Origin of the sequence: Riemerella anatipestifer (assembly GCF_009663465.1) — a bacterium.
GTDB classification, from domain to species: domain Bacteria; phylum Bacteroidota; class Bacteroidia; order Flavobacteriales; family Weeksellaceae; genus Riemerella; species Riemerella anatipestifer_C.
In genome coordinates this window covers 300,208-486,204 of record NZ_QXHU01000001.1, presented here as the reverse complement: position 1 = coordinate 486,204, position 185,997 = coordinate 300,208, and the positions used below count along the sequence as shown (strand labels likewise).

General features: G+C 33.4%; 171 protein-coding genes, 1 tRNA gene and 8 pseudogenes. 109 read left to right on the top strand and 71 right to left on the bottom strand.

Going from position 1 to position 185,997, the window contains the following annotated elements:
- The 10 genes and pseudogenes from D1003_RS11185 to D1003_RS02175 form a co-directional block, all read left to right on the top strand.
- Positions 1-73, top strand: a pseudogene (locus D1003_RS11185) (AraC family transcriptional regulator); the annotation flags it as partial.
- 253 nt (positions 74-326) lie between these two features.
- Positions 327-1,649, top strand: coding sequence for a serine hydrolase (locus D1003_RS02205; protein WP_153935554.1), 1,323 nt, complete (start codon positions 327-329; stop codon positions 1,647-1,649).
- Positions 1,650-2,060: 411 nt separating this feature from the next.
- Positions 2,061-2,408 carry a type II toxin-antitoxin system RelE/ParE family toxin gene (locus tag D1003_RS02200; RefSeq protein ID WP_153935553.1) on the top strand — a complete coding sequence of 116 codons (348 nt, stop codon included), beginning with the start codon at positions 2,061-2,063 and terminating at the stop codon, positions 2,406-2,408.
- Between the two features lie 2 nt (positions 2,409-2,410).
- On the top strand, positions 2,411-2,734 hold the full coding sequence (locus tag D1003_RS02195; protein WP_153935552.1) for a helix-turn-helix domain-containing protein: 324 nt from the start codon (positions 2,411-2,413) through the stop codon (positions 2,732-2,734).
- A gap of 171 nt (positions 2,735-2,905) precedes the next feature.
- Positions 2,906-3,139 carry a hypothetical protein gene (locus D1003_RS11180; protein ID WP_260393284.1) on the top strand — a complete coding sequence of 78 codons (234 nt, stop codon included), beginning with the start codon at positions 2,906-2,908 and terminating at the stop codon, positions 3,137-3,139.
- A gap of 21 nt (positions 3,140-3,160) precedes the next feature.
- Positions 3,161-3,283, top strand: a complete 123-nt coding sequence (locus D1003_RS11175) for a hypothetical protein (RefSeq protein WP_260393283.1) — start codon at positions 3,161-3,163, stop codon at positions 3,281-3,283.
- Between the two features lie 381 nt (positions 3,284-3,664).
- The gene (locus D1003_RS02185; RefSeq protein ID WP_153935551.1) at positions 3,665-4,249 is read left to right on the top strand and encodes a zeta toxin family protein; all 585 of its coding nucleotides are present in this window, start codon (positions 3,665-3,667) and stop codon (positions 4,247-4,249) included.
- Complete coding sequence (locus D1003_RS11015) at positions 4,236-4,388, top strand: hypothetical protein (protein WP_014937117.1); 153 nt, start codon at positions 4,236-4,238, stop codon at positions 4,386-4,388. The genes D1003_RS02185 and D1003_RS11015 overlap by 14 nt, the downstream gene beginning before the upstream one ends.
- A gap of 336 nt (positions 4,389-4,724) precedes the next feature.
- Positions 4,725-5,195 carry a DMP19 family protein gene (locus D1003_RS02180; RefSeq protein WP_153935550.1) on the top strand — a complete coding sequence of 157 codons (471 nt, stop codon included), beginning with the start codon at positions 4,725-4,727 and terminating at the stop codon, positions 5,193-5,195.
- Positions 5,196-5,398: 203 nt separating this feature from the next.
- Positions 5,399-6,688 carry a hypothetical protein gene (locus tag D1003_RS02175; protein WP_153935549.1) on the top strand — a complete coding sequence of 430 codons (1,290 nt, stop codon included), beginning with the start codon at positions 5,399-5,401 and terminating at the stop codon, positions 6,686-6,688.
- On the opposite strand, the gene D1003_RS02170 is transcribed toward D1003_RS02175, so the two are convergent.
- Complete coding sequence (locus D1003_RS02170; protein WP_153935548.1) at positions 6,669-6,896, bottom strand: hypothetical protein; 228 nt, start codon at positions 6,894-6,896, stop codon at positions 6,669-6,671. The genes D1003_RS02175 and D1003_RS02170 overlap by 20 nt on opposite strands.
- A 32-nt stretch (positions 6,897-6,928) precedes the next feature.
- Between D1003_RS02170 and D1003_RS02165 the strand changes: the two genes are divergently transcribed.
- The 24 genes and pseudogenes from D1003_RS02165 (at position 6,929) to D1003_RS02055 (ending at position 31,317) form a co-directional block, all read left to right on the top strand.
- On the top strand, positions 6,929-7,903 hold the full coding sequence (locus D1003_RS02165) for a hypothetical protein (RefSeq protein WP_153935547.1): 975 nt from the start codon (positions 6,929-6,931) through the stop codon (positions 7,901-7,903).
- 144 nt (positions 7,904-8,047) lie between these two features.
- Positions 8,048-9,013 carry a WG repeat-containing protein gene (locus D1003_RS02160; protein ID WP_153935546.1) on the top strand — a complete coding sequence of 322 codons (966 nt, stop codon included), beginning with the start codon at positions 8,048-8,050 and terminating at the stop codon, positions 9,011-9,013.
- Positions 9,014-9,301: 288 nt separating this feature from the next.
- Positions 9,302-9,547 (top strand): DUF6364 family protein, encoded by a 246-nt coding sequence (locus D1003_RS02155; RefSeq protein ID WP_079208474.1) that lies wholly within the window; start codon positions 9,302-9,304, stop codon positions 9,545-9,547.
- Complete coding sequence (locus D1003_RS02150; RefSeq protein ID WP_153935545.1) at positions 9,547-9,951, top strand: PIN domain-containing protein; 405 nt, start codon at positions 9,547-9,549, stop codon at positions 9,949-9,951. Before D1003_RS02155 ends, D1003_RS02150 begins: the two co-directional genes overlap by 1 nt.
- A gap of 138 nt (positions 9,952-10,089) precedes the next feature.
- A pseudogene (locus tag D1003_RS02145) lies at positions 10,090-11,009 on the top strand (MBOAT family O-acyltransferase); the annotation flags it as partial.
- A gap of 10 nt (positions 11,010-11,019) precedes the next feature.
- The gene (locus D1003_RS02140; protein ID WP_153935544.1) at positions 11,020-11,973 is read left to right on the top strand and encodes a hypothetical protein; all 954 of its coding nucleotides are present in this window, start codon (positions 11,020-11,022) and stop codon (positions 11,971-11,973) included.
- 115 nt (positions 11,974-12,088) lie between these two features.
- Positions 12,089-12,397: pseudogene (locus D1003_RS02135) on the top strand (hypothetical protein); the annotation flags it as partial.
- Positions 12,398-12,661: 264 nt separating this feature from the next.
- Positions 12,662-13,339 carry a CPBP family intramembrane glutamic endopeptidase gene (locus D1003_RS02130; protein WP_153935543.1) on the top strand — a complete coding sequence of 226 codons (678 nt, stop codon included), beginning with the start codon at positions 12,662-12,664 and terminating at the stop codon, positions 13,337-13,339.
- A gap of 32 nt (positions 13,340-13,371) precedes the next feature.
- Positions 13,372-13,956: a Crp/Fnr family transcriptional regulator gene (locus tag D1003_RS02125; protein WP_153935542.1), complete on the top strand. Its 585-nt coding sequence runs from the start codon at positions 13,372-13,374 to the stop codon at positions 13,954-13,956.
- 57 nt (positions 13,957-14,013) lie between these two features.
- Entirely contained in the window at positions 14,014-15,405 is a 1,392-nt protein-coding gene (mnmE, locus tag D1003_RS02120; RefSeq protein ID WP_153935541.1) for a tRNA uridine-5-carboxymethylaminomethyl(34) synthesis GTPase MnmE, read from the top strand.
- A gap of 747 nt (positions 15,406-16,152) precedes the next feature.
- A complete protein-coding gene (locus D1003_RS11170) occupies positions 16,153-16,242 on the top strand; it encodes a hypothetical protein (RefSeq protein WP_311709670.1) in 90 nt (29 codons plus the stop codon).
- A gap of 32 nt (positions 16,243-16,274) precedes the next feature.
- Positions 16,275-16,901 carry a site-specific integrase gene (locus tag D1003_RS11165; protein ID WP_311709653.1) on the top strand — a complete coding sequence of 209 codons (627 nt, stop codon included), beginning with the start codon at positions 16,275-16,277 and terminating at the stop codon, positions 16,899-16,901.
- A 6-nt stretch (positions 16,902-16,907) separates the two neighbouring features.
- Positions 16,908-18,152, top strand: coding sequence for a hypothetical protein (locus D1003_RS02110; RefSeq protein WP_153935540.1), 1,245 nt, complete (start codon positions 16,908-16,910; stop codon positions 18,150-18,152).
- A gap of 94 nt (positions 18,153-18,246) precedes the next feature.
- A complete protein-coding gene (locus tag D1003_RS02105; protein ID WP_153935539.1) occupies positions 18,247-18,471 on the top strand; it encodes a helix-turn-helix domain-containing protein in 225 nt (74 codons plus the stop codon).
- Between the two features lies 1 nt (position 18,472).
- Entirely contained in the window at positions 18,473-19,360 is an 888-nt protein-coding gene (locus D1003_RS02100) for a BT4734/BF3469 family protein (protein WP_153935538.1), read from the top strand.
- Between the two features lie 282 nt (positions 19,361-19,642).
- Positions 19,643-19,972 (top strand): hypothetical protein, encoded by a 330-nt coding sequence (locus D1003_RS02095; RefSeq protein ID WP_153935537.1) that lies wholly within the window; start codon positions 19,643-19,645, stop codon positions 19,970-19,972.
- A gap of 23 nt (positions 19,973-19,995) precedes the next feature.
- Positions 19,996-20,568: a hypothetical protein gene (locus tag D1003_RS02090; protein WP_153935535.1), complete on the top strand. Its 573-nt coding sequence runs from the start codon at positions 19,996-19,998 to the stop codon at positions 20,566-20,568.
- Between the two features lie 150 nt (positions 20,569-20,718).
- A complete protein-coding gene (locus D1003_RS02085; protein ID WP_153935533.1) occupies positions 20,719-24,489 on the top strand; it encodes a hypothetical protein in 3,771 nt (1,256 codons plus the stop codon).
- Between the two features lie 115 nt (positions 24,490-24,604).
- Entirely contained in the window at positions 24,605-24,829 is a 225-nt protein-coding gene (locus D1003_RS02080; RefSeq protein ID WP_153935531.1) for a hypothetical protein, read from the top strand.
- A gap of 431 nt (positions 24,830-25,260) precedes the next feature.
- Complete coding sequence (locus D1003_RS02075; RefSeq protein ID WP_153935529.1) at positions 25,261-25,485, top strand: hypothetical protein; 225 nt, start codon at positions 25,261-25,263, stop codon at positions 25,483-25,485.
- A gap of 363 nt (positions 25,486-25,848) precedes the next feature.
- On the top strand, positions 25,849-28,809 hold the full coding sequence (locus D1003_RS02070) for a tetratricopeptide repeat protein (RefSeq protein WP_153935527.1): 2,961 nt from the start codon (positions 25,849-25,851) through the stop codon (positions 28,807-28,809).
- Between the two features lie 30 nt (positions 28,810-28,839).
- Complete coding sequence (locus tag D1003_RS02065) at positions 28,840-30,609, top strand: TonB-dependent receptor (protein WP_153935525.1); 1,770 nt, start codon at positions 28,840-28,842, stop codon at positions 30,607-30,609.
- 11 nt (positions 30,610-30,620) lie between these two features.
- Positions 30,621-30,692, top strand: a tRNA-Arg gene (locus tag D1003_RS02060).
- Between the two features lie 175 nt (positions 30,693-30,867).
- Positions 30,868-31,317, top strand: a complete 450-nt coding sequence (locus D1003_RS02055; RefSeq protein WP_311709650.1) for a GAF domain-containing protein — start codon at positions 30,868-30,870, stop codon at positions 31,315-31,317.
- 143 nt (positions 31,318-31,460) lie between these two features.
- Here the strand turns inward: D1003_RS02055 and D1003_RS02050 are convergent, their stop codons facing one another.
- The 4 genes and pseudogenes from D1003_RS02050 to D1003_RS02035 form a co-directional block, all read right to left on the bottom strand.
- Positions 31,461-32,036 (bottom strand): pyruvate decarboxylase, encoded by a 576-nt coding sequence (locus D1003_RS02050; RefSeq protein ID WP_153935524.1) that lies wholly within the window; start codon positions 32,034-32,036, stop codon positions 31,461-31,463.
- Positions 32,037-32,472: 436 nt separating this feature from the next.
- A pseudogene (locus D1003_RS11425) lies at positions 32,473-32,640 on the bottom strand (transposase); the annotation flags it as partial.
- Between the two features lie 658 nt (positions 32,641-33,298).
- Positions 33,299-34,942, bottom strand: coding sequence for a peptide MFS transporter (locus D1003_RS02040; RefSeq protein WP_153935519.1), 1,644 nt, complete (start codon positions 34,940-34,942; stop codon positions 33,299-33,301).
- 142 nt (positions 34,943-35,084) lie between these two features.
- Entirely contained in the window at positions 35,085-35,645 is a 561-nt protein-coding gene (locus D1003_RS02035; RefSeq protein ID WP_153935518.1) for a hypothetical protein, read from the bottom strand.
- Between the two features lie 338 nt (positions 35,646-35,983).
- Here D1003_RS02035 and deoC point away from each other — a divergent pair, with 338 nt between their 5' ends.
- Positions 35,984-36,730, top strand: a complete 747-nt coding sequence (gene deoC, locus D1003_RS02030; protein WP_153935517.1) for a deoxyribose-phosphate aldolase — start codon at positions 35,984-35,986, stop codon at positions 36,728-36,730.
- Positions 36,731-36,863: 133 nt separating this feature from the next.
- Here the strand turns inward: deoC and D1003_RS02025 are convergent, their stop codons facing one another.
- Complete coding sequence (locus D1003_RS02025; RefSeq protein ID WP_153935516.1) at positions 36,864-38,468, bottom strand: 2-oxo acid dehydrogenase subunit E2; 1,605 nt, start codon at positions 38,466-38,468, stop codon at positions 36,864-36,866.
- 78 nt (positions 38,469-38,546) lie between these two features.
- A complete protein-coding gene (pdhA, locus tag D1003_RS02020) occupies positions 38,547-39,548 on the bottom strand; it encodes a pyruvate dehydrogenase (acetyl-transferring) E1 component subunit alpha (protein WP_153935515.1) in 1,002 nt (333 codons plus the stop codon).
- A 386-nt stretch (positions 39,549-39,934) separates the two neighbouring features.
- Here pdhA and D1003_RS02015 point away from each other — a divergent pair, with 386 nt between their 5' ends.
- The 3 genes from D1003_RS02015 to D1003_RS11160 are packed head-to-tail and all read left to right on the top strand — an operon-like array spanning position 39,935 to position 41,824.
- The gene (locus tag D1003_RS02015) at positions 39,935-40,294 is read left to right on the top strand and encodes a BlaI/MecI/CopY family transcriptional regulator (protein ID WP_153935514.1); all 360 of its coding nucleotides are present in this window, start codon (positions 39,935-39,937) and stop codon (positions 40,292-40,294) included.
- 6 nt (positions 40,295-40,300) lie between these two features.
- A complete protein-coding gene (locus D1003_RS02010) occupies positions 40,301-41,407 on the top strand; it encodes a M56 family metallopeptidase (RefSeq protein ID WP_260393282.1) in 1,107 nt (368 codons plus the stop codon).
- Between the two features lie 15 nt (positions 41,408-41,422).
- Positions 41,423-41,824 (top strand): hypothetical protein, encoded by a 402-nt coding sequence (locus D1003_RS11160; protein WP_260393281.1) that lies wholly within the window; start codon positions 41,423-41,425, stop codon positions 41,822-41,824.
- A gap of 3 nt (positions 41,825-41,827) precedes the next feature.
- On the opposite strand, the gene D1003_RS02005 is transcribed toward D1003_RS11160, so the two are convergent.
- On the bottom strand, positions 41,828-42,235 hold the full coding sequence (locus D1003_RS02005; RefSeq protein WP_153935513.1) for a thioesterase family protein: 408 nt from the start codon (positions 42,233-42,235) through the stop codon (positions 41,828-41,830).
- 135 nt (positions 42,236-42,370) lie between these two features.
- Between D1003_RS02005 and dnaA the strand changes: the two genes are divergently transcribed.
- The 3 genes from dnaA (at position 42,371) to D1003_RS01990 (ending at position 45,090) form a co-directional block, all read left to right on the top strand.
- Positions 42,371-43,846 carry a chromosomal replication initiator protein DnaA gene (gene dnaA / locus D1003_RS02000; RefSeq protein WP_153935512.1) on the top strand — a complete coding sequence of 492 codons (1,476 nt, stop codon included), beginning with the start codon at positions 42,371-42,373 and terminating at the stop codon, positions 43,844-43,846.
- A gap of 93 nt (positions 43,847-43,939) precedes the next feature.
- Positions 43,940-44,386, top strand: coding sequence for a low molecular weight protein-tyrosine-phosphatase (locus tag D1003_RS01995; RefSeq protein WP_153935511.1), 447 nt, complete (start codon positions 43,940-43,942; stop codon positions 44,384-44,386).
- Complete coding sequence (locus D1003_RS01990) at positions 44,386-45,090, top strand: SAM-dependent methyltransferase (protein ID WP_153935568.1); 705 nt, start codon at positions 44,386-44,388, stop codon at positions 45,088-45,090. The genes D1003_RS01995 and D1003_RS01990 overlap by 1 nt, the downstream gene beginning before the upstream one ends.
- A gap of 8 nt (positions 45,091-45,098) precedes the next feature.
- Here the strand turns inward: D1003_RS01990 and D1003_RS01985 are convergent, their stop codons facing one another.
- The 4 genes from D1003_RS01985 to D1003_RS01970 form a co-directional block, all read right to left on the bottom strand.
- On the bottom strand, positions 45,099-45,533 hold the full coding sequence (locus tag D1003_RS01985; protein WP_153935510.1) for an Rrf2 family transcriptional regulator: 435 nt from the start codon (positions 45,531-45,533) through the stop codon (positions 45,099-45,101).
- A gap of 12 nt (positions 45,534-45,545) precedes the next feature.
- Positions 45,546-45,923 carry a hypothetical protein gene (locus D1003_RS01980; protein WP_153935509.1) on the bottom strand — a complete coding sequence of 126 codons (378 nt, stop codon included), beginning with the start codon at positions 45,921-45,923 and terminating at the stop codon, positions 45,546-45,548.
- Positions 45,924-45,984: 61 nt separating this feature from the next.
- Complete coding sequence (locus D1003_RS01975) at positions 45,985-46,455, bottom strand: Lrp/AsnC family transcriptional regulator (RefSeq protein WP_153935508.1); 471 nt, start codon at positions 46,453-46,455, stop codon at positions 45,985-45,987.
- A 138-nt stretch (positions 46,456-46,593) separates the two neighbouring features.
- Entirely contained in the window at positions 46,594-51,309 is a 4,716-nt protein-coding gene (locus D1003_RS01970; protein ID WP_153935507.1) for a translocation/assembly module TamB, read from the bottom strand.
- Positions 51,310-51,313: 4 nt separating this feature from the next.
- Between D1003_RS01970 and tsaD the strand changes: the two genes are divergently transcribed.
- Complete coding sequence (gene tsaD, locus D1003_RS01965) at positions 51,314-52,339, top strand: tRNA (adenosine(37)-N6)-threonylcarbamoyltransferase complex transferase subunit TsaD (RefSeq protein ID WP_153935505.1); 1,026 nt, start codon at positions 51,314-51,316, stop codon at positions 52,337-52,339.
- 11 nt (positions 52,340-52,350) lie between these two features.
- Positions 52,351-53,046 (top strand): 16S rRNA (uracil(1498)-N(3))-methyltransferase, encoded by a 696-nt coding sequence (locus D1003_RS01960; RefSeq protein ID WP_153935504.1) that lies wholly within the window; start codon positions 52,351-52,353, stop codon positions 53,044-53,046.
- Between the two features lie 39 nt (positions 53,047-53,085).
- On the opposite strand, the gene D1003_RS01955 is transcribed toward D1003_RS01960, so the two are convergent.
- The 3 genes from D1003_RS01955 to D1003_RS01945 form a co-directional block, all read right to left on the bottom strand.
- Complete coding sequence (locus D1003_RS01955; RefSeq protein ID WP_153935503.1) at positions 53,086-53,898, bottom strand: undecaprenyl-diphosphate phosphatase; 813 nt, start codon at positions 53,896-53,898, stop codon at positions 53,086-53,088.
- 77 nt (positions 53,899-53,975) lie between these two features.
- Entirely contained in the window at positions 53,976-54,239 is a 264-nt protein-coding gene (locus D1003_RS01950; protein WP_052911210.1) for a DUF3098 domain-containing protein, read from the bottom strand.
- A gap of 3 nt (positions 54,240-54,242) precedes the next feature.
- Positions 54,243-55,142: an ABC transporter permease gene (locus D1003_RS01945; protein ID WP_153935502.1), complete on the bottom strand. Its 900-nt coding sequence runs from the start codon at positions 55,140-55,142 to the stop codon at positions 54,243-54,245.
- 99 nt (positions 55,143-55,241) lie between these two features.
- Here D1003_RS01945 and rsmA point away from each other — a divergent pair, with 99 nt between their 5' ends.
- Genes rsmA through D1003_RS01920 form a run of 5 tightly spaced genes read left to right on the top strand, consistent with a single transcriptional unit; the run spans position 55,242 to position 59,379 of the window.
- Positions 55,242-56,030, top strand: a complete 789-nt coding sequence (gene rsmA, locus D1003_RS01940; RefSeq protein ID WP_014938931.1) for a 16S rRNA (adenine(1518)-N(6)/adenine(1519)-N(6))-dimethyltransferase RsmA — start codon at positions 55,242-55,244, stop codon at positions 56,028-56,030.
- 19 nt (positions 56,031-56,049) lie between these two features.
- Positions 56,050-57,399, top strand: a complete 1,350-nt coding sequence (gene mgtE, locus D1003_RS01935; RefSeq protein WP_052911208.1) for a magnesium transporter — start codon at positions 56,050-56,052, stop codon at positions 57,397-57,399.
- A gap of 18 nt (positions 57,400-57,417) precedes the next feature.
- Positions 57,418-58,227: a hypothetical protein gene (locus D1003_RS01930; RefSeq protein WP_153935501.1), complete on the top strand. Its 810-nt coding sequence runs from the start codon at positions 57,418-57,420 to the stop codon at positions 58,225-58,227.
- A gap of 16 nt (positions 58,228-58,243) precedes the next feature.
- Positions 58,244-58,780: a hypothetical protein gene (locus D1003_RS01925; RefSeq protein ID WP_153935500.1), complete on the top strand. Its 537-nt coding sequence runs from the start codon at positions 58,244-58,246 to the stop codon at positions 58,778-58,780.
- Positions 58,781-58,812: 32 nt separating this feature from the next.
- Positions 58,813-59,379, top strand: a complete 567-nt coding sequence (locus D1003_RS01920; protein ID WP_014938928.1) for a cysteine hydrolase family protein — start codon at positions 58,813-58,815, stop codon at positions 59,377-59,379.
- A 292-nt stretch (positions 59,380-59,671) separates the two neighbouring features.
- On the opposite strand, the gene gyrB is transcribed toward D1003_RS01920, so the two are convergent.
- From gyrB to D1003_RS01905, 3 genes are all read right to left on the bottom strand, one after another.
- Positions 59,672-61,606, bottom strand: a complete 1,935-nt coding sequence (gene gyrB / locus D1003_RS01915) for a DNA topoisomerase (ATP-hydrolyzing) subunit B (RefSeq protein WP_153935499.1) — start codon at positions 61,604-61,606, stop codon at positions 59,672-59,674.
- Positions 61,607-61,856: 250 nt separating this feature from the next.
- Entirely contained in the window at positions 61,857-62,384 is a 528-nt protein-coding gene (locus D1003_RS01910; RefSeq protein ID WP_153935498.1) for a hypothetical protein, read from the bottom strand.
- A 53-nt stretch (positions 62,385-62,437) separates the two neighbouring features.
- Positions 62,438-62,752 (bottom strand): DUF4286 family protein, encoded by a 315-nt coding sequence (locus D1003_RS01905; RefSeq protein WP_153935497.1) that lies wholly within the window; start codon positions 62,750-62,752, stop codon positions 62,438-62,440.
- A gap of 125 nt (positions 62,753-62,877) precedes the next feature.
- Here D1003_RS01905 and gyrA point away from each other — a divergent pair, with 125 nt between their 5' ends.
- The 6 genes from gyrA (at position 62,878) to D1003_RS01875 (ending at position 69,899) form a co-directional block, all read left to right on the top strand.
- Positions 62,878-65,403, top strand: coding sequence for a DNA gyrase subunit A (gene gyrA / locus D1003_RS01900; RefSeq protein WP_153935496.1), 2,526 nt, complete (start codon positions 62,878-62,880; stop codon positions 65,401-65,403).
- A gap of 35 nt (positions 65,404-65,438) precedes the next feature.
- Positions 65,439-66,824: a tetratricopeptide repeat protein gene (locus D1003_RS01895; protein WP_153935495.1), complete on the top strand. Its 1,386-nt coding sequence runs from the start codon at positions 65,439-65,441 to the stop codon at positions 66,822-66,824.
- A gap of 76 nt (positions 66,825-66,900) precedes the next feature.
- Complete coding sequence (locus tag D1003_RS01890; RefSeq protein ID WP_153935494.1) at positions 66,901-67,248, top strand: YtxH domain-containing protein; 348 nt, start codon at positions 66,901-66,903, stop codon at positions 67,246-67,248.
- A 69-nt stretch (positions 67,249-67,317) separates the two neighbouring features.
- Positions 67,318-67,626 (top strand): phage holin family protein, encoded by a 309-nt coding sequence (locus D1003_RS01885; protein ID WP_153935493.1) that lies wholly within the window; start codon positions 67,318-67,320, stop codon positions 67,624-67,626.
- A gap of 1 nt (position 67,627) precedes the next feature.
- Positions 67,628-68,122, top strand: a complete 495-nt coding sequence (locus tag D1003_RS01880) for a hypothetical protein (RefSeq protein WP_153935492.1) — start codon at positions 67,628-67,630, stop codon at positions 68,120-68,122.
- 112 nt (positions 68,123-68,234) lie between these two features.
- Positions 68,235-69,899: a DEAD/DEAH box helicase gene (locus tag D1003_RS01875; protein ID WP_153935491.1), complete on the top strand. Its 1,665-nt coding sequence runs from the start codon at positions 68,235-68,237 to the stop codon at positions 69,897-69,899.
- 156 nt (positions 69,900-70,055) lie between these two features.
- Here the strand turns inward: D1003_RS01875 and D1003_RS01870 are convergent, their stop codons facing one another.
- The 17 genes from D1003_RS01870 to D1003_RS01790 form a co-directional block, all read right to left on the bottom strand.
- Complete coding sequence (locus D1003_RS01870) at positions 70,056-70,628, bottom strand: YceI family protein (RefSeq protein WP_153935490.1); 573 nt, start codon at positions 70,626-70,628, stop codon at positions 70,056-70,058.
- Positions 70,629-70,699: 71 nt separating this feature from the next.
- Positions 70,700-71,770 (bottom strand): hypothetical protein, encoded by a 1,071-nt coding sequence (locus D1003_RS01865; protein ID WP_153935489.1) that lies wholly within the window; start codon positions 71,768-71,770, stop codon positions 70,700-70,702.
- Between the two features lie 32 nt (positions 71,771-71,802).
- Positions 71,803-72,477 carry a hypothetical protein gene (locus D1003_RS01860; RefSeq protein ID WP_153935488.1) on the bottom strand — a complete coding sequence of 225 codons (675 nt, stop codon included), beginning with the start codon at positions 72,475-72,477 and terminating at the stop codon, positions 71,803-71,805.
- The gene (locus tag D1003_RS01855; protein WP_004919120.1) at positions 72,467-73,009 is read right to left on the bottom strand and encodes an RNA polymerase sigma factor; all 543 of its coding nucleotides are present in this window, start codon (positions 73,007-73,009) and stop codon (positions 72,467-72,469) included. The genes D1003_RS01860 and D1003_RS01855 overlap by 11 nt, the downstream gene beginning before the upstream one ends.
- A gap of 130 nt (positions 73,010-73,139) precedes the next feature.
- Positions 73,140-74,831, bottom strand: coding sequence for a S8 family serine peptidase (locus D1003_RS01850; RefSeq protein WP_153935487.1), 1,692 nt, complete (start codon positions 74,829-74,831; stop codon positions 73,140-73,142).
- A gap of 56 nt (positions 74,832-74,887) precedes the next feature.
- Positions 74,888-75,496, bottom strand: coding sequence for a WbqC family protein (locus tag D1003_RS01845; RefSeq protein WP_153935486.1), 609 nt, complete (start codon positions 75,494-75,496; stop codon positions 74,888-74,890).
- On the bottom strand, positions 75,497-77,107 hold the full coding sequence (gene lepB / locus D1003_RS01840) for a signal peptidase I (protein WP_153935485.1): 1,611 nt from the start codon (positions 77,105-77,107) through the stop codon (positions 75,497-75,499).
- Positions 77,108-77,137: 30 nt separating this feature from the next.
- Positions 77,138-77,836, bottom strand: a complete 699-nt coding sequence (gene dapB, locus D1003_RS01835; RefSeq protein WP_153935484.1) for a 4-hydroxy-tetrahydrodipicolinate reductase — start codon at positions 77,834-77,836, stop codon at positions 77,138-77,140.
- Between the two features lie 12 nt (positions 77,837-77,848).
- Complete coding sequence (locus D1003_RS01830; protein ID WP_153935567.1) at positions 77,849-78,442, bottom strand: DUF5683 domain-containing protein; 594 nt, start codon at positions 78,440-78,442, stop codon at positions 77,849-77,851.
- Positions 78,443-78,446: 4 nt separating this feature from the next.
- Positions 78,447-79,337, bottom strand: coding sequence for a ParB/RepB/Spo0J family partition protein (locus D1003_RS01825; RefSeq protein ID WP_153935483.1), 891 nt, complete (start codon positions 79,335-79,337; stop codon positions 78,447-78,449).
- Between the two features lie 26 nt (positions 79,338-79,363).
- Positions 79,364-80,137 carry a ParA family protein gene (locus tag D1003_RS01820; protein WP_052911136.1) on the bottom strand — a complete coding sequence of 258 codons (774 nt, stop codon included), beginning with the start codon at positions 80,135-80,137 and terminating at the stop codon, positions 79,364-79,366.
- 167 nt (positions 80,138-80,304) lie between these two features.
- A complete protein-coding gene (locus D1003_RS01815) occupies positions 80,305-81,159 on the bottom strand; it encodes an energy transducer TonB (protein ID WP_153935482.1) in 855 nt (284 codons plus the stop codon).
- Positions 81,160-81,328: 169 nt separating this feature from the next.
- A complete protein-coding gene (locus D1003_RS01810) occupies positions 81,329-82,783 on the bottom strand; it encodes an LptF/LptG family permease (RefSeq protein ID WP_153935481.1) in 1,455 nt (484 codons plus the stop codon).
- Between the two features lie 82 nt (positions 82,784-82,865).
- On the bottom strand, positions 82,866-83,621 hold the full coding sequence (locus D1003_RS01805) for a DUF4476 domain-containing protein (protein WP_153935480.1): 756 nt from the start codon (positions 83,619-83,621) through the stop codon (positions 82,866-82,868).
- 12 nt (positions 83,622-83,633) lie between these two features.
- Positions 83,634-84,281, bottom strand: a complete 648-nt coding sequence (locus tag D1003_RS01800; protein ID WP_109474965.1) for an outer membrane lipoprotein carrier protein LolA — start codon at positions 84,279-84,281, stop codon at positions 83,634-83,636.
- A gap of 10 nt (positions 84,282-84,291) precedes the next feature.
- Complete coding sequence (locus D1003_RS01795; RefSeq protein WP_153935479.1) at positions 84,292-86,787, bottom strand: DNA translocase FtsK; 2,496 nt, start codon at positions 86,785-86,787, stop codon at positions 84,292-84,294.
- Between the two features lie 69 nt (positions 86,788-86,856).
- Positions 86,857-87,294 (bottom strand): type I restriction enzyme HsdR N-terminal domain-containing protein, encoded by a 438-nt coding sequence (locus D1003_RS01790; protein ID WP_107046428.1) that lies wholly within the window; start codon positions 87,292-87,294, stop codon positions 86,857-86,859.
- A 4-nt stretch (positions 87,295-87,298) separates the two neighbouring features.
- Here D1003_RS01790 and holA point away from each other — a divergent pair, with 4 nt between their 5' ends.
- From holA to D1003_RS01760, 6 genes are all read left to right on the top strand, one after another.
- Positions 87,299-88,336 (top strand): DNA polymerase III subunit delta, encoded by a 1,038-nt coding sequence (holA, locus tag D1003_RS01785; protein WP_153935478.1) that lies wholly within the window; start codon positions 87,299-87,301, stop codon positions 88,334-88,336.
- Positions 88,337-88,366: 30 nt separating this feature from the next.
- Entirely contained in the window at positions 88,367-89,389 is a 1,023-nt protein-coding gene (locus D1003_RS01780; protein ID WP_153935477.1) for a glutaminyl-peptide cyclotransferase, read from the top strand.
- A gap of 99 nt (positions 89,390-89,488) precedes the next feature.
- Positions 89,489-90,160, top strand: a complete 672-nt coding sequence (locus tag D1003_RS01775) for a hypothetical protein (protein ID WP_260393274.1) — start codon at positions 89,489-89,491, stop codon at positions 90,158-90,160.
- A gap of 31 nt (positions 90,161-90,191) precedes the next feature.
- A complete protein-coding gene (locus D1003_RS01770; RefSeq protein WP_014938787.1) occupies positions 90,192-90,806 on the top strand; it encodes a deoxynucleoside kinase in 615 nt (204 codons plus the stop codon).
- A 72-nt stretch (positions 90,807-90,878) separates the two neighbouring features.
- Positions 90,879-91,625, top strand: a complete 747-nt coding sequence (locus D1003_RS01765; RefSeq protein WP_153935476.1) for a hypothetical protein — start codon at positions 90,879-90,881, stop codon at positions 91,623-91,625.
- A 98-nt stretch (positions 91,626-91,723) separates the two neighbouring features.
- Complete coding sequence (locus tag D1003_RS01760; protein ID WP_014938784.1) at positions 91,724-92,218, top strand: hypothetical protein; 495 nt, start codon at positions 91,724-91,726, stop codon at positions 92,216-92,218.
- A gap of 637 nt (positions 92,219-92,855) precedes the next feature.
- On the opposite strand, the gene trpA is transcribed toward D1003_RS01760, so the two are convergent.
- The 9 genes from trpA to D1003_RS01715 are packed head-to-tail and all read right to left on the bottom strand — an operon-like array spanning position 92,856 to position 100,115.
- Positions 92,856-93,590 (bottom strand): tryptophan synthase subunit alpha, encoded by a 735-nt coding sequence (trpA, locus tag D1003_RS01755; protein WP_153935475.1) that lies wholly within the window; start codon positions 93,588-93,590, stop codon positions 92,856-92,858.
- Positions 93,591-93,600: 10 nt separating this feature from the next.
- Positions 93,601-93,900 carry a hypothetical protein gene (locus tag D1003_RS01750; protein ID WP_014938709.1) on the bottom strand — a complete coding sequence of 100 codons (300 nt, stop codon included), beginning with the start codon at positions 93,898-93,900 and terminating at the stop codon, positions 93,601-93,603.
- 3 nt (positions 93,901-93,903) lie between these two features.
- Positions 93,904-95,088 (bottom strand): tryptophan synthase subunit beta, encoded by a 1,185-nt coding sequence (gene trpB / locus D1003_RS01745; protein WP_052911059.1) that lies wholly within the window; start codon positions 95,086-95,088, stop codon positions 93,904-93,906.
- A gap of 12 nt (positions 95,089-95,100) precedes the next feature.
- A complete protein-coding gene (locus D1003_RS01740) occupies positions 95,101-95,739 on the bottom strand; it encodes a phosphoribosylanthranilate isomerase (protein WP_153935474.1) in 639 nt (212 codons plus the stop codon).
- Positions 95,740-95,742: 3 nt separating this feature from the next.
- Positions 95,743-96,519, bottom strand: coding sequence for an indole-3-glycerol phosphate synthase TrpC (gene trpC, locus D1003_RS01735; RefSeq protein ID WP_153935473.1), 777 nt, complete (start codon positions 96,517-96,519; stop codon positions 95,743-95,745).
- Positions 96,520-97,098 (bottom strand): DNA-3-methyladenine glycosylase I, encoded by a 579-nt coding sequence (locus D1003_RS01730; protein WP_153935472.1) that lies wholly within the window; start codon positions 97,096-97,098, stop codon positions 96,520-96,522. It abuts the gene before it with no gap.
- Positions 97,098-98,084 (bottom strand): anthranilate phosphoribosyltransferase, encoded by a 987-nt coding sequence (gene trpD, locus D1003_RS01725; RefSeq protein WP_153935471.1) that lies wholly within the window; start codon positions 98,082-98,084, stop codon positions 97,098-97,100. Before trpD ends, D1003_RS01730 begins: the two co-directional genes overlap by 1 nt.
- A 23-nt stretch (positions 98,085-98,107) precedes the next feature.
- Positions 98,108-98,680: an aminodeoxychorismate/anthranilate synthase component II gene (locus D1003_RS01720; protein WP_153935470.1), complete on the bottom strand. Its 573-nt coding sequence runs from the start codon at positions 98,678-98,680 to the stop codon at positions 98,108-98,110.
- Positions 98,681-98,705: 25 nt separating this feature from the next.
- On the bottom strand, positions 98,706-100,115 hold the full coding sequence (locus D1003_RS01715; RefSeq protein ID WP_153935469.1) for an anthranilate synthase component I family protein: 1,410 nt from the start codon (positions 100,113-100,115) through the stop codon (positions 98,706-98,708).
- 358 nt (positions 100,116-100,473) lie between these two features.
- On the opposite strand from D1003_RS01715, the gene thrS reads away from it, so the two are divergent.
- The 24 genes and pseudogenes from thrS (at position 100,474) to hisIE (ending at position 125,651) form a co-directional block, all read left to right on the top strand.
- Positions 100,474-102,399: a threonine--tRNA ligase gene (thrS, locus tag D1003_RS01710; protein ID WP_153935468.1), complete on the top strand. Its 1,926-nt coding sequence runs from the start codon at positions 100,474-100,476 to the stop codon at positions 102,397-102,399.
- An 86-nt stretch (positions 102,400-102,485) separates the two neighbouring features.
- The gene (gene infC, locus D1003_RS01705; protein WP_052911051.1) at positions 102,486-102,983 is read left to right on the top strand and encodes a translation initiation factor IF-3; all 498 of its coding nucleotides are present in this window, start codon (positions 102,486-102,488) and stop codon (positions 102,981-102,983) included.
- A 37-nt stretch (positions 102,984-103,020) separates the two neighbouring features.
- The gene (gene rpmI, locus D1003_RS01700) at positions 103,021-103,218 is read left to right on the top strand and encodes a 50S ribosomal protein L35 (RefSeq protein ID WP_004918979.1); all 198 of its coding nucleotides are present in this window, start codon (positions 103,021-103,023) and stop codon (positions 103,216-103,218) included.
- A 123-nt stretch (positions 103,219-103,341) separates the two neighbouring features.
- On the top strand, positions 103,342-103,686 hold the full coding sequence (rplT, locus tag D1003_RS01695) for a 50S ribosomal protein L20 (protein ID WP_004918977.1): 345 nt from the start codon (positions 103,342-103,344) through the stop codon (positions 103,684-103,686).
- A gap of 119 nt (positions 103,687-103,805) precedes the next feature.
- Positions 103,806-104,699 carry a 3-hydroxybutyryl-CoA dehydrogenase gene (locus D1003_RS01690; RefSeq protein ID WP_153935467.1) on the top strand — a complete coding sequence of 298 codons (894 nt, stop codon included), beginning with the start codon at positions 103,806-103,808 and terminating at the stop codon, positions 104,697-104,699.
- Positions 104,700-104,784: 85 nt separating this feature from the next.
- Entirely contained in the window at positions 104,785-105,024 is a 240-nt protein-coding gene (locus D1003_RS01685; RefSeq protein WP_004918972.1) for a hypothetical protein, read from the top strand.
- 180 nt (positions 105,025-105,204) lie between these two features.
- Complete coding sequence (locus tag D1003_RS01680; protein ID WP_153935466.1) at positions 105,205-108,909, top strand: phosphoribosylformylglycinamidine synthase; 3,705 nt, start codon at positions 105,205-105,207, stop codon at positions 108,907-108,909.
- Between the two features lie 48 nt (positions 108,910-108,957).
- Complete coding sequence (gene purC / locus D1003_RS01675) at positions 108,958-109,677, top strand: phosphoribosylaminoimidazolesuccinocarboxamide synthase (RefSeq protein WP_079208059.1); 720 nt, start codon at positions 108,958-108,960, stop codon at positions 109,675-109,677.
- Positions 109,678-109,705: 28 nt separating this feature from the next.
- Positions 109,706-111,181, top strand: a complete 1,476-nt coding sequence (gene purF, locus D1003_RS01670; RefSeq protein ID WP_153935465.1) for an amidophosphoribosyltransferase — start codon at positions 109,706-109,708, stop codon at positions 111,179-111,181.
- A gap of 24 nt (positions 111,182-111,205) precedes the next feature.
- A complete protein-coding gene (locus D1003_RS01665) occupies positions 111,206-111,733 on the top strand; it encodes a hypothetical protein (protein ID WP_153935464.1) in 528 nt (175 codons plus the stop codon).
- A gap of 54 nt (positions 111,734-111,787) precedes the next feature.
- The gene (locus D1003_RS01660) at positions 111,788-112,534 is read left to right on the top strand and encodes a metallophosphoesterase (protein ID WP_153935463.1); all 747 of its coding nucleotides are present in this window, start codon (positions 111,788-111,790) and stop codon (positions 112,532-112,534) included.
- A gap of 28 nt (positions 112,535-112,562) precedes the next feature.
- Complete coding sequence (locus D1003_RS01655; protein WP_221410912.1) at positions 112,563-113,687, top strand: DUF6438 domain-containing protein; 1,125 nt, start codon at positions 112,563-112,565, stop codon at positions 113,685-113,687.
- 228 nt (positions 113,688-113,915) lie between these two features.
- Positions 113,916-114,593, top strand: coding sequence for a DUF4253 domain-containing protein (locus tag D1003_RS01650; protein ID WP_185148322.1), 678 nt, complete (start codon positions 113,916-113,918; stop codon positions 114,591-114,593).
- 1,161 nt (positions 114,594-115,754) lie between these two features.
- Complete coding sequence (locus D1003_RS01645) at positions 115,755-116,252, top strand: hypothetical protein (protein ID WP_153935460.1); 498 nt, start codon at positions 115,755-115,757, stop codon at positions 116,250-116,252.
- Positions 116,253-117,091: 839 nt separating this feature from the next.
- A complete protein-coding gene (locus D1003_RS01640; protein ID WP_153935459.1) occupies positions 117,092-117,916 on the top strand; it encodes a S1 RNA-binding domain-containing protein in 825 nt (274 codons plus the stop codon).
- A gap of 2 nt (positions 117,917-117,918) precedes the next feature.
- Complete coding sequence (locus tag D1003_RS01635) at positions 117,919-118,272, top strand: arsenate reductase family protein (protein WP_221410911.1); 354 nt, start codon at positions 117,919-117,921, stop codon at positions 118,270-118,272.
- 455 nt (positions 118,273-118,727) lie between these two features.
- Positions 118,728-119,575: pseudogene (gene hisG, locus D1003_RS01630) on the top strand (ATP phosphoribosyltransferase).
- Positions 119,576-119,603: 28 nt separating this feature from the next.
- Positions 119,604-120,887, top strand: coding sequence for a histidinol dehydrogenase (gene hisD / locus D1003_RS01625; protein ID WP_153935458.1), 1,284 nt, complete (start codon positions 119,604-119,606; stop codon positions 120,885-120,887).
- Positions 120,887-121,927: pseudogene (gene hisC / locus D1003_RS01620) on the top strand (histidinol-phosphate transaminase). Before hisD ends, hisC begins: the two are co-directional and overlap by 1 nt.
- Entirely contained in the window at positions 121,924-123,015 is a 1,092-nt protein-coding gene (gene hisB, locus D1003_RS01615; RefSeq protein WP_153935457.1) for a bifunctional histidinol-phosphatase/imidazoleglycerol-phosphate dehydratase HisB, read from the top strand. Before hisC ends, hisB begins: the two are co-directional and overlap by 4 nt.
- Positions 123,012-123,590 (top strand): imidazole glycerol phosphate synthase subunit HisH, encoded by a 579-nt coding sequence (gene hisH / locus D1003_RS01610; protein ID WP_153935456.1) that lies wholly within the window; start codon positions 123,012-123,014, stop codon positions 123,588-123,590. The genes hisB and hisH overlap by 4 nt, the downstream gene beginning before the upstream one ends.
- Positions 123,587-124,300, top strand: a complete 714-nt coding sequence (gene hisA, locus D1003_RS01605) for a 1-(5-phosphoribosyl)-5-[(5-phosphoribosylamino)methylideneamino]imidazole-4-carboxamide isomerase (protein WP_153935455.1) — start codon at positions 123,587-123,589, stop codon at positions 124,298-124,300. The genes hisH and hisA overlap by 4 nt, the downstream gene beginning before the upstream one ends.
- Positions 124,294-125,046 (top strand): imidazole glycerol phosphate synthase subunit HisF, encoded by a 753-nt coding sequence (gene hisF / locus D1003_RS01600; protein WP_153935454.1) that lies wholly within the window; start codon positions 124,294-124,296, stop codon positions 125,044-125,046. Before hisA ends, hisF begins: the two co-directional genes overlap by 7 nt.
- Complete coding sequence (hisIE, locus tag D1003_RS01595; protein WP_153935453.1) at positions 125,043-125,651, top strand: bifunctional phosphoribosyl-AMP cyclohydrolase/phosphoribosyl-ATP diphosphatase HisIE; 609 nt, start codon at positions 125,043-125,045, stop codon at positions 125,649-125,651. Before hisF ends, hisIE begins: the two co-directional genes overlap by 4 nt.
- 216 nt (positions 125,652-125,867) lie before the next feature.
- Here hisIE and D1003_RS01590 read toward each other — a convergent pair whose 3' ends face one another.
- The 6 genes from D1003_RS01590 to D1003_RS01565 all read right to left on the bottom strand — a co-directional run bounded on the left by D1003_RS01590 (position 125,868) and on the right by D1003_RS01565 (position 132,359).
- Positions 125,868-127,169: a glycosyl transferase family 1 gene (locus tag D1003_RS01590; protein WP_153935452.1), complete on the bottom strand. Its 1,302-nt coding sequence runs from the start codon at positions 127,167-127,169 to the stop codon at positions 125,868-125,870.
- Entirely contained in the window at positions 127,156-129,681 is a 2,526-nt protein-coding gene (locus D1003_RS01585) for a YfhO family protein (RefSeq protein WP_153935451.1), read from the bottom strand. Before D1003_RS01585 ends, D1003_RS01590 begins: the two co-directional genes overlap by 14 nt.
- A gap of 25 nt (positions 129,682-129,706) precedes the next feature.
- Complete coding sequence (locus tag D1003_RS01580; RefSeq protein WP_153935450.1) at positions 129,707-129,928, bottom strand: hypothetical protein; 222 nt, start codon at positions 129,926-129,928, stop codon at positions 129,707-129,709.
- A 91-nt stretch (positions 129,929-130,019) separates the two neighbouring features.
- Positions 130,020-131,069 (bottom strand): DUF6263 family protein, encoded by a 1,050-nt coding sequence (locus D1003_RS01575; RefSeq protein WP_153935449.1) that lies wholly within the window; start codon positions 131,067-131,069, stop codon positions 130,020-130,022.
- Positions 131,070-131,107: 38 nt separating this feature from the next.
- Entirely contained in the window at positions 131,108-131,884 is a 777-nt protein-coding gene (gene rlmB, locus D1003_RS01570; protein WP_153935448.1) for a 23S rRNA (guanosine(2251)-2'-O)-methyltransferase RlmB, read from the bottom strand.
- 10 nt (positions 131,885-131,894) lie between these two features.
- Complete coding sequence (locus D1003_RS01565) at positions 131,895-132,359, bottom strand: DinB family protein (RefSeq protein WP_079206331.1); 465 nt, start codon at positions 132,357-132,359, stop codon at positions 131,895-131,897.
- Positions 132,360-132,574: 215 nt separating this feature from the next.
- Between D1003_RS01565 and D1003_RS01560 the strand changes: the two genes are divergently transcribed.
- The 9 genes from D1003_RS01560 to D1003_RS01520 are packed head-to-tail and all read left to right on the top strand — an operon-like array spanning position 132,575 to position 140,721.
- Entirely contained in the window at positions 132,575-133,579 is a 1,005-nt protein-coding gene (locus tag D1003_RS01560) for a MoxR family ATPase (protein ID WP_153935447.1), read from the top strand.
- A 29-nt stretch (positions 133,580-133,608) separates the two neighbouring features.
- Entirely contained in the window at positions 133,609-134,472 is an 864-nt protein-coding gene (locus tag D1003_RS01555; protein WP_153935446.1) for a DUF58 domain-containing protein, read from the top strand.
- On the top strand, positions 134,469-135,371 hold the full coding sequence (locus D1003_RS01550; protein ID WP_153935445.1) for a BatD family protein: 903 nt from the start codon (positions 134,469-134,471) through the stop codon (positions 135,369-135,371). The genes D1003_RS01555 and D1003_RS01550 overlap by 4 nt, the downstream gene beginning before the upstream one ends.
- Positions 135,364-136,356 (top strand): VWA domain-containing protein, encoded by a 993-nt coding sequence (locus D1003_RS01545; protein WP_153935444.1) that lies wholly within the window; start codon positions 135,364-135,366, stop codon positions 136,354-136,356. The genes D1003_RS01550 and D1003_RS01545 overlap by 8 nt, the downstream gene beginning before the upstream one ends.
- Positions 136,357-136,380: 24 nt before the next feature.
- Positions 136,381-137,388, top strand: a complete 1,008-nt coding sequence (locus tag D1003_RS01540) for a VWA domain-containing protein (RefSeq protein ID WP_052910383.1) — start codon at positions 136,381-136,383, stop codon at positions 137,386-137,388.
- A gap of 22 nt (positions 137,389-137,410) precedes the next feature.
- Positions 137,411-138,172: a tetratricopeptide repeat protein gene (locus D1003_RS01535; RefSeq protein ID WP_260393270.1), complete on the top strand. Its 762-nt coding sequence runs from the start codon at positions 137,411-137,413 to the stop codon at positions 138,170-138,172.
- Between the two features lie 5 nt (positions 138,173-138,177).
- A complete protein-coding gene (locus D1003_RS01530) occupies positions 138,178-139,866 on the top strand; it encodes a BatD family protein (RefSeq protein WP_260393268.1) in 1,689 nt (562 codons plus the stop codon).
- A 43-nt stretch (positions 139,867-139,909) separates the two neighbouring features.
- The gene (locus D1003_RS01525; protein ID WP_014937163.1) at positions 139,910-140,512 is read left to right on the top strand and encodes a MarC family protein; all 603 of its coding nucleotides are present in this window, start codon (positions 139,910-139,912) and stop codon (positions 140,510-140,512) included.
- Positions 140,513-140,526: 14 nt separating this feature from the next.
- Entirely contained in the window at positions 140,527-140,721 is a 195-nt protein-coding gene (locus D1003_RS01520; protein WP_015345573.1) for a hypothetical protein, read from the top strand.
- A gap of 45 nt (positions 140,722-140,766) precedes the next feature.
- On the opposite strand, the gene aroB is transcribed toward D1003_RS01520, so the two are convergent.
- The 4 genes and pseudogenes from aroB to D1003_RS01495 form a co-directional block, all read right to left on the bottom strand.
- Positions 140,767-141,810 carry a 3-dehydroquinate synthase gene (gene aroB / locus D1003_RS01515; RefSeq protein WP_153935443.1) on the bottom strand — a complete coding sequence of 348 codons (1,044 nt, stop codon included), beginning with the start codon at positions 141,808-141,810 and terminating at the stop codon, positions 140,767-140,769.
- An 846-nt stretch (positions 141,811-142,656) separates the two neighbouring features.
- Positions 142,657-143,322, bottom strand: a pseudogene (locus D1003_RS01505) (IS1595 family transposase).
- A gap of 252 nt (positions 143,323-143,574) precedes the next feature.
- Positions 143,575-146,373, bottom strand: coding sequence for an aminopeptidase (locus D1003_RS01500; RefSeq protein WP_260393267.1), 2,799 nt, complete (start codon positions 146,371-146,373; stop codon positions 143,575-143,577).
- 92 nt (positions 146,374-146,465) lie between these two features.
- Positions 146,466-147,824, bottom strand: a complete 1,359-nt coding sequence (locus D1003_RS01495) for an orotate phosphoribosyltransferase (protein WP_153935441.1) — start codon at positions 147,822-147,824, stop codon at positions 146,466-146,468.
- Between the two features lie 156 nt (positions 147,825-147,980).
- Between D1003_RS01495 and D1003_RS01490 the strand changes: the two genes are divergently transcribed.
- From D1003_RS01490 to purN, 3 genes are all read left to right on the top strand, one after another.
- Positions 147,981-149,003, top strand: coding sequence for a 3-oxoacyl-ACP synthase III family protein (locus D1003_RS01490; protein WP_153935440.1), 1,023 nt, complete (start codon positions 147,981-147,983; stop codon positions 149,001-149,003).
- A 133-nt stretch (positions 149,004-149,136) separates the two neighbouring features.
- A complete protein-coding gene (gene purM / locus D1003_RS01485) occupies positions 149,137-150,126 on the top strand; it encodes a phosphoribosylformylglycinamidine cyclo-ligase (protein WP_153935439.1) in 990 nt (329 codons plus the stop codon).
- A 14-nt stretch (positions 150,127-150,140) separates the two neighbouring features.
- Complete coding sequence (gene purN / locus D1003_RS01480; protein WP_153935438.1) at positions 150,141-150,716, top strand: phosphoribosylglycinamide formyltransferase; 576 nt, start codon at positions 150,141-150,143, stop codon at positions 150,714-150,716.
- Between the two features lie 255 nt (positions 150,717-150,971).
- Here the strand turns inward: purN and D1003_RS01475 are convergent, their stop codons facing one another.
- The 6 genes from D1003_RS01475 to D1003_RS01450 all read right to left on the bottom strand — a co-directional run bounded on the left by D1003_RS01475 (position 150,972) and on the right by D1003_RS01450 (position 158,800).
- On the bottom strand, positions 150,972-151,673 hold the full coding sequence (locus D1003_RS01475) for a VIT family protein (protein WP_185148326.1): 702 nt from the start codon (positions 151,671-151,673) through the stop codon (positions 150,972-150,974).
- Between the two features lie 13 nt (positions 151,674-151,686).
- Positions 151,687-152,733, bottom strand: a complete 1,047-nt coding sequence (locus D1003_RS01470) for a sulfite exporter TauE/SafE family protein (protein ID WP_153935436.1) — start codon at positions 152,731-152,733, stop codon at positions 151,687-151,689.
- Positions 152,734-152,754: 21 nt separating this feature from the next.
- On the bottom strand, positions 152,755-153,891 hold the full coding sequence (locus tag D1003_RS01465; RefSeq protein WP_153935435.1) for an efflux RND transporter periplasmic adaptor subunit: 1,137 nt from the start codon (positions 153,889-153,891) through the stop codon (positions 152,755-152,757).
- A 5-nt stretch (positions 153,892-153,896) separates the two neighbouring features.
- The gene (locus D1003_RS01460) at positions 153,897-155,132 is read right to left on the bottom strand and encodes a TolC family protein (RefSeq protein WP_153935434.1); all 1,236 of its coding nucleotides are present in this window, start codon (positions 155,130-155,132) and stop codon (positions 153,897-153,899) included.
- Positions 155,133-155,165: 33 nt separating this feature from the next.
- A complete protein-coding gene (locus D1003_RS01455; RefSeq protein WP_153935433.1) occupies positions 155,166-158,306 on the bottom strand; it encodes an efflux RND transporter permease subunit in 3,141 nt (1,046 codons plus the stop codon).
- A gap of 104 nt (positions 158,307-158,410) precedes the next feature.
- Positions 158,411-158,800, bottom strand: coding sequence for a hypothetical protein (locus tag D1003_RS01450; RefSeq protein WP_014938648.1), 390 nt, complete (start codon positions 158,798-158,800; stop codon positions 158,411-158,413).
- Positions 158,801-158,938: 138 nt separating this feature from the next.
- Here D1003_RS01450 and D1003_RS01445 point away from each other — a divergent pair, with 138 nt between their 5' ends.
- The 6 genes from D1003_RS01445 (at position 158,939) to D1003_RS01420 (ending at position 163,898) form a co-directional block, all read left to right on the top strand.
- Entirely contained in the window at positions 158,939-159,139 is a 201-nt protein-coding gene (locus D1003_RS01445; protein WP_038694119.1) for a hypothetical protein, read from the top strand.
- Positions 159,140-159,144: 5 nt separating this feature from the next.
- Positions 159,145-159,537, top strand: a complete 393-nt coding sequence (locus D1003_RS01440) for a c-type cytochrome (protein ID WP_014938650.1) — start codon at positions 159,145-159,147, stop codon at positions 159,535-159,537.
- A gap of 74 nt (positions 159,538-159,611) precedes the next feature.
- Entirely contained in the window at positions 159,612-160,334 is a 723-nt protein-coding gene (lipB, locus tag D1003_RS01435) for a lipoyl(octanoyl) transferase LipB (protein WP_004918904.1), read from the top strand.
- Between the two features lie 30 nt (positions 160,335-160,364).
- Positions 160,365-161,216, top strand: a complete 852-nt coding sequence (locus tag D1003_RS01430) for a diacylglycerol kinase family protein (protein WP_153935432.1) — start codon at positions 160,365-160,367, stop codon at positions 161,214-161,216.
- Between the two features lie 25 nt (positions 161,217-161,241).
- The gene (locus D1003_RS01425) at positions 161,242-162,438 is read left to right on the top strand and encodes an aminopeptidase C (RefSeq protein ID WP_153935431.1); all 1,197 of its coding nucleotides are present in this window, start codon (positions 161,242-161,244) and stop codon (positions 162,436-162,438) included.
- 149 nt (positions 162,439-162,587) lie between these two features.
- On the top strand, positions 162,588-163,898 hold the full coding sequence (locus D1003_RS01420; RefSeq protein WP_185148321.1) for a glycosyltransferase: 1,311 nt from the start codon (positions 162,588-162,590) through the stop codon (positions 163,896-163,898).
- A gap of 103 nt (positions 163,899-164,001) precedes the next feature.
- Here D1003_RS01420 and D1003_RS01415 read toward each other — a convergent pair whose 3' ends face one another.
- Positions 164,002-166,140, bottom strand: coding sequence for a M3 family metallopeptidase (locus tag D1003_RS01415; RefSeq protein ID WP_153935429.1), 2,139 nt, complete (start codon positions 166,138-166,140; stop codon positions 164,002-164,004).
- Between the two features lie 159 nt (positions 166,141-166,299).
- Here D1003_RS01415 and D1003_RS01410 point away from each other — a divergent pair, with 159 nt between their 5' ends.
- Positions 166,300-166,587, top strand: coding sequence for a barstar family protein (locus tag D1003_RS01410; protein ID WP_153935428.1), 288 nt, complete (start codon positions 166,300-166,302; stop codon positions 166,585-166,587).
- Here D1003_RS01410 and D1003_RS01405 read toward each other — a convergent pair.
- Positions 166,584-167,585 carry a glycosyltransferase family 2 protein gene (locus D1003_RS01405; protein ID WP_153935427.1) on the bottom strand — a complete coding sequence of 334 codons (1,002 nt, stop codon included), beginning with the start codon at positions 167,583-167,585 and terminating at the stop codon, positions 166,584-166,586. The two genes, D1003_RS01410 and D1003_RS01405, sit on opposite strands and share 4 nt — an antisense overlap.
- A gap of 15 nt (positions 167,586-167,600) precedes the next feature.
- Entirely contained in the window at positions 167,601-168,758 is a 1,158-nt protein-coding gene (locus tag D1003_RS01400; RefSeq protein ID WP_153935426.1) for a class I SAM-dependent RNA methyltransferase, read from the bottom strand.
- Positions 168,759-168,937: 179 nt separating this feature from the next.
- Here D1003_RS01400 and acs point away from each other — a divergent pair, with 179 nt between their 5' ends.
- Both acs and D1003_RS01390 read left to right on the top strand, forming a co-directional pair.
- Entirely contained in the window at positions 168,938-170,845 is a 1,908-nt protein-coding gene (gene acs, locus D1003_RS01395; RefSeq protein WP_153935425.1) for an acetate--CoA ligase, read from the top strand.
- Positions 170,846-170,870: 25 nt separating this feature from the next.
- Entirely contained in the window at positions 170,871-171,566 is a 696-nt protein-coding gene (locus D1003_RS01390; RefSeq protein WP_153935424.1) for a type II CAAX prenyl endopeptidase Rce1 family protein, read from the top strand.
- On the opposite strand, the gene D1003_RS01385 is transcribed toward D1003_RS01390, so the two are convergent.
- The 5 genes and pseudogenes from D1003_RS01385 to rpsA all read right to left on the bottom strand — a co-directional run bounded on the left by D1003_RS01385 (position 171,559) and on the right by rpsA (position 174,867).
- Positions 171,559-171,777 carry a T6SS effector amidase Tae4 family protein gene (locus tag D1003_RS01385; RefSeq protein ID WP_153935423.1) on the bottom strand — a complete coding sequence of 73 codons (219 nt, stop codon included), beginning with the start codon at positions 171,775-171,777 and terminating at the stop codon, positions 171,559-171,561. The genes D1003_RS01390 and D1003_RS01385 overlap by 8 nt on opposite strands.
- A 63-nt stretch (positions 171,778-171,840) precedes the next feature.
- Positions 171,841-172,323 carry a hypothetical protein gene (locus D1003_RS01380; protein ID WP_153935422.1) on the bottom strand — a complete coding sequence of 161 codons (483 nt, stop codon included), beginning with the start codon at positions 172,321-172,323 and terminating at the stop codon, positions 171,841-171,843.
- A gap of 11 nt (positions 172,324-172,334) precedes the next feature.
- Positions 172,335-172,505, bottom strand: coding sequence for a T6SS effector amidase Tae4 family protein (locus D1003_RS01375; protein ID WP_153935421.1), 171 nt, complete (start codon positions 172,503-172,505; stop codon positions 172,335-172,337).
- 311 nt (positions 172,506-172,816) lie between these two features.
- Positions 172,817-172,920, bottom strand: a pseudogene (locus D1003_RS11365) (PRTRC system protein C); the annotation flags it as partial.
- Positions 172,921-173,085: 165 nt separating this feature from the next.
- Positions 173,086-174,867 carry a 30S ribosomal protein S1 gene (gene rpsA, locus D1003_RS01365; protein WP_153935420.1) on the bottom strand — a complete coding sequence of 594 codons (1,782 nt, stop codon included), beginning with the start codon at positions 174,865-174,867 and terminating at the stop codon, positions 173,086-173,088.
- A gap of 330 nt (positions 174,868-175,197) precedes the next feature.
- Between rpsA and D1003_RS01360 the strand changes: the two genes are divergently transcribed.
- The 4 genes from D1003_RS01360 (at position 175,198) to purH (ending at position 181,232) form a co-directional block, all read left to right on the top strand.
- Positions 175,198-176,142, top strand: coding sequence for an SPFH domain-containing protein (locus tag D1003_RS01360; protein WP_004918915.1), 945 nt, complete (start codon positions 175,198-175,200; stop codon positions 176,140-176,142).
- Between the two features lie 122 nt (positions 176,143-176,264).
- Complete coding sequence (gene uvrA, locus D1003_RS01355; RefSeq protein ID WP_153935419.1) at positions 176,265-179,090, top strand: excinuclease ABC subunit UvrA; 2,826 nt, start codon at positions 176,265-176,267, stop codon at positions 179,088-179,090.
- Positions 179,091-179,113: 23 nt separating this feature from the next.
- Positions 179,114-179,698, top strand: a complete 585-nt coding sequence (locus tag D1003_RS01350; RefSeq protein ID WP_153935418.1) for an outer membrane beta-barrel protein — start codon at positions 179,114-179,116, stop codon at positions 179,696-179,698.
- Positions 179,699-179,717: 19 nt separating this feature from the next.
- Entirely contained in the window at positions 179,718-181,232 is a 1,515-nt protein-coding gene (gene purH / locus D1003_RS01345; RefSeq protein WP_153935417.1) for a bifunctional phosphoribosylaminoimidazolecarboxamide formyltransferase/IMP cyclohydrolase, read from the top strand.
- A 1,536-nt stretch (positions 181,233-182,768) separates the two neighbouring features.
- Here purH and D1003_RS01340 read toward each other — a convergent pair.
- The 3 genes from D1003_RS01340 to D1003_RS01330 form a co-directional block, all read right to left on the bottom strand.
- On the bottom strand, positions 182,769-183,152 hold the full coding sequence (locus D1003_RS01340) for an HU family DNA-binding protein (protein ID WP_153935416.1): 384 nt from the start codon (positions 183,150-183,152) through the stop codon (positions 182,769-182,771).
- 140 nt (positions 183,153-183,292) lie between these two features.
- On the bottom strand, positions 183,293-184,714 hold the full coding sequence (locus D1003_RS01335; RefSeq protein ID WP_153935415.1) for a hypothetical protein: 1,422 nt from the start codon (positions 184,712-184,714) through the stop codon (positions 183,293-183,295).
- A gap of 37 nt (positions 184,715-184,751) precedes the next feature.
- Positions 184,752-185,552 (bottom strand): hypothetical protein, encoded by an 801-nt coding sequence (locus tag D1003_RS01330; protein ID WP_153935414.1) that lies wholly within the window; start codon positions 185,550-185,552, stop codon positions 184,752-184,754.
- Positions 185,553-185,997 lie beyond the last annotated feature (445 nt).

Genomic DNA, 185,997 nt, shown 5'->3' with positions numbered 1-185,997 from the left:
CTTTGAAGTATATGGGGAAAACAGCCAAAAAGGTCAAGATTCGGAAGTGGAGATTTATATTGCAACAAAATAAGGAAAAACACCTGCCGCTAACATAGTATTTGCAAAAGGCGGGGTTAAGTGCAGGGTTGAAAATTTGGTAATATTTATCCGCTTCTGCTTTTCCGTATTACTTTTTTTCTTAAATTAGCAATACGGAAAAAGCATCCGCTTCGGTTGTGCTGAATTGAACTTATCGTCCAATTCAAACCCGCCCTTCGCAAATACTTTTCCCGTTGGGTGCTATTTTATGAATACCCGCCAATACTAACATAAATATTAAAAAAATGAGGAAATCAATTTTAACAGGTGTATTGTTTTTGGTGTTTAGTCAAATCGGGCTTGCTCAAACGGACTTTGACAAAACTAAATTGGATAACTACTTCAACGCACTTGAACAAAACAACAAGTTTATGGGAAGTGTTGCAGTATCCAAAAACGGAGAAATTATTTACACAAAGTCAATCGGATTTGCTGACATTGAAAACAAAGTAAAAGCAAACGAAAATTCAAAATATAGAATTGGTTCCATTTCCAAATCATTTACTGCTGTTTTGATTTTAAAAGCAGTAGAACAAAAAAAGTTAAATCTCAATCAAACTATTGACAAATGGTTTCCTACCATTAAAAATGCAAAGAAAATAACCATAAAACATTTGCTAAGTCATAGAAGTGGAATACACAACTTTACGGATAACAAAGATTATTTGACTTGGAATACACAGCCCAAGACGGAAAAAGAAATGGTTGAAATTATCACAAAAAGCGGTAGCGACTTTACTCCCGACAGCAAGGCGGAATACAGCAACTCAAATTATGTGCTTTTGACTTACATTCTTGAAAAAACGTTTAAAAAATCGTATGCTGACTTATTGCAAGAGTATATTGTTAAGCCAATCGGTCTGACCAATACATATGTTTTTGGCAAAATTAATCCAAATAATAACGAGTGTAAATCATATAGTTATGAAGGAACTTGGAAAGTAGAGCCTGAAACAGATTTTACGGTTCCATTAGGCGCAGGTGCAATCATTTCTACTCCAACCGATTTGACAAAATTTGCAGACGCTTTATTTGGCGGCAAACTTTTGACGAGCAAAAATCTTGAAACAATGAAAACCATTCAAGACGGTTATGGACTCGGCTTGTTTCAATATCCTTTTTATAAAAAAGTTAGCTACGGACACACAGGAGGCATTGACGGTTTTAGTTCCGCTTATTCCCATTTTCCGGAGGACAATATTTCGTATGCATTAACTTCTAACGGAACAAATATGAATAACAATAACGTTTCTATTGCCGTTTTAAGTGCCGTTTACGGTAAACCTTATGAAATTCCTGTATTCACAACCTACAATGTAAATTCAGAAGATTTAGATAAGTATTTAGGCGTTTATGCTTCACAAGAAATTCCATTGAAAATTACCATTACCAAAGAGGGAAACACATTATTTGCACAAGGGACAGGACAGCCAGCATTTCCACTTGAAGCTACCGAGAAAGACAAATTTAAGTTTGACCAGGCAGGAGCAAAGTTTGAATTTAATCCTACAGAGAAGAAAATGATATTATTTCAAAGTGGTGGGCGAATTGAATTTACGAAAGAATAAGAAAAACAGCACCCAACATCGGCTTGGCAATATGGCGGCAGAAGTGCTTCTATGGAACATTTGTGCAAGGTTCAACGGAAGTAATTCTATTGAACATTTGTACTAAAATCCGCCACATCGCCAAGCCGAAAACCGATGTGGCGAAATCCGCTTCGCTCCTTTCGCCACATCGGCTCGGCGGCTTACACCGCCTGATGGGCTCGTCGCTTCGCGAACTTCGCACATCAACGGCTTTGTGAAATTCCCTCCCGAAAGCAAGCTTCCGAGAGGAAACTTCACAAAGCCGTCGGGATGTTGTGCGTCAGCATTTACAATCACATTCAGAATTGAAAGGTAAATGATAAATTTATGAATTTGCACAAAATATTTGTTTCCTAATAGGGAAATTTCTATCTTTGACAAAAATTGTTAATGAAGTTAAACTTTGATATAGAATTATTGCCTGAAGCAGTTGAGTTCTTGGAAAATCTTGACGATAAATCGAGAGAGAAAGTTTATTACAACATCAAAAAAGCTCAACTTGTAACCGATAAGGAGTTGTTCAAAAAACTAAACGACTTTATTTGGGAATTTAGGACATTGTATAATGGAAAAGCATTTCGACTTTTTGCATTTTGGGATAAATCAGGTGAAGAAGAAACTTTAGTGATTGCGACACACGGAATTTTAAAGAAAACGCAAAAGACCCCAACAAAAGAAATTAAAAAAGCGGAAGAAATTAGAAGACAATACATAGAATATAAAACAAAAAATAAATAGATATGGCAACCGATAAATTTAAAACTGTTTCACTTGATACAATGATAGACAAACACATTGGAAAGCGTGGAACTGAAAAGCGAGAAGCGTTTGAAAATGAGTTAAGAATTGACTTGTTAGGACAGGCTATAAAACAAGCTAGACAAGAACGCAATATGACACAAGAAGAATTGGGAGAATTAGTAGGTGTCCAAAAAGCGCAGATTTCGAAGATAGAGAATAGTATGAAAAACGCAAGATTTGAAACTATTATGAAAGTTTTTGAAGCTTTGGGAGCGAAAGTAAGTTTTAACGTGGAACTGAATAACGAAAAATTAGTATACTAACACACAAAAGTAATGCCGAACGCACAACAAGGTATTGCCGCAAGCGGGGTTAATTGTTTTTTTAGAAAATTTTGTTTACTTTTGAAGTATGGTATTTTAGTTGAAGTTAGGTGCTAAGAAGCCCCGCCTTCGGCAATACCCGGACCGTTGTAACCAATTTAGGAAAACCTTGTGGAAAAAACGACGGAAAAAGTAAATGAAGATTTAAAAGCCGATTTTGCATTACTATTTCAATCACGTTGTGGATGGTTGTTTTGGAAACCCTTTCGGAAATATCGAATAGAAGGCTCTTTGTGGAATAGCTCTGAATTTATTGTTTACAAGGGAATAGAAGTTGAATTTATGTTTTATTCACGAGAAAACGAATTATTATTTCAAGACACCTATGAATTAGACCGCTGGTGACCTCCTCGAACTAAACGAGAATTGATAATAGATTTACCTGAATTAGTGAAGGAAACAGAACGGAATTTTAACCATTTTGATTACCGAATTACTAAATGGATAGAAGTGTCAGGAGTAGGAGGACATAATACCGTTAAACCTTAAACTCCATCAAATTCTGGTGTCCAAACCTCATAAATAATTGATTTTCATATTTTTACAATACGACATAGAATAGCCTAATTATTACATTAAGTGTTAAAAATCAAAATATTACAATGGTTAAACTGTCTGAACAATCAGATTTAGGGTTAAGTATAAAGATAAAGAAAATAAAAACTGGTTACAACAAGGTATTGCCGCAAGCGGGGTTAATTGTTTTTTAGAAAAATTTGTTTATCTTTGAGGTATGGTATTTTAGTTGAAGTTGGGTGCTGAGAAGCCCCGCCTTCGGCAATACCCGGACCGTTAGGCGATATGCTACAACAACTGCACTCGAAAAACAAGAACTGAAAAACTAACAAAAATAATTTGTAAATTTGCGATATGAATGACAAAAAACTTTACATAATCGCAGGTTGCAACGGAGCAGGAAAAACAACCGCATCGTTTACGATTTTGCCAGAGATTTTAGATTGTAAAGAATTTGTGAATGCTGACGAAATCGCAAAAGGACTTTCTCCTTTTCAGCCCGAAAAAGTTTCTTTTGAAGCTGGGCGAATAATGCTAAACAGAATTAACGAACTGCTTTCGGAAAACGAAAATTTTGCATTTGAAACAACTTTATCGACCAAAAGTTATAAAAGTAAAATTAACGAAGCAAAAGATAAAGGTTATCGAATAATTTTATTATTCTTTTGGCTTCAAAACATCGATTTAGCTAAAGAACGTGTAAAAATAAGGGTTTTTGAAGGTGGACATAATATAGAACCAGAAGTTATCGAAAGAAGATATATCAGAGGAATTAAAAATTTGTTCGACATTTATCTTCCGATTGTTGATGGAGCATTTATTTTTGACAATTCTGAAGTACAACACAAATTGATTGCAGACAAACAAATAGACAGTTCATTGAACATTGTAGACATAGACAAGTTTAATCTTTTAAAAAATTACTATGACAACAACTGAAAAACACATAGAAGAAAAAAACAAAATCCTAAAAGGTCTTGAAAAAGTATATGAAAAACTTTTAGAATTCAAGAAAATGAAAAATAGCGAACTTGTTATTTTGCGTGACAACAAAATAGTTAAAGTAAAGCCTGAATAAAAGCACATCGCCTAACAAGGTATTGCCGCAAGCGGGGTTAATTGTTTTTTAGAAACTTTTGTTTATCTTTGAGGTGTGGTATTTTAGTTGAAGTTAGGTGCTAATAAGCCCCGCCTTCGGCAATACCCGGACCGATGATGCGAAATTCGCAAAGCGAATTTCGCATCATCATCCCGACGGCTATCGCCGTTGACGTGCTCGTCGCTTCGCGAACTTCGCACATCAACGGCTTTGTGAAGTTTCCTCCCGAAAGCAAGCTTCCGAGAGGAAACTTCACAAAGCCGTCGGGATGTTAGTGGCAACCAACCTTGAAAAGGTTATTAAAATGACAACAAAATGAAAAGAATGGACAATCTGGAAAAACTACTTTCTTCAGAAGACACTAATAACAGTGTAATCGAAATAGACAACTTTATCAACAATCTTTGCTCTTATGGAGATAGGCTTGACAAATTAACTGAGCCTCAAAAACAATTTTATTACAATCAATGCTTAGAAAGGGAAGTTAATAATGGAGGTTTTAATCAGTATTTTGTAAGCCCAAGTGGAGAGTTTGCTCATCAAACATTACATTCGTTAATAGATATTGGAGCGGAAACTACAGCAGGGATTTTACAGAAAGCTATCGAACAATTTCCTAACAAGAAAGTACCAACAGATAGAGATGAAAGAATTGATTTGGTTGAGGAAATAGAGGAAGTAGCAAATGAAGTTTGGGAGAATCTTGATGAAAAGTTTTTTGAGTATGCAGATGACTTGAATACTTTGAATCTTGATTTTGTGAAAAAACATAAGTCCTATTTTTAGTTTTTAAAGATAGAGAGTAGATAATATTTATTAACATAATGGCAGCCACTAACAAGGTATTGCCGCAAGCGGGGTTAATTGTTTTTTTAGAAACTTTTGTTTACTTTTGAAGTACGGTATTTTAGTTGAAGTTGGGTGCTGAGAAGCCCCGCCTTCGGCAATACCAAGCCGTTAGCAGAAATTATAGAACGACACGACAACAAATGAGAAAAATTATATCGACACTAATCATTTTCACATTATTGAGCCAAGCAAATGCTCAAAAAATATTCACTTCCGACATCACTAATTTTTGGACTGCTTATGACAGTATTCAAAGAGTAAATAACAATAAAAGTGAAATTCTTGAAAGACTTTTTTTGAGTAAAAAAACCGAAGGACTAAATACGTTTATGCAAATCAAAAAATTTGACAAAGACGACTATTTAACAGCAATTGAAAAATATCCGCAGTTTTGGAATTCAATCAGACCAAACACGTTAATTGATAAGAAAAAAATAAAAACGGTAAACAAAGCTTTGACAAAATTGAAAAAGCTTTATCCGAATAATTCCAAAGGAAATATTTATTATACCATTGGAACGCTAAAATCAGGAGGCACAACAAGTAATGAAGATTTGCTTTTAGGAATTGAAAAAATTGTAGGAAACGAAAACACAATAGTTTCAGAATTTGAAAATGAAAATCTCCAAAAAATGTTTCAATTTTCAAAGACAACAACAATTGAACAAGTTACAATTCACGAATTTGTTCATACTTTTCAGAAAGACGGAGAAATTAATGTTTTGTCAAAAGCAATTAAAGAAGGTTCTTGTGATTTTGTAGCAGAATTAACTTTAAACAAAAAATTCAATTCGCATTATATTGATTATGGATTTAAAAATTACGAGCTAATAAAACTGAAATTTAAGTCTGAAATGTTTAGTCAAAATTTTGGAAATTGGTTTTATAACAGCGATGTAAGTAAAAATCCAGATTTAGGATATTTTGTAGGCTATGTGATTTCTAAAAAGTATTATGAAAACTCTAAAGATAAAAAGAAAGCAATAAGAGACATTATTGAATTAGATTTTAATAATGAACTTGATGTTTTACAATTATTGGAAAAATCAAAATATTTTGACGAAATTATAAATGTTGAGCAAATAAAATCAACGTATAAAGAAAATCAACCTAAGGTTTTAAAAATATTAGAATTTGAAAACGGATATCAGAACGTGAAACCAGACATAAAGCAAATTCAAATTGTATTCTCAAAACCAATGAATGAAAACATTTCAATTAACTTTTCAAAAAATGGAAAAGAGCATTTTCCTCTTGAAAAAATAGTTGGATTGGATGAAACTAAAACCATTTTAACACTTGAAACAATAGATTTGAAATCAGATACAGAATACGACTTTTATATAACAGACAGAGGAACAAAATCAAAAGATGGTTTTCCTCTTGTTGAACAAGAATATAAAATCTCATTTAAAACTGAAAAAAAATAACTTCTGCTAACATCGGTTTTGCAAAAGCGGGGGTGAAGTTCCCTTGCGTTGAAGATTTTTGCAATTTTAGCCGCAAAAAAACATTTCGTTTTTTATTTTTTTGTAATTTTGAAAAAACGAAAATGGTTTTTTGCTCAGGTTCGAGTTTATAGAAAGTTTCGTCTTTCTTAGCCCCGCCTTCGCCAAGCCGCAAACCGTTATAGGGCATTTTAAAAGACAATAACAAATAAGACAATATAAATGGAGATACTATTAGTTCATATAATTTTAGGGGTTGGACTTTTTTTCTTAATCAATTGGATAGGAAAGCACTCCTACTCAATTGGCTATATGGAAATTTCCATTTTCGTTAAGACAGAAGAAGCTCCAGCTTTGAATTTTTTAATTAGAGTTCTGACTCCCATTGTCTACATTATTATCATTTCGGCAGGGTTATATTATTTCGGGCTTGACAAATTTGTTTGGAATATTTATCTAGTTAACATCTACTATATACTATTCAGACTAATTTTCAATTTAGCTACAAATCGTGGACTTTTACTGAACTGGTATAGACAGTTTCTTTATTGGACTGCAATCATTGTTATATCATACTTCACTTACGAAAAATTGATAAAAGTTAAAGCGAATATTTTGCCTGACTTCACGACTGTTGCTAATGAACTTTGGATAATAATCTTAATTTTTATTTTTCAAATAGCAAATAACCTACGCTTTTCACAAGAAGCGACACAAAAACGAAAAGACAACTATCTAAAGAGCCGTTACCATTATTTCAAAAGGCTTTATGGACAACTTATCAAAGACTTGACAAACAACGAAAAACTTGAAAGTATTGTTTATGCAATAATTATTTATGAAGACTTCAATAGACCTAAAATAGCAAGGCAAATTGAAAATCTAAAATTCAAGCTGACAAAAAAGCCGCATACATTAGGAGTTATGCAAGTTCGTTCTGACAAACGAATAAGCGACTTAGAAAGTGTAAAGTTAGGAACTGAAAAAATCGTAAATGCGTATAAAAAGTATCTTGAAAATTCGACAGAAAACAGCAGTTATTATTCTGAATGGGATGCTAAAAATTATATAATCAATGACTACAATGTTGGGGCAAGTTACAACGGAGAAGTTAATGAACTAGCAAATATTATTAAAAATACATTCTACAAAGACACGAATGACACCCTTGACCCAAACAAGAAAAACGCCCTATAACAAGGTATTACCGCAAGCGGGGGATATTTGCATTTTAGAAAAATTTGTTTACCTTTGAAGTATGGTATTTTGGTTGAAGTTGGGTGCTAATAAGCCCCGCCTTCGGCAATCCCCGACCGTTAGGCGACAGCAAAAACGACCATTATGAGAAAAACTTTATTGTTTCTATTTTTATTCTTTTTGTTGAATAATATCTATGCACAAAATTTAATTCCGTTTTATAAACAAGGTAATTTTGGTTTGTGTGATTATGATGGAAACATCGTTATTGAGCCAATTTATGACTACGTTACATTTTATAAAAAAGATATAGAAGGTTACCTTATTCAAAAAAATGGAAGATATGGTCTACTTGATAAAAATTTAAAAGTAATTTTCGAGCCGCAATTTACAAATACCATTTCCAAAATTGAAAACCGATATGTTGTTGAAAATTCAAATTCGGTTGAATACTATTCTTCTGAAACATTTAAACTAATTTCAATAGAAACTTTGACAAACGAAAATAATTTTATTTCTCACCGTCCTTATTCTCCACGTAAAGAAGAAGAAATTTTCACACATAATCGTGCGAGCGTTTTAAAAGCATTTTTGGTAAAAACTAAGTTAGCAGAAAACAAATATAGAGTGGTTGATAATAATGGTACTTTCTTCAGCATTTATGACAATGAAACAAACAAAAAAAATGGTATTTTTTTACCTAAATCTGAAATTTTTTTCATAGATGATGAAAATAGCACCTATTTTGGACCAAGATGGATTCCATCCAAACAAAAATATTTCTTGCAGGTAGAAACTAAGTTTGGGATTTCAGTAATTGATGAAGATAAGAATGTTATTTTACCAGAAAAAAGTAATGCTTCATATTTCATAAACTCCAATCATATTGAGATATATGAAAATAATGGAAACATTGAAACAAAGTTACTGTATATACTGAACAGCAAAAAAATCATAGAGAATAAATATAACGGATTTCGTTTTGCAGAGACTATTTTTGTAAAAAATAAACCATTTGATATTTTTTTAACCGATAAAGTTAATCGTAAAACAAACTATTATGATAAATGCTTTATTGGCGAAAATGGTAAAGAGTTTTTTGTTGATTAATAATATAAAAAATGCCGATTGCCTAACATAGTATTTGCAAAAGGCGGGGTTAAGTGCAAAGTTGAAATTTGGTTACATTTATCCGCTACTGCTTTTCCGTATTACTTTTTTCTTAAATTAGCAATACGGAAAAAGCATCCGCTTCGGTTTGGTCTAAATTGAACCATTCGGTTAAATTTAGACCGCCCTTCGTAAATACTTTTCCCGTTATACGACACTACTTAAAAAAACAGCATAAATTTTGAAATAACGTAAATAATTTATATTTTTACACGTAATCTAAATTTTATGAATACTAAACTAACTTTAAACTTAAATAAAAGCATAATTGAAAGTGCAAAAGATTATGCTAAGGAAAATAGAGTGAGTCTTTCAAAACTTATTGAAAATTATTTGAATGCATTGACTAAAAAGGAATCCAAAAAAGTTGATGTAAGTCCTCTTGTGGAGAGTTTAACTGGAATAATTCCCCATGACTCGGAAAATGAAAAAAATGAGGATTACTATGAATACTTAAGGGAAAAATATTCATAATGGAAAGAGTTTTTGTTGACACAAATATCGTTTTAGACTTGCTTGAAAAAAGAGAAAATTTTTATCAAGAAGCACAAGAATTGTTTACAATGGGAGACCAAAACAAAGTAAAGCTATTTATCTCTGCGCTAACAATTGCAAATGTTCATTATCTGCTTTTCAAACATTTAAAAATGGAAGCTAGAAAAGCTATTTCAAAATTTAAAGTTCTTGTAGAAGTTTTGCCAATTGATGATAAAATAGTGGAACTTTCACTTGCTTCAGATTTTACTGACTTTGAAGATGCGATTCAATATTATACAGCAATTGAACACGGAATGGAAGTAATAATTTCAAGAAATAAAAAAGATTTTAAAAATATAAGTTTGCCTGTCTTAACCGCAAATGAATATTTAAAATGCTAAATTGTGGCGTCGTATAACAAGGGTTTTGCGTCAGGCGGGGTGATGTGCAAAATTCAACAGCAGTTTTTTTAATTAAACATTAGTAATAAATTCGACTTTTGTGCTTCGAAATCCCGCCCGAACGCAAAGCCCCGCCCGTTACCTCAATTCTATAAAAAACGGACTTTTGATTATTCTAAAGCGGTTGACGGTATGCGTCAAATTCTTTGGGGTTTGTTCAAAAAAATTATTATAGCAGACAACTGTGCAAAATACGCTAATTTGATTTTTAATAATTCAGCAGATTATTCAGGTAGCACTTTAGTTCTTGGTGCTTTATTCTTTACTTTTCAAATCTACGGAGACTTTTCAGGCTATTCAGATATTGCAATTGGCACTTCCCGACTTTTTGGCTTTGACTTAATGCGAAACTTTAATTTTCCTTATTTTTCTAGAGATATTGCGGAGTTTTGGAGACGATGGCATATTTCACTTTCAACTTGGTTTCGAGATTACCTTTATTTCCCTTTGGGTGGCAGTCGTGGTGGAACTTGGATGAAAGTTAGAAATACATTTATCATTTTTATAGTTAGCGGTTTTTGGCACGGTGCAAATTGGACTTTTATTGTTTGGGGGTATTAAATGCTATTTATTTCTTACCGCTTCTATTGACAAACAATAACCGTAATAATTTAGATACAGTAGCAAAAGGGAAACTAATTCCTAACCTAAAAGAACTTTCTTTTATGTTATTGACTTTTAGTTTAACTGTATTTGCTTGGATATTTTTCAGAGCGGAGAATATTGGACACGCAATAAGTTACATTTCTGAAATATTATCACCTTCTCTTTTTTCAATACCCAAATTTGCTGGAATGGGAAGTGCCTTACCAACAATAATTCTTGTTGTGATGTTTTTAATGGTCGAATGGCAAGGTCGTGAAGGTCAATACGCTATTGCGCACATAGGGCAAAAATGGTATCGACCATTAAGATGGATATTGTATTCATTAATAATTTTTGCAATAGGTATGTTTATGTCCTCAGACGAATCACCTTTTATCTATTTTCAATTTTAAGGAGCAGCAAATGAAAAAATTTATTTTTAATACGATTCTATTTATTCTTTTTTCGTCATTATGTTACTTTACACTCTTGTTTGTTTGGGGGCGTTATGCACCTTCTCGATTTAAATCAAATATTAATTATCATATTGGCTCGTATGGGCATATGTACTCAAGGCTTTCCGAAATTAAAAAATATGGAAATGTAGATATATTATTTTTAGGTTCGTCTCACGCTTATAGGGGCTTTGATACAAGAATTTTCTTAGAAAATGGTTATAAATCATTTAATTTGGGTTCTAGTGCTCAAACGCCTGTCCAAACAAAAGTGTTACTCAAGAGGTATTTAGATAGTTTAAATCCTAAATTAGTGATTTATGAAGTTTATCCTGAAACATTTACTTTAGATGGTGTTGAGTCATCTCTTGATATAATTGCTAATGATGTAAATGATTTACATTCTTTAAGAATGGCAAAAAAGATCAATAGTATAAAAACATATAACACACTAATTTACGGGTTCATTTGTGATTTACTTGGATTAAATAGTTCTTTTTCCGAACAAACAATAAAAGGAAATGATAAATATATAAGCGGTGGTTTCGTAGAAAAAGAATTAGGTTTTTATAAGCCTACAAAGTTTGATAAAAAGGAGATTTTACTGAGAGATTACCAAATTGAATCTTTTGATGAGATAGTACAAATGCTAAAGGATAAAAAAATAGAATTAATTTTGGTATATGCACCAATTCCAAAAGTAAATTATCGTAGTTACGTCAACAACAGTTATTTTGATAGTGTAATGCAAACATATTCGACTTATTACAATTTTAATGAAATAGTTTCTCTGAATGATTCTTTACACTTTTATGATTCTCATCATTTAAATCAAAATGGAGTGAAGATATTTAATGGAAAACTAATTGAGTTATTGAAAGAAAATAAAGTATGGACGCACAACAACGCATATGAGAAATAGAGTTTTCAGTACTAAAGCATAGGTTGGTTAGTACTTTCAATAAAAGTCAGTTCCAAACTGAAAGTGAAATGCTTTTTAATCCACTACTTCTTATACACGCAAACCGTCGGGCAATATGCTGAAAGAAAAAACACAGAAAAAAATACTTGAAATTTATTTCGTAAATTTGCGTAGTGAAAGAAAAAAAATCTTTTATATAGCAGGTTGTAATGGAACAGGTAAAACTACCGCTTCGTTTACTATTTTGCCCGAAATTGTTTGTAAATGCTGACGAGATAGCAAAAGGTTTATCGCCTTTTCAACCAGAAAAAGTAGCGTTTGAATCTAGTCGAATAGTGTTGAACCGAATTAACGAACTACTTAAAGAAAATGAAAGTTTTGCTTTTGAAAAACACTTTTAACACGGAATTATAAAAATGAAATATAAAACTTAAACTATAAATAAAATGAAAATTACTAAAAGGGAAAATTATGTTTTTCATAGCGAGAGTCTTAATTATGTTAATAGTTGAAACTGTTTGCGATTGGAATGGAAGCAAAACTTCATTTCAAAATGGTTTGGAAGATAGCTGTAAAATTTTAAAGCCATAAAAATCGCAATGAAATAAAAGGCAGTTGAATAGTTTTAAAGTTGAAACTATTCATTTTTACTTTTTTTAATTTGCTATTATCTGAATTACTAAAGAAAATGATTAGAAATATCAAATCCTTAAAAGAAAGTGATTTTGTTCTTTTTTTACAAAATCCAAGACAGGAATTTTATAATAAATTCAGTAGTGATATTATTGTTTTTCTAATAATCACGGCTTTTAAATTTCTTCTTCTCATTTCAAAAACTATCTTTACAGATGGACCTTTTTTTGATCCTGAAGATTTGGAATCTTTAAGTGCTAATGTTTTTATTTCTCATATTTTTATCGTTCCATTAATTGAAGAGTTTGCTTTTAGAGGATTTTTAAGATTTAAAAGTAAATTTATGTTTTTCTTGAGTTCATTAGCTATTATGTTTTTATGTTTTTCATTTTTAAAAAATGAAAATTTGAAAAACATATCATTGGTAATTATTGCTATTGTAGGTTTTATATCAATAATTAACAAAAGTGTCTACAAAAAAATTAATCTATTGATTACTAATAATATTAGAATTCTCATTATTGTATCATCAATTTGTTTTGGGCTTATGCATCTTACAAATTATGAAACCTTTGATTGGATTAATTTGTTTGGAATTTTTGGGAAAATTATTGGAGGGACATTCCTTTGTTATATCGCAATAAAGTATAGTATTTGGCATTCATTTCTTTTTCATGCGTTAAATAATATTATACCATTTTTGCTAATTTTAATGTACTATATTTTAAATTGAAAATATATAACTAAAGCGTAACTACCTCAAATATGATAAATTTTGAAAACCATTTGTCAGAAATTTTAGATTTGCCAGATACTTGCCTTGATTTTTGTAAGGGTGAATACGAGGTCAAAAATATTAAAAAACACACCTTTTTATTAAGAGAAGGAGAGATAGCTAAATGGGCTGTTTTTGTAGAAAACGGACTTTTAAGAATGTATTCTATAGATGCTCAAGGTAAAGAGCATATCATTCAGTTTGCTCCAGAAAAATGGTTGCTTTCAGACAGGAATAGTTTATTCTTTGATGAAAAATCTAAATTCTATATAGAGGCGGTGGAAGATAGCCAAGTCTTATTACTAAAGCCTTCATTTTTTTCTCAAATAATAGAAAAATTTCCACAAACAGCCGCATCACAAGAGATGTTATTGCAAAAACACATCAGAAATTTACAGAACAGAGTTAATTCTTTATTGGGAGCAACAGCGGAAGAAAGATATTTAGATTTCATAAAAATGTATCCCGATATTTTACAACGAGTACCGCAATGGATGGTGGCTTCCTATTTAGGGATTACCCCAGAAAGTTTAAGCAGAGTTAGAAAGAATATTGCCGAAAAAGGGAAACTTTAATCTAAAGATAGCTTTCTCTAGAAACCGAATTATTTTTCTAAGTCTTATATTTGCAGAATGAATCAGCAAGATACCATTTGTGCATTAGCTACAGCCAATGGAGTAGGAGCTATAGGCATTATTAGAGTTTCAGGAAACCACTCTATTAACATTACAAACACCATTTTCAAAGGGAAAGATTTAACTAAAGTTGACTCTCACACTCTTCATTATGGATTTGTAGTCCAAGGTGAGGAAGTGATAGACGAAGTCATGGTAAGTATTTTTAAGGCTCCGAAAAGCTTTACCACAGAGGATTCCGTAGAGATTTCATTTCATGGGTCGCCTTTTATTGGTAAAAGGATTTTAGATTTATTGATAGCTAACGGTTGCAGAATGGCTAAGGCAGGGGAGTTTAGTATGAGGGCCTTTATGAATGGTAGGATAGACCTTTCTCAAGCAGAATCTATAGCAGACCTTATAGCTTCCGAAAGTGAAGTAGCAAGAAAAGTAGCTCTTAATCAACTAAAAGGTGGCATCTCTAATGAAATTTCTATTTTACGGAACGATTTGCTTAATTTCACTTCTCTCATAGAACTTGAGCTTGACTTTGCAGAAGAAGATGTAGAATTTGCTGACCGAACTGAATTGACTCAATTATTACAAAAATTAAAGTCTAAACTTGGTGGTTTACTAGAAAGTTTTCAATACGGAAATGCCGTTAAAAATGGAGTCCAAGTAGCCATTATTGGTAAGCCCAATGCAGGAAAATCTACCTTACTAAATGCTTTACTAAAGGAGGAAAGAGCCATAGTTTCTGATATTGCAGGAACTACTAGAGATACTATAGAAGAAGTACTGCATATTGGTGGACACGCTTTTAGATTTATAGATACCGCAGGAATTAGAGATACTGCCGATAGGGTAGAGAGCATAGGTGTAGAGAAAGCTAAAGAAAAAATAAATACAGCAGACATTCTACTATATTTATTTGATATAAAAGACAGTACTCCTGACGAAATTATAAATTTTATTACCTCTTTGGAGCGTTCAGAACTTAAGGTTATTTTACTCCAAAACAAAATAGACTCTAGTAGCGAGGCAGAAATCAATGATTTTTGGAAACAGTTAAAAGAGACTCTCGTTCCTAATTTTACCCAAACCATTTTGGGTATTTCGGCTAAGGAAGGCAAGAATATAGAAATTTTAAAAAATGAACTGGTAGCTTATATAGAAGAGTTAAAAACTTCTGAAAGTACCATTATTACCAATCAGCGTCATCAAGAAGCATTACAAAAATCGCTTCTTTCGGTACAAAAAGTAGAAGAAGCCATCACCAATAGAATCTCTACTGAACTTTTAGCCTACGAACTTCGTGCTGCTATGGAGCATCTAGGTGAAATTTCAGGGGAGTTTACCAATGATGAAGTGCTAGGTAATATCTTTGGGAAGTTTTGTATTGGAAAGTAGCCTATGTTTTTACAATGATTTGAAAATAAATATTCTATCATAAATTTTAATTTTTCTATCTATTAAAATGTTTTCCCCCCACTTATAAAATTTAATCCCCTGGTATCAATTTTAATTTTTCTATCTATAAAATGTTTTCCCCTACTTATAAAATTTAATCCCCTATTATAAATTTTAATTTTTCTATCTATAAAATATTTTCCCCCACTTATAAAATTCAATCCCCTTATATAAATTTTAATTTTTCTATCTATAAAATATTTTCCCCCACTTATAAAATTTAATCCCCTAGTATCAATTTTAATTTTTCTATCTATAAAATGTTTTCCCCTACTTATAAAATTTAATCCCCTAGTATCAATTTTAATTTTTCTATCTATAAAATGTTTTCCCCTACTTAGAAAATTTAATCCCCTGGTATCAATTTTAATTTTTCTATCTATAAAATGTTTTCCCCTACTTAGAAAATTTAATCCCCTGGTATAAATGTTATTGACTTGTGTTCCTTATTAGGAATATATATTTAAGATAGAAAAAAGGGCAATTAAGTGATAGTAGCAGACAAAAAGGAAGGGTAAGAATGAATACTTTTTACTTAAAATACTACAATGAGGATACCAAAGAATGTACTTATGAAAGTCTAAAATTGTAGATTTTTGACAAGCCCAACAACTAACTACAACGTAAATATTATAAAATTGACAAAGTGTATTAAAACATTAAAAAAAATATTGTAATGGAAGAGAAATTGCAATATCCAAAGTAGATGAAGATTTTTTAGAAGGTTTTAAAAACTATCTCTTGAATGAAAAATATCGGATAGAAATACAAAATTAGCACAAAATACAGCATTATCATACTTTAATAAAGTGAGGGCAGCTCTAAAAGAAGCTCACAGAAATAAATTGATAGCAGATAATCCCACAACTAGAGTTAGAAGCATCAAAGAAGAGGAAACTAATAGACAATATTTGATATTAGAGGAGATACAAAAATTGGTTAACACAGAATGTGATAATTCATTATTAAAAAGAGCATTTTTGTTTAGTTGTATGACAGGATTAAGGTTTTCAGACATAGAAAATTTGAAATGGAAAAATGTAAATTACGATGAAAATACTGGTTGGACTTTGAATTTTGTAATTAAGAAAACCAAAGCAATAGAATATTTACCCATAAATGAACAAGCCATAAAACTGATTGGAGAGAAAGGAAAAGATGAAGAAAAAGTATTTGAGGGATTGATATATAGTGCTTACAATAACAAAAAATTGAGGAAGTGGATAGCAAAAGCAGGTATAGATAAGCATATTACATTTCATTCAGCAAGACACAGTTTTGCCACATTACAATTAACAATGGATACAGACATCTATACAGTGAGCAAGTTATTGGGGCATAAAAATGTAAAAACTACAGAAATATATGCTAAAGTAATTGATAAGAAAAAAATAAATGCAGTATTAAAAATTCCTAATATTTTTGTAGAAAGATAAAAGGAAATGAGACGTAATAATTTTGAAGACAAGGAGTTTAATGAGAAAGAGTATTTTGAAGATTGGAGATATGAAATTTGGCTTGAGAGTGAAGAAGGAAAAAAATGGCAAGATTTTCATAATGTTCTGCACCCAATAAAAAATAAAGAACTTGTACAAAAGTTAGTGGCATTAAAAGAAAAAAGCAAAAAATATACAGAGGAGGAGAGAAAGCAATTATTTAAGGAGTTTGACGAACTACAGACTTACGAAGACAAGCTCAACTTTTGGCAAGAAAAAGAGCTGAGCTCACTTGATGAAAATTACTTTAGAGATTTGGTGGATAGGAAAAACCTTATTTTTATTCAGCCATATAAAGATAGTGAAAAAAGTTTGTATTTAACCAAATTAGTAGAGTGGATAAATATTGTAAATGAAGAAGATAGAGACAAAAGTTATGATACTTTGGTTAAAGACTATCAGCGATTGGAGATAAATGAAAGTGTAATTAAAGAACAAATAACCATCACTGAAAATTCTATTGAAAATATAAAAAGAGAGTTTGGATTAGAATCTGAAGTGATAAACTTTTTTTTGAGTATATACCAACAAAAGTATATAGTAGATTGGTATAAATTGTCAAGTCACCATATATATCCATTTGGATTTCAAATATTAGCTTACAAAATATCAAAAGTAATTGGATTTGTAAAATATAAGATGTTTTTAAAAGGAGAACTTGATAAATTGAGAGCTAAATTAGATTTTAATGCAAACACCCTAATAGAAAAAGATAATGTGGAGAACTTGGCTATATCAAAATTTAGGACATTTAAGAGAAATGAAAAGTATAAAAATGATGTAATATTAAAGAAAGTACTTGACGAATTGATAAAAAAGAACTTTATTAAAAAAATTGAGTTTAAAGATTTTGTAAAGGTATTTGAATATCAGCCTATTGAATTAGGTAAAAACGAATTGAAATCAAAGATTATATGGATAAAAGAATATAAGAATAGTACAAAAAATAAAAAATCTTACGATTGGACAGAATTATTGACATTGATAGAGTGCATTACAGATATAGACAAGAAGGATTTTAGTAATAGTAACAAAGAAATTAGAGATATTATAATGTGTTGTTTTGAATTTGATGATAAAACAATGGTAGATAAACAGCAGGAGATATTAAAAAGAATAAAAACATTTGTTAAAAATGATAGCCGAAAAGAAACCCAAATTGAAAAATTGATAAATAGCTTGGTGTTTTAAGCACCCTGAATAGCACCCCAAAAGGGTGCTTAATTTTTTTTAGTAGGTGCTTACTCACATATACATTTGTACCAAATTTTAAAAATAATAAACAATGGATACAGCAAAAATGCTCAACTCAAAAGAAGCCTCCATCTATTTGAAATTAAGTGTGCAATATGTAAGAAGATTGTACAATAGAGGCAAATTGATAGGGTACAGACCAAATGGGGGTAAAATTTATTTTGCACTTGAAGATTTAGAATATTTTTTAAGGAGGAATAAAAATATGTGTGAGAAAGATATTTTAGAGAAAAGTTTAACATTTAAAAATTTCTAAGATGAATGATTTTAAAGTAGATATGTGGAATAATTATATTCTAAAATCCAAAACTATACCGTTAAATGAAATTGTAGAGATTATCAAAAGTATGCAATATGAAAAAAAAGTTAAAGACATTAGGACATATTTAAAAAATGGAGATAAAGAGAACGCCAATAAATTAAAGAATAATTTACCTGCTTTTACAGTATCAGGGATTTTTGATACAAATAGAGACAAGGGAAATCTTATAAAATATTATGGGTTAGTCATTTTGGATATTGATAAACTAAAAGATGAAGAAGAAGTAAAAAGAGTAAAGAAAAAAATATGTGAAATGAAAGAAACCAAAATTGCTTTTGTTTCTCCATCAGGTTTAGGACTTAAAATTATTGTAGAAACAAATAATACAGATGTAGAACAACATATAGATGTGTATAAAGAAGTAATAGAATATTATGAAGATGCCCTAAAAGTAAAATTTGATACCAAAACTTGTGATGTATCAAGATTATGTTTTATATCCTCTGATACAAATGCTTATTACAACTCTCAATCAAAGATTTTTGAGAGTAAAGTAATAAAAAAACAGAGAAAAGAAGTAGGAGTAAAAAAAGCAACATATCTTAGTGAAAAATATGATAGAGTAATTGCAGAAATAATAAAATTTACAAAGAACCGACAGCAATTTGAGAAAGGAAATAGGAATCCTTATGTATATCTGTTAGTAAAAAATGCCAAATTAGGAGGATTGGAAAAAGGAATAATACAAGGTTTTTGTGAATGTAATTATATAGAAGATGATTTCCCACTTAAAGAGATTAAGTATATTATAAATGCTGTGTATAATGATGATAATATAGAATTTGGAAAGTGGAGATGGAAATACAAAAACCTTTTGAAGTAGAAAAAAAATGTTTATTTTTGTCTGACAAATAGATAAAAGTATAAGAGAAAAGTAGTAAAAAAATAGTATAAAAAAATAACAATATACATTTTGTAAACTAATTGGTGTCTTTGAAAGGTCGAAAATCAAAAACCCACACAAGAAGTTTAGTAAAATGTTTAGGCTGATAGGCTTAAACGTTGCTTGGCTTGTGGGTAAAGGACTTCGACCTCCTCAGAGACAAAGTAGGCAAATGTTTTAAGCCTATTTTGTTGTTTATAAATGTATTAAAATGATAGAGCTATGACAAAAGGATTACTTATATTATTATTAAGTTTTTTGATGATTAGTTGTCAAAAAGATAGAGTAGAGGGAGTTTATACCTATGTGGATAACAAAGAAGACAACAGTTTTTATAGAATTGGTATTAGATTAAAATGTGCTATGATAGGAAGTGTAGAATTTAAAGGAGGAAAATGCTATGTAAATATTGAGGGAGTACAAAAAAGAATGGATTATAATGTGGAGGGAGATAAAATTTACATAAAAGTAGATGATGCAGAGGAGATTATAGAAATAATAGATGACAAAACTATCAGTGTAGCAGGAGGTTGCATATTTAAAAAGGACTAAAATTATTTTAAAATTTATAGATTATGTGGAATACAGAAAGTGTTGATTTTTCGATTATTAAGAATGATAGTAAAAAAGTAGTAAAAGATAGATATATGGATATTTATCCTATATTTTTGAACTTTTTTAAGAGTAGAGAATTAGATAGAGAAACTATTATTTTAGGCATATCCTTAGTATATAGTTGGATGCCTACCATACCAAAAATAGATTTACAAAATATTGATAAAGCTGTAGATATAATTAAGAAAGAGAATTTGAATGCTATAGATCTGGAGGAATTATCCAAATGTTTTAATAATTCGATAGTTGGTACATCTAAATTATTACACTTTATTTATCCCAACAAATATCCAATTTGGGATAGCAATGTTTGTAAATATTTTATTGGAGGAAAGTCATTTACATACAGGGTAAATAAAGTTGATAACTATCTAAAATATTTTGATTTTTGTAATAATTTAGTTAAAAATAATGAAAAAGAAATTGCAGAAATACAACAGTGTTTTACTAGCAAATTTGGAGTTGAAATAAGTAAAATGCGAACTTTGGAATTGATTTTTTTTCAAATAGGCAAAAGTAAGAAATTGTCTTAAGGCATAATATAGGAACTACTATTCTATAATTTTATGAGGTTTTATGACATTATGTCATAAAACTTTTTTATTTTTGTATAATTCTAACAATTAATGATTTATTAATTATAAGGTAAGGTTTTTGAGAGTTTAAAACTAAACAATCCAAATATGAACTTAAAACTTCTACCTAATTTTTTTAAGCATAAAGAAAATATTGAGGAAGTATCTATTATTTCTTCACTTGCTCCTAAAATATTAACTTGTGAAGAGGATCTAAAAAAAGTAGAACCATATTTGGACAAATTGAAAGATACGTTAAATGCTAAAGGTATAAATAACATTGCATTAACAGGAGGGTATGGCTCAGGAAAAAGTACAATATTAAAAACATTTCAATATTGGAATAAAAATGATTATAATTTCTTAAATATTTCGTTAGCTGCTTTTAATCAAAAGAGAGTAAAAGAAAACTTTAAAGAATTATATGAAATTAAGATTGAAAATGGAAAGACAAAAGAAGTTGCAGAGAAAGAAATATTAAATGAATATAAAGAAACACTTATAAACAATGAAGAATTAGAAAGACAGCTTGAAATAAGTATATTACAACAAATTATTTATAAAGTAAAACCATTTAATTTACCTGAATCCCGCTTTAAAAGAATAGTAAATATTCCTAGTTGGAAATTATGGGGACTTATACCATTGGGGGTTATTCTATGGATTAGTAGTGTAATTCTTTTATTTAAGTACAATTTTTTAGATAAATTAAATCCGAATACTTGGAAATTAAAAGACAGTCTTGATTGGATAACTTTAATAATATTTTTATTTTTCTTTTTAGGGATAGGATATTTTTCTAAATTGATAGTTTCTTTGTTTAGTAACTCCAAAATAAATAAAGTAAATTTAAAAGGAGAAATAGAAATTGGAGATAACTCCAATAAGTCTATTCTAAATGAACACTATGATGAAATCCTATATTACTTTGAAAAAAACCCTTTTAATGTTGTTGTAATTGAAGATTTAGACCGCTTTGAAAATACCAATATATTTACCAAATTAAGGGAACTGAATATTTTACTAAATAATGCCGATACACTAAAGAATAAAGAAGAATATAAGAAATTTGGTATAAAATTTCTTTATGCCGTTGGAGATGATTTATTTGATGACAAAAAGGAAAGAGTAAAATTCTTTGAATATATAATTCCTGTTATCCCTTTTATTAATTCTACTAATGCAGAGGAACAACTTAAAACTTTAATAAAAGATTCTGATTTAGAAGAGAATGTTTTTAGTAAAGAATTTGTATCTAACATTACTACATTTATTGATGATATAGATATGAGGTTGTTGATTAATATTTTTCATGAATTTGTTATTTACAGAAAGGTCTTAAACCCCAATATTATAAAAGGAAGTGAGGAAGAGCTATTCGCGATGATAACTTATAAAAATATTGATCCAGAGGACTTTAATAAACTTAATAATAAAGAAGGTAAATTGTATAACTTGATTAATAATAAGAAATCATATATTACAGAATTAGTTGCCGAAAAAACTAATTTAATTACTAAAAAAACTGATGAAATTGAAAGAATTAAGAATGAAAACATAACAGATATAAATGAATTAAAATCCATTTATTTATTTAAAATATTTGAAAAAATTCCAAGTGCAACTGCTCTTTATATAAGTAACGGAAAAAGGGAATTGAGGGAGTTAATGGAAGAAAATTTATTTAGTGAAATTACAAAAACAAAGAGTTTTAATTATTGTGAGAATAATTACGGAGGAGTTTATAGTAGTAATTTTTCCTTTGAAGATATTGAAAATGAATTAAATTCAGATTTTACTTTTAGAGAAAGAAAATTATTTATAGAAAATAAACACAATAATAAAATTGAAATATTAAGCAACGAAATAGAAAAAATAAAGAGAGAAAAAAACGAAATAGAAAATTGGGATTTGGCACAAATTTTCAGAGAAGTAGATATTAATCAATATTTAAGTGAGTTTTCCAATAATGGATTATTAAGAAATTTAGTATTGGAAGGCTATATCAATGAAAACTACAACGATTATATTTCTCTGTTCCACGAAGTTTCTCTTACTGTAGATGATAAAAAATTTGAAAAGAGTGTTAAGGCCTCTGTCAACGAAAGTTTTGAATACAAACTTATACATAGAGAAACTATTGCAGATAAATTAGAGTTAAAATGGTTTAGCAGAGATTCTATTTTAAATTTTGATTTATTAGATTTTTTAGGGGAAAAATATGATAAATATTCGCAAAAATATGATGCTATTATTCAATTATTATCGAATAAAAAACGAAGGTCTATCGATTTTATTGATGGATATATAGAGCGAAAAGTAGCTATAAATAGATTTGTTGAGAAAATTACTCTTAAATGGGGTGGCTTTTGGGAATATGTGTTTTTTAAAAGTACTTATGACATTAATAAAAAATATTACATATTTGAAACCATATTTTTGAATTTGGATTATTTTAAACTGATTGATGTTCAAGATAAAAAGTTAATAAAAAAAACAATAGAAGAAAATATACAATATTTATATAATTATAGTATAAATAGAGGTCCAATACATTTCGAGGCTCAAGTTGAATGTTTGCTTCCAGAACTAAATATTAAAATAATACAACTAGAGAAACCAACTAAAAATGGCAAAAATCTATTTAAGTTTATTTATGAGAAAGGACATTATAAAATTACTATAGAGAATATTTTAATTTTATTAAATGAATTTGGTGAAAAATTTGGTAATTTATCTTTTGAAACGACTAATTATTCTGCAATACAGCACTCTAAATGTGAGCCTTTGATAAAGTATATCAATGAAAATATTGATACTTATGTAGAAAATGTTTATTTGAAGTTAGAAAAAAATGTAAAAGAAGATGAGGAAAGTTTAAATCTACTTTTAAATAATGATAAGCTAGATTCTAAATTAAAATGGAAAATTATTGAAAAAGTAGAAACTAAAATATCCGAATTAAGTTCTATAAAGGATATAGAAGTTAAAAAACATCTATTAATTAATAATAAAGTTGTTCCTAAATGGGATAATATTACAAATTATTACACTGAAAGTGAAAATAAAATTGATGATGATTTGGTAAAGTATTTGAATTTTGAAAATGTTTATTTAGAATTATCTAATGAAAAAATGGACTATGAAAGTAGTACTTTTAAATATTCAATATTTAGAGAAAAATTACTTTTAACGAATGAAATATCAAATGAAAGTTATTTGAAACTCTTTGAAAATAGTATTTATAAACGTAATACATTATCCTTTGAGAATTTAGATAAAGATAAGGTTGGATATTTAACAAAAACAATATTACAAACTACGAAAGAAAACTACGATTTATTAAAGGAACACTTTAAAAATCTCCATATAAAACTTTTAGAAAATGATTTTAAAACAGTTTTAGAAAAATTTGAGGATTTTGAAGTTGATGAAAATGATATTTTATTGATTTTAAAATCTGAAAAAATAAATGTTAATAATAAATTTGATTTTATTACAAAAATTGATGAAGAAGTAATTGTATGTAATAAAGAAGTTGCAAAAATTGTAGGAAAAATTATTTTACAAAAATCTAAAGAGATTGATTTAAAGATTGATACAAAGAAATTCATATTGAATAGTTTAGAATCTATCGAGAGTAAGGTAAAATTTGTTATTCTACATAATGAAAGTTTAGAGATTTCTGAATTGATTGAATTGACTAAAAATATAAGCTCCTCATATAGTAGTCTATTTAAGAAACAGCATAAACCAACTTTTGAAGCTAATAGTTATAATCGTGTTTTATTAGAAATACTTAAATCCAAAGGATTAATAAGAAATTTTGATATTGATAAAAAGAAAAAAAACTTAATTAGGGCTGTAGCGAATTATTAATATCAACACTGAGCTAATGATTGGGATACTACTTTTATCGGAAAATAAGCATAGGGAAATAAATAGAGAAAAATAATTAAGTTGGTTAAGAAAAAATTAAGAAAAGAGTATAAAAATGGAAAAATCAGATATATCTACACAGAAAAAGATATTAGAGCACAAGGTAAAGGTGATGGGGAAAGATTGGGTGCAAAACAGACTGGAAGCAAAAGAGCAGGTGAAAAATATGAAAAAGCAACAGAATTCTTTGTCAGAAGAAGAAGCTCACAAACAAGCAATAGCACAAGCAGAGAAGATCAGGAAATTGAAAGTAGAAAGAATATTGAGAGGGATTTCATAAAGTATTGTAAGCAAAAGAAATTATGGATAGAATATTTAAGTTTTAGATGGGAATAGAGCTTTTTTAGATTGATATTTAGAGTAGTTTTATGATTTGAAACCTAAACAATAAATGTGATACTTTTACATTTTAGATTACAGAATGGGAGACGACATATCTTTAACATACCGAAAAAGCGAAGTGTTATATTTTCTGTATTGGAAAATAAAGGAAATTAAAAAATAAACAAAAGCAATAAGGTAAGCAACTTACAAATAAAAATATAAAATTTAGTTTGTTTTATTTTCTCTTATTTTTACATTTTTTACCGTTTATTTACATTTTATTTTTGTGTAAACAATGGTAAACGACGAACAAAAACCTTACGACGAAGAATATCTAAAAAAACAGTCTATATAGAGAGTATTATAAAGGTTATATAAAGTTGTCTAATGGTAAGATTAAGCACGATAGAGATTACGAGTATTTGGATTATTTCCTGTATGATAAACCAAAATCCAGTAGAAAAACAATACAATAAGAAAAATTTAAAATCGGTAGAAGAGGTTAAGGCTAAAAAAATTTATAAGTTCAAAACGGAACGTATAGATTTAAAAATACTCACAAACTTAATACTAACCATTTGCTGTAGTAGTAATAAACGAGTTCTCACTTAGGGAAATCATTGGGAGTATCCGCCATTGGCAGCCTGTACATAATAGCATTCTAGATGGTTCTTAAATCATATTTTCTGAAATTCAAAGTATTTTTATAAATCGCCACAGATTAACAGTAATGTTTGTTGGATAGTTTTTCATTGTAACTTAATTTGTTGGTTGCTATAAAATTACAGAAGAAAATATGTAAATATATGATAGTCAGTTTTTTTTATTCTGCAAATTATTAAAACTTAATTATTAAACAGACTCTTAATTCTACTAAACATAGGCTTTCTCTGACTTTGCAAGTTGTTTAAATAATAAGTTTTGCTTATTTTCGTTCCTTTAAATAAATACTAAAAACCTCATTTTAAAATCAAGATGAATAAAAATAAAATATGGATAGCTACGGCGGTACTTTTTTTTGGACTTTCGGAAGGACAACAGTCGGCTATTTTTAGTCAAAAAAATGCTTTTTCTTCTGACTTAGCGAGCCAACTCTACACAACTAAAGTTTTTGCAGCTTCTCAATATCAGTATACTCAGCAATATCTTTATAATCAGTCTTTAACCCAATCTCAAAAAGAAGTAGCTGGGTTTTACACTCATTTGATTGATGTTATTTTACAAAATTCTTATGCGGAAAAAGGGTTGGATACCTTTATTGCAAACCACCCTAATACAGAACATTTTGCAGAGGGACAAGCTCCTTTAGCCGATTTCTATTTAATAAAAAAAAACTTTCCAAAAGCATTAGAAATACTTAATAAATTAAATGTTAATCATTTATCATCTTCGGAACAGATCCAACATTCTTTAAAGCTGGGGTATGCTAAGTTTATGTCTGGCGATTCAAAAGCCGCTATTAAGGATTTGGAGAACGCTTACACTTCTTCTGAAGATTCAGAAAAAGGAGACATCGCCTATATGCTGGGGCATCTGTACTACACAGAAGGGCAAATAGGAAAGGCTTTTGAATACTTTAACGAGATTAAAGACAAGGAAAAATACAGCAAAATAGTAAAGCCTTATTTTGTTCAGATGTATTTTAATGATAAAAACTATGATTTAGCAATAGCTGAAGGAGAAACGCTTTTAAAAGAAAATTTAAGTAGTTCTTACAAATCTGAAGTTCATAAAATAATAGGAGAAAGCTATTTTATGAAAGGAGAATACAGAGCTGCATACCCTCACCTAAAAATATTTTTGGATTCTAAAGAAGCTCCTAGCGAGTCCGATTTATACGAAATGGGGTTTGTAGCAGCACAAATGGGTTTGTATGACGAGGCAGTGTCTTATTATAATCAGTTGGTTAATAGTCAGTCTGCGTTATCTCAAAATGCCTATTATCAACTAGGAAATGCTTATTTAGAAACCAATAAAAAGCAAGAAGCTCTGTCTGCCTTCCGTTCTGCTTATCAGATGTCCTATGATGCTAAAGTTAAAAAGTTGGCTCATCTACAATATGCTAAATTAAGTTATGATATAGGAAACCCTTATGAATCTTCGTCTTCGGTGATACAATCTTATATCCAAAATTACAAAGAGAGTTCTCCAGAAATGCAAACTTTGTTGGTGAAATCTTATCTTTATTCGGGTAATTACAAAGAGACTTTAAATGTTTTAAATCAGCTCAATACCAAAACTACCGAAACAGATAAAATAGAACAAGAAGTAGCCTATCTACTAGGAACGGAAGAATTTAATAAAGGGAATTACAAAGAAGCCGAACTATATTTTAAAAAGAGTTTAAAGTTTAATCATAACCAAGAGTTTTATCTAAAGGCTCAATATTGGTTGGCTCAGACTTATTATCAGTTAGAAGATTACCCTTCGGCTATTAGTTATTTTGAAAAACTACAAAAGACAGAAGGTAGCTTTGATGAACGCTCGCAAATCAGCTATGATTTAGGATACGCTTACTTTAAGGATAAAAATTTCGGTAAAGCTAAGGAGTGTTTTAAACTTTACCTTAAAAATCCTAAAGCAGAATTCAAAGCCGATGCCGAGCTAAGACTAGCCGACACACACTATGCTGATAACGAACTAAACGATGCTATCGCCATTTATAATAATGCCGAAACTACCGATGAATATACGCTGTTCCAAAAGGCAATGGCATTAGGCTTTAAAGGTGATACTGAAGCTAAAATTTTAGAAATGAAAAAGCTAGTTGCTCAGTATCCCAATTCGGAGTATAAAGATGAGACTTTGTACGAAATAGGCACTGCCTATGCTGCTAATGATGAGTTTGCTCTTTCTAGTGAATACTTTGATAAAGTGGTTAAAACCAGTACAGATACTCATTTGGTAGCCAATGCAGAAATTTATATGGTACAAAATGATATCGAACAAAACCAAGAAGCCAAAGCGTTTTCTGGAATAAAAGCGTTAGCTAAAAAATACCAAAATACCGTTTATGCAGATAAGGTGTTAGTGGTGGCTCGTTCTCTTTATTTAAAAACGGGAGATACGGCAGGTTATCAAGATTTTGCTAAGAATTTAGGAGTTAGTCTAGACAAATCTGAAATAGACGAAATTAACCTATCTACCGCAAGACAGCTTTACGTCAAAAAGCAGTACGAAAAAGCAATCCCTTACTATGAGAAATATTTAGCACAAAATGTTTCTAGCAATACAGCCTTCCAAGCTCAATACGAACTGGGAGAATCTTATTATCAAAATGGAGATGATGCTAAAGCACTTAAATTATTCAATTTTGTAACAGCTTACCCTAATGATTATCAGGAGGAAGCAAGACTTCGTTCTGCTCAAATTCTTTTATCTAAAAATAAAGGAGAAGAAGCCGCAGGACATTTAGCCAAGTTAGTAGATTCTAATAATCCAAAAATAAAATCCTTCGCTCAACAAGAGTTGATGAAATACTATGCTGATAAAAAAGACTTTGCTAAAGCAGAAACTTATGCAGGTTTAATTTTAAGTAATACCAAAAACTCACCTGCAGTGTTAGAAGAGGCTAAAGTCATTAAAGCTAGAAGTCTTATGAACCAAGGGAAAGACAAAGAGGCTCAAAAATCTTATACAGATTTAGAAAAATCATCTAATCCTAGCGTAGCGGCGGAAGCCCTTTATGCTAAGGCTTATTATCAAAATAAAGCTAAAGCCTTTAAAAATAGTAACGAAAGTATCTTTAAACTCGCTAATAATTACGCTTCGGAGGAATATTGGGGAGCTAAATCTTTGATATTGATGGCTAGAAACTATTTGGCGTTAAAGGACAAATATCAAGCGAGTTATACCTGTGACCAAGTGATAGCTAACTATCAAGACTTCCCTGATGTAGTGGCAGAAGCTAAGGAAGTCAAAAAAATGATTAAATAATTTTTAGCGATTAAAAAATTAGAATTGAAAATGAATAAACATAAAATAATAGCACTAATATTGTTAGGTTGGGGAGGTATCTCGTTAGCTCAGATTAAAGAGGAAAAACTTATCCTAGACCGCAAAAGAGAGCCCGAAGTTAAACGTATAGAAAAAAAGAAAACTTCTGTAGCTATAGAAAAAAATTATCCACCTGAAGAAAAACAGCAAGAGCCTATAAATTACGAAGTGGTGAATGTACCTGTATTGTCGGATTTCAAAACTTCGGCAATACAAGGTGAAGATATTTCGCCAGAATTCAATAGAAATTATCTAAGAAACTACTTTAGAATAGGTTATGGTAATTACAATCAATTTTTAGCCGATGCTAATGTTTCTGGTAAAATGCAAGATAATTTAGAGGTAGGTGCAAATGTGCATTATCTATCTAATGAAGGTTTAAAGAAGCAATACACTTGGAATTCCTCACAGAAACAAGCGGAAATTTCAGGATTTCTTAATCATTTTGGAGAAAAAGGCAAGGCTAATCTTACTACTTCTGTAGGTCTTAATGATTATAATTATTATGGCATCTATGCCTTGGTGCCTAGTGCTGATACTGATTTGGGACAAAAATACAGTCGTTTTCAGATAAGTGGAAATTATGATTTTTACTCCAACGAAATTCTTAATGATATCACTGTAAAAACTTCAGCTATTAGAGATAGATTTAAAGCTAATGAAAGCCAGATAGACGCTCTTGTAAATCTGTCTAAACATCATTTAAAATTAGGTCAAGATTTAGATGTTAATTTGGATTTGGGTGTAAAAATGGATATGGTAAACACTCAGTTTAATATTTTAAATCAACATAATTCTCGTTATTTTGGTGGTGGATTATCGCCCAAAATCACTTTTAAAAAAGGGCAATCTTACTTAAAAATTGGTTCTGGATTTAATCTATTAAGTTCTAGTTTAACAGAGCTGAACGAAGTTCAACAAAAGTCTAACCGTTTCTATTGGTTCCCTCAAGCGGAACTATTCGTAGCGACAACTCCAGAAGTTAATTTATATGGTGGGGTAGAGAGTGGGCTTCAATTCAATACTTATTCGGAATTATTGGAACAGAATCCGTTTTTGGTATCTGATTTAGAATTAAAACCTACACATACTAAATATCAGTTTTATTTTGGTGTTAAAGGAATAATTTCTGAACAAATTAAGTACGATGTTAAAGCTAGTTACGGTAAATTGGATAATATGATGTTCTTTAGAGGTAACTATTTGTTTTCTAACCTAATGGACGACAACTCAAGATTAGGATATGATTATGCTAATACTTTTTCTACTACTTATCACAATGGTACTCTTAGCCAAATTAAAGGCGAGGTAGAGTATAAACCTTTAGCGTCCCTAGTTTTAGATGGAAATATTCAGTTCCAAAAATATAATTTAGAAAACAATGCCAATGTTTATTATAGACCTTTGTTACAAGCATCAATAGGAGCAAAATATCAAACACTTAAAGATAAATTATTGTTAGGATTTAGAGGCTTTTTTGTAAGTGATAGAACGGCTAATCGTTTTTCTATCAATCCTTCAGGTATCCTAATTTCTACTCCTATATACGCAGCAGAAGAGATTGATAATCAAAAAGTAGGTGGTTATGCAGACCTTAATATTTCAGCGGAATATCAGATTAACAAGAATTTCAGTATTTTTGCACTCGGTAATAATCTTTTAGGAGCTAATTACCAAAATTATTATGGCTATAAAGTTTTAGGTACGCAAATTATGGGTGGACTTAAAATTAAGTTTTAAATAAAATAAGGGGCCCTATAGTTTAATGGATAGAATTAAAGATTCCGGTTCTTTAGGTTGAGGTTCGATTCCTCATAGGGCTACAAACCACGCTTTTAGGCATTTTCTGCGGGTTATATATCAGGCTTGTGGGTTTTATTGTAAGGCGCTGAATGTTAGATGTATTTAAAGTTTTCAAACTATTAAAAATGAAAAATAAGGAGGTAGTAAACTACCATAACAAAGAAAATAATAGAGAATATATAATTTAAACTAGGTGTGGAAAATTTAAAAATAAAGTTATCAAAAGTTATTTCTGATAGTCATCTTCATAAGGATGAAAAACTCAAAATAATCTGTGAAATTTTAGACCAAGAAAAAAGCTATTTTAATTGGACGGGATTTTATTTTAAAAATGGAAATAAAGAAGAACTCATATTAGGACCTTATGTAGGAGCTCCTACGGATCATACGGTTATTCCTTTCGGTAGGGGAATTTGTGGGCAAGTGGCTGTTTCTAACCAAACTTTTGAGGTACCAGATGTTATGGCTGAAGATAATTATTTGTCGTGTTCCATAGATACTAAAGCAGAATTGGTAGTTCCCATCATAAAAAATGGAGAGAATATAGGTCAAATAGATATAGATTCGCATACAATAAATCCCTTTACAAAGGAAGATGTAGAGCTTTTGGAATGGCTTTGTAGTGAGGTTGTAACTATATTATAATTTTCAATATGTCGTTGTGTAATCGTTCTTTTAGAGGAATACTCTTATGATATATTAAATTTGATTTAGAATAAAATTTCAAGAATCTGTTTTAAATTTTAGATAGACTCCTTTAAATGATGGTTGAAATTAGATTGAAGGTTTTATAACGATTCAGAATTGAGTTTGTAGCGTCTAATTTCTTTATTCATTTTTCTTAGCATACCTACGGTGCCTATTTTTACAGAGTTTTCTGCATTTCCGAGAAGTCTAGCATTACCTTTATAGGTGTCGTAGGAGGTTTCTATAATGAAATTTCCGTCGGCATCATAAAGTTTAGCACTTACAAGTACCTGATTAGAAAAAATATAACGTCCAAAACCCACCTTAAAATATTTTACCTTTGGGATTAGTGCAACTTCGGCATTATTGTTTAGACAAATTTCTCTAATGTATTCGGTATCAATGTTTTCATAAGACATGATGCAATCTACTCTTAAAATTTTCCCACCATTTCTATCTTTCAAAAAATCGCTTGCAGCACTGTAGAATGCGTTATATGTAGGAGTGTATATTTCTGGTATTTCTGGAATGATTACTGGATTAAAGTATATCACCTTTTTTACCTTTTTTATTTTGATATTTTTATTAAGGTAGCCAAGATTATCACCCCATGCAGAACATCTTATGGTGCAAATTAGAAAAACGGATATACCTGTTAAAATTAAAAATTTTTTCATACGTATTTTACAATGCAAATATACTCTTTTAAAGGTGATTGGTGCAATACCTTATATGGTAAGACTTCGATGCTGCTTTTTTAGAAATAACAACTCTATACAGAATAAGTTATATAGAAGAGGTTATAGTTTATTGTAATAATTTTGAAAATTATTATTCAATATGTTGTATATTTAGTGCAAATTAATTTTTAATTTAACCTGAATTCGGGTTAAGTGACATTTAAAAAATAATTGACCGTCATTTACTCTTTATAAGTTAAGTGATAGTTTTTTAGGGGAAAAATGGTAAGTTGCCAAACTTCCTAGAATATTCTGCAAACACCATCTCTAGGAAAGCTTTTGAGAGGTATCCCTTATCTGCAAACAGTTTCCCGAACAACTGCTCGGTCATTTTTTATGTGTTTAGGGGTTTTGTCATCCACATTTTCCTTGGTTAAATACAAAGCTCTCTCTTTTCATTACATATCAAATGTAGTTTAAAGCCGTAAAACCAACTCATAGAAGACTTTCCTCGTTCGATTAATCCCTTGAATACTTTGTGGCTATGGATTGGTTGGTTCCTACAAACCTTCAAAGTAGTACAGCCCACAAAACTGATGCCAGTGCATTTTCCTAGTCACTTTTCTTTTAAGAATAAAGAAAAAACTGCTTTAATTCCAAAAATCTATTGTAAGAGAGCGTTTTGGGGAATAAATCCTTCCAATAACCACAGACAATCTGCTCGTAGTAATGCTTAAATGTAGTGTGAGCCCAAGGTGGAAACCAGTCATGATGATAATGATTTCAAAATCCGATATTATAGACGATCTACTCCTACTTTTACCTCACTTGAAAGTGTTTGAATCTTTATTTTAGAAATTTTCTCGTCAAATTCTTTACAAAATCATCAACTTTTATAAAAATATTCGTAATCTGGTACTCCAAATTCATAAGTGATATCTTGTTAAGTATTTGAATTTTAGAATTTTAAATGCGAAAATTATTACTTTTCTTTCCTAATGTTTTTTATATCCTTATCCCGAGTTTAAGTGAATTTTAGATAAACGAATGCCTACTAAACCTTTTTAACGACTAATATGATAAAGGCATTTTAGGTGTTTTTGAGGAGAAAATACAGTATAGGGTAGTGGACTGAAATATCAAAATTGCAGGGGTAGCGTAAGGAAATATTCGTAATTTAATCACGAATTAGATGATTAAAATTGAAGCTACCAACACTACCGCGGGGGGAATGAGTTGGTAGCTCTAGAATTTTGTTCTTACTCTTTCATCACTTTATTTAGTTTTTTCAGTATTGATAATCCTAGTAGAGTTGCCAACAAGAGTAATACGAAATTTACTAAAAAGAAGTTGGCCTTGTTATCATAACTGTACCACATACTAGATAACACCCCTGAAAGTTTATTACCTATGGCGGTGGATAGGAAAAATCCACCCATCATCAAAGCTGTAATTCTAGGAGGTGATAGTTTAGACACTAAAGATAATCCCATAGGGGATAAACATAATTCACCAACCGTAATCACACCGTAAGCTGCCACAAGCCACATAGCAGAAACTTTTACTAAACCATTATCTCCTGCATATACTGCACCCACCATAACCAAACAACTAAGAGCAGAGATAAATAGTCCTAAAACTATTTTGGCTGGGGTTGTGGGTTCTTTTCCTTTTTTTCTAAGCATTACAAAAAAGCCTACTACTACTGGCGTAAGCAAAATTACCCAAAATGGGTTAATAGATTGAAATAGTTCTGTATTGTAAAGATAAACCTTATCATTAGGATTAGCCTCTAATTCTTGTTTTTGTACCTCATCTATATTTCTAAAATAGATATCCTTTCCTTGCTCTTTAAGAGGATTACCGTTTGCATCTTTTACTGCCTGATATTGCTCATCATACACAGGTACTTCTCGGGTTTTGTAGTCTTTAGTATCTACTAAATAGATGTCAGCCAAAGGTTTTTCTACAACAGAAGGTACACTTCTATCAGTGTAGTATTTTGCCCATCTCGTAAGTGCAGTTCCGTTTTGTTTAAATACAGCCCAAAACATTAGACTTACCGCAAATATCGCTAACAGTGCACCAATAGGAGCTTTATCCTCCTTATTAGCTTTTACATAAAGAGAAACATAGAAGATAATCACAGGAATACACGCAAAAATAAATGCATCGGTACTATCCGCTCCAAAGATATTACCTGGAATAAACCAACCTAAAACTCCCACTAAAATCGCAGGTAAAAATACTTTCATCAATATGGCACTAATCTTAGTATCACCTTCCTGAACTGGTTTAATAATATTAGCATTTAAGATATGCTTTCTTCCTAAACTGAAAATAATAAGTCCTAAAAACATTCCTACTCCTGCGGTAATAAAGGCTTCCCCCCAGCCAAATTTATTTCTCATAAATGCGGCAATAATATTACAAACAAAAGCCCCTATATTTATTCCCATATAGAATATGTTGTATCCAGCATCTTTATTAGCTTTATAAGGCTCTTCCGAGTACAAATTCCCAAGTAATGTAGAGATACTAGGTTTAAAAAAACCATTTCCTACAATAATAAGGCCTAATGAGGTACAAAACATAGGCATATCTTTAAAAACTCCTAAACCAATATAACCCAACCCCATAAGCAATCCTCCAATGTAAACTGCCTTAATATAGCCTAACAATCTATCCGCTAAAAAACCTCCAAGAAATGGAGTGAGATAAGTTAACGCGATAAAAGTACCAAATATATCATCAGCATTTTTATCATCAAAAGCGAGACCACCTGTCTCTGTAGGATCAATCATATAAAGCACGAAAATCCCCAAAATGAGATAATAGCCAAACCTTTCCCACATTTCGGTGAAGAATAAAAAAGGCAGTCCTTTAGGATGTTTTGTTTTCATAAAATTATCGTTTTGTTTAATGGGTAACAAATATAGTTATTTTCTATAATAAATCTCAATCATATAGAAATAACAAAAAAGCAAATGCGATATAGAAAGAATCTACATCGCATATTATCCACTTTAACTAAGTTCTAATTTTTTACTCTCCTAACGGAATGTTATATGAGAAGCCAGCTCCTATACTTCCTGTATCAAAAGCTTGATTACCAATTTTACCATTATCTCCCGTAAATACTTTAGTATATTGGATAAAGAAGTTCCAATCTCTATTATGGTAACCAATTTCTGGTCTTAAGTAGAAACCACCATCAGGCATTGCTGTTGTATAGTTAGAAGCTACTTTATCATTACCTACGATAAATCCATAACCTAAATCAGCACCTCCATAAAAACCAGTTTTTTGTGGATACACTCTAAATAGAGCTGCAACTGGAACTACGCCAAAATCATTATTTTTAATATCTCCATTGTCTTTAGCAAAAAAGTGGTTATATCCAGAGGCTAAGCCCAGCCCAAACCCTGGAGTTACCAAGTGCTGATAAGAAATATTACCGCCTAAATTAGCAGAAGTGTTATCTCCTGTAGCTACACCTGCGTTAATACCTACTTTAATCATGTTCTTCATACTTTTAGTTTGAGCACCTACTACCCCTACTGCTAAAAAGCTTGCTAAAAGAAGTGTTTGTTTAATCATTTTCATTGTGAAAAATTTATTTTTGATTTCATTGGCTGTATGTCAAAACTGTGCCAAACTTTATTAGTGAATATAGAGTTTAATTGGATATTTTATACTGAAATAATATTAAATTATATATTATAAATAATTTTTTCAGTAGTTTGTTATTTTAATTTAAATGAACAATCGTTTAAAATTGTAGAATAATTAATTTGTATTTTGAATATATTATCAAGGATAACAGATGCGCCGGAATTTAATTACTTTTTCAATTCATTACAAAAGTCATTGGATTGTCCCATTTAGAAAAGAGGAAACTTTCGTATCTTTGCTTCCTATTTTAACTCTTAAAAATAAAAGCAATGATAAATGTAAAAAACTACCTAGATTCTACTTATCTCAAAACCCCTGAACAATCTGGACTCACTTTAGAAGAAACTAAAGCAAAAGTAAGAGAACTAGCTGATGAAGCAATTGATAATGGGCTTTTTGCTGTGATGATTCGCCCTGATTTTGTTAAAGAAACTAAAGATTATTTAACTCAAAAAAATGCGAAAGTAGTATTGGGTACTGTAATTGGGTTTCACGAAGGTACGGCAAGTATAGAATCAAAACTAAATGAAGCTCAAAAGGCAATAGAAGATGGTGCTGATGAACTAGATTTTGTTATCAATTATACTGCCTATAAAAACGGCGAGAATGATTTAGTTAAAGACGAGTTTCTTCGTTGCACAGAACTTTGTTTAAACCATAAAAAGATAGCTAAGTGGATTATTGAAATAGCAGCTCTTACAGATGCTCAAATAGCGGATTTGACTAAAAAAATTGCAACTTGGGCTACAGATACTTTTAAGGAAGAAGACCTAGAAAATATTTTTGTAAAATCTTCCACTGGTTTCTACCAAACAGAGGGAGGCAAGCCTAACGGTGCTACTTTTGAAGGTATTGAAATAATGCTAGAAAATGCGGGGAAACTTCCAGTAAAAGCTGCAGGTGGAGTAAGAACACCAGAAGACGCCGAAAAAATGATTGCTCTAGGGGTGAAAAGAATAGGTACTTCTTCTGCAATAGCTCTTGTAAAAGGTGAAAACGCTTCGGAAGGATACTAAGAAATAAAAACATATTATTGAAAAATAACCTTTGCTTTTTTAGTAGAGGTTATTTTATTATAAATATAAGCCATAAAAAAACTCCATATCCTTTTGGTATGGAGTTTTAATTTTATTAAAATATTTGCAAATATTAAACCAATAATGCAAACGGATTTTCTAGATAAGTTTTTAATGTTTGCAAAAACTCTGCACCAGTAGCACCATCTACCACACGGTGGTCACACGCTAAAGACAACTTCATAGTATTGCCCACTACAATTTGTCCATTTTTAACCACAGGTTTCTCTATGATAGCTCCTACCGAAAGTATACAAGAATTCGGTTGATTGATAATAGAAGTAAATGTCTCTATTCCAAACATTCCAAGATTGGATATTGAGAATGTAGAACCTTCCATTTCGTTAGCTTTAAGACCTTTAGATTTTGCTCTAGAAGCCATATCTTTAACTCCTGCAGAAATTTGACTATAATTCATAAAGTCAGCATTCTTTAATACAGGTACTACTAATCCGTCTGGAATAGCCACTGCCACACCAATATTGATGCTACCGTGGTGAATAATCTTATCTCCAGCCCAACTACTATTGATTTGAGGGTGCTTTCTAAGAGCCATAGCAGTTGCCTTAATCACCATATCGTTAAACGATACTTTAGTGTCAGGAAGTGAGTTAATTTCTTTTCTAGCTGTAATAGCCTTATCCATATTTACCTCCACCATTAGATAGTAATGAGGTGCTGAAAACTTACTTTCAGAAAGCCTTTTTGCAATTACATTTCTAACTTGAGAGTTAGGGGTTTCTGTAGTTTCTCCAGCTACAAAATTCATAGCTACTTGTGCTGCAGCTGGTGTTACAGAAGCAGAATGTTGTTCTGTTGCGTTTGGCTGATAGTTTTCTATATCTTTCTTTACTATCCTTCCGTTCTCTCCAGAACCTTTTAGATTTGTAATATCTATACCTTTTTCCTCTGCCATTTTTCTAGCCAATGGAGAAATAGCCACTCTATCTGTTGAAACACTAGCATTAGATGTAGAAACATTTTCCACTTTTGGGCCAGAAGCTACACTTAACTGTTCTTGTTGAGCTTGAGGCTTACTAACCACTCCACCATTAGAAACAATAGCAGAAACATCTGTTCCAGCAGGTCCTATAATGGCTAATATTTTATCTACTTCTGCCGCTTCTCCTTCTCCTACACCTTGGTATAAAAGAGTTCCGTTAAATTCTGATTCAAAATCTTGAACGGCTTTATCTGTTTCAATTTCAGCTAAAATATCTCCTTCTTTTACCGTATCTCCTACATTTTTATTCCATTTGGCTACTTTACCTTCTGTCATTGTATCAGACAGACGAGGCATATTAATTACCTCAACGCCTTTAGGTATCTCTACTGATGATGTAGGTTCAGTTATCGTATTTTCTACAGAGTCACTTTTTTCCAATGAAGCTGGTTGAGGCGTACTTTGATTATCGCCTACAAGTCCTGAAATATCTTCGCCTTCTTTCCCTATAATCGCCAAAATAGTATCTACAGGAGCTGCATTTCCCTCGCTTACTCCCACATAGAGTAGTGTTCCGTTAATCTCTGATTCAAAATCCTGAACCGCTTTATCTGTTTCTATTTCTGCAAGAATATCTCCTTCCTTTACAGCATCTCCAACCTGCTTATGCCATTTGGAAACCTTACCTTCCGTCATTGTATCAGAAAGGCGAGGCATTGTAATTATTTCTGCCATATTATTTTATTTATTATGTTCTATATTATGTTCAAAGAATAAAAATTTTATTCCTTAATCATAATCTTCACTTAAATTTTAGTTTTCTAATTTATCTAAAAAAGGATAATCTGATGTAGAATAAACATATTCATAGACCTTTTCAGCATCTGGGAACGGAGAGTTCTCCATAAATTCCACACATTCTTCTACGAAAGCTCTAGAATTTTCATCAAGTTGCTCTAGCTCTGCCTCTGTAGCCCATTTGTTATCTAAAATCCTCTGTTTTACTAGTTCAATAGGATCTTGCTCTTTGTGAATAGCCACCTCCTCTTTAGTTCTATAAGGCTCTGCATCAGACATTGAGTGCCCTCTGTAGCGATAAGTTCTAGCTTCTATGAATGTAGGACCATCTCCTCTTCTTGCTCTTTCTATAGCTTCAAAAGCTACTTCAGCCACTTTTTCAGGATCCATAGCATCTACTGGTAAACAAGGCATTTCATAACCTAAACCTAGTTTATAGATATCTTCGTGGTTAGCTGTCCTTTTCACAGAGGTTCCCATCGCATATTGGTTGTTTTCACAAACAAAAACTACTGGAAGTTTCCAGTTCATTGCCATATTAAATGTTTCATGTAAAGACCCTTGACGAACGGCACCATCTCCCATAAAACAAATATTAACCGCTTTTCTATCAAAATATTTATCCGCAAATGCAATACCCGCTCCTAAAGGAATTTGCCCACCAACAATACCATGTCCACCATAAAAGCGGTGTTCTTTACTAAAAATATGCATAGAACCTCCCATACCCTGCGAAGTTCCTGTAGCCTTACCACATAGCTCTGCCATAATTTTCTTAGGGTCTACTCCCATCGCCATAGGATGTATGTGGCAACGATAAGCTGTTATCATACTATCTTTGGTTAAATCCATAGCATGGGTAAATCCTGCTGGTATCGCTTCCTGCCCATTATAAAGGTGTAAAAAACCTCTAATTTTCTGTTTTAAGTAAAGAGAACGACACTTATCTTCGAAGCGTCTCCACATAGTCATATCTTCATACCACTTAAGGTAAACTTCTTTGGAAAATTCTTTCATAGCTATTTTCAAATATATTGCAAAAGTAAGAAAAATCTCATTTAATATAATACTCTTTCAAAAAGTTTGTTGAATACAAGTTCAAGTTTTAGGTTAATAAGCTTTTTAAAATATATTACGATAGGTAATTAAAAAGTGATTCATCGTTAAAATGTTTTTATGGTTAAGAGAATATGAATGAGTATGTATCAGACTTGTGAGTTTTGTTGTGAAATTTTGAATATTAGATAAAAAAATAGTATGTATTAAATCTGTGGCATGATGATAAGAGGTAGAAAATTAGTTTACAATATTCCTAAAAGGTTATGGAAATAAAATTATCACTAAAAAAATAGTTGTATATTTAAAATATAGTTATATATTTGTATCACTAAATTTATAGTGATATGAAAATAAAACAACTTACCAAAGCGGAAGAACAGGTAATGCAATATCTGTGGCAATTAGAAAAAGGCTTTTTAAAGGATATATTAGAGTTTTTTCCAGCGCCCAAGCCTCATACCAATACAGTATCTACAATACTTAAGGTTCTTAAGGAAAAAGGGTTTGTAGATTATCGTGTGTATGGTAGACAACACGAATATTTCCCTATAATTTCCCAAAAAGAGTATAGTAAAAAATCTTTTGGAGGTATTATTAGAAACTATTTTGGAGGGTCTTATAAAGAAGCTGTTTCTTTTCTAGTAGAAGAAAAACAGATGTCGGTGGAAGATTTAGAGTTATTATTAAAAGAACTTAAAAAATAACCAGTTATGGAATCTCTAATGACCTACATTATAAAATCTTTGGTTTGTTCGGGAGTTTTATACGCTTATTACTTTATCTTTTTAAAAGATAAGACTTTCCATCATTATAATAGGTTTTATTTGATGTTTACCTTGTTTGTAAGCATATTATTCCCATTGCTTAAAGTGGAATATTTTACCATTGAAGTGAATCCAAAGGTATTTATGCTAATGAGTGAATTTAAGAGTTATTCACCAAAGTATAAACAAGAATCTTATGCTATTCTGTTTTACTTCTTAGAGGTAATAGTAGCTTTGGTATCGGTAATGTTTTTATTCAGATTATTATTGGGAATGTGGCGATTGTCAAAACTGAAAAATAAATATGAAAAAATTAATTTTCAAGGGATTAACTTTTATAAAACCGATTTGGAAGAAGCTCCATTTTCATACTTTAAAAATTTATTTTGGAAGAATAGTATTGCTATTGATACGGATTTAGGGCGTCAAATCCTAAAACACGAGATGGTACATATAGCGCAAGGTCATTCTTGGGATAAGTTTATAGTTTCTTTATTTCAATCTATATTTTGGTTTAATCCTATTTTTTATTTAATAAAAAAAGAATTGAGTTTAATTCACGAGTATTTAGCTGATAGTCAATCTGTAAAAAAAGGTGATACTCAGTCGTTTGCGAAAATGATTTTAGAGCATCATTTTTCGGGAAAAGTTTTTCCAGCAACCAATCCATTTTTGTCATCTAACCTTAAAAAAAGAATTATTATGTTAAAAAAATCAAAAACAAAGTTTGCTTACATTAGAAAAGTGTTAGCCTTACCGTTAGTATTTAGTGTAGTGTTTATCTATGCTGTTAATACCAAAAACAAAGAGATTGTAGCCTTAAACAAAGTCATAGAACATAAGGTTAATGATTTGGAAAATCATAACAATCCTAAGGTTGAAGTTAGTAAGTTGGTTTCACAAAAGAGTGAAAGCAGAAGTAATGATAAGGTAATATCACAAGAATTTGTGTATGAAGTTGAAAGTAAAAGTGTAGGAGTCAAAATCGATACATTGAGAAAGCCCAATGAAGATTTTAGAAAGGCTATTAAAAAGGAGCGAAAAAGGATTTAAAAGTACAGAAAAGCCTTGGAATCACAAAGAAAAAAAGAGGAAAAAATAAGAGTTGAAATAGAAAAATTGAGAAGCTCTATTTCTGCAAAATCAAATTCTGAGGAGCAGTTTAAAGAGTTGGAACGCTTGTATAGTCAGTTGGACGGAATTTATGATGCTCCTCGTTATAAGCGTATTTTAGAAGGTATAGAAAAGTCTTCTTTAAAAATAGGAGAATATTGTCAATCTTATTATGAAGAAGCAAAGCAGAGAGAAAACCTTTCTAAATTGCGAGAAAAAGAAGCAAAAAATGCGGAACAATTGGCTAATGAAAGTAGAAGAGCTGCTGAAGAAGCCTCAAAAATATCTAAGGAGGCTGCTAAAAAAGCAGAGGAAGCTCGCCGTGTCGCTTTAGAAGCAGTAAAAGTTGGTAATTAATTTTTAAAAATAAGGTTTCATTAAATCCAGTAGAAAATCAGGGCAGGGCATTATTCGCCCTGTCTTTGCATTTAGGAAGAAAAGGGTGGTGGAGGCTTCCGTTATTTTCTCGCCTTTAGGATTGTAGATTTCATAGTCAAAAACAATCCTTACACCATCGGGAAGTTTTTTAATAAATGTATGAATTTCTAAAACTTCATCATAACGAGCGGGTTTCAAATACTTAGTATGATATTCAGACACAGGGAGCCAAATGCCTCTGTTTTCTATCTCATCATAAGCAATCCCAATATTACGGAATAGTTCTACTCGTGCAACCTCAAAATATTCGGCATAATTTCCGTAGTAAACATACTTCATAGGGTCGGTTTCTCCATATCTTACTCGTACTGAATGTACTGTATGTATCATATCAAGTTTTTCTTTTATACATACAAATATATTTCTAAAAAATCAAGGGAGCAAACACTTTTTTTTAAAATTAAAAACTCAGATATTTGCCCTCCAATTAAGGTCAAAAAATTAACTAAAATTTAAATAACAACAATGGAGCAAGATTTGTTCATTATTTGGGATAGATGCCTACAATTTATGAAGGATAATCTTAGTGCTATGGAGCAAGGAGATGCTATGGGGAAGCTAGGAAGCTCGTTCCATTTGTTGTTTGATAGGGTACAACCAATATCATTAGTTAACAACAATTTGACCATAGGTGTCCCTAGTGATTTCTATAAAGAGTACATAGAGGAAAACTATTTACCATTGTTATCGGCAGCACTTAGAAAAAATATAGGTAGAGGTGTTAAGCTATGGTACTCCGTACTGGATAAAAAAAATCAGGAGAATCAACAGCTACAGCAGCCAACCACTCATATGAAAGGTATGAGTACGCCAGCACCAAAACCACAGGAAATTATGCCACCGTCTTTGTCTGGTAAAATACAAAACCCTCTGGTAGTACCTGGTTTAAAAAAAATAAGCGTAGAGTCTAACCTTAATCCAGTACATTCATTTGATAATTTTGTGGAGGGGGAAAGTAATAAATTTGCTTTTTCTGCGGCTAAAATTATCGCTAAAAGACCTGGAGAAACTTCTTTTAACCCAATGTTTATCTATGGTGGCGTTGGGGTAGGAAAGACACATATCGCTCAAGCAATTGGTTTAGAAATTAAAAATGCATATCCAGACAAAGTTGTACATTATTTATCGTCAGAGAAATTTATACAGCAGTTTATAAAAGCAGCTAATTCTAATAGAGGTAATGCCAATAGTAGAGAGGACTTTGCTAACTTCTATAAGATGTTAGATGTTCTTATTGTAGATGATATTCAGTTTTTGTCTGGTAAAAAAGCAACACAAGACTCATTCTTCCATATTTTCGATTATTTGCATCAAAATGGAAAGCAAATTATCTTGACTTCGGATAAGGCTCCAGCGGATATTATGGATATTGAGGAGCGAGTAGTATCTCGTTTCAAATGGGGACTTACAGCTGAGATTAAATCACCAGATTACGACACTAGAAGAAAAATCATCGTGGATAAACTCCATAGAGATGGTATTGCTCTTAGTGAGGATATGATAGATTTCTTAGCGGGTGAGGTACAGTCCAACGTAAGAGAATTGATTGGAGTTATCAATGCGGTTATCGCTTATTCTACTATTTATAAGTCTGATTTAACTTTAGACTTGTTGAAGGAGACAATCAATAAAATATCAGCTAACCAAAAGAAAGTTATTAGTATTCCTTATATTCAGGAGGTGGTTTGTGATTATTTTGGTATTAAAAGAGAACAATTGTTATCTAAAACTAGGAAGAGAGATATTGCGTTACCGAGGCAGTTGGCTATGTATTTCGCAAAGGAATTTACAGATGCAACCTTTACGAAGATAGGTGAGGAAATGGGAGGCAAAGACCATTCTACGGTAATGTATGCTTGTGATACGGTTAAAAATACCGCAGAAGTTGATAAACAAATGCGAAAATATATAAAAGAACTGAAAGAAAAAATAAGAAAATAATTTTGATTTTTAGGTTAGTACTAGAAAAGGGATTATCTTAAGACATTTATCGTTTTTTGGTAGTCCTTTTTCGGTTTAGTAAAAAAAATGGTTATGAAAATTTTAATGCTTTGTTTGGGAAATATATGTAGAAGCCCTTTGGCAGAAGGGATTCTAAGAGCTAAAATATCTGAAGAATATTTTGTAGACTCCGCAGGAACTAGTGGCTATCACAAAGGAGCTAAAGCAGACCCGAGGTCTATCCAAACTGCCGATTTTCACGGTATTGATATTAACGAGCACAGAGCCCGTCCTTTGCTAAAGGAAGATTTTGAAATTTTTGATCGTATCTATTGTATGGATAAGCAAAACTACAATGATGCTATGGCTTTGGCAGAAAATGATAAGCAGCGCCAAAAACTAGTACTTATTCTAGATGATGATGCCGAAGTACCGGACCCTTATTATGGTGGTGTAGGTGGTTTTGAAAAGGTTTACCATATGTTGGATAAAGCTTGTGATAGAATAGTCTTAGAACTCAATTTAAAACCCCGTTTGTGATGTTATTTCTTATACCAGCGTATTTGTCAGAAGAAAGTCCTAAAGAATATTTTGCACCTATTATAAAGGATTATATACTAAAGATTGACTATTTTTTTGTAGAGAATGAAAAAACGGCAAGGAAAGTAATTAAATTTTTTTGCCCTGAAAAAAAACAATCAGACCTAAAGTTGTTTTTACTCAATAAACATTCCGAAGAGAAAGATTTACAAGAAGCAATGCTTTTGATGAAAAAAGGGGTAGATTTTGGACTTTTATCAGAGGCAGGTCTGCCGTGTATTGCAGATCCTGGTAATATTATGGTAAAGTGGGCTCATCAAAATGATATTCAAGTAGTGCCGATTAGTGGACCTTCATCTATTATTTTGGCTCTTATCTCAAGTGGGTTTAATGGACAAAATTTTACTTTTAATGGCTATCTTCCAATAGATAAGGTAGAAAGAAAAAAACAAATTTTGTTTTTGGAGCAGCAGATACAAAAAACAGGTTATACACAAATTTTTATGGAAACTCCTTATAGAAACAATCAACTTCTAGAAGATTTGTGTAAGTTTCTAAATCCTAATACTAAGCTTTGTATTGCGGCTAATGTTACTCACCCTAGTGAGGAGTTTATTAAAACAAAAGAAATTAAAAACTGGAAAAAGGAGAAACCTGATTTACACAAAATTCCAGCCGTGTTTATTATTGGAACGATTAGATAAAGAAGTGTCTAAATTTTTAGCCAAGCTAAGCCTTGTTCTGTTTTTAAGGCTAAATCGTAGAGAGAGTAGCTTTTAGTAATGTACTCTAATTTGGATTTCATTTCTCTAAAATCATTGTGCACAGGACAAGGATTTATGGCGGAACATTCCTTTAGTCCAAGTCCACATTTAGTGAAAAGACTATCCCCATCTATAGCAGTAATGATGTCGTAAATTTTAATAACTTTAAGTTTTTCTATTGATATAGAAAAGCCGCCTTGGTGTCCTCTTACAGACTCTATAATGTTTGCCTTACAGAGTTGTTGTAATATTTTAGCTATAAATGCAACGGGAGCATCAATAGAAACCGAAATTTCTTTCACATTAGCCCTTTGGTTGTTGAGTCTTTTTTGGGCAATACAAATGGCAGACCTAATGGCATATTCGCACGCTTTGGAAAACATAACTAGATAAGATTATTTAAAATATGTCCATTTTGGGATAATCATTAGTAGCCCTAGCCCCACGTATAAAAACAGGTTAGTAACATCTGTATATAAAAATGTGGAAAGATAAAATTGATGTAGAATAAAGTGAGTTACAACTGCTAAAGGAAACAAAAAAACACCAGTCTTTCTAAATAATACTATAAGAAGTAATCCTAATAAAGCCAACACATCTACACCGAATATGAGGTAAAAATACCAAGTAGGGATATTGATGCTTTCGTGTTGAGAAAATTCATCTACATCAATCCCTAATCCCATAAGGGTGAATATAACCAAAATCCCGATAGTGATATAAAAACCTCTGGTTTTCTTGGGTTCGTTAGTAAAGTAGTGCTTGTCTTCCATTTTGTAAAATTAAAAAAAAGCCTCTGAAAAACAAAGGCTTCCTATGAAAAAAATAATTTATCTAGACTTTAACGGCTTGTATCAATCTATTTTTGTCACTCAAGTATTCTTCCATAGAAATCATACTTTCAGTCCTTGTAACATCTTCAATATCATCTATTTGGTAAATGACATTCTTGGCATCTTCTGTATTTTTGGCTTTCATTTTACAGAAGATATTGTATTTACCAGAAACTACACTTGTTTCAATAATATTAGGGATTTTTTCTAATTGTTTCAATACTTCTTGGGTTCTATTAGATTTAGTTAATAGTATACCTATAAATGCAGTAAAAGTGTAGTCTAGCTTTTCGTAGTCTATTTTAAGAGAAGAACCTAGGATAATCCCCGCATCTTCCATTTTTTTTACTCTTACATGTATGGTTCCTGCAGAAACATTGAGATTTTTTGCTATTTCTGTAAAGGGCATTCTAGTATTTTGTACTAAGTAGTCTAAAATGCTTTTGTCTATTTCGTCCAAACGGTAGTCCATAATATTAACGTTTTTTATGTTATTGTCAAAAATTTAAGTTTAACTCTTACAAAAATACAAAAAAGTTTTAATATTACTACTGTTGATTTTAGATGTTTTTTTGTTAATTTTTTTGATAAAAATTTAATATTATTGTTGTCATTTAGTTTTAATAGTATCAGTTATCCCTTTAGATTTTGTACTATCTTTCCTTTTTCTACTAAAAAGATGGTTGAAACTTTTGCTATAAACTACGCCACCTCCCCAAGATTGGTTAGCTCCTGCATTCTGTCCTATAATATTAGATATATTAGAAGGTTTTGAATAAACTCTTAGAATACGGCTACCGTCATTACCTTTAGACCAATCGTATTCTATAATACCTTCTCCAGAAAGGAAATTAGCTTCTGTACTTTGATTTCTGGAGATAGGAACTCCCCAGCCTGTCTTAATATTAACTCTAGGTGAAAGCGCCAAACTTAATCTACCAGAAGCTCTATCGGCTGTATTGGCGGCTTGGTCGCCTCTAATATAGTCTAAATCTATCTGAAACTGATTGCTAATAGTATTAAGTACAGAGCCAAGTTGTTTCATTAGGAGTGCGTAGCCTTGAGAGGTTACTGTATTTCCTATATCAAATGTAAATCCGTCTGTGTTAGCAACATTAAAGCTATTGAGTGCTAAGATAGAACCAAATTGAATGATTCTTTCATCTGGATTGCTCATTTTGAAAGCAATGGCTTCTCTAATTTGGCTAGAAACATCGGGGGTTTTTATATCAAACTGAATGTCTGGGTTAGATAACGACCGTGTGATTTTAGCCTCTAGCATTACATTTACAGGAGGAAGTTTCCCTACATTAAGATATTCTCCTAGATTGGTTACGGTTCTATAATAGTTGGCCGAAATATTAAGTGCAGGATTCATCACATTACTATCCCAAGAAATACTGCTTCCTTTTTCGATTTGAAAAGAACGTTCTAGTACTGCTTTTGAAACATAGCTTCCGTTGTCTACTATATAAGTTCCGTTCATAGACATTTGTCCGTTTCTATTCATTCTAAATCTTAGGTTTTCTGCAGTTCCTCTTACACTAATATCGCCTACATTATCACCTACGAGTACATTTACAGTAGAACCTTTGTCTACATCAAGTGCTAAATCTATATTCATATTTGCACCAGACTTTTCTTTCTTGGTAACACTTAGTATACCGTCTTCATTTCTTTCTACAAAACGAAGCATTTTAAATTCATCTACCGATGTTGTTGAGTTACTATTGAGTGTAAATACACTATTGTTAAGAACTTTTGTTTTGGCATTGATATTAAGGGCAGTTACGGCTCCATCTACAAAGAGGTCTCCTGTACCATAAACTCTTCCCCAAAATGTATCAAAATCTTTTTGAGTAGTATTCAAAAGCATTAGATTATCCGTTCTAATAATGAGGTTGAGCCCCATAGATGCAATGTCGTCGAACTGAATTGCCCCAGATACACTACCCTTGGAATTGCTTCTACCATCGCTTATTCCTATGTTATTGAGAGCGGCAAATCCTTTTGATAAAGGAATAATGGTATCATCAAAGGAATAATCTACTCCCGAAAAATTGAGTTTAAATCCAAATTTAGATAAGGCTATATCTCCACTATAATCGATGTCGTTTAGGGTTCCATTTATCTTAAGTTGCCCACTGGCATTACCTCTAAAGTTACTAAATACAGCTTTCACAAACTCTTGTACAAACGCTAAATCAAATTTATTTAAATCAGCGGTGAGGTCTAAACTAGGAGAAGGGGTATTATTGTCTACCTTTCCAAATATTCTGAGTTTATCATTTCCAAAAATCTCCGAAGAAGTCACTTTAACATCTATATCAAATACATTTGGACGCTCTGTTTTTTCTGCATTTATGAGTAAATCACCTAAGTTTTTGTCATGTATAGAGAAACCACCTACTTTTAAATCTACAATAGGTTCTATATTATTTTTGAGGATGGCTAGTTTTATAGTTCCGTTAGCGTTACCTTTAATATTTAAGTCGGAGCTACCTTCTTTTAAAGCTAATACTTTAGAGAGGTTAACATTTTTAACATCAATATTAGCATTGATATTTTTACTATCCTTGTACGTTCCATTGACCAAAATTTCGCTTTCGTCAGAATAGAGTTTAAGATTTTCAATGTCTATAAATCCTGTTTTTTTCCTGTAGGTAATAGAGTGATTAAGCTCTGGCGAAGTATCTACATTCCACACAAAACTATTGAGTTTAACCTCGGTAGGCTCAAACCTTATAATATAATCACCGTTTGCATTAGTTGTTTGATTAAGATTAACCGCATAAGATTTCATAGCGTCTTCCTTCTCATCTTTATCGGTGCCATGTAAAAACCTTATGGCAAGGTGTAGATGTTCTCCATCAGGATTTTTGCCTACAATACTAACGTTTTTAAGGATATTTTTATTGTATTCAGTACGGTTCATTTCCAAAGAGAAATTATTTTCTCTACTTTTGGTGTCTATTTTGAGTGCTAGTCCATCAATCATGATGCTGTCCTTTTTAGCAGGAGATTTTATATTATACCTAACATCTGTTTCTGCTAAAATTTGGTTTACCTTTTCGTTTTCTTTTTTACTGACGATGTATTTTAAATAATTGATATTTGCATTTAATAATAAATCGTTGTTATCACCATTATAGTTTCCAGATATCAAAAGTACATCGCTTATTCTCAAATTTGGTTCAAGCAAATTGAGTAATCCTTGTGATATTTTGAAGTCTAAATCTAAATATTGCCCTCTATATAGACGTTTAGGTTGATTGGTTACTAGTAATTTGCTTATACTGTTTTGCACCATACCACCTATGTCTGCTAGATTGAATTTTCCTGAAACTTTACCTTCTATTACATTAGGTGCGTTTACAGATACGATTCTTTTTCCATCTTCGAAATAGGCTCTAACATCTCCTGTTGGAAGAGTTATTTTTTGGTCTTTGGATAAAATTTTAACTTCTCTAAGATGGGCATTCAACTGAATATCGTTAATGTTCTTCATAGATACTTCTGTATCTACATATCCACTTATAACTTGTCTTTCAGAACTTCCAGAGAAGTAGCTGGCGTTCAAATGGTTGATGTCTGCTGTTACATTAGCATATAATCTAGGAGTGCTGAAATCAAAAATACCTCTAATATTTGCTTGAGCATTTTCATCATTTATGTTTACAATGCCTTCATAGCGTTTTTTGTTAAGATATCCGTCTAGAACTAGGTTATTAAGGGTTTTGTCTAACAGCTCTATCCGCTTGATGTTAGATTTGGTTCTGAGTTTCATTTGATTGATGTCAAAGCTTTCTCCGTCTAAATCAAATCTACCAGAAATAAGCCCAACCTGTGGATTTTTGGTAATAGTGGCTACATTCAGATTAGTAATTTCTAATAAACCATTATACTTAGGGACTTTACTATATTCTCTTAGAGTAAAGCGGTCTATTTTTGCTTGCCCAACACCTGAAATTAAATTTCCTCTAAGAGCAATTTGTTCAGGGTTAGCTTTTAGCATACCATTGTATTTTATCCTACCAAAATCATCAGCTACATTACCCATTTTTTTTGAAATGAAGCTAGGAAATAGACTTTTAAGTCCTTTGTAAGTAAGGTCTGTAGAGATACTATTGGTTTCTACGGAGAAGCTTTTATCTAGTATTTTGGCAACCTTTATAGATGATGAAACTATTTTAGAATCATTATCACCTATGGAAAATTGGTCTAGAGTAAAGTTATTAAGTGCGCCAGTCATATTTCCCGAGGTATTGATGGGCTTATAGTTGTCCCAATCTTTCACAAAGTAACTGATATCATAGCCACTTATTTGGCTACCTTTTTTCAGTTGCATATCCCATTTTACTTTGTTGCCAAAGTCTGCCCAAGTACCGTTGTTAAGATTAAATTTTAAACTTCCGTGTAGCAAGCTGTGGTCAGTATTAATGAGTAAGTCGTCTAAGAAAAGAGCCTCTTTGGTTAGAGAAAAATCTGTAGAGAAAGTATCCAAAAAATGCTTTTTGCCCCATCTTTTAGTCGTTATTCTAAGTTGATTTACTTTAGCACTAACTTCTGAACCTTTAACTTTTAACTCAGGTATTATCAAGTTTAAATTTTCGGCATCTAGCCATCTTCCCGCGTCTCCTGTATGATTTTGATTGACGATAGAAAGTTTAGAATCTTTAATAATTATACGAGTTTTAAGTTGAAATGGAGGTCTGTTGGGGTCTGGTTTTTTACCATTATCGAAAAGCTCTACAAAACGGATAAAATTAGGTATGCTATCACCTTTGTAGGTAATCACTTTCATATCCAAGTTTTTGATAGATAGTGATTGGAACTTGATATGTCTAGAATTTGCTAAAATGGAAAACCAATCAGAATCTGCATACAACTCTTTAGCCTTAATAAAATGGTAGCCTCTGTGGTCCTTTACAGTTACTTTATGTAGCGTAACATCTCCAAAATAATTAAGGTCTATTTTTTCAAAAGCTATTTGGGTATTAAGGTCTTGGTTGAGTTTGTTTACCACCTTTTGGGTAAGCCAATTTTTAGTAACAGGTAGATTGATGGCAATGAATCCAATAGCAAATAAAGATAAAAGTGTCCAAAAAAGCACTAACAGTAGTCTAGCCCACCAAGAGTAGCTGGTGACATCTTTAGCGGCTTGTTTTGCAAATTCTTCAGCGGTTTCTTTGGGATTTTCTATAGCGTCTTTTAAAAACTCTTTGGTTTCTTGTACTTTCTTTTCTATATGCTGCTCCGCCTCATTTATTTTGTTAGAAATAGGATTATCTTTTTTGTTATCGTTATTATTATTTAAATTTGCCATAATTATGAAACAATCTATTATCTTAGGTATAGAATCCTCTTGTGATGATACTTCCGCAGCCATTATTTCTGGTAGAAAAATTCTTTCCAATGTAGCTGCCACTCAAGCTATTCATAATGAGTACGGTGGCGTGGTGCCAGAGTTAGCCTCTAGGGCACATCAGCAAAATATCATTCCTGTCGTAGAGCAATCTATACAAAAAGCAAATATACAACAAAATGAGATTTGTGCCATAGGTTTTACGAGAGGTCCTGGACTTTTAGGCTCTTTACTAGTAGGGACTTCCTTTGCGAAGTCTTTAGCGATGAGTTTGGAAGTTCCACTGATAGAGGTTAATCACCTTCAGGCTCATATTTTGGCTCATTTTATAGAAGATGCCAATCCTAATCCGCCCAAATTTCCTTTTTTATGCCTCACGGTGAGTGGTGGGCATACGATGATTGTCTTGGTTAAAGACTATTTTGATATGGAAATTATTGGGAAAACTATAGACGATGCTGCAGGAGAAGCATTTGATAAGATAGGAAAAATATTTGATTTAGATTATCCTGCTGGACCTATCATAGATAAGAAATCTCAAAATGGAAATCCTGATGCATTTGCATTTAATAAGCCTAAATTAGAGGGTTATGATTATTCTTTTAGCGGAATTAAAACTTCGGTGCTGTACTTTATACAAAAAGAATTAAAGAAAAATCCTCAATTTATTGCTGAAAATATAGATGATTTGTGTGCATCTGTTCAGAAAAATATTATTGAAATATTGATGACGAAACTAGAGAAAGCGGCTAGTGATTTAGGCATTAAAGAAATAGCCATAGCTGGTGGCGTTTCGGCTAACTCTGCCTTGAGACAGGCTATGAGAGAAAACGAACAAAAGTTAGGTTGGAATATCTATATTCCTAAATTTGAATACACTACGGATAATGCCGCAATGATAGCAATGGTAGCCCAATTAAAATACGAAAGAGGAGAGTTTACCAACCTTTCCACAACGGCTACTGCAAGATATGAGTTAAATGCAAAGTAATACCTTTTGATATGAAATTATTTTTTGGAGAAATTTTAAATGATAGAGTGATAATAGATGCTGATGAACAACATCATATATCAAAGGTTTTGAGGATGAAGGAAGGGGAGGAGCTTTATGTAACCGATGGTAAAGGAAATGTAGCAAAAGGTAACCTTGTACTTGAAGGGAAAAAAGTAGAGTTAGATATTTTAGAAATCCAAACGAAGACGTCTCCATTTTCGTCTTATTTGCATATTGCAATAGCTCCTACTAAAAATATAGACCGTATAGAGTTTTTTGTAGAAAAAGCTACCGAAATGGGAATTTCCGAAATTTCATTTTTATTAACGGAGAAGTCCGAACGCAAACACCTCAACATAGATAAAATTCAGAAAAAAGTTATAGCGGCATCTAAACAAAGTTTGAGGTATCATTTCCCAAAGGTTAATGATTTACAGAAATTCACTAGCTTTATGCAAACTCAAACTGCCGAAAATACTTTTGTAGCTCATTGTGATAAAGCATTTAAGCGAGTATCATTATCCGAAATTCCTTTAGTTGATAAAGTTTGTTTTTTAATTGGTCCTGAAGGCGATTTTAGTCCATCAGAGATAGAGTTATTACTAGAAAAAGGCGTACAAGCAGTATCGTTAGGCAATCAAAGATTAAGAACGGAAACAGCAGGAGTCTTTGTTGCTGCGTGGAACTATCATAAAATGTTATAAAAAAAAGAGAATCAAAAATATTGATTCTCTTTTTTAGATTTATTTTACAACCATGAAATAGACGAGTAATGCTATTCCTACAATAATTCTGTACCAACCCCAAGGTTTAAAACCGTATTTTTTTATCACGCCTATAAAAAACTTAATGGCTATTACAGCTACTACAAAAGCCACTAGATTACCTGCTAAAAACAACTTTAAATTATCACCGTGTGTAAGCATTTCGTAGCCTTTTTGTTCTACACCTAAATATTCCCACTTTTTTACAAAAATAGAATATACCGTAACGGCAAGCATGGTAGGTACGGCTAGAAAGAAGGAAAACTCGGCAGCAGCTTCTCTAGAAAGTTTTTGTTGCATACCTCCAATGATGGAAGCTGCACTTCGGCTAGTACCAGGCATCATAGCTAAACATTGCCAAAAACCTATGGTAACAGCTTTTTTTATACTGATTTCTTTTTCTGTATGTATTTCAGGAGTTTTAAATACTTTATCAATAAATAGAAGAACCACGCCACCTAAAACTAAAACTACAGCGATGGGAATAGGATTTCCTAAAACGGATTCTATCATATCATCAAATAGATAACCCAAAACCAATGCTGGAATTACAGCAAAACCAAGTTTGATATAAAAATTGAAATTCTGAAAATTGAAAAACTTTTTCCAATATAAAAATACAACAGCAAGGATAGCACCCAACTGTATGGATACTTGAAACATTTTAACAAATTCGTCTTCTTGTATTCCGAATATAGAACTTGTGAAAATCATATGTGCCGTAGAGGAAACTGGTAAGTACTCTGTTAAACCTTCAATAATGGCAATAATAATAGCTTCTAAAAAATTCATAACTTAAAAAGTTTAAAGCAAAAGTCAATTGCATTATAGAAACAATTGACTTTAGTTTTTTGCATTATAAAAAATGATTATTTTCTTTTCAAAATAGCATAGACTTGTATCACAAATCCTGTAACAACTAATAATGGAGCAATGCGTATCCTTCTGATAGAAAAAATATCCTCATTCCAATAGTTTGGGTCAAATTTACCATCAGGAGTTGTGTTAGCCCCAGAGCCCATCATAAGGATAAAACCAAGGACTACACACACTAAACCTATAAGCATCCACTTATAATTGTCCTTTTTGAAATAAAAACTATTTTCGTTTGCTTTATTATTTTGTTCTGCCATAGTCTAAGAATAGTATAAATCGTCAATATTAGTTCTAAGAAATCTCCAAGTTGCAAAAATGGTACTTAGAACAGTAATTAGAACACCCACACCAAAAACAACCAATACCAATTGTAAGTACTGATTAGTATCTTGCACAAACGGAGTTCCTATTTGGTTAGTGAAATAATACCAAACGCCAAATAATACCAAAAGTCCAATAACAGCACCTACAAGTCCTAGTATAACGGCTTCTATGATGAACGGTTTAAGTATGAAACGACGCTTAGCACCTACAAGTTGCATCGTTTTAATAATGAATCTTTTGGAGAAAATTTTTAATCTAATAGAGTTGTTAATCAGTACAATCGCTAAAATTAAAAATACCAAAGAAAATGCTAATATCCAAGTGAGTATTCTATTCAGGTTGTTGTAAACCTCAATCATTAAGTCGCTGTTATTTTTTACTTCTACAATGCCATCTACTTTTTCTAATTCTTTAACCACGCCTTGTATTTCTTCAGGGCTTACGAAATCTGGCTTTAGAGAAACCTCTACTGAAGACGGGAATATATTTTCTTCAAAAAGAGCGTCAGCATCTATCCCCATACTTTTCTTAGCTTCTTTAGACGCTTGCTGTCTTGAGATAAAAGTCGTTTTTTTAACAAACGGAAGTGCTTGTATAGTCTTTATAGCTTCTTGTTCTTGTTTCGCTATTTTTAGAGAATCTTTAGCATCGTAGTTTTCGGAGAAAAAAGCGTTTACTACAAGTTGTTCTTTAATATAGTCTGAATATTTTTGAGCATTGATAAGAATAAGACCAAAAAGTCCTACCAAAAACAAAACTAATGCTATACTAATAACTACTGTGATATTGCTGGATCTCAGCCTTCTTTTGTTAAAATCGTCTACTGTATTAGCCATTAAATAAAATTTTTCGGCTAAAATAGAAAAAATCTTCCGAAATTTGCTCCCAATAAGACTAAAATCATTGTTAATAAAATCATAAAAAATCATTTCATTTTGACAGTAAAAGCTAAAAAACACCTCGGGCAACATTTTCTTAACGACGAAAACATAGCATCTAAAATTGTAGAAGCTTTAGAGGTTGATGTTCAGGATTTTGTCTTAGAAGTAGGTCCAGGTATGGGAGTTTTAACCAAATATCTTCTTAATAAAAATTCAGAAATATTTGTGGCAGAGATAGATGTAGAGTCTATTGCCTACCTTAAAGAACATTACCCCAAATTAGAAGAAAAACATTTTGTAGGTGATTTTTTAAAAGCTAACCTAGCTGAAATTTTCAATTCGGAACAGGTTTCTGTTATAGGGAATTTTCCATACAATATTTCATCACAGATTTTATTCAAAATTATAGATAATTACGCCCAAATACCAGAAATGGTGGGAATGTTCCAAAAAGAAGTCGCTGAAAGAACTTCTGCAGAACCTCGCACTAAAAGTTATGGGATTCTGTCGGTAATGGTTCAGGCGTATTATGATGTAAAGTATCTTTTTACCGTTAGCGAAAATGTTTTTACGCCACCACCTAAAGTGAAATCTGGAGTTATCAGGCTTACCAGAAATCCTAAAAAAGGTCTAGAAGGCAACGAAGTTTTATTTAAACAAATTGTAAAAGCAGGTTTTAACCAAAGACGAAAAAAATTAAGTAACGCTCTTAAAGGACTTAATATTCCCGAAGCTTTATTAACGCATAATTTCTTAACTTTGCGAGCGGAAGAACTTAGTGTAGAAGATTTTATCATCTTTACTATTGAGTGGAAAAATGCACTAAAATCATCAGCCGTTTAACTTTTAAATAAAGACTATTTTGACTGAAACCATTGCTCTTAGAGAACTGATAAAAAATCTCATCAAGGAGAAAAATGCTAAAGAGGTAGCTCTGATGCTTTCCGAAATGGAAGCACCAGACATTGCTTCTATATTTGAAGATTTAGAGGAGGAAGAACAGCATTTTCTCTACGATTTAATGAGTAATGAGAAATCTGCAGAAGTACTCTTAGAGATAGATGAAGACGAGCGAAAGAGCTTTATGAAAGGACTCTCTTCGCAAGAGATTGCAGATGAAATTATCAATGAGATAGATTCTGACGATGCGGCGGATATTATCTCTGAACTTCCAGAACATCAGCAGACCGAAATTATCCAAAGGCTAGATGACGAGGAACACGCCCAAAGTATCGTGGACTTACTTAGGTATGATGAAGATGAGGCTGGAGGTCTTATGGCTACGGAAATGGTAAAAGTTAACCAGAACTTAACCATTATTTCGGCAGTCAAAGAGATGAGAAAGCAAGCCGAAGATTTAGATGAGGTGTATTCTATCTACGTGGTAGACGATAATGATAAACTGCTAGGGCTTTTAAGTTTAAAAAAACTACTTACAACCACTTCTTCTACTAAAGTTTCGGAGGTGTATAATCCTAAAATCCGTTCGGTGATGGATACAGATACGGCTGAAGAGGTAGCAAGATTTATGCAGAAATACGACCTTTTTGAGGTGCCTGTGGTTGATGCTAGAGGCAACTTGGTAGGGCGTATTACGATAGATGATGTTATTGATTTCATAACCGAAGAAGCAGAGAAAGACTATCAGTTAGCGTCGGGTATCTCCTTAGATGTAGACTCTACGGATACTATTTTTTCGCTTACAAAAGCACGCTTACCTTGGCTTTTTATAGGTATGGTAGGTGGTCTCATTGGCTCGCAGGTATTGCAAGGAAACCAAGATGCTCTCCAAAAGATACCTGCTCTTATGTTTTTTGTGCCTCTAATAGCCGCAACGGCGGGTAATATTGGGGTGCAGGCATCGGCGATTATTGTGCAAGGTTTAGCTAATAATACTTTGGGTACAGACACCGTTAAAACTTTGATAAAGGAAGTGAGTGTTTCTGCAGCATCAGGAGTTATTTTATCTGTGATTATTTTATCATTTAATTTGCTGGTTAATAGACATGATATGATGGTGTCTATTGCTATCTCGGTTTCGCTGTTGGCGGTTATTTTGGTGGCAGCTGTTATTGGGACTATAGTGCCTATTCTCCTTAATAAAAATAAAATAGACCCAGCAATAGCTACAGGTCCTTTTATCACAACTTCTAACGATATTTTAGGGGTTTTGATTTACTTTACTATAGCAAAACTAATGTTACATATTTAGGATATTAGCTTCAATTATATGACTGTTTTCGATTTAAGATGCCTAGATTTAGATGATCAAAAATTATCTGAAAAAGAACTAATTGAAAGATTATCATTTTCTAAAAAAGAGAAAACGCTTAACTTTAATTTATTTTCAAATTTAATTTGTACTCCAGTAGGTTATGATGAGTTTTTAAAGTATAAAGGTGTTTATCTTGCTTTTGAGGTTTTAAGACAAGAGCTTGGTTTTGATAAAAAAGATAAACCAGGTGATTTTGATATCTTACTAATTCCTTATTCAGAAGAAGAAATTTTTTATAATCGAACTTGTGCAATAGAAGTAAAGGTTGTTCGACCACGTAGAAATAATCCGAGAAAATCTCCTAACTCTTATGGCATTACACAAATAGAAGGATTGATAAAAGATGGATTTCCTCTAGTAGGTTTAATTCATTTTTGTATGCCTGAGCCACTTAGAGAAAATGAAAAATCTACAATTAAGCTTGACTTAGCACCATTGGATATAGATAATCCAGCTAATAATAATGATTTTTTAAAGAATACTGTAGATGTTAAGTTTGATCATTTTTCACAATTTTCCGCTGAAAATCAAATGAGAAAATTAATTTCAAAAGATATTCCTAAATATGTGGGAATTAATACAGTTGGTGTGAATATTCGAAAAAATGGGTCGTTGATAACTTTATTTAATCAAGATTTTAACCATAGTTTTAGCTCAGGATATTTTAATCCATATAAGAGTAGTGAAACAATAGAAAAGATTAAAAGCTTTTTTGAAAAAAATCAAAAAAAAATCAAAGACATAAAAATAAATAATTCAGTTTGATAATATTTATAAAAAGATGAAAATCATTAAGGAAATATTAAAATATTTTACATTGGTTTTTCTTCTGTTAATACTATTTAAGCTAACAAAGTATTATGGAGATTACGTAGAATCAGTTTATGATATTATAATAATTCCGTTTGTGTTTTGTTTAATATTAGTTAATGGTTTGATTTTATATTTCTATCAGAGGCGAAGAAAAAAACTTAGAACTTTAAAACTCATTTGCCTGTTTGGTATGACTGGAGTTTTGTTCAATATATTTAATAATTGCCTCTCAAAAAATAGAGAAGTGATATCCACATATTCTATTGGTACTGAAACAAAAACAGAAATAACATTATTTGAAAATCAAACATTCCAAATTACAGAATATTCGCCTCATGCTTTTCACCATTGGAACGGTAAGTACAAAATTTCTAATGACACCTTGTATTTAAAAAATATTGACTTTGAAAAGTTATCTTATTTACAACTCACGGATAAATATTTATACGATACAAATACTAAAAATTTCTTTTCAGAAGGGTATACTCCTCTTATAAAAAAGTAGTAAATTAGTGTCAATTCTAAAAAACGGTTAAAGTGAAATTAAGAGAAAAAAATCCTGCATTAGTTTTAATTGATGTTCAAAAGGCTTTTCTTGAAGAAGATTATTGGGGCGGAAATCGTAATAATAAAAATGCTGAAGAAATTTGTGGTAAAATTTTGCAAAAATGGCGAGAATTAAATTTACCAATATTCCATATAAGGCATAGTTCAGATAATCCTAAATCAAAACTTCATATCACAAACGCAGGATTTGAATTTAGTGAGTATGTTACTCCAAATGATTCTGAGCCTATCATTACTAAAAATGTAAATAGTGCATTCATTGGAACTACATTAAAAGAGCAAATTGATAGCCTAAATATTGGTACATTGGTAATTGTGGGAATAACTACCAACCATTGCGTTTCTACAACAACTAGAATGTCTGGAAATTATGGTTATGAAACTTATCTTATTTCGGACGCTACAGCAACATTTGACAGGGTTGGAATTAATGGAGAAAAATACGATTCGGAGTTAATCCATCAAACAACGCTTGCAAATCTAAATGAGGAATTTGCAACAGTTTGGAATTCTGAAAAATTATTTAAAGAGATTTAAAGGAAAAACGAAGTGTTACTCTAAATCAAAAGTGATGATGGAAAACTCTTTAACTAAATAATGAATTGAATATAATAATTTAACAATACCAAAGAGTTATATATGATATTTTGTTTTTGTCTTTAACTTTAGTAAGAACACATAAATTAAAAAAGATAGTATCTCATTAAACTGTGTAAGTTGAAATGTTAGGAAAATACTATTATACTGGAAAGAAAAAATAAAAGATTATTTATTAGGGTTAAAAAAAGCCAAGAATTAAACTTGGCTTTTATTTATTATTACTTTGAAATTATGCGTCTATTTTTGCATAAACAGCATTTTTCTCTATAAACTCTCTTCTCGGAGGAACTTCATCTCCCATAAGCATAGAGAAGATTCTATCTGCTTCACCCGCATTTTCTATGTTCACTTGTTTTAGAATTCTGTTTTCAGGGTTAAGTGTAGTTTCCCAAAGTTGTTCTGGGTTCATTTCCCCAAGACCTTTATACCTTTGTACTTCTACGCCTTTACCATCGGCAGACATTTCTAAGGTTTTTTCTTCTCGCTCTTTCTCATTCCAAGCATATACCTTTTTGTTACCTTTTTTAAGAAGATATAAAGGTGGTGATGCAATGTAAACATAACCTTGTTCAATAAGTTCCTTCATATAACGGAAGAAGAAGGTAAGTATAAGTGTAGAGATATGAGAACCGTCAATATCGGCATCGGTCATAATTACAATTTTATGATAACGAAGTTTGCTTAAATTAAGAGCCTTGCTATCTTCTTCTGTACCAACGCTTACACCTAGAGCGGTATAGATATTTTTGATTTCCTCGTTTTCGTAAACTTTGTGTATCATAGATTTTTCTACATTAAGAATTTTACCTCTTAATGGTAGAATGGCTTGGAAATGCCTATCTCTTCCTTGTTTTGCGGTACCTCCCGCAGAGTCTCCCTCTACAAGGAATATTTCTGATTCGGCTGGGTCTTTTGATGAACAATCCGAAAGTTTACCAGGTAGTCCTGCTCCTCCCATAGGAGATTTACGCTGTACCATTTCTCTAGCTTTTTTAGCTGCCTGTCTTGCCTTAGCTGCTAGAACTACTTTCTGTACAATCTGTTTAGCTTCGGTAGGATTTTCTTCTAGGAAGTTGGTAAGCATTTCGCCTACTATTTTATCCACCGCACCAGAAACCTCGGAATTACCAAGTTTTGTTTTGGTTTGTCCTTCAAACTGAGGCTCCATTACTTTTACAGAGATTACGGCAGTAAGTCCTTCACGGAAGTCATCTCCCGTAATTTCCACTTTCTCTTTTTGAGGAATACCTAGGTCGTCTGCATATTTTTTAAGAGTTCTTGTAAGAGCTCGCCTAAATCCTGTAAGATGCGTACCTCCTTCGTGGGTATTTATATTATTGACATACGAGTGTAAGTTTTCCGTGAAAGAAGTGTTATATCTCATAGCAACTTCCACAGGAATATCATCTCTTTCTCCTTCCATAAAGATAACATTCTCCATAATGGATTCTCTGTTACCATCTATAAATTCTACAAACTCTTTAAGACCACCTTCGGATAGGAAAGTTTCTGTTAAGAATTCTCCTTTTTCGTCTTTTACTCTCTCGTCTGTGATAGTGATATTGATACCTTTATTCAAAAATGCTAACTCTCTAAGTCTAGCAGAAAGGGTATCGTAATTGTAAACTAATTCATTGAAAATACTGTCATCTGGCTGAAAGAAAACCTCTGTACCTCTATAATCGGTAGTCCCTATTTCTTGAACATCTTCTAAGGCTCTACCTTTAGAGTATCTCTGTTGATAAATTTTCCCTTCTCCGTAAACGGTAGCAATGGTACTCGTGGATAAAGCATTAACACACGAAACCCCTACACCGTGGAGTCCACCAGAAACCTTGTAAGAGTCTTTATCAAACTTACCACCAGCACCTATTTTAGTCATCACTACCTCTAGTGCAGACTTTTGTTCTTTTTCGTGAAAATCTACAGGGATTCCTCGTCCGTTATCCTTTACACTAATAGCATTGCCCTCGTGAATGGTAACTGTAATGGTATCGCAGTATCCTGCTAAAGCCTCATCTATAGAGTTATCTACAACCTCATATACCAAATGGTGCAAACCTCTCACTCCCACATCTCCAATGTACATAGAGGGTCTTAACCTCACATGCTCAATCCCTTCTAAAGATTGGATACTACTAGCTGTATATTGTTTATTACTCATTATTCTTTATAATTTTTTTTAAAGATTACAAATGTACAAATTTTAAAAAAGAGATAAAAATAAAATTCTTGATAATCCTCGTTAAGTTTATTTGAGAACCTCTCTTATTGAGTAAAAATAATTAATGTTTTTCAGTAATCTATTAACATTTAACATTATTTTTTGAGAACAATCTGTACTAACCGAAATTTTGTTCGTATTATTCCAAATGATTTGCAAAGTGGTGCAAAAATATTTGCTACGGTGTACATTAGGCCAATCCATTTATTCCAAAATATTCCGTTTTATTTTTCGTTAAATTTATTCTTAGGTTCAAATAGCAATCTCCACCATCGTGTACATGTATTATTTCATTTTCCCAATCACCAGAATAAGAACAAAAACAGAAAACTCTAATAATTTTATCTCCATCTTCATTTGTTGATATTATATATTGCCTAAAATAATACCTTAGGTCAATTTTTTCTTTATCAAAATTCCATTTTATATTTCTATTTTCTCTATTCCATTTTGCTAATTTTATTTTTAATTGATGGTTGTACTCATTGATAGATTTTTCTAAGTTTTTATTAACTATTTTCATTTCATTTTTTGTCAAAAATGATTTTTTTTTAGTTTTTTCATCAAAAATTGCTATATAATTTGGTTCTGTAAGTGTGTCTGATTTTTTTTCTTCAAGATATTCTGGCTGTATATTTTCCAAATCTATTTTCTCCTTTTGGTATTTTGAGCAATTTGAACAACAAATCAAAATGATTACTAGAGTTAATTTTTTCATTTGTTTTTAGATGCTTTTTTGAATTGTGATAGACACTATATTTCTTACAGGGCTTAAATGTTAGATGCAGTGGGATTCAATAATGTAGCAAAAACTAAAACTCTATCTCCGAATATTTTTTCTACTTCCATCGTAATATTAGGTAATTCATTTGTAATAAAGTTCGTTCTGTCTTCGGCGGTTCCGAAAACAAGTAAAAAATTAAAATTAATTCCTTCTTGTAGTCTGTCAGTTTCTACTTCGGAAGCGATATAGTGTTTTAAATTTTGGGTCTTTTTGTAATGGCTTATGATACTTTTATTAAAGTATGTTTTCCACTCTGATATGCTTCCTTGTTCACAATGGAATGTTAAACTTAATATACTCATTTCTAAGTGTGTTATAAATAAATTAGTAAAATATCCTGCAAAAATCGGTATTTTTTTGTAAATTAGCCCTTTGATTTTGATGTGAAATTGAAGTAATAATTTATTTAGTATAATAATAAAGACTTATGCATAAAGAAGGAGAAAGGTTGATACCTATCAATATTGTGGACGAAATGAAGTCCTCTTATATTGACTACTCGATGTCCGTTATTGTATCTCGTGCCTTGCCAGATGTAAGGGACGGATTAAAACCTGTGCACCGTAGGGTTTTATATGGTATGTATGGATTGGGTGTTTTTTCAAATAAAAAATATTTAAAATCCGCCAGAATTGTAGGAGATGTTTTGGGTAAATATCACCCACACGGTGATAGTTCTGTTTATGACGCTATGGTGCGTATGGCGCAACCGTGGAGTTTAAGGTACCCGCAAGTAGATGGTCAGGGGAACTTTGGTTCTATGGATGGCGACCCACCAGCAGCTATGCGTTATACCGAAGCTAGGCTGAAAAAAATATCTGATGAAATTCTATCAGACTTAGATAAAGAAACAGTTGATTTCCAAAATAACTTTGATGATAGCTTGCAAGAGCCTACAGTACTGCCTACTAAAATACCTAATCTTTTAGTAAATGGTACTTCTGGTATTGCGGTAGGTATGGCAACCAATATGGCGCCTCATAACCTATCCGAATCGGTAGATGCTATCTGTGCCTATATAGATAATAAGGAGATAGAAATAGATGAGTTAATGAAATATATCATCGCTCCTGATTTTCCTACGGGAGGAATTATCTATGGCTATGATGGAGTTAGAGATGCGTTCCATACAGGAAGAGGGCGAATAGTATTAAGAGCTAAAGTCGCTTTTGAAGAGATTGGAAACCGTAATGCCATTATCGTTACCGAAATTCCTTATTTGGTGAACAAAGCTGAAATGATAGCTAGAACATCAGAGTTGGTAAAAGAGGATAAAATACAAGGTATTCACGAGATTAGAGATGAGTCTGATAGGAGAGGAATGCGTGTGGTTTATGAACTTAAAAACGACGCAATACCTAATGTAGTCCTTAATCTATTATATAAGTACACAGCGTTACAAACATCGTTTAGTGTCAATAATATTGCTTTAGTAAAGGGCAGACCACAACAGCTTAATCTAAAAGATATTATCGTTCACTTTGTGGAGCACCGCCACGAAATTGTAATTCGTAGAACTCAGTATGAACTTAAAAAAGCTAGAGAAAGAGCTCATATCTTAGAAGGTTTTATGAAGGTTATTGCAACTCAAGATACTTTAGATAAGGCAATTTCTATCATTAGACATTCAGCAACGCCACAAGCTGCTAAAGAAGGGTTGATTGCAGAGTTTGAACTTTCGGACATACAGGCTCAAGCCATCTTAGATTTAAGATTAGCTAGGCTTACAGGTATGGAGCTAGATAAAATCCGTGATGAGTACAAAGCTATTATGGATTTAATTAACGACTTGGAAGATATCCTTGCTAACGAAGCTAGACGCTACCAAATCATTAAAGATGAATTGGTAGAAGTTAAAGAAAAATATGGCGATGAAAGAAGAACGGAAATAGACTATTCTGGAGGTGAAATGTCCATAGAAGACTTTATTCCTAATGAAGAAGTGGTACTTACTATTTCTCACGCTGGATACATCAAGAGAACTCTCCTTTCAGAATACAAAACTCAAAGTAGAGGTGGAGTGGGCAACCGTGCGGCATCTACAAGAGACGAAGACTTCTTAGAATACATTGTTTCTGCTACCAATCACCAGTATATGCTATTCTTTACGGAAAAAGGTAAGTGCTACTGGCTGCGAGTGTTCGAAATTCCTGAAGGCTCCAAAACAGCTAAAGGTAGAGCAATACAGAACTTAATCAATATAGAACCTGATGATAAAATCAAGGCTTACATTAGAACCAATGATTTAAAGGATTCTGAGTATGTTAAGCAGATGTATGTGGTAATGATTACCAAAAACGGAACCATTAAGAAAACTTCGTTGGAGGCTTACTCTAGGCCTAGAACCAATGGTATACACGCCATAGAAATTAGAGAAGATGACCAGCTTCTAGGAGCAAGACTTACCAATGGCAACTCCGAGATAATGATAGCTACTAAAAATGGTAAATGTATCCGTTTCCCAGAAGAGAAAGCGAGAGCGGTAGGTAGAACTTCCATTGGGGTAAGAGGTATTTCTCTAGAAGACAACGACGAGGTAATTGGTATGATAGTTGTAAACGATATAGAGAATGAAACTGTTTTGGTAGTTTCTGAAAAAGGCTATGGTAAGAGAACCGCAGTAGAAGACTATCGTGTTACTAACCGTGGAGGCAAAGGTGTAATTACTCTTAATATTACTGAAAAAACAGGTCAGCTTATTGCGATACAATCAGTAGTAGATGGTAACGATTTAATGATTATCAATAAATCAGGAGTTGCAATAAGAATGTCGGTGGACAATATGCGTGTTATGGGTAGAAATACCCAAGGTGTAAGGCTAATTAATCTTAAAAATAGTGATGAAATAGCAGCCGTAGCAAAAGTGGAGGCAGAGAAAGATGTAGAGGACGAAGACATGGAAGAATCTAATGATGAAACTGTAAATCCGTCTGAAGGAAATTCAGAGGAATAGTATTCAAAATAAAATAATAAATATATTAAAATAGTATGAAAAAAGTTATTTTAAGTATTGCTGTGTTTTCAACAACACTAGCATTTTCACAAAAAAAGGAAATTCAAAACGCATTCAAAGCAATAGAGTCAGGTGATATTGCAACTACTAATGCAGAATTATCAAAGGCAGATGTTCTCATTGGTAACAAGTTATATTTAGTAGAACCTAGTCTGTTAGAGCAATATTATTATTCCAAAGGTGTATCACTTATCAAGTCTGGTAAAACTACAGAAGGAGCAGCTTGGCTAGGTAAAATAGGAGATTTAGGTAAGTCTAAAATCTACACAGGTAAAGATGCTGAAAAAAATAAAGTTTATTTCGTAGGGAAAGAAGCGGCTGATGCTAGTGGTATAGCTGGACTCAAAGAAGATTCTTATGCTTCTAAACTATCAGATAAATTACCACAGTTAATAAATCCAATGTTAAAAACAGCTGGAGATGAAGCCTATAGAGCTTATCAAGCGAAAGATCACACAAAGGCAGCTACTAAATATTTGGAAGTTTATAACCTTTTAAAGGCGGCGGGAACAGATGATAAACTATACCAGTATTATGCAGGGTTAAATTATGCTCTTGCCAATGATAAGTCCCAAGCTATAGAAGTGTACTCCGATTTAATTAAGAGTGGTTACACAGGAGTTACAACAGTATATAAGGCAAAAAATAAGAAATCTGGTCAAGACGAAACTTTGGATAAGAATAGTTTTGAAATGATGAAAAGACTAGGTTCGGCTTCGGATTATACTGATTTTAGAACAGAGCAAACTCCAAGTATAGAGCAAGAATTATATGAAACTAATGCCGCTTTGCTCATTGATTCTGAAAAATATACAGATGCTTTAAATTTATTAGAAAAAGGAATTAAAAAATTCCCAAAAAGTAGTAAATTATCAGAGTTACAAGGTACAGCTTATTATAAGTCAGGAAAAACTAACGAGTTTATCAATAACTTAAAAAATGTAGTTGCTTCTAATCCTAATGATAAAGTAAGTTGGTATAATTTAGGCGTTCTTTTAAGTAAAGATGAAGCTAAACTAAATGAAGCAGAAGGTGCATTTAAAAGAGCTTTAGAAATAGACCCTGATTATGTTCCTGCTATTCAAGGGATTTTTTATAATATCTATATGTTAGGCGATGATGGTAAGGTGATAGAGAGAGCAGAGGCAGCAAGAAAAGCAAAAAAAATGGATGAGTTTAATAAAATCTTACAAGATAGAAGAGATAGATTTGCTAAAGGTCTTCCGTATCTAGAAAAATGGTATTCTTTGGAGCCTAAAAATCCCGAAATAGTAAGTTTGTTAAGAGGCGTTTACCAAACTTTACGCAAAGAGGATAAAGTGAAAGAAATGAAAGCAGTAGAAGACAACTTGAATAAATAAAACAAATATAAAAGTGGTATGATTATTGTTAGTATAATCACATCATTTAAATTACTAACTTTAAAAATAAATTATTATGTCAAAAATAGGGAATAACTCGGTGAGTGTGTTGGTAGGTCTTTTAGCTGGAGCTGCTGTAGGTGTAGCTTTAGGAATGCTTTACGCTCCAGAAGAAGGAAAAAGAACAAGAAAAAAGCTCAAAAGAAAGGCTGAAGATTTAAAAGATCAAGCCGAAAGAGAGTACAGAAGAGCTTGTGAAAAAGTAAAAGATCAGTACCAAGATTTATCAGAAAAGACTAAATCTAATGTAGAGAAGGTAGTTTCTAATGTTAAAGAAACTTATGATAAGTACAAAGGACAGGTGGTAGACAAAGCCAACGAAGTTGCTAAAGATGTAGAATCTGAACTAGATGGATTAAAGTAAAACAGAAATAAAAAGGGACTTGAAATATAGTTCCTTTTTTATAAAATTTAGACGAAAAAAATAATATTGATGATAAACCTTTTTAAGAGTTACGCACAAAAAAGACTTGATTTAATAAAAATGGAAGCTGCCGAAAAAATATCTATTAAGGTAGGTGGTATAGCTTTTTTAGTTCTTTTAAGTGTATTCTTTTTACTATTTATTATATTTTCTAGTATAGGATTAGCTGTATTATTGGGCTATTATATGCAAAATATAATCTATGGATTTCTGATTGTTGCCGGATTTTATTTACTTTTAATGATAATATTTTTATTATTTAAAAATTTTGTAAAAGAAGGGATTGCTAACGTGATTATAAAACTCATAAATAAATGATATGGGGGCTAAATATAAAAGTCTTTCTGAATTAAGAACTCTAAAATCTTCGTTAAAAAATGAAATTTCTGATATAGAAAGAATAATTACCTTTAAGAATCCTAAAGAATCCTTGAGTTTCATTTCTAAAGGGTTTACGGACAAGTTTATAGAAGCGAGAAAGAATAAAAGTGGTAGTAACGGGATTTCTGTAAATACAAGGAATATTGTAAAAGAGATTACAAATAAAGTATTGAATAAAAATTCGGGTTCTTCATTTTTAACGTTAAAGAATGATGGTTTGGCAGAAAGTGTTGTAAGTGGTTTTTTGAAAGTAGGGGTAGTGGGAGCAGTAAGTAATTATGCTAAGAAAAATCTCAACAATTCTAGTTGGAAGAAAAGAGCTATAGGACTTCTTTTAGTTTATGTAGCACCTGTAGTTATTAGAAAATTAAGGGAATTGTTAGACGATTATCAAAGAAAACAAACAGCGAAAGGTATCAATAGATTAATATAATAGTTTTGTTTTTAATATTATACTATTTTGTAAATAGGCATTTTATTGAAGAGGTTGGGGAAAAGACATCAAATAAAAAATCCGTATATTTGCAGAAATTTTATAATATTTAATGAATTTATTTAGCGAGTCCAATTTAAGTCCTGAAATTCTTAAGGCTGTTGGCGAAATGGGGTTTGAAACTCCTACGGAAATCCAAAAACAGAGTATCCCGTTTATTTTATCAGATGTTAGAGATCTGATAGCACTAGCGCAAACAGGAACAGGGAAAACTGCGGCGTTTTCATTACCTATCTTAGATATGATAGATGATACTAGTAGAAAAATCCAACTTTTGGTACTTTGTCCTACTAGAGAGCTTTGCTTACAAATAGCAAAAGACATAAAAAATTATTCCAAATATCAGCCAAATATTAAGTCGGTGGCGGTTTATGGAGGTAGTAGTATTACAGACCAAATCCGTAGTCTTAGAGATAAACCACAAATTATTGTGGGGACTCCTGGTAGGGTGATAGATTTAATTAACAGAAAAGCATTAGATTTTTCGGGTGTCCATTGGTTGGTATTAGACGAAGCAGACGAAATGCTTTCTATGGGATTTAAAGACGATTTGGAAACCATTCTAAGCGAAACCCCAGAAACTAAACAAACTTTTCTTTTTTCAGCGACGATGAATAAAGAGGTGGAAAGGATTTCTAAAAACTACCTTACCAATCCTCATCGTATTTCTGTAGGGTCTATCAATGCGGTTAAGAAGAATATCAGTCATGAATATTATGTGGTAAATTATAGACAGAAGAAAGAAGCACTTAAGCGCCTTATAGATGCTAATCCTAATCAATATTCTATTATTTTCTGCCGCACCAGAATGGAGGCTAAAGAGGTTGCAGATTATCTAATGCAGAATGGCTATGCTGCTGATGCCTTGCATGGGGATTTGTCTCAAGCACAAAGAGATACGGTAATGCTGAAGTTTAGGCTAAAAAACATTGATATTTTAGTAGCTACAGATGTGGCGGCTAGGGGGTTAGATGTGGATTCACTTACCCACGTAATTCATTATTCGTTACCTGATGACCCAGAAGTTTTTGTTCATAGAAGTGGTAGAACAGGGCGTGCTGGGAAAGATGGGATTTCTATGGCTCTTATAAAGCCTGAAGAAACGAGAAAATTGAAACATATCAAAGTTCAAACTCAAATAGAACTTAAAGAAAAGGCAATCCCTAAAGGAGAAGATATTATCAAAGCTCAAGTAGCGGGAGTATTTGAGCATTTGTTTACAGAACACGAAACATATTTTGATTTCGATGATAGTCTAATTCCAGATTTATCGCAATTTTCAAAAGAAGAGTTGGTGCATCAGTTGTTACAGTTTCAGTTGAGAGATTTAGCATTGTATTATAAAAATAGAAATGACTTATCTGACCAAAAACTGAAAAAAGAAGGGGATATTAAGGAAAGTCGTAGAGAGGGAAGACGAGATAAGGGAGAAAGAAGTAGAGATAGAGGAGGAAGAAAAGGCAAAAAGTCTAACTCTGATATGGTGAGGTTTTTCTTCAATTTGGGAAAAAGAGATCAATTAAAGAAAGTAGATATGTTAGACATTATTAACAAATCGACTAAAAAATCTAGAAAGAGAGCAGATATTGGAGATATTGAAATATTAGATAAATTCACATTCTTTGAAGTAGAAAAATCATTCAAAAACGAAATTCTTAACAATATATCTTCTATGAAATTTAAAGGTAAAGAAATGAGAGCCGAAGTAGCCAACTAAGAAAAAAATATATATCAAAAAAGAGGATATTCATTTGAATATCCTCTTTTTGTGATTATTGAGAACTATTTTTTATTTTAAATATTGTCTATACAATTTATATTATAGACAAAATCCAAGAGTTTGGCTGTTAAATTAAGTGAAATTTAAATAGATTTACTTAGCAGTAAAACTTACTTGCAAATCCATATTGTCTTTGATGACTACATCTTTCATAGAAGATTGGTAAGCTATATCCCACTTTTGTCTATCAATAGAGAACTTATCCGAAGTTAAGGTAACTCCCTCTTTGTTTACGCTTACCTTTGCAGGGAAAGTTACGGTATTGGTTTTGCCCTTTACGGTAAGTGCTCCCGTAACAAGGTAGTTGTAATCTGCCTTTCCTGTCTTTTTAAGAGAAGTGATTTTAAAACTCCCCGTAGGATATTTTTCTACTTCAAAAAAATCTCCATTTTTAAGGTGGTCATTCAGTTTGGTTTGGCGTTCTCCTGTGAGGTCGGTAGCGTTGATGCTCGTCATATCCAAAACAAAGGTACCTCCTGCAAGTTGGTTTTTCTTTAATACTACAGTACCGTTTTTTAAATCTAATGTCCCATTGTGAGAGGAGGCTTCAGATTTCATAACTTTGTAACCCCACCAGTTGATATTGGCTTTGTCTACTTTTAGATTTTTGGTTTGAGCCGTAAGTAGCCCTCCTGCCATAACGAATAATAATGCTATTTTCTTCATTGTTGAATTATTTTATTTACTGCAAAGATACATTTATTCTAATTCTAAATTATTGACCTATGTTAAGAAATTTAGAAATTGAGGTTCATAATATCTAAGCCAATTTGTATTCCGTTTTTAGAAGGGATAAGAGCGTCATCGTTGAATATTGGAGTAAAGTCTTTTTTAATAAAAAGATTGAAACTTCCATAACCTAGACTAAATTTAGCTCCGAACAAAAACGAATTTACACCATAATCCACTTTGTTTTGGTATTTTTTGAACTGTCCGTCTTCGTTGTAATATTTGACTTTAATTAAACTTCTTAGATTGATGCCTCCGTAAGCTCCAAAGCCTATACGCCATTGTTTTTTGCTATTGTCTAGATAAGATTTCCCTTTGTATTCTGTATAGCTAGGGTTCAGCACATACTGAAACTCTACAGGAAATGTGAGATAGGCGTGGCGTAGTTTAGAGCGTTTTAAAGAGCCTTCTTGGAATTCTGATAGTTGTAGATGTCTATTTTCTTGTTGAAAAACCAGAGGACGTTTCGGCATATAGGTATCTGATCTATATGCTAATCCGTAACGAATGAATAATGGACTGGTGGTATTGCCTATTTGTCTTTCCTTTCTGGCTTGTATTTCAAAGCTGTGAGAATTGCCTATACGCATATTAGAAGTGGTTTCAAACGGATTAAGACTTCCTGTATTTTCAGTTAGGTTGAGAAAGGAGTAGGAGACGGATATCCCAGATTTTTTAAGCAATGACGCTGGGGTTTTCTTTTTATTTGATATGATATTGATGCTGTTTTTTCTTATGACAAAAAAGCCTCTTATGGTATCATTTTTAGGAGAAAGTACTCTGTGTCTTACCTGTTCTTTAGTAAATTCTTCTAAAGTTTTTTTCTCTTCTTGGATTTTGGTGTTAATGCGTTGTTCGTACTTACGGGCAATTTCTGACTTTTGGTTTAAAAGGTTTTCGTGTGAAAGTTTTTTTTCGGAATAAAGAATTTCCAAAGAATCTATTTCTTTATTCATAAGCTGTTTTTCCGATAGTACAATGCTATCTACTTTTTTGCTGTAAGTTTTCAGTTTGTTTTCTTGAGCAGATGCCATAACAGTACATACTACGGCACTAAATAATAAAAATTGAGTTTTCATAATGTGATAAGTTTTTAATCTAATTTTATATATTATTTTTCTTTTGAATATATTTTTACACCGAATATTTCTACTTCTTTAGGTTCTTTAATTTCAATAGGGAAGGCAGATTCTTTAGTGTTTTTATCATCTACTTTTCCAAGTTTAGATTTACTTTCTGATTGATTTATCTTCTCTTTGCTTATTTCTCTACCAAAAAGCAATAGGTCTGCTGTTATATAAGTTTCTTCCCTTTTTTGTTCAGTTGATTTAACCAATATTTCTGGATTAGATGGAACATTTTCAGAATGTTTGAACCTCAAGCTATCTTTATGTGCAAAGTTGTTTTTAGCAATGATTTGATGGCTACTTTTTTCTACTTTTAATTGAGGTTTAATTTCTGTTTCAAAATTTCCTTCTATTAGTAAATTTTCTTGTGGAGTGGTGCTTTCGGTAGTACTTTCCACTGATGTTTTTGTAGTGGTGGTTTGATTAGAAACAATAGTATTGTTATGCTCTGGAATGCTAGGTGTATTTAATTTCCATAATAAACTTCCAAGGCTGACTAAAACTAAAAATACAGCAGCATATTTCATCATTTTTTTGATGCTGAAGATAGGAGTTGCTTTTTCGTTTGTTTCTAATTTTTCTTCTAGCTTTTCCCATAGCATAGGAGAAGGCTTTTCGGAAAGGTTTTCGTAGCTATGCTTTAAATTTTTATTTTCCATAAGATTGTTTTTGAGTGATGAATTCTTTGAGCCACTTTTTAGCTTTATTAAATTGACTTTTGCTAGTTCCTTCTTTTATATTGAGTATTTCTGCAATTTCGGAGTGTTTTTTTTCTTCAAATACATACAGGTTAAACACAAGTTTATAGCCTAGTGGCATTTCTGATAACAGTTCTTCTATCGGAATATCCAATAAATGATTTTGTGTTTCTGTATCTTCTGGTTCGTCTTGTAGGTCATCATTTATGTCTTTTTCTATGTATAAAATGTGCTTCTGTTTTCGTACGATGCTAATGGCTTCATTTATAACAATTCTTCTTAACCAAAAAGGAAAAAACTCTGCCCCTTTACAAGTGTCTATTTTAGTAAAAACAGTATAAAAAGCCTTTAATAAAGCATCTTCTGCATCGGATAAATTGTTAGTGTAAGATTTTGCTATGGCTAACATTTTACCCGAAAAAGCATCATAAACTTGCTTTTGTGCGAGTCTGTTATTTTGTTTTAATAGGTTAAAAATCTCTTTTGAAATCACGGTGATTGGTTTCTTCTATTCATAAGACGGCAAAATAATAAAAAGGTTGCCTCATCTGAAAATTAAAAATAAAAAAAGTCATCAAAATATTTTGATGACTTCTATTGATTAAAGTAAAACTAAGAAAATATTATTTTCTCACTCTCTTTTTTGTAGTTGTTTTAGTTGCTTTTGTAGTTTCTGATTTTTGGGTAGCTTTGTAGAAATTATTGTAAGCATATTCTGCTGCTTTGTAAGTATCTATAACACCTCCAGCTCTAGAAATTAAATCAAAACGATTGTTAGTATTTGAGTTAATCATAGCATTTACAGTAGATTTATTAGCCGTTTTTACTAATGATTCTATAATCTGCTCTGGAGTAAGGCTAGGCATATAAGCCAAAAGTACTGCTGCTGCTCCTGCTACTACCGGAGAAGCCATAGAGGTACCTTGTAGGTATTCGTATTTACCATCAGGAACGGTAGAGTAGATTTTATCTCCAGGAGCAAATACATCTACCATTTTGCCATTGTAGTTAGAGAAACCAGCTCTTAGAAATTCATTATCATTTGTACTAGCTCCCACCACTATCATATTATTTATGAAAGGTTTTTCATCAGTTGGTTTGTAGAAGTTAGTAGGATAGTACACATTCTCTTCTATATTTTCGTTATCATTACCTGCTGCTTTTACAAGGAGTACTCCTTTTTCTTGGGCGTATTTAAAGGCGTCCCAAACATATTTTTTACCTGGAGAAACAGGTTTCCCAAAACTCATATTTAAGACTTTAGCTCCATTATCTACGGCGTATCTAATAGCATTAGCCACATCTTTATCTCTTTCATCACCGTCTGGTACCGCTCTTACGGTCATTATCTTAGCTACCTTAGATGCCACACCATACTGCACCTCTTTACCATGAGGATATCCAGCAATAATCCCCGCTACGTGAGTTCCGTGCTGAGCATCTGGACCTTCGTAATGGTTGTTACCATAGTATTTTTCAGAATAATCCTCGTAATTATCTCCTACGATTTCTTGTCTTGTATCAAAATCTAGATTATATTGTTTGGTAGCTTGTGTTTCGAAATGCTTTAAAGCATCGTTAATCTCTTTGTTTAAAGTTTCTTCCACTTCTTTAGAAGTTTTGCCTTGCATTTCTTTAGATGCTGCCATTTGGTTGAGTATCTGCAGATACATTGCTTCCTCTTGAGAAGTAGGTTTTATAGTTGCTAAATTTTCTGCAGTTAGAGTTTTGTCTCCTAGCACTTTAGCAATGGCAGAAATTCTAGATTTAAACTGAGTGTAGTATTGAAAACTTTGTTGAGCTTCAAGACCTTTTTTATTGAAAATCTCTTTGGATTTCATATACATTTCAAATTCTTCAGGCATTTGAGCTTGATTAGCTTTGTTTTTAGAAGAATCATTACCTTCAAAGATAGGCTTGTATTTTTTCACTACTCTAGTTACTTCTAGATTGTCTACATCTACATCAGCAGTTTTTCCTCCCATAAAATTCCACCCGTGGATATCGTCTATGTAGCCATTACCATCATCATCTATACCATTATTAGGAACTTCGTTAGGGTTCTTCCACATATTTTTTGCCAATCCTGGGTGGTCTACTTCTACACCGCTATCTAATACACCTACGACTACAGTTTTAGGCTTTAGACCTTTAGATTCTAAAAATTTATAGGCATTGTTGGTATTTACTCCATAGACATTAGTTGTGGAGAAATCTTTGTGATACCAAGTTTCTGTGTCTTTATCTCTTTTTTCTTGTGCTAAAGTTAAATTCAGTCCTGCTAGAAATAAAGCAGCAATCATTATTTTCTTCATTGTTTTCTGTTTTTTTAAGACTTAATATAATACCGACTTTCAAGTATTATACCATTTTAATTTTTTAGTTTAACATTCCTAATATAAGTCGTGGCTTCTGGACCAATGTTACAGATTAAATCTAAAATAGATAAATCTTCTAAAAAGCCCAACTTATCAGAAAAGGTTTGATAATATTCGTTTATTTCATAAAAAGTAGGTTTCTTAGCAGAGAAACAATCTCTATAATCTTCTCCTTCAACTTTTTTCTCGTAGCTTTCGGAAAGTTGAAAGGTTTTCTCTGTCTTTAAAATATCTTGAATTACTTCTAATGCCTTTAAATTAAAATCTTTTAAGTAGGTTTCTTTAGATTGAAATATTTTTTCCAACTTAGACTCATAAAACTCAAAATAAGGTGAAGTTTGGTAAGCTATTTTTATAGATTTCCAATGCAGGCTCTGCCAATTTTCGTCATAGGAAATTTCCAAATCTTTTAAGGCTCTTTTCCCATTATGCTTTATTGGAATGCTAAGGGATAGTTTACCATTAGCACCATAAATATTCGCTCTATTTCTGTAGGTTTGTTTTGGAAAGTTTTCGTATTGCTCCAAAATTACAGGTTCTTCCGACAAAAACTCTGCCCACCAAGAAATAGGAGGGAGGTAAAACAAAGGTAATAGTTTCATCTAGTCGTCTTTTTTCTTTTTGAACAATTTAGAAATATATTCCCAACCGAAGAATAGTGTAAGGATAATAGCCGCTATCCACCAATAAGAAGTTTTGTTAGCCTCTCCTGTATTAGTTGCTTTAAACATTCTGTCCCATCTTATTTTTTTAGGTCCTTCATCAAAGACACCTTGCAAGCTCATCCAAGTAAACATTGGTTTTCCTACGATATATTCTTCTGGTACAAATCCGAAAAATCTTGCATCTAACGAAGCATCACGGTTATCCCCCATCATAAAGTAATAATCTTGTTTGATGGTGTACTCATTAGCCTCTTTACCATTGATGTAGATTTTTCCGTTTTTGTTTTCTAGTTTATTATGTTCATATTTAGAGATAATCCATTGGTATTCAGGAAGTGTTTCTTGATTGATTTTTACTACATCTCCTTTTTTAGGAATTCTGATAGGTCCGTACCAGTCTTGATTCCAATTTTTATTGATTGGGAAAATGGTATTAGTGGTATCAATTTTAGTCTGTTGAGGATTAAGGTAAGAGATGGTTTTTTCGCCTTTTTCAGAAAGTATTTCTTCTGCTTTTACAAACTCAGGAAGTTGCTTAATATCTGCTAACAACTTATCTGTAAGCCCTTGGAAATGGTAAACATAACCATCAGCAGTGGCTCCTTCTTGTAAAGGTAAGTATCCTAAACGATTCCAAAGCTGATTAACATCTATCTGCTGAGAAGTATATACAAGATAAGAAACTTGGTTCTCTTGGTCGCCTAAAATAACCTCTGGCTTACCATTGATGAAAAGCCTCCCTTTTCTAACCTCTAAAACATCACCACCTACAGCCACACATCTTTTCACATAGGCATCTTTTCGGTCTATAGCGGTATGCACAGAGTCTTGTGGATAGTTAAATACTACAATATCGTTACGTTCTACTTTCTCCCAACCAGGTAATCTAAAATAAGGTAATTTAACGGCTTCTACATAAGACTTAGGATCGTCTTTTGGATTTTTAGGTTCTCCCGTATCTATTATTGTTCCTTGCAAAAAGGGGATAGCTAGAGGTCTCATTGGCATTCTATAACCGTAGTTGAGTTTATTAACAAACAAGAAATCTCCCACCAGCAAAGTACGCTCCATAGACCCTGTAGGAATACCAAACGGTTGAGTGATAAATGTATGTATTGCCGTAGCAAACACCGCAGCGAAAGTAATAGATCCTAAGAAAGATTCTTTCTTTACTTCTTTTTCTTCTCCACTTAGATAGAAGGTGTCTTTTTCTTCAATTTCAGTTTTAGGGTTGTAATTAACCGTTGCCATATAGATAAACGGTAATACTACTGTAAGAATTTGATTTACAGCATCTACTTTCCCAAATTTCTTCATAAGATGTAAGTGAAAAACAGACATCATAATAGGACCCACAATAGGAAAATAAGATAATACTACCCACCATTTTGGCTGCTCGGTTTCTTTTAAAACTATAAAGTAGTTATAAAATGGTATAAAAGCAAAAACAGGGTTGTATCCCATTTTCTTAAATAGTTTCCACGTGGAAACGCCCATTAGTATAGAGAGAATGAGTACAAAAACGGTATATTTTAATATATAATCCATTGGTTTATTTTTTTAAATTACTATTATTTATTATTGAAATAGAACATCTTTCATACTGAAGTTCCCTTGTTTGCCTATAATCCATTCGGAAGCAATTACAGCTCCTAGAGCAAATCCATTTCGGTTAAAAGCAGTATGTTTTATTTCAATTTCATCAACTTCAGAACGATAGAACACACTGTGAGTACCAGGTACTTCGTCTTCTCTTATGGCCGTAATGCCTAAGGCTTTATCTTTAGTTTCGTCTAACTTCCAACTATCAAAATCAGTATATTTTATAATGCCTTCTGCTAGAGTAATTGCCGTGCCACTAGGAGCATCTTTTTTGTGGGTGTGATGAATTTCTTCTAACTGACAACCATATTCTTCAAAGTTATTCATTAGTTGAGCTAACTTTTCATTCAATACAAAAAATAAATTAACTCCAAGACTAAAGTTAGACCCATATAAAAATGCAGTTTTGTTGCCTTCTGCTATCTTTTCTATTTCAGGCTTTCTTTCTAGCCACCCTGTTGTACCACAAACTACGGGAATATTAAGTTCAAGACAAGTTTTGATATTTTCAAAAGCGACCTCTGGATTAGAAAATTCTATCACTACATCAGGCTGATTAAGATTTTCTAGGGTAGGGGATTCGTTCAGCCTAGCGACCACTTGATGTCCTCTTTTGGTAGCTATTTGGTCTATAATTTTTCCCATTTTCCCATATCCTACTAGTGCAATTTTCATAAGTTTTGTTTTTTAAAATCTATAATTGAGTGAAAACCCTAATTTTCCGTTTTGTAAGCCCCATTGGTCACCAAGTAGAGTAGGAGCGATGGCTAAATCTGGGTCGTTTCTTTGTTCGTGTAAATGAGCGTCCACAACGGCATCAATAATATTAAGTAAATAAATCCCTACCGAAATGGCAATGGCATAATCTCTCTGGCGTTTCATACGGTCCTGTGTATTCCCAAGCACAGTAGCATCTACCCCTCTGATGTTAGAAAATTCGTGTGGCTGATTGTTAAGCTCTGCAACAAAGGCTTTTCGATAGCGTTCGTAATTGTTTTGATTCCAAATAGCAATGCCTACGCTAGTACCTACTGCACCCCATACAATAGGGATTTTCCAATATTTTTTGTTGTAATATTGTCCTAATCCTGGTAATACAGCAGAATAAAGCCCTGCAAGTGTGGGATTGTAAGTCTTAATAGTGGGGTTAGCATTAGCTTTTTCTATTTCTTGTATTACGTCAGCCTCTGTTTTGGAAATACCAGTTGTGTCTACACCGGTATTTTGAGCAAACCCTAGTGAAACGAACAATAAAGCTAAAAAACTAAAAGCCTTAGACATTAATCTATTTTTCAAAAGCATTTAAAATTCTTTCTAACTCTTCTTCATTATTGAAGTCAAAAACTATTTTTCCTTTTTTTCCGTTGGCAGAAGCCTTAATGTCTACTTTTATGTCTAGCAAATCAGAAAGGGATTTTTGAGTTCTTTTTAAATGATTAGGAAGTTCTTTTTCTACTTTATTTCTTTTCTCCTTAGGTTTTTTCAGTCCAGCCGCTACGGCTTCAGCTTGGCGGACATTAAGCTGTTCTTTGATAATTTTATCAAATAACTCTTGTTGTAGCTTTTCGTCTTGAAGGCTTATAATGGCTCTTCCGTGTCCCGCTGAAATAGCTCCAGTTCTAATAGCTCCTTGTACTTCTGGACTTAATCTTAGAAGGCGGATATAATTAGTAATCGTACTTCTTTCTTTACCAATACGCTGACTTAGGTTTTCCTGCGTCATACCTATTTCTTCAAGTAATCTTTGGTAGGTTAGAGCAATTTCGATAGCATCTAAATCTTCTCTTTGAATATTTTCTACAAGAGCCATTTCCAAAAGCTCCTGGTCGTTTACTAAACGAATATAGGCAGGTATAGTCTTTAATCCTGCAATTTGAGAAGCACGGTATCTACGTTCCCCTGAAATAATTTCAAACTTAGCACCGTCTTTTCTAAGCGTGATGGGTTGTATTACACCTAGATTTTTGATAGATTGTGCTAATTGATTAAGAGCGTCTTCGTCAAAGTAAGTTCTAGGCTGGTTAGGGTTTGGATAAATATCTTCTATGTTAATCTCTACGATGCTCCCCATAATTTGCTTCGCACCTTCGTCTGTTGCAGTATTTATGGTTGCCTTTTTTTCGGCATTTAATATCGCTCCTAAACCTCGCCCCATGGCTCTTTTTTTATCCTTCATTTAATAATGATTTAGATTTAATATTTTTAGTTTGATACTTTTTCTTCATTTTTAAGTAAAACTTCCTCAGCAAGTTGTATGTACTGTATAGCACCTTTACTCTCGGCATCGTACATTAGGATACTTTCTCCAAAGCTAGGAGCTTCGCTAAGCCTTACATTACGATTGATAACGGTTTCAAAAACCATATCTGGAAAATGGGTATTTACTTCTTCTACCACTTGGTTGGAAAGCCTAAGTCTTCCATCATACATTGTTAGGAGAAGCCCCTCTATATCCAAATTAGGATTGTGTATATTTTGGACATTTTTAATGGTATTAAGTAATTTGCCTAAACCTTCTAGAGCATAATATTCACACTGGATAGGAATAATAACAGAGTCGGCCGAAGTAAGTGCATTGACTGTGATAAGTCCTAAGCTAGGAGCACAGTCTATAATGATGTAGTCATAATCGTCTTTAACCTCTTCTAAGGCTTGCTTTAACATATATTCCCTATTGTCTCTGTCTACCAGCTCTATTTCTGCTGCAACTAAATCTATATGTGATGGAATAATATCTAAATTGGGAGAGCTGGTTGGTACAATACATTCTTTAGCAGTAACGCTGTGTTCCAAAAGGTTGTATGTAGAGTATTGAACTTCTTCTATTCCAAGTCCAGAAGTGGCATTAGCTTGAGGATCAGCGTCTATAATCAAAACTTTTTTTTCTAAAACGCCTAATGCTGCAGCCAAGTTTGTAGAGGTTGTTGTTTTTCCCACACCTCCTTTTTGATTAGCAATACCTATTATCTTACCCATATTTTTGATTTAAGTTCCAAAAATACAATTTTTTTAATGCAGTCTCAATTTTTAAAATGTAAAAATATGTTAATTTATTTGTAATGAATACTTTAAACTTATAAAAAATTATCCACAATCTAGGGGAAATTGTGGATAATTAGATAGTCAGAAATTGTAATTATTTATCATTCAAACTTTATAGATACCGGAATTCTGAAGTAAGAACGCACCGCCTCTCCTTTGATTTTAGCAGGAGTCCATTTTCCTTTGACAGATTTTATGGCTTTTTCAGCTTCCTTATTAAACATATTGTTTTTTCCCTCCGCTTTTACATTGGTAATAGTGCCATCTCTTTCTACCACAAATGTTACCATTGCTTTTACAAGGCCTTCCTCTCCAGCCATTACTTCATAATCGAAATTTTCTCCTACTTTAGCTCTAAAAGAATCTATTCCTCCAATGAATACAGCGTCTTCGTCTACTACAGTTTCTATAGTATTATTGGTTTTAACTATTTCTGGCGTTGCATTATTATTAACTGTTCCATTCCCAATATTAGGTTTAGTAGGTACAATACTAGTAGTGGATATTATTCCCTCCTTATTTTCCAAGCCAGATGTTGCTGTTTGCAGAACTTTAATACTAGGTAAAGACGTTTCTATAGTTGGATTAGCCATAGGTGTAGGGACACGAGTATCCACTGTTTTAATTTCTACTGTTTTTTCAACTTTCTTAACCGATTGTACTTTTGGTACGATGGGTTTTACTATTTTATCCTCTTTTATTATTGTGGGATCAACAGGCTTTAGCTCTATTTTTACGCCTTTATCAGTAGGGATATGTACCTTTTTTGTTTGCAAATAAGCGTAGGTTCCTCCAATGAAAATCCCGAATAAAGCTACTCCTGAAAATAAAGCCTTTTTGAGGTAATAATCGGCCTCTGCCCTGAGAGAATAGGCTCCATAGGCTTTGTTTCTACCTGCAAATAAGAGCTCATCTAGAGCTTTTTGTTCATTTTGGTTTTGTGAAAAAGTTATCATTTGTCATAAAATTTAAAATTAATACTAAATAAATTTACAAATGATTATTAGTTTTGAGGCTTTTTGCAAAAAGTGATTTACTATAATCAATTTTCTTGCCAAAGTGAATTTTAAGTGTATAAAATGGTTTCTCAAAAGTGTATTTTAGATATAAAAAAATATGTTACTTCTACTGGTACCTTTGGTGCTCTTTATTTTTTGAAAATTTCTGTATTATAGGTTTAAAGAAAACTTTATACTTTTCAGCATCTAAAATTTGTGAATCATTCAAGGCTTTTATTGTAAACCATACACCTAGAGGGGCTAGTATTAAGTTGGGTAGCCACGCAGCCCAATAAGGGTCAAGTTTCCCTTTCCAAGATAGATTTTCTACAGTCAAGTTAAGAACATAGAATGTAATGAATATGACAATAGCAATAACCACAGGAAAGCCAATGCCTCCTTTCCTAATGATGGAGCCCAAGCTAGAACCAATAAGGAAAAATATGATGCAAGTAATGGAAAACGAAAGAATCCTCTGTTGGTACATAATTACTTTACTACGTTGCTTAAGCATTTCGTATAGTTCAGGGTCTTTGTTGTTATTTTTATCTTCTTTAAGAGTGTTTATTTTTTGATATGCATTGTAAAGAATATCTCTTTTTTTATCTTTTTTTAGCGTATCAATTTTAAAAGGTTGTGCAGCTTTTTTATTTTTTGATTTATCTAAATAATTGACATAAAAATTATTCTGAGCTACTAACTCGTTGCTAATATTATCAAACCTAGTCTTTTGCTCTTTTTCTAGCTGAGCGATAGAACCATTGATGTCTAGATAGGTTTGGAATTGATAATTTTCGGTAATTTTTTCTTCTTCTATGGCTTTATTCACGAGCTCGCTTACATCAAAATGGGCTACCAAACTATCAAATTTTATACTTTTGTTAGGTTGTTTAGTCCTTTCATTATAATTGTAGCTAGTATTTTCATCTTCATAAACATAGCCTTTATATAAGATGAGTTTTAGATAATTTCTGTTTTGTGCAGGTACAAATTTCCCCTTAGGGGCAATAATAGTTTGTTGTGGATTATTTCCATTTACTTCTTTGTGGATGATAATACCTTCTAAATTCTCCCCATTTTCTCCAGAAATTTTATCAAATTTTACAGATGCTCCAGGTATTGCCCCGATAAATTGTCCTGCCGTAAAGTTGAGTGCAGGTTTAGTGGCTGCAATATTGTAAAGCATATTTTTAGCTTTTCTGTTGAAATCTGGAATTACATTATTAGAAAATATAAATAAAATACCCGATAGCAAAGTTACAACCAATATGAGCGGACGCATAATTCTAAATAAAGAGATACCAGCGGCTTTCATTGCTGCAAGTTCGTAGCGTTCACCAAATGCACCAAAGGTCATTATGGAAGAGAGAAGTACCGTGAGAGGAAGTACCATATTAACTACACTAACGCCCATATAGAACAAAAGTTTGCCTATTTCAAAGGGAGAAAGCCCTTTTCCTGTAAACTGATAGAGTTTAATCCAAATGATATTAACTAGGAAAATAAAAAACAATACGCTGAATATGAACAAAAATGGTCCAAAAAAAGTTTTAATGATATAGCGATCTAGTTTTTTCAGCATATGTTTATGATTACAAAATCAATTTAAAAGCCACAAAGATAAAACCTCTGTGGCAATTTTTATAGTTTTTTAATAATAATTTTTAGCGTCTATTTTTTAGTATAAAATCAGAAAGTTCCGTCTTAGAGTTTCTGAAAGAAAACCCTTCCGAGACTATGTAATAGTTTTGTGGGTCGGGACAATAGATGTAAGCAGCTTTGGCAACTTCTAGCCTTCCTTTATCAAAATTCATTACCTTTATGAGTTCTAATACTTGTTGGGAAGTGAAGCTGGTGGTATGACTTTGAACTAAGAATGCTTCCTTTTTATTGTCATCAAAATTTTGTTTTTTGAAATATTCCAAAAATTGTTGAAATTCGGTGGAGTTCATTACATTTTCATTTGGTCTCCAATTGGGATATTCAGGGTATTCCTGCTGTATAGGTATTTCATCTACTAGAAATAGACCTTCAAAAGGATAAAAATCTAATAAAGAACGCTGATTGTTTCTCAAAAATACTACAGTTTTGTAAATAGGAATACCGTTTCTAAGTACCGTAAGCTGATGTCTGCCCGCTTCCAAATCAAAGAACCTAAAGAAACCTGTTCTGTTTTCAATAGTCTGGTCAGAAATACTAATGGTGTATCTCCTATAATTAGGGTTAGGAACTCTTATAAACAACTCTGTATAAGTATTAGCTCTGCTATAATCATTATCTTTATTTCTATAAAAATCATTTTTAATACGATTGAGCTTTTGAGTCTCTATTTCATTTGGAAGCATCTCTCTCTTAAAATTATGGTTTTGCCCTAAAGCAAAGGAGGAGATAAGCCCTAATGTTAATATTAAAGATTTCATTTGTATAAATATTTAGAGTTCAGTAATGATGTAGTTTTGATATTTTGATTTATTAAAGCTAAAGATATCAACACTTAAATTTTGGTTATATTTAAAGTCTTTAATATCAATCACTGCAATATCATTGTCTTTAGATTGTTGTTCTAGTTTTAAGAGTTCTTTTTTACCAGCATCTACAAAAAGATAAACATATTTTATTTCACCTTGTTTAGTGGGTTTCATTCTTATTAAGTCGGCTACTTTGCCTGTACTGATTTTCTTTTTGCCTAGATACTCAATATTGTAGCCCTTTTTGTAATCGTCTAGGTAGTTTATAGGAGAAAACATTGTTGTATCATTGTTGGGCATAGCTATGGTAACCTCTTGGTCTTCATCGTTGATATTATAGACTTTCTTTCCGTCGAATATTTGTTCGGTTCCCATTATCTTTAGTTTGTATTGAGAACCGTTGGAGTAGAAGATGCCAGTTTCTGATTTTTGAACTTTATTTTTACCAGAACCGTATAAAAATTTGAAATAAGTATTCTTTTTAGATTTATAATTAGCCGATACACCATCAAGAAGAGTCTTTGCTTTTGCATCAATTTTTTGAGCCGATAGATAAGAGATAGCTCCTAGAGATAGAACAATTAATCCTGTTTTTTTTAATATAGATTTCATAGATTGTTTTTTAATTTCGTCTCATTGATTCCAAAAACTGTTCCAATGATGTTAAATCTTGAATGAGGACTTCCCTCGCTTTAGAACCATTGAAACTGCCTAAAATCCCAGATGCTTCTAGCTGGTCGACAATTCTACCAGCTCTATTGTATCCCAACTTGAGCTGTCGTTGCAACATCGAAGTAGAGCCTTGTTGTGTAGAAACCACAATTCTCGCAGCTTCTTCGAAGAGGGCATCTTTTTCATTAGGGTCAAAATCGCTACTAGAACTGCCATTGTCTTCACCATTATATTCAGGTAATTCATAAGCGTCAGGATAACCTTTTTGCTCGCCTATGAAATCTGCTATTTTTTCAACTTCAGGTGTATCTATAAAAGCACACTGTACGCGTGTAATATCGTTCCCATTAGTATAGAGCATATCTCCTTTACCCACGAGTTGGTCGGCACCAGTAGCGTCTAATATCGTTCTAGAATCCACACTTGCATTTACACGGAAAGATACTCTGGCAGGGAAATTAGCCTTTATCATACCTGTGATGACGTTTACCGATGGTCTTTGGGTTGCAATAATCAAATGAATTCCAACTGCACGAGCTAGCTGTGCTAGACGAGCAATAGGGTGTTCTACCTCTTTACCTGCCGTCATAATAAGGTCTGCAAATTCGTCTACTACCAAAACAATATAAGGTAAATAACGGTGTCCATTTTCTGGGTTTAGTTTTCTCTCGGTGAATTTTTTATTGTACTCTTTAAGGTTTCTACAGAAAGCATTTTTAAGTAAATCGTATCTGTTGTCCATCTCAATACACAGAGAATTAAGTGTATTGATAACCTTAGAATTATCTGTAAGTATAGCCTCCTCGGTATCAGGTAGTTTGGCTAAATAGTGTCTTTCTATTTTGGAATAAAGCGAAAGTTCCACTTTTTTAGGGTCAACTAATACTAGTTTAAGTTCGCTAGGGTGTTTTTTATAAAGTAAAGAAGCTAATATCGCATTGATTCCTACGGATTTACCTTGTCCTGTAGCTCCTGCCATTAGGAGGTGTGGCATTTTGGCTAAATCTGCCATAAAGACCTCGTTGGAAATGGTTTTACCGAATACAATAGGTAAATCCATATCTGTGGTTTGGAACTTTTGAGAGGCAATTACCGAACGCATAGATACCATAGACGCATTTTTTCTAGGTACTTCTATACCTATCGTCCCTTTGCCAGGCATAGGTGCAATAATACGAATCCCCAAAGCCGAAAGGTTAAGAGCTATATCATCTTGTAGTTTTTTAATAGACGCTACTCTTGTACCTACTTCTGGTACTATTTCGTAGAGAGTAACAGTAGGACCGATGGTTGCTTTTATCTGTGCGATACCTACATTAAAGTTTTTTAGAAGTCCTACAATTTTGTTTTTGTTTTCCTCTAGTTCTTCTTTATTGATGGTGATTTCTTCATTACCATAGTCGGCTAGTAGCTCAATACTAGGCATTTGGAATTTAGCTAATTCTAATCTATGGTCATACAGTCCGTGTTTTTTTACTAATTCGCTAGCGATATCTTCGCTTTCTACAACTTCCACAGGAGCTGTTTTTTCTATACTGAAATCAATATCATCATTATTTGAAACTTCTTCCTTCTGGGGTGATTCTAAAGAAACCTCTACAATATTTTCCTTTTTAGTTTCGGAAGTTTTGTTAGGCGTTGCAATGATTTCGGCTGTAGATTGAGGTTCTAAATCAAAGTTTATATTATCAAAGGAAATATTTTCTTTTTTAGCAGGGATTTCTACTTTTGGAGTAGAGCTAATATTATAGGTTGGTTCTTCTTTAACTAAATTATCTACATCAGAGTCTAAATCTGTAGTATCCTCAGTAGAGGTGTCTTCCTCGTCTTCGTTATCTTGGAAACCTGTTTTAGCTTTAATATTTTCTAAAGTAGAAGTCGCTTTATCGTTAAGGTTGTCAAATTTAGCTTTAATAACACTCGGACGAAGATTAAACTCCAAAACAAAGTATAAAGCAATACTGGTAATAAGGATAAGCCAAAGCCCGAAATCTCCGATGAATACGCTTAGATAATCATATATTTGAAAACCATATACACCACTTAAAACACCTTCGCCTTTGGTAATGGCTCCGATAAAAATAGGCAACCAACAAATAAAAAATAACGAATGAGAAAATGCTTTTAAAGGTTTAAAGTATTTCTTTTTAAGAACTAAAGTTCCTAACATAAAGATTAAGAAAGCAATAATAAAGGCACTTATTCCAAAACTTTCAAAGATAAACAAATTTCCTAGCCAATCTCCAAATTTCCCTATAAAATTAGAAGATTTTACAGATTTATCCGTAAGCATTCCTGCTTGGCTTTGGTCAGACTTCCAACTTCCCAAATAAGAAATGAAAGAAAGAACTAAAATGGCAGAAATTAAAATTAAACTTACACCTATGACAATACGCCCTTTGGATAAGGTTTTGCTAGGGGTTTTTATATCTTGTTTTGGATTCATACTCTAAAAATTATAAGAATTGCAAATTTAACAATTAACAATGATAAAATAGGCTAGACTACTTAGAAATTAGTATAACTCTCTCTTGTAGAATGTGTAATTTTCATTCTCATATTTGGCGTAAATGTGTTGCACACCATTACTTAAAATAATTTCAGGCGATTTTATAATACTATTATATCTCGCGATTTGTTCAAAAGTGACTTCGGTAAGAGGAACGGAAGGAGCTTTGCACTCTATTAAAATTTTAGGTTTCGCCTTTTCTGTAACTAGTAAATCTAGGCGTTTTGTTGTTCCGTTAAGCTCTAGCTTTTGTTCTGTGATAAGGGCAGAAAGATGATAACCTTTAGTCTTGTGGAAATAATGTATCCAGTGTTGTCGCACCCATTCTTCAGGTGTGAGCACCAACCACGATTTTCTTGGTAAATCGTAAATAAAAAATGTATCTTTGTCTTTCTTAAACTGGAAATCAAAAGTTTCCTTAAAATCAAGTTTTGGAAGTTGCATTTTTATGAAAGAGTTAGAAATAATCCTCAAAAATATTAAAAATAAAGAACTTCTCCCTATTTATTTTTTTCATGGGGAAGAGCCTTATTATATAGATGTAGCGGTAAAACATTTCGAAAATGAAGTCCTAACAGAAGATGAAAAAGCATTTAACCAGACCGTAGTTTATGGTAAGGATACTACTTATTCGGAAGTATTGGCATTGGCAAGGCAGTTCCCAATGATGGGAGACAGACAGCTTATTGTACTCAAAGAGGCTCAAGATATTAGACTTACGGAAAAAGAAACAGAAGCCCTAGAAGCCTATGTTAATAATCCTGTGCCGTCTACCATTTTGGTAATTGCTCACAAGCATAAAAAAGTAGATTCTAGAAAAAAGTTTGCTAAAATTTTGGCTAAGAATAAAATGCTTTTCCTTAGCGAGCCTGTCAAAGATTGGAATTTACCTCAATTTATACAAGATGAAATTTCTAGAGCAGGGCTGAAAGCAGAACCTAATATTCCCACAATTTTAGCTGAATATCTAGGGAATGACCTTTCTAGAATAGCTAATGAAATCAATAAACTTAAACTGATTTTAAAGGAAGGAGAGGTGCTTAACAGTCTTCTTGTAGAGAAACATATTGGGATTAGTAAAGATTATAACGTATTTGAATTACAAAAGGCATTAGGAACGAAGAATGAAGAACAAGCGATGAAAATAGCTTATTACATCGGTAAAAATCCAAAATCTAATCCGTTTGTGATGATGTTGGGTAGTTTGTATAATTATTTTTCTAACCTCATTGTTTTTCATAGCCTTAAAGGTATGTCACCACAGAGTATCGCAGCGGAGATGGGTGTTAATCCTTATTTTATTAAAGATTACGAAACTTCGGCGAGGCTTTATCCACTAAAGCACGCCACTAGAATTATATCTATTCTTAGAGAATTTGATATGAAAAGTAAAGGTTTAGGAGCAGTAAATATGACAGATGCTGAGCTTCTGAAAGAAATGGTTTATAAAATTTTGAATGTAGATAAAACAAAAGTTAAAGTATAATTAAAAACTGAAAAAATAAAGATTCTAATTATGAAAAAAAATATCATTGTGGCTTGTTTGAGCTTAATGCTTTTAGCCTCTTGTAATAAAGATAAAGAGATATTAAATACACTTAACGAATATAATCTTTCTATGGAAGAAAAAGGTTATCATTTCGGTGATGTTATCAAACTTCCAGAAGAGGTTACCAAAAATGCTGAAACGATAAGTGTTAGTTTTGGAGATAAGGAAATATCAGACCTTAAGGTTACGCCTGAAGTTTTTAGTCTAGGCGATAACGAGGTATCTTTTGTTATTAAAACTAAAAGTGGAGAAACATTAACTCAAGACGCCACTATCTATGTTTTTGCTAAAAATCCAGAACAAAATTTAAGCTATACTATCGTTAATGAATACCCGCATAGTATCGAAAACTTCGTTCAAGGATTTCAGTTGGAGGGTAATACTATTTACGAAAGTGATGGGCAACACGGTAGCTCCAGAATCCTAAAGTATAACTTAGGAAGTATAACGCCTTTGGCTGTAACGCCACAGTCTAACGATATTTTTTCGGAGGGTTCTACGATTGTGGGCGATAAAGTCTATCAATTGACTTGGCAAAACAAAAAAGGATTTATTTATGATAAGGCTAGTTTAAAACTTTTATCAGAATTCCCTTATCCTGGTGCAATAGGCGAGGGGTGGGGACTTACCTATGATGGTAAAAATCTTATTTTATCAGATGGAACAAAAAATCTCTATTTCTTAAACCCTAATAACCCGTCTGAAATTACTAAACAGATTGCCGTAGCAGGAAACACCCAAGCTTATGACCGACTTAACGAGCTGGAATATTACCAAGGGTTTATTTACGCTAATGTGTGGCAACAACCATATATATTGAAAATCAATCCAAATACAGGAGAAGTTGTAGGTAAATTTGACTTTTCGGAGATAGCTAAAAAACATACTACAGGGGAAGATGATGTCTTAAATGGCATCGCTTTCAAAGGTGAAAATATGCTAGTTACAGGAAAAAATTGGGACAAAATCTACGAGGTTAAGATTAAATAATCTAGTGGAGTGCGAACCATTATTTTTATTATAAGTTTTTGGGTAACAAATCTTTCTGCACAGATTCTCATACCTATAGATAACCAGGTATTAAAATCTGTGCAAGATATTTTTATAGACGATTATGAAAATATCTACCTATATCAGAGTAACGATTTTAGCTTTACCAAATATAACATACAAGGGCAAAAGCAAGGGCGAATAATGATGGTGTTTCCGTTTAAGGTTCAATCGGTGCAAAATCCTTTTAATATCGTTTTGTTTTCAGAAAATCAACAGGAGATAAAAATGTTAGACCAAAACCTTAACGAAATTCAAAGTCTTAAGCCTAGCCAGAGTGCTAGCTATATCAGCCATTTGTATATGGAAAATCTACAATTGATGTGGCTACTTAATCCTATGTCTAAAACTTTATTGCAGTATAATTTCAGAGAAAATAAATTACTAAACTCTTTTATTTTAGATATAGATTTTAATGATATTAAAGATTTTATCGTAGATAATGGTTTCTTATATTATTTGCAAAATGACCATTTAATAAAAATGTCCTTAACCTCAAAAAAAACTCAAAAAATGGAAGTGCCATTTGCTAGGAAGTTAAGACGAGAAGGAAACTCTATTTTTGTGATTACTAATACTTCTGTAATTGAGCTAAAAGAGGATAAATTAAAAACTGTTTTTTCTGAACCTAAAGCCCAAATTGTGGAAAAAAATAACAATGGATATTTGGCATTGATAGGGGACAAATTTTATCTTTACGGACTTTTTTAAATCAATAATTTTTTTTCAAAAAAACAAATCTATGCATATAGCAGTAACAGGAAATATAGGTGCAGGTAAAACCACACTTACCAAGATGTTGGCGAAACATTACGGTTGGGAGGCGCAGTTTGAAGATGTAGATGATAACCCTTATTTAGACGATTTTTATCACGATATGTCTAAGTGGTCTTTTGCCTTACAAATATATTTTCTAGGGAGTAGATTTCGTCAAGTTAAAGAGATTAGAGAGAGTGGCAAAAACATTATTCAAGATAGAACCATCTACGAAGATGCTCATATTTTTGCAGAAAATCTAAACGAAATGCAACTCTTAAGCGATAGAGATTATAGAAACTACACATCGCTTTTTGAGTTGATGAAAACTTTTGTTTCCGCTCCAGATTTACTGATTTATCTAAAAGCCTCTGTACCTAAACTAGTAGGGCAAATTGCCAAAAGAGGTAGAGATTATGAAGCAGAAATAAGTATAGACTATCTTTCTAAACTTAATAATAAATATGAAAGTTGGATACAAAACTATAAAGAAGGTAAGCTTCTAATCATAGAGGTTGACGATTTAGACTTTGTAGAAAGACCAGAAGATTTTGGCTCTATATTAGAAAGGATAGACGGTCAGCTTAATGGTTTATTCTAAACTCTGATAAATATCATTTTTTATTGAAATTAAAAATTCTAAATTTGCCGAACAAAATTTAAAATTAAAACAATGAAAAAACTATTTTTAGTAGGTGCTGTAGCACTTTTTGGAGCTGTAAATGCTCAGGAGTATAAGCCAGGAACAGGTGATGTTACAACGGAATTTGGCTTAAAAGGAGGTTTAGGTGATACAAAGGTGGAGTTGCCAGGAAGTAATGCTTATTTCAAAGCTAGATATTTCAAAACAGATAATATAGCTTACAGAGCAACTTTGTCATTAGGTACAACTTCTAATACTAAAGATGTTGATTCTTACTCTGCTGAGGGGACAGATCTTGAGAAACACACCACTGGTAAAGATAAAACATCCAGTACAGGATTCTTACTAGGGTTTGGTTTAGAAAAGCATTTCAAGGGGACTGAAAGGTTATCTCCTTATGTAGGCGGAGAATTTTTATTAGGGTATAACTCTCAAAAAGTTTCTTCTGAGAGAACTACGGTTAACTCTGGAGCTAATACAACTGCTTATAAAGGTAGTTCAGACTCTAGTACTAAAGGACCTAACACTTTTAGCTTTGGAGTAAGAGGGGTTTTTGGTGCAGATTATTACTTTACTAAGAGAGTTTTCTTAGGAGTAGAGGCTGGTTTAAGCCTTATGTACGGCTCTGAAGGGAAAACTACAACTACTAGTTCACATACCGCAACTTCTGGAGGTACAACAACATCTAAATCATATACTTCAGAACTTCCTGGTGGTAGCTCATTCAACATCACTCCGTCTGTAGTAACAGGTATTAGATTGGGTTACGCATTCTAAGTGTATAGGTTTTTACTAATATAAGTGGAAAAAAGTCAGCAAAACATTGCTGACTTTTTATTTTTTTATTATCTTCGCAGTAATAAAATTAAAACAAAATGAAAAAACTATTTTTAGCAGGTGCTTTAGCACTTTTTGGGGCTGTTAACGCTCAAAGTAATGGACATTTTAAATTAGGTGCCAATGTAAGTTTACCAGTAGGTGACTTTGGTAAAGTAAGTTCTATAGGTATAGGTGCTGATTTAGGTTATATGTTTAATGTAGCTAAAGATTTCGAGTTAGGTGCTGTGACAGGTTATACTCACTTCCTTGGAAAAGAATACAAAACACCTGTCGGAACGCTTAAGGCTGATAGCTATGGGGTTATTCCAGTTGCCGCTTCTGCCAAATATAATGTTACACCTGAGTTCTTTTTGGGAACAGATTTGGGGGTTGCTTTTTCTACAGTAAAAGATTCAGGTACATTGTTTTACTATAATCCAAAAGTAGGTTACCAATTCTCTAATAATGAGGTTGCTCTTTCTTACAAAGGATTTAGTCAAAATGGTGGAAGTTTAGGAGCAGTTAGTTTAGGATACTTCTATAATTTCTAGTAGAAAGTAGAAAATTAATCTAATAATATTGGGGTTGGAAAATTTTTCCACCCTTTTTTTATAATAAATGAGAGGAGTTTTTTTTACGATTATGTAAGATAGACTGAAATCAGTTTATATTTTTTGTATCTTCCAGAGTAAGTTTGAAATGAGGTAGAGTTTTGTGTTACTTTTAAAGCATACAATGTACTATTATTAATTTTGATTGAATAATACCAATAAATTAAACGTTTTTAAAGATAAAAAATACTTTTTAATTATACTTTAAAAATAAAAAGTTGTTCGTTTGATCGAAAATTAACTATAAAATACTAGCAGTGAACAACTTGAATGCAAATTGTAAGAAAATTTTGGAAGTATTGAGAAAAATAATAGCTAGCCCCCTTTTCCTTTATTAGGGAAAAAGGTTAAGTTGAAGAGTCTAGAATTCCAAAAGTATTCCAAAACTCAATTTTATTTGTTTAAGAAATAGTGGAAAAGAATTGAAACCCTCTATGATCAGTTTATATGATTAGAAGAAATTATGCTAAAACATTTGAGGGTTTCAATTTAACTATTCATAAAAAATATTTCAATCGTAAAGTAAATTACTTTAAAAGTTTAACATTGTTTAAAATTAAAATGTGTATAGTGACTGTTAAAGTTTAATACTTTGTATAAAAACTTTAGCTTTTTCTTTCCAATCCGATTCTTCTAAAAGAATTTTCACAAATGCAGTGCCTATAATACCGCCATCGGCTTGTTCGGTAACTGTGGTAAAGTCGTTTTTATTTTTAATCCCAAAGCCTATCATTAGTGGATTTTTCAGCGGTAATGAGGCTAATCGATTAAGGTAATCTTCGTTTTTCAATGTTTTGGACTGGTTGCCTGTTGTGGACGAAGAACTCACCGCATACAAAAATCCAGAACTTAAGCTATCCAAATACAAAATTCGTTCATCAGGTGTTTCTGGCGTTACCAAAAAAGTAAAGTTTAGATTAAATTTTTTGAGAATGGATTGGTATTTTTTTTCAAACTCAATAGGAGGAAGGTCAGGGATAATCACTCCATTAACGCCTGTTTCTTGGCATTTCTGACAAAACTTCTCAAAGCCATAAGAAAGCACAGGATTGATGTAGCCCATCAAGATTATTGGAATGTGAATTTCTCCTTTAGTTTTTGCTAACTGTTCAAAAAGTTTCTCTATTGACATTCCGTTTTCTAAGGCTTTAATATGAGCTTGTTGTATCACCTCACCATCGGCAACAGGGTCGCTATAAGGCATACCAATCTCCATCATATCAGCTCCTGCTTCTTGAATTATTTTAATGATTTCCGCAGTATCTTCCAACTGGGGAATACCTGCTGTAAAGTATATATTTAATTTTTTCATTTAGAGTATTTTAAGGTAAAAGAGTACAAATTATAAATAGTATAGCTAAGCAACCAATTATAATAAGATTGATATTTCTTTTCACTATTTTCTTTTTCTTATTTAGTATGATAGCTTCTATAATCATTGCAATAAACCATAGAAATGAAAACAAAGTAATAAGAAAAATAATAGCTCCTGCGTCTCCTGTGCCACAACGCCTGTCAGGAGCCGTGTAATCTAAATAAGAAAAAGCCATAGGAAGGGCTAAAATCCAAGATAAAATTAGAATAACTATTCTTACTACAATATGGATAATATTACTTTTCATAGATTAAACATTTAGATAGTTTAAATAAGTTTCCATATCTTTATCGCCTCTACCACTTAGGCAGATGACAACAATGTCTTCTTTTCCAAACTTCTTTTTATCCAAAACCGCTAATGCGTGAGCACTTTCTAAGGCAGGAATAATACCTTCCGTTTTAGTCAGATTGAATGCGGATTTTAGAGCTTCATCATCGTTGATGCTTAAAAATTCGGCTCGTTTTTGTTGGTAAAGATTGGCGTGCATCGGTCCAATCCCTGGATAGTCCAACCCCGCAGAAATAGAGTAGGGCTCAATCACTTGTCCGTCTTTGGTCTGAATAACCAAACTCTGACTGCCGTGCAAAACGCCAATGCTCCCCAAAGCTGTTGTTGCAGCAGTTTCTCCAGAATGAACGCCCAAACCACCAGCTTCTGCCGCAATAATATTGACTTTCTCATTATTCACAAAATGATAAAAAGTCCCTGCGGCATTACTACCGCCGCCCACACACGCAATGAGGTGGTCGGGATAATCTCTGCCTTCCTGTTCTTGTAGTTGGACTTTAATTTCCTCTGAAATAACGGACTGAAACCTTGCCACCAAATCAGGGAAAGGGTGAGGGCCAACCACGCTACCTATGATATAGTGGGTGGTTGTAGGATTATTTATCCAATCTCTTAAAGCCTCGTTTACAGCGTCTTTTAAAGTTTTAGAACCCGAAGTCGCAGGAACGACTTTAGCACCCAACATCTTCATTCTGGCAACATTAGGAGCTTGTCGGGCAATATCTATTTCGCCCATATAAACAATGCACTCCAAGCCGAGCAAAGCACACGCCGTAGCAGTGGCAACACCGTGCTGTCCAGCACCTGTTTCGGCTATGATACGCTGTTTGCCCAACTTTTTTGCTAAAAGAGCTTGTCCTAAAGCATTATTGATTTTGTGGGCTCCTGTATGGTTTAAATCTTCTCTTTTAAGGTAAATTTTAGTACCATATTGTCGGCTCAAATTGGGTGCAAAATATAATGGAGTTTCTCTCCCTACATAATTTTTTAATAAATCTTTGAACTCCTTTTGAAAATCTACCGAATAAATGATTTCCAAATACTTGTCTTGTAGTTCTTTAACATTAGGGTAGAGCATTTCGGCGATAAAAGCACCGCCAAATTCACCGTAATACCCTTCTTTATCTGGATTCTGATAATTCATTTTAATCTATTTCTATTGATACAAACTTAATTTAAAATTTTTAATAAGTGCCACATCTTTATTGCCTGCGGAAACTTCAAATTTACTATTGATGTCTAAAGCGATTGGTTTTTGTTTAATGGTTGAGATTTTGCCAATGTTCTCATTAGAAATACCACCGCTTAGAAAATAAGGTTTTGTGAGGTTTAACTTATTCAGTAGTTGCCAATCAAATCGTTTACCTGTTCCGCCAAAGGCTTTACTATTCGTATCAAAAAGTAAAAAGTCTATTTCAGATAATTCTGAAAATTCCGAAATATCAGGAACGGTTTCTCCCACCCGTATCGCTTTTATAATTTGGATTTCTTGTGGAAGTTTACTCTTTAAATCACGAATAAAATCAGAAGTTTCATCGCCGTGTAGTTGAACCAAATTAAGTCGAGCCTCCGTAACGATTTGCACTATTTTTTCGTTGGTTTCATTTACGAAAACGCCCACTTTTTGCCTATGCTTTAACGAAGCGATTTCCTTAAGTACTAAATGATTCAATACATATCTTGGTGATTTTTTATAAAATATAAAGCCGAGATAATCGATTTTTAAATCTATAATTTCCCGAATTTGATTCAAATCGGTAAGTCCACAAACTTTTATTTTAGGTGCAGATTTCATTTTTTATTTTATTTCTTCAATAAAAGATTGTAAAGCCATTCCAATATGGTCTTGTTTCATAAAATATTCGCCCATCAAGAAAGCGTCAAAGCCATTGTTTTTTAGTTTTTTATAAATTTCAGAGCTATAAATGGCACTTTCGGCAACGCTTAAAGTGCCTTCAGGCAATTGGTTTCGCATTCTAATGGCGTGTTCGTAATCTACTTCAAAAGTATTGAGATTTCGGTTGTTAATACCTACCATTTTTAATTTGGAATAATATTTATCAAAATCTTCACCACTATAAAATTCCAATAACACATCTAATCCCAAGTGGTGTGCCGTATCTGTAAGGTCTTCAATCTGGGATTTAGTCAAAATATTGGCTATAAGTAAAATACAGTCTGCACCGTAGGCTTTGGCTTGATAAATTTGATAATCATCGACAATAAAGTCTTTCCTTAGCAAAGGTATATCGTAAGTATTGGCTTCTTCCAAATCGGTTAAACTTCCCCCGAAAAAAGACGTATCTGTCAATACAGACACACAAGCCGCTCCGTATGCCTTATATAGCGGTAAAATCGCTTGGATTTTAGCCTCTATGTTGATGTTGTTTTTAGAGGGTGATTTCCTTTTAAACTCGGCTATAATCCCGTATGGATTGGACTCTAAACTCTCAATAAAACCTCGTGTAGGCTGGTGAAAAAACGGAGTATCCTTGAGCTTTTCTAATGGTGTTTGCTTTTTTGCTTGTTGGATTTCTTCCTGTTTGCAATTTACTATTTTGTCTAATATGGTCATTTAATTTGGGCTTTTAGAGTGTTTGTAACAAGTTTGTATATGGTCGTTTACCATACCGATGGCTTGCATAAAGGCATAAATAATGGTAGTCCCTACGAATTTAAACCCTCTCTTTTTTAAATCTTTGGATATTTTATCTGATAGCGGGGTAGAGACGGGTACTTCTGATAGGTTTTTAAACTCATTTTTAATTGGCTGATGCTCCACAAAACGCCATATATACTGGGAAAAAGTGCCAAACTCTTCTCTAACTTTTATAAAAGCCTTGGCATTTTTAACCGAAGATTCTATCTTTAATCTGTTGCGGATAATCCCTGTATTGCAGAGTAATTCTTCGAGTTTAGCTTGGTTGTAGGTGGCGATTTTGGTATAGTTAAAATCATCAAAGGCTTGTCTGAAATTTTCTCTCTTTTTCAAAATAGTTATCCAACTCAATCCTGCCTGAAACCCTTCTAACAAAAGCATTTCAAAGAGTTTTTTATCTTCAAAAACAGGCTCTCCCCATTCTGTATCGTGGTAATTGATGTAAATTTCATCATTGGTTACCCAGCCACATCGTTCTTTATTTTTTGTTTCCATTAGGCTATTATTTTATTTAAACAATCTTTAGCTTTTCCTTCTAACAAACTTCTTTTTGCTAACTCAAAACAGTTTTGATAATCCCCATATTTTTTAGTATTATAAAGTGCCATTGCTGCATTGGCTAAAACGACGGCGTTTTGTTCTGGAGTGCCTTTGCCGTCTAATATATTAAGGAATATAGCTGCGGCTTCCTCTTTTGTCTCGCCACCGTAAATTTGGTCTTCTGAAATATTTTTAAACCCTAATTCTTCGGCGGAATAAATGTATTCTCCGTTTTTATCAAAAATTTTGGTATCTTGGGTAAGGCTAATTTCATCATAGCCATCTAAGGCGTGGACAAGCATAAATTCGGCATTTTCCTTTTGCAATAAATACTGATAAAGCCTCGCTATCTCCAAATTATAAACGCCTATCATACTGTATTTGGGCTGAACGGGATTAACTAAAGGTCCTAATAAATTAAAGAAAGTCCTAAGTCCCAACGCTTTTCTAAGAGGTGCTACCGATTTTAAGGCAGTATGAAACAACGGTGCGTGAAGAAAACAGATATTCCCTTTTTCTAAATCTGATTTTAGTCCTTCTGAATTATTTTTAAATTGGTATCCTAAAAGTTCCAACACATTAGAAGAACCACTTACCGAAGAAACTCCATAATTACCATGTTTCGCCACTTTTTGTCCAGCTCCTGCAACGATAAAAGAGGCTAAGGTAGAAATGTTAAAGGTATTTTTGCCATCGCCTCCTGTGCCTACAATATCCACTAAGTCTTGAGTTCCTAAATCTACTGGAGTAGCCAGATTGAGCAAGGCCTCTCTAAAACCCATCAACTCTTCTAAAGTGATGGCTCTCATCATAAAAACACTTATAAAAGCCGTGGCTTCGGTCTCATTAAATTTATTTTGAGCCAATTCTATCATAACAGACTTCGCCTCCGATTTACTAAGTGTCTGATGATTAAATAGATATTTTAATATTTGTTTCATAATTTATTTTTTACAAACAGCTCCTATGAAGCATTTAGAAAATTAGTCAAAATAGCTCTTCCTAAAGGTGTTAAAATACTCTCAGGATGAAACTGAACGGCGTGTACATCGTAAGTTTTGTGTTGAAGTGCCATAATCATACCTTCATCATCAACAGCAGTTATTTCTAATTCCGAAGGGAAATCCTCAAGATTTACAGCCCAAGAATGATATCTGCCTATTTCTATATTTTTCGGCATATTTTGAAACAGAAGAGCATCTGTCTTTATAATTTCGGCTTGTGTCGCCACACCGTGATAGATTTTATCTAAATTAACCAAACATCCTCCGAAAGCCTCCGCAATGGCTTGTTGCCCAAGGCAAACTCCCAAAATGGATTTAGTAGGAGCATAGGTTTTAATAACCTCTAACAATCGTCCTGCCTCGCTAGGAATACCAGGTCCTGGCGAAAGTATTATCTTATCATATTGCTCTATATCTTCTAACGGAATTTTATCGTTTCTAAAAACATCTACCTCAGTACCTGTAATCTGCTCTATCATTTGAACTAAATTATAGGTAAAACTATCGTAATTATCAAATACTAATATTTTCATTTTCTTGTGTTTAAATTTTTAAGCTCTATTTTAGAGTTTCTGCTTTTTTAATGGCTTTTTTCAGGGCATTTAGTTTATTATTAACCTCTTGTAGCTCGCTTTCTGGAGAAGATTTCGCCACAACTCCAGCTCCAGCTTGATAATAAAGATGATTGTTCTTGGCTAAAAAAGTTCTAATCATAATCGCTTGGTTGCAAGTCCCATCAAAGCCTACAAAACCAATACAGCCTCCATAATATCCTCTTGAAGTAGGCTCGTATAAATCAATAAGTTCCATAGCTTTGTATTTAGGAGCACCACTCAATGTACCCTGTGGAAAGGTAGTGGCTATCATTTCGTAAGGGTTAATATTGTCGCTCAATTCGGCAGTTACTTCGCTTACCATATGTATCACTGATGAAAAAAACTGGATTTCCTTTAGTTTAGAAACGCTAACATTTTTCCCCAATTTACTAAGGTCATTTCGAGCTAAATCTACCAACATCGTATGTTCTGTATTTTCTTTTGGGTCGGCTTTTAAGTCTTTTGCCGCCGCTAAATCTTCCTGAATATTTCCCGTTCTTTTAAAAGTACCCGCGATAGGGTGAATAATGGCTTTTTTATTTTTTATAATTAACTGACTTTCAGGACTAGAACCCATCAATTTATAATCACCATAATCAAAGAAAAATAGATATGGCGAAGGATTGATATTCCTTAAAGCTCTATATACTTGAAACTCATCACCTCTGTACTTTTGCTGAAATCTTCGGCTAAGCACCATTTGGAAAGTATCTCCTCTAAAAGCGTGTTTTTGAGCTTGTTTTACCATTTCTAAAAATTTTGCATCTTCAAGGTTAGAAGTTTCTTGTTCTACGCTTTCAAACGGATATATTGCTATGGATTTATGATTGATAATATCTTCTAAATAAGATATTTCCGAATTTACCCCCTCTATCTTATTCTCTATAATTCTCATTTCATCATTGGTGTGATTAAAAGCAATGATATATTGGTAAAATCTATATCTAAGAATTGGGATTTCCGTTTCTTTGTTTTGAGGTTTAAACTGAATAGATTCAAAAAAAGGAATAGCCTCGTAACTCGTATAACCGAAAAACCCTTGAGCTACCTTATCAATAGCACTTTCCACCTCTTCACATTTGAAATTTTCTGCAAAACTTTGGAGTACATCAGTTAGAAGAATACCTTCTTGAAAGTTTAATTTTTGTGGTGGCTGGTTGGGGAATTTAATTTCATAACTTTCATAATTATTTACCTCTATACCAGCAATCGCATTTACGCCTATAAAAGAATAGCTACCGTTATCTGCGTTATGTTCTGTACTTTCCAAAAGAATAGTATCTCTATATGCATCACGAAGTTTTAGATAAACTCCCATTGGAGTATGTAGATCCCCCATAAGGGACTTGGATTCTGTTTTAATACTAATCATTTTTATTAAATCTATTTAAAATAAAAAACTCCTACGATAATCCGCAGAAGTCTTTATTGTTTGTTACTACCCTTAAATTTGTTTTCTCACCCAAAAAGCTAAATACGATAGAAGTTCAGACCCTGCTTAAGAGTTTGACACCACCACTTTTGTATTACACTATTTGTTTTCACCCAGCAAATGTAATATTTTTTTATTAAAAGACAATGTTAAATCTGAAATTTATTTTATCCAAGTTAAAATTGATTTGATGTACTTTTAATTTTATTGATGACTACCATAAATTTAAAATAATATGTTTCTACGGTAAAAAACTTTTTGTAACTTTGTGTTTTATTTATAAAAATATATTAAAATAATGGTAAAAATCACACTCCCTGACGGAAGTATCAGAGAATTTGAAGGAGTAGTAACTCCTTTAGAAGTAGCAAAATCTATTAGTGAAGGGTTGGCTAGAAATACCATTTCGGCCATGGTAAATAATAAACAAGTGGAAGTAACCACCCCAATAACCGAAGATGCTACGGTACAACTTCTTACATGGAATGATGATATGGGAAAGAAGGCTTTTTGGCATTCTTCTGCTCACCTTTTGGCACAGGCAATATTGGCGTATTATCCAGAGGCTAAACTTACCATTGGACCTGCCATAGAAAATGGCTTTTACTATGATGTAGATTTTGGAAACGAAACATTATCTGAAAAAGATTTTGAAAAGATAGAGCAAAAGATGCTAGAAAATGCCAAGAAAGACTCTACCTTTAAACTTTATGCTATCTCCAAAGCAGAGGCTTTGAAAGAATATGCTGACAATCCATACAAAACGGAATTGATAGAAAATCTTAATGACGGAGAAATTACTTTCTGTTCTCATGATGATTTTACTGATTTATGTAGAGGAGGGCATATACCTTCTACTGGGATTGTTAAAGCAGTTAAGATACTTAACGCTGCAGGGGCTTATTGGCGTGGCGATGAGAAAAATCCACAATTGACTAGGGTTTACGGAATATCTTTCCCTAAACAAAAAGACCTTAAAGAATACCTAGAAAGACTAGAGGAGGCTAAACGTAGAGACCACAGAAAATTGGGGAAAGAATTAGGTTTGTTTACTTTTTCTGAAAAGGTAGGAGCAGGATTACCGCTGTGGTTACCTAAAGGAGCGGCTCTTAGAAAAAAGTTAGAAAATTTCCTTTCAGAAGCACAAAGAAAAGGCGGTTACGAATTTGTAATGACTCCACATATCGGAAACATAGAATTGTACAAAACATCTGGGCATTACGAAAAATATGGAGCAGATAGCTTCCAACCAATAAAAACACCGCACGTAGGAGAGGAGTTTTTATTAAAACCAATGAACTGTCCACATCACTGTGAAGTTTATAAAGCACAACAATGGTCTTATAAAGACTTACCTAAAAGATATGCGGAATTTGGCACAGTATATCGTTATGAACAAAGCGGCGAATTACACGGGCTTACCAGAGTAAGAGGATTTACTCAAGATGATGCCCACTTATTCTGTACGCCAGACCAACTATTGGAGGAATTTGAGAAAGTAATAGATTTGGTGCTTTATGTATTCCAATCTTTGGGGTTTGAAGACTTTATTGCACAGGTATCGTTAAGAGATAAAGAGAACAGAGCTAAATACATTGGTTCCGAAGAAAATTGGGAGAAAGCAGAATCTGCGATTATCACAGCAGCTAAGAACAAAGGGCTTAATACCGTTGTAGAGTACGGGGAAGCAGCGTTTTATGGACCTAAATTAGATTTTATGGTTAAAGATGCTTTGGGTAGAAGTTGGCAGCTTGGAACTATACAGGTAGATTACAATCTTCCCGAAAGATTTGATTTAACCTATGTAGGTAGCGATAACGAAAGACATCGCCCTATTATGATTCACCGTGCACCTTTTGGGTCTATGGAGAGATTTATTGCTATTTTAATAGAAAATACAGCAGGTGATTTCCCACTTTGGTTAAGTCCAGATCAATATATATTACTTCCAATTAGTGAAAAATATACAGATTATGCTAAAAAAGTTTCACAATTATTAGAAAATCACGATATTTGCGGACTGGTAGATGAGAGAAACGAAAAAACGGGTAGAAAAATCCGTGATGCAGAGATGAAAAAAATACCATTTATGCTCATTGTAGGAGAGAATGAAGCAGGTAATCAAACTGTATCTGTAAGAAAAAGAGGAGAAGGAGATTTAGGAGAAATGAGTATAGAGGGCTTCGTAGCGTATTTTAAAAACGAAGCAAAGATTATAAAGTAAGGTCTAACAATTAAAATTATAAAGCCATAGCAATTAGAAAAAAAATTAACAGGTCAGCACCGCGTCGCCAGCAGGAGGATGCGCACATGATTAATGAAAAAATCCGTGCTAAAGAGGTTCGCCTTGTAGGGGATAATGTAGAACCAGGTATATATCCGCTAGCCAAAGCTAGAGAATTGGCAGAAGAACAAGAACTAGACTTGGTAGTAATATCTGATAAAGCGGAGCCTTTCATCGCTCGTATTATGGATTATAAAAAGTTCCTTTATGAGCAGAAGAAGAAACAAAAAGAGCTTAAAGCTAAACAAGTAAAAGTAGTGGTAAAAGAGATTCGTTTTGGACCTCAAACCGATGACCACGACTACGAATTTAAGAAAAAACACGCCGAAAAGTTCTTAGAAGAAGGTTCTAAACTTAAAACCTATGTGTTTTTTAAAGGGCGTTCTATTGTTTTCAAAGATCAAGGAGAAATACTTTTATTAAAACTTGCTCAAGATTTAGAGCACGTTGGGAAAGTGGATCAGCTACCTAAATTAGAGGGCAAAAGAATGATTATGATGATGAGTCCTAAGAAAACGAAATAAATATATATTGATAACAAAACAATAAAAAAGCAAAAAAATGCCAAAATTAAAAACGAAATCAGGAGCTAAGAAGCGTTTTGCTCTTACCGGAACTGGTAAAATCAAAAGAAAAAATGCTTACAAAAGTCACATCTTGACTAAGAAGGAAACTAAGCAAAAGAGAAATCTTACGCAAACTTCTTATGTTCATTCATCTGACGAGAAAAGCGTTTTGAAGCAATTAGCCATCAAGTAGTTTTTATAAATCAGTGATTCGGTTTATAAGAATTCAAAAAATTCAAACAAGTTTAACCCTGAAATGGTGCCACTAAGAAAGTGTTAAAACTTCGCCCATTTCAAAAAAACAAATTATTAAATTATGCCAAGATCAGTAAATTCTGTAGCGTCAAGAGCACGCAGAAAAAAAGTAATGAAACAAGCTAAAGGTTTTTTCGGTAGAAGAAAAAATGTTTGGACTGTTGCTAAAAATGCCGTGGAAAAGGCAATGCAATATGCCTACCGTGGTAGAAAAGAGAAGAAAAGAAATTTCAGAAGCCTTTGGATTATGCGTATTAACGCAGGATGCAGAGAATACGGAATGTCTTACTCTCAGTTTATGGGAGCTCTTAAAAAGAACAACATCGAGTTGAACAGAAAAGTTCTTGCAGACCTTGCAATGAACCACCCTGAAGCATTCAAAGCTGTTGTAGACCAAGTAAAATAAATGTTTAATTTTTTTGTTATCAATATTAAAGAGGGAGTAATTAAAACTCCCTCTTTTTTATTTGTGTTTATTAAGAATTTGTATTATTTTTAGTAATTAAAATTTATAATTAAATACAAATGAAAAATATTGTAGTAATAGGGGCAGGAACAATGGGCAATGGGATAGCCCATACCTTTGCTCAAAATGGTTTTAAAGTCAATTTAGTAGATATTTCGCAGGAAGCACTAGACAGAGGTGTTAATACTATTTCTAAAAATTTAGATAGAATTATTTCTAAAGGACATCTTACCGAAGCTCAAAAAGAAGAAACGCTAAACAATATTACCAAAAACACTTCCTTAGAAAATGCTGTTAAAAGTGCTGATTTGATTGTAGAAGCCGCTACTGAAAATACAGAACTGAAGTTGAATATCTTTAAACAAATAGATGCTTTAGCTCCAGAGTATTGCATTCTCGCAACCAATACATCATCTATATCCATCACTCAGATTGCAGCGGTAACACAAAGACCTGATAAAGTTATAGGAATGCATTTTATGAATCCTGTTCCTATTATGAAATTAGTAGAAATTATCAAAGGTTATTCTACTTCTAAAGAAACTTTTGATGTGGTTTATAAAATATCAAAAGACTTGTCAAAAGTCCCTGTGGAAGTTAATGATTATCCTGGGTTTGTAGCCAATAGAATCCTGATGCCAATGATAAACGAAGCTATAGAAACTTTATACAATAATGTAGCTGGAGTAGAAGAAATAGACACCGTGATGAAGTTAGGTATGGCTCATCCTATGGGACCATTACAATTAGCAGATTTTATAGGTTTAGATGTTTGTTTAGCTATCCTTAATGTTATGTATGATGGCTTTAAAAATCCAAAGTACGCCCCGTGTCCACTATTGGTAAATATGGTAATGGCAGGAAAATTGGGGGTAAAGTCGGGAGAAGGTTTTTACGATTATACCGAAACTAAAAAGGCTGAAAAAGTAGCTCGTATGTTTTCTAAAAATTAACAAAATTTAATTCAGATTAACAGAAATAATTGTTTATCTTTGCAGAACAAGATTCTAAAGTTAGAATATCAAAATTTTAAAACCAATGAAATTACCTAAATTTTTATTAGCGGACAACACAGAGTTTCCAGAAGACTTATTCGTAGTTCACACCGAGTACCCTAGATTCATTCTTAATGTGGAAGAGGAAGAAGTAGAGTGGCTAGATGATTTAGAAGGAGATGATGAGGAAAGTATTGCGGACGAAGCTACTAAAGCTGTAGAGGCTGCATTTAAGTGGTGCGATGCTGAATTAGAAAAATATGATGACGAAGATTTAGACTAAAAATGGTTTGAACTTGTTATTAACATAAAGGCTGTTGCTAGGGGATCTAGTAGCGGCTTTTTTGTTGTATTTTTTAAGAAAAAACAAAATAGTTATTCTCATATTTTTAGAAAGTGTCAAAAATTGAGTATTTTTGGAACATTCTAATTTTTGAAAAAAGAAAATCTAAAAAATCTAATAATGAGTAAAAGGATTTACATAGAAAAAAGAGGGATTTTTGATGTAGAAAGTCCCAAAATTTTCGATGAAATAAAAAATATATTACCTAATATTAAGCAGGTGAAGGTTTATAACATCTACGATGTTTTTGGACTTAATGATACTGATTTTGATAAGGTAGTATATAATGTATTTGCAGACCCTGTAACCGATGTTTTGCATTATGAAAATCCTGCTAAGAGTTCATCTTTTGCTATGGAGTTTCTACCAGGGCAATATGACCAAAGGGCAGATTCTGCGCAGCAATGTATTGTATTGCTAACAGAAAATATCCAAGCTAAAGTAAGAAGCGGAAAGCTAGTAGAAATAGAGGGTATCAATAAAGAGGAACTACAAAAAGTAAAAGATTTACTCATCAATAGAGTAGAGTCGCAAGAGAAAGACCTTTCTAAATTGGAAATCCCAAAAGAGGAAACGCCTAAAGAAGTTGTAGTTTATAATGATTTTATCACTTTAAACGAATCACAACTAAAGGAGTTCTATACAGAGCAAAACTTCGCCTTTGGGTTAGACGATTTAGCTTATATACAAGATTATTTTAAGTCAGAACAGAGAAATCCAACAGAAACAGAGCTTAAAGTTTTAGATACTTATTGGAGTGACCATTGCCGACACACCACCTTTGAAACAGAACTTAAAGACATTCGTTTTGAGGGACAGTTTAAGGCTACTTTAGAACATATTTTTAAAGATTATTTAGAAAAAAGAGCGTTTTTAGGACGAGAAGCTAAACCTGTTTCGTTAATGGATTTGGCTACTATTTGTGCTAAATATTTCCATAAAATGGGAAAACTAGATAATCTTGTGGTTTCAGACGAAATCAATGCTTGTACGATCAAAATAGATGCTGAATTTGATGGTAAAAAAGAGCCTTGGTACCTTTTATTTAAAAACGAAACTCACAATCACCCTACGGAAATAGAGCCTTTTGGTGGAGCATCTACTTGTTTAGGTGGTGCTATCAGAGACCCGTTATCTGGGCGTTCGTTTGTGTATCAGGCGATGCGTCTTTCGGGAGCGGCAGATGTATTAGAGCCTATGGAAAACACGCTCAAAGGTAAACTGCCTCAAAGAACAATTACCAAACAAGCGGCTAATGGCTATTCGTCCTACGGAAATCAGATTGGTTTAGCGACGACACAAGTTTCCGAAATTTATCACGAAGGCTATCGTGCTAAGAGGATGGAAGTTGGTTTTGTAGTAGGAGCTGTACCCGTAGATTGGGTAAAAAGAGAGCAACCTAAGGCAGGAGATTTAGTCATTATTTTAGGAGGTGCTACAGGTAGAGACGGCGTAGGAGGTGCTACTGGAAGTTCTAAAGAGCAAGACGAAACTTCTATCCATACACTATCTACCGAGGTACAAAAGGGTAATGCTGTAGAGGAGAGAAAAATACAAAGGCTTTTCAGAAATCCAGAGGTTACAAAGTTAATTAAAAAATCAAATGATTTTGGTGCTGGAGGGGTTTCGGTAGCAATAGGCGAAATAGCTGAAAATTTGGAGGTTAATCTTGATGTTCTTCCTTTAAAATACGAAGGGCTTAACGGAACCGAATTAGCCATATCCGAATCCCAAGAGAGAATGGCGGTGGTAATAGATGCCAACGATAAAGATAAATTCATCAGCTTTTGTAAGACAGAGAATATTTTGGCAGTAGAAGTTGCTAAAGTTACAGATTCTGGCAGAATGCAAATGTTTTGGAAAGGTGATAAGATTGTGGATTTAAGCCGTACATTTTTGGATACCAATGGCTGTTCTAAAAAACAAGAAGTAGCGGTTAATCACCTTCAAGAAGTACAGACAGAAAGGTTAGAATTTAACGAAACTAACTTTAAAAAATTATTAGCTGATAAAAATGTAGCCTCTCAAAAAGGGTTATTAGAAATGTTTGACTCTAGCGTGGGAGCAACTACGGTAGCGATGCCTCTAGGTGGAAAACATCAATTAACACCAATGGAGGGAAGCGTTCAAACTTTACCAATTATGGAGGCTAAGGATATAGAAACTGTTTCTTTAGCCAGTTGGGGATTTGATGCTGCCATTTCGGAACAAAACTCAATGGTAGGAGCGGCTAATGCCGTGGTGGAAAGTGTAGCTAAGATTGTGGCAATGGGTGGAGATTTCCGCAAAATTCGTTTAAGTTTCCAAGAATATTTTGAAAAACTTGGGCAAAATCCAGATAAATGGGGGAAACCATTAGCCTCGTTGCTAGGAGCTTATCATGCTCAAATGAACTTTGAGTTAGCCGCTATTGGAGGGAAAGACTCTATGTCTGGTACTTATCAAGACATCAATGTACCGCCTACACTTATTTCGTTTGCGTGTGCAGATGGTCAGAAATCAAATATCATTTCGCCTGAATTTAAAAAAGCAGGAAATTTAATTTATCATTTCTATCATCAATTTCAAGAAACAGAAGAAGCTAAAGGACTTCCTAATTATAATGATTTAAAGGAAATATACACCTATATTTTCAATCAAATTAAAGATAAAAAAATCGTTTCTGTAAAAACCATAAAAGAAGGTGGTCTTGCTGTGGGATTAGCTAAAATGGTTTTTGGAAATGGGTTAGGAGCGATAGTTAATGCTAATGATACAGCTTTATTAGAAAAAAATATTGGTGGATTACTTATTGAAAGTACAGAGCCTTTATCTCACCAATTACTACAAAAGATAGGTGAAGTTAGCAATGATAAAAAATTAGTAATCAACAATGATAGTTTTGATATAGACGATTTGAAGAAGGTCTATTGCCAAACTTTTGAAACGCTTTTCCCAACAAAGGAAAAACAAAAAATAGAGCTAGAATTAGATACCCAACTCAATTCTATTGAACCTAGAACGATTATCATTAAAAAACATCATATTACCAAACCAAAGGTATTCACGCCTGTTTTCCCAGGTACTAATTGCGAGTATGAAACACTTAATGCCTTCCGAAAAGAAGGAGCAGAGGTTTCTATGAAGCCACTGGTTAATCTTAACCACAATGCTTTGCAAGAGAGTATCAAAGCGTGGGCTAAGGAGATAGACCAATCCCAAATTTTGGCTTTTTCGGGTGGTTTTTCCGCCGGAGACGAACCAGATGGCTCTGCCAAATTCATCGTAAATGTGCTTAAGAATGATATAATGCGTGAGGCTGTACACCGACTTTTGGAAAGAGATGGTATGATTATCGGTATCTGTAATGGCTTCCAAGCATTGGTAAAATCGGGTCTATTACCTTATGGTGAGATTAGAGATTTAGACCAAAATTCCCCTACTTTGGCTCATAACAGTATCGGCAGACATATTTCTCAAATGGTTAATGTGAAGGTGGTTAATGAGGATAGCCCTTGGCTTAAAGGTATGAAAGGGGAGATTTATACCATTCCTATTTCCCATGGAGAGGGACGATTTATGGCATCAGAAGAAGTGATTACTCAATTATACAAGAATGGACAAATTGCGACACAATATGTAGATTTAGACGGAGCTATTGCTCACGGTATGCCATACAATCCTAACAATTCTCTATTTGCGATTGAGGGTATTACCAGCCCTTGCGGTAAGATATTCGGTAGAATGGGACACCCTGAACGCTATGCAGAAGGATTGATGAAGAATATCCCAACGGCAAACTATCATAATATATTTAAGAACGGGGTTTCTTATTTCAGAGATTAAATTGAGTGAATGTTTTAGAAAAATAATAAATAAATAAAAAGTATAAAAATGAGTCAAAAAGGAGCTATGCTTTACGAAGGTAAGGCGAAACAGGTATTCGCTACGGATAAAGCAGACGAGGTGATTGTTCGTTTTAAAGATGATGCTACGGCATTTAATGCTCAAAAAAAAGGACAAGTAGATAAGAAAGGGCAAATGAATAACGCCATTACAACGCTTATTTTTCAATACCTTAACGAGAAAGGGATTCCTACCCATTTTATTAAACAGCTAGACGACAGAGAGCAGTTAGTGAAAAAGGTGGATATTATTCCACTAGAAATGGTAGTGAGAAACTATTCTGCGGGAAGTATGGCACAGCGTTTAGGTATGGAAGAAGGCATCAAATCTCCTATTACTATTTTTGATATTTGCTATAAAAAAGATGAGTTGGGAGACCCACTAATCAACGATTATCACGCCATATTTCTAGGAGCTGCTACGAGAGAAGAACTAGACGAGATGTATTCCTTAACGGATAAAATCAACCAAATTCTAATTGAGTTATTTGATAAAATGAATATCATCTTAGTGGATTTCAAAATAGAGCTTGGTAAAACATCGGACGGACAAATCATTTTAGCTGATGAAATTTCTCCTGATACTTGCCGACTTTGGGATAAAGATACAATGAAAAAACTGGATAAAGACCGCTTTAGAAGGGATTTAGGTGGTGTTACAGAGGCATACGAGGAAATTTACGAAAGACTAAAAAAAGTGTTAGCATAACTAACCCATATTTAGGATATATTAACTAATGAAAAACTTAACTGAACATAAGGAAACTTATTTAAAACAGTTTCAACATCGTCCGTATGGGAGAAATCTGTTGAGAACAAAACAAGAAGAGGCTTTAGACGCTCCACAAGAAGAGTGCGGTATTTTTGGACTGTATTCAGAAGACAATTTGGATACCTTTTCATTGTCTCAATTTGGGCTTTTTGCTCTTCAGCACAGAGGTCAAGAGGCTTGTGGTATTTCTGTGAGTAACAGCGGAAAAATCATCAACATTAAAGATGAAGGGCTTGTTTTAGATGTCTATAAAGAAATTAAAGACCCCGAAGATTTTATGGGTAATGCTGTAATAGGGCATACCAGATATACCACTGCTGGGGATAAGAAAAAATACAACTATCAGCCGTTTTTCGCTAAAAATGAGTACGACCAAATTATCCTATCCATAGCTCATAATGGCAACCTAACCAATGCTATGGAACTAAAGCAAGAGTTAGAAGCAGAGGGGGTGGTTTTTAGAGCAACTTCCGACTCTGAAGTTATCCTAAGACTTATCCAAAAGAACTTAGATTTAGGGCTTCGTGGAGCAATAAAGGTAACGATGGAGAAGATAAAAGGAGCTTACTCTGTGGTGGGTATGACCCGAAACAAATTCTTTGCTTTTAGAGATTTTAACGGCATTCGTCCGTTGGTACTAGGGGAGATGAAAGAAGGGAATACCTATGTAGTTGCTTCTGAAAGTTGTGCTTTAGACGCTGTGGGAGCTACCTATGTAAGAGATATTAAACCTGGAGAAATCATCTACACAGGTGAAAACGAAGAAGGGCTAAAATCTTACATGGTAAAAAATGATTGTGAAAGAAATATTTGCTCTTTCGAGTACATCTATTTTGCACGACCAGACTCCGAGATGGAGCAGATAAATGTACACGAAATTAGAGAAAAATCTGGGGAGAAAATTTGGGAACAAGCTCCTGTAGAAGCTGATATTGTTATAGGTGTTCCTGATTCTGGAGTACCAGCAGCTATTGGGTTTTCTAAAGCATCGGGCATTCCGTTTCGTCCTGTTTTAATTAAAAATAGATATATTGGTCGTTCTTTTATCGTGCCTACACAAGAGATGAGAGAGCGAATAGTGAATTTAAAACTTAACCCTATTATTTCCGAAATTAAAGGGAAACGAGTAGTAATTATAGACGACTCTATTGTAAGAGGGACAACTTCCAAACGATTGGTGAAGATTTTAAAAGATGCTGGAGTTAAAGAAATCCACTTTAGAAGTGTATCTCCGCCTATTATTGCACCGTGCTATTTGGGGATAGATACGCCTACGAAAGATGATTTAATCTCTGCCAATATGAGTTTAGAAGAACTAAGAAACTATTTAGGTGTGGATACCCTAGAGTTTTTAAGTTTAGAAAATCTTAAAGCTATTTTAGGCTCGGATAAACATTGTTTTGGTTGTTTTACAGAGCGTTATCCTGTAGCTAAAGGTTGAGTTTTATAGTATCATTGGCTAATTATGAAGATTCCATACAAAGTTGAAATTAAAATTGTAGATATACAGAGCAGAATCATTGAAAAGGAAATATTGTTTGGAATTAAAATTTTTCAAAACGAAAATGAGTGGATTAACATATTCCCTCTGAAAACCAATGAAAATGGAACAATAGTACTATTTCAAAATCAAATAGTAGAAAAAATGGGAACCGTTGCTTCCGTTTGTTTACTAAATAACATAAAAGTTGAAGTTGAAATATGGAACTGTAGATTAGTTAAAGATATTATCAATCATATCAAAAAATTAAACTCAATGAACTTTGAGATAATAAAAAATGAGCTAGTTTCAATAGGATTTAATAGGAATCAGGCGGAAAACTATGCGCTAAGGAGCCACAAAAAAATCAAAAATGATTTTATTTCTTGGGCTCCTTTTTTTGATGTGAAAAATTGTGAATTGAGGTTTGAGAAATATAAAATTTCCGACTTTTGGAATGGTGAAAGCGAGAAAATATATAAATTTATTGTAGTTTCATCAATGATGAGCTGAAGTTAAAATGGTGAAAATTATTGATAAGGTTTTATAGAAGATTGGGAATGTGTTATGAAAGTACAGATAATTAGTGATTTACATCAAGAATTTGGGACATATGAATTAAGTTTTCATAGTGCTGATTTATTGATTTTAGCAGGAGATATAAATATAGGGACTAAAGGAATAGATTGGATAAAAACAAAAATTAAAGATATCCCTGTAATTTATGTGCTTGGAAATCACGAGTACTATAAGGGTTCTCACCCAAAAACTTTAAACAAAATCAAAGAAGCATCAAAAGGTAGTAATGTTTTTGTTTTAGAAAATGATAGATTGGAAATTGATGGGATAAGATTTCATGGTGCAACTCTTTGGACTGATTTTTCTCTATTTGGAAGTCCTATAAAGTATGGAATACTATGTCAAGATAAGATGAATGATTATAAAATGATTCGTAAAGATCCATCATATTCAAAGATGAGGACTATTGATACATTTAAACTCCATCAATTCTCAAAAATTTGGTTAGAAGAAAGTTTGGAAGTGTCTAAGGAGTTTAGGAATATTGTAATAACTCATCATGCACCAAGTCCAAAATCTATTCCTGATGAATTTAAAGACGATTTCTTAAGTTCTGCCTATGCTTCGGATCTAGAGGATTTGATACTTAAATATCAACCAGAATATTGGATACATGGACACATCCATACCCCAACAAAATATAATATCGGAAAAACTAGAATAATTTGTAATCCGCATGGTTATATTGATGAAAAATATAATGGATATGAAAAAGAATTAATAATTGAATTGTGATAAAAACAGAACTGTTGGCCGTAATTCTATGAAAACTATACTTCAAATACTGTTGCTTTTATTAGTGTTTGTTTCTTGTAAATCTGAGAAACAAAAACAATTGGAAAAAGAAATCATAGGAGAATGGAATCTCGTAGAGAAAAAAGATGTAGAGAAGCAAAATAATAGAACTGAAGAGCCTCCTTTGCAAATTTTTAAAATTCTTGGGGGATTTATTTTCAAAAAAAACGGGACCGTAATTGATAAATTAGGTTTCTTTGATGTGAACGAAGATAAGCCAAGAAATGAGCAAAGAATTAGATATGTTGGAGACTCAACTCAATATAAAATTAAAGATGATAGTCTTAAAATATTCGATCCAATACGTAAATCCTGGAGTAATTACAAAATCATTTCATTAACAACAGATACTTTAATTCTTCAAAGTCACAAAGACTTTTATATTAAATATGCTAAAGCCAATTACCAATTAAATTCCAAAGAATTTTACGACAAAATAATAATTTCATCTTCTGGATGCTATGGAACTTGTCCGATTATGGACATTGAATTCAATAGCAATGGCGATGTATATTACTTAGGAGAAGATTACAACCTTATTAATGGTGCTTATATTTCGAAAATACCTAAATCTGAATATAAATTAATTGAAAAAGAATTTAAAAAATCAAATATATTAAGTCTTGAATGTAATTATTCAGCTCCCATTACTGATTTAAATACAGTAACTGTAACATTTGTTAAAAATAAAAAAGTAGTCAAAACAATTTTTGATTATGCTACTCAAGCACCAAGTGAATTTATAATAGCATACCGAAAAGCAATGTATGCTTATCAAAAAATGAAATTAAAGAAGCTAAGTCCAATTGTTGGATTTCCAAATTCGACTAGTTTTTCAATTTCCAAACGCAACAAACTCTTGCATGTTTCACAGTCTGAAAAATTTTTACTTCTAAACGAAATAAGAAACGGTAGAATAGTTTCAAAAGATATTACTCCAAAATACAAATTAACATTTTATAGTGAGGATGATTTTGAAATAAAAAGTGTTATCTATTCAGATGGTAGGTATTTTAAGTCTGATAAATATACTTATGATATTGGGTACAATTTCATGGAACAGCCCCAAATAGATAATCAAACGGAACCATAATTTTGAGAGAACTATGGCTAATATAGTATTTACAAAAGGCGGGGGTTAGGGAATAGTAGAAGATTTAGTGATATTTATTCGCAAAATGCTTTTCATTCCCACAATTTTGTTTAATTTAGTGACATTGAGAAAGCATTTGCTACAGTTGAACTGAATTGAACTTAAGGTTCATTTCAGTTCCGCCCTTCGCAAATACTCAACCGTTATACGACATTTATGCCCCCTGATATGAGAAATATTTTTTTATCTTTTCTTTGTTTTTTAGGTCTAACTTCTTGCAATGAGCAAAAACTTTCAGCAGATGAATTGAAACTAATTCAAGAAATAAATTTAGACCAAGAAACTGCACTAAAAATCAAAAAAAATTCAACAAGCGAATTTCAAAGAACAATAGGACATTCTGACAGAGAAATGCTTTTTGAAAATTTTGAATCCTTAAAAGCATACTCTAAAAATCTGCCGAAGGCAATAAAAATTACTGCGAAAGCGAATGATGCTTCGGATATTGTGAGAAATTTAAATGAACAACTTCTCACAAAAGGCTTAATAATTTACAAATCTGAAGAAAATTATGGACGCGGAGATGACACAATTACAATATTACAATCAAAAAATAAATTTGAACCTCTTTTATTCGAGGCAACGAATGCAGTAAACTATGATATTTATACACCTCAAATTATTGAAAGGTTAAAACTTTGGGATTCGTATTATGGTATAAAAATCTACGGAGTTGGTTTTGACTTCGTTTCTGGAGAATTCAAATCCAAACCAAAGGATTTAAGTAAGTTTGCAAAAGAAATGTATGATTTTTGTCCTGATATTGTTGACCAAGGAGTTGGTGATATAATTGAATTAGAAAATACATTAAAATCAACAAACGATTTCTTTCTTTGGTGGGATTAAAAAACGTTGTATAACATAGTATTTGCAAAAGGCGGGGTGAATGTCTAATAGAACTACCAGTTGCATTTAGTCGCACCTGCTTTTCCGGTTCACATTTTTTTAGTAATTTAGTTTCGTGGAAAAAGCATTTGCTACGGTTGGACTAAATTGAATTTTAGATTTATTTCAGTTCTGCCCTTCGCGAATACTTTTTTCGTTATTTGCTATACTATTAAAAATAATATTATTAAAATGCAGAATATGAGGTGATTAATATTTGTGGTGACTTTAATTTCTTTTATCTTTCTTTTTTTAACTCACAGATTTATTTATCAATTGGATATAAAAAATAAGTATGGATCTGAAGAAATGAATATGGTTTTGGATATTGATAAAGAAATGTGAAATTTTATAACTATGCTTTTTTAGAAATGGATTCAATTAGCAAAAAAGTAGGCGAAATTAGGCAAGCAAATAGCGAATCTGATTAAAATTGAGTCTGAGGATACTTTGATGTGGAATATGTCAAAAGAAATTAAAAATATAGGAGAATACAAATCGCAAAAGGTGATCACTAAATTTGATGGCTTGGTTTTGTGAACAAATGGACTGTATAAATTTAGGAATTATCAGATTTAATTTTTGAAATCAGCTATAACAAAGGGCATTTTATATAGTTTGACAAAAAATATAAATCTTCTAGAAATATTTGAAACCAATCAATTTTTAGAAAACCATTATGATGTAAAACCCGTAAAAATTAGTTTAAAGCAATACCGTAAGATTAAACTTAACTATTATGAAAACTCTGTTTTACATATGTGAGAAGCATTTGACAAAGGTGGAACAAGAAGTATTGAGGGAGAAAGCATTACAAATAAAAGCCAATTAGACATTAAAAGAAAATCTATGCAGGAAAGAATAAAAAATAATTACAATCTAATTGAACTTGATAAAGCAATTACCTTATCCAAAATCATAAAGAAGCATACCAGATAACATCGGATTTGTAATAAGCGGGGCTGATGGAATATTTGTAATTCTTAGTCGCAAAAAACATTTCGTTTGCGTTTTTTTATTAAGTTTGAAAAGCGAAAATGATTTTTGCTAAGGTTAGATTATAGAAAATTTAGGTTTCCAAATTCCCACCATTAACAAAATTTTTAGATAGTATTGAAAACAATGATTACAAAGCTAAAATTCGGTTTCTACAAAGCTAAAATTTCTACTTTAAAGCTAATTTTTCTATTTATTTTTATTTTAATTGAAATATCTCTTATTTATTTGAGACAACAAAATATGGATAACGAAAGTAGTATAAGAATAATTAAAATTATAATGTTTATTTTTATTTGGTGGTTTCCCCTAGTGACTGGAATTTCAAATAGTTTTAGAAATATTTATTTTAGTCTAATTTGGTTATTGATTTGTCTGATTTGGATAAAAGTTTCTCCCAATTTTGAGAACTCCATTCTGCCTTTGCTGACTTATATTTGGGTAAATTTTGCAAGAGTAATATTTAGATATTTTTTTAAATATGAGCCTATCTTTATGCTAATAAAGAATTTTCCGCATCATACATATAATAAAATAGAAAAGCGTAAAAGTGAAAAATATGATTTTATTTTTTCGTTGATTGTTTTTATAGTTGGAGTAATATTGTCAATAAGATTATCATAATGAAATGTTATTGAAAAATCTAAAGGAGAGAGTTGTCCTAAGACTTAAGCAGTATCGAGTTTTCGTAATATAGGCAGTTTTGTGTAAAAAAAATTAAGGATTATATTAAAATCAGTACTTCTTATTTTTCTTATTTTCATTGGAATTTTAATTATTCTTCTTGATTCATCTTTTGGAGATTTATGCTGTATAGTGTTTATGCTGTTTTCTGTTTAATTTTCATTATTTGACCAAAAAATCAACCAAAAAGAAATGCTTATTTTTCTTATTAATTCTTTTACTTACGACAATTTTATCTTTTTTATGAAAACAAAATTTTCATAAGAATATTTATTTGGAATCAATTATATATGAATCAAATGGAACTATAGTGACTAATACTTTTGAAACAAGAATGCAACATCAGCGTAGTATAGATTATAAAAAGGACAATTACGAGAAAAAGGGTAACGAAGTTTTTTTAAGACAAATCTATTACTGAATTAAAGGATAATTTATTTACACAAAATATCATAAATGACAGCCTAGTTGCTCTAAATCACAAAAGTTTAAATCATTAACTATAAAATGTAAGTAAATTCCAACACTAAGAATTGATGAATAAGATTGTTGTCGCAGAAGAAAAAATGCAGATGTAAAAATAAAATTATAATAGGGGAAATATAAAGAAGCAGCAAAGGGAAGATACTAGATATATAAGGTAAATTCGTAAATTTAACAGTTAGAATCAAAAAAGGTGGCTATGATAGCACAAGCTATAGCAACCAAAGATAGAATCAACAAAAGTAACGAATTTATAAATAGAAAACTTACCTTTGCAAAGGTATAATATTTTTGAAATGCAAATTGGAATTACTCAAACACTCGAAATAAAAGAAAAAGCAGATAATGGTTGGCTACTAACATCAGCTAATGGTGAGCAGTGCCTACTACCTAATATTTTCACTTTACCCAATATGGAGATAGGGTGCAACTTAGAGGTATTTGTTTATCAAGATGAAGGAATACTCAAAGCGACTACGGAAATACCTCTTTGTCAAGTCAATGAATTTGCTGTCCTGAATTGTGTGCAAGTATTACCTAGTGGTGCTTTTATGGATTTAGGGGTTATCAAGGATTTGTTTGTCCCGTATAAACAACAAAAGGGTAAAATGCAAGAAGGCAAACGCTACCTTATCTATGTTTATGTAGATGAAGAAACAGGGTTACTTACTGGAACCACTAAGTTTAAAAGAAATCCTCAATATCAAAATTTATCATTAAAGAAAGGGGAGAAGGTAAACCTTATTCTCATGAATGAAACAGAATTAGGTTGGAATGTTATCATTAACCAAAAATATATTGGGCTGGTTTATAGTTCAGAGATTTACCGAAAACTTTACCCGTTAAATGAAATAGAGGGCTATATTAAAAATATCAGAGAAGATGGTAAAATAGATGTAAGTTTACAGCCTGAAGGTTATACTAATATAGATGAGTTTAGGCAAAAAATATTAGATAAACTAGAAGAAAATTATGGATTACTTTACCTATCTGACCAGTCCTCTCCAGAAGAAATAAAGGCAGAACTCCAGATGAGCAAAAAAAACTTTAAAAAAGCCATTGGAGGTCTTTATAAAGACAAAATAATAGAAATATTAGACGATAAAATTAAACTTCTATAAAAATGACTAAGACTGTTTTTTATCTAAAAACTTGTAGTACTTGTAAAAGGATTATGCAGAATTTAGACTTATCGGATTGGAACTTAAGAGAAATTAAAAGTGAACTAATAAGTGAAGAGGAACTCTCCCAAATGTATGCTATTACAAGATCTTATGAAGAGCTTTTTAGTAAGCGTTCTACTCAAATTAAAGTAAACAATATAGATGTGAAAGAGTTGAAAGAAGAAGATTTCAAAATGCTTTTACTACAACATTATAGCTTCCTAAAACGGCCTGTATTTCTTGTAGGAGAAGAAGATATCTATATAGGTAATAATCCTAAAATGTTAGAAGTATTACAACAAAAGTATTTTTAGCAAAGAAAAGGATATAAAATAATTATCAGCTATTTTGTAGTAAGCCTCATTGAGGCTTTAGGGTATAATAAATTAAATTGTATGAATTTATTCGTTTTTTTTGTAGGCATAATTGATGCCATTTTATTGCTTTTTTTCTAGTGTTTTTTTATATCCTTATCAACAAAAAGTTGGACTGAAGTGCTAAAACGAATATTTGAAATGCTAATGAATTTAAAAATTAGTGATTTTAGCTAAAAAAATTGCACAAAACAAAAAAATGTTTATCTTCGCATCCTAAATAGAATAGATTCAATGAATTTTAATATGTTACATTATCATCATCATTCAGTCGCTTAGGCGAGGTGATAGAGGTATGCTGTAACTGGTACATAATATTTCAAAAACCCGTCTGAGTAAATCAAGCGGGTTTTTTCTTTCTCTCCATTTTGATTTACTCGGGCACAAAGAAAAATATGAGTAGACTAAAAATTGCCATTCAAAAAAGCGGTAGACTAAGTGAAAAGTCTTTAAAACTCTTAGAGGAGTGTGGTATCAAAATCTCTAACGGAGATAGAAAATTAAAAGCCGAAGCCAAAAATTTCCCAGTAGAAATACTCTTTTTGCGTGATGATGATATTCCGCAATATGTAGAACAAAGTGTAGCTGATATTGGTATCTTGGGCGAAAACGAAGTATGGGAAAAAGATAAAAATGTGTTGGAAGTAGAAAAATTGGGCTTTGCAAATTGCAAATTATCATTAGCTATTCCCAAGGACGAAAACTATACAGGAATCGACTTTTTTCAGAACAAAAGGATAGCCACCAGTTACCCTAAAATTCTTTTGAGAAGAAGAACATCAAGGTATTAATTGAAGAGATTGGCGGTAGTGTGGAAATTGCAACGGGTATTGGCTTGGCAGATGCTATTTTTGATATTGTAAGCACGGGAAGTACGCTTTTAATGAACGGATTAAAAGAAGTTGAGGTAGTTACCAAAAGTGAAGCGGTACTTATTTCGAATCCGTCATTAAACCAAGAAAAACAAGACATTTTAGATCGATTATTATTTAGAATCAAGGCGGTAAAAAATGCTTTGGAAAACAAATATATCTTACTTAATGCACCCAATTCGGCTCTTGAAGATATTCGCAAAGCATTACCAGGTATGAAATCGCCTACTATTCTACCTTTAGCAGAAGAAGGCTGGAGTAGCTTACATTCTGTGGTGAAAGAAGATGAGTTTTGGGACGTAATAGATAAGCTCAAAGCCTATGGGGCACAAGGGATTTTAGTAGTTCCTATTGAAAAAATGGTGTTGTAACTCACGATTAAAAATTTATGAAAAAGTAATGAAAATAATAAAAAATCCAACTAAAAAAGAATGGGCAAAGCTCGTGCAACGCCCTGCCGTAGCACAAGAAGAACTATTTACGCTGGTCAATCAGGTTTTTACTGATGTTAGAAAAGAGGGTGATAATGCTGTAAAAAAATACAGTCTTCTTTTTGACAAAGTTAATTTGGAGAGGCTTGAAGTAAGCGAAAATCAGTTGGAAGAAGCTTCAAAAAATGTTTCTGAAAACCTGCAAAACGCTATCATCTTGGCAAAAGGAAATATTCAAAAATTTCACGCTGCTCAAGAAGAAAAAAAACAGATTATAGAAACCACTCAAGGCGTAAAATGTTGGAGAGAAAATCGTCCTATTGAGCAAATTGGGATTTATATTCCGGGAGGGTCTGCTCCTTTGTTTTCAACGGTTTTAATGTTAGGAATTCCTGCAAAATTGGCAGGCTGCAAAGAGATTGTATTATGCACACCTCCCAACAAACAGGGCGAAATTAACCCCGCTATTTTATTTGCTGCAAAGTTGGTTGGAGTTACCAAAATATTTGCGGTGGGTGGGATTCAAGCTATTGGTGCAATGACCTTTGGCACGCAATCTATTCCTAAAGTAGATAAAATTTTTGGTCCAGGAAATCAATATGTAACGGCTGCTAAACAAGTGGCGCAAAACTTTGGTATTGCCATAGATATGCCTGCGGGACCAAGTGAAGTATTGGTGATTGCCGATGAATCTTGCGAACCCGAATTTGTAGCTGCTGATTTACTTTCTCAAGCTGAACACGGAGCTGATAGTCAAGTGATTTTATTATCCGATAATGAGGAAGTGATAGTGCAAACCCTTCAAGAAATAGAAAAACAAGTAAAGGCATTGCCCAGAATGGAAATTGCCGAAAAAGCCCTTGAAAATAGTAAGGCCATTATTTTGAAATCAATAGATGAATGTATTGATTTTAGCAATGAATATGCCCCCGAACACTTGATTATTGCAGTAAAGAAATATGCTGACTACACTAAAAAAATCAGCAATGCAGGGTCAGTATTTTTAGGGAATTACAGTTGCGAAAGTGCAGGCGATTATGCAAGTGGTACTAATCATACCTTGCCAACCAATGGCTATGCGCGCAATTATAGCGGGGTGTCTTTGGACAGTTTTGTAAAGAAAATCACTTTTCAAGAATTAACCGCAGAAGGCATTAAAAACATTGGTTCGGCAATAGAAATTATGGCAGAAGCAGAGCAGCTTATCGCTCACAAAAACGCAGTAACAGTTAGACTAAAAAATATTGAGTAATGTTTCAATTAGAAAAAATGATACGCCCCAACATTTTGTCTCTAAAGCCTTACAGCAGTGCGAGGGACGAATTTAAAGGCAAAGACGGCATTTTTTTAGATGCTAATGAAAGTCCGTTTTATACGTCCTCCTCTTTTGAGCAGGATTCGGGGCTGAATCGTTATCCCGACCCTTCCCAAAAGGCGTTGAAGGGGAAATTATCAGCCTTAAAAAACATTGCCAGCGAAAATATTTTTATTGGCAATGGCAGTGATGAAGTGATTGATTTGGCTTTCAGAATTTTTTGCAATCCTTCTAAAGATAAAGTCATTATTTGCCCTCCCACTTATGGTATGTATGAAGTTTCTGCCAATATCAACGATGTAGAAATTATTTCAATTCCTTTGGACGAAAAATTTCAATTAGATTTAGAGAAAATTTTGAACACGGAGGCCAAAATGCTTTTTCTGTGTTCGCCCAACAATCCGACAGGAAATAATTTGGAAAACATCGAAAAAATTATCCAAAATTTCAACGGAATTGTATTTGTAGATGAAGCCTATATCGATTTTAGTTCGCAAGAATCTTTACTTCAAAAAGTGAACGAGTATTCTAATTTAATTGTATCACAAACGCTAAGTAAAGCCTAGGGAAGGGCTGCTATTCGCATTGGAATTGCCTATGCCAGTCGTGAAATTATTTCGTTTTATAACAAGGTAAAGTCGCCTTATAATGTGAGTCTACTTAATTATTATGAAGCCCTAAAAACACTTGAAGAAATAGATATTTTTACCGAAAATAAAGAAACTATTTTAACGCAACGCTCTTGGTTAATTCAGCAACTTTCGGCATTGCCTTTTGTGGAAAAAATTTACCCTACTGATGCCAACTTTGTATTGGTAAAAGTGACTAATGCCAATGCAATTTATCAGCAATTAATTGAGGAGAAAATAGTGGTGCGTAACCGCCATTCCGTAGTAGATAATTGTTTGAGAATAACCGTTGGAGAACCTTTGGAAAGTATTAAACTTGTAGAAACGCTCAAAAATATTCAGTTATGAAAAAAGTATTATTCATCGATAGAGACGGTACTTTGGTAATAGAACCACCGTTAGATTTTCAGTTAGATAGTTTAGAAAAATTAGAATTTTACCCAGAGGTATTCCAGAATCTTTCGCGTATTGCCAGAGAGTTAGATTATTTGCTGGTAATGGTAACCAATCAAGATGGCTTGGGTACGGCTTCTTTTCCTGAAGAAACCTTTTGGCCTGCCCATAATAAAATTATGCAAGCGTTCAAAAATGAAGGGATTGAATTTGCCGAAGTGCTGATTGACAAATCTTTCCCACACGAAAATGCCCCTACACGTAAGCCAGGAACAGGTATGCTTACTCATTATCTTAAAGGGAATTTTGATTTAAAAAATTCTTTTGTGATTGGCGACCGCTTAACCGATATAGAACTTGCCAAAAATTTAGGTAGTAAAGCCATTTTTATTGGAAAAGAAAACAGTACAGATGCTGTCCTTACCACCACTTCTTGGGCGGATATTTACACGTTTTTAGCCGTTCAACCACGAAAAGCATTGGTGAAACGAAACACGAATGAAACAAAAATATCTATTGGGATAAACCTTGACGGTTCGGGAAAAGCAAACATTTCAACAGGTTTGGGATTTTATGACCATATGTTGGAGCAAATTGCCAAACACGGAAATTTAGACCTAAATATTCAAGTCAACGGAGATTTGCACATTGACGAACATCACACCATTGAAGATGTGGCTATTACCCTTGGCGATGCGTTTTTGCAAGCATTAGGCAGCAAAAAAGGCATTGAACGATACGGATTTTTATTGCCAATGGACGATTGTCTTGCTCAAGTTGCGATTGATTTTGGTGGCAGACCGTGGTTAGAGTGGAGCGCAGAATTTAAGCGTGAAAAAATTGGCGAAATGCCTACTGAAATGTTTATGCATTTCTTTAAATCATTTAGTGATAGTGCTAAGTGTAACCTTAACATCAAAGCAGAAGGCAATAATGAACACCACAAAATTGAAGCGATATTTAAGGCATTTGCAAAAGCTATAAAAATGGCGGTTTCAAAAACGAATAATTTTTCAATTCCAAGTACAAAAGGAACATTATGATTGCGATTATAAAATACAATGCAGGAAACACTACTTCTGTAAAAAATGCAATTGAACGTTTGGGTTTTAAGTGTGTTGTTACTGATGATGAACGGCAAATTCGTAGTGCTGATAAAGTGATTTTTCCAGGAGTTGGGGAAGCCAGCAGCGCAATGAATTATTTGAGAGAAAGACAACTTGACCAACTGATTACTTCGCTTACCCAGCCTGTTTTGGGTATTTGCTTGGGGCAACAACTTTTGTGCAATTTTTCGGAAGAAGGTAATACGCATTGTTTGGGTATTTTTGAGGTGCAAGTAAAAAAATTCCCTGCAACAGAAACTGTACCTCATATGGGGTGGAATAGTTTAACAAAAACAAAATCTCCAATTTTTGAAGGCATAAACCAGAGTAATGATGTGTATTTTGTGCATAGCTATTATTGCGAATTGTCAGAACATACCATAGCTGTTTGCGATTATATTTTGCCTTTTAGTGCAGCGATGCAAAAAGGTAATTTTTACGCCACACAATTTCACCCCGAAAAATCGGCAAACGTTGGAGAACAGATTTTAAAAAACTTTTTAAAACTATGAGAATTATTCCCGCAATAGATATTATCAATGGCAAATGTGTTCGTTTAACCAAGGGGGATTATGCTACACAAAAAATTTACAATGAAAATCCATTGGAAGTCGCCAAAGAATTTGAAGCTAATGGTATCGAATACTTACATTTGGTAGATTTAGACGGTGCTAAATCCAAGCATATTGTAAATTATAAAGTACTTGAAATTATCGCCCAAAACACTACATTAAAAATTGATTTTGGAGGAGGTATAAAAAGTAATGAAGATGTAAAAATTGCCTTTGAAAGCGGAGCTTCCCAAGTTACAGGTGGAAGTATAGCTGTGCAAAATCCGAGTGTTTTTTTGGAGTGGTTAAATCAGTATGGTAATGAAAGAATTATACTTGGAGCTGATGCCAATAATAGAAAAATCGCTACGCAAGGTTGGCTTGAAAGTTCTGAAAAAGAGGTGCTTGAATTTATTGCCGAATATGAACAAAAAGGCATTAGATATGTGGTATGCACGGATATTGCCAAAGACGGTATGTTGCAAGGTACCTCAAATGAATTATATCAAGAAATTTTACAAAAAACAAAGGTAAAATTGATTGCCAGTGGTGGAGTTTCATCGTTAAACGACTTGATTAAACTAAAAGAAATAGGTTGTGATGGGGTTATTGTGGGTAAAGCCATTTACGAAGGGAAAATTAACCTACAAGAATTAAACAGATTATGTTAAAAAAAAGAATCATACCTTGTTTGGATATCAAAGAAGGAAGAACCGTTAAGGGAGTTAATTTTGTTGATATTCGTGATGCGGGAGACCCCATAGAATTAGCAAAACGTTATGTGCAAGACGGTGCAGATGAGCTGGTTTTTTTAGATATTACAGCCACCATTGAAAAACGTAAAGCACTATCTGAATTGGTGAGTCGGATTGCCAAAGAAATTAATATTCCTTTTACGGTAGGTGGGGGCATTAATTCTTTGGAAGATGCACAGACGGCTATAAAATCTGGTGCAGATAAGGTGAGCATCAATTCATCAGCTGTTAAAAATCCCAAATTGATTACAGAAATTGCCAATGAGTTTGGCAGTCAATGTGTGGTAGTAGCCATTGATACCAAGTTTAGCAATGCAGAATGGACTGTATTTGTAAGCGGTGGCACAGTCCCCACAGGCATCAAAACAATTGATTGGGCAAGGCAAGTAGAGCAATTAGGAGCAGGCGAAATTTTGCTAACATCAATGAATAATGATGGTACAAAAAACGGTTTTGCTTTAGATATTTCTGATGCCGTAAGTAGTACTGTAAATATTCCCGTAATTGCCTCGGGTGGTGCTGGTAGCAAAGTCCATTTCAAAGAAGTGTTTGAGCAAACCAAAGTAAGTGCAGCCTTAGCAGCCAGTATTTTTCACTTTGGGGAAATCCCAATTCCGCAATTAAAAAAGTATTTAAAAAAAGAAAATATTCTTATCAGATGACCATAGATTTTCAAAAAAATAATGGCTTAGTGCCTGTAATCATTCAAGATAATGCCACCTTACAAGTGTTAATGTTGGGCTATATGAACGAAGAAGCATTTGCAAAAACACAGAAAGAACAAAAAGTAACCTTTTTCAGTCGAAGTAAAAACCGACTATGGACAAAAGGCGAAACATCGGGCAATTTTTTATTGGTGAATGAAATCCTAATAGATTGTGATAGCGATACCATTTTGATAAAAGCTACACCGCAAGGAGCTACTTGCCATACAGGAAGTACAAGTTGTTTTAGTGAAGCAACCTCCAAAGGATTTTTGTATCAATTAGAACAAACCATTTCGAAGCGTATTGATACCAATGACGAAAATTCTTACACCAATAAATTATTCAGAAGAGGTATCAATAAAGTAGCTCAAAAAGTAGGCGAGGAAGCTGTAGAATTGGTTATTGAAGCCAAAGACAACAATAATGCTCTCTTCAAAAACGAAGCAGCCGATTTATTATACCACTTTTTGATTTTATTGAAAGCAAAAAAAATTAATCTTGAAGAAGTTGAAGAAGTATTAAAGAGTCGATCTAATAAATCTAACAGCAAATTCCTTTAACGGAAGCTAGAGGAACATTATTTGTGATTAACGATAAAAACCTAGATAAAAAGTAATATAATAGAACGCATAGGCACGGTATTATTTGCACGCATACACGATTATTTGGAACAGCCAAATAGTAGGGACACTTTTTTATACTTAGTTATATGTGGTTAGAGGCAAATGTATAAGCTATTTTTTAGATATGCAAATTTTAGGAGTTTGTTTTTTCTTTCAGAGGATACCATTATCCAATAGTTTTGCTAAAGATTGGGCTAAATTTTTTCTAGAAAAAGCAGAAATATCTTGTGGAGCTTTAGTAAAATCGGTTTGCTTCCAAAGTTGGTATTGCTGTAATAAATACTGCTTTAGAGAGGCTTGGTCTTGGTAAGAAAAATGTTTGCCTGTTTGGGTTTCTTCTAATATCTTCTCTACATCAGCTTGGGCAGGTCCAAAGGAAATAATGGTATTTCCAGAAGCCAGATACTCAAATATTTTACCAGGGATAATCCCTTTAGAGCTCTCTTGTGGGAAGTTGGTTATCAGAAGTAGCGTAGAATGATGCATCTCTTCCACGGCTTTATGGTGTGGGAGGTATCCTAAATCGTTAATGTGGTTTTTAAGGGGCATATGCTCCCAACTTTCGGAGATTTTGGTATCAATTCTACCCACCAATTTTAGCTCAAAGTCGGCTTTAAAATCGGTAGATTCATTAAGTAGTTCATTTAGCGTTTCCCATAGTATTTCAGGGTTTCGCAGTTGTTCTAGTACCCCAATATAGCTTAATGTAAACTTGGTTTTGGGCTTTCTTTCGGTGGTATTGAGGGCTTCAGAATCGTAACCATTGGTAATACACACTGCATTTGCCCCTTTTTCTCTAAAGTTTTTGGCATCAGTATAGCTGGTAGCAAGGGTAATATCCGCATGATTAAATACCTTCTGTTCCAGTTCCCGATGTTTTCTATCGGCTATTTTGGAGAGTTTAAGGTGTTTGTAGTAGGATATTTCTGTCCAAGGGTCACGGAAATCGGCAATCCATTTTAATTTTGGGAACTCTTTCTTGAGTTTAAGCCCAATTAAATGCAGGGAATGTGGTGGTCCTGTAGTTACTAAAGTATCAAAATGATGTTCCTCCAAATACTTTTTTAGAAACTTCACTGAAGGATTTACCCAAAATACCCTAGCATCAGGAATGAAAAAATTTCCTCTTATCCAAATAGAAAGTTTGGATTTCCAACTTTGATTGTTTCCAATATCAAACTGCCCTGTTTTAAATTTTTTGTTGTTTTTGTTGAGTTTTTCGGCAATTTGGTAAGGCTCCCAGATTTTTGTTTTTATAATATCAATGTCCGTTGGTACTTCCTTTAATAGGCTGTTGTCTAATAAAGGATAGCTTGGATTTTCTGGAACAAATAAGGTAGGTTGCCACCCAAACTCTGGGAGGTATTTGGCGAATTTGAGCCATCGTTGCACCCCTGGACCTCCTGCGGGAGGCCAGTAATAAGAGATGATGAGTATTTTTTTAGGCTGTGGCATTCTGCTCTTTGTAGAGTTTTAAAATTCCTAAGATACTTAGTAAGATGAATACTCCAAAAGCACCATAAGACCACAGTTTACCTTTGTGCAGAACTTCAGGCTCAAAAACCATTTTGATGGTATGATTTCCTGCAGGAACATAAACGGCTCTAAGAAGGTAGTTTGCCTTTATATAAGGAACTTCTTGATTGTCCACAAACATTTTCCAACCTTTTGGGTAGTAAATTTCGGAGATTACTGCAAGTTGAGGGGTTTTAGACTGGCTCTTAAGCTGTATTTCGTTTGGCTGATATTGGGTAAGCTGGATATAGGCGGTACTGTCAGGCTGAATATTTTTGCCATTGAAGTAGCTTTTGTCTTCGGTGCTTACCACGGCTGTTCTTTTGTTATCTATTGTGCCGATGGCCTTGATTTCCTCGTTAGGCGTATTAGCCCATAAAATGTTGGAAACAAACCAAGCGTTGCCATTAGCATCAGGGTTAGGGTAGGCTTGTGGATTATCTGCACTACCTACCACAAAATACTTAGCATTGAGCATATTCAGTATTTTTGGTAATGCTACGGTGTCTTGTTTGCTAAAATATTCGTTGATTAAATCATCATATCTTCTCAGTTTAGCGGCACTATAACCTCCGATAGAGGCTTTGAAATAAGAAGTATTGGTTTCGCCAAAAGTTCCTAAAGTATTATTGAAAATACGATAATGACTTTTATCTTTTTCGGCTAGAGTTTCCAAAGTCTTATTGATGTTCACTTGAGAAAGGAGCCCTTGTATGTAAGGATTGTCTCCAGCCTTTCCTATAAGATAGTCGTTATTTTCTGTTTGGAAAGGGTTTTCTGCGAAGGTTTTATCTACAAAATTACTGCTGTTAAGATAACGCTGATTTACTGTCCATAAATCAAATAAACTTACCAAACCAATGATAACTAAAGCGATATTTTGAGATAATTTTTCCTTTAAACTAAGCCAAAGCACTATCGCGGTAATGCCTACATATAACATTGCTTTTATAGCATCTGCTCGGAAAAACTGCCATCTTTCGTCTTGTAGATAGTTGAGTAGATAGGGCGGGAGATAGGTCTTTTCGGTATCATTGTAAAAGTCTAAAAGAGATTTGCCTCCTACGAGTAAAATTACCGTAAATCCGAGCACAGAAGCAGTGGTATAGATGAGATACTTTTGTTTTAACTTTTTGGAAAGACTTTGATTTTTAAGAAACTGATACAAACCTAAAATCCCAATGAGCGGAAATAAAAGTTCTACCACAACTAGGATAGAAGATGGTGCTCTAAATTTGTTATAAAGCGGAATATATTCTATAAAAAAGTCGGTAAGTGGCATAAAATGATGCCCCCAAGCCAACATAATCGTGAGAATAGACGCTCCCAAAATCCAATATTTGTATTTTTTTCCAGCAAACACAAATCCCAATACTGCAAGGAAACAAACTACTGCCCCCTGATAAGCAGGTCCAGAAGTCATAGGTTGCTCTCCCCAATAGGTAGGACTGCTAAGCCCTCTGATGATATTATTAACCTCCTCTTGTGAAGTCGCATTCTCTTGTACAAGTTCTTGGATACGCCCCATCATTCGTTCCGAGTCTTTTTCTTGGCTTCCGCCTCCCATAAGTCTAGGAATAAATAGGTTGAGTGTTTCTAGCTTTCCGTAACTCCACATGGTAATACTTTCTTTATCCATACCAGACTTTTCAGTATTGCCTTTTTCGGTGTTTAGAATTTGCTTTCCTCTTACAGTTTCCTTAACATATTCGGCATTTGCCATAAGCCTTTGGGCATTCATACCTACCCCTAGAGCAATAGCAAGGGCTAGTACACCCGAAGAAATACCGAAGTGTTTCCAAGTGGTATTGCCTTTAATGGCTCTAACAAGTTCTGAAATAAACAAAAATCCTAATGCTATAAACAGGTAGTAAGTCATTTGGATATGATTCGCTGCTATCTGTAACCCCATAAATAAAGCGGTAACAATGAATCCTAAAATGTACTTTTTCCTGATGTACACTAATAGAATACCAGCGAGTAAAGGTGCAAAATAGGCTACAGTGTGTACTTTACCATTATGACCAGCAGCGATGATAATGTAAAAATAAGTAGATAGCCCAAAAAACGAAGCTCCAAGTAAAGCGTATTTCCAATTTCTCACGGCTACCATACCCAGTAGGAAAAATCCTGAAAATAACAAAAACAAATAATTGGCTGGTTTAGGAAGGAAGTTTAAGATATTATCCACCTGTTTTATAAGGTCACCTCTAAACTGTGCACCTGTTTGGTAGGTTGGCATTCCGCCAAACATCGCATCGCTCCAATAGGTTTCGGTGCCATATTTAGCTCTATAATCCAATAGCTCTTTTGCACCGCCTTTGTAGTGTACAATATCGGGTTGCATAAGCTGTTTACCAGAGATAATAGGATTGGCATAAAGTACCGCAATTAGCACAAAAATAACCAAACTGCCAATGATAAAAATGAGGTTTTTGTTTTTCAGATTCATATCACTTCGTGAGTTTTGTAGCGTATTATTCCTTTATTTCTTCATAATCTACGGTTTCGGCTTCCCATTTTATGTTACTCTTTTTGGAAGTACTTTTTTGCCGAGATTGACTTTGAGATTGTGATTGATTTTGAGCCTTCTGATGAGGAAAATAATTATAGAATTTGTTAAAGAATAATCGTTTTAGGATATTCCATACAAAAAATATAATAATAGTAGTCAAAATTATCTTTAAAATAAATTGCATAATTTGTTATAAATAATACGGTTTTAAAGAGTTTTAAAAAATCAAAATACACCTATACTAAAGTAATAGAGTAGGTGTACTTATAATATGATTAAGGATTAAGCGTAATGCTAGACTGTGTGGTCTGCGTCATCGTTTGGCTTTGTTTACCATCGGATAAACTTTCCTTTTGAGTAGTGGTCATATTTTGTTTAGACGAAAGAATCCAACCTGTGTTGGCATCTAAAATAATTTTACCATTTTGAGAACCTTCTACACTAATGCTGTGAGTAATACCCTCTTGTTTTTTAGAATCAGATTTTTTTGGAATGCCGCCTTTTATGCTTACTTCTGCCTTTCCATCGGCTACTTTTTCCAGTTTGTAAGTAGTACTGATTTTCAGTTTTCCGTCAGGTGTTAAATTATCGGTTTCTGTCCAAGTTTCGCCTATTTTTACCCCTTTTTTAGGCAGAATGTTAAGGCTTTGAGTAAATTGTTCTTTAAACATTTTCTCATTAAACCCTTGCTTGAAACCGCCCATAAACTGTTTTCTTTCCTTGGTATCTTTGATAAGGCTAGTGATGTTTTGTTCCACTTTTTTATAAACTGCATCAAATCCCGAAATGGAAATAACATTCCCCTTTTCGTCCATTTTCATTTGGAGTTTGTTGCCAGAAAGAGCTTTGTTTACCGTCCACATACCTTTTAGTTGCTCCTCTTTTGGTGCTGCTTGTTTGGTATCAACGACTACTGTTTTTCCTTGAGAAGAAGATTTATTAACTTTTCCCACGAGGTTTACCGTAATATCGTAAGTGCCATTAACAAAATCGTTTACGGTAAAAGTAATTTCATCGGTCATTTCTTGTGTACCACTAATGCTTTTTCCAGAAGGGTCTTTTACAGTAGTGATGTCTTTTTGAAAAGAAGTTAAAGGGTAGGTTTTACCTTTTTCTAGTTTAAAAGATAAAGAGTATACCCCAGCAGAATCAGTGATGGCAGGTTTTACCTCAGGAATTTTAGCTCCTTCTTCCTGTGGAGTATCCACTGTAATAGTTTCAGCTTTACCTGTTTCTTTATTGATAACCACTTTGGTTTCTTTGTCTTTTTTACAAGATGTTAATGCGAATGCAACGATGCTAAGTGCAATTATTTTTTTAATCATTTTAAATATTTCAAATTTTAGTTGTGTTATTTTAATTTTTAAAGTCCCATTCTCTGTCTTACCACTTCGTACAAGATAGCTCCACAAGCTACGGACACATTTAGGGATTGAGTTTTACCTTCTATTGGTAGTTTTATTTTTTCGTCAGAATGGTGAAGAACTTCTTTGGAGATGCCTTTTTCCTCGTTTCCCATTACTAGGGCAAAAGGAATTTTAAAATCTACATCATAAATTAGTTGTTCTGCTTTTTCGGTTGCAGAAAATACAGAAACACCCGACTGTTGAAGGAAATCTACGGTGTGTGCTAGATTTTTTTCTTTACATATTTTAACATTGTATAGTGCCCCAGCAGAAGTTTTAATAGCATCTGAATTGATGGGAGCTGCACCTTTCTCTGGAATGATGATGGCATCTACGCCTACACATTCTGCAGTTCTACAAATGGCTCCGAAGTTTCTAACATCAGTTAGCCTGTCCAAAATGACTAAAAAAGGCGTTTTACCTTGTTCAAATATTTCAGGGAGTACCGCTTCTATACTATAGAAAGGAATGTCTGAAATAAAAGCCACCACGCCTTGATGATTTTTTCTCGTAAAACGGTTGAGTTTTTCTATGGGTACATAGTTAGGACGGATTTTATGCTTTGCTAAAAGTGTTTTGAGTTCCGCATAAATACTCCCTTGTAATCCATTTTGTAAGAATACTTTATCTATGGTTTTGCCAGCCTCTATGGCTTCTATTACAGGTCTTAAACCGAAGATAAAATCCTCTTTTTTATCGTTGTTTTTTTTGTGCGATGTATAATCTTGCTTCATTTTTTATTATTTAATCAATCATCAATGCTCTTTTCTGTGCTAATATATAGCCGTAGTGCATACCTTCGTGTAAGTTGTTGAATATAATGGCTTCTTTGATACTTTTAATATCTATCCCAAAACTAGTAGAATATGGTGAATAGTCCGAAAATAAACCATTATCATAGTCTTTCATTAAAATTTTGGAGGTTTCCGATAGTAAAAATCCTAAATCTTCCACTTCAGAATCCTTTACATCTAAGTTTGGGAGTGTTCCTTTTTTGTATCGTTCTATCCAGTAAGAGTCTATACGAAAAGGGTTGCCACTAAGATAGTAATGCAACAACTGTTGAGTGGCTACACAATGAGCAATATTCCAATAGATATTATTATTAAATCCATCAGGGATCATGAGCAACTGCTCCAGAGGAGTACTTTGCAGGACATCTAACAGATTTTTTCTGACAGCTTTATGGTTTGAAAAATGATAGTTCATTTCAACTTTATTAAAAAGATATTTAATCCTCAAAAATAGTTTAATTAGTTGAAAATGCCAAAGTTTTAGAATAAATTAACTATTTTCTAGGGAGAGGTTGGTTAAGTACGATGAATAAAGGATTTAATTTAACAAACTTTAACACAAATTTAGCTTAATTTATTTTGAAAATATTCTCGAATTATTGCACTTTTACCAAATATTTTTGAATAAAAATGGCAGAATTACATCAAGCGGAAGAAATAAAGATTTTAAGTGAACAGATTCAAGTTCAGAACTATCATTTTAAGCTCTTAAAAGAAGAAATGGGGAAGGTGGTTATAGGGCAATCTTATATGGTGGATAGATTGCTAGTAGGGCTTTTGGGTAATGGGCATATCCTTTTAGAAGGCGTGCCAGGCTTGGCAAAAACTTTGGCTATAAAAACACTTTCGGAAGCCTTACAAGGGCAGTTTTCAAGAATACAGTTTACGCCAGACCTTCTACCTGCAGATGTGGTAGGTACAATGATTTATAATGTTAAAGAGAATGATTTTTTTATAAAGAAAGGTCCCGTGTTTGCTAATTTTGTGTTGGCTGATGAGATTAACCGTGCTCCAGCAAAGGTGCAATCGGCACTATTGGAAGTGATGCAAGAAAAGCAGGTAACTATAGGTGATGAAACATTACAGTTGCCAAAACTATTTCTTGTAATGGCAACGCAAAACCCTATTGACCAAGAAGGAACTTACCTTTTACCAGAGGCACAAACCGACCGTTTTATGTTAAAGTGTAAAATAGAATATCCTGAATTTGAGGACGAAAGAGCGGTAATGAGAATGGTATCCACATCGGATATTCCTAAAGTGACTCCAGTGGTATCTTTGGAGCAAATTTCAGAAGCAAAACAGCTTATTAATAAAATCTATCTAGACGAAAAAATAGAGAAATATATTTTGGATATGGTCTTTGCAACTCGTTTTCCTGAGCGTTATGGCTTATCCGATTTAAAAGATTATATTAGTTTTGGTGTGTCTCCTAGGGCATCTATTAGTTTAGCGGTGGCATCTCGTGCGATAGCTTTTATTAAAGGAAGAGCTTTCGTGATTCCAGAAGATGTTAAAGAAATTGCAAAAGATGTTTTAAGACACCGAATTGGACTTAGCTTTGAAGCTGAAGCCGAAAACATCACTACAGATGAAATTATAGATAGAGTTTTAGCTAGAGTTCAAGCTCCATAAAACTTATTTTATTTGATACAGAAAAATAGATGCAAGTAAAAGACATCATAAAGAAAGTTAAACAGATAGAAATTCGCACCAAAAAAAGGACAGATGTGGCACTTATGGGGCAGTATCATAGTGCTTTTAGGGGACAAGGAATGGCTTTTTCTGAGGTGAGGCAATATCAGTTTGGAGATGATATTAGAAGGATTGACTGGAATAAAACGGCTCGTTTCAAAGAACCTTTTGTTAAGGTAATGGAGGAAGAAAGAGAGCTTACCATTATGCTATTGGTAGATATTTCTGCGTCTATGGATTATGGAACAAAGGTTCAGCTAAAGAAAGAATTTGTAGCAGAGATTTGTGCTAGTTTGGGATTTTCGGCGGTGGGGAATAATGATAAGGTAGGTGTGGTACTTTTTGCAGATAAAGTATATAAAGTCATTCCTCCACAGAAAGGTAGGAAGCATATTTTAGCTATTTTGAGTCAAATTTTATCAGTAGATTATGTACCTGCAAAATCTAATATAGATGTGGCTTTAGAATATGTGATGAATGTTTTTAAGAAGAAATCGTTTTTGTTTTTGTTGTCTGATTTTAATGATGAGATAGATGAGAAAACATTAAAAGTAGCTTCAAGAAAGCATCAACTATTAGGAATAAGGGTGGCAGATGATAAGGATAACGAAATTCCAGATGTAGGATATGTGTTTTTTCAAGATATAGAAACGGGAGAAAATATCTGGGTGAACACTTCTAACCGAAGATTTAGATATCATTTTGCTGAAGAGCAGAAGCAGAATTTAAAAAAGATGAAAGAAACGTTTGATAAAAGTTCTGCTCATTTCATAGACCTTAAAACAGGAGCTGATTACACGCGAGCATTATATCAATACTTCCAAAGGAGATGAAACTAAGAATAATTTATACATATATAGCAGTATTTCTTTTACAGTGCTTTGGAGCTCAAACACTTTCCTCTAGTCTTACAAAAAATAAAGTAGGAATGGGAGAGCCTACGGTGCTTAAAATAACAATCAATGGTCTTCAAGGGAAAGATGTAGTATCTGCTCCTAAAAATGAGTTGTTACCTTTTCATTTTGAGGAAATTAAAGATGATATAGATAAGAAAGAAGACCAATACACGAGGTTGATAGAGTTTGCTATTTTTGAGGAAGGAACTTTTAAGATTCCACCTTTAGAATTTAAAATTGGAGGGCAGGTACAAACAACGATACCTTATGAAATACAAGTTGTAAATACGGCTCAACAAGGAGATGAGGTAAAGGATATTATGAATAATAAGCAGGTAGAGCTTGGGGTAAGAGATTATTGGGAGCTGTATAAATATTATGTGTTGGGTATTTTAGGTTTTTTAGCATTGGTATTTCTGATAGTATTCTTTGTTAAATATGGAAGAAAAAAATCAGCGGAAGCTAAATTACCAACTAATAAAACCCTGAAGGCACTAGAATTATTAAAGAAGAAAAAGTATATTCAGTCGGGTAATTACAGAAGTTTCTATGTGGAACTTATAGAGATTAGCAGAACTTTTTTACAAGAGCAGTACCATATTCCTGCAGAAGTTTTACTAACAGATGATTTATTGGCTTTAATGAAAGAAGACTCTAAAATATCCATAGAAAACGAAAAAGTGATAGAGGAAGTCTTTTTGAGAGGAGATTTGGTGAAGTTTGCTAAAACCATTCCTGATGTAGATTTAATGGAAACCGACTATCAGAAAATAGTGGATTTTGTGAAGCGTTCATATCAAGATATAGAATTTGAAAACTTAAGGAAAGATGTTTAATTTTGAGTTTTATAGTCCTTGGTTTTTATTACTTTTTTTAGGTTTTATACCTCTTATTTTTAGAGATTTAAGTTATAAGAAAAGAAAAGGGGTTGCTGTATCTTCTACTAAGAATATGCAAGTGATTTCTTATTTTGGAGCGGTATTATGGCTGCTTAGAGTTTCTAAATATATTATTCTTTCGGCTCTTATTTTGGCAATAGCAAGACCTAGGACTTTCAGTATTTCGGAAGATAGAGATGAGACTAAAGGTATGGATATTGTGCTTTCTATAGATGTGTCGTTGAGTATGTTGGCTAAAGATTTAGAACCTGATAGACTAACGGCTCTCAAAGAGATTGCAAGGACTTTCATTAAGCAAAGAACTACGGATAGGATAGGCTTGGTAGAATATTCTGGAGAGGCGTTGATGAGAGTGCCTTTAACTTCGGACCATAGGGTAGTAGAGGAAGAATTGATGAGCTTTAACCCAATGGATTTGGAAGGTGGAACTAATATCGGCGATGGTTTGGCAGTGGCTGTTAGCCATTTAAGAAAATCTAAAGCAAAGTCTAAAATCATTATTTTGATGACAGATGGTGTAAATACCATAGATAATGCGATGTCTCCACTAACAGCAGCAGAATTGGCACGAAATAATGATATTAAAGTCTATACTATAGGTATTGGGAGTAATGGTCTGGCACTAATGCCTACACAACAAGATATTTTTGGTAATTTGGTGTTTACAGAGGAGCAGGTGAAAATAGATGAATATCTTCTGCGAGATGTAGCTCAAATTACAGAGGGTAAGTATTTTAGAGCGACCTCTAATGAGAGCTTAAGGCAGATTTACGAAGAAATAGACACTTTAGAAAAATCTAATATTAAAACCTCTAAAATTTACAATTATCAAGAGTATTTCAGATGGCTTTTATGGATAGCATTGGTAACTTTAGTTTTAGATGCTTTGTTGAGATGGAGGGTGTTTAGAGTATTAAATTAACAAGAGAAACTTTATGTTATAGTGATGGATTGGTATTTGGGTAATTATTGGTATGCATTACTGATGCTTTTGTTACCATTATTGGGGTATCTTTTGTTTCGTTATTTAAAATGGAAAGAAAGGGTTAGAAGCTATTTTGCAGATGAACGTTTTCGGAGTGTATTATTTGAAAAAACAAAATGGTATCCTAAGTTTTTTTTGGTAATGTATTTTTGTGCGTTTTTGTTTTTAATTTTTGCGATGATGGATTTAATAGGTGGTAAAGAAGAAATTAAAGTACAGCAAAAAATGAATAATGTGATGTTTCTTGTAGATGTTTCCAACTCTATGAATGCTCAAGATGTTGCTCCAGATAGGCTTTCGTTAGCGAAAAATATTGTAATATCATCTATGCAAAAAATGACTAATGATAGAGTAGGGTTAGCCGTTTTTGCGGGAGAGGCGTTTTCTGTAATGCCATTAACTACGGATTATTTGGCGGCAGAATCCTTCGTTTCTGGATTAGAAACTTCGGCAGTGTCTACACAAGGGACGGATTTCTATAAAGCAATGCAGGTGGCGGTTTCTAAATTTAAGGCGGTTTCTAAGGGTTCTGGTAGAATAGTATTGATAAGTGATGGTGAAGATAACGAAGGCAATGAAGCCGCAGCGATAAAAGAAGCTCAATCTAATGGAATACAAGTTATTACCGTAGGTGTAGGTACAGAAGAAGGAGCTCCAATTCCCGAATATATTTTTGGGCAGTTGATGGGGTATAAGTCTAGTCTAATGGGAGAAACGGTGATTTCTAAAAGACAAACTCAGGCTTTAATAAATATTTCTGAAAAGACAGGAGGTGTTTATATTGATGGTAACCATATAGATAAAGCGGTTGATGGGATTTTAGAAAATCTTAAAAAGCAATCTTCCACAACAGAAAGTTTTGTGAAATCTCAAACAGGAGTACATTACTATCAATACTTTTTGGCGGCGGCTTTGCTCTTATTTTTTATCATTTATTTAACAAATCCTAAGCGAGATTTTAACATTTAAAATCGTTATTTTTGCATAGTAAATGACTAGGAATCTATTTATTAGTTTTTGTTTAACTTTCTTTTGTATCTGTATCTTGCAAGGGCAGGGTAGCTATAATGCTTTGTCCTATAAGGGAAATAGAGAATATGATTCTAAAAACTATGATAAAGCCTCGTCTTACTTCTTAGAGGCTATTAAAAAGAAGCAGGATTTTGGAGGTTATTATAATTTAGGCAATACTTTGTATAAGAGAGAAATGTATTCTGAAGCAAAGGCAGAATATCAGAAAGCCTTATCTCTAGCAAAAACTAAGGAAGATAAAATGGCTGCTCTGTACAACTTAGGCAATGCAGAAATGAAGGCTCAAAATTATGATAAAGCCGCTGAATTTTATAAGAAAGCTTTACAACAAGACCCTTACAATGAGTCTATAAGAAAGAATTATAATATTTCTAAGTTAAAACAAAAGGAGAAGAAGCAATCAAAATCAAATAATAAATCTCAAAATCAAAATTCGGAGCAAGATAAATCACAAGATAATCAGCAAAAAAAATCTGAACAAGAGTCGCCTCAAAATTCAGATAAAAATAAAGACGGTGGAGCTAATGAGAAAGATAAAGGTCAGGGTACAGGGCAGTCACCTAAACCTGATAATAACAGCTCTGAAAACAAAAGAGGAATGTCTAAGGAAGAAGAAAATAGAATTATGCAACGCTTGGAAAGTAAAGAGAGAGAGGCTGCAAGAAGAATTCTTAATAAAAATTCATACATAGACCCCAAAAGTAATGAAAAGGATTGGTAGCTATAATGCGTAAGGAGTTTTGGAGTATATTACTATTCTTACTGTCCGTAAAATTGTACGGGCAAGTCTCTTTTTACGCAGAAACGAATACCAAGGAAGTTAAAGCAAATGAGCCTGTATTATTTACAATAATGCTAGAGCTTAATGGCAACGAATATAGGCAAGAATCTCTCATAAGATTGCCTGATCTTTCAAAGTTTGAAGTTTTGAGTGATGGCTCCTCCAGAAATACTTTTTTAGACCCTGATAAAAATATTATGGTAGACCAAATTGTTTATCAAATATTGATAGTGCCTAAAAAAATAGGGAAATTAAAGATTGGAAGTGCTTTAGTAACTGTAAATGGGAAAATATATAAAACAGAGCCGTTTGAAGTATCTGTAACGGGAAGAGAGGCATTGAGTAATAATAAAATTTCCGATGATATTCAACTAAAACTACAGGTTAAAAGTCACTCTGTTTATCAGCATCAAGGAGCGGTGGTAGAACTCAAAGCGTATGCTAAGAATATAGACTATTTTCAAAGAATCCATGATATTAAACTTCCAAAAGACGGAACAAATAGATTCTATCTCGTATCAGGGAAATCAGACGATATAGAACCGTTAGAGGGTAATATCCTTTTATCTCAAGTGTTGGGAGTATATGTGATATTTCCTGAAAAGTCAGGTCAGTTAGAACTTCCTAAAATTTCTGCCAAGGTAGTGGGAACAGGGAAAGATGAGATTGTTTATTCTAACTCAAAAAATTCTATAAGGGTTAAGCCTTTACCAAAAGATGCGCCTACAGGGTTCAAGAATGCAGTTGGACAGTTTGAAATAGAATCTGATAGTGTTGTAAAAGGGGTAAAAAAGGGAGTACCGTTTTATTTTACGGTGCGTTTAAAAGGGGTAGGGAATTTGGATAAATTGCAATTACCTTCGCTTGTGCCTAGCAAAGATTACAAGGTTTATCCTCCAAAAATTACAAAAAATGTAGCTGTTACCCAGCACGGAATGAAGGGGAGTTTAGTGGCTAAATATTTGGTAGTGCCTAATGTACTTGGTGATATAAAATTGGAGTTGGAGCCTTTGGCTTATTTTGACCCTAAAAAAGAATCTTATCACACATTAGAACTTAATGAAGTGAATATATTGGTGGCTTCTGACAGTTTAGATAAAGCGAAAACTAATACTTTGGATAAAGTAATAGATAATACCAATTATGTTTTAGAAACGGTACAATTACCTAAAATTAAAAATGAAACTTTTAAAAATTCTGCAAATACCAGATGGTATTTTCTAGGAGGATTACTATTGTTAAGTAGCTTTTGGGGCGTTTTTTTATTGAGTAAACGACTAAAGAAGAAAGGCAATACGGCTGATATAAAATCAGATTTGAAAGTCCAACATTACAGTATAATTGATTTTGAAGATGATTATAGAGTCTTACGAGAGTCTTTAGAGCATAAAAACTATCTAATGTTTTTTGAGACGTTTGATAAAATGAAGGTGAAAGTTCAGCAATATTTTAATACGGATAGTATCAATGTTCAATCTGTGATAGAAGAAAAGAAAGGTTACTTTATATCCGAAGAATATCGACAATTGATTTCAAATATAGAGATAGAAAAGTATGCTCCTGTGAAAGACGAAGAGCAACTAAATGAACTGTATTACAAAATCATCAATTTACATAATAAAATGATGGTATAATCATTTTTTATTCCTATTTTTGTGCCTAAAAATGTAATACAAAATGGAGTTTTTAGAAGAATTTTCGCTTAAAGAGTCAATGACGAGTTTTATGGTGTTGTTTGCCGTAATAGACATTATAGGTTCTGTTCCTGTTATTGTGTCGTTAAGGAAAAGATTCGGACATATAGAGTCTGAAAAGGCGTCTGTTGTATCAGGTATTCTAATGATTTCCTTTCTTTTTATTGGAGATAAAATTTTGCAGTTTATTGGGGTAGATGTTAATTCATTTGCGATAGCAGGAGCGTTTGTGATTTTTGTAATTGCTTTAGAAATGATTTTAGGAATAGAAATCCACAAGGCAGGAGAGGTTAATGCTGCTTCTATAGTTCCTATTGCATTTCCTTTGGTCGCAGGAGCGGGGACGCTAACTACTACTCTTTCGTTAAGAGCAGAATATCATATTGTAAATATCATTATAGGTATATTACTCAATATTTTAGTGATTTATCTTGTGCTTAAATCTGCTAACTGGCTAGAGAAAAAGCTTGGAGATGCTACACTTATGATTTTCCAAAAGGTATTTGGGATTATATTATTAGCTATTTCTATAAAACTATTTACAGCTAATTTTGCACAACTGATAGCAAACTATATCAATATCTAAAAAGTGTTATGAGTATGAAACTAGTATATAAAATATTTTTAGTGTTATTTGTTGTATTTATAGGTCTTAACCTTTATGCAATAGATTGGGAATTAGGATTTATGGACAATGAGAATACCAAATTTGTATTTTCTATTTCTGCAGCATTACTGGGGGTGCTTTTAGTTTTTGTACTCAATACATGGAGTAAGTTATCTCCTAAAAAATAAAATTGAAAGAGGACTTTTCAAAACAGAAAAGCCCTCTTTTTTTATTTACTTCTCTAAACTTCTGTAGTAATCAAGTGTAGAAATTACTTGTTCTTCTTCCACCTTATAATCAAATAAACAACTACCTATCCCATTGATGAGTGCGAAATTAATAATGCCATCTTGATTTTTCTTGTCGTTTTTCATTAGGTTTATAATGCTGTCGTTAGAAAACTCTTTTATAGAAATATAAGGGTAAAAACGAAGCAAATGTTTCTCTATATTGTGATAAGTTTCGTTGTCTATAAGCCCTTCTGTAAGGGCAAGGTAGCTTTCTGTAATCATACCTAGAGCTACGGCTTCACCGTGAGGGATAGGTTTTTCTAGTGCCATAAAAAGGCTTTCCACGGCGTGTCCGATGGTATGCCCAAAATTGAGCGTTTTTCTGACATTTTGTTCCTTGAAGTCTTTATTTACGACCTCTTGCTTTATTTTCATAGAAGTTTCTATAAAAGGAGCAACGCTTTCTGGCGTGAGTTCGGTAATAGAGCTTAAAGCGTCCCAATGTTGCCTATCAGCTATGAGACCGTGCTTTAGCATTTCTGCAAAGCCACTTCTTAATTCAACAAAAGGTAATGTTTTTAAAAAATCTGTATAAATAAATATCTGTTCAGGAAGAGCAAAAGTCCCTACGATATTTTTAAGGTATTGGTGGTCTATTCCTGTTTTTCCGCCTATGGATGCGTCACACATAGAGAGGAGCGTGGTTGGGAGGTTGATAAAACTAAAACCTCGTTTGTAAGTAGAAGCAATAAAACCACCTAAATCGCTAATAACACCGCCACCAAGGTTGATGAGCAATGATTTCCTATCTACTTTGAAGTCTGAAAGTATCTCCCAAATTTGTACGGCTGTACTGATGTTTTTATTTTCCTCACCAGCTTCTATTTCTACAATTTCAAAATGAATATCGGTCTGTAAATTTCCTAGAAGAGTGGGGAGGCAGTATTCGTGAGTGTTTTCATCTACCAAGATGATGATTTGGCTTGGCTGGGTCTTTTCTAAAAACTGATTAAGACTACTAAAATCGGAATCTAAACGACTAATCATAAGTGTTAAATTTCAGCAAAGATAACTATATTTTTGGAGTAGATATTTTAAAATAGAGCTTTTAAAAAGATGATACTATCAAGTTGAAAACTTTAAAAATGCCGTAGTTCATAAAATTCATACTCCAAAGGATAACTAAAAATACCAATAGGACAATGATTTGTTGTTTCCTATCAAATTTCCTCCAATACGAAGTAAAGGTGTAATACAATAGAAAGATACTGGTTAGAAAGTTAATAGCTCTAAATATAGAGCTTTGTTGAATATTTTTATCACAATGAAGACTAAATGAGTCAACTATATTAAAAGCTGATAAGCCTAATACTACAATAATAATTGATATTATTGGGATATCATCAAAGAATAATTTATGCACAACTAACAGTAAAACAGAACAGAGAAACGGTATAATCCAAACATGTACGGCAGCTAAGCTATAGATACGGATATAAAAATCAAGAATTCCTATTCCCCAAATAATAAAAGAAGAGAGAATTAGATTTTTAATAAAATGATAAATAAAATGAGTATTAATTTGCATTTAAATATGTATTTATTTTGGTAGTTGTTTTACTCTTGTATAGATTAAGTTCCTCCAGAAAAAATCCTACAGCAATATGAAACGTCTTACTTTCTGAGTTTTTAGCAACACTTAACATAATCAGCTCAATATCATTATACAAGTTGTCATCTATTAAAATTTCATTAGAGTTATTATTAAATTTTTCAATTACATCTTTGATGCGGGGAGAAATTTAAAAAAAATTCTAGACCAGCAAACGATTAAATTTTATATTTATTTTAGTTGTTGTTTGCTGTTGTAAAAATAAAAAATGTGGGTGACTTTTAGACAAAGTCGTTAAAAAAGTTATCCCTATTTTTTTTCAATTTCCATAACTCTTTTTCCTTTTCTTTTGGCTCTTTTCTCCACCTCCATTCGCATTCTTTTAAATGTAGTTTAAAAGTAGATTTCACGCCATTAAATGCTTCGTAAAACTCCAAAAACTTTCTATTCCATTAATGTGAACACCATTTTGATTTGAAAAACTTTTACTCTTGTCAATCCTAAAATGTTTCTCGTATCTCATATCTAAAAGTCCACTATAACCTCGCCAAACATCTGTAAACAAAATACTTTCCAATGAAACTTTTCCTCAAATAACTTTTCTTAACGTTTCACTTTTTGCATTTGGAATCAGTTCGGTATAAACCCTGCCTTCTCTTTCAAAAACTCCAAAAACAGGTTATTTCCAAATTCCTCTTCCTCGTTTCTGCGGCATATTAACCCCTCGTAATCTTCTTGCTCCAAAATAGGCTTCATCTAATTCAACTTCTCCAAAAAACAAACTCAAATCTGCTTGTTGTTTTTCAAAAATCACCTCCCTAAAAATCCTAAAATAGCGGTTGATAGTATTCCTGTTGAGTCCTAAAATTTCTGCAGTTTGTCGCATCAATATCGCTACAAAAACACTTAATTATTTTTTTTAAATTGCTAATTTTACTCCTATTCATAAGACTAGGAAACAAATTTAATCATTGTTTCCTAGTCTTAAGCCATTTATATTTTCCAGAAAATCAAGAAAACGAGTAGAGAATTGTGCGACCAATTATACGACATAATTATACTAAATCATTTAATGAATCTAGAATTTGGATACTTGCCAAAATAATTTCCTTAACCACAGTAGAATATATCAATAAATTTAATACTGAGGTAAAAATATTTTAAAAATGAACAATAGGTTTGATATAAATTTATCTTTATTAAAACCAACCTCTTCTAAGTTGATTTACTACAGCGTTCAGATTGAAGTTAAACATAAATCTAATCCTTTTAGAGTAGTCTTTAAAAGAAGGCTCAAACCCTAAGGAGGATTGTAATGGGAAGTAGATTTCAAATAAATCAGGGATAACTTTTAGACTTGTACCTGTATCCCATATAAAACGTGGGGATTGATTTTTGTTTTTATACAATCCTATATCTGCGTATACACTAATGAAACGAAATGAATGTAGGTCTATATTAACACTATTTATCCACTGGTTTGCAGTATCATTTATTGCAGATTTAAATGCACCTTCTGCCATTACAAATTGTCTAGGTGCAAGGTAATTATTGTTAGATTGCCTAATGATACTATAAGTAAAGGAATAGTTGGATAGGGAAGAAATACCAAAATCAAAGTAAGAGTTTCTCGTTTGATTCTGTAAAAAATAACCTCCAAAAAATCTTAAAATCAGTTTTTTATTTTGTTGGTATTCCCATCTATAAAAAGCTTCTGCCGAAATTTTGCTAAAATCTCCCCCCATTTGAAAATTGGTTGAAAATAGCTTTTCGTGTATGGCTTTCCTATCAGAATAGGTGTAATTTATATTAAATAGATTATACTCATCATAATCGTTTAATTTTTGCATCAATGGGCTTAAATCTCTTGTAAGATGTTGAAATGAAACTCCCAATTTTTGGTCTATTTGACTTCTCGCATCCTTGCTTAAACTAATATTAGAAAAGATACTTAATCTCCTAAAAGCTAAATCTTTATTGTAATGAAAATAAGCTGCACTTGCTCCAATACGCCAATTTTGAAAAAAGCTGTTGGGTGGCAAAATATTATAGGAAACACTCGCCGAACCTGTGAGTTTATTAGTACCTGTACTGTAATAGGGCGTTACAGAATATAGGAATGGTCTGTCTAAAAGGTTACTATTACTAATGCTACTCCCAATGAGTACCTTATCATAAAAATTATAATTTAGCCAAGGCGAAATATAAATTTCCTCGTATTCTGGATTGGGAATATCGGTATAGAATTTTAGCTTTGGCTTTTTCATATTATAGAATATCCCTTTGGTATAGAGGTAGTTATTCCTAACATTGTATTCGGGAAGGAGATAATCATCGTTAATTACAATTTTTTCTACATCGGTTTGTGGAATAAGATAGATTTCTTTCTTTTTATTTGAAGAATCGTACCAGTAAAGACTATCCTGATTATCAGAGTTTGTAACCTTTAGTTGGAACGGAATCTTTTCCTCTGTATTTTTATGAATATGAACGAGCAATCTATTTTCTTGCTTTTCAACCTTTTTGATTTTAAAGTCTAATCTATTTTTTTGTTTGATGAAATTGGCTACAAAGTTTGCAGAATATTTGGATTCTATGATGAGCTGATTTAAAAAATCTTCTTTATTGATAACTGTTCCGTTATGTTCTGATAAATATCTTTTTAAAAAATTATTAAACTGATTTACGTCCATTTTTTCAGCAATAAAGTTGAACAAACTTCCAGCTTCCATTTGGCTTACTGCCATAGTATTAAAGTTACTCATTAGTTGGAGTGGAGTGTCTATGGGCTGGTCTAGATTTTGGCTAGTAATGTATTGATAAATAATCCCATACCGCTCTGTAAGTTTAAGTTTAGAAGCGTTACTCCATTTTAGAGGGCTTATTTTAAAAAGAGTGAGTTTATCAGGTAATTGCCCTAAGAGTTTTTCATCGTTATAAACAGTCTTTAAATACCTTATTTCTAAATAAGTTTTTAGTCCGTTTTCAATCCAATGAGCGTTAAGATTATCTGTTTGTAAAAGATGTTCTATACACTTTTTTGAAATGATAGAGAAATAATTAAGGTCGGTTTTTTGAGCATCACTGAACATTTTAAGTTTAAATTTCCCGAACTTAAAATCATCAATTCCTGCAAAGTTATTTTCGTTTTTAGTTCTTTCACTTATGAGTATTTTGTTAGGCAATTTACCTAGACTTTCTTCTATGAAATTGAGTTGAAGTGGTACATAAAAATAGAGCGACTGTTTTTCTTCTTGCTTTATAGGGTAGGCAAACTCTACCAAAGTATTTTTGTGGATTATTGTGAAGTTTTCCTCATTATTTTTTAATGAAATTGCAAATTCAGGATCTGTATTTAGAGTTCCTGTAAAGTGATTTGGCTGAACTTCTTGCAGATTGCTACTTGCTTTAAGTAAAGGGTTATCTAATTGTACGTCCCAAAAAACACCTATATATTGTTTTTCGTCCAAATTTTGGAAATGTCTTGGTGTATAGCTGGTATTAGGAACCAGAAAGAAATACTTTAGTAAAGCTTTTTCCTTTTCTGAATCCCAGCCTATGCCTGTGTATTTGGAGTGTGGAAGTTGTAGTTCGTAGATTAGATTCAGTTCTATTTTATTATCTCTACTTTTGATATTTTCTAATGGAATAGTAATAATTTCTTGGTCAAGATTGGTATATTTTTCGCCATTGATATTTAAACTTTTTAGATAGCCTCTGTCTTTTGGTTTGGAAAAATAGAGGTCAGTTTTTCTAGCTTCTAGCATTCTTTTAGCTAGGGTGGTGTTTTTGGGTTGATAAGCTGCTATCCAGTTTAGAAGCTGAAGGTTATCCGATTTTTCGTTTTGATAACGAACTATTTTTTGATTGATAATAACTCTATTTTCTTTCGTTTTGGGAAAGGAAACTTTAACCCAAACACTATCTTGCTGAGCTTTTACAGCAAAACTTAGAATAGAAAATAAAAATATTAGAATAGATGGTAATGCTTTATTCACAATTTAAAAATGTTGCCAAAGATACATTTTTAGATGATATAAAAGGGAAAAAGAGCTATCATAAATATTTCTATAATAGCTCTTTGTGATTATTATAACGATTCTTGATAAGCCTTCCAACCCTCTATTTTATACTTTAGAGAGGCTTGTTCTGCGTCATCAGATTTGTAAATACCTCTACCTACGATTATAAAATCGGTATGGAGTTTTTTAAAGGCGTATTCAGGTGTGTTGTATTGTTGTCCTTTAGAATCGCCTTTGTCTTCAAGATTGATACCTGGCGTGAAAAGAAGCATCTCTTCAGGTAAAGCATCTTGAGAAACGCCACCTATAACATTAGGGTGCGTTTGTGCAATTTTAATAGCTTTTTCACGATAGTTAGCATCTGTAAGCGTACCTTCGGAGGACATTCCTAAAATGGCAATCACACCCGAATTTAAGAAATAATCTAATGAAGATGCTCCGCCAATCACTTGTGAAGTAATTAAATCAGCCCAAGACGAAATGCGATACACTCCATAAGAATACTGTAACTCTTGAGTGTTCCCAATATCCGCAAACTTTCGGTCTTCCATCAATAAGAAATTATGCTTTTGTGCTAAATCTTTGAGAGGAAGTATGGTATTGTCAAAATCAAAATCGGTAATGATGTCAATATGCGTTTTTAAAGCTACGATATTAGGTCCTACCTTGTCGGCAAAGTCTAGTAGTTCCTTAGTTGTAATAACATCAGCAGAAGCTATAAGGTTAGATTGTTTTTCTAAGGCTATTTCTAATAATCTTTTGGCAACGGGCTGTTTAGCGTGAGCAATTTTAGACTCATAAGAAAGTCTCTTTTTCTCTTGAAACTGAATCGGATTTCCGTCTAAAAACTGATTTATTTGCGTTATTTCCTCTGCTGATAATAAATTTTCTTGGTAAAGTATTTCGCATACTTCTCTTATTCCAAATAGTGTATGCACACGGTAACCTTGCTTTTCTAATAATTCTTTTCCGCCTTGTTCTCTATCTAGCACTACTACAATGTCGGTTACTTTAATCCCTTCTTTTTCAATTTCAGGGATAGTTTCAAGCAAAGATTTGCCGCTAGTAATTACGTCTTCTACTAAAAGACATTTTTGTCCTTCCTTATAAATTCCTTCTATTAGTTTTTTAGTACCATAGGCTTTAGCTTCTTTTCTTTTAATGATAAGTGGTATTTCACTCTCTAAAGACATTGCTGTTGCCATAGGCAGCGCCGCATAGGGCACACCGCATATCAAATCTGCATCTTGCGTATTTGTGAGATTCAGAAGGTAAGAAGCTAGTTTTTTCAGAATTTTAGGGTTAGAAGCTAATGGTCTTAAATCCACATAAAATGGACTTTCTATACCACTTTTTAGTGTAAACTTTCCAAATTTGATAATTCCTAGTTGATAACATTCTAGGAAAAATTCTTTTTTTAGATTCATTAGATTAGGTTTTTGCAAAGTTAGTATTTTAGACCTAAATCTAAAAATTTTCACAAAACACTTTGGTTTAATAGTTTGTATGTATTAAGACTAAATAATCCAAAACATTTTGAAGGTTATTATCAAAACATTACTTTTGTTATTTTAAATTAGGTTATGAAAAAAAGTATTATTAAAGGATTAGGCTATTATGTTCCTGATAATGTAGTAACTAATGATGATTTATCAAAACTAATGACCACTAATGATGAGTGGATAACAGAGAGAACAGGGATTAAAGAAAGAAGACATCGTAAAAATAGATATGATACAGAAGAAACTACGGCTTATCTAGGTTTTAAGGCTGCGGAAAAAGCAATTAAAAGTGCAGGATTGGAGGCTAAGGATATAGATTATATTATCTTTGCTACACTATCTCCAGATTATTATTTCCCTGGTTGTGGGGTGCTTTTGCAAGAAATGTTAGGTTGTAATACTATAGGAGCATTAGATGTTAGAAACCAATGTTCTGGTTTTGTTTATGCTATGAGTGTGGCCGATGCTTTTATAAAAGCAAATGTTTATAAAAATATATTAGTTGTAGGTGCCGAAATACACTCTTTTGGATTAGATTTTTCTGATGAAGGTAGAGGTGTTTCCGTTATTTTCGGAGATGGGGCAGGAGCAATGGTTCTATCAGCTTCCAATTCTGAAGATTCGGGAGACATTTTAGCAGTTAATATGCATTCTGAAGGGAAATATGCAGAAGAATTAGCCGTGAAATTTCCAGGTACTAAACACGGTTGGAGCGACCGCCTACTGAACGATACCAATGCAATTACCAAGCAAGAGCTATACCCTTATATGAATGGTAATTTTGTGTTTAAACACGCGGTTACTCGTTTCCCTGAAAGTATCTTGGAAGCGTTGGATAAAGCGGGGAAAAGGGTAGAGGATTTAGATATGTTGATACCTCACCAAGCTAATATTAGAATTGCACAGTATGTTCAGCAATTACTTAAATTACCTGAAGATAAAGTATTCATCAATATACAAAAATATGGTAATACAACGGCTGCTTCTATTCCGATTGCTCTTTGCGAAGCTGTAGAAAGAGGAAGAATAAAAAGAGGCGATTTGGTTTGTCTTGCTGCTTTTGGTAGTGGATTCACTTGGGGAAGTGTCTTATTTGAATACTAATCAGATACTTTTTTAATACATTAAGATTAAGGCTTGAAATTAGATATACATTTCAAGTCTTTTTTAGTACATTATAAATAATTTCTCGTTTTTCATTATATTTGTGGACTAATAAAAAAATAAAAAGTTAAAAATGAGTAATACTTACAAATCTGCTGGCGTAGATAAGGAAGAAGGATACAAAGCCGTAGATAAAATAAAATCTGCCGTAGCTGAAACTCACAATAAAAATGTACTTAATAATTTAGGGAGTTTTGGTGCATTTTATGAAATTTCTAATTATAAAAATCCTGTTTTAGTAAGTGGTACAGATGGAGTAGGAACAAAACTGAAAATCGCTTTAGATACCAAACAATATTCATCTATAGGGATAGATTGTTTTGCGATGTGTGCCAATGATATTTTGTGTCATGGAGCTCAACCTTTGTTCTTTTTAGACTATTTGGCTTGTGGAAAACTAGATGCAGATGTAGCAGCAGAAATAGTTTTAGGAATGGTAAAGGCTTGTAAGGATAACAATTGTGCTTTAATTGGTGGTGAAACTGCCGAAATGCCAGGAATGTACCAAGTAGGCGATTACGATGTGGCAGGTTTCTGTGTGGGAATTGTAGAGAAAGACCAAATTATAGATGGTTCTAAAATTGAAAAGGGTCAGACTATTATTGCTTTGCCAAGTTCTGGTTTTCATTCTAACGGTTTTTCTTTAGTTAGAAAAGTATTTCCTGATTTTTATGAAGAGTTCAATGGAGAGCCTATTTATAAGACTCTTTTAGAACCTACAAGGTTATACTATCAGCCTATTCATAAACTAATGAAAGAGGTAGATTTAAAAGGAATTGCACACATTACAGGCGGAGGACTTATAGAGAATGTTCCTAGAATTATACCTGATGGATTATGTGCTAAAATAGATACCTCAAGAATAAAAATCCCTGAAATTATGCTAGAATTAGAAAAAAGAGGTAGTGTGGAAAGAATGGAAATGTTCGGCACATTCAATATGGGCGTGGGTATGGTAGTTGTGGTAGATTCAGCGGATAAAGATAAGGTATTATCTCTTGTTGAAGATGCTTACGAGATAGGTGTTATAGAAGAGCATTCAGAAAAAATTGTACTACACTAGACTTGTCTAAGAATATGAAAAATATTGTAGTCCTAGTTTCTGGTTCGGGGAGTAACCTCCAAAGATTGATAGAAGCAATAGAAAACAAAGAAATTAGCAACGCTCAAATAAGTATGGTGGTTGCAGATAGAGATTGTTATGGTTTAGAACGGGCTCGTAACCACGGAATAGAAACTTTAATGATTAAAAGAGGAAAAAACTTTTCTTCTGAATTAAAAGAGCGACTTCCTAAAGATGTGGATTTGATTGTTTTAGCGGGTTTCCTATCTATCATAAAATCACCATTAACTGAAGAGTATCAGGGTAGAATGATTAATTTGCATCCCTCATTATTACCAAAATTCGGAGGTAAAGGTATGTGGGGAATGAATGTTCACGAGGCCGTATTAGAAGCAGGAGAAAAGGAAACGGGTGCTACGGTACATTTTGTAACTTCTGGAATAGATGAAGGAGACATTATCTTACAAGATAAAGTTGAAATAACTCCTAATGATACCGCTGAAAGTATAGCTGCTAAAGTACACAAGATAGAGTATGAAATACTGCCTAAAGCAGTAGAGATTATCCTGAATGATTTAGGTAAAGTTTAAATGATTTATATTAAACTGATTTAAGCTTTTTTGGAAAATAAAAAAAGAGTTGACGAAATTTGTTCTACAAGAACATAATCATTTTAAAGTCAACCCTGTGGTGTATAAAATACTCAACGAAGCTACAATAAAAAGATATTAGATTAACAACGGCTAGTTTTTAAATTCCTAAGCCTAAAGAGGCAAATATTTTAACTAAAAATAGACTATCTAAAAGACAGTCTATTAAGTATAATTTTTAATGGAACTTACTTATTATATATTAACACCAAATAAATAACCTACTAATGCCGATAATCCCATAGCTAAAGTTCCCCAAAGTGTGATTCTTAATACGGCTCTTACTACATTAGCACCACCTGTTTTTGCAGAAATAGTTCCTAATATAACAAGGAAAATAATGGTAAATCCGTAAAGGAAGTACTCCATATTTTCTACAGGAGTAAATAAAGTTACTAGAAGAGGCAATACACCTCCTACGGTAAATGCAGCTCCTGAAGCTAATGCCGCCTGTGTAGGGTTAGCTTGGCTAATCTCATTGATGCCCAGCTCGTCTCTTATGTGTGCCGCCAAAGCATCAGCTTCCGTTAATTCTTTCGCAACCTGTAAAGCAGTATCTTTTTTCAGACCTCTTTTTTCGTAAATCTGAGCTAAAATTTGAAGTTCCAATTCTGGGTTTTCTTCTAATTCCTTAATCTCTCTAGCAATATCAGCCTTTTCGGTATCAGTTTGAGAACTTACAGAAACATATTCTCCTGCTGCCATAGAAAGAGCTCCTGCTACTAGACCTGCCACAGTGGCAAGAACGATAGGCTCTCTTGTAGTACTTGCAGCAGCAATTCCTATCGCTAAACTGGAAATAGAAATGATACCGTCATTAGCACCCAGTACGGCTGCCCGTAGCCAGTTGCTTCTGTGTATGTAATGGCTGTCTAAATAGTTTTCAATAGTTGTCATATTTTTGTTTGTATTATTCTTGTTCATTTAATTTATATTTTTTTAGTTCATTTCCTTTATAGCAGTAAAATTCGTAGCTTGGTTTTTTGTTAAATTTAAAAACTTTTTCCAAATCTATATAATCGTAAGATTTTGATAATTTTTGATATTCTTTAAATAAGTTAGGAGGAAGTTCATCAGGTGATATAGGGCGTTCTATTTCTAAGTCTCCATCTATAGCATACTCTAGTGTAAAAGCACTTTCTCTCCATTTGAAATGAATTTCACTTTTATTGTCATAATTATTTTTTGAGAGTTTAATGTTATCTTGAGCAATGATTTTTTGAGAGGTAGTAAAAAGTAAAACAAAACCAGATAAAACCATAGCTCCATAACCTATTTTCTTAAAAATAAATTCGCTTAAATAGGGAAGTACAAATTTGACAGTGTAGGAAGAGATAATAGCCGAAATAGCGATTACCACACCCAACCAAATTGCCGTACTAGAATATAACCCCAATAGAATGTAGATGATGATTTTAATAAGATGTAAAAAAATTTCATTTGCTGCTCTAGTTGCTACAATCTCCTCTTTGCTTAATCCGTATTTTAGATAAAAACGATTAAATAATAGTCCTATAGCTCCTGTAATACCAGATACAAAACCTGCTAAAAAACCTATAATGCCTAGTATGTATTTAGGGTAAGGTTTTTCGTCTTGTTTTTGCTGTTTTCCTGATTTGAATAGCTGGGGTAGGTTTGCTATAAGAAACAAAGCTACCACCAATTGTAAATAAACAGGATTGATATACTTTATGAAAAATGCTCCCAAAAAGACAGCAGGAATAGAAAAGGGCACAAACCAAAAAAATATTTTCCAACTAATATGTTTTTTGAATACCACAATCCTAGAAGCAGAGCTGGTAAAAGTTCCTATCGTTAATGAAAAAGGAACTACAGATGAAGGTAATAGCAAATTGAGTATCGGGATAAGTATAAGGCTAGCTCCGCCACCACAAATCGCACTAACCCAAAATGCTAATATAGTTCCTATAAACAGTAATGAAATTTTTAGTAACATTTATTTTCCTACTATTCCTTTTTATTCTTCTACATTTTTAAGTCCCATAAGGAGGTTATAAGCTCCTTTAGTAACAAATTTTTTATTCATAAGTTTGGTTAAGTCTCCCGAAATTTCGGTATAACCGTTTTCTGAATTTCCTATAGTAACAGGTACCATTCTAAATGTCTTTGGCTTTATTTCTTCAAAGATATACTGCTTACCTTCCCAAGTAAGAACGGCATCATCTGGCACAGATAAACTGTTTTGAGCATTAGCCTCTACATCAGCATTCATAAAAGAGCCTGGGACTAAATCTGGCTGTTCACCAACAAAATGACAGTGTATAGGAACGCTCCTGTCCGAATCAAAATTTTTACCAATTAAAATAATAGAGGCTGTGTATTTTTTATCTGGGTTTTGATTGGCGTATGCATACACTTTCTGACCTATTTTGAGGTACGGTAAGTCTTTCTCAAAAGCCTTTAATACAAGATGAGTATCTTGAGTGTTCACTATTTCAAATAATTTATCCACAGGAGAAACATACTGTCCTATATTTACATTTACCCTTGTAATGTATCCCGATATTGGTGCTCTTAATGCTACACTTCTTTGGATAGATTGAGGTGTGATTTTATTAGGGTTTACCCCTAAAATTCTAAGTCTTTCTGCTAAAGCGTTGATAGAAATATTTTGATTTTTAGCTTCTGTGTGAGCCATTTGCATCGCCTTATCACTACTTGCTTGGCTTTGGTTAAGGTCTTTTTGACGTTGATAGTCTTTCTCTGCATACCCAAAATTGGACTTTGCCAACAAATAATCCTGCTGTAGCTGAACTAAATTAGGGTCTTCTAATATCGCTAAAACATTGCCTTTATTTACAAAATTTCCAGGCATAAACTTCGCAGACTTTACATAACCTCCACTAGGTGAAGATACGCTAGCCATACCTTGTGGCGGAACATCTATATTACCATTGAGAGTAATTTTAGAAGAAATTTCCTGCTCTGATAATAAAGAGGTTTGTATCCCAACGCTTTTCATTTGTGCATCGGTAAGTGTAATTTCGTTCTGATTGGCAGAAACTTCAAATGCAGGTTCTTCCGTAGTGTTTTCTTTCTTAGAGCAAGACAAAACGAAGCTCCCTATGCTAAGTATTATTATAATTTTTTTCATGAGATTTAATATTGAGAGTTATCTAATATGGCATTGATTTCTATAGCTCTATCATTAATTTCCTTTAACTTGTCTATATACATATTTTGTATATCTAATGCTTGGTTCATTAACAAACTCCACTCTAGGTAGTTAATCTGCCCTTCATATAATTGGCGATTAGCCGTTTTAATGATAGTTTCAGAATTTTCTAGACCTTTAGATTGGTAGTAGTTAATTTCGTCTTTTAACTTATTGTAAGCATTATTGAGTTCTACATATTGTCTTTTTAGATTGTTAAGTCCTAATTTCCATTGGTTTTCTGCTATTTCCTGATTTATTTTTTGTCCAGAAATAATAGATTTTTGAGCCGAATTAAAAATAGGAATAGACACCCCAACGACCACCGAGTGGAAGCGAGTGGAGTGGTCATAAAGCAAGTTATCAGCACCCATACCATACATAGTCATAGTATTGTAACCAATATTGAAAGAGGGAAGGAGTTTAGACTTTTCCGTAGCAAGTCTAGCCATTTCCACATTTTTTTGTTGGTTCATAATTTCCAAAACTCTATTGTTTTGTAGTTGGGGTTCTTCTGATAAGTGGGCAACACTCATCATAGATAGAGCTTGAAAATCATTAGTATATACTTGCCCATCATTGATTAGAAAACTTAGCTGTTTTTGAGCTATTTCTCTATCTTTTTTTATGTTGTTTACTTGTATTTCTGCTTGTGCTTTAAAGTTTTCTGCGGTAGTTTTTTCTAAAATGTTAGATTCTCCTTTCTGTAACCTTAGATTAGCTCTGCTAAAATACTGCTGATAAATCTGTTCTATTTTTTTCAGTAGGGCTTCTTTTTCGTCTAAATAGCACAACTGGTTATAGATTAGACTTATTTCTCTTTTTAATTGCCACTTTTCTAACGAAGAAAGCATTACGCTGGTTTTCCATTCTTCTAGTAGAAGTTGTTTTTGTTTTTGATAAACGCTAGGAAGTCTAAATCCTTGAGAGACAGAAAATCTATTATCCTTATACGATGAGTTGATTTGTCCATATTCTCCTGATATATTTAAAGGGTCTATTGTTAAAAAAGACTTCTTTATTTTCTCTTGATATTTTGATTTTAACTCTGCATTTTTGAGAGTCAAGTTGTGCTCCAAAGCTTTCTGATAAGCTTCGTCTAAGCTAATCTTAACTTGTGCATTGGCAATACCACCAAAAAACACAGAAGATAACAATACGAATTTTATATTTAGTTTCATTGTTTTCTGTTTATTAAAAAGTTGATAGTTAGGTTAAGCCTTTACTTTTTTAATTTTTAATCCTTTTTTACTTTCAAACCAAATGTAAAGAATTGGTAGAAGATAAAGCGTTAAAAATGTAGCTAATAAAAGTCCACCGATAACTACTGTTGCTAACGGACGTTGTACTTCGGCACCTTCTCCTGTACTTGTTGCCATAGGTAAGAATCCTAGCGAAGCCACGAAAGCCGTCATTAGTACAGGGCGAAGTCTATTTTTACCACCAGCTCTCACGGCATCTTTTAAAGAGGTTTGTAAGTCTTTTTGTCTATTAAATTCGGCGATGAGTACAATACCATTCAGTACCGCTACACCAAATAAAGCGATAAACCCTACACCAGCAGAGATACTGAAATTCATTCCTCTAAGCCAAAGAGCCAAAATTCCCCCAATAGCAGATAACGGAATTGCCGTAAAAATGAGCATACCATATTTAATAGAACGAAACGCAAAATAAAGCATTAAGAAAATCATAAGTAAACTTGCAGGAACAGCTATTGATAGCCTTGCTTTAGCTTGTTGAAGATTTTCAAAAGTTCCTCCGTATTTAATGAAGTAGCCTGGTGGCAATTTTAGTTTTTGTTCTACTTGAGTTTGCAAGTCTGCTACCGTAGTTTGTATGTCTCGGTTTCTAACATTAAAGCCTACAATAATTCTTCGTTGAGCGTTCTCTCTTTGGATTTGGTTAACACTTTCCTTTAATTCTACATCAGCGATGGCGCTTAACGGGATTTCAGTACTTGAAGGGGTGCTTATCAGTAGGTTTCTAACATCATCTATATTCTTTCTTTGCTCTCCACTAAGTCTTACCACGAGGTCAAATCTCTTTTCGCCTTCATAAACGGAGCCTGTGGACTGTCCGGCAAATGCCGTATTTACAATACGATTGATTTCACTAATATTAACACCATACTGTGCTATCTTAGCTCTATTGTATGAAATTACAATCTGTGGAATACCAGAAATAGGCTCTACATAGATATTTTGAGCTCCTTTAATACCTTTAGATATTTCTCCTAGTTTTTCAGAATAAACCTTTAAAGTATCTAAATTTTCACCAAATATTTTACAAACCACATCTTGTCTAGCTCCCGTCATAAGTTCGTTAAAACGCATATTAACAGGATATTGGAAAGAATAGGTTACACCTAACATATTCTTTTTAAGCTCGGCAGACATTTTTTCTGATAATTCTTCATAGGTTTTAGCAGAAGTCCATTCTTCACGAGGTTTTAGAATTACCATCATATCACTTGCATCAATAGGCATTGGGTCAGTAGGGATTTCGCTACTACCAGTTTTGCCTACAATTTTTTCTATTTCGGGGAACTTTTTTAGTAAAATTTGAGATGATTTTTGTACAGCATCTGTGGAAGTCTTAAGATTACTTCCTGTAAGCACTCTGGTATCTACCGCAAAATCTCCTTCTGGAAGACTTGGGATAAACTCTCCACCCAAACGCGTAAGAATGAATACCGAGAATACAAACAATGCCAAAATAGCAATAACGACTACTTTTGAACGATTAAGGATTTTGGCTAAAGTTTTCTCATAAAAGGCTTCTACTTTCTCCATCATCTTGTCAGAGAAATTCTTTTTGAAGTTTACTTTTTTACTCAATACCAAACTACTCATCATAGGTACATAAGTTAAGGATAGAATAAACGCTCCTAAAAGTGCAAACGCTACCGTCTGTGCCATAGGTTTAAACATTTTACCTTCAATCCCTTGTAGTGTAAGTATTGGTAAATAAACTATTAAGATGATGATTTGTCCGAAAACAGCAGAATTCATCATTTTTCCAGCAGAAGATTCTACTTCATTATTCATCTCTTGTTGAGAAAGCTCAGACTTATCAGACTTCTTTAACTCGTGGAGTTTATGTAATACTGCTTCCACAATAATTACCGCTCCATCTACAATTAAACCAAAATCTAATGCCCCCAAACTCATTAAATTACCACTTACTCCAAAGATATTCATCATTATAATGGCGAATAACATAGAGAGTGGTATAACTGAAGCTACCAAAAATCCTGCACGGAAGTTTCCTAAAAATAAAACCAATACAAAAATTACAATTAAAGCCCCTTCCATAAGGTTTTTTTGTACCGTACCTATGGCGTTGTTTACCATTTTTGTACGGTCTAAGAAAGGTTCTATTTTCACACCTTCTGGTAGTGTTTTTTGGATTTCATCAATACGTTCTTTTACATTTTTGATAACTTGGTTAGAGTTAGCTCCCTTCATCATCATTACCACTGCACCAGCTACTTCGCCTTTACCGTTGTAGGTCATAGCACCATATCTAGTGGCACTACCGTAGCCTACATTACCTATATTTTTTACTAAGATAGGTGTCCCATCGGGAAGTGTTTTTACTACAGTGTTTTCTATATCCTCAATTTTACCTACCAAACCTTCTGTGCGGATAAATAATACTGTAGGACCTTTTTCTATGTAAGCTCCACCTGTATTTTGGTTGTTACTTTGCAAAGCGTTAAAAACCTCTTGCATTGTAACGCCCATCGCCTTTAGTTGAGAAGGATTAACGGCTATTTCATATTGTTTAAGATAACCTCCAAAACTAGCAACATCGGCCACACCTTCTATTCCAAGGAGTTGTCTTCTTACCACCCAATCTTGTATGGTACGGAGCTTCATCGCATCATAACGGTGCTCGTAGCCTTTTTTAGGACGAACTACATATTGGTAAATTTCTCCAAGCCCAGTGGTAATGGGTGCCATTGTAGGAACGCCTAATTCAGCTGGAATATCTTTGGATACCTGTTGTAACCTTTCTGATACTTGCTGACGAGCCAAGTGTATATCTACATCATCTTTAAAAACAATGGTAATTACAGACAAACCAAAGCGGGAAAAACTTCGGATTTGTTTAATTCCTTGTATATTATTATTGGCCTGTTCTAGTGGGAAAGTGATGAATCTTTCCACATCAGGAGCTCCTAAACTAGGAGACACAGTGATGATTTGAACCTGATTATCTGTAATATCAGGAACAGCATCTATGGGGAGTTTTCTAACCTCAAAAATACCGTAGATAATTAGGGCTAAAGTAAATAAGCCTATTATTAGTTTATTTTTAATAGAAAACGCTATGATTTTATTTAACATATTTCTAGAGTTTAATTTTACAAAAAAGTAACACTAGTTAAAATAATTATTTTAACCAAACAAACAACAAGGAACTATAAAAGAAAATGTTCCCTAGTGTAAAATTAAACTAACCTTGGAGGGTGAAATATCAAATCACTATTATCAGTAGTAAAACTATCGGAATAGCAGAAGTTTTGGGATTTTTCTTTATAAATCTTAGATGATTTTATTTTAAAATCAAAATTCGTAGGCATCGCCAATACGATAGAGGTGGAAATGTTATGATTTTGAGACTTAAATGGAAGTTTCATATCTTTTTCATAATCATCATCGTGTACATCTCCACTAAGATAATGAAGCGTGATGAACTGCCCAAAAGACATTTTTGGATTGTCATTTCTGTGTTCTATAAAGTGTTCTAGTAGTATAGGTAACTTAAAAACTTCTCTCACTTCTGAAAAAGAAATAAGATAGCATATGATAAAACCGTATATAATAGACTTTCTGAACATAATCTCGAGGCAAAGGTAAGCATTAAAATGATAGATTATATTATGGTCTCAAATTTAGAATGAGTTTAATTTAACACAGTTGAGATTTAATTTTATCAAAAATTATTACTTTTGTGGAATAATGTAATATTTAGTTTTATGAAAAAAATATTTATGATAGCTTTAGCTTCAGGTTTAGTTTCAGTAGCGTGTTCTAAAAAAGAAAATGCAAACACAGAAAGTAATGTAATGCTTCAAGAACCAGAGGTTGCTGTAGATGTTGATACAGTTAAAGCAGAGGCAAGTACTCCTGCTACAACAGAAGCTACGCCAGTAGCCGATTCTACCGCTACAAAATAACCCGTATGAAATATACTTATTATTATATTGGAGTATTAGCTTTGGTATCATTTTCTTGTTCCCAAAAAGAAACTACCCAAACAGAGACTGTGATAGAAGAGATACAAACGGTTTCAGAGGTTAAAACAGAGCCAAATTTGGAGCACCTAGGTTATCAGTTGATAAAAGGTTCAGATTGTTTGAGTTGTCATAGTGTTGAAAAAAAAATGGCAGGTCCCTCTTTTAGGGAAATAGCCGAGAGGTACACTCAAGAAGATTTAGAAATGTTATCAAGAAAGATTATTGATGGTGGTAGTGGCAATTGGGGACAAATACCGATGCAACCACACCCTCAAACATCTAAAGAAGAGGCGGATGATATGGTGGAGTTCATTATGAGCCTTAAAAAAGCAGAGTAGAAATTTAACAAAATGAGAAGACCTTTTTAGATGAGGTCTTCTTTTGTTTTTTAATTTAGTTTACAAAAAAATTCATGGATAAAAAATACAATAAACAGCTAAAATTTAGAGATTTAGGTTTGATGGATTACCCTGATGCGTTTGAGTATCAAGAAAATCTTATGAAAGAAATTATAGAGCTAAAACTCAAAAATAGAGATAGGGTAGATGGAGTACAGGAGCTAACACCTAATTATTTTTTATTTGTGGAGCACCCTCATGTATACACTTTAGGAAAAAGTGGAAATGAAAACAATATGTTGGCAAATACAGACAAGTTAAAAGAGATTAATGCTACATTTATAAAAACTAATAGAGGAGGAGATATAACCTACCACGGCTTTGGACAAATTGTAGGTTATCCTATTTTAGATTTGGATAATTTTAAAACAGATATACACGCTTATATGCGTAGTTTAGAGGAAGTTATCATAAGGGTAATTGCAGAATATGGCTTGAAAGGAGAGCGTTCCGAAGGGGAAACAGGGGTTTGGCTAGATGTAGGTAAACCTTATGCTAGAAAGATATGTGCAATGGGCGTTAAAACTTCTAAATGGGTTACTATGCACGGCTTTGCACTTAATGTGAATACGGATTTAAGGTATTTTGAATACATTATTCCGTGTGGGATAAAAGATAAATCTGTAACCTCTATGGAGCGAGAGCTAGAACGAAAATTTACTGATGAAGAAATAGCAGATTTAAAGGAAAAAATAAAAAAACACTTTACACAAATATTTGGTTCAGAATTTATATAGAAGCTAAAAAAGTATTATATTTGTTGGGTTATGCAGAATTTAGCATTTATCATCAATCCTTTTTCGGCAAAGGGAAAATATCAGTCATTTCTAAAAAAAATGGAAAAGGAGTTTCCCAAAGCGTTGTATTATATCTCTGATTCAGTAAAAGGGACAGAAATATTTATAGAAAATAATTTCTCAAAAGTTGATATTTTTATTGCCGTAGGCGGTGATGGTACTATTTCTAGTATCGCTAAAAAACTGATAGGCACAGATAAAATTTTAGGAATTTATCCTGCAGGGTCAGGCAATGGTTTTGCTTACGAAATGGATTTTACTAAAGATCCCATTTCTTTAATCAACAAAATAAAAAATCCTAAAATTAGAGAAGTAGATACTTTTACGGTGAATGGTCATCTTTCCATCAATGTTTCAGGTATTGGTTTTGATGGTGCGGTTACCAAAGCATTTGAAAATACAAATAGAGGGTTTGCCAATTATATTAAAACGAGTATTAAAACTTTTTTTAAATATAGTCCTATTCAAATTAACTTTAAAGAAGAAGAACTGAAAAAATATAATGGTAAATATCTGATGTTTAATATTGCAAACACTAGACAGTTTGGTAATCACGCTTACATCGCTCCGAAGGCATTGGCTAACGATGGACTTTTGGATTTAGTTTTGGTTAAAAAATTTCCACTTTGGTACTCTCCGATATTTGCAGTGAGAATGTTTAGAAAGCAATTAAAAAACGACCGATTTGTAACCTTTTTGAAAAAAGAAAGTTTCTCTTTTGAGGCGAATGCTCAAGATTGGCATCTAGACGGTGAATACAACGAAATAACTTCGCCTATATTGGTGGAAGTTTCAACCGAAAAATTAAAAATTTTGTACTAAAATTAATCTTTTATACTTATATGTTATGATAAAAACGAAACTAACAACTTTAGCGATGGTATCTTGTGCGACTTTTGCGTTTGCTCAAGATGGCTTGGTGAATAGTCTAAAAAACAACCAATCCGAAAATCCTGATTTTAAATTTACGGTAATTAAAGAGAATGGAGTAACTCCAGTAAAAGACCAAGGTTCTTCGGGAACTTGTTGGAGCTATTCTGGAAATTCTTTCCTAGAATCTGAAATGATAAGAATGGGAAAAACTCCTGTAGATTTAGCGGAAATATTTACTGCTAGAAATTCTTATCACGATAAAGCCAAACTTTATGTACTTAATAATGGAGCTATTTCTTGGGGAGATGGTGGCGAATTACACGATGTTATCAATATGTATCGCAAATATGGTGCAGTTCCTCAAGAAGTGTATTCTGGTTTAAAGGAAGGGAAAACGAGAAATAATTTCTCTGAAATGCAAGCAATTATAAAATCAATGCTAGACGCTTATGTTAAAAATCCATCAGGGAAATTATCGTCTAATTGGTTATCTAATATAGATGCTATTTTGGATAGTTATTTGGGTAAATATCCCACTCAATTTACTTATAAAGGCAAACAATACACACCTCAAACCTTTGCCAAAGAAGTAGTAGGAATTGTTCCAGAAGATTATGTAGGTATATCGTCATATAAAGATTATGCTTATTATGAAAAATTTGTAGTGCCTATTCCAGACAACTGGAGCCACGAAACTATGTGGAATGTCCCGATGGAAGATCTTACGACTATTATAGATTATGCTATCAAAAATGGACACACTGTAGGTTGGGCAACAGATGTATCTGAACCTTATTTCTCATATAAAAATGGGGTAGCTTATGTACCAGATTTGGATTTGGATAATCTTAATGCAGCTACTAAAAAAGATTTATTTAAAGGTCCAAAACCTGATAAAAAAATTACGGAAGAAATGCGTCAGGAAGCTCTTAACAATCTTAGCACAACCGACGACCACGGTATGCACATTGTAGGGATTGCTAAAGACCAGACTGGTAAAGAATATTATATGGTAAAAAACTCTTGGGGAACAACCAACGATTATGAAGGTTATCTTTATGTAACCAAACCGTATGTGTTATATAAAACAACAGGAATTTTACTTCACAAAGATGGTATTCCTAAGAATATAACTAAGAAATTTAAAATAAATACTAATATAGGTTTATAAGATTGACAATATTTAGAGAGATCGGTATCAACTGGTCTCTTTATTTTTTATAAAATATCCTGTGTGTTATAATAGATATTCTTTCTTGTAAACATTTGTAAAATCCTTAAAATAAATTTCCTATAATTTATATTATGTTAAATATAAAAATGAAAACAAGTTTACAAAATTTCAAAATCCTTATCTCAACCATTTTTCAAAATGGTGGCGAGGCTACGCGTTCTTTAGAAATAGCTAAAATTATCAGAGAGACCCGACCTCAGAATATGGATTTACAAATGATATTTTTGTCGCACGGTGGTAGCTTTGATAAAACCGCAAAAAAAGAAGGATTTGAAATTGTAAACATTGAACCAAAAACAAACTTTGCTAATTTTCATGACGATTTTCAAACAAGATTTGGAGAGTTAATTGGTAAAGGAGAAATTGCATTAGACTATTTACAGAACGAAATCAAAGCTTACCAGCAACTCAAACCAGATGCACTCATTCACGGGTTCTACCCCATTGCAAGTATCGCCAAACGAATGGTGCTGCCCAATACGCCCAGCATTGCTTTTTTGCCGTTGCCACTTAATGAGGCTTTTCTCAACGAGATTCATTCTTTTCCGGATGAATTAATAGCAGCAAGACTTCCCAGAGCGGTTCAAAAACTTATCATTCAAGCCTTACCTCAAAAAATTAAACTCAACAATCCTGCACTGAGGCATCGCATCATCGCCAAAGCAGCTCTAAAATTGGGGTGGAATAAAAAAGACCCCCTAAGAAATACCTTTGATATGCTTCGATCTGATTTATATCTTATCAATGATTTTCCATTTTTCTATAAGACGGAAGGCTATCCAGAACATTTCAAATTCACGGGACCTTTATTTTCAAAAACAATTTCAGACCAAAACACAGACCCAAAAATCTTGGAATGGTTAAAATCGTCCCATCAAAAAAGAATATTTTGTACGCTGGGAACTTCTGGAAACAAAGAACATTTGGTTGAAGTTATAAAAGTATTTAACGAAGGAGTAGGCTTAAATTGGAAAGCCATTATTTTATCACCGCCTGCCATTTGTGATATTCACGAAGCTCGCAAACTTTCAAAAAGTGATAATGTATATATTACCGATAAATTTATCAACGCCACAGAAATTAATGCACAAGCCGATATGGTGATTTGCCATGGTGGGCAAGGCACACTACAAACTGCCATTACAAGCGGCACTCCTTTGGTTGGATTGGCTACCCAGCCTGAGCAACAAATAAACTTAGAACATCTTAGTCATTTTGGAATGGCAAAACGAATACCGAATTGGAAGTGGAGCGCCAACACCATTCGACAAAGTGTCAAAGAAGTTTTGGAGTATCCTCAATTCAAGAGGCGCGCCGAAGAATTAAAGCGTTTAAGTTGTCAAATAAATACCAAACAAATAATTGCTGATGAAGTTTGGAAGTTTTTAAATGGGTAGTAATACTTTTTGTATAGTACCTTTGTCATCAGCATTTTGCTCTAATAAAAAAGGGTGGTCTTGAAAATGAGACCACCCTTTTATAATGATTGTAGTATTCTATCTATTTAATAAACCCTTTATCTTTTAACAAAGGTTTTAGGTCAGGAGTTCTACCTGTAAACTCTTTGTAAGCCTTATTAAGGTCTTTGGTATTCCCTACAGAAAGAATATATTTTCTGAAACGGTCACCATTAGCACGAGTCATTCCTCCGTTATTTTTAATCCAATCCCAAGCGTCAGAATTTAGCATATCACTCCACATATAGGCATAGTACCCAGCCGAATAACCTCCTCCCCAAATATGAGCAAAATAAGGCGAATGGTATCTCGGTGGAACCTGCTCTACCAATAGACCATATTTATTAAGGGCTTCTTTTTCAAAATCCAAAGCAGGCTTAAACTGCTCCTCACTAGTTACCGAATGCCACGCCATATCCAATGTTGCTGCTGCTACCAACTCCGTTGTAGAATAACCTTGATTAAAAGCAGACGCCTTTTTAATCTTATCAATTAAAGACTGTGGCATTGGCTGTTTAGTTTGATAGTGCAGTGCATAGTTTTTAAGTATCTCTGGCTCTAAGGCAAAAAACTCATTGATTTGAGAAGGAAACTCTACGAAATCTCTAGGCACATTAGTCCCCGAAAGGCTCACATAATCTTGGTCTGCAAACAAACCGTGCAAAGTGTGTCCAAACTCGTGGAACATCGTAGTTACATCATCATAGCTAATCAGCGAAGGCTTACCTGGAGCTGGTTTTTGGTAATTAAATACATTTACAATCACTGGCTTTTGCCCTAGAGTTTTAGATTGCTCCACAAAATTGCTCATCCAAGCTCCCCCATTCTTGTTGTTACGAGTGTAGAAGTCTAAATAGTAAAGCGCCATAGATTTGCCATCTCTATCAAATACTTCGTAAGCCACTACATCTGGGTGGTAAACAGGTAAATCTTTTCTTTCCTTGAACGTAATTCCGTAGAATTTTTCAGCCGCATAGAAAACTCCTTTCTCCAAAACAGTAGTTACCTCAAAATAAGGTTTAATTTCGTTTTCATCTAAATCGTATTTTGCCTTTCTTACTTGCTCTGCATAGAAATTCCAATCCCAAGGTGCTAGTTCAAACCCGCCTTTTTGTTCATCAATGATTTTTTGGATTTCACTCGCTTCTCTTTTAGCTGTTTCTACTGCTGGTTTTGCTAGTTGAGCCAAAAGGTTCAGTGCCTCTTCTGGCTTTTGAGCCATTTGGTCTTGAAGTTTCCACTCTGCAAAAGATTTTTTACCTAAAACTTGGGCTTTTTTCAGCCTTAATCTTGCCAATTTTTCTATAATTGAACGAGTGTCATCAGCATTACCTTTTTCTGCTCTGTACCAAGAAGCCTTGAATAGTTTTTCTCTCGTTGCTCTGTTTTTTAAATTTTGCAATAGCGGTTGTTGGGTGGTATTTAATAATGATAAAAGATACTTCCCTTCGTGCCCTGCTTCCTTAGCTGCTTGTGCTGCGGCAGCTATCTCATCAGATGAAAGTCCATCTAGTTCTTTAACACTGTCTATAATTAGCGCTCCATTCTTTCTTGCATCTAATAGCTTATTAGAAAATTGTGTTGAAAGAGAGGCTAATTCTCCGTTAATTTTTTTAAGCTCTTCTTTTTTAGTGTCAGAAAGTCCAGCTCCTGCAATATCAAAGTTTTGTTTGTAATATTCTACTAACTTTTGGCTTTCGCTATTAAGCCCTCCCCTATTTTCGTACACTTTTTTGATACGCTCATAAAGTTTAGAGTTAAGGTAAATCTTATCCGAATGCGCCGAAAAAATTGGAGCATACTCCTGTTGTAGAGCTTGTAACTTATCGTTAGTATTAGACCCCGTTAAGTTATAAAAGAGAGATTGTGCTCTCTTGAGTACTTCACCGCTGTTTTCTAATGCTAATACGGTATTTTCAAAAGTTGGAGCTTCTGTATTCTCACTGATTTTCTGTACTTCTAGCTCCTGTACTTTTAGACCATAATCAAAAGCTGGTTTAAAGTGCTCATCTTTAATCTTATCAAATTCTGGAGCTTGATATTGTAGTTTAGATTTTTCTAAAAAAGGATTACCTGCAGGCACAGGAATATCCGCTGATGTTTTCGTTTTTTCCATAGTTGTACAAGCGACTGCCGATAGTCCTGCCGAACCGTAAAGCAATACTGATGCAATATTTTTCATTGATTAAAATTTATAATTTATTCCGTAAAAGTAATAAAAATAGATGAGTTTCCGAGTATTACTCCGAATAAATTGTTAAACTAAAGGCTTTGCTTAACCTATTTTTAAGCATAATTTTTAGTAACTTTGTCGTATTATTTTTTCAACTTAGAATTGATTATGCAAACTGTATATATAGATTTTTTTAATATTGGTGATGAAGAAGATTTTTACTCTCAATTAAAAGAAAAATTACCTCTTCCTGATTATTTCGGGAATAATCTAGATGCCCTCTACGACTCCATTAGTGGAGATATAAAACTTCCTCTACACCTAGAATTTGTAAATATGACTGTAGAGCAACTGGAAGATTTTGAAGACCTCTTGGCTACCCTTGAAGAGGCTGATGAGGAGATAGATGGATTTAGCTTTTCCTACTACCTTGAACAATACGAAGACGAAGATTAAAATCTATGAAAATGACTTGGGAATGCTTCTTTAGGGTCTTGTTTTAGAACATTCAGCTTTACCCAAGATTTAAGAAAGCCATAACCATACGAAAACATTTGCACATAGGTTGCCATAACTGCCATTGTAGCGATACTGATGTTTTTAGTCTTTATAAGTGCGTGTATCCAAACTACAAAAGTATACAAACCGTAAAGCCCAAGTAATAAGCCATTATGCCAAATAAAATAATGTAAAAATCCTATGATATAGCCTATCAAAAACAAACTAGGAAACCAAAAAGTAGGCTTTACATACTTAGGGTGTCTTTGGTTGAGAATAGGTCGTGCAATCCCAAACTGATAAACCTGTTTTGAGAATTTACCTAAATCGGTTCTGCGTTTATGATACACCCCAATGCTATCAAAAAAAGCCGTTTTATAGCCTGCCTCCCATAACGACATAGACAAGTCTGGGTCTTCTCCTATACGCATTTCTGAAAAACCTCCTACCTGCTCAAAAGCCGATTTTTTAACCCCCATATTAAAACTTCTCGGCTGAAATCTTGATACCGCTTTTTTGCTACCTCTAATCCCTCCTGTTGTAAAAACGGAAGTCATAGAATAAGAAATAGCCTTCTGCATAAGGTTAAATCCTCTATGGGCTTTATCCGCTCCACCAAAGGCATCACAAGACGTTTTAGAAATATTGTTTTTTATTTCTTCTATATAGTTATTTTCCACAATCACATCACTATCCACAAATACCAGCCAATCGCCTGTGGCACGCCTTGCACCGTAGTTTCGCGTTAAACCAGGACCAGAGTTTTCTTTCCTAAAAAACTGAATGTTCAGCATTTCCTCAAATAATGCTATTGTAGGTCGTAAATCTACAACCGAACCATCGTCTACCACAATCACTTCAAACGCTTTATCCGTCTGACAAGATAAGGAATTTAACAATTCAAAAAGTTCGTCTTTCCTATTATAGATAGCAATAATGATAGAAATACTAGGCATAGAAATAAAGGATATTTAGTTTTGATTTTTGGCTTTTTTACTTCCTTCATACATTTCGTATTGCAGGAATCTGGTTTCCAATTTACCGTTATACAATTTTATTTTTCGGCTAGGTCTTAACCCCAACTTTTTAACCGCTTCTAAATCTGAACTGATAAGCCACGCCAAAGTATTAGGATAATTTTGTTTAAAGGTATCTCCTATTTTTTTGTAAAATGCTTCATCATTGATGCTAATTCGCTCGTCATAAGGTGGATTAAATACCATTAAAAGTGGAAAGTGCTCTTTTTCTGTCTCAAAGAAATTTTGTTTCTTTAGTTCAATCACATCTTCTAGCTCTGCAGCTTCAATATTAGTTCTTGCTACAGCCAAAGCTTTTGGGTCTATATCGTAGCCTATGATTTTCCCTGTAAACTCTTTTATCCTATTGATTCTAAACTCTTTTATCTTAATAAAAAGTTCTTCATCATAATTTCTCCAATTTTGGAATGCAAATTTTTTTCTGAATAATTGAGCTGGTAAATCCATTGCCAGCATAGCAGCTTCTATCAGTAATGTACCACTACCACACATAGGGTCTAAAAAATTACCTTTGCCGTCCCAACCTGCCAAATGTAGCATTCCAGATGCCAATACTTCGTTAATTGGTGCTACCCCTTGCTCCTTTCTGTAGCCTCTTTTAAAGAGAGGGTCGCCAGAAGAATCCAAAGAAATTACCACCATATCTCTATCAATATGTAGATGGAATTTAATATCAGGATTTTTCGGAGCTACATCTGGGCGTTTATGATATTTATTCTGAAAGTAATCCACTATAGCGTCTTTCATCTTAAGAGTCATAAAATGGGAGTGGGTAAACCTCTCCGAATGCACTGTCGCATCTATGGCAAAGGTTTGGCTCAAATTCATAAATTCGTCCCAAGGGAAACGAGATAATTTATCGTAAAACTTTTGCTCATTATAAGCCTTAAACTCTAGGATAGGTACTAAAACTTTAACTCCTGTACGCAAGGCATAGTTAATTTTATAGAGAAATCCCAAGTCGCCTACGCAATTTACCGCTCTATTTTTAGTTTCAACCTCTCTCCCACCGAGCTTTTTTACCTCTTCCGTTAAGACGTCTTCTAATCCGTAAAAAGTTTTAATGCTTATCTTTAAATTATCCCAATTCATCTCTCTTAAAATATCTGTGCTACAAAGATACTAAAAGCGATTCTATTTGCTCAAAATTAAAAAGACTACAAACTAAAAATTGCCAAACTCACATAATTTAATATTTTTTACTATATTAGTAAACTCATAAATTAAAATAGTAAGTAATTTTTTGATAATCTTATATAAAGTAAAAATATATGAAAAATTATGTTATTGAAAATCTACCAGATTACTTTAAACAGTACAAAAAGTCTATAAAAAATCCTAAAAAGTTTTGGGACAAAATAGCCGACGAAAACTTTGTTTGGTATCAAAGATGGAGTAAAGTTGTAGAATATGATATGCATGAGGCTAAAATAAAATGGTTTAAAAATGCCAAACTCAACATTACCAAAAACTGTATCGACCGACATCTTGCCGAAAGAGGCGATAAAAATGCCATTATTTGGGAGCCGAACAATCCTGAGGAAGCTACTCAATACATCACCTACAACGATTTGTATGAGAGAGTAGGCAAAATGGCCAACGTACTGAGAGCCCAAGGCATACAGAAAGGAGATAGAGTCTGTATTTATCTACCTATGATTCCAGAATTAGCCGTTGCTATGCTGGCGTGTGCTAGGATAGGAGCCATACATTCGGTTATTTTTGCAGGGTTTTCAGCTTCTGCTATAGCCTCTAGAGTTAACGATTGTGAAGCCAAAATGATGATTTGTTCTGATGGAAGTTATAGAGGTAATAAAGTTTTAGACCTTAAATCTATTGTTGATGAAGCTACAGAACAAACACCTTCCGTTGAAAAAATTCTTGTAGTGAAAAGAACTCATAACTCTATCAACATGAAAGAAGGAAGAGATTTTTGGTTAGAACCTCTGTATAACGCTGCTCCTGTAGACAATATTCCTCAAATTATGGATGCCGAAGATCCTCTTTTTATCCTTTACACTTCTGGTTCTACTGGTAAGCCTAAGGGTATGCTTCATACCTGTGCCGGTTATATGGTTTACTCGGCTTATACCTTTAAAAATGTATTTAACTACAAAGAAAACGACATCTATTGGTGTACCGCCGATATAGGTTGGATTACAGGGCATTCCTATATTTTATATGGTCCTTTAGCTAACGGGGCTACAACTGTTATCTTCGAAGGTGTACCTACCTATCCACAACCTGACCGATTTTGGGAAGTTATAGAAAAACATAAAGTTACTCAGTTTTATACTGCTCCCACCGCTATCCGTTCTTTGGCAAAGGAATCTTCGGACTGGGTAGAAAAACACGATTTATCTAGCTTACGAGTAATTGGTTCCGTAGGTGAACCCATTAACGACGAGGCTTGGCATTGGTACAACGACCACGTAGGTAAGAAAAAATGCCCTATTGTAGACACTTGGTGGCAAACAGAAACGGGAGGAATTATGATTGCTCCTATTCCATTTGTTACACCTACCAAACCTACTTATGCTACCCTACCACTACCTGGAATACAGCCTGTACTTATGGACGATAAAAGAAACGAAATTACAGCGAACCAAGTTGATGGTAGTTTATGTATTAGATTCCCTTGGCCTAGCATAGCACGAAGCATTTGGGGCGACCACGAGAGGTACAAACAAACCTATTTTTCAGCTTTCCCAGGTAAATATTTTACTGGAGATGGAGCTTTAAGAGACGAGGTAGGCTATTACAGAATTACAGGACGTGTAGATGATGTTATTATCGTATCTGGACATAACTTAGGTACTGCACCAATAGAAGATAGTATTAACATACACCCTGCCGTGGCAGAATCAGCCATTGTTGGATATCCTCATGAAGTTAAGGGAAATGCTTTATATGGCTTTGTGATACTAAAAGATACTGGAGAAAGTAGAGATAAAGAAAATCTGAGAAAAGAAATCAATCACCTGATAGCAGATACCATAGGTCCTATCGCTAAATTAGATAAAATTCAGTTTGTATCTGCCTTACCTAAAACGAGAAGCGGAAAGATTATGCGTAGGATTTTAAGGAAAATAGCCGAAGGTGATTTTAGTAATTTTGGGGACACATCTACCCTATTAAATCCTGAAATTATAAATGAGATTAAAGACCAGCGTATTTAGTTAATCATTACAAAAATTAAAGTAAATGAAAAAACAGAAGATAGGATTAGGGTTAATTCTATTATGTTTAGGAATGATAGGGGTATTTTCAATTCTCACAATGGAAATACCCTTGCCTCCTGAAGCAGAAGTAATACTACGAAAGAGTTTTAGTCCACTACAAATAAAAATGCTTGCATTAGTAAACCCCACTATAATGCTCATTGTTGCTGTGGTTCTAGGAACTATTCTTCATCAAAAGGTAAATCTAAAAGTTCCCATTATTGAACACATAGTCGGAATTAAAAGTCATCAGCTCCCCAATCTCCAAAATATTCTGAAATATGGTGTTTTAGGTGGTATCCTATCAGGAGGTTTATTAAGCCTTATAGGAATTATATTTAAGCCAATACTTCCGAAAGAATTTATAGTCTTAGGAGAAACTCTGCACCCCACCCTAACTGCTAGATTTCTGTACGGTGGACTAACCGAAGAAATCTTAATGAGATTCGGTATGATGACTTTTGTTACTTGGATTGCTTCCAAAATACTTAATGTAACTCAACCTATTGTGTATTGGATTGGTATTATTATAGCATCGGTTATTTTTGCTATTGGTCACTTTCCTATTACCTATCAAGCCGTTGAAAATCCTTCTTTTGGATTATTAAGTTATGTATTTATTGGGAATTCAGTTGGAGGTATAATTATAAAGAAAAGCTGTGTAGTTTTTTTTATTTGAGTTCCCATATTCTAATTCTATTAGTTTGTACTAAATTTAAATCCCCATTCTCTTTCCTTGCAGGGTAAAACATATGAAAATAATATTTTACATTTGTTGGATCATCATGCCCTGCACCACCTAGATAAATTAGATGATTACCATCCCATAAAGTAAAATGACCATTTGCATTATTCCAGCCCGAAACCTTGAACATAATGATTCCTTTCATTTTATATAATCTATTCCAACTTTCTTCGGATAACCCAACTTTTTTTCACAACTATTAATTTGATTATTCTGTTTCAATTTTAATAAAATAATGCTCTAAATAATCGTTCATATAATCTTCAATCCATTCTTTTTGAATTCTCTTATTTGATATCATTCCATTGTAAATTCCCCTTAGTTCATTATTTGAAGTATTATATAAATTGTAACATTCTGTTATTATGTTATAACCATTAAAATATTCTTTCCGGATACCATCAAACTTCTTTTTATGAGAAGCATGAAATCGATCTAATACTTTTTTAATAGTTTCTTTTTCAAAAAGTCTTGGAAAGGGTTCCATATGATTAAATGTTGTTATATAATCATGTACAAATGTCTCTGAGTACAAATAGTTATCATTACAATTACAAAATCCATAAAAGGCGAACTGTTCAAAAGACTTATCATCATCTTTTAGTTTTAAATATGTTTTATTGGTAAGTTCTCTGTTTTGAGAACAGCATGAAATACCAACCAAAATTAGCATAATGTTTAAAATTTTCATATGTAGTCTAATTATTTTAATTCCCAAAAATACATAGCTTTTGCAGATTTTTCATAATGATGTCCATCAAAAACATATTTTTCACTTGCGTTTCCAGTCCATAAAGTTATATGCCCTGATGCACCAAAATCTTTTACATCAATAGGCAACATTAAATAGATTCCTTTTCTATTTCCAACCAAATTTATCAATATGATGGTCCCCCATTATCTTTTCACACAACATCTAACCATTTTTTCATTTTCCATTCACTAGCTATAAAATCAACTCCAAATCCCTTGACTTTTTTTGTTGGAAAGTAAGGCGATATACTTATATATAATTTTCATATTCTTTGCCTTGAAAATTCTCGCCTATAAGGTTTTAAAAATTACCTTAATTGATGTTATATTGCCCTTTATACTGTTTTGGTGAATTTCTGCTCTTTCTTTTGCTTCCATAATATAATCGTCCCCATAATTAAACTACATTATCCTCCTTAATTTTTTTGGGGGGACACTTTCGCTGTGGTAAGTATTGGATATTGGTTTGAATAAAAATTTAACACACTTTCCACACTCCATTGGGGTTAGGGTCTGTAAGTGTTATTTCTTGTCCTTATTATAAGTTCTAAAATGAATATCTATATATCCATTTTTGGATAAGATTAAGCATTCTTTTATCCATATTAGAACCAGACAAAAAAATTAAGCTAAAAAAAACCGCCTCAATTCTGGGGCGGTTTTAAAGATATTTTAGAAAAGTATCTAATCTTTATTTAGATTATTTACCTTCTTCCATTTTCTTTTTAAGTTCTGCAAGAGCATCAATATCTCCTAGAGTTGTTTTCTCTTCAGATGCAGAACTTTTAGCAGCAGCTTCTTTCACATTTTTCTTTTCTTCTTCACGGAAAAGACCTGTATGAGATACTACCACTCTCTTGAATTCTTTATTGAACTCAATTACTTTAAATTCAGCTTCATCTCCTTTTTTAATTTTAGAACCATCCTCCTTCTCAAGTAATCTAGCAGGACAGAAAGCTTCTACTTCTACATCTTCAAATTTAACTTGAGCTCCTTTATCAAAAACATCAGATGCTACACCCGTGTGTACAGTACCTTCAGCATATTTAGTTTCAAATTTATCCCAAGGATTTTCTGTAAGTTGCTTATGACCTAAAGAAAGTCTTCTAGCGTCTACATCTAACTCTAGAACTACTACATCTAGCTTGTCTCCTACGCTACAGAATTCAGATGGATGTTTGATTTTCTTAGTCCAAGAAAGGTCAGAAATATAGATAAGCCCATCAATTCCTTCTTCTAGCTCTAAGAATACACCAAAGTTAGTAAAGTTTCTTACAGTACCAGAGTGCTTAGAATCTACTGGATATTTACCTTGTATATTAGTCCACGGATCTTCAGAGAGTTGCTTCATACCTAAAGATATTTTTCTCTCTTCTTTATCTAAGGTAAGCACTTGAGCCTCTACTTCATCTCCCACTTTTACGAAATCCCCTGCACTTCTAAGATGTGTACTCCAAGACATTTCAGAAACATGGATAAGACCTTCTACACCAGGAGCTACTTCTACAAAAGCACCATAATCAGCTACTACTACTACCTTACCTTTTACTTTATCACCTACTTTCAAGTTTTCATCAAGAGCTTCCCAAGGGTGAGCTTCAAGCTGCTTCATACCCAATTGAATTCTTGTTTTATCTTCATCAAAGTCAAGGATAACCACTTTAACCGTTTGTCCATCTTCCAGAATTTCTGTTGGGTGGTTTACTCTAGACCAAGAAAGATCTGTAATGTGTACTAGACCATCAACGCCACCTAAATCGATAAATACACCATAAGATGTGATGTTTTTAACTGTTCCTTCAAGAACCTGACCTTTTTCAAGTTGGGCAATGATTTCTTTTTTCTGATCTTCAATATCGGCCTCGATAAGAGCTTTATGAGATACCACTACATTTTTGAATTCAGGATTAATTTTAACCACTTTGAACTCCATAGTTTTACCTACATATTGGTCATAATCTTTAATAGGCTTAACATCTATTTGAGAACCAGGTAAGAATGCTTCGATGCCGAATACATCTACAATCATACCACCTTTTGTTCTAGATTTAACGAAACCATTTACTACCTCACCACTTTCGTGATATTGGTTCACTTTATCCCAAGCCTTAAGCGTTCTCGCTTTTTTATGAGAAAGTTGTAATTGTCCTGTCTTGTCCTCTCTTCTGTCTACCATTACTTCTACCTCATCTCCCACTTTTAGGTTAGGGTTGTAACGGAATTCGTTAAGAGAAATAACACCTTCTGATTTGAAATCAATGTCAACGATAGCTTCTTTATCTGTAAGTCTTACTACTTTACCTACGATAACATCATCTTCTGCTAAATCGCTTAAAGAACCTTTGTAGATTTCTTCAAGTTCTTTTTTCTCGTTTCTGTCCTCAGCATTAAGACCAGATTCAAAAGAATCCCAATCAAAATTTTCAGGTGCTACATTTTGGTTCAAAAGAACCTCTTCTTGTTGTTTTGTCTGTTCTGACATAATAAAATAATTTGTATCCAAAACTACCATCCTTTGAGCTAAAACGGATAAATGGGTTTTGAAGTTGGTTAAATATTGTTGTTTTCTACTTTTTGCTCAAAAAAATCCGTGAAAAGTGGTGCAAATATATGTAAAATTTATTATCTGACAATATGATTTTTAGAGTTTTAGCCTCATATTCTTAAGTTTTATAAAAAATAGACAATGAAAAATATTTAGTCTGAAAATAAAAAAGGACTTTTTTCTATTTTTATATTTGATTATCAGTGTTTTGTTTAACCTATAATGATTTGCCGAAAAATAATTATCTTTACGAAAAATTTAAAATTTATGATAACAACATTTAGTTTTATTTTGGGGTCTTTGGGAGCTGTTCTATTTGTAGGAATTATTTTCCTTAGCTTTTTTGGACTTTGGTTTATTGTAAAGCAACAAACATCTGTTATAATAGAACGTTTAGGGAAATTCCATAGTGTAAGAGGTCCAGGTTTTCATCTTAAAATACCTTTTGTAGACCAAATCGCAGGTAGAATTTCTTTAAAAATACAGCAGTTAGATGTAGTGGTAGAAACCAAAACTAAAGACGATGTATTTGTTAAAATAAAGGTGTCCACGCAATATCTCGTTATTGGAGAAAAGGTTTATGATGCGTTTTATAAATTGGATAATCCTCACGCTCAGATTACATCTTATATTTTTGATGTGGTAAGAGCGGAAGTTCCTAAACTTAGATTAGATGATGTGTTTGAGAAAAAAGATGATATTGCTATCGCCGTAAAATCAGAATTACAAGAGGCAATGAATGATTATGGTTACGACATCATTAAAACCTTAGTAACAGACATCGACCCTGATGAGCAAGTAAAACAGGCAATGAACCGTATCAATGCTTCGGAAAGAGAGAAAATAGCAGCTCAATACGAAGGTGATGCTCAAAGAATTCTTATTGTAGAAAAGGCTAAAGCAGAAGCAGAAAGCAAAAGATTACAAGGACAAGGGATTGCCGACCAAAGAAGAGAAATTGCTAAAGGATTAGAAGAATCTGTAAATGTGCTTAACAAGGTAGGTATCAATTCACAAGAGGCTTCGGCTCTTATTGTAGTTACTCAGCATTATGATACGCTTTCGTCTATTGGTTCTACCAATAAGTCTAATCTTATTCTACTTCCTAACACGCCCAATGCGGCTGGAGATATGCTAAATAATTTGGTAACTTCTTTCTCTACCGCAAGTATTATAGGAGAAGAAATAAAAAAGAAAAATAAAGAAGCGTAAAAGTTTACTTTTAAAAGGGTTAAATCAAAAGAAAGCTGTCCCAATATGCTCTAAGGTAATTTTAGAAATATTGGGACTTATTTTTATTTTCACCTTTCATAATTCATCACTAAATTTGCAAAATGATGAAAAATAGAGATTTCATAGAGGTCTATGGTGCTAGAGAGCATAACTTAAAAAACATTGATGTTAAAATTCCTCGTAACGAGTTAGTCGTTATTACAGGGCTATCAGGAAGTGGGAAATCTTCTTTAGCATTTGATACTATTTTTGCGGAAGGACAAAGGCGTTATATAGAAACATTTTCCGCCTATGCTCGGCAGTTTCTAGGTGGATTAGAACGCCCCGATGTTGATAAAATAGAAGGACTTTCCCCTGTTATCGCTATTGAACAAAAAACCACTAATAAAAACCCTCGTTCTACCGTAGGGACGGTTACAGAACTTTATGATTTTCTCAGACTTCTATTTGCTAGAGTTTCCACAGCTTATTCCTTAGAAACAGGTAAAAAGCTACAAAGCTATACCGAAGAGCAAATTTTAGAAACCATCAAAGAACAATATCAGAATGAAAAAGTCTTGCTTCTAGCACCACTAGTAAAGGCTAGAAAGGGGCATTATCACGAGCTTTTTGTGCAATTAGCCAAAAAAGGATATTCCCAAGTAAGAATAGATGGCACTTTGCAAGATATAGAGTACGACCTTAAACTAGACCGATACAAAACCCACGATATAGAAGTAGTTATAGACCGTTGGATTATAGGCGAAACCGCATCTGAAGCTAGAATGCAAAAATCACTTTCCACAGCTTTGCAGATGGGGGGCGGTGTGGTTATGGTTCAAAAATATAATTCGGAAGAGTTTCAGTATTTTTCTAAAGATTTAATGGATACTGTCACAGGACAGGCTCTACCATTACCAGAACCAAATACTTTTTCGTTCAATTCTCCTAAAGGGAGTTGTCCTCATTGTAAAGGTTTGGGAACTGTAAAAAAAATCAATCCTGATTATCTAGTTACCGAGCCTACTCTACCCTTCCAGTCGGCACTATTACCATTAGAAACTTATAAATTTAGTAAGTGGGCTTTATCTCAAATTAAAAGCATACTAGAGTTATTTGAGCTTAACCTACAAACACCATTTAACAAAATTCCTAAAGAAGCCTTAGACTACATCTATTACGGTTGTGATAAAGAGTTTGTAAAAGATTTAAAACACGCTGGAATTTCCAAAAAAACTAAAATTAACTTTGAAGGGCTAATCCCTCATTTAGAAAAAGTTATAGAAGATAAAGAGAACTACGGTGCTACACAAGTGGAGCGAGAGTTTACAGTAGAAGAAATCTGTACGGACTGTAACGGAACAAGATTAAAACCCGAAAGTTTAGCCTTTAAAATAGAAGGTAAAACTATTGCTGAAGTTAATGCGATGAGCTTATTAGACTTAAAAGATTGGCTTTCGGAAATAAAAAATAGCTTTAGCGAAAAAAACAAAATTATCGCCCACGAAATTTTAAAAGAGATAGAAACTCGTTTGGGCTTTTTATTAGATGTAGGACTAGAATATCTTAGTCTTAGTAGAAGTAGTAAAACCCTTTCTGGAGGCGAATCCCAAAGGATTCGTTTGGCAACACAGATAGGCTCGCAGTTGGTAAATGTCCTTTATATTTTAGACGAACCTTCTATTGGGCTTCACCAGAGAGATAACGAAAGACTCATCAACTCTTTAAAAAGTTTACGAGATTTAGGAAACTCTGTTCTTGTGGTGGAACACGACAAGGATATGATTTTAGAAGCCGATGAAGTGCTAGACATCGGACCTAAAGCAGGTAAATATGGCGGAAAAGTCTTGTGGCAAGGCAGCCCAAAAGATTTAATAAAAGCTGATACCATTACAGCAGATTACCTCACAGGAAGAAGAAAAATAGAAATTCCCGAAAAAAGAAGAGAAGGCAATGGTAATGAGATTGTCCTCAAAGGAGCTACGGGCAATAATCTTAAAAATGTAACTCTAAAAATTCCTCTAGGGAAGATGGTTGTAGTTACGGGGATTTCGGGGAGTGGTAAATCCTCGCTAATCAACGGGACCCTCTACCCTATTCTTAACCGACATTTCTACCGTGCTGTGCAAGAGCCTCTACCTTACGAAAAGATAGAAGGTATAGAGCATATAGACAAAATAGTAGATGTAGACCAAACGCCCATCGGTAGAACGCCTCGTTCTAACCCTGCTACTTACACAGGTGTATTTTCGGATATCCGAACCTTGTTCGCTAACCTTCCAGAAAGTAAAATCAGAGGTTATAAGGCAGGGAGATTTTCGTTTAATGTTAAAGGTGGACGCTGCGAAACTTGTCAAGGAGGTGGTTTGAAAGTGATTGAAATGAATTTCTTGCCTGATGTCTATGTGCATTGCGAAACCTGCAACGGCAAACGCTTTAATAGAGAAACTTTAGAAGTAAGATATAAAGGTAAATCTATATCCGATGTCCTAGATATGACCATAGACGAAGCTGTAGAATTTTTTCAGCCAATCCCAAAAATCTATTCTAAGGTGAAAACGCTACAAGAAGTAGGTTTAGGCTATATTACTTTAGGTCAACAGTCTACTACACTTTCGGGCGGAGAGGCTCAAAGAGTAAAATTAGCTACAGAACTCTCTAAAAAACAAACAGGTAAAACGCTTTATATTTTAGATGAACCTACCACAGGACTGCATTTTGAAGATGTTAAGATACTGATGGAGGTTATCCAAAAGCTAGTAGACTTGGGTAACTCCTTTATCATTATTGAACATAATATGGACGTGATAAAACTTGCCGACCATATTATAGATGTAGGTCCAGAAGGTGGTAAAAATGGAGGAAGTATCATCGCAGAAGGTACTCCAGAAGAAATTATAAAGAATAAAAAATCTATCACAGGTAAATTTTTGAAAAAAGAAATGTAGATAAAAACAAAAACTTTAGCACTATGAAAAAATTATTACTTTCTGCGTTGGTGGCAACCGTTGGTTTTGCTAATGCACAAAAATTGGAAACAGGGTTTAAAGTAGGGTATGTAAATTCTACTTTGCACCTAGAAGCTATGGGGCAACAATACAAGCCTAACGCTAAGTCTAGTGTTTATATTGCGATGCCTGTATCTTATAAAGTTAATAAATATGTATCTCTACACGGAGAACTTGGTATGGCAGGACTTGGAGCAGAGAATCTAATTATGGATAATAATGAGCGTTCAAGGTTGCATCTTACCACGGTCTATATTCCTTTGGGAGTTAAGTTTACACCAATAGAATCGTTAGGGATTTTGGGTGGATTTAACTTAGGTTTTGTAACCAAAGCTCTAGGGAAACAAAACGGACAAGATGTAGAGTTTACTGATATTAGAAAGGGTAACCACTCTATATTTTTGGGTGGAGAATATAAAATAACCAAGTCTATATTCGTGGAGACAAGATACAATATAGGGCTTGGCAACCTTTATCCAACCAACGACATTACAATGAAAAACAATTTCTTACAAATAGGTGTAGGCTATTTATTTGACAAATTTTAATATCTATAAAACAGTAAAAATGAAAAAAAGAGCTTTAATTAGCGTATCAGACAAGACCAATCTTGTAGAGTTTGCCACATTTTTGGAGCAACACAATTATCAACTCATTTCTACGGGAGGCACATTTAAACATTTAAAGGAAGCTGGACTTTCTCCTATTCAGATAGATGAAGTTACAGAGTTCCCAGAAATGCTAGACGGTAGGGTAAAAACGCTACACCCAAAAGTACACGGAGGGCTTCTAGCCGTACGCTCTAACCCCGAGCATATGAGTACCGTAAAAGACCACGGTATAGAGCTAATAGATATGGTAATAGTAAACCTCTACCCTTTCTTTGAAAATGTTAACAAAAACATTTCTTTAGACGAAAAGGTAGAGTTTATAGACATTGGTGGACCATCAATGCTTCGTTCAGCGGCTAAGAATTTTAATGCCGTTACCGTGGTTACCGATGTTAAAGACTATGCTAAAGTTCAAGCCGAAATTTCGGAAGCAGGTGATACAACTTTGGAAACTAGAAAAACATTAGCTGGAAAAGTATTTAACTTAACTTCGGCTTATGATGCCGCTATTTCTAAAATGCTTTTAGAGGAAGAATACCCAGAGTATCTTAATGCGTCGTATCAAAAGGTAACCGACTTAAGATATGGCGAAAACCCTCATCAGTCGGCGGCTTATTATGTTTCTACTACCGAAAATGGAGCAATGAAAGATTTTGAACAATTAGGTGGTAAAGAGCTTTCTTTTAACAACCTAAGAGATATGGATTTATGCTGGAAGGTGGTTAATGAGTTCAAAAATGAGAAAGCGTGTTGTGCCGTTAAGCACTCTACACCTTGTGGCGTTGCTATTGGAGAAACCGCTTTAGACACTTATAAAAAAGCATTTGAATGCGACCCTGTTTCTATCTTCGGAGGTATTGTAGCGATGAACTACACCGTAGATAAAGACACAGCTGAAGAACTCAACAAGACTTTCCTAGAAATTGTAATGGCGACAGATTTTGATGCCGAAGCTCTAGAAGTATTATCTAAAAAGAAAAATCTAAGAATTATCAAGATTAAAAACCCTGTATCTGACCGCCAAGTGTGGGTAAAAATAGACGGTGGAATGTTGGTGCAAAACGCCGATGACCAATTCTCTGATGATATAAAAACGGTTACAGAAGTTCAGCCAACGGAAGAACAAACCAAGGCTCTACTCTTTTCTCAAAGGATTGTGAAATATGTAAAATCTAATGCTATTGTAGTTACCAACGGCACACAAGCCTTAGGCGTAGGTGGTGGACAAGTAAATAGAATATGGGCTACCCAACAAGCCATAGAACGAGCGAAAGAGAAATTTAGTGGAGATTTAGTTTTAGCGTCTGATGCTTTCTTTCCGTTTAGAGACGTGGTAGATACCTGTGCTAAAGAAGGTATAAAAGCCATTATACAACCTGGTGGAAGTATGCGAGATGACGAAAGCATACAAGCGGCTAATGAGCATAATATCCCAATGCTATTCACAGGAATGAGGCACTTTTTTCATTAAATAACAATTAACACTAAAAACGATAAGCATCAAAAAAAATTTGATGCTTATCATTTTACAAAAAGATGCTTATGTTTTTGGAATTTCATAAGCATTTTTTTTATTTGTGCTTTTGCCCACACCAATGCTCAAACAGTGGGTATTTTTATAACGCCTTTACTAACGAGGTTCTTAACGCCGTCGGGCTTAGAGGTCGAGTATTCTCTACCATATATAATAACCGCTCCACTCTCCGACCTAAGGAAACGAAGGCGTTAAGAAAATGGGGCGTCCATTCGTTAAAAAAGACCTATTGTTTGAACAAGCGTTGGACTTAGCCTTGGCGTGAGTTCTAGGGCTTTTAGAATGGGCGACACATTTTTAGCCGTAGTTTTCTAGTCTTGACCTTTTGGTACTTTTAGGTCAAGCTAAAAGTACAAGCCTACACATTTATCACTCTTCTTTTGCCTTGAAACAAACCTAACGCAAGTGGTTCGGCGAAGCCAAAAGAAGCAAAAATTCAAGACTGTAACCCCTCTGGCTAAACCTCATTACTAAAGGCTAAAATCCCCAAAACTCGCTCCAACGCTTTTGCCCACACCTTTGCTCAAACAATGGGTATTTTTTAACGCCTTTACTAACGAGGTTCTTAACGCCGTCGGGCTTAGAGGTCGGATATACTACATATTATCACCACTTAGCTATTATCAACGGTTTGTCGAGCAAAGGTAAGTTTAGGGACAGCCCCCGTAGCGGCATTGGGAGCGGTAGCTTCCAAATAGTAGGGGGCAGTCCCGTGCCGTAGGTAAACCTAACCTTTGCTCTTGAACTTTTCGTCCTTTTGTTTCAAGACAAAAGGACAAGGACAAATATACTATGTAACGACTGTCCCCTCCGACCTAAGGAAACGGAGGCGTTAAGAAAATGGGGCGTCCATTCGTTAAAAAAGACCTATTGTCTGAACAAGCGTGGGCTTTAGCCTTGGCGTGAGTTCTAGGGCTTTTAGAATGGACGACACATTTTTAGCCGCAGTTTTCTAGTCTTGACTTTTTCGTCCTTTTGGCTCCGCCGAACCACTTCGTTAGGTTTGGGTCAAGCCAAAAGGACAAGCCTACACATTTATCGCCCTTCTTTTGCCTTGAAGCAAAAGAAGCAAAAATTCAAGACTGTAACCCCTTTGGCTAAACCTCATTACTAAAGGCTAAAATCCCCAAAACTCGCTCCAACGCTTTTGCCCACACCAATGCTCAAACAGTGGGTATTTTTTAACGCCTTTAGTAACGAGGTTCTTAACGCCGTCGGGCTTAGAGGTCAGATATACTACATATTATCACCACTTAGCCATTATCAACGCTCTGTCGAGCAAAGGTAAGTTTAGGGACAGCCCCCGTGCCGTAGGTAAACCTAACCTTTGCTCTTGAACTTTTCGTCCTTTTGGCTTCGCCGAACCACTTGCGTTAGGTTTGTTTCAAGACAAAAGTACAGCCTATAAATTCTATGCCTATAAAATCTAAAACTTATAAGCATCGGTTTTTTAAAGGGGGCTTAGGCGTTACCTTAAGCCTTCTCGTAAGTGAGTGTCGCTAGGGTATCTTTTATCCCTTTAGCGGGAGTAAAAATGACTTTAGCTTGTTTGATGGTATTAGCCGTTACCTCTTTCTCCGTAGCTTTGCCCTCACTGCTAAAGCTCACACGCAAACTGCCCAACTCTCCTAAACGAATAATCTGCCCACTGGCTAAGGACGACTGCATTACATCTACCAAGGCGTAGAGTACCGCTCTGATGTCCGCTCCGCTTACGGTGGAGATTTTCTCTATGTCTTTGGTAAGGTCGGTTAGGGTTTTCTCTCCACTACTTACAGGAGTAGCGTACCATTTTTTGTCGCCGCCACCGCTTACGCCCGGCTGGCCTCTTTCAATTACTTTAAATTTTACTGGCATAATTTCTACTTTTTATGATTTATAATAATTTATTTTTTTATTTATGTCTCTTTGGACAAACCATAGAGTCTTAGGCATAGCTACCCTACCCATCTTGTTAGGCTCTTAAAACCAACGGCACAGTAAACTTAACATTCGTGTTAATCTTTTATACAGCGCACAGCATGGGCTTGCCCTTGGAACCACATATAATAGTCTTTGTACCACTCAGAAAGATAGTCAGGAAGTCCACCGGTTAACGCATACGCGGTCCCCCAATAGTATGTGAAGGATGCGATATCTGATGTCCAGTATAAAATATTACCGGTATGGATATATCCACGGACATCTCTAAATCCAGGAGTAGATAGACGAAGCACTCGTTCCGTATCTAGCGAGTTTTCTGTGGCTGCACTATTTCGAATCGCACTACTCAGTGCCTTCATGGCATCTAATGAGGGCACATGATACCCCTCCGGACAAGGGTTGTTTGTACCACCTGTTTTCCACAACTTATGATTTTCTGTTTCTTGTAGTTCAGAGAAAATCACCCAATAGCCTTTGCTATAAGCGGGTTCTATAAAATATTTGCTATCAGCATTTGACCATGAATTTGACAAAGAATATCTCACAAATCTATTTTTAGGCGTCCCCCCCAAAGACCAATTTATCAACTCGTGTCCATCTGGCTTTCTCTGCCATTGGAAGAGCGAACCGTACGCCCGCCAGTCTCGTTTAATTTGGTATGTGGTTGGGTATTCTAACGGTAGTCCTGTATTAGTGTCCAAGGTTCCCCCTTGAGCGGCAGGATCAAACCAAGGGGAACCGTATTTAGCATACTCTGCCCCGAGGTTATTCCCAAGCCATACTTTGTTGTCTGGACCTAACACTGGCGTATAGATAAAATCGTGTTCTCTTTCATTATCCCCATACCCCATACAATCGGAAGTGGTCTTCCCAAGGCAACGGTCGGGAATACCCGTTACCGCATAAAGCTGGTATTGGACATTGGTGGTAGAAAAAGTATCCACATAACGATCGGGGTAGCTGAAAACACCCATCAGTAAGCCTTCTACATCGTTACCAAACCCCATATTCATATCCAATTTCTTAATCAGCAAATCGCCACCCAACGAGCGAATGCTGGCTACAATATAGGTGCTGGCAGGGGTTACAGCTTGGGCCTCCCACGAAAAGCGAAGGACACGGCTGTTCCCGTCCTCCGTATAGGTGGCTGGTATGGTAATGTCCATACTGTAAGCGGGAAGAGTACCTTCGCCTTGTACCGTTACGGGGATGCCAACCCGCAGACCTGTGGTTGTAATTTTCCCTTGATGGTCTATTACCAGAGGTTCTGGAATTCCGTCTGCTGCAATATCCCTCTGCCAAAGGGCTTCCGAACGAGGATTAATATTGTAAGGAAAATAATCAGCATCGTAAATTGAGGCAATACGTTTCTTCCCCCCGCTTTTCAATGTTACACTTAAAGGCGCATCTAATGCCCGTAAGACCACTTGAGCCTTTGCCACAAGAGGAAGCAACACCAACAATAAACTGTATATATAAAATCTACTAAGTTTCATTATTTTCTTTTTTTATTGGGTTAGCATAAAAGTCTATTTAGTTGACAGAATCCCCCGTTACCGTTACCGTAGTCCAAGTATCCTTTATGATACCAACAGCCGAATATTGGGTTCTCGTTTTACTTCCCCTCGCACCAGAAGAATTAGAAACCGTTATCTGCCCCACATTGTTCTGGACTATTACACAGCTAAAACCTAAAGGCAATGAGTCAGGAACCTCAACGGTGGTAGGCGAGGTACTATCTACATACACATATCCCCCATTATCTGTAGTTCTAAGAGTAACGGTATTATCTACAATACCACCTGTTGCATCTGCTCTGCGTAGACCGCCCGTTGGCGTCCATGCTGTACCGTCCCACACTAACAGCTGCCCCAACTGAGGTGCAGTAGCAGAAACCGAAGAACCTTGGATTTTAGTTACTTTAGTATCGTTGCTATTCAAATCGGCAGTAACATCACCTGTTAAAGCCGCTCGTTGAAACGATGTTCCGCTTAGTTTAATGGTTTCCGATTCGGTATAAGTCTTTCCTGAAAGTTTTTGCCACGAGGAGCCGTCAAAATAATAATACCCTACATCGGTAACATTAGCCGTTTGTCCTGTAGGGGAAGTCTCTACCCCTGTTACGTAGACAATAGCTCCTTTCTGCTCAGAAGTATAAGTTTTGGCTTTTAGCTCTACTCCTTTTAAGCGAGGGGCGATAATCCCGTCAAAAGAATCAGAGCTAGACGCCTTGCCTACCACATCTAGTGTGGCTTTGGGGGCAGGGGTATTGATGCCCACTTGTGCCTGTAATGCCAAAGGCAGAAACACTGCACATAATAAAATCTTTTTCATAAAATGTTATTGTTTAAAGTTCAATGTTTAAGGTTTAAAGGATTAAAGTTTATAGATGTTAAGTTGTGAAGTTGTAAAAAAGTTTAAAGTTCTGGGTTCGTAGTTCAATAGCTCCGATGATTCCTTGAATATTTGAACTTTAAACCTTGAACTCTTGCCCCTTGAACCAATGAGAAAACGCCTCCCTCCTCTCAACACACACAAAACAAGGAGGAAGGTTAAGACAGAGAGAATAGAATATCCTCTCTGTAAGCTAGAAGACCTAAACCCAAACCACTCATTCAGCTGATGAAAAAGACGGACCTCTAGCAGATATTTATGAAAACAAAACTTAGCGTGTGCTAAATGCCAAATGCCCCTAACGGAAGCTAGAGGAATATTATTTATAATTGATAATAAAAATCTAGATAAAAAGTAGTATAATACGCGTATGCACGTAACTACT

Excerpts from the sequence above, each read along its gene's own strand:
- D1003_RS01685 (WP_004918972.1), top strand. The coding sequence starts at position 104,785 with ATGAAATTACCTAAATTTTTATTAGCGGACAACACAGAGTTTCCAGAA.
- purC (WP_079208059.1), top strand. The coding sequence starts at position 108,958 with ATGAGTCAAAAAGGAGCTATGCTTTACGAAGGTAAGGCGAAACAGGTA.
- hisB (WP_153935457.1), top strand. The coding sequence starts at position 121,924 with ATGAAAAAAGTATTATTCATCGATAGAGACGGTACTTTGGTAATAGAA.
- D1003_RS02180 (WP_153935550.1), top strand. The coding sequence starts at position 4,725 with ATGAAAAGAATGGACAATCTGGAAAAACTACTTTCTTCAGAAGACACT.
- D1003_RS02040 (WP_153935519.1), bottom strand. The coding sequence starts at position 34,942 with ATGAAAACAAAACATCCTAAAGGACTGCCTTTTTTATTCTTCACCGAA.
- D1003_RS01950 (WP_052911210.1), bottom strand. The coding sequence starts at position 54,239 with ATGGCAGAACAAAATAATAAAGCAAACGAAAATAGTTTTTATTTCAAA.
- D1003_RS01465 (WP_153935435.1), bottom strand. The coding sequence starts at position 153,891 with ATGAAAAAAATTATAATAATACTTAGCATAGGGAGCTTCGTTTTGTCT.
- D1003_RS01400 (WP_153935426.1), bottom strand. The coding sequence starts at position 168,758 with ATGAATTGGGATAATTTAAAGATAAGCATTAAAACTTTTTACGGATTA.
- D1003_RS01810 (WP_153935481.1), bottom strand. The coding sequence starts at position 82,783 with ATGCTGAAAAAACTAGATCGCTATATCATTAAAACTTTTTTTGGACCA.
- rlmB (WP_153935448.1), bottom strand. The coding sequence starts at position 131,884 with ATGAAGCAAGATTATACATCGCACAAAAAAAACAACGATAAAAAAGAG.
- D1003_RS01825 (WP_153935483.1), bottom strand. The coding sequence starts at position 79,337 with ATGAAGGATAAAAAAAGAGCCATGGGGCGAGGTTTAGGAGCGATATTA.
- D1003_RS01420 (WP_185148321.1), top strand. The coding sequence starts at position 162,588 with ATGAAAACAAGTTTACAAAATTTCAAAATCCTTATCTCAACCATTTTT.
- D1003_RS02195 (WP_153935552.1), top strand. The coding sequence starts at position 2,411 with ATGGCAACCGATAAATTTAAAACTGTTTCACTTGATACAATGATAGAC.
- deoC (WP_153935517.1), top strand. The coding sequence starts at position 35,984 with ATGATAAATGTAAAAAACTACCTAGATTCTACTTATCTCAAAACCCCT.
- D1003_RS01930 (WP_153935501.1), top strand. The coding sequence starts at position 57,418 with ATGACTGTTTTCGATTTAAGATGCCTAGATTTAGATGATCAAAAATTA.
- D1003_RS02110 (WP_153935540.1), top strand. The coding sequence starts at position 16,908 with ATGAGACGTAATAATTTTGAAGACAAGGAGTTTAATGAGAAAGAGTAT.
- D1003_RS01760 (WP_014938784.1), top strand. The coding sequence starts at position 91,724 with ATGAAAAAACTATTTTTAGCAGGTGCTTTAGCACTTTTTGGGGCTGTT.
- D1003_RS01665 (WP_153935464.1), top strand. The coding sequence starts at position 111,206 with ATGAAGATTCCATACAAAGTTGAAATTAAAATTGTAGATATACAGAGC.
- D1003_RS01990 (WP_153935568.1), top strand. The coding sequence starts at position 44,386 with ATGTTATTTCTTATACCAGCGTATTTGTCAGAAGAAAGTCCTAAAGAA.
- trpD (WP_153935471.1), bottom strand. The coding sequence starts at position 98,084 with ATGAAACAAATATTAAAATATCTATTTAATCATCAGACACTTAGTAAA.
- D1003_RS01540 (WP_052910383.1), top strand. The coding sequence starts at position 136,381 with ATGGATTGGTATTTGGGTAATTATTGGTATGCATTACTGATGCTTTTG.
- D1003_RS01795 (WP_153935479.1), bottom strand. The coding sequence starts at position 86,787 with ATGAATCCAAAACAAGATATAAAAACCCCTAGCAAAACCTTATCCAAA.
- D1003_RS01650 (WP_185148322.1), top strand. The coding sequence starts at position 113,916 with ATGAGAAATATTTTTTTATCTTTTCTTTGTTTTTTAGGTCTAACTTCT.
- D1003_RS01715 (WP_153935469.1), bottom strand. The coding sequence starts at position 100,115 with ATGATTAGTATTAAAACAGAATCCAAGTCCCTTATGGGGGATCTACAT.
- D1003_RS01995 (WP_153935511.1), top strand. The coding sequence starts at position 43,940 with ATGAAAATTTTAATGCTTTGTTTGGGAAATATATGTAGAAGCCCTTTG.
- D1003_RS01640 (WP_153935459.1), top strand. The coding sequence starts at position 117,092 with ATGCAAATTGGAATTACTCAAACACTCGAAATAAAAGAAAAAGCAGAT.
- purF (WP_153935465.1), top strand. The coding sequence starts at position 109,706 with ATGAAAAACTTAACTGAACATAAGGAAACTTATTTAAAACAGTTTCAA.
- tsaD (WP_153935505.1), top strand. The coding sequence starts at position 51,314 with ATGAAACAATCTATTATCTTAGGTATAGAATCCTCTTGTGATGATACT.
- D1003_RS01925 (WP_153935500.1), top strand. The coding sequence starts at position 58,244 with ATGAAAATCATTAAGGAAATATTAAAATATTTTACATTGGTTTTTCTT.
- gyrA (WP_153935496.1), top strand. The coding sequence starts at position 62,878 with ATGCATAAAGAAGGAGAAAGGTTGATACCTATCAATATTGTGGACGAA.
- D1003_RS01850 (WP_153935487.1), bottom strand. The coding sequence starts at position 74,831 with ATGAAGAAAATAATGATTGCTGCTTTATTTCTAGCAGGACTGAATTTA.
- D1003_RS01635 (WP_221410911.1), top strand. The coding sequence starts at position 117,919 with ATGACTAAGACTGTTTTTTATCTAAAAACTTGTAGTACTTGTAAAAGG.
- D1003_RS01720 (WP_153935470.1), bottom strand. The coding sequence starts at position 98,680 with ATGAAAATATTAGTATTTGATAATTACGATAGTTTTACCTATAATTTA.
- rpsA (WP_153935420.1), bottom strand. The coding sequence starts at position 174,867 with ATGTCAGAACAGACAAAACAACAAGAAGAGGTTCTTTTGAACCAAAAT.
- D1003_RS01880 (WP_153935492.1), top strand. The coding sequence starts at position 67,628 with ATGGGGGCTAAATATAAAAGTCTTTCTGAATTAAGAACTCTAAAATCT.
- D1003_RS02015 (WP_153935514.1), top strand. The coding sequence starts at position 39,935 with ATGAAAATAAAACAACTTACCAAAGCGGAAGAACAGGTAATGCAATAT.
- D1003_RS02155 (WP_079208474.1), top strand. The coding sequence starts at position 9,302 with ATGAATACTAAACTAACTTTAAACTTAAATAAAAGCATAATTGAAAGT.
- D1003_RS01975 (WP_153935508.1), bottom strand. The coding sequence starts at position 46,455 with ATGGACTACCGTTTGGACGAAATAGACAAAAGCATTTTAGACTACTTA.
- D1003_RS01520 (WP_015345573.1), top strand. The coding sequence starts at position 140,527 with ATGAAACTAGTATATAAAATATTTTTAGTGTTATTTGTTGTATTTATA.
- trpA (WP_153935475.1), bottom strand. The coding sequence starts at position 93,590 with ATGAAAAAATTAAATATATACTTTACAGCAGGTATTCCCCAGTTGGAA.
- D1003_RS01790 (WP_107046428.1), bottom strand. The coding sequence starts at position 87,294 with ATGCAACTTCCAAAACTTGATTTTAAGGAAACTTTTGATTTCCAGTTT.
- D1003_RS01450 (WP_014938648.1), bottom strand. The coding sequence starts at position 158,800 with ATGTTCAGAAAGTCTATTATATACGGTTTTATCATATGCTATCTTATT.
- D1003_RS02130 (WP_153935543.1), top strand. The coding sequence starts at position 12,662 with ATGATTAGAAATATCAAATCCTTAAAAGAAAGTGATTTTGTTCTTTTT.
- D1003_RS01830 (WP_153935567.1), bottom strand. The coding sequence starts at position 78,442 with ATGTCTAAGGCTTTTAGTTTTTTAGCTTTATTGTTCGTTTCACTAGGG.
- D1003_RS01580 (WP_153935450.1), bottom strand. The coding sequence starts at position 129,928 with ATGCAATTTATTTTAAAGATAATTTTGACTACTATTATTATATTTTTT.
- uvrA (WP_153935419.1), top strand. The coding sequence starts at position 176,265 with ATGATGAAAAATAGAGATTTCATAGAGGTCTATGGTGCTAGAGAGCAT.
- D1003_RS01425 (WP_153935431.1), top strand. The coding sequence starts at position 161,242 with ATGATAAAAACGAAACTAACAACTTTAGCGATGGTATCTTGTGCGACT.
- D1003_RS01430 (WP_153935432.1), top strand. The coding sequence starts at position 160,365 with ATGCAGAATTTAGCATTTATCATCAATCCTTTTTCGGCAAAGGGAAAA.
- D1003_RS01585 (WP_153935451.1), bottom strand. The coding sequence starts at position 129,681 with ATGAATCTGAAAAACAAAAACCTCATTTTTATCATTGGCAGTTTGGTT.
- D1003_RS01550 (WP_153935445.1), top strand. The coding sequence starts at position 134,469 with ATGAAACTAAGAATAATTTATACATATATAGCAGTATTTCTTTTACAG.
- D1003_RS01660 (WP_153935463.1), top strand. The coding sequence starts at position 111,788 with ATGAAAGTACAGATAATTAGTGATTTACATCAAGAATTTGGGACATAT.
- D1003_RS02010 (WP_260393282.1), top strand. The coding sequence starts at position 40,301 with ATGGAATCTCTAATGACCTACATTATAAAATCTTTGGTTTGTTCGGGA.
- D1003_RS01460 (WP_153935434.1), bottom strand. The coding sequence starts at position 155,132 with ATGAAACTAAATATAAAATTCGTATTGTTATCTTCTGTGTTTTTTGGT.
- holA (WP_153935478.1), top strand. The coding sequence starts at position 87,299 with ATGAAAGAGTTAGAAATAATCCTCAAAAATATTAAAAATAAAGAACTT.
- D1003_RS01535 (WP_260393270.1), top strand. The coding sequence starts at position 137,411 with ATGACTAGGAATCTATTTATTAGTTTTTGTTTAACTTTCTTTTGTATC.
- D1003_RS01530 (WP_260393268.1), top strand. The coding sequence starts at position 138,178 with ATGCGTAAGGAGTTTTGGAGTATATTACTATTCTTACTGTCCGTAAAA.
- infC (WP_052911051.1), top strand. The coding sequence starts at position 102,486 with ATGATTAATGAAAAAATCCGTGCTAAAGAGGTTCGCCTTGTAGGGGAT.
- D1003_RS11015 (WP_014937117.1), top strand. The coding sequence starts at position 4,236 with ATGACAACAACTGAAAAACACATAGAAGAAAAAAACAAAATCCTAAAA.
- D1003_RS02170 (WP_153935548.1), bottom strand. The coding sequence starts at position 6,896 with ATGCCCTATAACGGTTTGCGGCTTGGCGAAGGCGGGGCTAAGAAAGAC.
- D1003_RS01340 (WP_153935416.1), bottom strand. The coding sequence starts at position 183,152 with ATGCCAGTAAAATTTAAAGTAATTGAAAGAGGCCAGCCGGGCGTAAGC.
- hisH (WP_153935456.1), top strand. The coding sequence starts at position 123,012 with ATGATTGCGATTATAAAATACAATGCAGGAAACACTACTTCTGTAAAA.
- D1003_RS01970 (WP_153935507.1), bottom strand. The coding sequence starts at position 51,309 with ATGGCAAATTTAAATAATAATAACGATAACAAAAAAGATAATCCTATT.
- D1003_RS01820 (WP_052911136.1), bottom strand. The coding sequence starts at position 80,137 with ATGGGTAAGATAATAGGTATTGCTAATCAAAAAGGAGGTGTGGGAAAA.
- D1003_RS01545 (WP_153935444.1), top strand. The coding sequence starts at position 135,364 with ATGTTTAATTTTGAGTTTTATAGTCCTTGGTTTTTATTACTTTTTTTA.
- D1003_RS02090 (WP_153935535.1), top strand. The coding sequence starts at position 19,996 with ATGTGGAATACAGAAAGTGTTGATTTTTCGATTATTAAGAATGATAGT.
- D1003_RS02025 (WP_153935516.1), bottom strand. The coding sequence starts at position 38,468 with ATGGCAGAAATAATTACAATGCCTCGCCTTTCTGATACAATGACGGAA.
- D1003_RS01410 (WP_153935428.1), top strand. The coding sequence starts at position 166,300 with ATGCAAACTGTATATATAGATTTTTTTAATATTGGTGATGAAGAAGAT.
- D1003_RS01565 (WP_079206331.1), bottom strand. The coding sequence starts at position 132,359 with ATGAACTATCATTTTTCAAACCATAAAGCTGTCAGAAAAAATCTGTTA.
- D1003_RS01780 (WP_153935477.1), top strand. The coding sequence starts at position 88,367 with ATGAAAAAAAATATCATTGTGGCTTGTTTGAGCTTAATGCTTTTAGCC.
- D1003_RS01645 (WP_153935460.1), top strand. The coding sequence starts at position 115,755 with ATGATTACAAAGCTAAAATTCGGTTTCTACAAAGCTAAAATTTCTACT.
- purN (WP_153935438.1), top strand. The coding sequence starts at position 150,141 with ATGAAAAATATTGTAGTCCTAGTTTCTGGTTCGGGGAGTAACCTCCAA.
- D1003_RS02070 (WP_153935527.1), top strand. The coding sequence starts at position 25,849 with ATGAATAAAAATAAAATATGGATAGCTACGGCGGTACTTTTTTTTGGA.
- D1003_RS01890 (WP_153935494.1), top strand. The coding sequence starts at position 66,901 with ATGTCAAAAATAGGGAATAACTCGGTGAGTGTGTTGGTAGGTCTTTTA.
- trpC (WP_153935473.1), bottom strand. The coding sequence starts at position 96,519 with ATGACCATATTAGACAAAATAGTAAATTGCAAACAGGAAGAAATCCAA.
- D1003_RS01440 (WP_014938650.1), top strand. The coding sequence starts at position 159,145 with ATGAAATATACTTATTATTATATTGGAGTATTAGCTTTGGTATCATTT.
- dapB (WP_153935484.1), bottom strand. The coding sequence starts at position 77,836 with ATGAAAATTGCACTAGTAGGATATGGGAAAATGGGAAAAATTATAGAC.
- D1003_RS01405 (WP_153935427.1), bottom strand. The coding sequence starts at position 167,585 with ATGCCTAGTATTTCTATCATTATTGCTATCTATAATAGGAAAGACGAA.
- thrS (WP_153935468.1), top strand. The coding sequence starts at position 100,474 with ATGGTAAAAATCACACTCCCTGACGGAAGTATCAGAGAATTTGAAGGA.
- D1003_RS01885 (WP_153935493.1), top strand. The coding sequence starts at position 67,318 with ATGATAAACCTTTTTAAGAGTTACGCACAAAAAAGACTTGATTTAATA.
- D1003_RS02065 (WP_153935525.1), top strand. The coding sequence starts at position 28,840 with ATGAATAAACATAAAATAATAGCACTAATATTGTTAGGTTGGGGAGGT.
- D1003_RS02035 (WP_153935518.1), bottom strand. The coding sequence starts at position 35,645 with ATGAAAATGATTAAACAAACACTTCTTTTAGCAAGCTTTTTAGCAGTA.
- rpmI (WP_004918979.1), top strand. The coding sequence starts at position 103,021 with ATGCCAAAATTAAAAACGAAATCAGGAGCTAAGAAGCGTTTTGCTCTT.
- D1003_RS01875 (WP_153935491.1), top strand. The coding sequence starts at position 68,235 with ATGAATTTATTTAGCGAGTCCAATTTAAGTCCTGAAATTCTTAAGGCT.
- D1003_RS01870 (WP_153935490.1), bottom strand. The coding sequence starts at position 70,628 with ATGAAGAAAATAGCATTATTATTCGTTATGGCAGGAGGGCTACTTACG.
- D1003_RS01955 (WP_153935503.1), bottom strand. The coding sequence starts at position 53,898 with ATGAATTTTTTAGAAGCTATTATTATTGCCATTATTGAAGGTTTAACA.
- D1003_RS02005 (WP_153935513.1), bottom strand. The coding sequence starts at position 42,235 with ATGATACATACAGTACATTCAGTACGAGTAAGATATGGAGAAACCGAC.
- D1003_RS01470 (WP_153935436.1), bottom strand. The coding sequence starts at position 152,733 with ATGTTACTAAAAATTTCATTACTGTTTATAGGAACTATATTAGCATTT.
- D1003_RS01390 (WP_153935424.1), top strand. The coding sequence starts at position 170,871 with ATGAAAAAACAGAAGATAGGATTAGGGTTAATTCTATTATGTTTAGGA.
- trpB (WP_052911059.1), bottom strand. The coding sequence starts at position 95,088 with ATGAATTATCAGAATCCAGATAAAGAAGGGTATTACGGTGAATTTGGC.
- D1003_RS01945 (WP_153935502.1), bottom strand. The coding sequence starts at position 55,142 with ATGGCTAATACAGTAGACGATTTTAACAAAAGAAGGCTGAGATCCAGC.
- D1003_RS02125 (WP_153935542.1), top strand. The coding sequence starts at position 13,372 with ATGATAAATTTTGAAAACCATTTGTCAGAAATTTTAGATTTGCCAGAT.
- pdhA (WP_153935515.1), bottom strand. The coding sequence starts at position 39,548 with ATGAAAGAATTTTCCAAAGAAGTTTACCTTAAGTGGTATGAAGATATG.
- D1003_RS01765 (WP_153935476.1), top strand. The coding sequence starts at position 90,879 with ATGAAAAAACTATTTTTAGTAGGTGCTGTAGCACTTTTTGGAGCTGTA.
- D1003_RS01455 (WP_153935433.1), bottom strand. The coding sequence starts at position 158,306 with ATGTTAAATAAAATCATAGCGTTTTCTATTAAAAATAAACTAATAATA.
- D1003_RS02095 (WP_153935537.1), top strand. The coding sequence starts at position 19,643 with ATGACAAAAGGATTACTTATATTATTATTAAGTTTTTTGATGATTAGT.
- D1003_RS02105 (WP_153935539.1), top strand. The coding sequence starts at position 18,247 with ATGGATACAGCAAAAATGCTCAACTCAAAAGAAGCCTCCATCTATTTG.
- hisIE (WP_153935453.1), top strand. The coding sequence starts at position 125,043 with ATGACCATAGATTTTCAAAAAAATAATGGCTTAGTGCCTGTAATCATT.
- D1003_RS01490 (WP_153935440.1), top strand. The coding sequence starts at position 147,981 with ATGAAAAAAAGTATTATTAAAGGATTAGGCTATTATGTTCCTGATAAT.
- hisA (WP_153935455.1), top strand. The coding sequence starts at position 123,587 with ATGAGAATTATTCCCGCAATAGATATTATCAATGGCAAATGTGTTCGT.
- D1003_RS02165 (WP_153935547.1), top strand. The coding sequence starts at position 6,929 with ATGGAGATACTATTAGTTCATATAATTTTAGGGGTTGGACTTTTTTTC.
- D1003_RS01860 (WP_153935488.1), bottom strand. The coding sequence starts at position 72,477 with ATGGAAAATAAAAATTTAAAGCATAGCTACGAAAACCTTTCCGAAAAG.
- D1003_RS01680 (WP_153935466.1), top strand. The coding sequence starts at position 105,205 with ATGAGTAAAAGGATTTACATAGAAAAAAGAGGGATTTTTGATGTAGAA.
- D1003_RS01350 (WP_153935418.1), top strand. The coding sequence starts at position 179,114 with ATGAAAAAATTATTACTTTCTGCGTTGGTGGCAACCGTTGGTTTTGCT.
- hisF (WP_153935454.1), top strand. The coding sequence starts at position 124,294 with ATGTTAAAAAAAAGAATCATACCTTGTTTGGATATCAAAGAAGGAAGA.
- D1003_RS01575 (WP_153935449.1), bottom strand. The coding sequence starts at position 131,069 with ATGATTAAAAAAATAATTGCACTTAGCATCGTTGCATTCGCATTAACA.
- hisD (WP_153935458.1), top strand. The coding sequence starts at position 119,604 with ATGAAAATAATAAAAAATCCAACTAAAAAAGAATGGGCAAAGCTCGTG.
- D1003_RS01495 (WP_153935441.1), bottom strand. The coding sequence starts at position 147,824 with ATGAATCTAAAAAAAGAATTTTTCCTAGAATGTTATCAACTAGGAATT.
- gyrB (WP_153935499.1), bottom strand. The coding sequence starts at position 61,606 with ATGAGTAATAAACAATATACAGCTAGTAGTATCCAATCTTTAGAAGGG.
- D1003_RS01750 (WP_014938709.1), bottom strand. The coding sequence starts at position 93,900 with ATGAAAAGTAATATTATCCATATTGTAGTAAGAATAGTTATTCTAATT.
- mnmE (WP_153935541.1), top strand. The coding sequence starts at position 14,014 with ATGAATCAGCAAGATACCATTTGTGCATTAGCTACAGCCAATGGAGTA.
- D1003_RS01895 (WP_153935495.1), top strand. The coding sequence starts at position 65,439 with ATGAAAAAAGTTATTTTAAGTATTGCTGTGTTTTCAACAACACTAGCA.
- D1003_RS01730 (WP_153935472.1), bottom strand. The coding sequence starts at position 97,098 with ATGGAAACAAAAAATAAAGAACGATGTGGCTGGGTAACCAATGATGAA.
- D1003_RS02050 (WP_153935524.1), bottom strand. The coding sequence starts at position 32,036 with ATGAAAAAATTTTTAATTTTAACAGGTATATCCGTTTTTCTAATTTGC.
- D1003_RS01985 (WP_153935510.1), bottom strand. The coding sequence starts at position 45,533 with ATGTTTTCCAAAGCGTGCGAATATGCCATTAGGTCTGCCATTTGTATT.
- D1003_RS01525 (WP_014937163.1), top strand. The coding sequence starts at position 139,910 with ATGGAGTTTTTAGAAGAATTTTCGCTTAAAGAGTCAATGACGAGTTTT.
- D1003_RS01590 (WP_153935452.1), bottom strand. The coding sequence starts at position 127,169 with ATGCCACAGCCTAAAAAAATACTCATCATCTCTTATTACTGGCCTCCC.
- lepB (WP_153935485.1), bottom strand. The coding sequence starts at position 77,107 with ATGGATTATATATTAAAATATACCGTTTTTGTACTCATTCTCTCTATA.
- D1003_RS02175 (WP_153935549.1), top strand. The coding sequence starts at position 5,399 with ATGAGAAAAATTATATCGACACTAATCATTTTCACATTATTGAGCCAA.
- D1003_RS01380 (WP_153935422.1), bottom strand. The coding sequence starts at position 172,323 with ATGAAAATTTTAAACATTATGCTAATTTTGGTTGGTATTTCATGCTGT.
- lipB (WP_004918904.1), top strand. The coding sequence starts at position 159,612 with ATGGATAAAAAATACAATAAACAGCTAAAATTTAGAGATTTAGGTTTG.
- D1003_RS01475 (WP_185148326.1), bottom strand. The coding sequence starts at position 151,673 with ATGACAACTATTGAAAACTATTTAGACAGCCATTACATACACAGAAGC.
- D1003_RS02075 (WP_153935529.1), top strand. The coding sequence starts at position 25,261 with ATGGTAAGATTAAGCACGATAGAGATTACGAGTATTTGGATTATTTCC.
- D1003_RS01740 (WP_153935474.1), bottom strand. The coding sequence starts at position 95,739 with ATGAAATCTGCACCTAAAATAAAAGTTTGTGGACTTACCGATTTGAAT.
- D1003_RS02080 (WP_153935531.1), top strand. The coding sequence starts at position 24,605 with ATGGAAAAATCAGATATATCTACACAGAAAAAGATATTAGAGCACAAG.
- purM (WP_153935439.1), top strand. The coding sequence starts at position 149,137 with ATGAGTAATACTTACAAATCTGCTGGCGTAGATAAGGAAGAAGGATAC.
- rplT (WP_004918977.1), top strand. The coding sequence starts at position 103,342 with ATGCCAAGATCAGTAAATTCTGTAGCGTCAAGAGCACGCAGAAAAAAA.
- D1003_RS01980 (WP_153935509.1), bottom strand. The coding sequence starts at position 45,923 with ATGGAAGACAAGCACTACTTTACTAACGAACCCAAGAAAACCAGAGGT.
- D1003_RS01815 (WP_153935482.1), bottom strand. The coding sequence starts at position 81,159 with ATGATAACTTTTTCACAAAACCAAAATGAACAAAAAGCTCTAGATGAG.
- D1003_RS01690 (WP_153935467.1), top strand. The coding sequence starts at position 103,806 with ATGAAAAATATTGTAGTAATAGGGGCAGGAACAATGGGCAATGGGATA.
- D1003_RS01560 (WP_153935447.1), top strand. The coding sequence starts at position 132,575 with ATGGCAGAATTACATCAAGCGGAAGAAATAAAGATTTTAAGTGAACAG.
- acs (WP_153935425.1), top strand. The coding sequence starts at position 168,938 with ATGAAAAATTATGTTATTGAAAATCTACCAGATTACTTTAAACAGTAC.
- D1003_RS02205 (WP_153935554.1), top strand. The coding sequence starts at position 327 with ATGAGGAAATCAATTTTAACAGGTGTATTGTTTTTGGTGTTTAGTCAA.
- D1003_RS02200 (WP_153935553.1), top strand. The coding sequence starts at position 2,061 with ATGAAGTTAAACTTTGATATAGAATTATTGCCTGAAGCAGTTGAGTTC.
- D1003_RS01330 (WP_153935414.1), bottom strand. The coding sequence starts at position 185,552 with ATGAAAAAGATTTTATTATGTGCAGTGTTTCTGCCTTTGGCATTACAG.
- D1003_RS02140 (WP_153935544.1), top strand. The coding sequence starts at position 11,020 with ATGAAAAAATTTATTTTTAATACGATTCTATTTATTCTTTTTTCGTCA.
- D1003_RS01555 (WP_153935446.1), top strand. The coding sequence starts at position 133,609 with ATGCAAGTAAAAGACATCATAAAGAAAGTTAAACAGATAGAAATTCGC.
- D1003_RS02085 (WP_153935533.1), top strand. The coding sequence starts at position 20,719 with ATGAACTTAAAACTTCTACCTAATTTTTTTAAGCATAAAGAAAATATT.
- dnaA (WP_153935512.1), top strand. The coding sequence starts at position 42,371 with ATGGAGCAAGATTTGTTCATTATTTGGGATAGATGCCTACAATTTATG.
- D1003_RS01800 (WP_109474965.1), bottom strand. The coding sequence starts at position 84,281 with ATGAAATCTATATTAAAAAAAACAGGATTAATTGTTCTATCTCTAGGA.
- D1003_RS02185 (WP_153935551.1), top strand. The coding sequence starts at position 3,665 with ATGAATGACAAAAAACTTTACATAATCGCAGGTTGCAACGGAGCAGGA.
- purH (WP_153935417.1), top strand. The coding sequence starts at position 179,718 with ATGAAAAAAAGAGCTTTAATTAGCGTATCAGACAAGACCAATCTTGTA.
- D1003_RS01415 (WP_153935429.1), bottom strand. The coding sequence starts at position 166,140 with ATGAAAAATATTGCATCAGTATTGCTTTACGGTTCGGCAGGACTATCG.
- D1003_RS02150 (WP_153935545.1), top strand. The coding sequence starts at position 9,547 with ATGGAAAGAGTTTTTGTTGACACAAATATCGTTTTAGACTTGCTTGAA.
- D1003_RS02160 (WP_153935546.1), top strand. The coding sequence starts at position 8,048 with ATGAGAAAAACTTTATTGTTTCTATTTTTATTCTTTTTGTTGAATAAT.
- D1003_RS01805 (WP_153935480.1), bottom strand. The coding sequence starts at position 83,621 with ATGAAATCTTTAATATTAACATTAGGGCTTATCTCCTCCTTTGCTTTA.
- D1003_RS02100 (WP_153935538.1), top strand. The coding sequence starts at position 18,473 with ATGAATGATTTTAAAGTAGATATGTGGAATAATTATATTCTAAAATCC.
- D1003_RS01385 (WP_153935423.1), bottom strand. The coding sequence starts at position 171,777 with ATGAAAGGAATCATTATGTTCAAGGTTTCGGGCTGGAATAATGCAAAT.
- D1003_RS01445 (WP_038694119.1), top strand. The coding sequence starts at position 158,939 with ATGAAAAAAATATTTATGATAGCTTTAGCTTCAGGTTTAGTTTCAGTA.
- aroB (WP_153935443.1), bottom strand. The coding sequence starts at position 141,810 with ATGATTAGTCGTTTAGATTCCGATTTTAGTAGTCTTAATCAGTTTTTA.
- D1003_RS01905 (WP_153935497.1), bottom strand. The coding sequence starts at position 62,752 with ATGAGTATATTAAGTTTAACATTCCATTGTGAACAAGGAAGCATATCA.
- D1003_RS01845 (WP_153935486.1), bottom strand. The coding sequence starts at position 75,496 with ATGAAACTATTACCTTTGTTTTACCTCCCTCCTATTTCTTGGTGGGCA.
- D1003_RS01335 (WP_153935415.1), bottom strand. The coding sequence starts at position 184,714 with ATGAAACTTAGTAGATTTTATATATACAGTTTATTGTTGGTGTTGCTT.
- D1003_RS01655 (WP_221410912.1), top strand. The coding sequence starts at position 112,563 with ATGAAAACTATACTTCAAATACTGTTGCTTTTATTAGTGTTTGTTTCT.
- D1003_RS01770 (WP_014938787.1), top strand. The coding sequence starts at position 90,192 with ATGCATATAGCAGTAACAGGAAATATAGGTGCAGGTAAAACCACACTT.
- D1003_RS01360 (WP_004918915.1), top strand. The coding sequence starts at position 175,198 with ATGATAACAACATTTAGTTTTATTTTGGGGTCTTTGGGAGCTGTTCTA.
- D1003_RS01910 (WP_153935498.1), bottom strand. The coding sequence starts at position 62,384 with ATGAAAAAATTAACTCTAGTAATCATTTTGATTTGTTGTTCAAATTGC.
- D1003_RS01865 (WP_153935489.1), bottom strand. The coding sequence starts at position 71,770 with ATGAAAACTCAATTTTTATTATTTAGTGCCGTAGTATGTACTGTTATG.
- D1003_RS01960 (WP_153935504.1), top strand. The coding sequence starts at position 52,351 with ATGAAATTATTTTTTGGAGAAATTTTAAATGATAGAGTGATAATAGAT.